The 224,978-nt window shown below is 61.3% G+C and carries 217 protein-coding genes, 1 tRNA gene and 1 pseudogene (2 of these 219 only partly in view); 104 read left to right on the top strand and 115 right to left on the bottom strand.

Annotated elements, in window-relative coordinates:
• A protein-coding gene (locus ACSSVY_RS01655; protein WP_454267628.1) for a beta-ketoacyl-ACP synthase III crosses the window boundary here: on the top strand, positions 1–408 show its end. The gene continues 714 nt to the left of window position 1, outside the view; 408 of the gene's 1,122 nt are visible here — the last part of the coding sequence; the start codon falls outside the window, past its left edge; the stop codon is at positions 406–408.
• Positions 409–520: 112 nt separating this feature from the next.
• The gene (locus ACSSVY_RS01650) at positions 521–979 is read left to right on the top strand and encodes a hypothetical protein (protein ID WP_454267627.1); all 459 of its coding nucleotides are present in this window, start codon (positions 521–523) and stop codon (positions 977–979) included.
• Between the two features lie 16 nt (positions 980–995).
• Here ACSSVY_RS01650 and ACSSVY_RS01645 read toward each other — a convergent pair whose 3' ends face one another.
• Positions 996–1,571: a HupE/UreJ family protein gene (locus ACSSVY_RS01645; protein WP_454267626.1), complete on the bottom strand. Its 576-nt coding sequence runs from the start codon at positions 1,569–1,571 to the stop codon at positions 996–998.
• A gap of 140 nt (positions 1,572–1,711) precedes the next feature.
• Positions 1,712–3,109, bottom strand: a complete 1,398-nt coding sequence (locus ACSSVY_RS01640; RefSeq protein ID WP_454267625.1) for an aminotransferase family protein — start codon at positions 3,107–3,109, stop codon at positions 1,712–1,714.
• A gap of 427 nt (positions 3,110–3,536) precedes the next feature.
• On the opposite strand from ACSSVY_RS01640, the gene ACSSVY_RS01635 reads away from it, so the two are divergent.
• The 3 genes and pseudogenes from ACSSVY_RS01635 to ACSSVY_RS01625 all read left to right on the top strand — a co-directional run bounded on the left by ACSSVY_RS01635 (position 3,537) and on the right by ACSSVY_RS01625 (position 6,693).
• Entirely contained in the window at positions 3,537–4,535 is a 999-nt protein-coding gene (locus tag ACSSVY_RS01635) for a taurine ABC transporter substrate-binding protein (RefSeq protein WP_454267624.1), read from the top strand.
• Positions 4,536–4,620: 85 nt separating this feature from the next.
• Positions 4,621–5,430 carry a taurine ABC transporter ATP-binding protein gene (locus ACSSVY_RS01630; protein ID WP_454267623.1) on the top strand — a complete coding sequence of 270 codons (810 nt, stop codon included), beginning with the start codon at positions 4,621–4,623 and terminating at the stop codon, positions 5,428–5,430.
• Positions 5,427–6,693 (top strand): annotated as a pseudogene (locus ACSSVY_RS01625) (ABC transporter permease). The gene ACSSVY_RS01630 and the pseudogene ACSSVY_RS01625 overlap by 4 nt, the downstream one beginning before the upstream one ends.
• Before the next feature lie 52 nt (positions 6,694–6,745).
• Here ACSSVY_RS01625 and trxB read toward each other — a convergent pair.
• Entirely contained in the window at positions 6,746–7,690 is a 945-nt protein-coding gene (gene trxB, locus ACSSVY_RS01620; RefSeq protein WP_454267622.1) for a thioredoxin-disulfide reductase, read from the bottom strand.
• Between the two features lie 197 nt (positions 7,691–7,887).
• Here trxB and ACSSVY_RS01615 point away from each other — a divergent pair, with 197 nt between their 5' ends.
• A complete protein-coding gene (locus ACSSVY_RS01615; RefSeq protein ID WP_009817092.1) occupies positions 7,888–8,388 on the top strand; it encodes an Lrp/AsnC family transcriptional regulator in 501 nt (166 codons plus the stop codon).
• Between the two features lie 2 nt (positions 8,389–8,390).
• On the opposite strand, the gene ACSSVY_RS01610 is transcribed toward ACSSVY_RS01615, so the two are convergent.
• Complete coding sequence (locus tag ACSSVY_RS01610; protein ID WP_454267619.1) at positions 8,391–9,155, bottom strand: Hint domain-containing protein; 765 nt, start codon at positions 9,153–9,155, stop codon at positions 8,391–8,393.
• Between the two features lie 385 nt (positions 9,156–9,540).
• Between ACSSVY_RS01610 and ACSSVY_RS01605 the strand changes: the two genes are divergently transcribed.
• Positions 9,541–9,987, top strand: a complete 447-nt coding sequence (locus ACSSVY_RS01605; protein ID WP_454267618.1) for a hypothetical protein — start codon at positions 9,541–9,543, stop codon at positions 9,985–9,987.
• 219 nt (positions 9,988–10,206) lie between these two features.
• Here ACSSVY_RS01605 and ACSSVY_RS01600 read toward each other — a convergent pair whose 3' ends face one another.
• From ACSSVY_RS01600 to ACSSVY_RS01560, 9 genes are all read right to left on the bottom strand, one after another.
• Complete coding sequence (locus ACSSVY_RS01600; RefSeq protein WP_454267617.1) at positions 10,207–11,340, bottom strand: alpha-hydroxy acid oxidase; 1,134 nt, start codon at positions 11,338–11,340, stop codon at positions 10,207–10,209.
• Positions 11,341–11,349: 9 nt separating this feature from the next.
• Entirely contained in the window at positions 11,350–11,754 is a 405-nt protein-coding gene (locus ACSSVY_RS01595) for a universal stress protein (protein WP_454267615.1), read from the bottom strand.
• A gap of 15 nt (positions 11,755–11,769) precedes the next feature.
• Complete coding sequence (locus tag ACSSVY_RS01590; protein WP_454267614.1) at positions 11,770–12,753, bottom strand: zinc-dependent alcohol dehydrogenase; 984 nt, start codon at positions 12,751–12,753, stop codon at positions 11,770–11,772.
• Entirely contained in the window at positions 12,750–13,508 is a 759-nt protein-coding gene (locus ACSSVY_RS01585; protein WP_454267612.1) for an SDR family NAD(P)-dependent oxidoreductase, read from the bottom strand. Before ACSSVY_RS01585 ends, ACSSVY_RS01590 begins: the two co-directional genes overlap by 4 nt.
• Positions 13,501–14,808 (bottom strand): histidinol dehydrogenase, encoded by a 1,308-nt coding sequence (gene hisD / locus ACSSVY_RS01580; RefSeq protein ID WP_454267611.1) that lies wholly within the window; start codon positions 14,806–14,808, stop codon positions 13,501–13,503. Before hisD ends, ACSSVY_RS01585 begins: the two co-directional genes overlap by 8 nt.
• 9 nt (positions 14,809–14,817) lie before the next feature.
• The gene (locus ACSSVY_RS01575) at positions 14,818–16,143 is read right to left on the bottom strand and encodes a TRAP transporter large permease (protein ID WP_454267610.1); all 1,326 of its coding nucleotides are present in this window, start codon (positions 16,141–16,143) and stop codon (positions 14,818–14,820) included.
• Between the two features lie 13 nt (positions 16,144–16,156).
• Positions 16,157–16,663: a TRAP transporter small permease gene (locus ACSSVY_RS01570; RefSeq protein WP_454267608.1), complete on the bottom strand. Its 507-nt coding sequence runs from the start codon at positions 16,661–16,663 to the stop codon at positions 16,157–16,159.
• Between the two features lie 105 nt (positions 16,664–16,768).
• Positions 16,769–17,914, bottom strand: a complete 1,146-nt coding sequence (locus ACSSVY_RS01565; RefSeq protein ID WP_454267607.1) for a TRAP transporter substrate-binding protein — start codon at positions 17,912–17,914, stop codon at positions 16,769–16,771.
• A gap of 29 nt (positions 17,915–17,943) precedes the next feature.
• Positions 17,944–18,123, bottom strand: a complete 180-nt coding sequence (locus tag ACSSVY_RS01560; RefSeq protein ID WP_454267605.1) for a hypothetical protein — start codon at positions 18,121–18,123, stop codon at positions 17,944–17,946.
• Between the two features lie 136 nt (positions 18,124–18,259).
• Here ACSSVY_RS01560 and ACSSVY_RS01555 point away from each other — a divergent pair, with 136 nt between their 5' ends.
• Complete coding sequence (locus tag ACSSVY_RS01555; RefSeq protein ID WP_454267604.1) at positions 18,260–19,297, top strand: LacI family DNA-binding transcriptional regulator; 1,038 nt, start codon at positions 18,260–18,262, stop codon at positions 19,295–19,297.
• Positions 19,298–19,354: 57 nt separating this feature from the next.
• Here ACSSVY_RS01555 and phbB read toward each other — a convergent pair whose 3' ends face one another.
• The 3 genes from phbB to ACSSVY_RS01540 all read right to left on the bottom strand — a co-directional run bounded on the left by phbB (position 19,355) and on the right by ACSSVY_RS01540 (position 22,400).
• Positions 19,355–20,077, bottom strand: coding sequence for an acetoacetyl-CoA reductase (gene phbB / locus ACSSVY_RS01550; protein WP_454267603.1), 723 nt, complete (start codon positions 20,075–20,077; stop codon positions 19,355–19,357).
• Positions 20,078–20,246: 169 nt separating this feature from the next.
• A complete protein-coding gene (locus ACSSVY_RS01545; RefSeq protein ID WP_454267602.1) occupies positions 20,247–21,422 on the bottom strand; it encodes an acetyl-CoA C-acetyltransferase in 1,176 nt (391 codons plus the stop codon).
• A gap of 141 nt (positions 21,423–21,563) precedes the next feature.
• Complete coding sequence (locus ACSSVY_RS01540; RefSeq protein ID WP_454267601.1) at positions 21,564–22,400, bottom strand: EAL domain-containing protein; 837 nt, start codon at positions 22,398–22,400, stop codon at positions 21,564–21,566.
• A 109-nt stretch (positions 22,401–22,509) separates the two neighbouring features.
• Here ACSSVY_RS01540 and ACSSVY_RS01535 point away from each other — a divergent pair, with 109 nt between their 5' ends.
• A complete protein-coding gene (locus ACSSVY_RS01535; RefSeq protein WP_454267600.1) occupies positions 22,510–23,088 on the top strand; it encodes a DNA-3-methyladenine glycosylase I in 579 nt (192 codons plus the stop codon).
• A gap of 67 nt (positions 23,089–23,155) precedes the next feature.
• On the opposite strand, the gene ACSSVY_RS01530 is transcribed toward ACSSVY_RS01535, so the two are convergent.
• The 3 genes from ACSSVY_RS01530 to ACSSVY_RS01520 all read right to left on the bottom strand — a co-directional run bounded on the left by ACSSVY_RS01530 (position 23,156) and on the right by ACSSVY_RS01520 (position 25,669).
• Positions 23,156–23,503 carry a DUF2794 domain-containing protein gene (locus ACSSVY_RS01530; protein WP_454267599.1) on the bottom strand — a complete coding sequence of 116 codons (348 nt, stop codon included), beginning with the start codon at positions 23,501–23,503 and terminating at the stop codon, positions 23,156–23,158.
• A 54-nt stretch (positions 23,504–23,557) separates the two neighbouring features.
• The gene (locus ACSSVY_RS01525; RefSeq protein WP_454267598.1) at positions 23,558–25,204 is read right to left on the bottom strand and encodes a Y-family DNA polymerase; all 1,647 of its coding nucleotides are present in this window, start codon (positions 25,202–25,204) and stop codon (positions 23,558–23,560) included.
• A 195-nt stretch (positions 25,205–25,399) separates the two neighbouring features.
• Positions 25,400–25,669 (bottom strand): I78 family peptidase inhibitor, encoded by a 270-nt coding sequence (locus ACSSVY_RS01520; RefSeq protein WP_454267597.1) that lies wholly within the window; start codon positions 25,667–25,669, stop codon positions 25,400–25,402.
• A 130-nt stretch (positions 25,670–25,799) separates the two neighbouring features.
• Here ACSSVY_RS01520 and ACSSVY_RS01515 point away from each other — a divergent pair, with 130 nt between their 5' ends.
• The 3 genes from ACSSVY_RS01515 to ACSSVY_RS01505 all read left to right on the top strand — a co-directional run bounded on the left by ACSSVY_RS01515 (position 25,800) and on the right by ACSSVY_RS01505 (position 29,356).
• Positions 25,800–26,912, top strand: coding sequence for an S-(hydroxymethyl)glutathione dehydrogenase/class III alcohol dehydrogenase (locus tag ACSSVY_RS01515; protein ID WP_454267596.1), 1,113 nt, complete (start codon positions 25,800–25,802; stop codon positions 26,910–26,912).
• A 111-nt stretch (positions 26,913–27,023) separates the two neighbouring features.
• Positions 27,024–27,887 carry a glutathione-dependent disulfide-bond oxidoreductase gene (yghU, locus tag ACSSVY_RS01510; protein WP_454267595.1) on the top strand — a complete coding sequence of 288 codons (864 nt, stop codon included), beginning with the start codon at positions 27,024–27,026 and terminating at the stop codon, positions 27,885–27,887.
• 83 nt (positions 27,888–27,970) lie between these two features.
• Entirely contained in the window at positions 27,971–29,356 is a 1,386-nt protein-coding gene (locus tag ACSSVY_RS01505) for an IS1182-like element ISRssp12 family transposase (protein ID WP_009819879.1), read from the top strand.
• 153 nt (positions 29,357–29,509) lie between these two features.
• On the opposite strand, the gene sthA is transcribed toward ACSSVY_RS01505, so the two are convergent.
• The 4 genes from sthA to mbfA form a co-directional block, all read right to left on the bottom strand.
• Entirely contained in the window at positions 29,510–30,946 is a 1,437-nt protein-coding gene (gene sthA / locus ACSSVY_RS01500; RefSeq protein WP_454267594.1) for a Si-specific NAD(P)(+) transhydrogenase, read from the bottom strand.
• A gap of 3 nt (positions 30,947–30,949) precedes the next feature.
• The gene (gene fghA, locus ACSSVY_RS01495) at positions 30,950–31,783 is read right to left on the bottom strand and encodes an S-formylglutathione hydrolase (protein WP_454267593.1); all 834 of its coding nucleotides are present in this window, start codon (positions 31,781–31,783) and stop codon (positions 30,950–30,952) included.
• Between the two features lie 30 nt (positions 31,784–31,813).
• A complete protein-coding gene (locus tag ACSSVY_RS01490) occupies positions 31,814–32,746 on the bottom strand; it encodes an AEC family transporter (protein WP_454267592.1) in 933 nt (310 codons plus the stop codon).
• Between the two features lie 78 nt (positions 32,747–32,824).
• On the bottom strand, positions 32,825–33,802 hold the full coding sequence (gene mbfA, locus ACSSVY_RS01485) for an iron exporter MbfA (protein ID WP_045680561.1): 978 nt from the start codon (positions 33,800–33,802) through the stop codon (positions 32,825–32,827).
• Between the two features lie 173 nt (positions 33,803–33,975).
• On the opposite strand from mbfA, the gene ACSSVY_RS01480 reads away from it, so the two are divergent.
• Together ACSSVY_RS01480 and ACSSVY_RS01475 are read left to right on the top strand one after the other, a co-directional pair.
• Entirely contained in the window at positions 33,976–34,134 is a 159-nt protein-coding gene (locus ACSSVY_RS01480) for a hypothetical protein (RefSeq protein ID WP_454267591.1), read from the top strand.
• A gap of 109 nt (positions 34,135–34,243) precedes the next feature.
• Entirely contained in the window at positions 34,244–34,861 is a 618-nt protein-coding gene (locus ACSSVY_RS01475) for a TetR/AcrR family transcriptional regulator (protein ID WP_454267590.1), read from the top strand.
• Here the strand turns inward: ACSSVY_RS01475 and ACSSVY_RS01470 are convergent.
• From ACSSVY_RS01470 to eutB, 10 genes are all read right to left on the bottom strand, one after another.
• Entirely contained in the window at positions 34,849–36,471 is a 1,623-nt protein-coding gene (locus ACSSVY_RS01470; RefSeq protein ID WP_454267589.1) for a GMC family oxidoreductase, read from the bottom strand. The genes ACSSVY_RS01475 and ACSSVY_RS01470 overlap by 13 nt on opposite strands.
• Before the next feature lie 82 nt (positions 36,472–36,553).
• The gene (locus ACSSVY_RS01465) at positions 36,554–37,693 is read right to left on the bottom strand and encodes an ABC transporter permease (protein ID WP_454267588.1); all 1,140 of its coding nucleotides are present in this window, start codon (positions 37,691–37,693) and stop codon (positions 36,554–36,556) included.
• A gap of 303 nt (positions 37,694–37,996) precedes the next feature.
• Positions 37,997–39,664, bottom strand: a complete 1,668-nt coding sequence (locus ACSSVY_RS01460) for an ABC transporter permease (protein WP_454267587.1) — start codon at positions 39,662–39,664, stop codon at positions 37,997–37,999.
• Between the two features lie 102 nt (positions 39,665–39,766).
• The gene (locus ACSSVY_RS01455) at positions 39,767–40,882 is read right to left on the bottom strand and encodes an extracellular solute-binding protein (protein WP_454267586.1); all 1,116 of its coding nucleotides are present in this window, start codon (positions 40,880–40,882) and stop codon (positions 39,767–39,769) included.
• A 111-nt stretch (positions 40,883–40,993) separates the two neighbouring features.
• Entirely contained in the window at positions 40,994–42,103 is a 1,110-nt protein-coding gene (locus tag ACSSVY_RS01450; protein ID WP_454267585.1) for an ABC transporter ATP-binding protein, read from the bottom strand.
• Positions 42,104–42,333: 230 nt separating this feature from the next.
• Positions 42,334–43,704 (bottom strand): aminotransferase, encoded by a 1,371-nt coding sequence (locus ACSSVY_RS01445; protein ID WP_454267584.1) that lies wholly within the window; start codon positions 43,702–43,704, stop codon positions 42,334–42,336.
• Between the two features lie 79 nt (positions 43,705–43,783).
• The gene (locus ACSSVY_RS01440; protein WP_454267583.1) at positions 43,784–45,259 is read right to left on the bottom strand and encodes an NAD-dependent succinate-semialdehyde dehydrogenase; all 1,476 of its coding nucleotides are present in this window, start codon (positions 45,257–45,259) and stop codon (positions 43,784–43,786) included.
• Between the two features lie 110 nt (positions 45,260–45,369).
• On the bottom strand, positions 45,370–45,843 hold the full coding sequence (locus tag ACSSVY_RS01435) for an Lrp/AsnC family transcriptional regulator (RefSeq protein WP_454267582.1): 474 nt from the start codon (positions 45,841–45,843) through the stop codon (positions 45,370–45,372).
• Positions 45,840–46,829, bottom strand: a complete 990-nt coding sequence (locus tag ACSSVY_RS01430; protein ID WP_454267581.1) for a cyclodeaminase — start codon at positions 46,827–46,829, stop codon at positions 45,840–45,842. The genes ACSSVY_RS01435 and ACSSVY_RS01430 overlap by 4 nt, the downstream gene beginning before the upstream one ends.
• Positions 46,819–47,820: a hydroxyectoine utilization dehydratase EutB gene (eutB, locus tag ACSSVY_RS01425; RefSeq protein ID WP_454267580.1), complete on the bottom strand. Its 1,002-nt coding sequence runs from the start codon at positions 47,818–47,820 to the stop codon at positions 46,819–46,821. Before eutB ends, ACSSVY_RS01430 begins: the two co-directional genes overlap by 11 nt.
• Positions 47,821–47,987: 167 nt before the next feature.
• Between eutB and doeA the strand changes: the two genes are divergently transcribed.
• Both doeA and ACSSVY_RS01415 read left to right on the top strand, forming a co-directional pair.
• A complete protein-coding gene (gene doeA / locus ACSSVY_RS01420) occupies positions 47,988–49,172 on the top strand; it encodes an ectoine hydrolase DoeA (protein ID WP_454267579.1) in 1,185 nt (394 codons plus the stop codon).
• A 189-nt stretch (positions 49,173–49,361) separates the two neighbouring features.
• Positions 49,362–50,231 (top strand): substrate-binding domain-containing protein, encoded by an 870-nt coding sequence (locus ACSSVY_RS01415; RefSeq protein WP_454267578.1) that lies wholly within the window; start codon positions 49,362–49,364, stop codon positions 50,229–50,231.
• A 20-nt stretch (positions 50,232–50,251) separates the two neighbouring features.
• Here ACSSVY_RS01415 and ACSSVY_RS01410 read toward each other — a convergent pair whose 3' ends face one another.
• The 5 genes from ACSSVY_RS01410 to ACSSVY_RS01390 form a co-directional block, all read right to left on the bottom strand.
• A complete protein-coding gene (locus tag ACSSVY_RS01410; protein ID WP_454267577.1) occupies positions 50,252–51,079 on the bottom strand; it encodes an extracellular solute-binding protein in 828 nt (275 codons plus the stop codon).
• 24 nt (positions 51,080–51,103) lie between these two features.
• Complete coding sequence (locus ACSSVY_RS01405) at positions 51,104–51,874, bottom strand: ATP-binding cassette domain-containing protein (protein WP_454267576.1); 771 nt, start codon at positions 51,872–51,874, stop codon at positions 51,104–51,106.
• Positions 51,867–52,553, bottom strand: coding sequence for an ABC transporter permease (locus ACSSVY_RS01400; RefSeq protein WP_454267575.1), 687 nt, complete (start codon positions 52,551–52,553; stop codon positions 51,867–51,869). The genes ACSSVY_RS01405 and ACSSVY_RS01400 overlap by 8 nt, the downstream gene beginning before the upstream one ends.
• A gap of 94 nt (positions 52,554–52,647) precedes the next feature.
• Positions 52,648–53,337, bottom strand: coding sequence for a class I SAM-dependent methyltransferase (locus ACSSVY_RS01395; protein WP_454267574.1), 690 nt, complete (start codon positions 53,335–53,337; stop codon positions 52,648–52,650).
• Positions 53,330–54,457 (bottom strand): CaiB/BaiF CoA transferase family protein, encoded by a 1,128-nt coding sequence (locus ACSSVY_RS01390; RefSeq protein ID WP_454267829.1) that lies wholly within the window; start codon positions 54,455–54,457, stop codon positions 53,330–53,332. The genes ACSSVY_RS01395 and ACSSVY_RS01390 overlap by 8 nt, the downstream gene beginning before the upstream one ends.
• Before the next feature lie 134 nt (positions 54,458–54,591).
• Here ACSSVY_RS01390 and ACSSVY_RS01385 point away from each other — a divergent pair, with 134 nt between their 5' ends.
• From ACSSVY_RS01385 to ACSSVY_RS01330, 12 genes are all read left to right on the top strand, one after another.
• Positions 54,592–55,545, top strand: a complete 954-nt coding sequence (locus tag ACSSVY_RS01385; protein WP_454267573.1) for a LysR family transcriptional regulator — start codon at positions 54,592–54,594, stop codon at positions 55,543–55,545.
• Between the two features lie 101 nt (positions 55,546–55,646).
• Positions 55,647–56,831, top strand: coding sequence for an acyl-CoA dehydrogenase family protein (locus tag ACSSVY_RS01380; protein ID WP_454267572.1), 1,185 nt, complete (start codon positions 55,647–55,649; stop codon positions 56,829–56,831).
• A gap of 9 nt (positions 56,832–56,840) precedes the next feature.
• Positions 56,841–57,659 carry an FAS1-like dehydratase domain-containing protein gene (locus tag ACSSVY_RS01375; RefSeq protein WP_454267571.1) on the top strand — a complete coding sequence of 273 codons (819 nt, stop codon included), beginning with the start codon at positions 56,841–56,843 and terminating at the stop codon, positions 57,657–57,659.
• Between the two features lie 40 nt (positions 57,660–57,699).
• A complete protein-coding gene (locus tag ACSSVY_RS01370) occupies positions 57,700–58,017 on the top strand; it encodes an ArsR/SmtB family transcription factor (protein ID WP_454267570.1) in 318 nt (105 codons plus the stop codon).
• A gap of 43 nt (positions 58,018–58,060) precedes the next feature.
• Positions 58,061–59,116, top strand: a complete 1,056-nt coding sequence (locus ACSSVY_RS01365; RefSeq protein WP_454267569.1) for a permease — start codon at positions 58,061–58,063, stop codon at positions 59,114–59,116.
• Positions 59,113–59,946, top strand: a complete 834-nt coding sequence (locus ACSSVY_RS01360; RefSeq protein WP_454267568.1) for a transglutaminase domain-containing protein — start codon at positions 59,113–59,115, stop codon at positions 59,944–59,946. Before ACSSVY_RS01365 ends, ACSSVY_RS01360 begins: the two co-directional genes overlap by 4 nt.
• A 149-nt stretch (positions 59,947–60,095) precedes the next feature.
• Positions 60,096–61,124 carry a BMP family protein gene (locus ACSSVY_RS01355; protein ID WP_454267567.1) on the top strand — a complete coding sequence of 343 codons (1,029 nt, stop codon included), beginning with the start codon at positions 60,096–60,098 and terminating at the stop codon, positions 61,122–61,124.
• Positions 61,125–62,672, top strand: a complete 1,548-nt coding sequence (locus tag ACSSVY_RS01350) for an ABC transporter ATP-binding protein (RefSeq protein ID WP_454267566.1) — start codon at positions 61,125–61,127, stop codon at positions 62,670–62,672.
• Positions 62,662–63,711, top strand: coding sequence for an ABC transporter permease (locus ACSSVY_RS01345; RefSeq protein WP_454267565.1), 1,050 nt, complete (start codon positions 62,662–62,664; stop codon positions 63,709–63,711). The genes ACSSVY_RS01350 and ACSSVY_RS01345 overlap by 11 nt, the downstream gene beginning before the upstream one ends.
• Positions 63,712–63,714: 3 nt before the next feature.
• Positions 63,715–64,659 (top strand): ABC transporter permease, encoded by a 945-nt coding sequence (locus ACSSVY_RS01340; protein ID WP_454267564.1) that lies wholly within the window; start codon positions 63,715–63,717, stop codon positions 64,657–64,659.
• A complete protein-coding gene (locus ACSSVY_RS01335) occupies positions 64,659–65,936 on the top strand; it encodes an amidohydrolase family protein (RefSeq protein WP_454267563.1) in 1,278 nt (425 codons plus the stop codon). Before ACSSVY_RS01340 ends, ACSSVY_RS01335 begins: the two co-directional genes overlap by 1 nt.
• 99 nt (positions 65,937–66,035) lie before the next feature.
• On the top strand, positions 66,036–67,655 hold the full coding sequence (locus ACSSVY_RS01330; RefSeq protein WP_454267562.1) for a mucoidy inhibitor MuiA family protein: 1,620 nt from the start codon (positions 66,036–66,038) through the stop codon (positions 67,653–67,655).
• Here the strand turns inward: ACSSVY_RS01330 and ACSSVY_RS01325 are convergent.
• Positions 67,652–68,473 (bottom strand): ABC transporter permease, encoded by an 822-nt coding sequence (locus ACSSVY_RS01325; RefSeq protein WP_009817030.1) that lies wholly within the window; start codon positions 68,471–68,473, stop codon positions 67,652–67,654. The genes ACSSVY_RS01330 and ACSSVY_RS01325 overlap by 4 nt on opposite strands.
• Positions 68,474–68,607: 134 nt before the next feature.
• Between ACSSVY_RS01325 and cysQ the strand changes: the two genes are divergently transcribed.
• The 5 genes from cysQ to ACSSVY_RS01300 all read left to right on the top strand — a co-directional run bounded on the left by cysQ (position 68,608) and on the right by ACSSVY_RS01300 (position 73,368).
• Positions 68,608–69,405, top strand: a complete 798-nt coding sequence (gene cysQ / locus ACSSVY_RS01320; protein WP_454267561.1) for a 3'(2'),5'-bisphosphate nucleotidase CysQ — start codon at positions 68,608–68,610, stop codon at positions 69,403–69,405.
• Position 69,406: 1 nt separating this feature from the next.
• Entirely contained in the window at positions 69,407–70,207 is an 801-nt protein-coding gene (locus tag ACSSVY_RS01315) for a 3-deoxy-manno-octulosonate cytidylyltransferase (protein WP_454267560.1), read from the top strand.
• 194 nt (positions 70,208–70,401) lie between these two features.
• Positions 70,402–71,295: a UTP--glucose-1-phosphate uridylyltransferase gene (locus tag ACSSVY_RS01310; RefSeq protein ID WP_454267559.1), complete on the top strand. Its 894-nt coding sequence runs from the start codon at positions 70,402–70,404 to the stop codon at positions 71,293–71,295.
• Positions 71,296–71,316: 21 nt separating this feature from the next.
• The gene (galE, locus tag ACSSVY_RS01305; protein WP_454267558.1) at positions 71,317–72,300 is read left to right on the top strand and encodes a UDP-glucose 4-epimerase GalE; all 984 of its coding nucleotides are present in this window, start codon (positions 71,317–71,319) and stop codon (positions 72,298–72,300) included.
• 36 nt (positions 72,301–72,336) lie between these two features.
• Entirely contained in the window at positions 72,337–73,368 is a 1,032-nt protein-coding gene (locus ACSSVY_RS01300) for a glycosyltransferase family 2 protein (RefSeq protein WP_454267557.1), read from the top strand.
• Here the strand turns inward: ACSSVY_RS01300 and ACSSVY_RS01295 are convergent.
• Positions 73,365–73,958 carry a hypothetical protein gene (locus ACSSVY_RS01295; protein ID WP_454267556.1) on the bottom strand — a complete coding sequence of 198 codons (594 nt, stop codon included), beginning with the start codon at positions 73,956–73,958 and terminating at the stop codon, positions 73,365–73,367. The genes ACSSVY_RS01300 and ACSSVY_RS01295 overlap by 4 nt on opposite strands.
• A gap of 30 nt (positions 73,959–73,988) precedes the next feature.
• A complete protein-coding gene (locus ACSSVY_RS01290) occupies positions 73,989–74,909 on the bottom strand; it encodes an FkbM family methyltransferase (RefSeq protein WP_454267555.1) in 921 nt (306 codons plus the stop codon).
• A gap of 204 nt (positions 74,910–75,113) precedes the next feature.
• On the opposite strand from ACSSVY_RS01290, the gene ahcY reads away from it, so the two are divergent.
• The 3 genes from ahcY (at position 75,114) to ACSSVY_RS01275 (ending at position 77,537) form a co-directional block, all read left to right on the top strand.
• Positions 75,114–76,502: an adenosylhomocysteinase gene (gene ahcY, locus ACSSVY_RS01285; RefSeq protein WP_454267554.1), complete on the top strand. Its 1,389-nt coding sequence runs from the start codon at positions 75,114–75,116 to the stop codon at positions 76,500–76,502.
• Between the two features lie 27 nt (positions 76,503–76,529).
• Complete coding sequence (locus ACSSVY_RS01280) at positions 76,530–77,024, top strand: DUF922 domain-containing protein (protein WP_454267553.1); 495 nt, start codon at positions 76,530–76,532, stop codon at positions 77,022–77,024.
• 171 nt (positions 77,025–77,195) lie between these two features.
• The gene (locus ACSSVY_RS01275) at positions 77,196–77,537 is read left to right on the top strand and encodes a DUF2853 family protein (protein WP_454267552.1); all 342 of its coding nucleotides are present in this window, start codon (positions 77,196–77,198) and stop codon (positions 77,535–77,537) included.
• 60 nt (positions 77,538–77,597) lie between these two features.
• Here the strand turns inward: ACSSVY_RS01275 and ACSSVY_RS01270 are convergent, their stop codons facing one another.
• On the bottom strand, positions 77,598–78,074 hold the full coding sequence (locus ACSSVY_RS01270) for a MarR family winged helix-turn-helix transcriptional regulator (protein ID WP_040651205.1): 477 nt from the start codon (positions 78,072–78,074) through the stop codon (positions 77,598–77,600).
• 248 nt (positions 78,075–78,322) lie between these two features.
• Between ACSSVY_RS01270 and ectA the strand changes: the two genes are divergently transcribed.
• From ectA to ACSSVY_RS01250, 4 genes are read left to right on the top strand one after another with little or no spacing between them, the layout of a single operon-like run.
• Entirely contained in the window at positions 78,323–78,841 is a 519-nt protein-coding gene (gene ectA / locus ACSSVY_RS01265; RefSeq protein ID WP_454267827.1) for a diaminobutyrate acetyltransferase, read from the top strand.
• 50 nt (positions 78,842–78,891) lie between these two features.
• Positions 78,892–80,184: a diaminobutyrate--2-oxoglutarate transaminase gene (gene ectB, locus ACSSVY_RS01260; RefSeq protein ID WP_454267551.1), complete on the top strand. Its 1,293-nt coding sequence runs from the start codon at positions 78,892–78,894 to the stop codon at positions 80,182–80,184.
• 4 nt (positions 80,185–80,188) lie between these two features.
• Positions 80,189–80,581, top strand: a complete 393-nt coding sequence (locus ACSSVY_RS01255) for an ectoine synthase (RefSeq protein ID WP_454267550.1) — start codon at positions 80,189–80,191, stop codon at positions 80,579–80,581.
• A 35-nt stretch (positions 80,582–80,616) separates the two neighbouring features.
• Positions 80,617–82,053, top strand: coding sequence for an aspartate kinase (locus tag ACSSVY_RS01250; protein WP_454267549.1), 1,437 nt, complete (start codon positions 80,617–80,619; stop codon positions 82,051–82,053).
• A 464-nt stretch (positions 82,054–82,517) separates the two neighbouring features.
• On the opposite strand, the gene ACSSVY_RS01245 is transcribed toward ACSSVY_RS01250, so the two are convergent.
• From ACSSVY_RS01245 to tsaD, 4 genes are read right to left on the bottom strand one after another with little or no spacing between them, the layout of a single operon-like run.
• Positions 82,518–82,937, bottom strand: a complete 420-nt coding sequence (locus tag ACSSVY_RS01245; RefSeq protein ID WP_454267548.1) for an EVE domain-containing protein — start codon at positions 82,935–82,937, stop codon at positions 82,518–82,520.
• Positions 82,937–83,206 carry a YciI family protein gene (locus ACSSVY_RS01240; protein WP_454267825.1) on the bottom strand — a complete coding sequence of 90 codons (270 nt, stop codon included), beginning with the start codon at positions 83,204–83,206 and terminating at the stop codon, positions 82,937–82,939. The genes ACSSVY_RS01245 and ACSSVY_RS01240 overlap by 1 nt, the downstream gene beginning before the upstream one ends.
• Positions 83,206–84,162 carry an NAD(P)H-dependent glycerol-3-phosphate dehydrogenase gene (locus ACSSVY_RS01235; RefSeq protein ID WP_454267547.1) on the bottom strand — a complete coding sequence of 319 codons (957 nt, stop codon included), beginning with the start codon at positions 84,160–84,162 and terminating at the stop codon, positions 83,206–83,208. The genes ACSSVY_RS01240 and ACSSVY_RS01235 overlap by 1 nt, the downstream gene beginning before the upstream one ends.
• Entirely contained in the window at positions 84,159–85,256 is a 1,098-nt protein-coding gene (tsaD, locus tag ACSSVY_RS01230) for a tRNA (adenosine(37)-N6)-threonylcarbamoyltransferase complex transferase subunit TsaD (RefSeq protein ID WP_454267824.1), read from the bottom strand. The genes ACSSVY_RS01235 and tsaD overlap by 4 nt, the downstream gene beginning before the upstream one ends.
• Positions 85,257–85,329: 73 nt before the next feature.
• Here tsaD and ACSSVY_RS01225 point away from each other — a divergent pair, with 73 nt between their 5' ends.
• The 5 genes from ACSSVY_RS01225 to ACSSVY_RS01205 all read left to right on the top strand — a co-directional run bounded on the left by ACSSVY_RS01225 (position 85,330) and on the right by ACSSVY_RS01205 (position 89,495).
• A complete protein-coding gene (locus ACSSVY_RS01225; RefSeq protein ID WP_454267546.1) occupies positions 85,330–86,064 on the top strand; it encodes a uroporphyrinogen-III synthase in 735 nt (244 codons plus the stop codon).
• A 48-nt stretch (positions 86,065–86,112) separates the two neighbouring features.
• Entirely contained in the window at positions 86,113–87,381 is a 1,269-nt protein-coding gene (locus ACSSVY_RS01220) for a COG4223 family protein (RefSeq protein ID WP_454267545.1), read from the top strand.
• A gap of 19 nt (positions 87,382–87,400) precedes the next feature.
• Positions 87,401–88,873, top strand: coding sequence for a heme biosynthesis HemY N-terminal domain-containing protein (locus tag ACSSVY_RS01215; protein WP_454267544.1), 1,473 nt, complete (start codon positions 87,401–87,403; stop codon positions 88,871–88,873).
• Between the two features lie 44 nt (positions 88,874–88,917).
• Positions 88,918–88,993 (top strand) — tRNA-Thr (locus ACSSVY_RS01210).
• Positions 88,994–89,363: 370 nt separating this feature from the next.
• On the top strand, positions 89,364–89,495 hold the full coding sequence (locus ACSSVY_RS01205; RefSeq protein WP_009817005.1) for a hypothetical protein: 132 nt from the start codon (positions 89,364–89,366) through the stop codon (positions 89,493–89,495).
• Between the two features lie 54 nt (positions 89,496–89,549).
• Here ACSSVY_RS01205 and ACSSVY_RS01200 read toward each other — a convergent pair whose 3' ends face one another.
• The 5 genes from ACSSVY_RS01200 to ACSSVY_RS01180 form a co-directional block, all read right to left on the bottom strand.
• Positions 89,550–91,130 carry a gamma-glutamyltransferase family protein gene (locus ACSSVY_RS01200; protein ID WP_454267543.1) on the bottom strand — a complete coding sequence of 527 codons (1,581 nt, stop codon included), beginning with the start codon at positions 91,128–91,130 and terminating at the stop codon, positions 89,550–89,552.
• A gap of 3 nt (positions 91,131–91,133) precedes the next feature.
• Positions 91,134–92,459, bottom strand: coding sequence for a TRAP transporter large permease (locus ACSSVY_RS01195; RefSeq protein ID WP_454267542.1), 1,326 nt, complete (start codon positions 92,457–92,459; stop codon positions 91,134–91,136).
• Positions 92,460–92,468: 9 nt separating this feature from the next.
• Positions 92,469–92,993, bottom strand: a complete 525-nt coding sequence (locus tag ACSSVY_RS01190) for a TRAP transporter small permease subunit (RefSeq protein WP_454267541.1) — start codon at positions 92,991–92,993, stop codon at positions 92,469–92,471.
• Positions 92,993–94,057 (bottom strand): TRAP transporter substrate-binding protein, encoded by a 1,065-nt coding sequence (locus tag ACSSVY_RS01185; protein WP_454267540.1) that lies wholly within the window; start codon positions 94,055–94,057, stop codon positions 92,993–92,995. The genes ACSSVY_RS01190 and ACSSVY_RS01185 overlap by 1 nt, the downstream gene beginning before the upstream one ends.
• 247 nt (positions 94,058–94,304) lie before the next feature.
• Positions 94,305–96,158: a sigma-54 interaction domain-containing protein gene (locus ACSSVY_RS01180; protein WP_454267539.1), complete on the bottom strand. Its 1,854-nt coding sequence runs from the start codon at positions 96,156–96,158 to the stop codon at positions 94,305–94,307.
• A 208-nt stretch (positions 96,159–96,366) separates the two neighbouring features.
• Here ACSSVY_RS01180 and ACSSVY_RS01175 point away from each other — a divergent pair, with 208 nt between their 5' ends.
• Genes ACSSVY_RS01175 through cynS form a run of 4 tightly spaced genes read left to right on the top strand, consistent with a single transcriptional unit; the run spans position 96,367 to position 100,004 of the window.
• On the top strand, positions 96,367–97,743 hold the full coding sequence (locus ACSSVY_RS01175) for a CmpA/NrtA family ABC transporter substrate-binding protein (protein WP_454267538.1): 1,377 nt from the start codon (positions 96,367–96,369) through the stop codon (positions 97,741–97,743).
• Between the two features lie 3 nt (positions 97,744–97,746).
• Positions 97,747–98,580, top strand: coding sequence for a nitrate ABC transporter permease (gene ntrB, locus ACSSVY_RS01170; RefSeq protein WP_454267537.1), 834 nt, complete (start codon positions 97,747–97,749; stop codon positions 98,578–98,580).
• An 11-nt stretch (positions 98,581–98,591) separates the two neighbouring features.
• On the top strand, positions 98,592–99,494 hold the full coding sequence (locus ACSSVY_RS01165; RefSeq protein ID WP_454267536.1) for an ABC transporter ATP-binding protein: 903 nt from the start codon (positions 98,592–98,594) through the stop codon (positions 99,492–99,494).
• Positions 99,495–99,533: 39 nt separating this feature from the next.
• Complete coding sequence (gene cynS / locus ACSSVY_RS01160) at positions 99,534–100,004, top strand: cyanase (RefSeq protein ID WP_296628290.1); 471 nt, start codon at positions 99,534–99,536, stop codon at positions 100,002–100,004.
• A 145-nt stretch (positions 100,005–100,149) separates the two neighbouring features.
• Here the strand turns inward: cynS and ACSSVY_RS01155 are convergent, their stop codons facing one another.
• From ACSSVY_RS01155 to pncB, 5 genes are all read right to left on the bottom strand, one after another.
• The gene (locus ACSSVY_RS01155) at positions 100,150–101,490 is read right to left on the bottom strand and encodes a calcium-binding protein (protein ID WP_454267535.1); all 1,341 of its coding nucleotides are present in this window, start codon (positions 101,488–101,490) and stop codon (positions 100,150–100,152) included.
• 185 nt (positions 101,491–101,675) lie between these two features.
• Positions 101,676–101,915: a hypothetical protein gene (locus tag ACSSVY_RS01150; protein WP_454267534.1), complete on the bottom strand. Its 240-nt coding sequence runs from the start codon at positions 101,913–101,915 to the stop codon at positions 101,676–101,678.
• Between the two features lie 114 nt (positions 101,916–102,029).
• Positions 102,030–102,677: a response regulator gene (locus ACSSVY_RS01145; RefSeq protein ID WP_454267533.1), complete on the bottom strand. Its 648-nt coding sequence runs from the start codon at positions 102,675–102,677 to the stop codon at positions 102,030–102,032.
• Positions 102,674–104,023, bottom strand: a complete 1,350-nt coding sequence (locus ACSSVY_RS01140; protein WP_454267532.1) for a sensor histidine kinase — start codon at positions 104,021–104,023, stop codon at positions 102,674–102,676. The genes ACSSVY_RS01145 and ACSSVY_RS01140 overlap by 4 nt, the downstream gene beginning before the upstream one ends.
• A 433-nt stretch (positions 104,024–104,456) precedes the next feature.
• Complete coding sequence (gene pncB, locus ACSSVY_RS01135) at positions 104,457–105,749, bottom strand: nicotinate phosphoribosyltransferase (RefSeq protein ID WP_454267531.1); 1,293 nt, start codon at positions 105,747–105,749, stop codon at positions 104,457–104,459.
• 286 nt (positions 105,750–106,035) lie between these two features.
• On the opposite strand from pncB, the gene ACSSVY_RS01130 reads away from it, so the two are divergent.
• From ACSSVY_RS01130 to ACSSVY_RS01105, 6 genes are all read left to right on the top strand, one after another.
• Complete coding sequence (locus ACSSVY_RS01130) at positions 106,036–107,166, top strand: TRAP transporter substrate-binding protein (RefSeq protein ID WP_454267530.1); 1,131 nt, start codon at positions 106,036–106,038, stop codon at positions 107,164–107,166.
• A gap of 78 nt (positions 107,167–107,244) precedes the next feature.
• Positions 107,245–107,829, top strand: a complete 585-nt coding sequence (locus ACSSVY_RS01125; RefSeq protein ID WP_454267529.1) for a TRAP transporter small permease subunit — start codon at positions 107,245–107,247, stop codon at positions 107,827–107,829.
• Positions 107,826–109,244 carry a TRAP transporter large permease gene (locus ACSSVY_RS01120; RefSeq protein WP_454267528.1) on the top strand — a complete coding sequence of 473 codons (1,419 nt, stop codon included), beginning with the start codon at positions 107,826–107,828 and terminating at the stop codon, positions 109,242–109,244. The genes ACSSVY_RS01125 and ACSSVY_RS01120 overlap by 4 nt, the downstream gene beginning before the upstream one ends.
• Entirely contained in the window at positions 109,234–110,577 is a 1,344-nt protein-coding gene (locus ACSSVY_RS01115; protein WP_454267527.1) for an amidase, read from the top strand. The genes ACSSVY_RS01120 and ACSSVY_RS01115 overlap by 11 nt, the downstream gene beginning before the upstream one ends.
• 15 nt (positions 110,578–110,592) lie before the next feature.
• The gene (locus ACSSVY_RS01110; RefSeq protein ID WP_454267526.1) at positions 110,593–110,751 is read left to right on the top strand and encodes a hypothetical protein; all 159 of its coding nucleotides are present in this window, start codon (positions 110,593–110,595) and stop codon (positions 110,749–110,751) included.
• A gap of 1 nt (position 110,752) precedes the next feature.
• Positions 110,753–111,718 (top strand): 2-hydroxyacid dehydrogenase, encoded by a 966-nt coding sequence (locus ACSSVY_RS01105; protein WP_454267525.1) that lies wholly within the window; start codon positions 110,753–110,755, stop codon positions 111,716–111,718.
• A 24-nt stretch (positions 111,719–111,742) separates the two neighbouring features.
• Here the strand turns inward: ACSSVY_RS01105 and ACSSVY_RS01100 are convergent, their stop codons facing one another.
• The 6 genes from ACSSVY_RS01100 to ACSSVY_RS01075 all read right to left on the bottom strand — a co-directional run bounded on the left by ACSSVY_RS01100 (position 111,743) and on the right by ACSSVY_RS01075 (position 115,544).
• A complete protein-coding gene (locus ACSSVY_RS01100; protein WP_454267524.1) occupies positions 111,743–112,207 on the bottom strand; it encodes a PTS sugar transporter subunit IIA in 465 nt (154 codons plus the stop codon).
• A 46-nt stretch (positions 112,208–112,253) separates the two neighbouring features.
• Positions 112,254–112,817, bottom strand: a complete 564-nt coding sequence (hpf, locus tag ACSSVY_RS01095; RefSeq protein WP_009816986.1) for a ribosome hibernation-promoting factor, HPF/YfiA family — start codon at positions 112,815–112,817, stop codon at positions 112,254–112,256.
• Positions 112,818–113,059: 242 nt separating this feature from the next.
• Positions 113,060–113,818: an LPS export ABC transporter ATP-binding protein gene (lptB, locus tag ACSSVY_RS01090; RefSeq protein WP_009816985.1), complete on the bottom strand. Its 759-nt coding sequence runs from the start codon at positions 113,816–113,818 to the stop codon at positions 113,060–113,062.
• The gene (gene lptA / locus ACSSVY_RS01085) at positions 113,815–114,318 is read right to left on the bottom strand and encodes a lipopolysaccharide transport periplasmic protein LptA (RefSeq protein WP_454267523.1); all 504 of its coding nucleotides are present in this window, start codon (positions 114,316–114,318) and stop codon (positions 113,815–113,817) included. The genes lptB and lptA overlap by 4 nt, the downstream gene beginning before the upstream one ends.
• Positions 114,315–114,929, bottom strand: a complete 615-nt coding sequence (gene lptC, locus ACSSVY_RS01080) for an LPS export ABC transporter periplasmic protein LptC (protein WP_454267522.1) — start codon at positions 114,927–114,929, stop codon at positions 114,315–114,317. The genes lptA and lptC overlap by 4 nt, the downstream gene beginning before the upstream one ends.
• A 3-nt stretch (positions 114,930–114,932) precedes the next feature.
• Positions 114,933–115,544, bottom strand: a complete 612-nt coding sequence (locus tag ACSSVY_RS01075; RefSeq protein WP_454267521.1) for a ribonuclease D — start codon at positions 115,542–115,544, stop codon at positions 114,933–114,935.
• Between the two features lie 210 nt (positions 115,545–115,754).
• Here ACSSVY_RS01075 and ACSSVY_RS01070 point away from each other — a divergent pair, with 210 nt between their 5' ends.
• The 7 genes from ACSSVY_RS01070 (at position 115,755) to mdoH (ending at position 125,335) form a co-directional block, all read left to right on the top strand.
• On the top strand, positions 115,755–117,377 hold the full coding sequence (locus ACSSVY_RS01070; protein WP_454267520.1) for a thiamine pyrophosphate-binding protein: 1,623 nt from the start codon (positions 115,755–115,757) through the stop codon (positions 117,375–117,377).
• A gap of 10 nt (positions 117,378–117,387) precedes the next feature.
• A complete protein-coding gene (locus ACSSVY_RS01065) occupies positions 117,388–118,563 on the top strand; it encodes a CaiB/BaiF CoA transferase family protein (protein WP_454267519.1) in 1,176 nt (391 codons plus the stop codon).
• A gap of 77 nt (positions 118,564–118,640) precedes the next feature.
• Positions 118,641–119,111, top strand: coding sequence for a DUF302 domain-containing protein (locus tag ACSSVY_RS01060; RefSeq protein ID WP_454267518.1), 471 nt, complete (start codon positions 118,641–118,643; stop codon positions 119,109–119,111).
• Positions 119,112–119,316: 205 nt separating this feature from the next.
• The gene (locus ACSSVY_RS01055) at positions 119,317–120,693 is read left to right on the top strand and encodes a tetratricopeptide repeat protein (protein WP_454267517.1); all 1,377 of its coding nucleotides are present in this window, start codon (positions 119,317–119,319) and stop codon (positions 120,691–120,693) included.
• A gap of 36 nt (positions 120,694–120,729) precedes the next feature.
• Positions 120,730–121,962: an OpgC family protein gene (locus ACSSVY_RS01050; RefSeq protein ID WP_454267516.1), complete on the top strand. Its 1,233-nt coding sequence runs from the start codon at positions 120,730–120,732 to the stop codon at positions 121,960–121,962.
• Positions 121,959–123,464: a glucan biosynthesis protein gene (locus ACSSVY_RS01045; protein ID WP_454267515.1), complete on the top strand. Its 1,506-nt coding sequence runs from the start codon at positions 121,959–121,961 to the stop codon at positions 123,462–123,464. Before ACSSVY_RS01050 ends, ACSSVY_RS01045 begins: the two co-directional genes overlap by 4 nt.
• Complete coding sequence (gene mdoH / locus ACSSVY_RS01040) at positions 123,452–125,335, top strand: glucans biosynthesis glucosyltransferase MdoH (protein ID WP_454267514.1); 1,884 nt, start codon at positions 123,452–123,454, stop codon at positions 125,333–125,335. Before ACSSVY_RS01045 ends, mdoH begins: the two co-directional genes overlap by 13 nt.
• Positions 125,336–125,340: 5 nt before the next feature.
• Here mdoH and ACSSVY_RS01035 read toward each other — a convergent pair whose 3' ends face one another.
• From ACSSVY_RS01035 to ACSSVY_RS01010, 6 genes are all read right to left on the bottom strand, one after another.
• Positions 125,341–126,183 carry an alpha/beta hydrolase family esterase gene (locus tag ACSSVY_RS01035; protein WP_454267513.1) on the bottom strand — a complete coding sequence of 281 codons (843 nt, stop codon included), beginning with the start codon at positions 126,181–126,183 and terminating at the stop codon, positions 125,341–125,343.
• 97 nt (positions 126,184–126,280) lie between these two features.
• A complete protein-coding gene (locus tag ACSSVY_RS01030) occupies positions 126,281–127,708 on the bottom strand; it encodes a sulfotransferase family 2 domain-containing protein (protein ID WP_454267512.1) in 1,428 nt (475 codons plus the stop codon).
• A gap of 6 nt (positions 127,709–127,714) precedes the next feature.
• A complete protein-coding gene (locus ACSSVY_RS01025; protein WP_454267511.1) occupies positions 127,715–129,415 on the bottom strand; it encodes a DUF5927 domain-containing protein in 1,701 nt (566 codons plus the stop codon).
• A 19-nt stretch (positions 129,416–129,434) separates the two neighbouring features.
• A complete protein-coding gene (locus tag ACSSVY_RS01020; protein ID WP_454267510.1) occupies positions 129,435–130,421 on the bottom strand; it encodes a glycosyltransferase family 2 protein in 987 nt (328 codons plus the stop codon).
• A gap of 174 nt (positions 130,422–130,595) precedes the next feature.
• Positions 130,596–131,147 carry an ActR/PrrA/RegA family redox response regulator transcription factor gene (locus ACSSVY_RS01015; RefSeq protein ID WP_454267509.1) on the bottom strand — a complete coding sequence of 184 codons (552 nt, stop codon included), beginning with the start codon at positions 131,145–131,147 and terminating at the stop codon, positions 130,596–130,598.
• Between the two features lie 75 nt (positions 131,148–131,222).
• On the bottom strand, positions 131,223–131,852 hold the full coding sequence (locus tag ACSSVY_RS01010) for an SCO family protein (protein WP_454267508.1): 630 nt from the start codon (positions 131,850–131,852) through the stop codon (positions 131,223–131,225).
• 89 nt (positions 131,853–131,941) lie between these two features.
• On the opposite strand from ACSSVY_RS01010, the gene regB reads away from it, so the two are divergent.
• The 9 genes from regB (at position 131,942) to ACSSVY_RS00965 (ending at position 145,033) form a co-directional block, all read left to right on the top strand.
• Positions 131,942–133,330: a sensor histidine kinase RegB gene (gene regB / locus ACSSVY_RS01005; protein WP_454267507.1), complete on the top strand. Its 1,389-nt coding sequence runs from the start codon at positions 131,942–131,944 to the stop codon at positions 133,328–133,330.
• A gap of 75 nt (positions 133,331–133,405) precedes the next feature.
• The gene (locus ACSSVY_RS01000) at positions 133,406–134,914 is read left to right on the top strand and encodes a PAS-domain containing protein (RefSeq protein ID WP_454267506.1); all 1,509 of its coding nucleotides are present in this window, start codon (positions 133,406–133,408) and stop codon (positions 134,912–134,914) included.
• A 40-nt stretch (positions 134,915–134,954) separates the two neighbouring features.
• A complete protein-coding gene (gene tsaE, locus ACSSVY_RS00995; RefSeq protein ID WP_454267505.1) occupies positions 134,955–135,440 on the top strand; it encodes a tRNA (adenosine(37)-N6)-threonylcarbamoyltransferase complex ATPase subunit type 1 TsaE in 486 nt (161 codons plus the stop codon).
• Complete coding sequence (locus ACSSVY_RS00990) at positions 135,433–136,443, top strand: aminoglycoside phosphotransferase family protein (protein ID WP_454267504.1); 1,011 nt, start codon at positions 135,433–135,435, stop codon at positions 136,441–136,443. The genes tsaE and ACSSVY_RS00990 overlap by 8 nt, the downstream gene beginning before the upstream one ends.
• Complete coding sequence (locus ACSSVY_RS00985) at positions 136,440–137,123, top strand: nucleotidyltransferase family protein (RefSeq protein WP_454267503.1); 684 nt, start codon at positions 136,440–136,442, stop codon at positions 137,121–137,123. The genes ACSSVY_RS00990 and ACSSVY_RS00985 overlap by 4 nt, the downstream gene beginning before the upstream one ends.
• Positions 137,116–140,055, top strand: coding sequence for a double-strand break repair protein AddB (addB, locus tag ACSSVY_RS00980; protein ID WP_454267502.1), 2,940 nt, complete (start codon positions 137,116–137,118; stop codon positions 140,053–140,055). The genes ACSSVY_RS00985 and addB overlap by 8 nt, the downstream gene beginning before the upstream one ends.
• Positions 140,052–143,423, top strand: coding sequence for a double-strand break repair helicase AddA (addA, locus tag ACSSVY_RS00975; RefSeq protein ID WP_454267501.1), 3,372 nt, complete (start codon positions 140,052–140,054; stop codon positions 143,421–143,423). The genes addB and addA overlap by 4 nt, the downstream gene beginning before the upstream one ends.
• Before the next feature lie 59 nt (positions 143,424–143,482).
• Entirely contained in the window at positions 143,483–143,803 is a 321-nt protein-coding gene (gene trxA / locus ACSSVY_RS00970; RefSeq protein WP_454267500.1) for a thioredoxin, read from the top strand.
• A gap of 81 nt (positions 143,804–143,884) precedes the next feature.
• The gene (locus ACSSVY_RS00965; RefSeq protein WP_454267499.1) at positions 143,885–145,033 is read left to right on the top strand and encodes an amidohydrolase; all 1,149 of its coding nucleotides are present in this window, start codon (positions 143,885–143,887) and stop codon (positions 145,031–145,033) included.
• A 9-nt stretch (positions 145,034–145,042) separates the two neighbouring features.
• Here the strand turns inward: ACSSVY_RS00965 and ACSSVY_RS00960 are convergent, their stop codons facing one another.
• On the bottom strand, positions 145,043–145,963 hold the full coding sequence (locus ACSSVY_RS00960) for a hypothetical protein (RefSeq protein ID WP_454267498.1): 921 nt from the start codon (positions 145,961–145,963) through the stop codon (positions 145,043–145,045).
• 114 nt (positions 145,964–146,077) lie between these two features.
• Here ACSSVY_RS00960 and hslV point away from each other — a divergent pair, with 114 nt between their 5' ends.
• Both hslV and hslU read left to right on the top strand, forming a co-directional pair.
• Positions 146,078–146,638: an ATP-dependent protease subunit HslV gene (gene hslV, locus ACSSVY_RS00955; RefSeq protein ID WP_454267497.1), complete on the top strand. Its 561-nt coding sequence runs from the start codon at positions 146,078–146,080 to the stop codon at positions 146,636–146,638.
• The gene (gene hslU / locus ACSSVY_RS00950) at positions 146,635–147,942 is read left to right on the top strand and encodes an ATP-dependent protease ATPase subunit HslU (RefSeq protein ID WP_454267496.1); all 1,308 of its coding nucleotides are present in this window, start codon (positions 146,635–146,637) and stop codon (positions 147,940–147,942) included. Before hslV ends, hslU begins: the two co-directional genes overlap by 4 nt.
• 19 nt (positions 147,943–147,961) lie before the next feature.
• On the opposite strand, the gene ACSSVY_RS00945 is transcribed toward hslU, so the two are convergent.
• Complete coding sequence (locus ACSSVY_RS00945; RefSeq protein ID WP_454267495.1) at positions 147,962–148,681, bottom strand: hypothetical protein; 720 nt, start codon at positions 148,679–148,681, stop codon at positions 147,962–147,964.
• Between the two features lie 107 nt (positions 148,682–148,788).
• Positions 148,789–149,205 carry a hypothetical protein gene (locus tag ACSSVY_RS00940; protein WP_454267494.1) on the bottom strand — a complete coding sequence of 139 codons (417 nt, stop codon included), beginning with the start codon at positions 149,203–149,205 and terminating at the stop codon, positions 148,789–148,791.
• A 316-nt stretch (positions 149,206–149,521) separates the two neighbouring features.
• Between ACSSVY_RS00940 and ACSSVY_RS00935 the strand changes: the two genes are divergently transcribed.
• Together ACSSVY_RS00935 and ACSSVY_RS00930 are read left to right on the top strand one after the other, a co-directional pair.
• Positions 149,522–150,115, top strand: a complete 594-nt coding sequence (locus ACSSVY_RS00935; RefSeq protein WP_454267493.1) for an NYN domain-containing protein — start codon at positions 149,522–149,524, stop codon at positions 150,113–150,115.
• Positions 150,116–150,276: 161 nt separating this feature from the next.
• Positions 150,277–151,500 carry an MFS transporter gene (locus ACSSVY_RS00930; RefSeq protein ID WP_454267492.1) on the top strand — a complete coding sequence of 408 codons (1,224 nt, stop codon included), beginning with the start codon at positions 150,277–150,279 and terminating at the stop codon, positions 151,498–151,500.
• Here the strand turns inward: ACSSVY_RS00930 and ACSSVY_RS00925 are convergent.
• The 3 genes from ACSSVY_RS00925 to ACSSVY_RS00915 are packed head-to-tail and all read right to left on the bottom strand — an operon-like array spanning position 151,483 to position 153,769.
• Positions 151,483–152,076: a Smr/MutS family protein gene (locus tag ACSSVY_RS00925; RefSeq protein WP_454267491.1), complete on the bottom strand. Its 594-nt coding sequence runs from the start codon at positions 152,074–152,076 to the stop codon at positions 151,483–151,485. The two genes, ACSSVY_RS00930 and ACSSVY_RS00925, sit on opposite strands and share 18 nt — an antisense overlap.
• A complete protein-coding gene (gene mltA, locus ACSSVY_RS00920) occupies positions 152,073–153,113 on the bottom strand; it encodes a murein transglycosylase A (RefSeq protein WP_454267490.1) in 1,041 nt (346 codons plus the stop codon). Before mltA ends, ACSSVY_RS00925 begins: the two co-directional genes overlap by 4 nt.
• Complete coding sequence (locus tag ACSSVY_RS00915; protein ID WP_454267489.1) at positions 153,110–153,769, bottom strand: Tim44/TimA family putative adaptor protein; 660 nt, start codon at positions 153,767–153,769, stop codon at positions 153,110–153,112. The genes mltA and ACSSVY_RS00915 overlap by 4 nt, the downstream gene beginning before the upstream one ends.
• A gap of 109 nt (positions 153,770–153,878) precedes the next feature.
• On the opposite strand from ACSSVY_RS00915, the gene ACSSVY_RS00910 reads away from it, so the two are divergent.
• From ACSSVY_RS00910 to ACSSVY_RS00900, 3 genes are all read left to right on the top strand, one after another.
• Positions 153,879–154,343, top strand: coding sequence for an FxsA family protein (locus tag ACSSVY_RS00910; protein ID WP_454267488.1), 465 nt, complete (start codon positions 153,879–153,881; stop codon positions 154,341–154,343).
• Positions 154,344–154,573: 230 nt separating this feature from the next.
• Complete coding sequence (locus ACSSVY_RS00905) at positions 154,574–154,813, top strand: hypothetical protein (protein ID WP_454267487.1); 240 nt, start codon at positions 154,574–154,576, stop codon at positions 154,811–154,813.
• A 333-nt stretch (positions 154,814–155,146) separates the two neighbouring features.
• Complete coding sequence (locus ACSSVY_RS00900; RefSeq protein WP_454267486.1) at positions 155,147–155,524, top strand: hypothetical protein; 378 nt, start codon at positions 155,147–155,149, stop codon at positions 155,522–155,524.
• 102 nt (positions 155,525–155,626) lie between these two features.
• Here ACSSVY_RS00900 and parE read toward each other — a convergent pair whose 3' ends face one another.
• From parE to ACSSVY_RS00875, 5 genes are all read right to left on the bottom strand, one after another.
• Positions 155,627–157,582, bottom strand: coding sequence for a DNA topoisomerase IV subunit B (gene parE, locus ACSSVY_RS00895; RefSeq protein ID WP_454267485.1), 1,956 nt, complete (start codon positions 157,580–157,582; stop codon positions 155,627–155,629).
• Positions 157,583–157,658: 76 nt separating this feature from the next.
• Entirely contained in the window at positions 157,659–158,039 is a 381-nt protein-coding gene (locus tag ACSSVY_RS00890) for a type II toxin-antitoxin system death-on-curing family toxin (RefSeq protein WP_454267484.1), read from the bottom strand.
• Positions 158,036–158,284 carry a hypothetical protein gene (locus tag ACSSVY_RS00885; protein ID WP_454267483.1) on the bottom strand — a complete coding sequence of 83 codons (249 nt, stop codon included), beginning with the start codon at positions 158,282–158,284 and terminating at the stop codon, positions 158,036–158,038. Before ACSSVY_RS00885 ends, ACSSVY_RS00890 begins: the two co-directional genes overlap by 4 nt.
• A 46-nt stretch (positions 158,285–158,330) precedes the next feature.
• Complete coding sequence (locus ACSSVY_RS00880; RefSeq protein WP_454267482.1) at positions 158,331–159,263, bottom strand: glucokinase; 933 nt, start codon at positions 159,261–159,263, stop codon at positions 158,331–158,333.
• Positions 159,256–160,026: an aldolase/citrate lyase family protein gene (locus tag ACSSVY_RS00875; protein WP_454267481.1), complete on the bottom strand. Its 771-nt coding sequence runs from the start codon at positions 160,024–160,026 to the stop codon at positions 159,256–159,258. The genes ACSSVY_RS00880 and ACSSVY_RS00875 overlap by 8 nt, the downstream gene beginning before the upstream one ends.
• 109 nt (positions 160,027–160,135) lie before the next feature.
• Here ACSSVY_RS00875 and ACSSVY_RS00870 point away from each other — a divergent pair, with 109 nt between their 5' ends.
• Complete coding sequence (locus ACSSVY_RS00870; RefSeq protein WP_454267480.1) at positions 160,136–161,035, top strand: DMT family transporter; 900 nt, start codon at positions 160,136–160,138, stop codon at positions 161,033–161,035.
• Between the two features lie 15 nt (positions 161,036–161,050).
• Here ACSSVY_RS00870 and ACSSVY_RS00865 read toward each other — a convergent pair whose 3' ends face one another.
• Entirely contained in the window at positions 161,051–161,860 is an 810-nt protein-coding gene (locus ACSSVY_RS00865) for a division plane positioning ATPase MipZ (protein WP_454267479.1), read from the bottom strand.
• 155 nt (positions 161,861–162,015) lie between these two features.
• Between ACSSVY_RS00865 and ACSSVY_RS00860 the strand changes: the two genes are divergently transcribed.
• Together ACSSVY_RS00860 and ACSSVY_RS00855 are read left to right on the top strand one after the other, a co-directional pair.
• A complete protein-coding gene (locus tag ACSSVY_RS00860) occupies positions 162,016–163,545 on the top strand; it encodes an ATP-dependent DNA helicase (RefSeq protein WP_454267478.1) in 1,530 nt (509 codons plus the stop codon).
• The gene (locus ACSSVY_RS00855; RefSeq protein ID WP_454267477.1) at positions 163,542–164,261 is read left to right on the top strand and encodes an SDR family oxidoreductase; all 720 of its coding nucleotides are present in this window, start codon (positions 163,542–163,544) and stop codon (positions 164,259–164,261) included. The genes ACSSVY_RS00860 and ACSSVY_RS00855 overlap by 4 nt, the downstream gene beginning before the upstream one ends.
• Positions 164,262–164,271: 10 nt before the next feature.
• Here the strand turns inward: ACSSVY_RS00855 and ACSSVY_RS00850 are convergent, their stop codons facing one another.
• The 9 genes from ACSSVY_RS00850 to greA all read right to left on the bottom strand — a co-directional run bounded on the left by ACSSVY_RS00850 (position 164,272) and on the right by greA (position 170,650).
• Complete coding sequence (locus ACSSVY_RS00850) at positions 164,272–165,048, bottom strand: transglutaminase-like domain-containing protein (RefSeq protein WP_454267476.1); 777 nt, start codon at positions 165,046–165,048, stop codon at positions 164,272–164,274.
• Between the two features lie 64 nt (positions 165,049–165,112).
• Positions 165,113–165,871 carry a TIGR02186 family protein gene (locus tag ACSSVY_RS00845; RefSeq protein ID WP_454267475.1) on the bottom strand — a complete coding sequence of 253 codons (759 nt, stop codon included), beginning with the start codon at positions 165,869–165,871 and terminating at the stop codon, positions 165,113–165,115.
• Positions 165,871–166,785, bottom strand: coding sequence for a sulfite exporter TauE/SafE family protein (locus tag ACSSVY_RS00840; protein ID WP_454267474.1), 915 nt, complete (start codon positions 166,783–166,785; stop codon positions 165,871–165,873). The genes ACSSVY_RS00845 and ACSSVY_RS00840 overlap by 1 nt, the downstream gene beginning before the upstream one ends.
• 107 nt (positions 166,786–166,892) lie before the next feature.
• The gene (locus ACSSVY_RS00835; RefSeq protein ID WP_454267473.1) at positions 166,893–167,309 is read right to left on the bottom strand and encodes a GNAT family N-acetyltransferase; all 417 of its coding nucleotides are present in this window, start codon (positions 167,307–167,309) and stop codon (positions 166,893–166,895) included.
• Positions 167,299–167,877, bottom strand: a complete 579-nt coding sequence (gene tsaB / locus ACSSVY_RS00830; protein ID WP_454267472.1) for a tRNA (adenosine(37)-N6)-threonylcarbamoyltransferase complex dimerization subunit type 1 TsaB — start codon at positions 167,875–167,877, stop codon at positions 167,299–167,301. Before tsaB ends, ACSSVY_RS00835 begins: the two co-directional genes overlap by 11 nt.
• Positions 167,867–168,430: a NifU family protein gene (locus tag ACSSVY_RS00825; protein WP_009816938.1), complete on the bottom strand. Its 564-nt coding sequence runs from the start codon at positions 168,428–168,430 to the stop codon at positions 167,867–167,869. The genes tsaB and ACSSVY_RS00825 overlap by 11 nt, the downstream gene beginning before the upstream one ends.
• A gap of 140 nt (positions 168,431–168,570) precedes the next feature.
• Positions 168,571–169,026 carry a universal stress protein gene (locus tag ACSSVY_RS00820; RefSeq protein WP_009816937.1) on the bottom strand — a complete coding sequence of 152 codons (456 nt, stop codon included), beginning with the start codon at positions 169,024–169,026 and terminating at the stop codon, positions 168,571–168,573.
• Positions 169,027–169,147: 121 nt separating this feature from the next.
• Positions 169,148–170,164: a hypothetical protein gene (locus ACSSVY_RS00815; RefSeq protein ID WP_454267471.1), complete on the bottom strand. Its 1,017-nt coding sequence runs from the start codon at positions 170,162–170,164 to the stop codon at positions 169,148–169,150.
• A gap of 15 nt (positions 170,165–170,179) precedes the next feature.
• On the bottom strand, positions 170,180–170,650 hold the full coding sequence (greA, locus tag ACSSVY_RS00810; RefSeq protein WP_454267470.1) for a transcription elongation factor GreA: 471 nt from the start codon (positions 170,648–170,650) through the stop codon (positions 170,180–170,182).
• 277 nt (positions 170,651–170,927) lie between these two features.
• Between greA and ACSSVY_RS00805 the strand changes: the two genes are divergently transcribed.
• From ACSSVY_RS00805 to ACSSVY_RS00795, 3 genes are all read left to right on the top strand, one after another.
• Positions 170,928–172,577 (top strand): electron transfer flavoprotein-ubiquinone oxidoreductase, encoded by a 1,650-nt coding sequence (locus tag ACSSVY_RS00805; RefSeq protein ID WP_454267469.1) that lies wholly within the window; start codon positions 170,928–170,930, stop codon positions 172,575–172,577.
• Between the two features lie 110 nt (positions 172,578–172,687).
• The gene (locus ACSSVY_RS00800; protein WP_454267468.1) at positions 172,688–174,400 is read left to right on the top strand and encodes a tetratricopeptide repeat protein; all 1,713 of its coding nucleotides are present in this window, start codon (positions 172,688–172,690) and stop codon (positions 174,398–174,400) included.
• On the top strand, positions 174,390–175,214 hold the full coding sequence (locus ACSSVY_RS00795) for a 4-(cytidine 5'-diphospho)-2-C-methyl-D-erythritol kinase (RefSeq protein ID WP_454267823.1): 825 nt from the start codon (positions 174,390–174,392) through the stop codon (positions 175,212–175,214). The genes ACSSVY_RS00800 and ACSSVY_RS00795 overlap by 11 nt, the downstream gene beginning before the upstream one ends.
• On the opposite strand, the gene ACSSVY_RS00790 is transcribed toward ACSSVY_RS00795, so the two are convergent.
• Positions 175,207–176,208: a polyprenyl synthetase family protein gene (locus ACSSVY_RS00790; protein ID WP_454267467.1), complete on the bottom strand. Its 1,002-nt coding sequence runs from the start codon at positions 176,206–176,208 to the stop codon at positions 175,207–175,209. The two genes, ACSSVY_RS00795 and ACSSVY_RS00790, sit on opposite strands and share 8 nt — an antisense overlap.
• Before the next feature lie 56 nt (positions 176,209–176,264).
• Here ACSSVY_RS00790 and ACSSVY_RS00785 point away from each other — a divergent pair, with 56 nt between their 5' ends.
• The 3 genes from ACSSVY_RS00785 to ACSSVY_RS00775 all read left to right on the top strand — a co-directional run bounded on the left by ACSSVY_RS00785 (position 176,265) and on the right by ACSSVY_RS00775 (position 177,534).
• Positions 176,265–176,480 (top strand): putative signal transducing protein, encoded by a 216-nt coding sequence (locus ACSSVY_RS00785; RefSeq protein WP_009816930.1) that lies wholly within the window; start codon positions 176,265–176,267, stop codon positions 176,478–176,480.
• A complete protein-coding gene (locus ACSSVY_RS00780; protein WP_454267466.1) occupies positions 176,470–177,243 on the top strand; it encodes a tRNA1(Val) (adenine(37)-N6)-methyltransferase in 774 nt (257 codons plus the stop codon). Before ACSSVY_RS00785 ends, ACSSVY_RS00780 begins: the two co-directional genes overlap by 11 nt.
• A 120-nt stretch (positions 177,244–177,363) precedes the next feature.
• A complete protein-coding gene (locus ACSSVY_RS00775) occupies positions 177,364–177,534 on the top strand; it encodes a YdcH family protein (protein ID WP_008281304.1) in 171 nt (56 codons plus the stop codon).
• Between the two features lie 84 nt (positions 177,535–177,618).
• Here the strand turns inward: ACSSVY_RS00775 and ACSSVY_RS00770 are convergent, their stop codons facing one another.
• The gene (locus ACSSVY_RS00770) at positions 177,619–178,227 is read right to left on the bottom strand and encodes an alpha-ketoglutarate-dependent dioxygenase AlkB family protein (RefSeq protein ID WP_454267465.1); all 609 of its coding nucleotides are present in this window, start codon (positions 178,225–178,227) and stop codon (positions 177,619–177,621) included.
• Positions 178,228–178,437: 210 nt separating this feature from the next.
• On the opposite strand from ACSSVY_RS00770, the gene dnaK reads away from it, so the two are divergent.
• The 3 genes from dnaK to radC all read left to right on the top strand — a co-directional run bounded on the left by dnaK (position 178,438) and on the right by radC (position 182,429).
• Positions 178,438–180,345 (top strand): molecular chaperone DnaK, encoded by a 1,908-nt coding sequence (dnaK, locus tag ACSSVY_RS00765; RefSeq protein WP_454267464.1) that lies wholly within the window; start codon positions 178,438–178,440, stop codon positions 180,343–180,345.
• 80 nt (positions 180,346–180,425) lie between these two features.
• Positions 180,426–181,586 (top strand): molecular chaperone DnaJ, encoded by a 1,161-nt coding sequence (dnaJ, locus tag ACSSVY_RS00760; protein ID WP_454267463.1) that lies wholly within the window; start codon positions 180,426–180,428, stop codon positions 181,584–181,586.
• A gap of 87 nt (positions 181,587–181,673) precedes the next feature.
• Complete coding sequence (gene radC / locus ACSSVY_RS00755) at positions 181,674–182,429, top strand: RadC family protein (RefSeq protein ID WP_454267462.1); 756 nt, start codon at positions 181,674–181,676, stop codon at positions 182,427–182,429.
• 6 nt (positions 182,430–182,435) lie between these two features.
• Here the strand turns inward: radC and ACSSVY_RS00750 are convergent, their stop codons facing one another.
• The 3 genes from ACSSVY_RS00750 to secA form a co-directional block, all read right to left on the bottom strand.
• Positions 182,436–184,007, bottom strand: coding sequence for a substrate-binding domain-containing protein (locus ACSSVY_RS00750; protein ID WP_454267461.1), 1,572 nt, complete (start codon positions 184,005–184,007; stop codon positions 182,436–182,438).
• 25 nt (positions 184,008–184,032) lie between these two features.
• Positions 184,033–185,007: a hypothetical protein gene (locus tag ACSSVY_RS00745; protein WP_454267460.1), complete on the bottom strand. Its 975-nt coding sequence runs from the start codon at positions 185,005–185,007 to the stop codon at positions 184,033–184,035.
• 93 nt (positions 185,008–185,100) lie between these two features.
• Positions 185,101–187,797 carry a preprotein translocase subunit SecA gene (secA, locus tag ACSSVY_RS00740; protein WP_454267459.1) on the bottom strand — a complete coding sequence of 899 codons (2,697 nt, stop codon included), beginning with the start codon at positions 187,795–187,797 and terminating at the stop codon, positions 185,101–185,103.
• Between the two features lie 191 nt (positions 187,798–187,988).
• Between secA and ACSSVY_RS00735 the strand changes: the two genes are divergently transcribed.
• Genes ACSSVY_RS00735 through mutT form a run of 3 tightly spaced genes read left to right on the top strand, consistent with a single transcriptional unit; the run spans position 187,989 to position 190,468 of the window.
• Entirely contained in the window at positions 187,989–188,840 is an 852-nt protein-coding gene (locus ACSSVY_RS00735) for a peptidylprolyl isomerase (protein WP_454267458.1), read from the top strand.
• Between the two features lie 3 nt (positions 188,841–188,843).
• Positions 188,844–190,073, top strand: a complete 1,230-nt coding sequence (gene argJ, locus ACSSVY_RS00730; protein ID WP_454267457.1) for a bifunctional glutamate N-acetyltransferase/amino-acid acetyltransferase ArgJ — start codon at positions 188,844–188,846, stop codon at positions 190,071–190,073.
• Positions 190,070–190,468 (top strand): 8-oxo-dGTP diphosphatase MutT, encoded by a 399-nt coding sequence (gene mutT, locus ACSSVY_RS00725; RefSeq protein WP_009816918.1) that lies wholly within the window; start codon positions 190,070–190,072, stop codon positions 190,466–190,468. Before argJ ends, mutT begins: the two co-directional genes overlap by 4 nt.
• Before the next feature lie 215 nt (positions 190,469–190,683).
• Here the strand turns inward: mutT and ACSSVY_RS00720 are convergent, their stop codons facing one another.
• The 6 genes from ACSSVY_RS00720 to ACSSVY_RS00695 all read right to left on the bottom strand — a co-directional run bounded on the left by ACSSVY_RS00720 (position 190,684) and on the right by ACSSVY_RS00695 (position 197,346).
• Entirely contained in the window at positions 190,684–190,842 is a 159-nt protein-coding gene (locus ACSSVY_RS00720; RefSeq protein WP_454267456.1) for a hypothetical protein, read from the bottom strand.
• 22 nt (positions 190,843–190,864) lie between these two features.
• Entirely contained in the window at positions 190,865–193,369 is a 2,505-nt protein-coding gene (gene infB, locus ACSSVY_RS00715) for a translation initiation factor IF-2 (protein WP_045685904.1), read from the bottom strand.
• Between the two features lie 6 nt (positions 193,370–193,375).
• Positions 193,376–193,999 carry an RNA-binding protein gene (locus ACSSVY_RS00710; protein WP_454267455.1) on the bottom strand — a complete coding sequence of 208 codons (624 nt, stop codon included), beginning with the start codon at positions 193,997–193,999 and terminating at the stop codon, positions 193,376–193,378.
• A 23-nt stretch (positions 194,000–194,022) separates the two neighbouring features.
• Positions 194,023–195,642: a transcription termination factor NusA gene (gene nusA / locus ACSSVY_RS00705; protein ID WP_454267454.1), complete on the bottom strand. Its 1,620-nt coding sequence runs from the start codon at positions 195,640–195,642 to the stop codon at positions 194,023–194,025.
• A gap of 4 nt (positions 195,643–195,646) precedes the next feature.
• Entirely contained in the window at positions 195,647–196,222 is a 576-nt protein-coding gene (gene rimP, locus ACSSVY_RS00700; RefSeq protein ID WP_454267453.1) for a ribosome maturation factor RimP, read from the bottom strand.
• A 131-nt stretch (positions 196,223–196,353) separates the two neighbouring features.
• On the bottom strand, positions 196,354–197,346 hold the full coding sequence (locus tag ACSSVY_RS00695) for a P1 family peptidase (protein WP_454267452.1): 993 nt from the start codon (positions 197,344–197,346) through the stop codon (positions 196,354–196,356).
• A gap of 150 nt (positions 197,347–197,496) precedes the next feature.
• Here ACSSVY_RS00695 and ACSSVY_RS00690 point away from each other — a divergent pair, with 150 nt between their 5' ends.
• Positions 197,497–198,705 (top strand): aminopeptidase P family protein, encoded by a 1,209-nt coding sequence (locus ACSSVY_RS00690; protein ID WP_454267451.1) that lies wholly within the window; start codon positions 197,497–197,499, stop codon positions 198,703–198,705.
• A gap of 22 nt (positions 198,706–198,727) precedes the next feature.
• Here ACSSVY_RS00690 and ACSSVY_RS00685 read toward each other — a convergent pair whose 3' ends face one another.
• The 6 genes from ACSSVY_RS00685 to ACSSVY_RS00660 form a co-directional block, all read right to left on the bottom strand.
• Complete coding sequence (locus tag ACSSVY_RS00685) at positions 198,728–199,141, bottom strand: BLUF domain-containing protein (RefSeq protein WP_454267450.1); 414 nt, start codon at positions 199,139–199,141, stop codon at positions 198,728–198,730.
• Positions 199,142–199,430: 289 nt separating this feature from the next.
• Positions 199,431–200,504, bottom strand: coding sequence for a phenylalanine--tRNA ligase subunit alpha (gene pheS / locus ACSSVY_RS00680; protein ID WP_454267449.1), 1,074 nt, complete (start codon positions 200,502–200,504; stop codon positions 199,431–199,433).
• Between the two features lie 69 nt (positions 200,505–200,573).
• Positions 200,574–201,047, bottom strand: a complete 474-nt coding sequence (locus tag ACSSVY_RS00675; RefSeq protein WP_454267448.1) for a DUF1203 domain-containing protein — start codon at positions 201,045–201,047, stop codon at positions 200,574–200,576.
• 80 nt (positions 201,048–201,127) lie between these two features.
• A complete protein-coding gene (locus tag ACSSVY_RS00670; RefSeq protein WP_454267447.1) occupies positions 201,128–201,922 on the bottom strand; it encodes an ion transporter in 795 nt (264 codons plus the stop codon).
• Between the two features lie 79 nt (positions 201,923–202,001).
• Positions 202,002–202,388: an HIT domain-containing protein gene (locus tag ACSSVY_RS00665; protein WP_454267446.1), complete on the bottom strand. Its 387-nt coding sequence runs from the start codon at positions 202,386–202,388 to the stop codon at positions 202,002–202,004.
• A gap of 9 nt (positions 202,389–202,397) precedes the next feature.
• A complete protein-coding gene (locus ACSSVY_RS00660; RefSeq protein WP_454267445.1) occupies positions 202,398–203,975 on the bottom strand; it encodes a DUF5928 domain-containing protein in 1,578 nt (525 codons plus the stop codon).
• Between the two features lie 150 nt (positions 203,976–204,125).
• Between ACSSVY_RS00660 and ACSSVY_RS00655 the strand changes: the two genes are divergently transcribed.
• From ACSSVY_RS00655 to gyrB, 8 genes are all read left to right on the top strand, one after another.
• A complete protein-coding gene (locus ACSSVY_RS00655) occupies positions 204,126–204,944 on the top strand; it encodes a sulfotransferase family protein (RefSeq protein ID WP_454267821.1) in 819 nt (272 codons plus the stop codon).
• Between the two features lie 177 nt (positions 204,945–205,121).
• Positions 205,122–205,385: a 30S ribosomal protein S20 gene (gene rpsT / locus ACSSVY_RS00650; protein WP_454267444.1), complete on the top strand. Its 264-nt coding sequence runs from the start codon at positions 205,122–205,124 to the stop codon at positions 205,383–205,385.
• A gap of 487 nt (positions 205,386–205,872) precedes the next feature.
• On the top strand, positions 205,873–207,219 hold the full coding sequence (dnaA, locus tag ACSSVY_RS00645) for a chromosomal replication initiator protein DnaA (protein ID WP_454267443.1): 1,347 nt from the start codon (positions 205,873–205,875) through the stop codon (positions 207,217–207,219).
• 125 nt (positions 207,220–207,344) lie between these two features.
• Positions 207,345–208,463: a DNA polymerase III subunit beta gene (gene dnaN / locus ACSSVY_RS00640; RefSeq protein ID WP_045685897.1), complete on the top strand. Its 1,119-nt coding sequence runs from the start codon at positions 207,345–207,347 to the stop codon at positions 208,461–208,463.
• 53 nt (positions 208,464–208,516) lie between these two features.
• Positions 208,517–209,626 carry a DNA replication/repair protein RecF gene (gene recF, locus ACSSVY_RS00635; protein WP_454267442.1) on the top strand — a complete coding sequence of 370 codons (1,110 nt, stop codon included), beginning with the start codon at positions 208,517–208,519 and terminating at the stop codon, positions 209,624–209,626.
• On the top strand, positions 209,623–210,054 hold the full coding sequence (locus ACSSVY_RS00630; RefSeq protein ID WP_454267441.1) for a VOC family protein: 432 nt from the start codon (positions 209,623–209,625) through the stop codon (positions 210,052–210,054). The genes recF and ACSSVY_RS00630 overlap by 4 nt, the downstream gene beginning before the upstream one ends.
• Positions 210,051–210,671: a LysE family translocator gene (locus ACSSVY_RS00625; protein WP_454267440.1), complete on the top strand. Its 621-nt coding sequence runs from the start codon at positions 210,051–210,053 to the stop codon at positions 210,669–210,671. Before ACSSVY_RS00630 ends, ACSSVY_RS00625 begins: the two co-directional genes overlap by 4 nt.
• 89 nt (positions 210,672–210,760) lie before the next feature.
• Entirely contained in the window at positions 210,761–213,178 is a 2,418-nt protein-coding gene (gene gyrB, locus ACSSVY_RS00620; protein WP_454267439.1) for a DNA topoisomerase (ATP-hydrolyzing) subunit B, read from the top strand.
• Positions 213,179–213,304: 126 nt separating this feature from the next.
• On the opposite strand, the gene ACSSVY_RS00615 is transcribed toward gyrB, so the two are convergent.
• From ACSSVY_RS00615 to dgcN, 5 genes are all read right to left on the bottom strand, one after another.
• Positions 213,305–214,168 (bottom strand): branched-chain amino acid aminotransferase, encoded by an 864-nt coding sequence (locus ACSSVY_RS00615; RefSeq protein WP_454267438.1) that lies wholly within the window; start codon positions 214,166–214,168, stop codon positions 213,305–213,307.
• A gap of 56 nt (positions 214,169–214,224) precedes the next feature.
• Positions 214,225–214,716, bottom strand: coding sequence for a VOC family protein (locus ACSSVY_RS00610; protein ID WP_454267437.1), 492 nt, complete (start codon positions 214,714–214,716; stop codon positions 214,225–214,227).
• 96 nt (positions 214,717–214,812) lie between these two features.
• Positions 214,813–215,673 carry a D-amino-acid transaminase gene (locus ACSSVY_RS00605; RefSeq protein ID WP_454267436.1) on the bottom strand — a complete coding sequence of 287 codons (861 nt, stop codon included), beginning with the start codon at positions 215,671–215,673 and terminating at the stop codon, positions 214,813–214,815.
• Positions 215,674–215,677: 4 nt separating this feature from the next.
• Positions 215,678–216,643, bottom strand: coding sequence for an N-acetyl-D-Glu racemase DgcA (dgcA, locus tag ACSSVY_RS00600; protein WP_454267435.1), 966 nt, complete (start codon positions 216,641–216,643; stop codon positions 215,678–215,680).
• A 30-nt stretch (positions 216,644–216,673) separates the two neighbouring features.
• Positions 216,674–217,675, bottom strand: coding sequence for an N-acetyltransferase DgcN (dgcN, locus tag ACSSVY_RS00595; RefSeq protein ID WP_454267434.1), 1,002 nt, complete (start codon positions 217,673–217,675; stop codon positions 216,674–216,676).
• 256 nt (positions 217,676–217,931) lie between these two features.
• On the opposite strand from dgcN, the gene ACSSVY_RS00590 reads away from it, so the two are divergent.
• Entirely contained in the window at positions 217,932–218,891 is a 960-nt protein-coding gene (locus tag ACSSVY_RS00590; protein WP_454267433.1) for an L-malyl-CoA/beta-methylmalyl-CoA lyase, read from the top strand.
• A gap of 32 nt (positions 218,892–218,923) precedes the next feature.
• Here the strand turns inward: ACSSVY_RS00590 and ACSSVY_RS00585 are convergent, their stop codons facing one another.
• The 4 genes from ACSSVY_RS00585 to ald all read right to left on the bottom strand — a co-directional run bounded on the left by ACSSVY_RS00585 (position 218,924) and on the right by ald (position 224,555).
• Complete coding sequence (locus tag ACSSVY_RS00585) at positions 218,924–221,011, bottom strand: dipeptide ABC transporter ATP-binding protein (RefSeq protein ID WP_454267432.1); 2,088 nt, start codon at positions 221,009–221,011, stop codon at positions 218,924–218,926.
• 62 nt (positions 221,012–221,073) lie between these two features.
• Positions 221,074–222,258: an ABC transporter permease gene (locus ACSSVY_RS00580; protein ID WP_454267431.1), complete on the bottom strand. Its 1,185-nt coding sequence runs from the start codon at positions 222,256–222,258 to the stop codon at positions 221,074–221,076.
• 15 nt (positions 222,259–222,273) lie between these two features.
• On the bottom strand, positions 222,274–223,320 hold the full coding sequence (locus ACSSVY_RS00575; protein ID WP_009816888.1) for an ABC transporter permease: 1,047 nt from the start codon (positions 223,318–223,320) through the stop codon (positions 222,274–222,276).
• Between the two features lie 122 nt (positions 223,321–223,442).
• Positions 223,443–224,555: an alanine dehydrogenase gene (gene ald, locus ACSSVY_RS00570; RefSeq protein ID WP_454267430.1), complete on the bottom strand. Its 1,113-nt coding sequence runs from the start codon at positions 224,553–224,555 to the stop codon at positions 223,443–223,445.
• Positions 224,556–224,694: 139 nt separating this feature from the next.
• Here ald and ACSSVY_RS00565 point away from each other — a divergent pair, with 139 nt between their 5' ends.
• Positions 224,695–224,978: the 5' portion of an Lrp/AsnC family transcriptional regulator gene (locus ACSSVY_RS00565; RefSeq protein ID WP_009816885.1), read on the top strand. The gene runs 175 nt beyond the window's last position; only the first 284 of its 459 coding nucleotides appear in the window; the start codon lies at positions 224,695–224,697; the stop codon falls past the right edge of the window.

Below are 224,978 nucleotides of genomic sequence, written 5' to 3'. Positions count from 1 at the left end.
AACAACGGGTTTCTGCGCCGCACGCGCCCCGACGGGCTGGTGGATCGGCGGGATATGCAGTTCGTGCAGGAGGGGCGCAAGGTGTTCAAGGAGGTGTTGCCAATGGTCTCGGCGCATATTCTGGGGCACCTCGCGGAGGAAGGTATCGCGCCGGATGACCTGCGGCGGCTGTGGCTGCATCAGGCGAACAAGGCGATGAATGATTTTATCGGGCGTAAGGTACTGGGACGGGTGCCTGAGCCGGAGGAACAGCCGAATATCCTTCAGGATTACGCCAATACATCCTCTGCCGGGTCGATCATTGCCTTTTCCAAGTATTCCGAGGATCTGCAACCGGGAGAGCGGGGGCTGATCTGTTCGTTCGGGGCGGGCTATTCGGTGGGATCGGTTCTGGTCGAGCGCGGCTGAGGCCCCGCGCAAACCCTTGGATCAAATTGGAAATGACATCGTACGGCAAAGTCAGTAAGGGAAAATCAAGTAAGGGTAGCCTCCGGGACAGGGGCTGAGTTGGGGAAAGCGTATGTCGACGACGGGAAGTTACCTGAAAAAGCACACCGAAGCGCTGGTCAAGGATGTGGGGATCGAAGCGGCCTGTCAGTTGACCGGCAAATCCAAGGCCACGCTGGGGCGCTATTATTCCGACCATGACGAACACGCAGACCGGTTCATGCCGGTCGATTCCGTGGCGGCGCTTGAGGCGGCTGCCAGTTATCCGCATGTAACGGGCGCGCTGGCCGAGTTGTGCGGCGTCAGTCTGAGCCTGATCGCAGAGCGGCGCAACGCGCAGGAGCGGGCCAATGTGAACAGCGACGTGATCGCGCTGTCACAGCGGTTTGCTCTGCTGATGGCCGAGTATCAGCAGAGCATCGCGGATGGGCGCATCACCGTGAACGAGGCCAAGCGGCTCTTGCGTGAGACGACGCAGTTGCAGCAGGTGCTGATCGAGATGAAGCTGCACCTTGAGGTCGAAGTGTCCTGAGACAGCTGCGGCCAAGTCAGCCGAAGGCGATATAGGCCCCGGCGAGCGCTGTGGCGCCGCCCATCAGGCGCAACGGCAGAACACTGGCGTTGCGCGTTTCGCGCGCCGCGGTAAAGGCGATGAGCAAGCCCGCAGCATGCAGGAGCGCCGTGGCGATGGCAAAGCCCGCGCCGAATTTCAGCGCCTGCGCCTGACCCAACTCGCCGCCATGGGCGTGACCGTGAAAGAGCGCGAAGATGGCCACGAGGGCCATGGCCAGCCCCGGCGCCGGGCGCAGAGCGAGCGCCACCACCAGCCCAAGCGCCATGATCGAGGCGAGAATCATGGGTTCGACGAATGGCAGGGGCAGGCCGATCCGGGCCGCAAGAAACCCGGTGATCATGGCAAGGACAAAAGCGCTTGGCACGGTCCAGAGGGCGCGGCCGCCGATTTGCGCCGCCCAGAGGCCAACGGCGATCATGGCCAGCACGTGATCAAGACCAAAGAGCGGATGCGTGACCCCGGCGAGGAAAGAGCCGTATTCGCCCTCGGGCAGATGCGCCGCTGCGGGGCTGGCGGCGAGGATCAGGAGCGGGGCGAGGAGGCGTTTCATATTGGGGTTCCTTATGGGGTCAACCGGCGCCTCGGGGTGAGTCGCGCCTGCGCGGCAAAATGCCGAGGTCAGGAGTGGGACGCAACAAAAAACCCGGCACGCGGATGCATGCCGGGTCAGGTGGGGAAATCCCTGTGGGATCAGCCAAAGACGCGGGTCAGGGCCGCATCGGTGGCCGAGATCAGGTGGTTGATGTCGTCCTTGGTGGCAATCAGCGCGGGCGAATAGCACAGCGTGTTGTTGAAACCGGGGATCGAGCGGTTGGTGGCACCGATGATGACGCCCTGCGCCATGCAATCGGCGACGACGGCCTGAACCTGCTTTTCCGGGGCAGGCTCTTTGCTGGCGCGGTCGCTGACCAGTTCGGCCCCGAGAAAGAGACCCTTGCCGCGCACATCGCCGATGACCGCGTGCTTGTCCTTGAGCGCGCGCAATTGGTCGAGCATGTAGTCGCCCATGGCGACGGTGTTGCCCAAGAGATCCTCTTCCTCGATGATCGCCATGTTTTCCAGCGCGGCCGCCGGACCGGCGGTGCAGCCCCCAAAGGTCGAGATGTCGCGGAAATAGTTCATCGGATCGGTGGTGTCGTCCTTGAACATGTCGAACACGCGCTCGTTGGTGACACAGCAGGCGATGGCGGCATAGCCCGAGGCCACACCTTTGGCCATGGTCACGAAATCGGGCTCGACGCCGTAATGCTGATAGCCGAACCATGTGCCGGTGCGGCCGATGCCGCAGACAACCTCGTCGATATGCAGGAGGATGTCGTATTTGCGGCAAATCTCCTGCACGCGGGGCCAGTAGCCGACGGGCGGGACAATGACGCCGCCACCGGCGGTCACAGGCTCCAGGCAGAGCGCGCCAATGGTGTCGGGGCCTTCAGCCAAGATCACCTCTTCGATCGCATTGGCGGCGGCGATGCCGTATTCCTCGCCCTCCAGATCCCATTGCGCGCGGTATTCAAGGCAATGCGGCACCCGAACGAAGCCGGGCGTGTAGGGGCCGTATTGCGCATTGCGCTCATCCTGACCGCCCGCCGAGAGACAGGCGATGGTGGTGCCGTGGTAATCGCGGTCGCGGTAGAGGATCTTGTGCTTTTTGCCACCATAACGCTTGTGGGCGATCTGGCGCACCATCTTGAAGGCCTTTTCATTCGCCTCGGAGCCGGAGTTGGTATAGTAAACCCGGCTCATCCCCGGCATTTTCGAGATCAGCTTTTCGGAGAAAAGCGCGCCCGGAATCGACCCGGCGGAACCTGCAAAATACGGCAGTTTGATCAACTGGTCGCGCACGGCATTGGCGATACGCTCGCGCCCGTAGCCGACGTTGACGGTCCAGACGCCGCCCGACACGCCGTCGAGATGCTCTTTGCCCTTTTGGTCCCAGACGCGCATGCCGCGCCCCTCGACGATGATGCGCGGATCGGCCTTGGGATCCGTGCCGCTCCAGGGCGCGTGCTGAATCAGGTGATGCCAGACATGCGCGCGGTCGGCCTCGACCACGTGGGAAATGTCGTTGTCGCGAAGTTTGCCGTCCATGGCGATGCTCCATCAGGTTGAGGCCCGGCGCGGGGCGCGGGCCGTCTATGTATATCACGGGTTGTCCTGATCCCATATCAGCCGAGAATCTGAGCGTTTCGTTAGGGCCAGAAGACACCATTAAATAGGTCCAGAACACCCCGTCACCGCGGGAGTCGGGCTGTAACTCTCTGGCAGATTTCGGTTTTTCATCCAAGGGGGTCTGAGGGGCAGCTGTTTCAGGCTATCCGAAAACCTCTTTTCGGAAATACTGAAATGATCTTAGGTCTGCTATAATTGCGTTGATCGGTGCCTGTGGATCGGGTTCACTCTGGGCTGTTGCCTGTTCCGGGGTGCGTGTGACCCACAAGGCCCGGACGCAGGAGAAACCCGCCGAAACGTGCGGTGTGAAACAGAAAAACGACTGTAACCAACGGGAGAAAACAAGATGAGCATGAAAAGCAAACTGATGTCGGCGGTGGCTGGCGCGGCCTTTCTGGCGGGGGCCGGAGCGGCACACGCGCAGGAAATCACCGTCGCCTATTTCCTCGAATGGCCGATGCCGTTCCAATATGCCAAAGAAATGGGCACCTATGACAAGGAAATGGGTGTCAAGGTCAACTGGCGCGCATTTGACACCGGCACCGCAATGAGTGCCGCGATGGCATCGGGTGACGTGCATCTTTCGGTGAGCCAAGGTGTTCCGCCCTTTGTGGTGGCCACCAGCGCCGGGCAGGATTTGCAGACCCTCGACGTGGCTGTGAGCTATGCCGACAATGACAACTGTGTCGTCGCCTCGGCGCTGGAGATCGACAAGACCAATGCGGGCGAACTGGCCGGCAAGAAGGTCGCCGTGCCGCTGGGGACAGCCGCGCATTACGGGTTCCTCAAGCAGATGACCCATTTCGGCGTGGATATATCCAGCATGGAGGTGGTCAACATGGCACCGCCAGAGGGGGCTGCCGCAATCGCGCAGGGCGCGGTTGACATGTTCTGTGGCTGGGGTGGGTCGCTGCGCCGGGCCAAGGAGCATGGCAACGTGCTGTTGACCGGGGCAGAAAAGGAAGAACTGGGCATTCTGGTATTTGACGTGACATCCGGCCCGGCGGCCTTTGTCGCGGAAAATTCCGATCTGGTCGCCAAGTTCCTGAAGGTGACGGCAGATGCCAACGCGATGTGGGCCGATCCGGCAAATCGCGACACAATGCTGCCGGTCATTGCCAAGGACAGCGGTATGGATGTCGAAGCCACGGCGGCGACGATTGATACCTTTGTTTTCCCGACGGTTGAGGACCAACTGACCGCCAAATGGCTGGGCGGCGGCGCGCAGGAGTTCATGAAGGGCGTGGCCGAGGTGTTTGTCGAGGCAGGCAGCATCGATTCGGCGCTGGCGACCTATGAAGAGAACGTCAATACCGGCCCGCTCTCTGCTGCAAACGGCATGTAAGCCCGGCTGACGGACTGAATGAGGCCCGCCCCACGCAACCGGGCGGGCCTTTGCCCAAAAACCCAAAGAAATACAGGGGGTGGGGATGTCGACACTTTCCATCGATAACATCTCGATGCGGTTCGATTTGCCGAATGGTGGCCATGTGCAGGCGCTCAAGAATGTCTCGCTCGAGATCAAGACAGGCGAGCTGATGAGCGTGCTGGGGCCGTCGGGCTGTGGCAAGACCACGCTTCTCAACATCCTCGCCGGGTTTCTGGCACCGACCGAGGGGCAGATCACGCTGAACGGCCATCGCGTCACCGGCCCTGATGCCGAGCGCGGCATGGTGTTTCAGCAAGGTGCGCTGTTCGAGTGGATGAGCGTGCGCGACAACGTGAGTTTCGGCCCGCGTATGGCGGGAAAGCGCGAAAAGGAATGGCGCGGCACGGTGGATCATCTGCTCGACGTCGTGGGCCTGCGCGATTTCAAGGAAAAGGCCGTGTATGAGCTTTCGGGTGGGATGCAGCAGCGCGTCGCACTGGCGCGCTGCCTGGCGAATGATCCCGATGTCATTCTGATGGACGAGCCGCTGGGTGCGCTGGATGCGCTGACGCGCGAAAAGATGCAAGGGCTGGTTCTGAAGCTCTGGAAAGAGACCGGCAAGACCATCATCCTGATCACCCATTCGGTGGAAGAGGCGCTGCTCTTGGGCGAGCGGCTGTTGGTCATGGCACCGCGACCGGGGCGGGTCCACAAGGAATACCGCCTGCCCTTTGCTGATACCGGGGCAGGCAAGGATCTGCGTGAGGTCAAGAAAGACCCGGAGTTTGGCGCCAAGCGAGAGGAAATCCTGACGATGATCTGGGACATGGAAGAAGAGATCATGGGTCGGACCGAGGAGGCGGGCGTATGATCATCCTGCTTCTCTATGTGGCGATTTTCACCGGCGCGTTCTTTGCCGTGCGCTTTGGCGTGCGCAAGTTCCGGCAGATGAACGATTACACCTCTCTCAAGACGGTGACATTCGGGGATGAAAGCGCGGTGCGCCCGGATCGCTGGGCCTCTGTGATTTCGGTGGTGACGATCTTCCTGCTCTGGGGGGCGTTTACAGGTAGCAAATGGGTGCCGATCCATGCGCCGGGGCCGTTCGTGGGCGATACCGCGTTCACTTATACGCTGGAGGGCCCGGATGGCACGCGCGACGATGCGACGGTGACTGTGCGGGTCTTTAAGATCGGCGAGACAGTGGAAACGCCAGTGGTCGACCCCGGCGACGGTATCGCCAAGAACGATGTGTTGACGGTGGGCGCGTGGCGGTTCCCAGCTCTTGTTGATGGACAAGAATGACGAGGTGACGCGCGACGAGGGCGCCAAGGTGGTCGCGATTGATGGGAAGCCCGTGAGCGATGGCCAGACCGTTGATGTGGCCGCTGGCACCGTGGCGGTGACCGCCAAGGGATCGCTGAATTTTGCGCCTGCCAAGGGCATGCAGATGGAGCCGATCTGGTTGCCGCCGCCAGAAGCGGTGGTGTCTCGCCTGATCGAAGTGTCGAAACAAGGCTATCAGAATTTCACCCTCTGGGAGCATCTCTATTGGTCGCTGTTCCGGGTGATCGTGGGCTTTGCGCTGGGCGCGCTGGTGGGGATACCGCTGGGCTATGCCATGGGGCTGTCTGATTGGTTCCGGGGCTGGTTTGATCCGATTGTCGAATTCATGCGCCCCGTGCCGCCCTTGGCCCTGATCCCGCTGGTGATCATCTGGGCGGGGATTGGCGAGAGCGGCAAGATCATCCTGCTGTTTCTCGCCGCGCTCTGGATCATGACGATCTCGGCGCGCGCGGGCGTCTCCGGCGTGGCGATTTCCAAGGTGCATGCGGCCTATTCATTGGGCGCGTCAAAATGGCAATTGATGCGGCATGTGATCGTGCCCAATTCCCTGCCCGAGATTTTCACCGGCGCGCGTGTCGCGATGGGGGTCTGTTGGGGCACGGTGGTGGCCGCCGAACTGGTCGCTGCGGAAAAGGGCGCGGGCATGATGATCATGGTCGCGAGCCGCTTTCAGCTCACGGATATCGTGCTGATGGGGATCATCCTGATCGGGATCATCGGCTATGGCATCGACATCCTGATGCGCAAGGCCGAGACATGGCTGGTGCCGTGGAAGGGCCGGGTGTGAGGGCTGCGCGACGGCGCTATGCGCCCGTGATGCCGCGCAGCAAAACCTAAACTCAGCCCTCGTGTTCTGCCAGCCAACGTTCGGCATCGAGGGCGGCCATACAGCCCATGCCCGCTGATGTCACCGCCTGCCGGTAGACGTGATCGGTCAGATCACCGGCGGCAAAGACGCCGGGGACAGAGGTGCGGGTGCTGCCCGGCGTGACCTTGACATAACCGCCATTGTGCAATTCGAGCCTGTCCTTGACCAACTCGCTGGCAGGGGCGTGGCCGATGGCGATGAACACGCCCTTGCAGGGGATTTCAGTGATCGCGCCGGTTTCGACATGTTTTACGCGCACGCCTTCGACGCCCTTGGGGTTGTCGGTGCCAAAGACCTCATCCAGCGTGTGAAACCACAGCGTTTCGATCTTGGGGTTCTTCATCAGCCGGTCTTGCAGGATTTTTTCGGCGCGGAGTTCGTCGCGGCGGTGAATAAGCGTGACCTTGGAGGCGAAATTGGTGAGGAACAGCGCCTCTTCCACTGCCGTATTGCCGCCGCCGAGCACGACGATTTCCTGTCCGCGATAGAAAAATCCGTCGCAGGTGGCGCAGGCCGAGACGCCAAAGCCCTTGAACGCCTCTTCTGACGGCAGGCCCAGCCATTTGGCGCGCGCGCCGGTGGCGAGGATCACTGCATCGGCGGTATAGGTGGTGCCGCTGTCACCGCGTGCCACGAAGGGGCGGCTATCCAGATCGAGCGAGGAGATGATATCGCCGATGATTTCACAGCCCATGGCCTTGGCATGCGCCTCCATCCGGACCATCAGGTCAGGGCCTTGCACCTCGGTATCGCCGGGCCAGTTCTCGACCTCGGTCGTGGTGGTCAACTGACCGCCCGGCTCGATCCCCTGCACCAGAATGGGCGAGAGCATGGCGCGGCTGGCGTAAACGCCTGCGGTATAGCCAGCGGGGCCGGAGCCAATGATCAGGCATTTGGTGTGACGGGTGTCGGGCATGGAGTTCTCTCTGATGTGATCTGCGGATTTGGCGCATGATATAGCCCTCTGCTGCGGGGCATGTAACCCCTTGCAGGGCGGATATGCACAGGCGTGATAGGGTGTATTCGAGAAATGATCTTGCGCAGCTGCGAAACATAATTGCGCATGCGGACCGCGATGCTATAACAATCGCGAAATCCAACAAGGAGTGAACCATGGCCACGTCCCGTCTTGATCCAATTGATCGCAAGATTCTGGCGGAGTTGCAGGCCGATGGCCGGATGACCAATGTGGAGCTGGCCAAGCGGGTTGGTATCTCGGCGCCGCCCTGTCTGCGCCGGGTGCGCACGCTCGAGGAACAGGGGTTTATTCGTGGCTATCATGCCGATGTGGACCCGCGCGAATTGGGGTTCGAGGTGCAGGTGTTTGCCATGGTGGGCCTGCAAAGTCAGGCCGAGGCCGATCTGAGCGCCTTTGAGGCGCGGTGCCGGGCCTGGCCACTGGTGCGCGAGTGTCACATGCTCAATGGGGAGGTGGATTTCATTCTGAAATGCGTGGCCCCTGACCTCAGCACCTTTCAACGCTTTTTGACCGAGGAATTGACGGCGGCGGATAACGTCGCCAGCGTCAAGACCTCGCTCGTCATTCGCGGTGCGAAAGACGAGCCCGGCGTGCCGTTTGAGATCCTTGAGGCGCGGCTGAGCCAGTCGGCCTGAGATCAGGCGACGTTCAGCGTATCGGGCGCATCCAGCGGCAGACGCAGATGCGCCAACGGGCCGAACTGATGCGGTTCGTGGATATGCGGGAAGAACGAGAGAAAGAGGTTGAGCATGCTTGGCCCCACTTCGCGTTCGAAACCGGCACCGGGGTGAAAGCTCTCGACTTCCAGACCGTTCGCGGTGATGAGGGCATGCCGCCGGAGGCAGATGTGGTAGAGTGTCACCGCGCGCGGCGGTGTCACACGAAACGCATGGATCCCATCGGCCATCGCATGTGCCGGGCTTAGGACATGATCGGAGCCGATGCTGGCACGCAGATTGCGCGGCCGCGTCAGAATGCGCGCGCCGGGACCGGCCAGAAAATCCGCCATCGGGCGCGCGATGCCAAAGGCATCCGCCATGATCCGGGTCAGTTTGACAGAGCGCTCTTCGAGGTCTTGGGGCCGCAGCGTGATCTGACCGATCCAGATCACGGGCAGCGGCCCATGTGCCGCCGTGGCCACGTGATCGCCGGGCAACAGATCCTCGATTGCGACCGGGCCGCGTGTCGTGGTGATCAGCGTGCCGCGCGCAAAGGCGGAATGCGCCGCATCAAACAGCGGCAGCGCCGGGGCCATCTGTTCGCGTTCCGCAATCTGGCCATCGGTCGTAAGCCATAGGTTCGTGTAGCGCCGCAGCGGCAGGCGCGCGGCCTCTGGTGTTGCCGACAGGCGGCGCACAGGTGTGGAATAGGCGGCGTTGGCCGTCAGGCGGGGAATCGTCATCGCTGTGTCACCTCGAACTCAAGGATGTCACAACCGCGTCGGCCCCCACCGACAACGACAGATGGACATTATCTGTTTATGTTATGAGCAGAATATGCGGCCTTTACGATCTTTGCGTCAAGTTTGGGGGGGAATTGTTCGCGGGATGCGTCGAGTTGTGCCGATTGCGCAGGATTGTTCCCGCAGCAGTAGGGAACCTTGCCACAATCACAAATGCCTATGGCGAATCATCTGCGCTCCTCAAGCACCCGCTTGACGGATCGACAAGGCGCGCAGTATCCTATTTTTGGAATATATCCGTGGCTCGCAAATTATTGAGTCGCGGGGGGATTAGACAGTTTTCAAAGAATGGTTCGCGCAGATGGCGAGCCGGGTATTGGTGGAAATGACATTCAGACGCTTATTGCGCGGATTGAGGGGAGTTGGCCTTGGGCCGGCACTTCTTGTTCTGTTGCTGAGTGTCCGGGTCGCCACGGCGACCGCCGTCGATTGCCAACACGAATTGGCGGATGCGTCCCGGTCGTATAGCCATGCGCAAGAGTCGATCAAGCTCGAGGCTGCCGCGCTCGGCGGCGAGTTGTGTCTGGTCGAAGAGCATCCCGGCGCACTGACCACGCCCGCCGCCGAGGCCGCGCATGACGGCCCGCATCTGAATACGCCCTGTCCGTTCTTCAAGTCGAAGGTCGCGCTGACGGATTTAGTGATTGCGCCCGTGGCGCGGGATTTGAGTTTTTCGCGTGTCGTCCGCGTTTATGACGATATGCGCGCGGCGGCGGGTGATCTGCCCGCCGGGTACAGCCCGCGCGCGCCGCCCGTGGTGGCCCTGGGATAGCTGGCATGCGTGCCACCGGGTCCATCCCGTGCGCCTCGCCGTTGATCGGCAAGGGGCCACTCCAGCGGGAACTTCGGTGACAGGGCAATACACCCACGCATGATCGTTTCGCCATGCTTACCGCCATTCGGGCCGTCTCCAGCGGGCCAGATGGCGGGACAAGCACCGCAGCATCAGGCCCCGCGTGGCCCATGCCAGCCCCAGTCGGCTTCTACCACCTCACGTTTCTGCCACTCCAATCCGTCCAATTTTCTGCACCGTATCGGCAAGACCAAACATATCGGTGCGCCCCAGTTGCGCCAGTGTCAGGCTGACCTCTTCCGTCATCACCTCCCACAGGCGGTGCAGACCGCGTTCTCCCCCCGCCGCCATCGCATAGAGCAGAGGCCGCCCAAGAAAGGCGAAGTTCGCGCCCATAGCATGTGCCTTGACGATATCCTCGCCTGACCGCAGGCCGGAATCAAAGAAGAGCGGAAAGTCGGGGCCAAGTGCTGCGCGTATCTCGACCAGCATCAGAATGGGCTCTGGCGCGCCATCGAGTTGCCGCCCGCCGTGGCTTGAGACCTGAATCGCATCGACCCCGGCGTCGCGCAGATGCACAGCGTCCTCCACATCCAGCACACCCTTGACCACCAGCTTGCCGGGCCAGGCCGTGCGCAGCCGCTCTAGATAGGACCAATCCGCCGCTGCCCGGCTGGCTGTGCGGTCAAAACCGCCCTGCCGGAAATTCGCCATCTCGGGCTTGCCATTCCAGAGCGTGCCCAGCGACCAGCGCGGATGCAGCGCGAAATCCACGAATTGCCGGGGGCCGATCCGAAACGGCATCTTGAACCCATGGCGCAATTCGCGCGGGCGGCGGCCCACTTCGGGCACATCAAGCGTGACGACAAGGGTCTGATACCCCGCCGCGCGGGCGCGATCGACCAGCGCCATAGTGCCGCTGCCATCACCGCTGAAATAGAGCTGAAACCACGCATGCCCCTCGGCCACCTCGATCATCCGCTCGAGCGGGGTTGAGGCGACGGTCGAGACGCCCAAAGGCACGCGATCCCGTGCCGCCAGCCGCGCCAGCATCAGATCCGCGCCCGGCGTGCTGAGGTTGCACATGCCCATCGGCGTGATGCCAAACGGCACCCGTGAGCCATGCCCGAACACATCGCAGGACAGGTCCCGCTTGGTGACATTCCGCAAGACGCGCGGCCTTAGCCGCAGATCGCGCAGCGCCGCGCGATTGAGCGCCTCGCCATGCTCTGTGCCCGCCGCCCCGTCGATATAGTCGAACACCATCCACGGCAGACGCCGCCGCGCCAGACGGCGGGCATCCTCGGCGGAATGGATGGCATCGGCCCCCATGCAGCCCCCTTAGCGCAGCACATGCACGGCGCAGGGCGCATGCCGCACCACCCGCGCCGCCGTGGACCCCAAGAGAAAATCGCTCAAGCCCGGCTTGTGCGAGCCGACGATGATGCAATCCGCGCCGTGTTTCTCGGCGTAATCGGTGATCGCCCGCCCGGAATGACCGCGCAGCATCACGGGCGTCACGTCGGGCGCGCCCGCCACCCGCTCGGCCAAGAGCGCCTGCGCACGCTTGTAGGCGCCTTCAACCACCTCTTCATCGAGATAGGCGCGCACAGAGCTTTGGACAGGTTCATAGGCATGGAGCGCGATGATCTCACCGCCTTCGGCGCGCAGGGCGCGGGCAATCTCCAGCGCGCTCTCGCTGATCCCGTGTTCCAGCGACAAGCCGACAATGATTTTGCGATACATGTCTTGGACTCCTTTCTAGGGGACGAGGATGATCTTGGGGCTGGTCACGCGACCGGCGCGAATATCGGCAAAGGCCCCTGCCCCGGCGCTCAGCGCCCGCTCTTCAATCCAGTCGAGCGCGCCAAGGCGCCCCTCGAACATCGCCTGCGCGCAGTCGCGAAAATCCTGCGCGGTATAGGTATAGGTGCCGATAAAGGTGATTTCCTGCAGCGTCATGCGCCGGATATCGAGGCCCCCGGTGGATTGCCCCAAACCGATATGCACGATCACCCCACCGGGCCGCGCATGGGCCGAGGCCTGCGCGCGTGTGGCCTCGTAGCCCACACCATCGACCACGATGTCGAATTGCTCAGCCGGGTCGAGCGCATCTGGCGCAAGCGTTTTCTGATCGCAGCGCAGGTCGAGATGGGCCCGCCGCGCCGCGTGCGGCTCGACCATCGTGACGTCCTTGATGCCTTGCGCAGCAAGGCTCAGCGCCGCGCCCAGACCAATCGCGCCGCCGCCCAGCACCAGTGCCCGGTGCGGGCCATCGCCCAGCACCGCCCGCCCCAGCCGCACCGCATGCCAGCCGCAGGCAATCGGTTCGGCCAAGGCCGCCTGATGGGTGGTCACATGATCGGGCAGGGGCACCAGATTGCGCTCGGGCATCGCCAGCAGGCCGGCAAAGGCCCCCTCGCGCGGCGGCATGGAAATAATCTGCCGCGTGCTGCACAGGTTGTCGCGCCCCGCCCGACAGGCCGGGCAGGTGCCACATGTCACCAGCGGATTGACCGTCACGCGCGCGCCCGTCATGGCCCCGCTCAGCACCACACCCGCCGCCTCATGGCCCAGAACCAGCGGTGCCGGGCGGCGCTCGTCATGGCCCAGATAGGCGTGCATGTCCGAGCCGCAAATGCCCACGCTCTCCACCCGGATCAGGGCTTCGCCGTCTTGCGGCACCGGGTCCGCCATCTCGCGATACTCAAACGCCTCTGGCCCGGTGTAGACTAAAGCCTTCATTTCGCGGTGAACCCCCCGTCGAGCATCAAGATTTGCCCGGTGACATAGTTTGACGCCTCCGAGCACAGGAAAAGCAGCGGCCCATCCATATCCTCGGGCTCGCCATTGCGCCCGATGCAGGTCTGTGCCGCATTGCGCGCCGCGCGCTCCGGGTCGTTAAAGACCGGCGCTGTCAGTTCGGTGCGCACGAAACCGGGGGCCAGCGCATTGACGTTGATGCCGTGGCGCGACCATGCCTCGGCCATTGCGCGGGTCATCTGCGCCACGCCGCCCTTGCTCGCGCCATAGGCGATGCCGCCCTGAAAGGCGCGGAACGATTGCAGTGAGGCGAAATTGACGATCCTGCCCCAGCCCTTGTCGCGCATCGCGGGCACAAGATGCTGGCTCAGGAAAAATGGCGCTGTGAGGTTGAGCGAGAGGGTTATATCCCAGCCTTCGGGTGTCACGTCATCTGCAACCTGCCGCGTGTTGATACCCGCCGCATGCACCACGATGTCGGGGGCGCCAAAGGGCTCTGCCGCGCGCCGCGCGAGATCCGTAAGGCTATCGCGATCCGCCAGATCATGCGCGATCACCGCGCCGCTGTCGCCCACCTCGGCCTGCCAGCCCGCCAGCGCATCGGCGCGGCGGGCGACGCCCACCACGCGCGCGCCGCGCATCGCCAGCACCGTGGCCGCGCGCCGCCCAAGTCCGGCACTTGCGCCCGTCACCAGCGCCACGCGGCCCGCGACGTCAAAGAGCCCCCGTTCAGCCATTGGCGGTCAGATCAAAGGTTTCGTCCGGGAAATACTTGCGCAGGCGAATGTCGGCGGTGCGCGCATGCCCCTCCATCCCTTCCAGCCGCGAAATGCGCGCGGTGGCCTCGGCCACGGGCTTGGACCCTTCGCGGGTGGCGCGCTGCCATGTCACGATCTTCATATATTTATGCACGCTGAGGCCGCCGGTGTAATTGGCCGCGCCCGAGGTGGGCAGCACATGGTTGGTGCCCGACGCCTTGTCGCCAAAGGCCACGGTGGTTTCCTCGCCAAGGAACAACGAGCCGTAGCAGGTCAGCCGCCCCAGCCACCAATCCAGATCCTCGGCCTGCACCGTCAGATGCTCGGGCGCGTAATCGTCCGAGGTGGCCGCCATCTCCTCGCGGTCCGCGCAGACGATCACCTCGGCATAGTCGCGCCACGCGGCGGCGGCGTTGTCGCGGTTGACCTCTGGCAGATCGGCGATGAGGTCAGGGACAAGGCGCATGACCTCCTCCGCCAGTGGGCGATGATCCGTCACCAGCCAGACGGGCGAGTTATAGCCATGCTCAGCCTGTCCCACGAGGTCGGTCGCCACCACCATCGGATCGGCGGTGGCATCCGCCAGAACGAGGCTGTCGGTCGGGCCTGCGATCATGTCGATGCCGACGCGACCAAAGAGGATACGCTTGGCCTCGGCCACGAACTGATTGCCGGGGCCCACAAGGATATTCGCAGGCGGCAGACCAAAGAGACCGAAGGTCATCGCCGCAACACCCTGCACGCCGCCCATCGCCATGATCACATCAGCCCCACAGATATGCGCGGCGTAGATGATCGCCGGGGCCACGCCCACACCGGGGCGGGGCGGGGAACAGGCGACGATATGCTGACACCCGGCCACCTTGGCGGTGGTCACGGTCATGATGGCGCTGGCGATATGGCTATAGCGCCCGCCCGGCACATAGCAGCCGGCCGCCCGCACCGGGATGCTCTTTTGTCCCGCAATCAACCCCGGCACCACCTCGATCTCGATGTCGCGCAGCGTCTCGCGCTGGGCTTGGGCAAAGCGGCGCACGTTGGCATGGGCAAACTCGATATCGCGCTTGAGCTTTTCCGGCACCAGATCGGCGGCGGCCGAAATCTCCTCGGGTGTGAGGATGATGTTGCCCTCGTAGCGGTCGAACTTGGCGGCATAGTCCAGCGCCACCTTGTCGCCCCCCGCCTCGATATCGGCCAGAATCCCCTGCACGGTCTCATGCACGTCGCCGGCATTTGAGGTCGAGGTGAGGGTTGCTTTTTTCAGGTAGTCACGGGTCATGGCAGGGTCCTATTTGTAGACATCGGGAAGCATCGTGGTCGAAATCGCCGGGATATAGGCAATCAGCAGCACCACGATCAGCATGAAGAAGACGAAGGGCACCGCCCGCCACGCGATCCGCAGGATGGATTCGCCGGTGATGCCCGACACGACAAAGAGGTTGAGGCCAAGCGGCGGCGTGATGAATCCCACACCCAGCGCAGTGATCATCATGATGCAGAACTGGATTTCATTCATGCCGATATTGTCGGCCAGCGGCTTTAGAATGGGGGCGAGGATGACGATATTCGGCGTCGTCTCCATCACGCAGCCCGCCGCGATGAGGATCAGGATCATCAGGAGGATGAGTGTGGTCGGATCGTCCGTCAGCCCGGTCACAGCGGTCACAAACCCCTGCGGCACGCCCATGATCGCCAGCGCTTGCGCCAGCGGCAGCGAAAAGGCGATAATGGGCAGGATCACCCCATTGACCTTGGCCGAACTGATCAGCATGGCCGGGAAATCCGCGAGCTTGAGCGTGCCAAGGATAAAGCCAAGGATCACCGTGACGATGACCGCCGTCGCCCCCGCCTCGGTCGGTGTAAGGCGCCCCGAGAAGATGCCGTAGAAAATGATCCCCGGCACGATAAAGGCATACCAACCCGTGGCAATCGCGCGGCCCAGATTGGCAAAATACTCGGCGAACCCGACATTGCCGCCGCCCTCATAGCCATAGATGCGATTGACCACGATATTGGTGATCAGGATCGACAGGAGGATCAGCATCCCCGGAATGAGCGCTGCCATGAAGAGCGTCGAGGCGGAAATGCCCAAGACCAGCCCGATGATGATATAGGCAATCGACGGCGGGATGAGGATGCCGGTGCAGGCCCCCGCCGCCACCAGCGCGCAGGCATAGGGGCGCGGATAGCCCGATTCCACCAGCCGGTCGATGGTCATCCGCCCCACCGCCGCAGCGCCCGCCGCGTCCGAGCCTGAGATGGCCGAGAACATGCCGCAGACCAGCACCGTGGCCGAGCCGAAGCCGCCCTTGGCAAATTGCGTCAAGGCTTCGGCCACGTTCAGAAACTTGCGGCTGAGGCCGGTGCGCACCAGCACATCGCCCGTCAGGATAAAGAGCGGCACAGCGGTCAGCGCAAAGGCGTCGATCCCGTCAAAGAGGCTCTCGCCCACAAGGCTGAGCGGGAGCGCGCCCGACCACATCAGCATGACAATCGCCGCCGATCCGATCGCGGCCCAGACCGGCACCGCCAGCGCCACCAGCACCACAAAGAGGATCACCGGCCCGTAAAAATCCCAGCCCAGATCGACGGTTTGCGAGAATGTATTCCACATGACGCGCGCCCCCTTAATCGAATAGCTGATTGCCTTCGTGAACGGGGGTCCCGTCACGAAGGGCGCGCAGATCGCGCAGGAAGGATTGCACAAGGCGCAAGAGCATGAGGCCAAAGCCCACCGGCACCGCCAAGAGGAACCACACCATCGACACCCGCAAACCGGCACTGACAGAGCCGAACTTGGCCGAAACCAGCACCGTCTCCCACGACCAGTAGAGCGCCACAATCGCCACCGCCGCCATCACCAGATCACCGAGGATATAAAGCGCCGCCTTCATGCGCGGCCCGACGTAATGCATGATCACGTCGATGCGGATATGGGCGCGTTCGCGCACCGCCGCCGCCGCCCCGATCCACGCCAGGTAGATAAAGGCATAGCGCACGATCTCTTCGCCCCAGACCGAGGAGTAGGAAAACACCTCGCGTCGAATCACCTCGATCGCCATGGTGACGACCAGCATCATGTAAAAGATCAGAAGCGCCCATCGCTCCAGATTGCGGTCCAGTGTGCTGAGCATGTCAAACCTCTCCCGTTCAGGGGCGATAGTGCCGCCCTGCCCGTTCCGTCAGCGTCTTTGCGAATACCGGGCGCGATCCTTGACGCGCGCCCGGTCGGTCACTCCTCAGGCGTCGTGGACGTAGTATTTGCCCTGCGTGCCCGCCGCCTCGACCAGCTTGTCAAAGGTCTCCATCGAGCCGGCCAACTCGGTCTTGAAGCTGTCCCATTCCGAGCGCTGATAGCCGACGGTATCCTGCCATTCGGCCAGTTGATCCTCATTTAGAGAATGGAATTCTACCCCGGACTTGCGCATCTCGGCCATGGCGAAAGCCCTCGCCGACGGCACCTTGGCAAGGTTCTGATGGAAGCTCATCTCTGAGGCCCATTCGATCGCCTCCTGCACATCGCTCGAGAGGGTGTTGTACCATTCGAGGTTGCAGGCGTAGGTCTGGCTGTCTGGCACCGCTTGAGTGAAGGTGACATGGCTCAGGATGTCCTTGAAGCCAAAGGCATAGAGCGCACCCACCGCCGGGTCGAGCGCATCGGCCACGCCCTGCTTGATCGCCGAAGGTGTTTCGCCCCAGGCGACAGGCGTCGGGTTGGCGCCGCCCATGCGGTAGAATTGTTGCAGCATGTTCGAGCCGGGCACACGGAATTTCACGCCCTTGAGGTCCGCCGGGGTGATGATCGGGGTACCGCCCTGCCGCACCGCCATGACCCGCGGGTCGATGCAGAAATAGAACATCGGTTTGAAGCCGCGCGCCTCGACCAGCGCATCCACTTCGGTTTTCCATACGTCAGAGGTGACAAGGTTCACGAAGCGCTGATTGGCCCCGCAGAAATAGGGCATGTTGATCAGATCCACCGCCGGGGCGAAGGGCGCAAAGTTCGAGAGCGAGAATTGCCCGGCATTGATCGTGCCGCCCTGCACCTTTTGCGCCAGCGCCGATCCCACGCCCAACTGCCCACCGGGGGCCAGCTTGACATAGATCTTTCCATTCGAGGCGTTTTGCAGATTCTCTTTCACATCGAGCTGCATCATCGGATAGCTGCGCGTGGTGCCGATCACATATTCCGTGGCCAGCGTCATCACATGCTCTGCCGCCGCCTCGCGTTCGCGCTCTTCGTTGGCGGTCTGCGCAGTGGCTTCGGACGACCAGAGCGTGCCCGCCGCCGCTGCGACAAGAGCGGCTGTAAAGCTGCCAGTCGTCGCCAGTTTCAGGAAATTGCGCCGCTCTTCGGACGCAAGCTCTTTCATTTCTTCACTCATTCTTATCTCCTCCCTGAAGATTTCGTGTTTTACTGACCCCGCTTGCGCGCCGCCTCGCTCCTCAACGTGGCGACGACAAAGGTGACGACGGCTGCCAAGAGCAGCAGCATCTCGCCCACACCCGTCAGAAATGCCGCGTTCCCGAAGGCTCCCATCGCGACATTCAGGCCAAAGGCCCCGAACAGGATCAGTGCTGCGAACAGAAACATGATGCCCTCCCTCTCGCCGGGTTTGTCGACGATTCGAGACAAATGTAAGCGCTTACATATTTTCACGCAAGCTGTTATATTTGTCGAATGTCGTTACAGACATACTGATTGAAACACTCTTGCTCCGGGTCCAAGGATGAACAGACGCCTCCCTGACACCGCTTTGAACCTGCCGACGCTGGCCGATGTTGCCCGCGCGGCGGGGGTGTCTACCGCCACCGTGTCGCGCTGCCTCAACTCCCCCGCGCAGGTGCAAGAAGCCACGCGCGAGCGGGTTCTGGCGGCGGTGATGGCCTTGGGCTACTCCCCCAATTTCGGAGCGCGCGCCCTTGCCGCGCGGCGCACCGGCACAATCGGCGCGATCATCCCGACGATGGAAAACGCGATCTTTGCCCGCGCCATTCAGGCCTTTCAGGAGGAATTGCACGAGGGTGGCGTGACCCTTCTGGTGGCTTCCTCTTCGTATAGCCCCAAGAACGAGGCGGATCAGATCCGCACGCTTGTGGCACGCGGGGCCGATGCGCTCTTGCTCATCGGGCATGACCGCGATCCGGGGATCTACGACTTTCTCGAACAGCGCGGCGTGCCGGTGCTGGTCTCCTGGGCCTATGATCCGGCGCAGGCGCGTCCCTCGATCGGGTTTGACAACCGCAGGGCGATGGCGGCGCTGGCCAATGAGGTGCTGCGCCTCGGGCATCAGCGTATTGGCATGATTTCCGCCATCGCGACTGGCAATGACCGCGCCCGCGACCGGATTGTTGGGGTGTGCGACGCGCTCCGCGAGCACGGGCTTGATCCTGCGGCGCTGCACCTCATCGAGACCCCCTATAGCATCGCCAACGGGGCCGGGGCGATGGCGCGGTTGATGGCGCTGCCTGCGCCCCCTACTGCCGTGATCTGCGGCAATGACGTGCTGGCGGTGGGTGCGTTGCAAATGGCGCGCAAACTGGGGCTGCGCGTGCCGGACGATGTGTCGGTCACCGGCTTTGACGATATCGAACTGGCGACCGTGGTCGATCCGGCCCTGACCACCGTCCATGTCCCGCACCGGGAGATGGGGCGCGCGGCGGCGCGTCTCTTGGTCGAGATGGTCGGCGGGGGCGCGGCCCCCGATCCCGTCTGTCTGGAAACCTCGCTCTGTCTGCGCGACACGCTCGCGGCCCCGAAGGCATGAAAGAGCCCGCCACCGGAACACCGGGGCGGGCCTCGGAACAGCGCTTGCGCGCCTTATTCAGACAAAGAACTGCGCCCCATTGGCCGAAATCGTCGAGCCGTTGATGAAGCTGGCATTGTCAGAAACGAGGAAGCTCACGCAGCGTGCGATTTCCTCGGGCTCGCCAAGACGGCCCGCCGGGATCATGCCGATGATCTTTTCACGCACCGCTTCCGGCACGGCCATCACCATTTCCGTGGCGATATAGCCGGGGCAGATGGCGTTGGCGGTGATGCCTTTGGCTGCACCCTCTTGGGCCAGTGACTTGATGATACCCAGATCACCGGCCTTGGTCGCAGCATAGTTGACCTGACCGAACTGGCCCTTTTGCCCGTTGATCGAGGAGATCACCACGATCCGGCCAAAGCCACGCTCGCGCATGCCCGGCCATACGGGATGCACGGTGTTGAAGACGCCAGTGAGGTTGGTGTCGATCACCTCTTTCCACTGCTGCGGCGTCATCTTGTGAAAGGGCGCATCGCGGGTGATGCCGGCATTGGCGATCACGATGTCAATCGGGCCCAACTCCGCCTCGACGCGGTCGATGCCCTCTTTGGAGCTGTCATAGTCCGCCACGTTCCATTTGTAGGTCTTGATGCCGGTTTCCTCGGTGAACTTGGCGGCGGCCTCATCGTTGCCGGCATAGGTGGCGGCGACGGTATAGCCATCAGCCTTGAGCGCCTTGGAAATGGCGGCGCCAATTCCACGAGAGCCCCCGGTGACGAGTGCGGTTCTTGCCATGATATCCTCCAATATGGCTGGTGTGTTGAAACTTGGTTATCGGTTTGCGCCGCAATGCGCAATATTGTTGCGCGATAAAATTTCTGCGATGCGGCCAAGGGGATTGGATCAAGAAAAAGGGCACCGCCTGAGGTGCCCTCGATCCTGTATCACGCCGCGTCGGAGCAGGTCACGGACGCTCCACGCACAGGGCAACGCCCATGCCACCACCGATGCAGAGTGTGGCGAGCCCACGCTTGGCGCCACGGCGCTTCATCTCGAAGAGCAAGGTGTTGAGCACGCGGCAGCCCGAGGCTCCAATCGGGTGGCCAATGGCAATCGCACCACCGTTGACGTTGACGATGGCCGGATCCCAGCCCATTTCCTTGTTGACCGCGCAGGCCTGCGCGGCAAAAGCCTCATTCGCCTCGACCAGATCGAGATCGGCGACAGTCCACCCGGCCTTGTCCAACGCCTTGCGGCTGGCATGGATCGGGCCGACGCCCATGATCGACGGATCAAGGCCAGCAGTGGCATAAGAGGCGATGCGCGCCAGCGGCTCGATGCCGCGACGCTCGGCCTCATCGGCGCTCATCAAAAGGGTGGCGGCGGCACCGTCGTTGAGACCAGAGGCGTTGGCCGCCGTGACCGAGCCATCCTTGGTAAAGGCGGGGCGCAGTTTCTGCATCACTTCCATGGTCGCGCCATGGCGGATGTATTCATCCTTGTCGACGATGATGTCACCCTTGCGGTTCTTGACGGTGAAGGCGATCACCTCGTCGTCGAACTTGCCTGCCTTTTGCGCCGCTTCAGCCTTGTTCTGGCTGGCGACGGCGAATTCATCCTGCATGTCGCGGGTGATCTGCCATTGATCGGCCACGTTTTCGGCGGTCTGGCCCATGTGATAGCCGTTGAACGCATCCCAGAGCCCGTCACGGATCATCGTGTCGATATAGGTCATATCGCCCATCTTGTGACCGGCGCGCAGATAAGCGGCATGTGGGCTGAGCGTCATGTTTTCCTGACCCCCGGCGCAGATAATGGCAGCATCGCCCAGCTGGATGTGCTGTGCGCCCAGTGCCACAGCCCGGAGACCCGAGCCACAGACCTGATTGATGCTCCATGCGGCGGATTCAATCGGCAGACCGGCGTTGATATGCGCCTGACGCGCCGGGTTCTGGCCCTGTGCGGCGGTCAGCACCTGACCGAGGATCGTTTCCGACACTTCGCCCTTTTCAATGCCTGCACGGGCGACAACCGCCTCGAGCACAGCCGCGCCCAGATCATGCGCCGGTGTGTTGGCGAATGCTCCGCCAAATGAACCGACAGCGGTGCGTGCTGCGGATGCGATTACTACGTTGGTCATCTGTGTCCTCCACCAAGATTTGCCCGTGCGCGAGTGTGGCGTGGGTATGTCACATTCATGTGGCCATTCCTGCGCCGCCTCCGCCGTTACGTGGCGTCATATCGTAGGTGCCGCACTGCGGCAACGGACGGAGTGTCACATTCAAGCGATGGCGCGGTCAAGGGCGCTGTCGAGCCAAGGGGGGCGCACCGTGGGTGCGCCAAAGTAATAGCCCTGAAGACAGTCGATCCCGAGCGCCGCGAGATAGGCCGCATCCTCGGGTTTCTCGACGCTTTCGGCGACGGTCACCATGTCGAACTGTTGGCCGATGCTCGCCAGTGCGGCGGTCAGCACCTGATTGTCGGGATCGGTGGCGATACCACGGACAAACTGCCCATCAATCTTGAGGATGTCGAAATAGAACTCCTTGAGAAACCGAAACGAGGTATAGCCCGCCCCGAAATCATCGAGCGCAAAGCTGATTCCCCTTGCCTGCATATCCTTCATGAACCCGGTGACAAGCTCGGGCACCAGCATGGCCGAATGTTCGGTGATCTCCAGAATCAACCGCTCGCCGATGGTGGGATCATCGCCCAACCCCTTTTTCAAGGTGCGCATCCAGCGCGCATAGCCGATGGAGCGCGCCGACATGTTGATCGCCAGCCGCAGGTCGGGATAGTTGATCAGCGTACGCAGCCCCTTTTCCAGCGCAAGACAGTCGATGATCCGCCCGGTTTCCGTGACCTCGATCTGGGTGATGAAATCCTTGGCGGGAATGACACGGCCTGTGGCATCGAGAACCCGAATCAACGCCTCGTAGAACGCGGGCTTGTCCTGTTGTCGGGCGGGCACCACCGCCTGATAGGCCAAGAGCACCTGCTTGTGATGCACCGCCTGATTGACCATATCGACGACGGAGCGGTCCCGCGCCGAGACGGCATAGGAGAGCGGGGTGTCAAAGCCCGCCGGAATATCGGCCCATTTGTGTTTTTGTCCCATCTGCCCCTCCGGAACGCCTGTTCTCAAACTGGGCCGGATGGCTTAAGGATCACTTAAAGCTCGCATTTGAACGATCCGGCGTCTCTGTGCCGGGCAAGAGGGGAAAACCATGGACCGTTGTGGCTGGGTCAGTGCCGATCCGCTCTATGAAAGCTACCATGACACCGAATGGGGCGTGCCAGAGTATGACGGTCGTGCGCTCTGGGAAAAGCTCATTCTCGATGGGTTTCAGGCGGGGCTGAGCTGGATCACCATCCTGCGCAAACGCGAAAGTTTTCGCGCGGCATTCCAAGGGTTTGACCCCCATGTGATCGCCGGTTGGGGCGAGACCGAGGTGGTGCGCCTGTTGGCCGATCCGGGCATCATCCGCCACCGGGGCAAGATCGAGGCGACCATCGGCAATGCCAGGGCGTGGCAGGCAATCGAGGCCGAGCAGGGCTTTGCCGCCTACCTCTGGGATTACGTCGACGGGCAACCCATCCAGAACCAGTGGCGATCCCTCTCGGACGTGCCGGCGCAGACCGATATTTCCGTAAAACTTTCCAAGGATTTGAAGAAACGCGGTTTCAAATTCTGCGGCCCCACCATCACCTATGCCTTTATGCAAGCGGTGGGTATGGTCAACGATCACGTCGTAACCTGCGCCTGTCACGAGTCGGTCGCCCGGATGGCGCGCTCCAAGGCTTAGGTCTTGCAGCGTTTGGCTAGGCGCAATTTCGCACCGAGAACGTCTATCAACTTGCTCTGAAGTTGCTCTAGTCCACCGACCGGATCAGCTTGCGCTCCAGCACGCGGAGCACGGTGCGCAGATCGTGGCCCCGCTTGAGCACCTGACCATCCAAGCCGATGACCGCATATTGCCCCTGCTTGCCCTGCAGTTTTGGCCGCTTTTCGATCCGGTAGAGCGGATGCTCGGCGGTGCGTCGAAAGACCGAGAACACCGCCACCTCGCGCAGGCAGGAAATGCCGTAATCGCGCCATTCCCCCGCCGCGACCATGCGCCCATAGAGCGACAGGATCACGCCCAGTTCATTGCGTTGGAACGCCACCTGCGACGGTGCGGGATGCGCGCCCGCGAGCGGGCCAAGGCTTTGCAAACTCATAGTCTCAGAGTTGCGCCAATCCCGCCCCAAATCAAGCGCTTTCCTGACAGCGCCTCAGCCGAAGCGTCCCTGACAGAACCATCCGCCCGAGATTTGCCCACCATGGGCGCGAAACAGCCAGAGCCGTTCGCCGCGTGTCGTCACCACCTGCCAGTAATCGCGGACACCGCTGCGCCAATCCGGATCGTCGAGCCACCATTCCGGCGCGATGCGTTCGGGGCCTATGACGCCTGCCACCTCATGCAGCCGTCCCCGCCAGCGAAAGGGCAGCGTGGACCAACCCTCTTCGGGTCGGGTGACCGGCTCTGGCCGCCAGAGCAACAGGGGGCGTGGTCCCTCTGGGGCAGGCCAGGGCGTGCGCGCGGGCACAGACCATGCCGCCGCAAGGGTCAGCGCGGATTTCTCGGGAATATGGCTCTCGGCGGGATGACGGCGGGTGATCGACTCCAGCCCGATCCGTGACCCCAGCCGGGTGATCAGATCCGCCAGCGCCGCCTCTTGTTCCGCAGCGCCCCGCCCGCGGCCGATGCCGCTCTCTCCCTGCCGGGTCTCCATCCGGGCCGTGACGATCGCCTCGAGCCGTAGCATGTCGATGCCAAACCCGGCGTCGATCCCGTCAAGCTGCATCTCCAGCAGTGGCAGCATCGCCTCGGGCCGATCGACACATCGCGCCAACCGCACCTCGACCGATTGCAGGCTACCGTCGGCGCGAAACGCCTCGATGCGCAGATGCCGCGCGCCAAGGGCCTTGGCCCGCAAAAGCACGCACAACCGCTCGGTCAGCCGGGAAAATGCGGCCTCAAGATCGCTGCGCAATCCGATGGGCTCCGGCAGGCTCAGCCGGGTGGCAAAGCGCGGGGCGGGGGCAGAGGGCGACATCGGTTCCGGCACATGGCCAAAGGCCTGATCCAGCCGCACCATCAGCTCCGGCTCAAAACGGCGGGCAAGGGTAGAACGCGGCTGATCCGCCAAGTCACCGATCCGCCGCAGCCCGAGCCGCGCCAGATCCTCTGTCATCTTGGGCGGCAACCGTAGGGCCGCCACCGGCAAGGGGGCCAGACTCTCGGGCAGATGCCCCGGCGGGGCAATCTCATCCGCCTGCGCCGTGACCGCCGCCGTAGGTGCCGCGCCGCCCCGTTCCCAATGCCGCCGTTTGGCAGCGCGCGACCGGGTCGCGCGGGCCTCTTGGTCAATAGCATCGCCCGAACGATGCGCCGCCACCCCTTGCCCGGCAAAGCGTGCCAGCGCCCAAGCGCCACCGACCGTATCCGCCAACCCGCAGCGCACACTCAGCCCAAGATCCGCCGTGGCCTCGCGCAGCGTGGCGATCAACCCTTCTTCGCCACCAAAGAGATGTGTGCAGCCGGTGACATCAAGCAACAGTCCCGCCGTGCCATCAATCCCCACCAGCGGTGAGAATCGTTCGGCCCAGCGACCCAACGCGTCTAAGAACCCCGCCTCTGCGGCGCGGTTCTGAGGGCGGGTGATCAGATCGGGACACAGCGCCTGCGCTGTGCGCAGTGGCTGCCCCGGCCTCAGCCCCAGCGCCTCGGCCCGGAGTGAGACAGAGGTCAGCACCTGATCCTGTGCCTCGGCACTGACCACCGCAAAGAGCCGCGCGTCCCGATCGGTCGCCCGCCGCAGCAGGCGTTCAGCCCCGAGCCGGGGAAACCAGATCGACAGGATGCGACGTGTGGACATAGTGAGTTTGTTCTCTATTTGTTCTATAGCAAATAGAGCGGGCAATGGGCGGAGTCGAGTCAGCCTTGGCGTTTGTTCGCCGCGTCGGGGGATTAGGTGAGAGGCCTAGAATTGACGCCAGCCCAAATGCCCTCGCGCGGACTCAAGCCCACAGGGCGCCGCGCGATCGCTGGGCCGTCTGGCCAATCGCCCGCCTCACCCGCACCAGATCCGGGTGATCACGCCGTCTGCGTCATGTTCGACATTCAGCCGGTCGGGGCGGTGATCCATCGTCATCATCGCCCCCGGCGGCAGGATGCGTACTGCTGCGGCGCTGTTTGAGAAATCCTGCGCCGCAACCGGCGTCCCGATCAGCGTCTGCATCTGCGCCGCACCGCAGGCGTTCTCCTCAGGGAGCGTGTCCTCCGAGCCAATACATCCCGCCAGTGCTCCGATCATCAGGGCTGCGCCTAGGAAATGCTTCATGTTTTCGCCTCTCTTGCCGGAAATTGCCGCAGAATCTGCCGCAGTCCAGGGTCTGCGTGACGCTCTGGATATTGAAACACCGCGCCGCATGACGCAAGACTGCGGCAAATTTCAAAGGAAAGGACAAATCATGAGAACGCGTGCGGCGGTGGCTGTTGAGGCTGGCAAGCCGATGGAGATCATGGAGGTGAACCTCGAGGGTCCGAAGGCGGGCGAGGTTCTGGTGGAGATCAAGGCGACGGGGCTGTGCCACACGGATGATTTCACCCTGTCCGGGGCCGATCCCGAGGGGGCGTTTCCGGCGATTCTGGGCCATGAGGGCGCGGGCGTCGTGCTCGAGGTGGGCCCCGGTGTCACCAGCCTGCAACCAGGCGATCACGTTATTCCGCTCTACACGCCCGAGTGCCGCGAGTGCGAATACTGTCTCAACCCGAAAACCAACCTCTGCCAGAAAATCCGCTCGACCCAAGGCCAGGGTCTCATGCCCGACGGCACCAGCCGGTTTTCGATGCTGAACGGCACGCCGATCCTGCATTACATGGGCTGCTCGACCTTTGCCAATCACACCGTCCTGCCCGAAATTGCACTGGCCAAGGTGCGCAAGGACGCGCCGTTTGACAAGATTTGCTACATCGGCTGCGGTGTCACCACCGGCGTCGGCGCGGTCATCAACACCGCCAAGGTGGAGATTGGCAGCCGGGCGATTGTGTTCGGTCTGGGCGGCATCGGCCTCAACGTGTTGCAGGGGCTGCGGCTGGCGGGGGCGGATCAGATCGTCGGCGTCGACATCAATCCGGGCCGGATCGAGATGGCGACGCGGTTCGGCATGACCGATTTCGTCAACCCCAAGGAGGTCAAGGGCGATCTGGTGGCACATCTGGTCGAGCTGACCGGCGGCGGGGCGGATTACACCTTTGACGCCACCGGTAATGTCGGCGTGATGCGCACGGCGCTGGAGGCGGCGCACAAGGGCTGGGGCGAGAGCATCATCATCGGCGTGGCGCCGGCGGGGGCCGAGATCAGCACGCGGCCGTTCCAACTGGTGACGGGGCGGTCGTGGCGCGGGACGGCATTCGGCGGCGCGCGCGGGCGCACGGATGTTCCCAAAATTGTCGATTGGTACATGCAGGGCAAGATCGAGATCGACCCGATGATCACCCACACCATGCCGCTCGACGATATCAACAAAGGGTTTGAATTGATGCACGCGGGCGAGAGTATTCGAAGCGTCGTCATCTACTGACCTCACGCCATAACCCCACGCAACGCCGCACAGACCCCTGTGCGGCGTTTTGCATTGCGGGGGGCACGCCAGTGATTACATTTGCCGCCAAACCCGATGGAGGATCATAAGATGAGCGACAGCACCTATACCCCGCCCGAAGTCTGGACATGGGAGACCCCCTCTGGCGGGCAATTCGCCTCGATCAACCGCCCCATTTCGGGCGCGACCCATGACAAGGACCTGCCCGTGGGCAAGCATCCTTTTCAGCTTTATTCGCTGGCCACGCCCAACGGGGTCAAGGTCACGGTGATGTTTGAGGAACTGCTCGCGGCGGGCCATGACGCCGAATATGACGCCTGGCGCATCGACATCAGCGAGGGCGATCAATTCGGCTCGGGCTTTGTCGCGGTCAATCCCAATTCCAAGATTCCGGCGCTGATGGACCATACCGGCGACACGCCTCTGCGTGTGTTCGAGAGCGCCTCGATCCTGATGCATCTGGCCGAGAAATTCGGGGCCTTCCTGCCCAAGAGTGGCCCTGCACGCACAGAAACGCTCAACTGGCTTTTCTGGCAGATGGGCAGCGCGCCTTACTTGGGCGGTGGCTTTGGCCATTTCTACGCCTATGCGCCCGAGAAATGGCAATATCCCATCGACCGTTTCGCGATGGAGGCGAAGCGCCAGCTTGACGTGCTCGATCGGCAACTGGCGGAGCGTCCCTATATCGCGGGCGACGACTATACGATTGCCGATATGGCGATCTGGCCTTGGTATGGGCAGCTCTGCCTTGGGCGGCTTTATAATGCGGCGACCTTTCTTGATGTGAAGAGCTACAAGAACGTCATGGCGTGGGCGGAAAAGATTGACGCGCGCCCGGCGGTGAAACGGGGCCGCATGGTCAACCGCAGCTTTGGCGAGCCGGAAATGCAATTGCACGAGCGGCATGACGCGTCGGATTTCGAAACCCGGACGCAGGACAAGATCGGCGGCTGATGGCCTATTTTGTTGAAGAACTCGTGCTTGATCGAAGCGTAAGCTGCTGATTCAATTCTTCTGACCAGCGGGAGAATTGAGCAATGTTGGGACCGAGACAGGAAGCGCAGGCAGCACTTTTCTACGAGTTCTCGCTTGAGGATCACGTTCCGCAAGACCACCTTCTTCGCTCCATCGACCGGTTTGTCGATCTGAACAGCATCCGCACCCATCTTGCCGGTTTCTACAGTCACACCGGCCGTCCGTCGGTCGATCCCGAACTGCTGATCCGGATGCTGCTGGTCGGGTATTGCTTCGGCATCCGGTCCGAACGGCGGCTGTGCGAAGAGGTGCATCTGAACCTCGCGTATCGCTGGTTCTGCCGGCTTGACCTGAGTGACCGGGTCCCGGATCATTCGACGTTTTCAAAGAACCGACATGGGCGTTTCCGCGACAGCGAACTTCTGCGACACCTGTTCGAGACGACTGTCGCGCGCTGCATCGCGGAGGGTCTGGTCAGTGGCCAACGCATGGCCATCGACGCCAGCCTGATCGAGGCGGATGCCAACAAGCAGAACTCGACACCGAAGGACGACTGGGACGCGGCGCGGATTGATCCGGCGGATGCACCCCGTGCCGTGCGCGAGTATCTCGACACGCTGGATGAGGCGGCATTCGGCGCTGCCAGCGAGGTGCAGCCCAAGTTCACCTCGCATTCGGACCCGGCCAGCCAGTGGACCGCCGCGCGCAAGGGGCCCGCTTTCTTCAGCTATTCCGACAACTACCTGATCGACACGGATCATGGCGTGATTGTCGATGTAGAAGCCACAAGGTCGATCCGGCAGGCCGAGGTCGGATCGACCAAGACCATGCTGAAGCGGGTGAAGGCCAGGTTCGATCTGCACCCCGAACGCCTGATCGCGGATACGGCTTACGGCACCGGGCCGATGCTGGGCTGGCTGGTCGATCGCAAGATCGCGCCGCACATCCCGGTTATAGACAAGTCCGGACGCAACGACGGCACTTGGACGCGGGCAGAGTTCGAGTGGGACGCCGAGAACGACCAATATATCTGCCCCGAGGGCCATGAGCTGAAGCAGTTCCGCCGCAACTACTCGGACCCGAACCGGGGACCAACCGGCAAGGGCACAGCCCGTTACCGCGCATTGAAGGACGTCTGCCAGGCGTGCCCATCCAAAGCCAAATGCTGCCCCAACGCCGAGGCGCGCAAGATCACCCGCGAAGAGCATGAAGACGCCCGCCAAGTCGCCCGCGACATCGCCAAGACCCGCCAATACGACATCTCGATGAAGCTCCGAAAAAAGGTCGAGATGCTATTTGCCCACCTCAAACGCATCCTTGGCTTAGGCCGACTGCGATTACGTGGTCCATGCGGCGCAAATGACGAATTCCTCCTCGCCGCAACCGCCCAGAACCTCCGGAAACTGGCCAAGATCTTTCCCGCACCGCAGCAAACGCGAAAAGCCTGACAGGAAAGGCGCTCGCGCCGCATTTGGAACAGCCATTTCTGCGCTCGCAAACGTTAGTTTTTCCACACAATCGGCCTTGAGGGGACGTTCGCCGCAAACGATGAGCCGCGTGGGCGGCATCCTCAACGTCCCCTTCAGACCACACAACTTGTCTCAGGAGGCCTCCGGCTTGGCCGCGTCACGCCTCACCTTATAGGCCTCGGGGATTGGCATGCGGTTGAACGCGTCCAGGCCCGCGATCTTGTAAGCCTCAGCCAAGGTTGGATAATTGAATGTGTTTTGCACGAAATAATCCACCGTGCCTTTGAGATTCAGAACAGCCTGCGCGATGTGGATCAGTTCCGTTGCCCCCTCGCCCACGATCTGCACACCCAAGACCCGGCGTGTCTTGAGCGAAAAGAGCATCTTCAGCATGCCATGTTCCAGCCCCATGATATGTCCGCGCGAGGTCTCGCGAAAGCGTGCGACGCCGACCTCATAGGGGATGCCACGCTCCTGCATTTCCTCTTCGGACATGCCGCAGGTGGAAATCTCGGGCACGGAATAGATGCCATAGGGGAACCAAGGCGATTCAGGCAATGTCGGCGTCTCGAGCGCATGACAGGCCGCGACACGCCCCTGTTGTACCGAGGTCGAGGCAAGGCTGGGATGCCCGATCACATCGCCTGCGGCATAGATATGCGGCACGGCGGTCTGGTAGGTCTTGCGGTTGACCTCGATCCGGTTGCGATGGTCGGTCTTGAGCCCTGCCGCCGCCAGATTGAGCGCAGAGGTGGCCCCCATCCGCCCGGCGGCAAAGAGCAGCATTTCGGCACGTACATGGCGGCCATTGGCAAGGCTCACCTCGACATGATCGCTGGCGTCCTCGATCCGCTCGATGGCCGAACCAAGCCGCAGATCAACGCCATTCTCACGGATCTGATGGGTAAAATCCTGAATCAGGGCCCGGTCGATGAAATCAAGGAATGTCTCGCGCGGCTCAATCAGGGTCACGCGCACGTCGAGGGCGGAAAACATCGTGGCATATTCCACCCCGATCACACCCGCGCCCACCACGATGAGACTACGCGGAATGCGGGCCAGTTCGAGAAACTCGTCACTGTCCACGACGGAGCGCCCGTTGAAGGGGACATTCTCGGGGCGATAGGTCTTGGTCCCGGTCGAGATCAGGAAGCGGTCGGCGGTCAGGCGTGTGACTTCGCCCGCCTCGGTCGCGACCTCGATGGTTTTGTCATCCACAAACCGGGCCATGCCGTGCAGCGTATCGACATGGTTGCGATTGAACTGATGTTCGAGCACGTCAACTTCGTGGTCGAGCGTCATGTGCAGCCGCGCCTTGAGATCCTCTGCGGCGATGTTGTCTTTGACCCGGTAAGAGCGACCATAAAAGCTGCGCTCGCGCCAGCCCGAGAGGTTGAGCACTGTCTCGCGCAGCGTCTTGGACGGGATCGTGCCGGTGTGGACGGACACGCCGCCCAGCCGGTCCTTGCGGTCGATCACCAGCACGCGGCGTTTCAGTTTGCCCGCCTGAATGGCAGCGGCCCGACCTGCGGGGCCGCTGCCAACGATGATCAGATCATAATGGCTCATGTCTTAATCCGCATAGAGCGCCTCGGCATGGAAGGTCACGTGATCCTCCATGAAGGTCGAGATGAAGAAATAGCTGTGGTCATAGCCATTTTGCATCCGGAACGTGCCCTCTTGGCGACGCGCGGTCATGGCATGGGCCAGCGTTTCGGGGCGCAGGAGATCAACGAATTGATCCTTGGTGCCGGTATCCACCAGAACCGGCCCGTCAAAGCCGCGCTCGGCCATGAGGAGGCTTGCATCATGGGCCGCCCAAAGAGTTTCGTCGGTTCCCAAATAGGCCGCGAATTGCTTGCGGCCCCAGTCACTGTTCACTGGATTGCAGATTGGTGAAAAGGCCGACACGGAGCGGAACCGTCCCGGCAGGGACATGGCCAGCGTCAATGCGCCGTGGCCGCCCATGGAATGCCCGGTGATCGCCTGCCGGTCCATGTCGACGGCAAAATTCTCGCCAATCAGCGCGGGCAGTTCCGTGGCGACATAGTCCCACATGCGGAAATGCGGTGCCCAAGGGGAGTGCGTGGCGTTCACATAGAATCCAGCCCCCTGCCCCAGATCGAAAGCGTCGTCATTGGCCACACCGTCGCCGCGCGGGCTTGTGTCGGGAAACACCAGCGCGATGCCCTGTTCCGCCGCCCAGCCCTGCGCGCCAGCCTTGACCATCGCATTCTCATGCGTGCAGGTCAGGCCCGAGAGATACCAGAGCACCGGGACCGGACCATCCTGCGCCTCGGCAGGCAGGAAGAGGCCAAAGGTCATATCGCCGCCGCAGACATCGGAGGCATGGGTATAGACGCCCTGGGTGCCGCCAAAGCAGGTGTTTTCAGAAACCGTTTCCATAGTGTTCTCCTCTCACGTCAAGATGACTGTTCAGTAAAGCTGGTTCACCCAGCCGATCACAAGCGACACTGTCACGATTGCCGCCCCGGTGGAAATCAGGATCGAGGACGAGACCCGTTTGGGCGCGACCCCGTAATGTTGGGCCAGCATAAACACATTGCCCGCGACGGGCAGGCTGGAGGCAGCGATCATCACCGCCCCTGCGTAGGGCTCGACCGTAAAGAGCACGAGCACGGCAAAGGCGACGAAGATCGGGTGTAGAACCAGCTTGCAAAAAGATAGCCAGCCCGCGATATGCGGTCGCTCTGCGGACTTGGAGGCCAAAGAGGCACCGATGGCAAAGAGCGCGCCGGGCGTGGCCGCACCACCGAGTATTGCCACAAAATCGTTGACCGGATCCGGGATTGGCAGACGCAGGCCTGACCATGTGAGGCCCAGCACAATCGACACGATCATCGGGTTCGTCAAAAGCCCCATGCCGACGGTGCGGAGAATTCCCAGACTGAGCCGCCCATCCCGTGAGCCGGTGATCAGGATCACCACCAGCGAGCCGAACACGATGAGATCCACCGCCAGTACGATCATCACATAGCCAATCGCCGCCTCGCCCATCAGCATGGCCAGCATCGGCACGCCCAGAAATCCCACGTTGCCGATCACTGCGCATTGCGCCTCGATGGCGATTTCCTCAAGTTTCACGCGGCGCAGGATCGCGACCAGCGTGGCGATGCCATAGACAAACGCGGTGGCCCAGAGATAGGCCAGCACAAAGTTCCAATCCAGCACCTCGGATAGGGTCAGATTTGCGGAAAAGCGAAAGAGCATGGCAGAGAGAGCAAAGTAGAACACGAATTTCGTGAGCCACGCGGTCGCCGCCTCGGGGAAAAACCCGGTGCGCCCGGCGCCATACCCAAGCCCGATGATCATGAAGAAAGGTAGGGTCTGGATAAAGATGCTCAGCATGCGTTGCGTGGTAGCAGGTTGAGAGGCAGGGTCAATCGCCGCCTTTCATCCTTTGGTCGCAAGAGAAGGACCGCGCTTTCATCCACTGCCGATGAGAACACCGGCGGCAAAGACCAGTGCCCCGCCCAAGACCACCTGAAACGCCGCGCGAAAGAACGGGGTTTCCATGTACTTGTTCTGAATCCAGGCAATAGCCCAAAGTTCGACAAAGACCACGACAAAGGCGATGATCGTCGCAGTCCAGAAATCCGGGATGAGATAGGGCAGCGCATGGCCCAGGCCGCCCACCGTCGTCATGATGCCGGAGGCAAATCCGCGCTTGATCGGGCTGCCGCGCCCTGAAAGCTCTCCGTCGTCGCTGGCGGCCTCGGTAAAGCCCATCGAGATGCCGGCACCCACGCTGGCCGCAAGACCGACCAGAAAGGTTGTCCATGTATCTTGCGTGGCAAAGGCGGTGGCAAAGATCGGGGCGAGGGTCGAAACAGAACCATCCATCAGCCCCGCCAGCCCCGGCTGAATCCATGTCAGAAGGAATTGCCGCTTGGCGGTGCGATCCTCGGCGTCGCGGGCATCTGCATTGAGGTGTTCTGTCTCCAATTCTTCGGCGCGGGTTTGGTGGCCTGCCTCTGCCGCCGCCAGATCACCCAGAAGTTTGCGGGTGGTGGCGTCAGTCGTGCGCTGCGCTGCCTTGAGGTAGAACGCCCCTGCGTCGCGTTCCATCGCCTCGGCCTCGTCGCGAATGCGCTCGATCCCGAGGTTCTCGATCAGCCATACGGGGCGGCGGGCATAGAACCCCGCCACATGTTCGCGACGGATCAGCGGGATTACCTCGCCAAAGCGGGTGCGATGCAGGTCGATCAACCGTGCGCGGTGGCCGTCCTCTTCGACGGCCATGCCATCGAAAATGGCGGCCGTGTCTGGGAAATCAGCGCGGAGCATTTCCGCATAGGAGCGGTAGATACGCGCGTCATCCTCTTCGGACGAAATAGCCAGAGCGAGGATCTCTTGCTCGGACAGGTCACGGAAACGACGGCGCGATGTCATGCCAGGAATCATGGAACACCTCGTTTAGAATAATTCTAAAATAGTCTAGCCGCTCGGTAGGGCAAGCGCAAAGCGGCGTGGTGTCTCTCAAAAAAGTAAACCGTTCTGTTCACTTTTAACTTGATTTCTAAACCGATCTGTTTAGTTATGGTTCTGAACAGATTAGTTCAGTTATGGAGTTGGACATGAAACACGCACTGACTGCACTCGCTCTCTCTATCAGCCTCATTGCCGCCCCGGCGTTGGCCTTCAGTTTTGACATGAGCAGCCTGACGCCCTCATTGAGCTTTCCCGAACCGACCCCTGCGCCGGTGACCCAAGGCACCAGTGGCATCAATCAGTAGATCGAGACCGCAAGACCCAAGCGGCCCATCCTCTGACCGCTCGCGCAGATGTGCTTGCGGTTGGAGGGCGGAGCCGACTACACTGGCTCGACCTATGGGGAGGGTTTGGATGTCGGCTCCCGCCGTTGAAATCAAGAAGGGTCGCAAGTTCGATCAAGTGCTCGAAGGAGCGCGCCGGATCTTCATGCGGGATGGTTTCGAAGGGGCCAGCGTCGATGAAATCGCGCGTGAGGCACAGGTCTCCAAGGCGACGCTCTACAGCTATTTCCCCGACAAGCGGCTGCTCTTCTCTGAAGTGGCGCGGCTCGAGTGCAACCGACAGGCCGAAGAGGCGCTTGAGGTGATCGGCAAGGGGGCGACCATTGAACATGTGCTGCGTGAGGCGGGCACACGGATATTACGCTTTTTCCTGTCGGATTTCGGCCAGCAGGTGTTTCGCATCTGTGTCGCGGAATCGCACCGCTTTCCGGAGTTGGGGCGACGGTTCTTTGCCTCGGGTCCGGATCTGGTGCGTGAGCGCCTGAGCAAAGTCCTGCGGCCCTATGTCGAGGCCGGAATACTGAAGATCGACGACATGGATCTTGCCGCCAATCAGTTTGGGGAGCTGTGCAAGGGCGATCTCTTTATTCGGAGCCTCTGCGGTATGTGCAACGGGGTGACGGACGCGGATGTGGAGCGCGTCGTCAACGGCGCGGTCGAGATGTTTCTGGCGCGCTATCGCGCCTGAAACTCCGCGCTGATCCCTCGTATTTCTGCGGCGATTTTCTCGGCGATCATCAAGGTCGGGGCATTGGTATTGCCGCCGATAAGGCGCGGCATGATCGAGGCATCGACCACGCGCAAGCCCTCAACGCCGCGCACGCAGCCCGAGCGATCAACCACCGCCATATCCCCACGCCCCATCGCGCAGGTGCCGACCGGGTGATAGATCGTGTCGGCGCGGGCGCGAATATCAGCCTCGAGCGCCGCATCGGACCAGTCATGCGGATGCAGCCGCGCCTTGCGCCATGGATCAAACGCAGGCGCGCGCAGAATCGTATCCATCTGCCGCGCGCCGCGCATCATCAGCGCCAGATCACGGTCATCGCTGAGGAAGGCCGGATCGATCACCGGGGCATCAGAGGCGCCCGCGGAGCGCAGCGTAACGCGCCCCCGGCTATGGGGCCGCAGCACGCAGATGTGACAGGAATAGCCCGGTCTGAAATGCAGGGTGCGCATATGGTCCTCGACAATGCCAATCACGAAATGCAGTTGCAGGTCCGGGCGCGTCACGTTGGCAGCGGAGCGCAGGAACGCACCTGCCTCGGCATAGGGCGTGGCGAATGAGCCTGTGCCCGTCTTGCGCCAGTGCAGCGCCGCTTTGCTCAGTTGCCATAGACCCTTGGGACCAAGGCTGACGACATCATCGCGCTTTGACGTCTCGGCCAGAATGTAATCGAGATGATCTTGCAGGTTCTCACCCACGCCGGGCAGATCCTGCACCGGCGCGATACCATGCGCCTGTAACGCCTCTGCCGGGCCGATGCCCGAAAGCATGAGAAGCTGCGGTGAGCCAAAGGCACCACCGCTGAGGATCACCTCGCGTCTTGCGTGCGTCTCTTTCACACGGCCCCGATGACGATAGCGCAGGCCGGTCGTGCGTTTGCCGTCAAAGAGCACGCGCTCGGCCATGGCGCCGGTCATCACCGTCAGATTGGGACGTGTCATCGCGGGAAAGAGATAGGCGGCAGCGGCAGAACAGCGTTCACCGCGCTTTGGCCCATCAAAGAATTGCGTAACCTGAAAATGGCCCGCCCCCTCTTGTTGAGGGCCGTTGAAATCCGCGTTGCGGGGGATTTGCGCGCTCTCGCAGGCGGTGACGAATGCCTCGGATATGCCGCGCGGTGCGCTTTGATCGGTGACCTGCAGGGGGCCTGACTGGCCATGCAAGGCACCGCCATGCTGTGCGTTGCGCTCTGTGGCGATGAACCACGGCAACACGCTCTTCCAATCCCACCCGTCGCAGCCAAGATCCGCCCAATCGTCGTAATCGCCGGGATGCCCACGCGCATAGAGCATGGCATTTATCGCACTCGAGCCGCCAAGGGCGCGGCCACGCGGCTGATACCCGCGCCGCCCGTTCAAGCCAGCCTGCGGCACGGTCTTGAGTGCCCAGTTGTTGATTTTCGGACGTCCCGAAACCATCGCCGCCACCAGACCCGGCGCGCGGATGAATATATCGCGCCCGTCACCACCGGCCTCGATTAGACAGACGGTAATGCCGGGGTCTTCGCTCAGGCGGGCCGCCAAGACTGCGCCTGCCGAGCCCCCACCGACGATGATATAGTCATAGATCATTGCCTGCTGCCCTCTGCTGCGTCACGCTATGCCAAGGTTAGGACCAAACCAAAGCGCGACGCTGCGTCAGAGGCGTGTCACCTCAGCCCGGGCTCATGCCACGCATACGCTCGGACCGGCGGCGCAGATATTCCAGCGTCGTCAGCAAGGCGATCGAGATCACCACGAGGATCGTGGCCACCGCCAGAATGGTTGGGCTGATCTGCTCGCGCAGGCCGGTGAACATCCGCCAAGGCAGAGTTTGTTGATTGGCAGAGCCGACGAAAAGCACGACAACCACCTCATCAAACGAGGTGATGAAGGCGAAGAGGCCGCCTGAAATCACACCGGGAAGGATAAGCGGCATCTGCACCCGAAAGAAAGTGGTGACCGGATCAGCCCCCATATTGGCCGCAGCGCGCGTGAGCGAGCGGTCAAAGCCCACCAAGGTCGCCGTAACCGTGATGATGACAAAGGGAATGCCAAGCGCGGCATGGGCCAGCACAACCCCGAAATAGGTGCCTTGCAGGCCGATCCGGCTATAGAAGAAATACATCCCCGCCGCCGAGATGATCAGCGGCACGATCATCGGAGAGATCAGGATCGCCATGATCGCGCGACGGAAGGGCACATGTTCTGAACTCAGGCCAATCGCCGCCAGAGTACCAAAGCTTACCGAAAGCAGCGTCGCGACTGGCGCAATCGCCAGAGAATTACGCAGCGCCTGCTGCCAGCCACTTGAGGTGAAGAAATCCTGATAATGCTTGAGACTGTAGCCCGCCGGATCAAACCGCAGCATTTCGGGCGTGAACGTGAAAAAATTCTGCGCATTGAAGCTGAGCGGCATGACCACCAGAATGGGTGTGATCAGAAACACAAAGATCGCGCCGCAGATCACGCGGAATGTGTAATGCCAGAGCACCTGACCGCTGGTCAGGTAGGGGGCCAGATTCGCGCGATACCGCCCCTCGCCGATCCAGAAGATGAACCACGAGAAGAACCAGCCGAACAGCACCCCGAGCACAAAGCCCGGGACCCCCGCCAGAAGGACGCCGACGACGGTAAAGAGGGCGATGATACCCCAGCGGACCGGCTTTTCCATGTCGAGCCCGAGGATCTGCAAGGCGACGAACGCGAGCGCCATCAGCGCCACGGCACCGATCACGATCCCCATCAGGCTGGAGCCATGCGCGGTGCCCACGAAGAGCCCTGCAAAACCGCCCGCCGCCGCGATCACAACCATCGAAAAAGCAAAACGCTTGACGCTTACATCTGTTGCACTTGAGTTCTCTGGCCGGGCGACATTTTTGTTGTGGTCGACGGTGAATACAACTACCGCCAAAACCAAAAGGGCAAAGGCAACTTGTTCCCCGTAACCAGAAAGCAAGAGCAAAGGATCTAAATCTGCGCCGCCCCTTTGAGTGAATTGTGATAGAATTAGTTCACCAAGACGTTCTCGATTATACAAATCTGCTGCAATCTTTGCGAAAAATACGAGAACACTCAGGACAGCGATAGTAATGCTGGGTTTGTAACGATACATGGCTCAGCCCCCCAGCTTCACGTTGTCGATGCCGACAATCTTGTCATAGGCCCAGTAGAGGACCAGAACCACGGCCAGCAGGATCGTACCCAACGCCGCCGCCAGGCCCCAGTTGAGCGAGGACGAGATGTGATAGGCGATCCGGTTCGAGATGAACGTCCCCGTAGTCCCGCCGACAATCTCGGGTGTGATATAATACCCGATGGCAAGGATGAACACGAGGATCGAGCCCGCGCCGATACCGGGCACCGACTGTGGGAAATAGACCCGCCAGAAGGCAGTCCAATTGGTCGCGCCGAGGGATTTGGCCGCCCGCAGATAGGTCTGCGGGATGGTCTGCATCACCGAATACATCGGCAGGATCATGAAAGGCAGCAGGATATGGGTCATTGCCACGATGGTGCCGAATTGATTGTTGATCATCACAAGACGGTTTTCATCGGCAACAAGCCCAAGCCAAACCAGAACGTCGTTGATGACACCCTGTTGTTGCAACATCACCTTCCACGCGCTGGTACGCACCAAAAGCGAGGTCCAGAAGGGCAAAAGAACCAATATCATCAACAGGTTTGACGTTCGCGATGGCAGATTGGCCAAAAGCCAAGCAATCGGATACCCCAGCGCCACGCAGCTAAAGGTGATCATCAGCGACATGAACATCGTGCGCTTGAAGAGGATGCCATAGATCCGCTCGTCCTCGCTGCGCAGGGCGATGCCGTTGGGCGTCTTTTCCATATCCACGGCATTGAGGAAATAGCCGGTGGTGTAGGGCGGCGAATAGGTCTGGATCGTCTCCCAGAAGTTGGGTCTTGCCCAATCCTTGTTGGAGTCGATCATTGCGGCCTTCATATCGATCGGCGGCAAGTCGGCGGCGGCGGCAGCGCGCAGCATATCGGCAGAGGGACCGGAATAGGAGGCAAGTGCTGTTGCGGTGGCCGGGTCTTCGAGATCGACCGCAAGGGCGGCATAAACTGCCTCCCATGGCTCTTCTTCGGCGACAACATCGCCATCAACGAAATAGGTAAAGCCCGCGAAGGCCGCATAGGCGCGTGCCGTGTTGGGCAGGATTTCGGAAATCTCCGCGCCGGGAACAAACCCTATATCCCCGTTGAACGCCGAGGACTCGAGTTGTTCGAGCCGCCCGATCTGATTCGACAGAAGGCGCGTGTTGGGCTCTGCGCCAGCGCCACCTGACATCATCTCAGCCCAGACCTGCGCCTCTCCAAAGGCGGGATCAATCTCTTCCAATGCGTCTTGGAACACCTCACCAATGTCGGCAACGTCGCGGCCTGACGTGCGGAACAGCGACGAAATACCGCTTTCCTCATAGTTCAGGCGGCTGCCCAGCTTGGTGTGTTCCTTGGCCTCGGCCGCAAGAAAGAGATCAAAGAACAACGCACGGAACACCCGTTCATCGGGGGCGTCGGCGGCATCCCAATCGCGCAACTCCTCGACCGTCATGGGGAGGGTATTGCCGACGATCTGATTCTCGACCGAGCGGAACAGCATATCCACAATCGGCGCGATGAAGGTCAGAAGCACAAAGATCAACAGGGGAGCGATCAGGGCAAGCGCCCGCATCTTTTGCGCCCGGAGCGCGCGGCGCAAGCTGCGTTTCAGCGGCGTGCCATCCGCGGCAAGCATCGGGCCGGTCTGGGTGGTATCGCTCATATCATCCCCGTCGAACAAATCTGGTTATACAGGCCGGGTCTTGCGCCCGGTCAGAGGAGTGGTGGGGCCGCAACCGGCCCCACCTTTTTGTGTCAACAGTGTTTACTGAGCCAGCCACGACTGGAACTTGGCGTCCAGATCGTCGCGGTTGTCTGCCCACCATTCGTAGTCATAGATGTGGACGTTGCTTGCATTGGCCGGATCGGTCGGCATATGCGGTGCCATGTCGATACCGAGATCGGCGTGCTTGCCCACCAATGGTGCCGAAGACGCACGCGCCGGACCGTAGGAGATGTAAGCAGCCTGATCGGCCAGACGCTGCGTGTCGGTGGCGAACTTGAGGAAGTCCATCACGCGCGCAAGACGATCTGCGGGCAGACCAGCGGGAACGATCCAGCCATCGAGGTCAAAGGACTGCATGTCCCACATCATCGCGATCGGTTGGTTCTGTTCGGCAATCGCCGAGAACAGACGACCATTGAAGGTGGAGCCCATGAAGACTTCGCCATCGGCCAGAAGCTGCGGGGTTTCGGCACCGGCAGACCACCAGACAACCTGATCCTTGATCGTGTCGAGCTTGGCAAGGGCGCGGTCAACGCCCTCTTCGGTGCCGAGAACGTCGTAGAGCTCGTCCTTGGCGACGCCGTCGCAATAGAGTGCCCATTCCATGTTGTCGATCGGACGCTTCTGCAGCGAACGCTTGCCGGGGTATTTTGCCAGATCGAACACGTCGCAGACGGTGCTCGGAGGCTCTACGCCCTCGGGAACCATGTCGGTGCGATACCCGAAGGTCGTCGAGTAGACGATCTGCGGCACGAAACAATCGCTGACAATCAGATCACCGAAATCGTCGCTGGCAGAGGTGCCATCGGGCGCGGCGGCCAGAACCTCGTCATGGTCAAGCTCGAGGGCGAGACCCTCGTCACAGAGGCGCATTGCGTCAGAGGCCACAACATCAACCAGATCCCAGGTCACGTTGCCAGCTTCGTTCATGGCACGCAGTTTGGCCACAGCCTCGGCCGAGCTTTCGTCCCAAGTTGCGGTTACGCCGGGGTTCGCAGCAAGGTAGGGCTGTACATAGGCCTTGTCCTGACTGTCCTGATAGGCGCCGCCCCAGCTGACGATGGTCATGCTATTGGCCATGTCCTGCGCGGTCACTGCGGTGCCCGCAGCGACGGTCAGAGCCGTGGTCGCGAGCAGGGTTTTCGTGAGTTTCATAAACATACTCCCAGTTTGTTCCCGTTTTTGGATGGTTGGGCCCTGCGCTACGGGTAGAACGTCGAGGGCCTTGCTGCACTCGCACCGATACCGCGACCGGCGCGAATATACTTATACTTGGGGCGCGTCGAGCGCGCGGCAATCCTCGGGCAACCAGCCGATTTCAATCTGTTCACCCGGTTGCAGGCGGCGCTGATCGGGGGCATTTCTGGTTTTGATAATGAAATCATCCGTGCCCGCCACCCGAAGCCGTGTTCTGAAAATATCACCCATGTAGATGAATTCCAACACTTCCGCCTTGAGCGTGTGGGCATCCGGCTTGAGCCGGTCCCGATTGAATTCCACCCGCTCGGGGCGAATCGAAATCAGCGTGCGGTCGCCCGGTTTCTCGACATTGACAGGCTTGGCATCAATCAGGTCGCCATTGTCGAGCTGAACCACGGCGATGCCACCCCTGATCTCTTTGATCTTGCCTTGCAGCGTGTTGTTCTCGCCGATGAACTGCGCAACAAAGCTGTTTTGCGGGCTCTCGTAGAGCTGATCTGGCGGTGCGATCTGTTGAATGCGGCCATCGTTGAACACGGCAACGCGGTCCGACATGGTCAGCGCCTCGGTTTGGTCATGGGTCACATAAACCGTCGTGATTCCCAGACTATGCGCCAGATGGGTGATCTCGAACTGCATCTTTTCGCGCAATTGCTTGTCGAGGGCGCCCAAGGGCTCATCCATCAAAACCAATTCCGGCTCGAACACCAGCGCGCGTGCAAGGGCAACCCGCTGTTGCTGCCCACCCGAAAGTTGCGCAGGGCGACGACCGCCAAAGGCTCCCATCTCGACCATCTCGAGCGCCCGCTTGACCTTGGCCTCGCGGTCGGATTTGCCGATCTTGCGCACCTCAAGCGGAAAGCTGAGATTCTCGGCGATCGTCATGTGGGGAAAGAGGGCGTAATTCTGGAACACCATGCCGATGCCGCGTTTATGTGGCGGTATGTTGTTGATGCTGATGCCATCGAGCTTTATCTCACCATGCGTGGCGGTTTCAAATCCGGCCAGCATCATAAGGCAGGTCGTTTTGCCCGACCCGGACGGCCCCAGCATGGTCAAGAACTCGCCCTTGGGCATGCTCAGGTTCAGATCTTTGACAACCAGAGTTTCGCCGTCGTAGCTCTTTTGAGCACGTTCAAACGCAACGAACGCATCGTTGTTCCCGGTATCTGCCAAGGTCGGCTCCCTATCTTTTTTATCGTCGCGGGCGTTTGCCCCGCGTTCGGTGAAAACTAAAACGTCAATGGCCCAATCATGCAAGCGGATTGCGGCACTTTTTTCCCGAATCCGACGCGCGCAGGTCAAATCGCCTGCAAGTCAAGCAAGATAAGGCAAATTTCCTGCAAATCGCCGAGGCACGCTCCGCTTTAACGCGAGCCTCGGCATAGGTTTTATAGCGTAACAGCCTATCCCAAGACTGATTTCACGGCTTTTGTAGTTTTGTGAATCACCTCGTCCGCTTCGGATTGCGTGAGACAGAAGGGCGGAGCAAAGCCCAGAATGTCCCCCTGCGGCATGGCCCTCGCGATAACGCCCGTGGCCGCCAGCGCGGTGGAAATCTGTGGGCCCACCTTGTCAGCGGCATCAAAGAATTGCCGATTGTCGCGATTCTTGACGAATTCCACGGCACAGAGCATCCCCTCGCCTCGCACCTCGCCCACATGCGCATGCGCGCCCAGCGCATCGGCCATGCCACGATTGAGATAGCTGCCCACATCGCGGTTATTGGCGATCAGGTTCAGATCATCGAGCAGCTTGAGGTTGGCCACCCCCGCCGCCGCCCCGATGGGATGCGCCGAATAGGTCCAGCCATGGCCAATGGGGCCATTTTCGTCTGTGCCCTGCTCCAGCACCTTCCACATCCGGTCACTGACGATGCTGCCCGAGAGCGGCGCGTAGGCGCTTGTGAGGCCTTTGGCGATGGTGATCAGATCCGGCGTCATTCCATAATGATCCGAACCAAACGTGGTGCCCAGACGACCAAAGCCCGTGACCACCTCATCGGCAATCAACAGGATATCATGCTTTTTCAGAACCTCTTGAATGGCCGCCCAATAGCCGGCGGGGGGCGGCACGATGCCGCCTGTGCCCAGCACCGGCTCGCCGATGAAGGCGGCGATGGTATCCGCACCTTCGCGCTCGATCAGCGCCTCAAGTTCTGCGGCGCAATGCGCCGAGAACTGCTCCTCGGTCTGATCCAGATTGGCACGGCGGAAGTAATAGGGGGCTTCGGTATGCAGCACCTGACTGAGCGGTAGATCGAATTTCTTGTGAAAGAGCTCCAACCCGGTAAGCGATCCGGTCATCAGCCCCGAACCATGATAGCCCCGCCAACGCGAGATGATCTTTTTCTTCTCCGGCCGCCCGAGGATATTGTTGTAATACCAGATCAACTTGATGTTGGTCTCATTGGCGTCAGAGCCGGACATCCCGAAATAGACCTTGCTCATGCCCTTGGGCGCGCGGTCCATGATCATCTTCGACAGGGTGATCGACGCCTCTGTGCCATGCCCGACATAGGCGTGGTAATAGGCCAATTCGCGCGCTTGCGTGGCAATCGCCTCGGCAATCTCTTGGCGGCCATAGCCGACGTTGACGCAATATAGTCCTGCAAAGGCATCGAGAAAGCGATTGCCGTCACGATCCTCGATATGACAGCCCTGCCCACCTTTGATCACCCGGTTCGGCGCCTCACCGCGCGCAAATTGCGCCAGATGCGTGGAAGGGTGAAAAAAATTCTCGCGATCCCATTGATCGAGTTGGTCGTTGCGCAGCATTAGCTTTCCTTTCGCTTGTGTCTTGGACCCGGAGTTTTCAGAAAACTCCGGGTCGAAATCTTTTCAAGATTTCGTCTGCTCACGCCCAATCGCGGCAGACATACTTAATCTCCATGAATTCCTCCATCCCGCGCCGCGCCCCTTCGCGGCCCAGACCCGATTGCTTGACCCCGCCAAAGGGAATCGGTGCGCCGGTCACCTTGGTGCGGTTGACCGCGACCATGCCGAATTGCAGCGCCCGCGTCATCCGGTAGATGCGGCGCGGATCATGGCAATGCAGATAGGCAATGAGACCGTATTCCGTGGCATTGGCACGGGCCACCACTTCTTCTTCGGTGTCAAAGGGCGTGATCGCCGCCACCGGTCCAAAAGTCTCGTCGCGCATGATCGCCGCCTCGTCGGGCACGTCAATCAGAACCGTAGGCTGATAAAAAAGCGGCCCAAGGTCGTCGCGTTGACCGCCGCAGGCGAGCGTTGCACCATGGGTCAGCGCATCGGATACATGCTCTTCCTGCTTTCTGACCGCGTTCTCGTTCATCAACGGCCCGATATCGGGATCATCCATGCCGCGCCCGAGGGTCAGGTTCTGCGTCTCTTCGACAAAGCGTCGGCAAAAAGCGTCATAGACCGGCCGCTCCACGTAAATCCGGTTGGCCCCCAGACAATCCTGTCCCGAGGTGGCAAACTTGGCCTTGATCGACTCCGTGACCGCTGTTTCCAGATCGGCGTTCTTGAACACGATCACCGGCGCGTGGCCGCCCAGTTCCAGCACCAGTTTCTTGACCGTCCCGGCGCATTGGCGATAGAGCAACTGCCCGATATTGGTGGAGCCGGTAAAGCTCAGGACGCGCACGCGGGCGTCTTGCGTCCAGGGTTCGACCACCGTCGCCGCGCGGCCTGTAACGACGTTGAACACGCCTGCCGGGATGCCCGCGCGCTCGGCCAGTTCGGCCAAAGCCAGCGCCGAATAGGGTGTCTCTCCGCTCGGGTGCGCAACGACCGTGCAACCGGCCGCCATCGCCGCCGCCGCCTTGCGCGTGAGCATAGCTGCGGGGAAATTCCACGGGGTGATGAGCGCGGCCACGCCCACCGGCTCCAACCACAATTCCACCTCGGCATCGGGCAGATGGCTTGTGACCCCCTCGATATTGGGGCGTTTGGCCTCTTCGGCGTAGTATTCCACGAAACTCGCCGCATAGTTGATCTCGCCGCGCGCCTCACTAAGGGGCTTACCCTGTTCCAGCACCATGATCCGCGCGAGGTCTTCGCGATGCTCGATCATCAGATCGAACCACCGCCGTAGCAGCACAGAGCGCTCTTGTGGTAAGGTCAGAGACCACATTTGAAACGCCGCCTCCGCCGCATCCACCGCCGCATGTGCCTGATCTGCACTGAGGCTCGCCACATCACCCAGCGCACGGCCATCGGCGGGATTGGTGACGGGAAGCGTTGCAGTGTGGTCACCGCCCACCCATTTGCCATTCACATAGGCAAAGCTGCGCACGAGGCGTGTGTCGGTAATCCCGTTGCGGGTCCAGATGGCTGAGTCGGACATGATGACGCTCCTTTTGCGCCAAAGAATGTCCTGTGATTGCCACCGCGTGTGGCTGAAGTTTCACAAGTTTGCAGATTATTCGTCTGCATAACAGCCAAAATGCAGATGTTTCAGTCGAAAAATATCTCTAGCGGTGGCAAGCGCGGGGATTTGACCGGCTTGGTCACAATATAGGTGAAATACCGTGCCAGTCCGATCCGAGCCTCCAGCATCTGATCGATCAGCCGCTGATAAGCGTCGATGTCGCGGGTCACGATCTGCATCAGATAGTCAAACCCGCCCCCCAACGCCCAACAGGCTGTCACCTCGCCATAGCGCTGCACACTGTCTTCAAAGGCGCGAAACGAGGCGGGCGTGTGATCCGCCAGTTCCACCGCAACAAAGACGGTCACATGCGACCCCAACTTCTTGAGAGCGATCCGGGCGTTATAGCCCTCGATCAGACCCGCCGCTTCCAGACGCTTCAAACGCTCCCAACAGGGGCTGGCCGAGAGACCGACGCGCGCCGCCAGATCGGCCTTGGTGATGCGGCCCTCATCAGCCAGCACCCGCAGGATATCGAGATCGCGCGCATCCAGCTTCATGCAGGGATCACCGTGCCCACGTCACGTCCCTTGAGACGGTCCATGACATGGGTGGCAATCGCAGTATCCTGCACGCCGGTGCCGGTCAGATCGCAAATGGTGATTTCGGCATCGTTCTTGCGCCCCCGCGCCCGACCCCGGATCACATCCCCCAACTCGACCGGAGCGCCCTTGGTCCATATCCCGGCCTCGATCGCGCTGCGCAATTCACCCAGCTTTTCGACCTGCGTCGCGCGATCCGCGACGTAAAGATCGGCCTTGATCAGGGCCTGCGGATCAATCTCATTCTTGCCCGCCTGATCAGAGCCCATGGCGGTGATATGCAATTCGGGATGCAGCCATTTCGACTCGATCACCGGGGTTTGCGCCGGAGTCGTGGTGATCACCAACTGGCTCGCCAGTACCAGATCGGCGGGATTGTCCATCACACGAATATCGCATTTGAGGTCGGCCAGATCGGCGGCACAGGCGCGCGCGCGCTGGGCATCGCGCCCCCAGATCAGCAGCCGGTCAAACGGGCGCACAAGCCGCGCCGCCCGCGCCTGAAGCCGTGCCTGCACGCCGGTGCCGATGATGCCCGCCGTATGCACCACCTCGGGGGCGAGATGCTGCGCCGCCACCGCTCCCGCAGCCGCCGTGCGCAGATCGGTCAGATAGCCATTGTCGAGAAACACCGCCTCGACCAACCCGGTCTTGGCGGAAAAGAGGATCATCAGCCCGTTGAGGCTGGGCAACCCCAGCTTGGGATTGTCGAAAAACCCCGGACTAACCTTGATCGCGAACCCGTCAAAGCCGGGGATATAGGCGGTTTTCACATCCACCTCGCCATGCACATCCGCGAGGTCCATCGACATCACCGGCGGCATGACAACCCCGCCATCCGACAGCGCGGCAAAGGCGCTTTCGATCACCTTGACCGTCTCACGGTCGAGCTTGATCGCGCCGCGCAAGTCCGCCTCTGTCACGATCCGGATATCATGTGCCATATGTCTTACCCTCAATCACCTTGTTGCCCAAAATCACATTCTGCCCGGTCATCACCTTGGTGAACATTGCCATATCGAGATTGCGGCCGGTGATGATGGTGGCGGTTGGTCCTTTGGGCACCACCTTGCCACTCAGCACCGCCGCAAGGCCCACGACGCAAGCCCCTTCTGCCACGATCCGATCCTCGTAATAGAGCACCTGCATCGCGTGATAAATCTCTTCTTCGCTCACGAGGATCACCTCGTCCAGCAGGTCGCGGCACATGGCAAAGCTGAGACGGTTCGCCATGCCAATCCCGCCGCCAAGACTATCGGCAAGGCTTGGCACCTCTTCGACCTCGACGGGATGGCCGGCGCGGATGCTTTCATACATCGCGGCCCCCCGGTCCATGCTAATCCCAATGACGCGCAGGGTGGGTTTGATCGTCTTGGCGGCCAATGCCACCCCCGCTGCAAGGCCCCCGCCCGACAAGGGCACAAGGAGCGTTTCCAGATCCGGGCGCGCCGCCATGATTTCCAGTCCGATGGTGCCTTGACCCGCGATGACCAGCGGATCATCAAAGGGCGAGATTTCGGTCAACCCTTCTTCAGCAACCAGCCGCTCGGCCTCGGCCTGGGCGGCATCCTGACTGCGTCCAATGATCCGCACCTCCGCCCCCAGTGCGCGTATGCCATCCACCTTGGCCTGTGGCACCAGTTCCGACATGCAGATCACCGCCCGCAAACCGCGTGCCCGCGCTGCATAGGCCACGCCGCGCCCATGGTTGCCGGTCGAGCAACAGGTGACGCCCGCCGCATCCTGCGCACCCGCCACCGCATTGAGTGCGCCGCGCAGTTTGAAGGCACCGATGGGTTGCATATTCTCCAGCTTGAGCAGGAAATCAGCGCCCGAAACGCCGCTCATATAGGGCGACGGCACAAGCGGCGTGCAGTCCGCCACACCGGCAATCACCTGTGCCGCAGCAAAAACATCGGCCAAAACAGGCTGCATTGTTTTCTCCCATCAGATGATCGCGCGCAGCTTGCGTCGGGGCAAGCCTAGCGTCAACTCCGCGGCGCGAGATGGTCTGAAAACGACAAAACGGGGCGTATTTCTTGGGGCAAGCCCAAGACAAACCCCCAAGTATGACCGGGACATCCTAGATACGGACCCCCGACATGATTGAAAAAGACCTGCCCTTCTCGGCTCAGGAGTATCAGCGCCGGTTGGAAAAAACCCGCGCCGCCATGGCCCGGCTTGACCTTGACGCGCTCTTTGTCACCGACCCGTCGAACCAGCATTGGCTGACCGGCTATGATGGCTGGTCGTTTTATGTGCATCAGGGCGTTCTGGTCTTTCCCGAGGCCGACCCGATCTGGTGGGGCCGCAATCAGGATGCCAATGGCGGCGTGCGCACGGTCTGGATGACCGACGACCGGGTGATCGGCTATGCCGACAACTATGTTCAATCGACCGAACGCCACCCGATGCAGGATCTGGCGGAACGTCTCAAGGGCATGGGCCTCGCCGACAAGCGGATCGGCGTGGAAATGGACAATTACTATTTCTCCGCCAAGGCGATGCAGACCCTGCGCGAGGAACTGCCCGAGGCGACTTTCCTCGATGCCACGGCGCTGGTGAACTGGCAACGGACGGTGAAATCCGAGGAAGAGCTGGGCTTCATGCGCAAGGCTGCGCTCATTTCGGAAAAGATCACCGATGGGTTGATGGAGCGGGTCGAACCGGGCATCCCCAAGAACGAAATCGTGGCCGAGATTTTCCGCGATGCCATTCGTGGAGTCGAGGGGGCTTGGGGCGATTATCCCGCCATCGTGCCGCTCTTGCCGTCCGGGTCCGACGCCGCAGCACCGCATCTGACGTGGAACGGGCGCGAGTTTGCCACGGGAGAGGCGACATTCTTTGAAATCTCGGGCTGTTACAGGCGCTATCATACGCCGTTCTGCCGCACGCTGTTTCTCGGCAAGCCACCGCAATTCCTGCTTGATGCCGAAAAGGCGCTGATCGAGGGGCTGGAGGCAGGACTTGAGGCCGCAAAGGCAGGCAACCGCGCCTGTGACATTGCCAATGCTTTGGCCGCCCCGCTGGAGCGTGCGGGCATTGAACGTGGCGCGCGCTGTGGCTATCCTATCGGTCTAAGCTATCCGCCCGACTGGGGCGAGCGCACGATTTCCCTGCGCTCCGAGGATGAATCCGTGCTGGAGCCGGGGATGACATTCCATTTCATGCCCGGACTCTGGATGTCCGACTGGGGTCTGGAGATTACCGAGTCGATCCTGATCAAGGAAAGCGGCCCGGCGGAAACCTTCTGCAACCGCCCGCGCAAGATGTTCGTCAAGGATTGACCGAAGAAGGTCCCCACGATCGTAGTGGGGGCCTTTTGCAATGCCATGCCATAATCCAATTCCTATTTTGTTTCTCTGACTCGCGTCACAATACAAGACAAAACAAGGATGCGTTTGATGCTGATTTCCGCGCAGAGATGCGGTAGGAACGCAGCATTGGAATTCCTTATGCGCGATCGTCACTAACTCATGGACAATGATACCCCCGCCTATCTGACGACCAAGGAGGTCGCTGACCTCTTGCGAGTCAAAGAGCGCAGAGTTTACGATATGGTCGCCACGGGCGAGATTCCGCATCGCAAGATCACCGGCAAGCTCTTGTTTCCACACAATGAACTGATGTGCTGGATTGAGGGTACTGGCGTCACGCTGCCGACTGAGCGGATGGCGCTTGTGACCGGTTCGCATGATCCGTTGCTCGATTGGGCTCTGCGCGAGAGTGGTGCGGGCCTGGCCACTCTCTGGAACGGAAGCCATGACGGACTGGAGGTCTTTGCCGAGGGGCGCGCGGTTTTGACGGGGCTGCATATTCCGGGCGATACCGACTGGAACATTCCCGCCATAGAGGCGCGTGGGTTGCGCGATGCGGTACTGATCGGCTGGGCAGAACGGATGCGCGGTCTGATCCTGACGCCCGCTGTGGCCGATCTCGTGCAGAGTTTTGGCGATCTGCGTGGTCGCCGTGTGATCCTGCGACAAGAGGGGGCAGGCACCACGACGCTGTTTGACCGAATGATGGCCGAGTCCGGGTTAGTGCCCGGCGACATCCTGACGCCTGCCAGTCCCGCGCATACCGAGAGCGACGCCGCCGCCGCCGTAGCGGCGGGTGAGGCAGAGGCGACGTTGGGAATCGACTCAATGGCGCGGCAGTTTCGGTTGGTGTTCCGGCCCCTGGTGCAAGAGCGGTTCGACCTTCTGATTGATCGGCGCGCCTATTTCACCGAACCCGTGCAACGCCTTGTCGCCTTCATGCGGTCGGATACGATGATTGCCAAGGCGGCGGCGCTCGGGGGCTATGATCTGGGCGGGCTAGGCAAGGTGCGCTGGATTTCCGCCTGAACCCGCCTTTTTAAACAAAGTCACCCACCCGCGTTGGGGAAGAACAACTGCTGACCGTCGATCTTGTAATCCGCGATGGCCTGTTGACCCTCTGCCGACAACACCCAGTCAATGAAGGCCTGCCCAGCCTCGGCCTTGACGCTGGCATGCTTTTCCGGATTCACAAGAATGATGCCATATTGGTTGAACAGGCGATCATCACCCTCGACCGCGATCTGGTAATCGCCCTTGTTGCCAAAGGATATCCATGTGGCGCGGTCGGTCAGCACATAGGCCCCCATCGCCGTGCCGGTGTTGAGCGTGGCCCCCATGCCGGACCCGGTTTCGCGATACCAACCGCCAGACGCGGCGGCGGCATCCACGCCCGCCTCTTTCCACAGTTTCAATTCTGCCTTGTGGGTGCCGCTGTCATCCCCGCGCGAGGCAAAGGGCGCCTCGGTCTCTGCGATCTTGGTCAAGGCCGCCGTGATATCCTTGGTCCCGGCGATACCTGCCGGATCGGCGGGCGGCCCAACCAGGATGAAATCGTTATACATCACGTCCGACCGTTCCACCCCATGCCCCTCGGCCACGAATTTCTCCTCGGACGCCTTGGCATGGACAAAGAGCACGTCGCCATCGCCATTCTCGGCATTCTTGATCGCCTGCCCGGTGCCTACGGCCACGACGCGCACCTCGATCCCGGTCTTGTCCTGAAAGATCGGCAGAATGTGGTCAAACAGACCGGAATTCTGCGTCGATGTGGTGGATTGCACCACGATGAACTGATCCTGCGCCTGCGCGGATCCAGCCAGCCCCATGGCCAGTGCCGCACCGGCAGCAAGCGAGAAAAAATGACGTCTGAGCATGAAACGGTCCCTGTCTTTTGGATGTCAGAAAGTTGTGCCTGTGTAGAGCCGCCCTTGGGTCCAGGCGCGCGCAGCCTCGGAACGGGGATGGCTAAGAACTTGATCAATGGGACCGGTTTCGGCCACCTGGCCCGCGTGCAGAAAGATCACTTCATCTCCCATCCGACGCGCCTGCCCCAAATCGTGGGTGACCATGACAATGGTCACACCCCGCGCATGGGCGGCGTCGATCAGAGACTCGATCATCTGCGTAGAGGCGGGATCGAGGCTGCTGGTGGGTTCATCGAGAAAAAGCAGGTGCGGCTGACCGATGAGCGCGCGTGCCAAGGCGAGGCGCTGCTGCTCTCCGCCAGAGAGAACGCGCGCAGGATGCCGCGCCAGGTCGGTCAGCCCGGCCAAATCGAGTGCGCGCGCAGCCTCTGTCGCCCGCTGCGCACCGCGCACGCCATGCATCGAGAGGGCGAAATTGAGATTGGCCAGCACCGACCGGCGCAGCATGACGGGACGCTGGAACACCATCGACTGCGCACGTCGCGCGGCGTGGTCCGGGGTTGCCCCCCGCCACAAAACCTGCCCGGCAGAGGGTGGCAAAAGACCATGCAGAAGACGCAAAATCAGGCTCTTGCCCGCGCCATTCGCCCCCATGATCAGAGTGCGCGACCCCTCGCGGATTGTCAGGGATACACTGTCAATGAGCCGCTTGCCTCCTGCCTCGAAAGACAGGTTCCGCGCCTCGAGCAACACGGCGCGTGTGGCGACCTGTGCCGGGATCATATCCATCACCGTATCACGCATAGGCCGCCCGCACCGCAGAGGCCCGGAGCGCCATGACCACCGCATTCACGATCACCGCGATGGAGAGCAACAGCACACCTAGGGCCAATGCCAGTTCCAGATTTCCTTTGGACGTCTCGAGCGCGATGGTGGTGGTCATCACGCGGGTCACATGATTGATGTTGCCACCCACAATCAGCACCGCGCCGACCTCGGCCACCGCGCGGCCAAATCCCGCCAGTGCGACAGTCATCAGGCTATAGCGCGCATCCCAAAGCAAGGCCGCCATGCGATCATAGGCGCGCAGGCCCATGGAGGCGAATTGCTCGGCATATTCGCCGTGCAGATCCTCGACCACCTGTTTCGTGAGTGCCGCGACGATGGGTGTCACAAGGATCGTCTGCGCGATGATCATTGCCAATGGCGTGTAGAGCAATTGCAGCGGGCCAAGCGGGCCAGAGGCGGAAAGCATCAGGTAGACAAAGAGACCCACCACCACCGGCGGCAGGCCCATCAGCGCATTGAGAAGGACCGTCACAATGCCCCGCCCCGGAAAGCGGAACGCGCCGACCAAGGCGCCCAGGGGCAGGCCGATGAGACAGGACAAGAAAACAGCAGAAAGCGTCACCCTGAGCGACAGCGCGACGATCTCGCTCAGGTTCCGATCCCAATTGAGGATCAGGACAAAAGCCTCTGACATGATGTCGCCAAAGCTGAACACGTGCAATTTCTCCCCTCTGCGGGAAAAAATACACAAAAAGACATAAGACACCAGCCCCTAACGCGACAGCGCCTCAGGGTTTTGCGGCACGCAAGCGCCAGAGGCGCAGCGGTTGGATCAATTCCGGCCCATTCGATCCCATGCTTACATGCACCGCATAAAGCCGCCCCAGCGTCTCGCGCTGTGCCTCGGCCAGAGCGCGGCGGGCGGGATCGACACGGGCAAGATAGGCAATAAAGGCGTCGAGATCCGCCACAGGCGTGGGCCGCGCATAGGTGACAGGCGCGGGACCAGTGGCCCCTCCCGTAGCCAGCACCGCATCAATTGCCCGAATTGCGGCATGCCGTATCTCGGTCTCATCCTCGACCGGGCGCATCACCTCAAAGAACGCGCCCTCGGCCAAGGGCTCGACAATGATCACCTCGCCACCGGGGCGCAGCACGCGCAAGGCCTCTAGCAAGGCGGCCTGCATGAGAGGCACCGGGACATGGTGTAGCGAATTGAGAAAGACGCAGGCATGGAATGCGCTATCCGCAAAGGGTAGCGCCTCTGCCCCGCACGCCTCGAACCGGGCCTCGGGCACGGCCAGACGCGCGGCGGCGACCGCCTCGGGCGCGGGGTCAATCCCGGTCACGTCATAGCCGGCCCGCACCAGACTGCGCACCAGCGTCCCATGACCACAGCCGATATCGAGCACCGCATGTGCGTCGATTTCGGACAGAATCGCCAAAAGACGTGTGCCGGTATCGTTTGCCTCAGTCATCGCCAAACTCCGCGCGCAGCGCGGCGTTATGCGCTCCAAGGGCGGGCACAGACCCCAACGCGGCCTCGACACCGTCGATCTGCGCGCCGGGGGCCAGCATCCGCACCGGGCCGGACGGGGTTTCGACCGTGACGTGGCGGTTCTGGGGATGGCTGACCAGATCCTCCATCTCGCTCACGCGCCCATAGGCGATCCGTGCTTCGCGCAGCCGGTCCGCCATGGCATCGCGAGGCATCGCGGCAAAGACCGGCCGCAGGATCGCATCAAGCGCCGCGCGATTGGCGACTCGGGCCGAATTGCTGTCAAAGCGCGGATCGCGGGCCAGCGCGGCATCGCCCAGAATCGCCTCGCAGAACACCGCCCATTCGCGCTCGTTCTGGATCGAGATCAGCACCGCCTTGCCATCGCTGCCCTGATAGACGCCATAAGGCGCGATGGTGGGATGGTTGAGACCGGCACGCTGCGGCACCTTACCTCCATAAGCATATTGCAGGTAGGGCACGTTCATCCAATCGCCCAGCGCATGAAAGAGCGAGACCGCGATATGCCGTCCCTCGCCCGTGGTCGCCCGCCCGATCAGCGCCTCGAGAATGGCCTGATAGGCGGTCATTCCCGCTGCAATATCACAGACCGAAACGCCGGTGCGCGCCGGGCCATGCTCATTGCCGGTAATCGACGAGAGGCCGGTTTCAGCCTGCACCAGAAGGTCATAGGCCTTGAGATCCGCCAGCGGCCCCTCTTCGCCATAGCCAGAGATCGAAACAGTGATCAGACGCGGGTAATCGGCGCGCAACCGACCCGGCGCAAATCCCAGACGATCAATCGCCCCCGGCGCGAGGTTCTGGATGAAGATATCCGCGCGCGCCAGCATCCGCTCCATCAACGCGCGATCCGCCTCTTGCCGCAGGTCGAGGCAGAGCGATTCCTTGCCTCGGTTGAGCCATACGAAATAGGCGCTCTCACCATGGACCAACGCGTCATAGCCCCGCGCGAAATCGCCCTCGGGCCGCTCGACCTTGACCACCCGCGCGCCGGCCTCTGCCAGACGGCTTGACGCATAGGGGGCGGCAACCGCCTGTTCGACGGAGACTACAAAAAGACCGGCAAGGTCGCTGCGCATCTGGGCCTCTTTCATCTGGGTCATATTTCGCTGGAGCATGCCCCATTCTGCCCCGTATGAGAAATATCAGTCGCGTTGAACGGGTATAGCGCCGGGCTATGGGACATCATAGGCTTGCACTCTGACCTTTCCAATTGATAGACGTTCAGCCTATGGACATCCGCCAACTCCGCTATTTCATCGCCATCGCCGAGGCCCCTTCGCTCTCGGCGGCCGCGCATCGGCTCGGGGTCGCGCAACCCTCGCTCTCCCAACATGTGGCGCGGATGGAAGCGGAGCTTGTTGTGCGCCTGATCGACCGCTCACCGCGTGGCTCGATGCTGACCACCGAAGGGCAGGTTCTCTTGCGCCACGCGCGCGAGATCACCACCGCAATGGAGCGCTGCGTGGACGAGATGCGCGATGCGTCGGGCGCGCCGCGCGGCAAGGTCGGGTTTGGTCTGCCATCCTCTGTTTCTATGGTGCTGTCGGTCCCTCTCGCGGAAACCGTCCGTGTAGAATTGCCCGATATCCGTCTGCGCGTAGTCGAGGCGATGAGCGGCTATATCAAGTCATGGGTGAGCGACGGCACCGTTGACATGGGCTTTATCTACGACTTGCAAAACGCTGATCACTTTCGGATCACCCATGTGCTTGATGAACGATTGCATGTTTATTCCGCCCCGGACAACTGGCCCTTTGATACGCCACCCGGCACGCCGGTGCCGCTGCGTGCGCTCGAGCGGCTGGAGATGATTCTGCCCGAAGCCGCACATGGCCTGCGCAAGACGATCGAGAGCTATGCCGCCCCGCTAGGTCTGCGTCTCAACGTGCCCATTGAGATGGACGCGATGACCCAGATCAAGGAGCTTGTGGCGCGCGGGTCTGGTCATGCGATCTTTTCGCCCTCGGCGGTGCATGACGCGGTGGCGCGGGGCGAACTTGTCGGCGCGCCCATCACGGCCCCAGATATGGTGCGACCTGTTTATCTGGTGAGCAACCCCTCCTTTCCCACCAGCCGCGCCAGTCGAGCGGTCGAGGCGATCACACTCGACGTGCTGCGCGATCTGGTGCAGCGGGGCATCTGGCAGGGCGAGTTGCGGCTATAGGCGCGCCCAATGGCCGCAAGCGGGCATTGGTATTTCCGTCCGGCTGGAAAACCTGCCACCTAGAGCACGAAAACCGGGCATGAGAAACGTAAGAGGCTGACATGACGTCTTTTGATCCAACGGCGGACTATGCCGATATCCGCGCAGGCGTGGCAAAAGTCTGCGCCGAGTTTCCCGGCGCCTATTGGCGCGATCTGGATGCGCGGCGCGCCTATCCCAAGGACTTCGTCGATGCGCTGATCCGCGAGGGGTATCTGGCGGCGATGATTCCAGAGGAGTTCGGCGGATCGGGCCTAAACCTCACTGCGGCCTCGGTCATTCTCGAGGAAATCCATCGCTCTGGCTGCAATGCCGCCGCTTGTCACGCGCAGATGTATACAATGGGCACCGTGCTGCGCCACGGGTCCGACGCGCAAAAGGCAGCCTATCTGCCCGGCATCGCCGATGGCTCCTTGCGCCTTCAGGCCTTTGGCGTGACCGAACCCACCAGCGGCACTGACACGCTGGCGCTGAAAACAACGGCGCGGCGGGATGGCGATGAGTATGTGATCAACGGCCAGAAAATCTGGACTTCGCGGGTGGAACATTCCGACCTGATGGTGCTTTTGGCCCGCACCACACCACGCGAGGAGGCGGCATCGAAGACCGACGGTCTGTCGGTGTTCCTGATCGACCTGCGCGGCAAGGTTGGGAACGGCATCGAAATCCGACCCATCCGCACCATGATCAACCACGCCACGACCGAAGTCTTTTTTGACAACCTGCGCATCCCGGCGGACAGCCTGATTGGCGAAGAGGGCAAGGGGTTCCGCTATATCCTCTCGGGCATGAATTCCGAGCGTATCCTGATCGCCGCCGAATGTATCGGCGATGCGAAATGGTTCCTTAAAACCGGGTCGGACTATGCCCGAGAGCGGGTGGTGTTTGGCGCACCTATCGGGGTTAACCAAGGGGTGCAATTCCCGCTGGCGCGCGCGCAGGCGCATTTGATGGCCGCCGAGGCCATCGTTTACCGCGCAGCGGCGATGTATGACGCAGGCCACAATCCCGGCGTTGAGGCGAATACCGCCAAACTCCTCGCGTCCGAGGCGAGTTGGGAGGCGGCAGAGGCCTGCATGCAGACCCATGGCGGCTTTGCCTTTGCCGAGGAATACGATGTCGAGCGCAAGTGGCGCGAGGCGCGGCTTTATCAGATCGCACCGATTTCGACCAATCTTATCCTGTGCCATATTGCCGAACAGGTGCTGGGCCTGCCAAAGTCCTATGGGTCTGGACGAGGACAGTAGGAGGGCGAGATGAACGATTACGCGGACTGGATCGGGCGCAGCTATTGCCGGTCAGAGCCGATATCCGAGCGGCTGATCGAGGAATACCGCGCGAGTTTGGCAGGAGCGCTGGCAGAGGCTGAGGTGCCTGTCGGGCTGCATTGGTGCCTTTCGCCTGATACGGTGACCCCGGATAGGCTGGGCCGGGATTGCCACCCCAAGACCGGAATATTCCTGCCTGCCCTGCCCCTGCCCCGTCGGATGTGGGCCGGGGGCGAGATCGAGTTTCACGCGCCCTTTGCAGCCGGTGATCTGGTCACGCGAGAGACAACAATTGACGATGTGACTTTCAAAGAGGGGCGCAGCGGCAAGCTGGGGTTTGTCACGCAACGGCATGTCTATAACGTGGAGGGTGCGGCCCGCCTGACCGAGCGACAGGATATCGTGTATCGCGAAGATCCCAAGCCCGGGCAATCCATACTCCCCACGGAGGCCGAGGATTGGCCAGAGGCGACAACATGGCGGATCACGCCGGATTCGACCCTGCTTTTTCGCTTTTCCGCGCTTACCTTCAATGGTCATCGCATCCATTACGATCATCCCTATGCCACAAGTGTCGAGGGCTACGAGGGACTCGTCGTACATGGGCCGATGCAAGCGGTCTGGATGATGAACCTTGCGACGCACATCCTGGGTCATCTGCCGGCACGGTTTTCCTATCGTGGGCTGACACCCCTGATTTGCAACCTCTCCGTGGTAATCGAGGCCCGAGAACGGGACGGAAGTCTGGATCTGCGGGTTCGACGCGAGGGAGATGGTGTTGCAACCATGGCGGCGCGTGCGGAATGAGGTATATTGACAAAACTAGAAATATAGTTATTTTGCTTGTATGAGCACCACAAGCCCCACCGCCCGCGCCCTTGCCGCCCTTGGCCATGACACCCGGCTTGCGATATTTCGCCTGCTGGTGCGCGCGGGCGATGGCGGGCTCAGTGTCGGCGATATTGGACAGCATCTGGAACAGGCGCCCTCGACATTGGCGCATCACCTGTCGGCGCTGGTCGATGCGGGGCTGGTGGTGCAGGAACGTCATGGGCGTACGGTGATCAATCGCGTGGACTACCTTGCCATGCGACAGACACTGGATTTCCTGACATCGGAATGCTGTACCGGGGTAACACTTGCCAAGACAGTGGGCGCCGCCTGACGCACACCCTTTTTTGGTGAATAAAAACGACTTTTCTAGGGATATGGACATGACAGACTCAAGCCTCACCCACCCTCGCACCGCAGCAGTGCTGCGTCGTCTGTGGAAAGATTACCGGATCTGGACAATCTCGGTCCTGATTCTGATTGTGCTCGCAATCCTTGACGCGACGCAGGCGCAGGACACGCTGATCTTTACCACGGACGCCCTCCTCAGCACCGCGCCGTTCCTGCTTTTGTCCATCGGCATCGCCGCTTGGGCCACGGCTACGGGCGCGGACAATCTCATCGCGCGCGCCTTTACCGGTGCCCCAGCCCTGATGATATTATTGGCGGCGCTGGCTGGCGGGCTCTCGCCCTTTTGTTCCTGCGGGGTGATTCCACTGATCGCCGCCCTTTTGGCGATGGGTGTGCCGCTCTCGGCGGTCATGGCCTTCTGGCTGGCCTCGCCGGTGATGGACCCCTCGATGTTCATGCTGACCACGGGCGTTCTCGGGCTAGAGTTTGCCGTTGCCAAAACATTGGCCGCTGTCGGTCTTGGCCTGATGGGCGGCTGGGCTGTGCATTTCTTGGGCCGCGCCGGAGGGCTGAGTGATCCGCTGCGCGACGGCATCGGCAACGGTGGTTGCGGCGGCAGCAAAGTGCGCGCGCCCAAGCCGGTTGTCTGGCGGTTTTGGACCGATCCGGCACGCCGGGCCAAGTTTGCCCGTGAGGCGCTGACTGTGACCCTATTCCTGCTGAAATGGCTCACTCTGGCTTTTATCCTCGAGAGCCTGATGCTGGCCTTTGTCCCGGCAGAGACCATTACGCAGGCCCTTGGCGGCACCGGCATCGGCCCGATCCTCTTGGGCACGCTCATTGGGGTGCCTGCCTATCTCAATGGTTACGCCGCCCTGCCGCTGGTTGGCGGGTTGATCGGACAGGGCATGGCCCCCGGTGCCGGTCTGGCCTTTCTCGTGGCCGGTGGCGTCACCTCTTTGCCCGCCGCCATCGCTGTCTGGGCCTTGGTCAAACCGCGTGTCTTTGCGCTCTACATCGCGCTCTCGCTCACTGGCGCCTTTGCTGCGGGCCTGCTCTTTCAACTCTGGCAATTCGCATGAGACAGCTTGAGATCGAGGTTACGGGGCTGAAACCCGGCGCGCGGCTGTTGGCCCCGGCGGGCATGTGCAGCCCCGAGGACGCCGTTTCGGCCACAACTGTGACTGGCGGGGAAATCGTTACCGTAGCACTTGAGCCGGAATTGGGTCTTGCCGCGCTCTGGATCGAGGCAGCGGGGACAAGTGTGACACTCTCCCACATCATCGCACCAGCCCCCATCGGCCAAGGCTATCCCGAGGCGATCTATACCCCGCGCACCAACCGCTATACCGTCGCCGCTGACGCATTGGCAGAGGCCAGCCGCGCCATCGCGACCAAGGCGGGCGGCGGGCGAGCGGGCATCAACGCGCTGGTGGCCGAGGCCGAAGCCCGCTTTACCTACGACCACCCCGAGGTGCGGTTCAACGACGGTGCCGACCGGGTGCCCTACCTCTCTTGCGGCACGACACCCGGCTCTTGCGTGGACATCAACACCTATCTCGTCGCAAGCCTGCGCGCGGCGGGCTATGAGGCGGGCTATGTCTATGGCTACTTCTTTCCGGCGGAAAAGGGGGGCGTCACCCATGACATGCACTGCTGGGTCGTCACCCGCCATGCAGGCGAGGTGCTCGACTGGGACATCGCGCATCACATGAAGGCAGGGCTAGGCCCCACAAAACCTGGTCTCAATCCGCGTCCCGGTTGGCGTGTCGCGCTCGGGCATTCGATGGGGCACGGCTATCGCATGGGCGAAACGATGGCCCGCATGAAACTCTTGGCCGAACCGATGCAAATGGGGCCGGGCGGCACATGGCAGAAACTGCCCATCATCGCGCGCCTGCCCGCAGCCTGACCCTTGCAGAGCTGCCCGCATTTTGAGCATAAACCGCTGGGAGTCGGCCTCTCAGCGGTTTAGTTTTGCTCAATGGTAAATTTCTGTAGAAAACCGACCGGATAAATTTTACCAATTGGTAAAACCAAAAAGACTGCCCACCTGCCAACATGGAGATCAACATGACACGCCTGCCACTTTCCCGCCGTCGCTTTATGGCCACTTCGGCCGGCGCGGCACTCATCGCCGGGGCCTCTGGCCTGCGCTCGCCGCTACGCGCCGCCGAACCGATCAAGACCGCCGGTATCTATACGGTGCCCGTCGAACAACAATGGGTCAGCCGGATTCACAAGGCCGCCATGACCGCGCAAGAGCGCGGCGATGTCGAGTATGTCTATTCCGAGAATGTCTCGAACACCGACTATGCCCGTGTCATGCGCGAATATGCCGAACAGGGCTACAAACTCATCATCGGTGAGGTGTTCGCGGTCGAGCAAGAAGCGCGCGAAGTGGCCGCCGATTATCCCGACATCGCCTTCCTGATGGGGTCGAGCTTCAAGGAGGACCCGGCGCTGGCGAATTTCGCGGTGTTCGACAACTATATTCAGGACGCTTCTTACCTCTCGGGGATCATTGCGGGTGCGATGACCAAGACCGCCAATATCGGCATGGTCGGCGGTTTCCCGATCCCCGAGGTCAACCGCCTGATGCACGCCTTCATGGCCGGTGCGCAGGAGATGAATCCGGACATCAAGTTTCAGGTGAGCTTTATCGGCTCCTGGTTCGATCCGCCCAAGGCCAAGGAAACCGCCTTTGCGATGATCGAGGGCGGCGCGGACATGCTCTATGCTGAGCGCTTTGGCGTCTCGGACGCAGCTAAGGAAAAAGGCGTGCTGGCCATCGGCAACGTGATCGACACCCAAGCCGATTATCCCGAAACGGTCGTCGCCTCGGCGCTCTGGCATTTCGAACCGACGCTTGATGCCGCGATTGCCGCTGTGAACGCGGGCAATTTCACCGCCGCCGATTACGGGGTCTATTCCTTCATGAAGGAGGGGGGCTCGTCCTTGGCTCCGCTTGGCACCTTTGAGGACAAGGTGCCCGAGGCAGCCTTGGCGCTGGTGGCGGAACGAGAGGCGGCGATCAAGGCAGGTACTTTCTCAGTCGAGATTAACGACGAAGAGCCGAAATCCTCGTAAATGACAGGCGCAGACACGGCGCAGGTCGTTCTGCGCCTAGACCGGATTACCAAGCGTTTCGGCGCGCTCACCGCGAATGACGCGGTGAGCCTCGATCTGCACCGGGGCGAGGTCGTGGCCCTCTTGGGCGAGAACGGCGCTGGCAAGACCACGCTGATGAACATCCTATTCGGCCAGTATACGGCCGACGAGGGACAGGTGATGGTCATGGGCCGCGACCTGCCCCCCGGCAATCCGCGCGCGGCGCTCGAGGCGGGCGTGGGTATGGTGCATCAGCATTTCACGCTAGCCGACAACCTGACCGTTCTGGAGAATGTCGTACTGGGGACGGAATCTCTCTGGCGCTGGCGTTCGGATCGCGTGGCGGCGCGCGCCAAGATCGCCCGGCTCTCGGCGGATTTTCACCTTTCGGTCGATCCCGAGGCGCGCGTCGGCAGCCTGACGGTGGGGGAACGGCAGCGGGTCGAAATCCTCAAGGCGCTCTACCGCGAGGCGCGCATTCTCATTCTGGACGAGCCGACGGCGGTCCTGACCCCGCAGGAGACCGACGACCTCTTTGCCACCCTGCGCGAGGCGGTGGCCAAGGGCCTGTCGATCGTGTTCATCAGCCACAAACTGCATGAGGTGATGGATATCGCCCACCGTGTGGTGATCCTGCGCCATGGCAAGGTTGTGGCCGAGATGGCCACCGCCGACACGGACCGTCACGCGCTTGCCGCTGCGATGGTCGGAAGTGACGTCAGCGCGCCACGGGTGGCCCCCGGCACACCCGGCGCGCCGCTCTTGCAGTTGCACGCGGTCACCACGCCGGACCGGGGCAGTGCGCCGGGGCTGAAATCCGTGAACCTCTCTCTGCGCGCAGGCCAAATCACCGGGCTCGCCGGGGTCTCGGGCAATGGGCAGGCGGCGTTGGCCGATCTCATCGCTGGTCTCAGCGCCCCTGCTTCGGGGCGGCTTGATCTAAGAGATGCTGACTTGGCGCAATGGTCGCCGCGCGCCGCCGTCGAACATGGCATCGCGCGCATTCCCGAAGACAGGCACAAAACCGGCACAATCGCCGATTTCTCCCTGACCGAGAATGCCATTCTGGAGAGCTATCACAAACCGCCCATGAGCCGCGCGGGCTGGATGAACTGGCCATGCGCCGAGACCGAGACGCAGGCCATCATCACAGGCTATGATATTCGCTGTCCGGGACCTGATACGCGCATTCGCCTACTTTCAGGCGGGAATATGCAGAAACTGATCCTTGGCCGCGTGCTCGAGGCCAATCCGCGTATCATTCTGGCGAACCAACCGGTGCGCGGGCTGGACATTGGCGCGGTGAACTACGTGCATGAACAATTGCTCAAGGCGCGCGACCGGGGCGCGGCGGTGCTGCTGATTTCCGAGGATCTGGATGAGATCATGGCGCTCTCGGACGTGATCCATGTGATGTCCGAAGGCCGCCTCTCGCCCGAATTTGCGCGCGGCACGATGACCCCCGCCGAACTGGGCGTCTGGATGGCGGGTCATGGGTTTGACGCGGGGCTGGCACATGCGTCTTGAACCCATCGCCAACCCTTCGCTGGCCCGCAGCACGCTGCCGCCCGTGCTGGCAATTGCCGCAACGGTGATCGTGGCCTCGCTCTTGGCGATGCTGGCGGGGGCCAATCCCTTTGCGGTGCTAGGGCTGATCCTCAAGGGCGCGGCGGGATCACAATTCGCCGTGTTAGAGACACTGAACCGCGCCACGCCGCTGATCTTCACCGGGCTTGCGGTGGCGGTGGCGTTCCGCGCCCGGCTCTGGAACATCGGCGCCGAGGCGCAGCTCTATGCCGGAGCCTTGATGACGGTCGTGTTGGGCACTGGCGCGTTACCATGGTCTGCCACGGCCCTCTTGCCCACGCTGGTCCTTGTGTCGATGCTGGCGGGCGCGGTCGTCCTGCTCGTCCCTGCGCTGCTCAAGGTGCGGTTTGGCGTCGACGAGGTGGTCACGACGCTCCTCTTCAACTTCATCTTCCTCCTCTTCATCTCGCTCCTGCTCGAAGGACCGCTCAAGGACCCGATGGGCATGGGCTGGCCCAAATCCGAGCGGCTGATTGCCGAGGCGCGTTTGCCGCGTATCGTCGAGGGTCTGCGCCTGCATTGGGGTTTTGCGCTCGCGCTGATTGCCGCCGCGCTTGTCTGGCTGGTCGAGCGGCGCACCACCTTGGGCTATGAAATGCGCGCGGTAGGCCTCAACCGCGAGGCGGCGCGCTTTGCCGGGATTCCGGTCAATTCGGTGCTGATCAAGACGGCGCTCCTGTCGGGTGGCCTTGCCGCGCTTGCGGGTTTTTCCGAGGTGGCGGGGGTCAAGGGCAGTCTCACGCTCGATCTCAGCCCCGGTTTTGGCTATACCGGCATCATCGTGGCGATGCTGGCGCTGCTCAATCCGCTCGGTGTCATCGCCGCCGCCCTCTTTGTGGCGGGCATCTTCGTAGGCGCAGACAGCATGAGCCGCGCGGTGGGCGTGCCGACCTATCTGGCCGATATCATGCTCGCCACGGCGCTCTTGCTGATGGTGCTGGCGATCCTGCTCACGCGGTTCCGGGTGGTGAGGGAATAGCGCATGGACATCCTTGATATCCTCCTCTCCGCCAGCTTTTGGGCCGCCGCGATCCGCATCGCCAGCCCGCTGATTTTTGCCACCTTGGGCGAACTCATTTGCGAACGCGCGGGCGTGCTCAACCTCGGGATTGAGGGGATCATGGTGGCAGGGGCCTTTGCCGGCTGGATGGCAGTTTATTCCGGTCTGGGCCTCTGGCCGGGTGTTGCGGTGGCGATGGTGGTCGGCATGGGCTTTGGCGCGGTGCATAGCCTGCTGACCGTGCCCTTCGGTCTCTCGCAGCATGTGGTGGGGCTTGGCGTGACGCTTCTGGCTACATCGTCGACCTATTACGCTTATCGCCTTGCCCTGCCAGAGGTCACAAGCCCGCCCAAGATCACGGCCTTTCAGCCATGGGAGATCCCTTTGCTGTCCGACATTCCCCTGATCGGCCCCGCACTCTTTGCCCAAACCCCGCTCACCTATCTGGCCTTCATTCTGGTGGGGGTCGTCAGCCTCGTGCTCTACCGCACGCCCCTTGGTCTCGCCCTGCGTGCGGCGGGCGAGAACCCGGCGGCGGTGGCGGCGCAGGGGCTCTCGGTCACCGGCCTGCGCATGGGCGCGGTGATCGTCGGATCAGGGCTGATGGCGGTGGGCGGCGCGTTCCTGACCATGTCGGCGTTCGATTCCTTCTTCTTCGAGATGGTCAACGGGCGCGGCTGGATCTGCATCGCGCTGGTGGTCTTTGGCGCGTGGATACCGGGCAAGGCGCTGTTGGGGGCGGTGCTCTTTGCCGCCTTCGATGCGCTGCAAATTCGCGTGCAACAGACACCCCTCGGGGCGAATATTCCCTATCAGATCTTTCTGATGACGCCCTATGTCCTCTCGATTCTCGCGCTCATCGTCATGTCGCGCCGCGCCGAGGTGCCCGCCGCCTTGATGGTGGCCTTTAACAAGGGGGAACGCTGATGTTCGATCTGATCGTCAAGGGTGGCACGCTGCCCGATGGCACCACTGCCGATATCGGCATCACCGGCGACCGGATCACGGCGATGGGCAGGCTTGAGGGGGCGGAGACGGGCCAGGTGATCGACGCGACCGGCGATCTGGTCAGCGCGCCCTTTGTCGATCCGCATTTCCACCTTGATGCGACGCTGAGTTACGGCCTGCCGCGCATCAACGCCTCTGGCACGCTGCTGGAGGGGATCGGTCTCTGGGGCGAGTTGAAACAGATCGTGACGCAGGAAGATATGGTCACCCGCGCGCTGAACTATTGCGATTGGGCCGCCTCAATGGGCCTCTTGGCGATCCGCAGCCATGTCGACACCTGCGATGACAGCCTTAAGGGCGTGGCGGCCATGCTCGAGGTGCGCGACAAGGTCAAGGGCTACATCGACCTGCAACTCGTGGCCTTTCCACAAGATGGCTTCTACCGCGACCCCACCGCCCGCGCCAACACGATCCGCGCGCTCGATATGGGTGTCGATGTGGTGGGTGGCATCCCGCATTTCGAACGCACCATGGCGGATGGTGCGGCATCTGTGCGCGAACTCTGCGAGATTGCGGCGGCGCGTGGCTTGCGCGTCGATATGCATTGCGACGAGAGCGACGATCCCCTCAGCCGCCATATCGAAACGTTGGCCTATGAGGCGCAGCGCCTCGGGCTTCAGGGGCGGGTGGCTGGATCACACCTCACCTCCATGCATTCGATGGACAACTACTATGTCTCCAAACTCCTGCCGCTGATCGCCGAGGCGGGCGTGGCCGCGATTCCCAATCCGCTGATCAACATCATGTTGCAGGGGCGGCATGACACATTCCCGAAACGGCGCGGCCTGACACGTGTCAAGGAAATGCAGGCGCAGGGCATCACCGTGGGCTGGGGTCAGGATTGCGTGCGCGATCCATGGTATAGCCTCGGGACGGCGGACATGCTTGATGTCGCCTTTATGGGCCTGCATGTGGCGCAAATGTCGAGCCCCGACGAGATGCGGCGCTGCTTCGACATGGTGACTATTGAGAACGCCCGCATTCTGGGGCTGGAGCATTACGGCCTGCATGTGGGTGCCATAGCCTCGCTTGTGGTGCTGGATGCGGGCGACCCGATCGAGGCGGTGCGCCTGCGCGCCGCGCGCCTTGCGGTCGTGTCCAAGGGGCGCCTCATTGCCCGCACCCCGCGCGGCGACGCCACGCTAGAGCTGCCGGGGCGGCCCGGTTCCGTGCGGCGGCGGCACCCGGTGGAATAGATCTCCCACGGCGTAAACCTGCGCATGACCACGCGGCACGCTTGCACTCTGGCCGAGCAACCCCGAAACATCGCTACAGATAATTCAGGAGTGTCCCGCATGCGTTTCCTTTCCGTGCCTTTGATCTGTCTCGCCCTGCCCGCCATGGCCGAGGATATCGCCCTCGCGAGCCGCGTCAGCGCCGTGACCCTCTATCCGCAAGGCGCGACCGTGACCCGCGAAGTGGCTTTTAGCGCCCCTGCCGGTCAGCATGATCTCATCCTCGCCGACCTGCCACAAGGCACGCCGCTCGCCTCGGTGCGTGTCACGGTGCAAGGCGCGCGCATGGGCGGTGTCACCACCCGCAACGATTACGTGCCGCCACGCGATCCGGACGACAGTGATGCGCTGATCGCTGCCCGCGCCGAGGTGGAGCGGATTGAAGAGGCCCTGCGCACCGCCCGCAACGAGATCACCGACATTCGCCTTGAGGCCGATGCCGCCCGCGCCCGCATCACCTTTCTGAGCCAGATCGGTCAGGGCGACGGGGCAGCCGCCCTCGCGATCGACCAACTGCGTGACCTCACGACCATGATCGGCGCTGAAACCCTTGCCGCGCGGCAAGCCGAAGCCGATGCCACCCGCCGCGCCGATACCGCAGAACGCGCGCTCAAGGACCAGATCGAGACTCTGGAAGAGGCGCGTCAGGCACTCAATGCGCTCGTCCCCGAGGACAAGGCCCGCGCCATGCTCGCCGTGGCCATCACCTCTGACACCGAGACGCAAGGCATGCTCACCGTGACCTACACCATCCCCGATGCAGGCTGGCAACCGCTGTACGATCTACATCTGGCGCGCGACAGCGGCGCGCTCCGGATCGAACGCGGTGCGTTTGTGCAGCAATCCACCGGCGAGAACTGGCAGAACATCTCTTTGTCCCTGTCAACTCTGCGGCCCTCGGAACAGACTGAACCAGGTCAGATCTGGCCTTGGGTGCCACGGATTGAGGACCCAGAAGTGAGTCAGCCTTTGGCACGTGGCAAAGCCGAAGCTGACTTCATGTCCATGGGCGCCCCGATGGCTGAGGCCGCTGGCGCCGATATGGCTGTTGCCAGCTTTGACGGGCTCTCTGTCACCTATGGCTATCCCGCGCCTGTTAGCGTCACCACAGGCGCCGACCGCGTCCGCCTGATGCTCGCCCCGCTGGAAACAGACGCAGAGATTGTGGCGCAGGCCGTGCCAATGCTCGACCCGACGGCCTTTGTCATGGCGCGACTGACCAATGACACTGGCGAAATTCTATTGCCTACGCCGGAAGCCCGATTTTATCTTGATGGTCGCTATGTCGGGCAACGCTGGCTTGATCTGATCGCGGACGGGGACAAGGCCGACATGTCCTTTGGCCCGATTGACGGACTGCGTCTGACCCGTCTGGTCACCGATCGTAATGAAGGTGACCGAGGTATCATCACAAAATCCAATCAACAAACCGAGGCTGTTGAAATCACCGTCGAAAATCTGACCGGCGAGACATGGCCCCTGCGCCTGATTGATCGCGTGCCGGTATCAGAGCAGGAGGATCTGGAGATCACATGGACGGCTGATCCGATGCCCACCGAGCGCGACATCGACGGCGCACGCGGCATTCTGGCATGGACCTTTGATCTGCCTATCGGAGAGACGCGCAAGATCACTCTGGACACAACTCTCACGTGGCCCGAAGGCAAGGTGCTGCGCTAGCGCCGCGCCTCCCAACTGCTGGAGGCATATTGGCGCGTATAGAACTCTCCCATCAACCCGATCATCAGCAGCGCAAGCCCGACATAGATCGGATACTCTAGAGATGTTCTATGCGGAAAATAGTTGATGAATACAAAGCCGCGGGTCTGGTCGATGATGTGAAAGAGTGGGTTCCAGTCGAACATGTTCATCATGAAGGTGGGAAGGGTGTTGACCACGAACATCTTGCCGGAAGCAATCATATTTGCACGCTGATAAATTGAGGCGAATATGGAAACAAATCCGGGTGACCACGGCTTGATCGCCATAAGAACAAGGCCGACCGACAGACCTGTAAACCAAGCGGCAAGGATCATGCCGAACGCCTGAATGGGTTGATATATCGTGATCGGCACAAAGCCCACGTGATAGACAAACAGCACGACAAACAACGACAATACCTGAATGTAGAGCGAGCTGAGTGCGGCTGCGGAAATCGCGATGATCGTGTTCATCGGCGCGTGCTGCATCATCGGCGAGGCTGGCCCCTCGGCCCCGATGACCGCACTCATAGCCTTGATATGTGTGATGTAGATGAAGATGCCGGACATCATGAACAGCAGAAAGTCGCCACGCATCTTTGTTCCCTTGAGGCCCAGCACGCTGAACATCAGGTAAAAGGCCAGAACCATAATCACGACGGTCATGATATTCTTGGCCAGAGCGATGATCGCGTTTCCGTCGCTTTTTCGGACGTCTCGCACGGCGGCGTGATAGATCAACTCTGCAATGACAATTGCTGAATGCAGCCTTGAACGGGGACGCGTTGTTTTGAACATTGGAAAGTGTCGCTGGCCTGTGATTTTGTGGTCCGGGTTTCTTGCTGTCCCTGACATAGCATATCATAAGGGACATCGGGTAATCCATCGGTTAACGGCGCAAAGTGGCGTCTTGGCGGCAAAGGAGCGGCGATTTGGAGTATGACAGGCTGATCTCGGTGATGCGCAAGCTGGCGCTTGAGGCCGGAGAGCGGATCATGGAGATCTATGAGGCGGATGATTTCGCGGTCAAGGTGAAGTCTGATGCAAGCCCTGTGACCGAGGCGGACGAGGCAGCCGATGCACTCATCTCGGTCGGGCTGCGCGCCGCGTTTCCACAGATTGCGCTTGTGACCGAGGAACAAGCTGCGTCTCATAGCGAGACCGCCGCCACGTTTCTGATTGTCGATCCGCTGGACGGAACCAAAGAATTTATCAACCGGCGCGGCGATTTCACCGTCAATATCGCCTATGTCGAGGCAGGTGTCCCCACACGAGGGGTGGTCTATGCCCCTGCCAAGGGACGGATGTTCTACACTCTGGCGGATGGATCGTCCGTCGAGGAAGAAGGTCCATTCGAGATGGATGCACCGGGCACGCTGCGCCCCGTTCGGGTGTCAAAGCCAGACAATAAAGCGCTGATGGTGGTGGCGAGCAAATCGCACCGAGATCAGGCAACCGATGATTATATTGGCAGATACGACGTCAAAGACATGACGAGCGCCGGATCTTCTCTCAAGTTCTGTCTGGTCGCGACCGGCGAGGCCGATCTCTATCCTCGTCTTGGGCGGACCATGGAATGGGACACGGCGGCAGGTCACGCGGTGCTGACTGGCGCTGGCGGTCAGGTGGTGCGGTTTGAGGATCACGCACCACTGACCTATGGCAAGGCGGGCTTTGCCAATCCATTCTTTATCGCGCTCGCCCCCGGCGTTGACCTGAAGGGAGCCTGACATGAGCGTGGCGATTGTCATTCCCGCGCGCTTTGCCTCGACCCGCTATCCGGGCAAACCATTGGTGACACTTACAGGCGCGACGGGTGAGGCCAAGAGCCTGATCCGGCGCTCGTGGGAGGCGGCCTGTCAGGTGCAGGGCGTGGACCGGGTGGTTGTGGCCACCGATGACGACCGTATCCGTAGCGCATCAGAGGCGTTTGGGGCAGAAGTGGTCATGACTTCTGAGGCCTGTGGCAATGGCACCGAACGCTGCGCCGAGGCGCTGGAGGTTCTGGGCGACGGATTTGATATCATCGTCAACCTGCAAGGCGACGCACCCCTGACACCGCATTGGTTCGTCGAAGATCTGGTGGCAGGGCTGAGCGCCGATGCAGGGGCCGAGGTGGCGACCCCCGTGCTGCGCTGTGATGGGCGGGCGCTCAACGGGTTTCTCGAGGACCGGGCCGACGGTCGGGTGGGCGGCACCACTGCGGTGTTTGGAGACGGGGCGCGCGCGCTCTATTTCTCGAAGGAAGTGATCCCCTACACCGCGCGGCGCTATGGCACGGAGGAGGCGACGCCGGTGTTTCATCACGTTGGGGTCTACGCCTATCGCCCGCAAGCCCTGCGCGATTACGCAACCTGGCCCTGCGGTCCACTGGAACAACTGGAAGGGTTGGAGCAACTCCGCTTTTTAGAGCGGGGGCGCGCGATGCTCTGCGTCGAGGTCGAGGCGAAGGGGAGACAATTCTGGGAGTTGAACAACCCCGAGGATGTCCCCCGGATTGAGCGGATGATGCAAGAGATGGGGATGGCCTGACCCTCCGGACCGGGCCGTTGGCGTCGGTGGAATTCTGCCGGAAAGCTGACACATGCAGCAGTCTGCGCGCATTATCCTTGCCGCGTCGGTGGGAATCTGCAATTTCATAACAATTCGCGAATTTTCCCCTTAACACGATGCAATCGTGTTTGCTGGTGTGTAGACTGTGCGAAAAAACGAGTTAGGAGCAGGCGATGCGTACGAAGGTTACTAAGGCAATTTTCCCGGTCGCCGGACTAGGAACACGGTTCCTTCCGGCCACCAAGTCTGTGCCCAAAGAAATCATGACGCTCGTAGACCGCCCGCTTGTGCAATACGCCATCGACGAGGCGCGCGCCGCCGGGATCAAGGAATTCATCTTTATCACCTCGCGCGGCAAGGGTGCCTTGGAGGATTATTTCGACTATGCCCCGCAACTTGAGGCGGAATTGCGCCGCAAGGGCAAGGATGATCTGCTTGAAATCCTCAAATCCACCAATATGGACAGCGGCGAAGTGGCCTATATGCGCCAGCACAAGCCGCTGGGTCTGGGCCACGCGGTGTGGTGCGCGCGGCGGCTGATCTCGAATGAGCCATTTGCTGTAATCCTGCCGGATGACGTGATCGCGGCAGAGAAACCCTGCCTTGCCCAGATGGTCGAAGCCTTTGAGGAAACGCAGGGCAATATCGTGGCGGCGATGGAAGTGCCGGATTCAATGACAAGTTCTTACGGTATTCTCGATATCAAAGAGGACATGGGGAGCATCGTGTCGACCAAAGGCATGGTGGAGAAACCTGCTTCGGGCACGGCACCGTCAAATCTCGCGGTGATCGGCCGCTATATCCTCACACCCACGGTGTTGCAGAAACTGAACCGCAAACAGGCCGGCGCAGGTGGCGAGATCCAACTGACCGATGCAATCGACGCCGCCCGCGAGGATGGCGAAGAGGTTTACGGCTTTCGCTTTCAGGGTCAGCGGTTCGATTGTGGCTCTAAAGCAGGGTTTTTGCAGGCGACGGTGGCCTTTGCATTGGCGCGAGACGACCTGCGCGACGAACTTTGGAATTACATTTCGGATGTCGTGCATTCCGAAAAAGCCGCTCAGTAACAAACCGCAAGGGAGACTGCGGTGACGCACATACTGGTCACGGGCGGCGCAGGCTATATCGGCAGTCATGCCTGCAAGGCATTGGCCGCGGCGGGATACACACCCATCACCTATGACAATCTCAGCACAGGCTGGCAGGATGCTGTAAAGTTCGGCCCCTTCGAGCAGGGCGATCTGACGGACCGCGCGCGTCTGGATCAGGTGTTTGCCGCCTATCGGCCCGTTGCCGTGATGCATTTCGCGGCGCTCAGCCAAGTGGGCGAGAGCATGCAGAATCCGGGTCTATACTGGCACAATAACGTCGCCGGGTCCCTCAGTCTCATGCAGGCGGCGGTCGCGGCGGGCTGTCTCGATCTCGTGTTTTCGTCCACCTGCGCGACCTATGGCGATCAGGACAATGTGGTACTGGATGAAACCTGCGTGCAGTTTCCGATCAATGCCTACGGGGCGAGCAAGCGCGCGATCGAGGATATGTTGCGCGATTTCGAGGCGGCCTATGGCCTGCGCCATGTGATCTTTCGCTATTTCAATGTGGCAGGGGCCGATCCAGAGGCGCAGGTTGGCGAATTTCACCAGCCCGAAACCCATCTCATACCGCTGATACTGGATGCGATTGACGGTAAACGCGATGCCCTGACGATCTTTGGCACCGATTACGATACGCCTGATGGCACCTGCGTCCGGGATTATGTACATGTCTGCGATCTGGTTGATGCGCATGTTTTGGGCCTGAATTGGCTCGAAAATAGCAAAGAAAGCCGTGTTTTCAATCTCGGGACTGGCACAGGGTTTTCGGTGCGTGAGGTCACGGATCAATCGGCGGCGGTGACGAACCGGGCTGTGCCGATCGTCGAGGGGCCACGGCGGCCCGGCGATTGCACGCGGCTGGTGTCGGGGTCGACCCGCGCGGTGGCGGAATTGGGCTGGGAGCCGACGCGTTCGACCCTGCCTCAGATGATCGGCGACGCGTGGCGCTGGCATCAGACTGGACATTACGACAAATAGCGCTGACTTTGCCTATTGGGGGATCACGGAGTCCGCATGGGCAGAGGTGAAAGGATCAGCGATCTGGCGATGGCCTATCGCCTGCGATGGAGGCGGCGACGCTTGCTCTGGCGCAGCTTTCGCAAAAGACATCAATTGCGCTGTGTTAGAGACGAAACAGCGCACATCAAACCCGGTGATATCCTTTGCTTCAGCACGATGCGCAATGAGGCGCTGCGTCTGCCTTACTTTCTGGAGCATCACCGGCGATTGGGGATACGGCATTTCCTGATCGTCGAGAACGCAAGCGACGACGGCACGCGCGAGTATTTGGCCGCGCAGGCCGATGTTTCGCTCTGGACGACGCCAAGGAGCTATAAACTCTCAAGATTTGGGGTTGATTGGCTGACCTGGTTGCAAATGCGGTATGGGCATGGGCATTGGTGCCTGACACTCGATGCTGATGAATGTCTGATTTATCCCTATCACGACACACGGCCCCTGCCCGCGCTCTGCGCGTGGCTGGAGGATCAGAAACTGCGGTCCTTTGGCACCCTTATGCTGGATATGTATCCGCAAGGACGACTGTCAGACTATCACTATCAGGCCGGGTTAGACCCGTTTGAGACGCTGTGCTGGTTCGATGCAGGCAATTATTCCATGAAGCGCAAGGCGGATTTGCAAAATCTGTGGATACAGGGAGGACCGCGTGCGCGAATGTTCTTTGGCGATGACCCTGCCCGTGCGCCGACCATGGGCAAGGTGCCGCTGGTAAAGTGGGACCGGCGCTATACCTATGTGAGTTCCGCGCATTCTCTGCTGCCCCGGCAATTGAATCATGTCTATGACAGCACAGGCGGCGAGATGACTTCGGGCATTCTCTTGCACAGCAAGTTTCTGAACACTGCGGTCGAGCGCGCCGCAGAAGAACAGGCGAGACAGGAGCATTTTGCCAATAGTAGTCTCTATCATGGCTATTATGACGCCTTGCAGGCTGATCCTGACCTGTGGTGCGAGGGGTCAACACAGTTGACCGGCTGGCGGCAGTTGGAGGCGATGGGCCTCATGTCGCGCGGCGGTTGGGTCTAGCCGATCTGAGCGAGAAGCGCCTGATACCGTGCGGTATAGTCTTGTCGGGTCTCGACCGGGGGGCGGAGCGTGATACTGAGCCCCTGCATGAGCGCAGGATCAGGTTTGCCAAAGAAACGATCAGCCTCCGCCACGGTAAAGCCCGCGATTTCAGTGGCTTCCATCCAGGCACTGATTTTATCGGCCTGCTTGATCTGCTTTTTGATCGCGGGTGGGATCGAGGCGGGAAGACCGAAACGGATGTGAATGGCCGCCGCAAGGCGTTTGTCGAGGTCGTCATAGCCCGGCCCGACAGCGTTCTTGACCGGGGAAATCATGTCACCGATCACGTATTCCGGGGCGTCATGCAAGAGCGCCGCAAGCTGCCATTTGGCGGGTGTGGAGGGAATCAGGCGGGAATAGAGCCTTTCGACCAGCAAAGAGTGCTCGGCCACGGAATAGGCGAAATCACCAAGAGTCTGCCCGTTCCATCGCGCGACAAAGCTGAGCCCGTGAGCAATATCCTCGATCTCGATATCGACGGGCGTAGGATCAAGAAGATCGAGTCTGCGACCCGAGAGCATTTTTTGCCAGGCGCGGGGTTTGGGCATGCGACCTCCAAGAAACTTCGACGATCCTGCCTAGCGCGGCTTGGTCGATTTTGCAAAGCCCTGCACAATCCCGGCCAGAAGAGACGAGTCGGCGCGCGCAGCAACAAAATTGTAGCCTTTGAACGGATCACTCTTGAGCGCCCGGATCGTGGCAATGTCGGGCATCGCAATCAGGCCATTCTGGCTGGAATAGAGACTGAAACCCGGTTGCGCCAACAAATGCGCGCTCACCGTGCAGTCCGGATCATTGCCGTGATCCTCGTAAATCAGCACAGAGCCTTCGCTCAGAGCGCGGGCCGCACCTGTGATGGCATCTATCTCGGCCCCTTCGACATCAAGCTTGATCAGCGCGGCGGTGCCGGGGGGGACAAGATCGTCTATCGCAAGCGTGGTCACGGTCTCGGTTCCGTCCTGCGCACCAGCAGGCAGATCGCCCATCAGCCGTGCAGAGGCATGGCTGAGATGCGTGTTCACAAAGGTCAGCACCTGACCTGACCGCGCATGAATCGCCGCGCGGTGAAGCGTGACGCCCGGCAGCGCGGCGGCATTGCCCCGCAAACGCTCGAATGTCAGCGCAGACGCCTCGACCGCGATGACCTGCTCAAAGAGCGGTGCGGCTCGGGTGGTCCAATAGCCCATATTGGCCCCAAGGTCGCAAAAGAGCGACGTTGCCCCGGTGGCGGCATGCAGCACCGAAGCAACCTCGGGCTCATAGGGGGCCAGGTAGAGGGCGAAGCGGGTCCAATATCCGTCATTGAGCGCAATGCGGTACGGCGCGGCATCCCCGTCCTGCAGGATCACCGCGTTCTCGGGATCAAAGAGCAGCCCAAGCCCACGCGCAAACCGTCCATAGAGCCCGCGCGTGACGGCGAGGCGAAAGAGCCCCATCAAGAGGATGTATTGCAGCCGCGCGGCGGGGCTGGAGAAGGTGAGGCGATGCGGCGGTGTCATGGCGACAGAGGTAGGCAAAGGCCGCTCTGGGCGCAAACCCTAAACATCGGGCAACGACGCTTTTGTGTTGCAGCTTTCGTGCACGGGGTTGGGGCGATGTCCTGTCGCGCTATCCGGATGGGGTGGAGGGCTAATCGCGCATTGCCCAAAGTGGGGGTGAGTGCTATCTGCCTTGCAAAATCGTCATGCAAGGAGCCACTTCAGATGGCAAAAGATTATATCGTCAAGGACATCAACCTCGCGGCATACGGGCGCAAGGAACTGGACATTGCGGAAACCGAAATGCCGGGCCTGATGGCCCTGCGCAAGGAATATGGCGAGGCCAAGCCGCTCAAGGGCGCCCGGATCGTCGGAAGCCTGCACATGACCATTCAAACGGCTGTGCTGATCGAAACGCTGGTGGATCTGGGCGCAGATGTCCGTTGGGCGTCCTGCAACATCTTTTCCACGCAGGATCACGCCGCGGCGGCGATTGCTGCTGGGGGAACCCCGGTTTTCGCGATCAAGGGGCAGAGCCTTGAGGAGCATTGGGATTATCTCGACAAATCCTTCATGTTCGAAGACGGCCCGAACATGATCCTCGACGATGGCGGCGATGCAACGCTCTATGTCCTGCTTGGCGCGCGCGCCGAAGCGGGCGAAGACATCATTCCGGTTCCCGCCTCGGAAGAGGAAGAAGTGATCAAAGCGCAAATCGCCAAGCGGATGAAGGCCAGCCCCGGTTGGTTCACAAAGGTGCGCGACCAGATCAAGGGCGTGTCCGAGGAAACCACCACCGGCGTGCATCGTCTCTATGACCTGCACAAGAAGGGACAGCTTCCCTTCCCGGCGATCAACGTCAACGACTCTGTGACCAAATCGAAGTTTGACAACAAATACGGCTGTAAAGAGAGCCTTGTGGACGGTATCCGCCGCGCCACCGACACGATGATGGCTGGCAAGGTTGCCGTCGTCTGCGGCTATGGCGATGTGGGCAAAGGATCCGCGGCCAGCCTGAGCGGGGCCGGGGCGCGCGTCAAAGTGACCGAAGTCGATCCGATCTGCGCGCTTCAGGCGGCGATGGACGGGTTTGAAGTGGTCGTGCTGGAAGATGTGGTCGGGAGCGCCGATATCTTTATCACCACCACCGGCAACAAGGACGTGATCCGCATCGAGCATATGCGCGCGATGAAGGATATGGCGATCGTTGGCAATATCGGCCATTTCGACAATGAAATTCAGGTGGCGAGCCTGAAGAACCATAAATGGACCAATATCAAGGAACAGGTGGACATGATCGAGATGCCCACGGGCAACCGGATCATCCTTCTGTCGGAAGGGCGTCTCTTGAATCTCGGCAATGCGACCGGCCACCCGTCGTTCGTGATGTCTGCCTCCTTCACCAATCAGGTGTTGGCGCAGATCGAGCTTTGGACCAAGGGCGGGCAATACGGCAACGAAGTCTATGTTCTGCCGAAACACCTTGACGAGAAAGTCGCGCGTTTGCATCTGGACCGCATTGGGGTCAAATTGACTCAACTGCGCGTCGATCAGGCGGATTACATCGGGGTCAGCCCGGAAGGTCCGTTCAAGCCTGAGCATTACCGCTACTGATCCGACCGGCTATGGGACAGGACACCGATGTTGAAAGAACGTATTTTTGATCTCGGTGTCCTGGCCCTCGGCCTGACACTTGTGCTCATCGGCACGACTACGGCGCAGGCCAAGCCCAAAGTCACCGAAACCATCAAGACCTACACGGTTTTGGCCACCTCTCTTGAAGGGCTGGCACGGGAAATGGATCAGAAAGGCCCGAAGGGATATTGGGCCTATACCGGATGGTATGTAAAATGGACCGGCGACTGCAAATTGAGCGTCACCGTCGATATTACCTTTCCAAAGCACAAGAACCCCGCCAAGATGCCCGCGGATGTGCGCAAGAAATTCGGCACCATGCTGGTCGCATTGACCGATCATGAACGGCAGCATGGGCGCCATGGCATTGCCGCCGCCGAAGAAATCGAACGCGCGGGCTGTGTGGGCGGGGATGCGATCCTCAAGAAATACAACGCCATCGACATCAAGTTCGACCAGAAAACCGATCACGGTCGAAAGCAGGGTGTGGTGCTGAACTAGCCCCTCCCCAACGGCAAGGCGCGATGTCTATGGGTTTTCGCCCAAGGGGAGCATTGCGGAAAATTTCCCTTTGTCCGGGAAAAATCCCCGGCTATCGTGCCCAAAGCGTCATTTGTGGGGCTGGGTATAACGAAAAGCCGGCCGGTTGCCGGGAAAATAGGGAGAGAATTGATGGGAAAGCGTGACGACCTGATCGCGAAATACGCGGATGATCTGCGAAATAAATGCGGGATGGAACCGGATATGGACCTGCTGACCAAGGTGACGATTGGTTGTGGTCCGGCGATTTACAACGCAGATTCCTCGACGGTCGCGGGTGGCCAGCCGGCGGAATTGGAGACGGTCAAGACGAATTTCCTCGTCAAGAAACTCGGGTTGGCGGATAGCCCTGCGCTGATTGATGCGATCAATCAGGTGATCGAGACCTATGGCAAATCCGAACGCAACAAATATCGCGCGGTCGTTTACTACATGCTGACCAAGCATTTCGGCAAAGAATCGGTCTATCGCTGAGACCTTGACCCATCATTGACAGAAGCGCCCGCCGATTTGGTGGGTGTTTTTGTTTGTCGTTCAGGAATGGTTGCGAAAGTCGCTGGTATCGAGCACCGGGGCCGCGTCGATATCCTCGGCATCGAGCAGGGTGGCGACCCGTTCGAGCGATGCCACAAGCTGCGCCTGCTCCCAATCCTCGAGCGCCTCGAACTTGCGCACATAGCGCTGTTGCAGGGCGTCGGGGGCGCGCCGGATGGTATCGCGCCCGGCCTCTGTGATTACGATATTGGTCTGGCGGCGATCAGTCTGAGACTTTTCGCGTGTGACCACGCCGTGTTTCACCAATTTATCCACCAAGGCCGTGATGGTCGCCTGAGACACGCGCATCTGCTGAGCAATCTGCGTTGCGGTGCAACTGGTTCGGTCCGCAACGATCTGAAGCACACGGAATTGCACCGCTGTCAGCCCGGCAGCGGTGGCAAGTTTGCGCCCATAGATTTCGGTCGCGCGCAAGATGCGACGCAGGGCGATCAGGCTTTGGTCTGTGCGGTCCATTCGGGCCCCTCTTGTGATGGCTGTAATGGTTGCAAAGCTGTCGCTCAATTGCAATTTCATTCCTCCTAAGAAAACTTGTTTAGTTTGCTAATTAAATATATAGGGCGTTCTACGCAGAAAAATAAGGGATTTCTTGATAAAAGCGCGCTTAGGACGTTAAATTAGCTCCGAAGGTTGATTTCTAAGCCTCAATGATATATTTAGTTAGACGAAGCAAATAGAGAGGTCACGCACCCATGCGACATGCAATGGAAATGTTTCGGAAAGCCATGCCAACCCTGCGCAAGCCCTCGTCAGAGGATGGCGCAGCGATTTGGGAGCTGATTCAGGCCTGCAAGCCGCTCGATGAAAATTCGATGTATTGCAACCTGATCCAATGCGATCATTTCCGTGACACCTGCATTGTGGCCGAGCTGAACGGTGACATCGTTGGCTGGGTGTCGGCCTATATCCTGCCGGATGACCCCGAGACGCTGTTTGTCTGGCAGGTTGCCGTGTCGGAGAAGGCGCGGGGCACCGGGCTTGGCACGTTGATGCTGCGTGGCCTTCTATCGCGCGAGAACTGCAAAGGCGTGAGCCGGGTGCAGACCACAATCACGCGCGACAACGGTGCAAGCTGGGCGCTGTTCCGCAAGTTTACCGATCTCAACGATGGTGAGCTGTCGAGCACGCCGTATTTCTCCAAGTCGCTGCATTTCAACAATCTGCACGACACCGAATACATGGTCACAATTGCCATGAAAGAGCGGATGAAGAAGGCGGCCTGATCACAGGCCCCCTGCCCGCCCTCGCCCCCAATCACATGAAGGAACACGTCATGCCGACTGAACAGTCAGCCGATCTTGCTATTTTTGAACGCCGTGAAAGCCAAGCGCGCAGCTATTGCCGCAGCTTTCCCAAGTCTTTCGTCAAGGCGAAGGGGGCGAAGTTGACCGATTCCGAGGGTCGGACCTATATCGACTTTCTGGCGGGCTGTTCTTCGCTCAACTACGGGCACAATGACCCCGATATGCAATCCGCGTTGATCGCGCATATCACCGCCGATGGGATCACGCATGGCCTGGATATGCACTCTGATGCCAAAGCGGATTTTCTTCGGGCGTTCGAGGATATCATCCTGACGCCGCGCGGGATGGATTATAAGGTGATGATGACCGGCCCGACCGGCACCAACGCGGTTGAGGCCGCGATGAAGCTGGCGCGCAAGGTCACGGGGCGGCGCAATATCATCGCCTTTACCAACGGCTTTCACGGCATGACCATGGGCGCCCTAGCGGCCACCGGCAATGCGGGCAAGCGCGCGGGCGCGGGGGCAGTGTCGTTCAGCGATGTGGCGCACATGCCTTACGAGGACGCGTTCGGGCCAGACGTGGACAGCCTCAGGATCATTGAGGAAATGCTGAGCAACCCGTCAAGCGGTGTCGATGCGCCTGCGGCGTTCATCATCGAGCCGGTGCAGGGCGAAGGCGGGCTCAATGCAGCGTCGACCGCGTTCATGCAGGGCATTGCGCGGCTTGCGAAAGAGTATGGCGCGCTGTTGATAGCCGATGACATTCAGGCGGGATGCGGGCGCACAGGAACGTTCTTCAGCTTTGAGAAGATGGGGATCGAGCCCGATCTCATTCCGATGGCCAAGAGCTTTTCCGGCATGGGCCTGCCCTTTGCGGCGCTCTTGATCAAGCCGGAGCATGATATCTGGGGACCAGCCGAACATAACGGCACATTCCGGGGAAATACCCATGCGTTTGTCACCGCGCGCGTGGCACTGGAGAAGTTCTGGAGAGACGATGCGTTCCAGAAGTCTATCGCCGCTAAAGCCGAGATTCTCCGCGATGGGCTGGAGCGGATCGCGGATGCGATCCCCGGCGCGCGCCTCAAGGGACGGGGCATGATGCAGGGGGTCGATGTTGGCCACGGCGAACTGGCCTCTGCGATTTGTGCCCGCGCCTTTGAAAAGGGGCTTATCATCGAGACGTCGGGTGCGCATGATGAGGTGGTCAAGGTTCTGGCCCCGTTGACCGTGCCCGAGACAACCTTTCGCAAGGGGCTCGATATTCTTTACGACGCCGCGCGCGAAGTCACTCAAACACACAAACTTGCTGCGGAGTAACACTATGATTGTACGAGACTTCAACAAGATCATCGAGGAAGAGCGCAGCCGCGTCGTGTCGGACGCGAACTGGTCGAGCGTGCGGATGCTGCTTGCGGATGACGGAATGGGCTTTTCCTTCCACATCACGTTCCTCGAGCCGGGATCGGAACATACGTTTGAGTACAAGAACCATTTCGAAAGCGTTTATTGCATGCAGGGCAAAGGCTTGATCACCGATGTCGCCACCGGTGAGACGCATGAGATCAAGCCGGGCGTCATGTATGCGCTCGACAAGCATGATCGCCACATCCTGCGTGCCGAAGAAGAACTGGTCATGGCCTGCTGCTTTAACCCACCGGTGACCGGCAAGGAAGTGCATCAGGCGGATGGCTCTTATGCGCTGGAAAGCGCCTGACAAAAGGGTTCGGGCCGAGGCCCGGATAAGGGACTATGACATTTCCAGATCATACCGTCGAGAAGATCGGCGGCACATCCATGAGCCGTGTGGGCGAGTTGCTCGACACGCTCTTTGTGGACGACCGGACGGGTGCTGCGCTCTATCATCGGATCTTTGTGGTCTCCGCCTTTGGCGGGATCACCAACAAGCTGTTGGAGCATAAGAAATCCGGCACTCCGGGGGTCTATGCGCTCTTTGCCAATGACGATGACGACCATGGCTGGCTCGATGCGCTGACAGAGGTGGGGCGTGCAATGCGCGAGGCGCATGGTGCGATTCTGGAGCACCCCGGCGACCGCAGCATGGCGGATGAATTTGTCCGTGAGCGGATCGAGGGGGCGCGGTCGTGCCTGTTTGATCTGCAACGACTTTGCTCCTATGGGCATTTCCGCCTGAGCGATCACATGCTGGTCATTCGGGAACTGCTGTCTGGACTGGGCGAGTCGCATTCGGCATTCGTCACCACGCTGCTCTTGCAGCGGGCGGGGGTGAATGCGCGGTTCATCGACCTGAGCGGCTGGCGTGATGAGAGCGAACATAGCCTGATCGAGCGAATCGCGGCGGGGCTGTCGGATGTGGATTTGAGCAGCGAGATGCCGATTGTCACAGGCTATGCGCAATGCACCGAAGGGCTGATGCGCGAGTTTGACCGGGGGTATTCCGAGGTGACCTTCGCCACGATCGCCGCCCATACGGGGGCGAAAGAGGCGATTATCCACAAGGAATTCCACCTGTCCTCGGCCGACCCCAAACTAGTGGGCGAGGGTGCCGTGCGCAAGCTGGGTCACACCAATTATGATGTTGCCGATCAGCTCTCGAACCTCGGGATGGAGGCGATCCATCCCAAGGCAGCCAAGACGCTGCGACAGGCGGATGTCGCGCTAAGGGTGACGAATGCGTTTGATCCGGGCGATCCCGGGACATTGATCGACGATCAGCCAACCGATACCCCGAACGTGGAGATCGTGACCGGGCTGAAAGTCGTGGCGCTGGAACTCTTTGAGCAGGATATGGTGGGCGTCAAAGGCTATGACGCGGCAATTCTCGAGGCGCTCAAGCGGCATAATGTCTGGATCGTGTCCAAGACATCCAACGCCAACACGATCACACATTATGTGCATGCCTCGCTCAAGGTGGTGCGGCGCGTGGCGCAGGATCTGGAAGAAATCTATCCCTCGGCTGAAGTTTCGGCGCGAACGCTGTCAGTGGTGTCGCCAATCGGGCGCGACCTCAGCGGTCTGCGGGTGCTGAGCCGGGGTCTGGCGGCATTGGAAGAAGCTGGCATCGAGGTCATTGCCGCGCATCAGACGCCGCGCAGTGTGGATGTGCAGTTTGTCCTTGGGTCCAAGGATATGGAGGCGGGGATTACCGCGTTGCATCGGTCCTTGATCGAAGGCGAGGGGGCGCAAGTCCCTAGCAAGGCCGCCTGAGCATGGCCTGTCCTTAAATTGAAATGAATGCGCGGCATTCGCCATTTGGCGGGGCCGCGAATTTGGCGTAGGGTGGATGTATTCGGGCCAGTATGGCCGAGACCTGATCAAGTTACACGTGTGGTGCGTAGGGAGCACGTGGGGGACGGAGGGTGTCGGCATCTGCTGGCATCCTCCGTTTGGGTTTTGCAGCATTTGACCTGTGGCTGACATTGGTCCCACCTGGTGAGCCGCGCGGTGCCCGTCCGCCGGGTGGGCGCTGCGCCATAGTCGGCTGACACTTTATGCCCGCCAAGCTCTTCTGCGTTATCAGCGTGTTGAAACCGTGCAAAAGCGCCCGCCCGAGGGGGCGGACCATGCCAGAGGCATGCCTTCGGCATGACCGCTGCGCGGCGGCGCTTCGCGCCTTGATTCCACGCTTTGGGGATTGGGCGGATGTCAGCAACAGGCCAAACCCAGCCCTCTTACGCCTTTAACCCCGCCATATCGCAGATGATGCGCCATTCCTCGGCGGTGACCGGCTGCACCGAGAGGCGGGAGTTTTTCACGAGGATCATTTCGGCCAGACGCGGGTCGGATTTGATCGTGTCGAGCGTGACAGGTGTCCTGGCCGTCTCAATCGCCTTGATGTCCACGCATTCCCAACGGGGATCGTCGGATTTGCTGTCGGGATGCGCCGTGGCGATCACCTCAACGGTGCCCACTACGGCCTTTTCTGTCTGGCTGTGATAGAAGAATCCGCGATCCCCAAGCGCCATGTCGCGCATGAAATTGCGGGCCTGATAGTTGCGCACACCGTCCCATTCCTCGCCCGCGTCGCCCTTGGCCAACTGGTCCTGCCAGCCCCAGGTGGAGGGTTCGGATTTAAACAGCCAATAGCGCATCAGATCACCTTTTTCCAGGGGATCAGTTCGACGTTGGCGAAGAGCCCGGCCTTGGCATAGGGGTCGCCCGCCGCCCAATCCTGCGCGGCCTGCATATCGGCCACGTCGAGGATCACGAGCGAGCCGATCATCTGGCCTGCGTCATCGAGCAGGGGACCGGCCTGAGACACAACGCCAGTCTCTTTGAGATAGGCGACATGCGCCTCGCGGGTGTCGAGGCGGGTTTGCAGGGCACCGGGTTTGTCGCGGGCTATGAGGGCAATAAGCATCATTCTTCCTTTAATGGGCGTGACAGCAGCATATCCATCGCCTGCGTCACGCGCAATTCGCCTGTGACGAGCGTGGTGACGGCATGGGTGATGGGCATATCGAGATGAAGGGACCGGGCGCGCTGTAGGACGGCGCGGGCAGTTGCCGCACCTTCGACCGTGATCGAGGGGTCGAAATCTGTGCCGTCTCCGATGCTCTGGCCATAGCGGTAGTTACGGGATTGGGCAGAGGTGCAGGTCAGCGCCAGATCACCAAAACCGGAGAGGCCGGCGAGGGTCTGAGGCTCGGCACCAAGCGCGCGTGCGAGGCGGTTCATTTCGGCAAAGCCACGGGTCATCAGCGCCGCGCGGGCGCTCTCACCCAGACCTGCGCCCATGACCGCGCCACAGGCGATGGCGATCACGTTCTTGAGCGCGCCACCAAGGTCTGCGCCGATGGTGTCAGTGGTGCGGTAGAGCCTTAGGGTTGGTGTGGTCAGGGCCCGTTGCAGGGAGTGGCCGGTGCTGTCGTCGGCACAGGCCAGCGTGAGGGCGGTGGGCAAGCCAAGCGCGATGTCGCGAGCAAAGCTGGGGCCGGTGAGGATGGCGGGCGTCGCATCGGGGCAGGCTTGCGCGATGAGCGAAGTGGGGCCGAGGCCCGTGGCAAGGTCCATGCCTTTGCAGCAGGCGACGAGGGGGCGGATGGCCAACGCGGTGTGATGCTCGGACAGGAACGCGCCAAGCGTCTGCATCGGAACGGCAAGCAGGCAGGGTGATGTGCCGCCCGGCAATGGGCCCGTGATCACGGTCACGTTGTCTGGCAGGGGAATGTCTGGCAAGCGTCTGGCGTTCTGGCGGGTGGACTGCAGCTCTGCCGCGTGATCTGCGTCGCGCGCCCAGAGGGTGACGGGGCCGTTTTGCGCCAATGTCACGGCGAGGGCCGTGCCGAATGCGCCTGCGCCACAGATGAGGATCATGCCTTGGCTCCCTTTTTGCCGCTTCCCAGCATGGCAGGGCTGGTGTGATCCAAGGGCCAGCGCGGACGGGCGGCAAGGGTCATGTCATCGCGGTGGCCAAGCGCGTAAAGCTCGGCCCCGGCATAGGCGATCATCGCGGCATTGTCGGTGCAGAGCGCCAGCGGCGGCGCGACAAAGGCCACGCCCAGTTCGGCGGAAACAGTCTCTAATCCGGCGCGAATGGCTGTATTTGCGGCGACACCCCCGGCGACGGCGATGACCGGCCGGGCTGGCCTCTCTGTCAAATAGGCAGTCAGAGCGCGGCGGGTTTTCTCGGCCAGAACGTCGCGCACGGCGGCCTGAAACCCGGCGCAGAGATCGGCGCGGTCCTGACGCGTCAGCCCGGATTTCTCGGCCACGATTCCATCGCGGGCGCGCAGGAGGGCGGTTTTGAGCCCCGAAAAGGACATGTCGCAGCCGGGGCGGTCCAGAAGCGGCCGGGGAAAGCGGAAACGAGTGGTATCACCTTGGATCGCCTCGCGCTCGACATGCGGGCCACCGGGCTGAGGCAGGCCCAAGAGGCGCGCCGTCTTGTCGAAGGCCTCGCCGGGGGCGTCGTCGATGGTGCCGCCAAGCCGGGTGAAATCATCCGCGCCGCGCACGATCAAGAACTGGCAATGCCCACCCGACACCAGCAGCATGAGGTAGGGATAGCTCACCCCATGCGTGAGACGCGGGGTCAGCGCATGGCCCGCTAGGTGATTGACGCCGATCAAGGGAATGCCCGCGCCCACCGCAATGCCCTTGGCGCACATGACACCGGCGATCACCCCGCCAATGAGGCCCGGACCAGAGGTGACGGCGACGGCCTGCACATCGCGCAATGTCAGATGCGCCTGCGCCAACGCCTCGCGCACGCAAATGTCGAGTTTCTCGGCATGGGCGCGGGCGGCGATTTCGGGCACGACACCGCCGAAATCGGCATGGAGCGCGGTTTGGCCATGCACCACCGAAGACAGGATTTCGGGCACGCCACCGGGGCCAATACGCAGTAGAGCGGCGGCGGTATCGTCGCAGCTGCTCTCAAGTCCGAGGAGGATCAAAGGCTTTGTCATCATGCCCATGCGTTGCGTGACGGGTGGAAGGCAGGTAACACCGAATGAGGCAGGCAACAACTCTGGATGGGCCATGACCGTTACGATCCTGATTACCCGGCCCGAGTCCGAGGCCAGTCGTATGGCCGAGCGGCTGGAAGAGGTCTTGGGCGACGGCGTGGCCTTGGTGGTCTCGCCCGTCTTGCGGATTGAATACGACGGGGCTTTGCCGGACTTGTCGGGGGTGAGCGTGCTGATTTTCACCTCGCGGCACGGGGTCGAAGGATTCTGCCGCCTGAGTCGTCGGCGCGATTTTACCTGCTATGCGGTGGGGGAGGCCACAGCAGAGGCAGCGCGGACGAATGGATTGCGTGCAATCTCTGCCGGAGGTGATGCCACGGCGCTGCTCGCCCGCATCGCGGAGGATGGGACGCAAGGCCCGTTTCTGCATCTGCGCGGGGCGCATGTGGCGGCGGATGTGGCGAGAGCCCTCGGCGTGGCCGGGCATGATGCGCAGGATGTCGTGGTTTACGATCAGGTCGAGGCGACATTGAGCGCGCAGGCGCGGAACGTGTTGAGGGGTGAGGGCGTTGTCATTGTGCCTCTGATGTCGCCACGCTCTGCCCGGATTTTCTTTGATCAGGCGGGGCAGATCACAGCACGGTTGTGCATCGCGGCCATAAGCCGCAAGGTGGAAGCAGCGGTGCCGGAGGGTGCGGCGACGCTGGTCGATATTGCGCAAACGCCGGATCTGCCGGGTATCCTTGCGGTTCTGCAAGAGCAAGTCGGCACGGCCAAGCGGCTTGAGGGTGGAAAACGAGCGCAGTAAGGTCAAGTTGACAGGGACGCATGGTGAGATTCGAAAGGGTGGCGCAAGGTGGCCGATAAGAAGAAAGCTGCAAAGGGCAAGACCGAAGCGGACACGCTGTCTGATGCGGTCGATCCGGTAACTGAGGCAGCGTCGGTGCCTGAGACGGAGGACGCGCCGACCGATCCTGTCGCGCGAGATTTGGCGGAGACCGAGGAGGATCATCCCAACGCGTGGGATGCGCCAGACCCTGCGGCGGACGATCACGAGATGTCGGAAGGGCTGACGGATGCCGCAGAGCCCCCCGAGCCTGAGGTCGCGGAATTCGAGAGCGACACCAGGGCAGACGTACCGGGCGCCATTTATGCCCGGACGCAAGAGGCAGAGCCGCAGCATGCCGCCGTGGTGAAGACCGAACAGGTGTTTGTCCGACAAGGTGGATTCTGGTCGATGCTGTTGGGCGGTGTCGTGGCGGCGGGTGTGGGCGTGGCCGCCGCACCCTATGTGCTGCCACCCGCGTGGTTCTCTAACTCCAACGAGGGTGTCGAGGCAGCGCTGAGCGCACAGAATGAGCGGCTGGCGGCGTTGAGCGCCGAGTTGCAAGGGCTGGAGAGCCCACCCGACCTGAGCGGAGAGATGGGCGGGCTGAGTGAAACGCTGACAGCGCTTACAGGGCAGATGTCGGAGCTCGAGGGTCGTCTTTCGGCGCTTGAAGAACGCCCTGCGGCGCAGGGCGATAGCGTTCCTTCGGCAGAGTTGGAGGATTTGCGCGCGGCGCTTGCGGCGCAGGCGTCGGAAATCGAAGCGTTGCGCGGGGCCGCAGATGCGGAAGAGGCCGCTGCGCGCGACAGCGCAGTTGCCACGCTGCGCCGCGCCGCGCTCACTCGGGTGATGACCGCGCTGGACAGCGGCAGCGATTTTGCCCCGGCGCTGACCGATTTGCGCGACACCGGCGCCGAGGTGCCCGATGTACTGGCCGATCAGGCAGACACTGGCGTGCCGACACAGGCCGCTCTGGTCGAGAGCTTCCCCGAGGCGGCGCGCGCGGCGCTGGCCACGGCACGCGCCGAAAGCGGCGATACGGTGGCCGGGGTCGGCGGCTTTCTGAAGAGCCAGCTGGGCATCCGGTCACTGAACCCGCAGGAGGGCGATGATCCCGACGCGGTGCTCTCGCGTGCCGAGGCGGCATTGATCGAGGAGCGTCTGGCGGATGCACTGGCCGAGATCGAAAGCCTGCCCGAGGCCGCGCGCGCGACCATGCAGGACTGGGTTGCCGAGGCCACACGCCGCCAAGAGGCGCTGGCCGCCGCAGAGGCTCTGGCCGGAACATTGAATTGAGTTAGAAAAGGCGAGCGCCATGCTTTGGTCGATTATCAAGATTGCGGTTTTCATTGCCCTCGTGGCGGGCGTGACGCTGGGCGCGAGTTTCCTGCTCGAACTGGATGGCGGCGTGCGCATCGTGATGGCAGGGGTCGAGATCAATCTCACGCCGATCAAGGCGGTGATTGCGCTGGGTGTGCTGGTCTTTGCCATCTGGCTCTTGATGAAACTGACCGGGCTTTTGGTGGCGTCGCTCAAGTTCATCAACGGCGATGAAACCGCGCTGTCGCGCTATTTCGACCGCAGCCGTCAGGACAAGGGATATCGCGCGCTGTCCGAGGGGATGCTGGCGCTCGCCTCTGGCGAGGGGGAAGTGGCGATGGCGCAGGCTGCCAAGGCCGAGAAATATCTGCGCAAACCGGCGCTGACCAATCTGATCACCGCGCAGGCCGCCGAGATGGCGGGCAACCGCAGCAAGGCCGAAGAAGTCTACAAGCGCCTTTTGACCAATGAGAAAACCCGCTTTGTCGGGGTGCGCGGCATCCTGCGGCAAAAGCTGGCCGAGGGTGATACCGAGACCGCGCTGAAACTGGCCAAGACCGCCTTTACGCTCAAGCCACGCCATGCCGAAGTGCAGGATACCCTGCTCGACTTGCAGGCCAAGACGTCAGATTGGAAAGGCGCGCGCGAAACGCTGAATGCCAAGCTGAAATACGGCAACCTGCCGCGCGATGTGCACAAGCGGCGCGATGCGGTGCTGGCGCTCTCGGAGGCGCGCGATGTGCTGGACGAGGGCAAGACCATCGAGGCGCGCGAGGCTGCCATCGAGGCCAATCGCCTCTCGCCGGATCTGATCCCGGCGGCCGTGCTGGCGGCACGCGGCTATATTGACCAAGGCAATACCCGCAACGCACTGCGCGTCATCAACAAGGCCTGGCTGGTGCACCCGCATCCCAATCTGGCCGCGGCCTTTGCCGCGATTGAGCCGAATGAGACACCGAACCAACGGCTCAAACGCTTTGCCAAGCTATTGAAAGTGCATCCCGATCACCGCGAGACGCGGCTGCTGGCGGCGGAACTCAACCTTGCTGCCGAGGACTTCCCGGCGGCGCGCCGCGCGCTGGGCAATTTGGCCGAGGTCGAGCCGGACGCACGCGCAGTGACGATCATGGCGGCGATCGAGCGGGGCGAAGGCGCGCCCGATGCGGTGGTCAAGGGCTGGTTGGCGAGGGCCTTGTCCGCCCCCCGCGGACCGCAATGGGTCTGTGACAAATGCCAGCATATCCATGTTGAATGGTCCCCCACCTGCGAAAATTGCAACTCCTTTGACACATTGAGCTGGCGTGCGCCGCCGAACAGCACGATCGCCACGCCCACAGGCCTGGAAATGCTGCCGCTGATCGTGGGAGCGCTGGACGAGCCGCACAAGGAAGCGGCGAAGGAGATGGACGGCACGGTCGTCGATGCCGAGATCGTGGCGCAAGAGGACGAGGTAAAGGTCGAAAAATAGGGCTTTTCCCCTGCCATACGCGATGCTATAGCGCCGCCACCGGGGCCGCTGTAGCTCAGCTGGTAGAGCACGTCATTCGTAATGATGGGGTCGGGGGTTCGAGTCCCTTCAGCGGCACCAGTAGACTCAATCAAGCGTCAGAGCTTATTGGCAGTTTTCGCTGCTGCTGCGTCATGATAGCCGCGGTCATGTCGTTGTTGTAGAATGCCCTTTGGGTTGCTTCAACATAAAGCAGGACGGGATTTTCTTGGGCCTTGGCCCTATCATCGGGTTTGGGGCGGGGTTTGCGTCTGGGGACAAGGTTGACCTATCGCAGCCACCCCTTGTCGCGGCGCAGGATCCTGCATATCTTGCTGCGTACAGCACCGGCATCGCGCCGTGCCTGCTGCGCCCGAGGGCTCATCGCCCTGACCCTGTCAGGCCCCCTGATCCCCTGAGCACGACCCGGCCCGGCACATTGCCCGACCGGGATCATTCAGGAGACGATCCCATGTCCAAAGGAAAAAGCCAGAGCAACCGCGAGGCAAAGAAACCCAAGAAAGAAAAGCCCAAGGTTCTCGCCACCGCGAATTCCAACAATGGCAAGAACGCCACTGTGATAGCCGGCAAATCGGTCAAGTGACGCAAACGGCATCGCCGCGCAGGCGGTGCCGTGGGCGACATACCCAAGAGTGACTCAATCGGTAATGGCGGCCCCGTCCGAGCGTGGGTCGGCGGCGGCCTCGATCAGCCCTGAGGGATGACGCACCACCGCGCCGGCATGGCCGGAAAGATCAGAATAGGGTGCGATCAGCTCGACCTCATGCCCGGCCCTTTGCAACGTCGCAACCAGATCCGGGTCGAAACGCTCCTCGAGTTTCAGCGATGTGGTGTCCTGCCCCCATGTCTTGCCCAAGAGCCAACGGGGGGCGGTCACGGACGCTTGCAGGTCCATCCCAAACTGCGCGTATCGCGTGAAGACGGCGGATTGCGTCTGCGGCTGGCCTTCGCCGCCCATCGTGCCATAGGCCATGACCCGCCCGTCGTGCAATTCGGCCATGGCGGGATTAAGAGTGTGGAACGGGCGCTTGCCAGGAGCGAGCTGGTTCGGCCCCGAAGCCAGCGAGAACCCCGCCCCGCGATTCTGAAAGAAGACGCCCGTGTCCGGGCATGTGAGCCCCGAGCCGAATTCCCAAAAGACCGATTGGATAAAGCTGACAACGGTGCCGTCGGCGTCGCAGGCCCCCATCCAGATCGTATCGCCCTCTTTGGGCTCATAAGGCCAGGGCAGGGCCTTGGTTCTGTCGATCCGCGCCGCCAGCACGTCAAGCGCCGCACCCGTCAGCCAATTCTGCGCCGGTGTCGCCATATGGGTGTGGTCACCCAGTTCGGCATTGCGCCGGATGAACGCCTGTTTTGTGGATTCGATCAGCCCGTGGATGTGATCAAAGCTTTCGCCCTTTGTCACGCCCAAACGGTCAAAGAGACCGAGGATCATCAGTGATGAAACCCCCTGCGTGGGCGGTATCATATTGTAAAGCCACCCCTGCGAAGTCTCCAAGGTCAGGGGCGTCACCTGCTCGGCAGCATAGGCGCTGAAATCGTCAAGGCGCAGCGGGCTGCCGTTGGCCTCGAGATAGGCGGAATGGGTGCGGGCCAGCGGACCGTCATAATAAGCGCGTAGGCCCTCGTCTGACAGGTGGCGCAGGGTGCGGGCGAGAGCCGATTGGCGCAGATGCGCGCCCGCCTCCGGCACCTTGCCACCGATCAGAAAGGTCTCGGCAAAGCCCGGAACGTCGCGCAGCCCGTCCAGCTTTTCGGCCGTGGTACGGGCTTGATTGCCGGTGACAGCAATGCCGCGCTCAGCGTAGGCAATCGCAGGGGCCAAGAGGCGCGAGAGCGGCAGCCTTGTCTCCTGCACCCCAAGCGCCGCCTGCCAGCCGCCGATTGTGCCGGGAACGGTCAGCGCGGCCAAACCGCCCCGCGTCGGGATCGCACGATGATTCCCACGCGCCGCATACCACTCCGGTGTCGCCAGCCCCGCCGCCTGTCCGCCCGCAAAGATGCCGACGGGCGTCTTGCCCGGTTGCTTGATCAGCCAGAACCCATCTCCACCGATGCCGTTCATATGTGGATAGACCACGGCAATCGTGGCAGCAGCGGCAACGATCGCCTCTATCGCCGTACCACCGTCACGCAGCACATCGCGTCCCGCCAGAGCGGCGGCGCGGTGGGGTGCGGACACCGCGCCGTGATATCCCAAGGCTGCATGAAGCATGAGTCACCATCCGATCGCTTGGGGCAGCCACGTGGCCAGCCCCGGTGAGAAATACACAAGGCTTAGTGCGACCAGTTGGAGGCCGATGAAGGGCAGAACGCCTTTGTAGATGTCCGAAGTCGTGACCTCGGGCGGGGCGACGCCCTTGAGAAAGAACAGCGCCCAGCCAAAGGGTGGCGTGAGAAACGAGGTTTGCAGATTCATCGCCACCAGTATGGCGATCCAGGTCAGATCCGCCCCCGACTGCATGAAAATCGGTAAAAAAAGCGGCAAAGCGATATAGGAAATCTCGATCCATTCCAGAAAGAATCCCAGCACGAAGAGCAAGAGCATCAGGAAAAAGATCTGACCTTCCAGCCCCCCCGGAACGCTGGAAAACGCTGATTGCACCAGATGTTCGCCCCCAAGACCGCGAAAGGCCAACCCGAATGGCTGGGCGAAGATCAGGATCAGGAACACCATGGCTGACGTGACAAACGCCGCGCGCACCGCGTCACGCAGGATCGAGAGATTGAGCCGTCCTGCCAGCGCCGCTAGAACGATAGAGCCAAAGGCACCCATGGAGGCCGCTTCGGTCGGCGCGGCAACACCGCCGATGATCGAGCCCAAGACCAGCACGATCAGGGCAATGGGCGGAAAGACGACCTTGAGCAGTTTGCCCGCAAGTTCGCCACGCAGCATCGCGGCGCGCTCCTCGAGTGGGATGGCGGGGAGGGTCTTGGGCGAGAGAAACCCGAGGATGAGGACATAGCCCACAAAAAGCCCCGCCAGCATCAGCCCCGGCAAGAGCGCCGCCGCAAAGAGCGTACCCACGGATTGCCCCATGATATCGGCAAGCAGGATCAGAACCAGACTGGGCGGAATGATCTGCCCAAGCGTACCCGAGGCACAGATGACACCTGCGGCCACGCTGGCGCTATAGCCGCGCTTGATCACCGGGCCGAGCGCGATCAGCCCCATCGTGACCACGGTCGCGCCAACCACCCCCGACGCCGCCCCCATCAGCACACCGACAAGGATGATGGCCAGCGCCATGCCGCCGCGCAGCCCGCCCATGGCAAAGCCGATCACCTCCAGCAGGTCTTCGGCTATTCGGGATTTTTCAAGCATGATCCCCATGAAGATGAAAAGCGGCAGCGCCAAAAGCGTGTAATTGGTGATCACCCCAAATATCCGCGCGGGCATCAGCGTGAAGAGCATGGAGCCAAAGCCCATGTAACCAAAGACAAACCCTGTCACGCCAAGGCAGATGGCCACCGGCATGCCGATCAGCAACAGGATAAAGAACGCGCCGATCATGCAGAGCGCGAGAATTTCTGTATAGGGCATCGGTCCTGCCTATTCCTGTCTTTCTGGGGAGGGGGTCATCAGTTTGAGCGCGGCATGGCCGGTCATCGCGACCGCCTGCACCGCCAAGAGCACAAAGGCCACGGGCATGCTCGCCTTGAGCAGGTAACGGTATCCGAGGCCACCGGGATCGGGCGAGCCTTCGTTGATCGCATAGCTCGATTGCACATACGCGATACAGAGCCAGGCGATGATGAGCGCGAGGGCAAAAAGGGCTATGTTAGAGACGAAATCCACCAAAGCCTGTGTCCTAGGACGCATCGTGCCGTAGAAGATATCGACCCGAACCTCGCCCCCCTGATTGAGGCCATAAGACATTCCAAAGAGCGCGCTCACAGCCATGATGTGCCACTCGGCCTCTTGCAGCGCGACGGTGCCATAGGAAAAGAGGTAGCGCGCCAGCACGTTGAAGGCGACGACCAGCACCAGCGCCAGCGCGCTCCATGCCGCGACATGTCCGATCACACGGACGAGGCCAGAGGCCCCGTCCGTAACGCGTTTGATCCCGGCCTGCATCACAAGGCGTAGAGCGGCTTTTCGGACACCGAGGCCCAGCTGTCATGCTCTGCCTTGAACGCCATAAAAGCGTCATGCACCTTTTTGGTCGCCGGATCGGCGGCGGCACCTTCCTCCAGCACCTTCTGCGTGACGGCTTTCAGCTCGTCAACCACGTCCTGTGGCAAGGTGTTGGCGATCACGCCCTCATTCTCGACCAGATCCTTGAGGGCGGCGGCATTATTCGCCTCGCACCAAGTATGGCTCTCGAGATTGCAGGCCATCGCAGCGGTGGACACAATCGCCTGAAGATCGGCGGGCAGCGTGTCCCACGCGGCCTTGTTGATCAAGAGTTCGGTGACGTTCGAGGGTTCGTGCCAGCCGGTCGTGTAGTAATATTTGGCCGCGTTGTGCAATCCGAGGCGACGATCCTGATAGGGCCCGACAAATTCCGCCGCATCAATCACGCCGCGTTCCAGCGCCGGGAAAATCTCGCCGCCCGGCAGCAGTTTCACATCGACACCCAGCGCGGCATACACCTTGCCGGCAAGGCCGGGGATGCGCATCTTGAGGTCTTTGAAATCGGCGACGCTCTCGATCGGTTCGCGGAACCAGCCGGTCATCTGCACGCCGGTATTGCCCATCGGCAGCGCCTTGAGGCCAAGTGGTTCGTAAAGCTCATCCCAGAGCGCCATGCCACCGCCATGATAGAGCCAGGCCGTCATGCCCTGAAAGTTCATGCCAAAGGGCACGGTGGTAAAATACTGCGCCGCAGGCAGTTTTCCGGCCCAGAAATAGGCGTTGGCGGCGTTCATTTCGATCGCGCCGCCGCGCACGGCATCAAAGCCTTCGAGCGCCGGAATCAACTCGCCCGCCGCGAAATGCTGAATGGTCATGCGGCCACCGGACATCGCGGCAACCTTGTCGCAGAAATCCTTTGGGCTGCCCGGACCCTCGACATAAAAGGGGGAACCGGGACCATAGGCGTTGGTCATTTTCCATGCGAAACTCGTCTGTGCCCGCGCAATGCTCGGGGCGGCCAGAGGGGCGGCGGCAGTGGCCGCCAGAAACTTGCGTCTGTCCATAGTCCTGTCCTTTTCCATCGGTTGCAGATGGGCAGACCATGATGTTCCGAAGTCCAGAAACCAGATTCCGCAGTGCGGAAAATGCGAGCTTGCCGCGTTCTGTATACAATTTTGGTGAAATTCAGGCAGGGTGGCTAGAAAATGAGCAGCATATAAAGGTTTGACAGGCGCGGCATGGCAGATTCACCATATCTCTGCCTCCCGACTCTGATGAGTTCGCGCGCAGGACAGCTATGTCCCGTAGGTCTCAGGCCCAGTCTGCCTCGATGATATTCAGGGTGCCGATGCGGGAATACAGCGTTGTCGGCTTGATCCCGAGCAAGGCGGCGGCACCGGAGGGGCCAGCAATGCGGCCGCGTGTTTCGCGCAGGACGGCGATCAGATTGACCCGAACCAAGTCCTGCATCTGCGCTTCGGTTCGAAAGGATCGGCCTGTCTCTGGCTGCGGGCCCACGCCGCCCAGTTCGACAACCAACTTGCGATCCTGTGACACAATCGCGGCCCGTTCCATCACGTTGTGAAGTTCACGAACATTACCGGGCCAATCGTAGGATTGCAGCTGCTGCACCACCCCTTCGGTCAACACCGGCTCTGGTCGATTGAGTCTGCGGCAGGCGATCTTGAGCAGATGGGCGGCCAGAAGCGGGATATCTTCTTGCCGGTCGCGGAGTGGCTGGCAAGTGATGGGGAATACGTTGAGAAACAAATACAGGTCTTCGCGGATGCGGTGAGAGCGGCGGGCCTGCTTGTCTGACAGGGTGGTCGCGGCGATCACGCGGATATCAAGCGGCTTTGCGCGGTTATCGCCAAGACGGGTCACGGCACTGTTCTGCAATGCGGCCAAGAGTTTGCCCTGTATCTCAAAGGGCAGTTCTTCGACATCATCAAGGAAAAGCGTGCCGCTATGCGCCAATTCCAGCTTGCCGGGCTTGTCGCGTGTGGCCCCGTTGGGGGCACCGCGCACCTGACCCCATAGCTCGGCCTCCACCTCTTCGGGCGCAACCGAGCCGCATTTGAAGTGGATAAGGGGACGGCGCGCGCGCGGGCTTGCCTTGTGAATGGCGGTGGCGACGAGCGATTTGCCGGTCCCGGTCTCGCCGCTGATGAACACGGTGGCATCGGTGCGCGCCACGAGGTCAATCCGTTGCACCGTCTGGCGCACCGCAGGCGAGGCGCCGATGATGTTGTGATGCGCGCGCTCGGTCGTGATCGCCTCTTGCAGATAGGCGTTTTCCTGTTCCAGCCGGTCGCGCAGGGCGGCAACCTCTGCCATCGCTTCACGCAGCTTGCGTTCGTTTTCCTTGCGCTCGGTGATGTCGCGAAAGATCACGACGGCCCCGGCAAGGACATTTTGATCGTAGATCGGGGTCGAGACATACTCGACGCGGATCGGTTTGCCATCCTTGCGCCAGAACACCTCGTCTTCGATGCGGTTGACCTCTTCAAAGCGGAAGGATTGATAGATCGGGCAATCATGCGCGTGATACACATCGCCGTTGAGGTGGTGATGGTGGATCACGGAATGAATGTCGTGGCCCAAGAGGTCTTCAGCGGTCCACCCCAGCATTTCCTGCGCGGCGCGGTTGAGAAAGGTGGTCTTGCCATCCGCGTTGACGCCGTAAATGCCTTCGCCGGCGGCATTCAGGATCAGCTGGTTCTGACGTTCGAGTTCGGAAAAGAATTCCTGCGCGCGCCGCCATTCGAGCAAACCCGAGCGGTGTAGTTCGGCGGCCTGCGCGATGCGGTCGTGCCGCTCCATTTCCTCGAGATCGAGCAGGGTCAGGGCGAGAAGAGACGGCGCATCATTGACCAGCCTGCCCCGGATTTCGACGCGCAGCGGCGTGCCTTTGGTCGTGGCGAGGGTAATGTCGCGGCTCCATGCCTCACCCCGATGGGCGATTTCATCCACCAGCACGATAAAGCCGGGCAGGCTGGCCCCGACCAGAGGCGAGAAGGTGGCACCGGGCACAGGCTCCAGTTCCAGCAACTTACGGGCGCGAGGATTGGCCGCGACGATCCGGTCGGCGACAAGGTCGATCACAAGCGCCGCCTCGGCCAGCGCATCAAGCAGGGAATCGGGGGTTGTCGGCATCTCTTGCATGGCATGAGCAAACACCGCCGCAGCGCAGCACCGCAATACGAAATCTCGTAAATTACGAGAATCCGTAATGAATCGTCATGGGTGATTGATGTTATTATATTGTAATTAAACACAAATATAGCGTGCTTAAAAAATAGGCGCACCCCTTTTGCACATGGTCACTTCGTCGGATCATGGGTCAAACGGCATTTGAGCGAAAGGACACGACATGACCATGAAGAGCCTTGGCGACCCATTTTCGGAAAAGAATGATCTGCGTCACGGGGCGTCTTGCGGGTGCGACACCTGCAAGAGCGGATCGCATTCCTCTGCCGCGCCGGTCATGTCCTCTGAGGCGATGTTGGAGCGCGCGGTCGAAAGCGCCGTGGTGCGGTCGGTGTTCGGTCACAGCGACATCGGGCGGCGGTCGTTCATGGGGATGATGAGCGGCGGCACGGTGGCTGCGGCGCTCGCGTCGGTGTTCCCGCTCGATGCGGCCAAGGCCGCCATTCTGGACAATCTCGGCACGCCGGAAAAGACCGACCTCAACATCGGCTTTGTCCCGATCACCTGCGCCACGCCGATCATCATGGCGCAGCCGATGGGGTTCTATGAGCGCTACGGGTTGAACGCGAGTGTGATCAAGACCGCCGGTTGGGCCGTCGCGCGCGACAAGTCGCTCTCGGGGGAGTATGACGCAAGCCACATGCTGACGCCGATGCCGCTCGCGATGACGCTTGGCGCAGGCTCGACCGCTGTTCCCTACATCATGCCCGCCGTCGAGAACATCAACGGACAAGCCATCGTGCTGTCGAACGAGCATCTGGACAAGCGCGATCCAAAGCAATGGAAGGGCTTCACCTTTGGGGTGCCGTTCGAATACTCGATGCACAACTTCCTGCTGCGCTATTACGTGGCCGAACATGGGCTTGATCCTGATGTGGATATCCAGATCCGCGTGGTGCCGCCGCCCGAGATGGTGGCGAACCTGCGCGCCGGGAACCTTGACGGCTATCTCTCGCCGGACCCGTTCAACCAGCGCGCGGTTTGGGAGGGGATCGGCTTTATCCATCTTCTGACTAAGGAAATCTGGGAGGGGCATCCCTGCTGCGCCTTTGCCGCGCCGCTGAGTTTTGCCACGGACATGCCCAACACCTATGGCGCGCTGCTCAAGGCGATCATCGACGCCACGCAATACGCCTCGAAGCCTGAGAACCGCAAGGAAATCTCTGCTGCGATTGCGCCCACCAACTATCTCAACCAGCCGGTCGAAGTGATCGAGCAGGTGCTGACCGGCACCTATGCCGATGGTCTGGGCGCGGTGCAGCAGGTTCCGAACCGGATCGACTTTGATCCTTTCCCCTGGCACTCGATGGGCGTGTGGATCCTGACCCAGATGAAGCGCTGGGGCTATATCGAGAATGACATTGATTACAAGGCTGTGGCCGAACAGGTCTATCTTGCTGCCGATGCCAAGAAGGTGATGAACGATCTGGGCTATGACGCCCCCGACATCACCTACAAATCGCACACCATCATGGGCAAGACATTCGATCCGGCAGAGCCCGAGGCCTATGTCAAAAGCTTTGCCATCGGGAAGGGTTGAGCGATGTCAACTCTGTCGCTGAACCAACGCGCCTTGCTTCTCTCGGTGGTGATGCTCTTTGTCGGGCTCTTTGTCTGGGAGATGGCGATCCCGGCACAAAAGGCCGTGGGCGAGTTGACCGAATACGAGCGGTTGACCGGTGGGGGCGCGCAAAAAGCCGGCGTGCCGCCCCCCTCACAGGTCATTGCCAAGGCGTGGGAGGAGCTGAGCAATCCGTTCTACGATGCCGGGCCCAACGACAAGGGCATCGGGATTCAGATCGGGTATTCGATCTACCGGGTGCTGTCGGGGTATCTCATGGCGGCGCTGGTGGCGATTCCGCTCGGGTTCCTGATCGGCATGTCGCCGGTCGCCTACAAGGCGCTTAACCCATTCATTCAGGTGTTGCGCCCCATATCGCCGCTCGCATGGATGCCGCTGGCCCTCTTCATCATCCAGGACAGCGAGGCGAGCGCGATCTTCGTGATCTTTATCTGCTCGATCTGGCCGATGCTGATCAATACCGCTTTTGGCGTGGCTGGCGTGCGCAAGGACTGGGTGAATGTGGCGCGGACGCATGAACTTGGGCATTTGAAGACCGCCTTTACGGTGATCCTGCCTGCGGCGGCGCCGACCATCGTCACCGGCATGCGGATTTCCATTGGCATCGCGTGGCTCGTCATCGTTGCCGCCGAGATGCTCGTGGGGGGGACGGGTATTGGCTACTACGTCTGGAACGAGTGGAACAACCTCGACCTGACCTCGGTCATCTTCTCAATCCTGATGATCGGCATTGTCGGCATGATGCTGGATGCGGCCTTTGCCACGCTCCAGCGCGCCGTGGCCTATGCGGAATAAGGAGCCGTGAGATGAGCAAACCGTTTCTGTCGATCGAGAACCTGACCCAGTGTTATCCGGATGGCCAAGGCGGCACGATGACCGTATTCGAGAACGCCACCTTCGGGGTGGAAAAGGGCGAATTCGTCTGCATTCTCGGGCATTCGGGCTGTGGCAAGTCCACCATCATGAACATTCTCGCGGGCCTTGCAGAGCCGACCAGCGGCGTGGTCAAGATGGATGGGTTCGAGGTATCGGGCCCAAGTCTGGACCGGGGGGTGGTGTTTCAGAACTATTCCCTGCTGCCCTGGCTCAGCACGCTGAAAAACGTGAGCTTTGGAGTGGCTGCCCGGCATCCTGACTGGTCCAAGGCCAAGGTGCTGGATCATTCCCGCGAGTATCTGGCGATGGTGGGGCTGGAGGGGGATGTGATCCACCGCAAGCCCAGCCAATTGTCAGGCGGTATGCGGCAACGGGTGTCGATTGCCCGCGCCTTTGCCAATCATCCCAAGCTCTTGCTTCTGGATGAACCGTTTGGCGCGCTCGATGCGCTGACGCGGGGGACGATTCAGGATGAGTTGCTCAAGATTTGGGGCGGCACCGGGCAGACCGTGTTCATGATCACCCATGACATCGACGAGGCGATCCTGCTGGCGGACCGTATCCTGCTCATGACCAACGGTCCCTTTGCCCGCGTGGCGGAGTCGGTTGAAATCACGATCCCGCGGCCGCGCAACCGGACCGAGATCGTCGAGCATCCCAACTATTACCCGATCCGCAACCATCTGGTGCAGTTCCTTGGCAAGCGGTCAAAGGAATTGGCAGGGCGTGCCTCCGATGGCGCGGCTCAGACACCCGAAACCGTGAGGATCGACCGCACGCCGCCCGAAGACGAGACCGGCGAGGCCCGACGGCTGCGCGCCGTGAATCTGTGACACCGATTTTCACCTGAGACCGAAAGAATGGAGGACACCATGAAAGACAATCTGCACATGCCCGCATTGATGACCAAGGAGGATGTGACCACCCTGATCCTGATCGCGAAGAAAAAGACCGGGATGAAGTGGGAAGAGATCGCAGAGGGCATCGGCATGTCGCCGGTCTGGACCCACTCGGCCTGCATGGGCATGAACACCATGCCCAAGGCCAAGGCCGAGGCGCTGGTTGCTCTGCTCGATCTGCCGGAGGAGGCGGTTTCGGTGCTGGAGGAATATCCCACCAAGATCTGGGAGCAGGCGGTGCCGACCGATCCCTGTATCTACCGCCTCTATGAGATCGTGGGCGTTTACGGCCCGACGATGAAGGCGCTCATTCAGGAAGAGTTTGGCGATGGCATCATGTCGGCGATTGATTTCGACATGAAGATCACGCGCGTCGCCAATCCCAAGGGTGACCGCGTCAAGGTCGAGATGTCGGGCAAGTTTCTGGGGTATAATTCTTGGTAACAGAGATCATTCGGAGCCGGGTTCAATCGGGGACGCCGGGACAGGATGACGATGTTACTGCGCCCTTCAACCAGGTTGAAACACCGGGCCCCGGAAATTTGCCGAGCGGCGCAGAGGGAGTGCGCCGCTCGGACAGATCACTAAGTTACAAAAGGAAATCCGACGCGTCGAGATCAGACAAGGAAACGTCGTCGATTCGAAGCACGTCCGCCCCGCCAAAGCGCAAGAAGGTGTCACCGTTGCGTTCGGTTGCAAGGTCGAGCAGTTGGGCGAACCCTCCCAACGCATAGGCGGTCAGATCAATCATATCCGCTCCATTGGTAAAGTCGGCGATCTTGTCGAGGCTATCGTCGCGTTCAAAGACAAAGACATCGTTGCCCAAACCACCCGTATAGGTGTCACGTCCACTCCCACCGTCCAATGTATCATTGCCACGATTGCCAAAGACGCGGTCATTCCCGCCGCCGCCATCGACCAGATCGTCTCCATCTCCGCCTTTGACGCGATCTTTGCCGTCACCCCCAAAGAGCGTATCGTCGCCCCGATCGCCCCGCACGTGGTCATTGCCGTCGCCACCCAGCACAACATCATCTCCCTGGTCGCCGCGCACGTCATCGTCGCCTTTGCCGCCGTCCACCGTGTCATTACCTCGATCACCACGCACGCGGTCTTTGCCACTGCCACCGTCAAGACTGTCGTCGCCTGCGCGCCCCCGCAGGTCATCCTTGCCACCATGGCCATTGATGGACTCTGAAACGGCGCGGCCTTCGATACGATCCTTGCCTTGGGTCCCGTTGAGCACGTTCGCCGGTGGGGTCTCTGGTCCCGGCCCCACATCGCCAGAGCCTTGATCGGGAGTGCCATCGTCGCCAGTGCTGGGTGTGCCAACATCGCCAGACCCCTGATCGGGGGTGCCGTCATCGCCGGTGCTGGGTGTGCCAACATCTCCAGACCCCTGATCGGGGGTGCCGTCATCGCCGGTGCTGGGTGTGCCAACATCTCCAGACCCCTGATCGGAGGTGCCGTCATCGCCGGTGCTGGGTGTGCCGACATCGCCAGCCCCCTGATCGGGGGTGCCATCATCGCCGGGGGATGTATTGGGGCTGCCGTTCACAAGGGAATTGAGGCGCGCGGTGTCAGACGCGGTTGCGACGCGCTCGACGATGGTCTCGTTGGCCGCATTCTTGCGTTCATAGATTCCATTAGAGATTTCTTCCTTTGTGCCATCCGCAAAAGTGACCTCGATCGACGAACCGACGACCTCGACACTGGTGACTGCGGACGAGCTGGGCTGGTTGGTCGTTTCAAAGCCGCCGACCAAAGCCGTCAATCTTGTGGTGTCGGCCAAAGTGGCAGGACGCTGTTCGACGGTATTACCTTGGCTGTTCTTGCGTTCGTACACGCCAGCCTCGACCTCTTCGCGTGAACCATCCACATATTCGATCTTGATTTTGTTCGTTCGCAACTCGACTGCCATAATTTCCATTGGGGTATTCCTCTGATTGATCATGGGAGGATCCTAGAGCGCTCTGCTGCTCCGGGGATCGTCAGGACGTCGGACGAAATTTCCGACGATCGTCGGAAGATCAGTCGTGGTCCCAAGATTGAAAGTGCCCCGGGCCGGTCAGGCCTGGGGCGACGGTTGCTAAGACTGGGGGGTAGAGCAATCCGTCATCCGGCGCATTCGGGATGCTCCAGTATGTCACCCGGATCGTCACAGCCCGAGCCGCCGGGCACGCGCAGTTTGCTGCGCCCACCGCGGCCCCGGCGATCAAAGGCGTCATCGACCGGCTCAAGATCAGACTGCATCTGAGAAAGCCCTGCGATGGCACTGGTGGGTTGATCGGCAAAGGTCGGTGCCGCGAGTGTGCCCAACAAGATCAGGGCGGAGGTGGCAAGAAGCGTCTTCATGATCGTGTCTCCCGATACCAAGGTTCGCCTGATCAGCTTTGCGCAGATGTAAGGTCTGTGGCAGGCTCGAAGGTGGGGCGAATGCGCGGCACTAAAGTCGGACGTGGACTAGGGTCAGAGCCCCTTTTCCCGCGCCATGATCGCCGCCTCGACGCGGTTGCGCACATGCAGTTTCTGAAGAATGTTGGTCATATAATGTTTGACGGTGGCCTCGCGCAAACCAAGCTCTTCACCAATCTCGCGATTCGAGGAGCCACGCGCCACCAGTCGGAGAATCTGCTCTTCGCGATAGGTGAGATCCGAGATGGGATCGGATGTGCGGGCATTGCGGATTTTGCCGGCCCCCATGGCCGAGAGCACCTTTCCAGCCAGTCCGGGAGAGATATAACTGCCGCCCGCACGAACGCTGCGCACAGCTTCCACAAGCGTCTCGACAGCAACGCCTTTGAGGACGTAACCAGAGGCTCCCGCCTTGAGCGCACGCAAAAGATCGTCATCCTGCTCGGAAACTGTCAGCATGATCACCTTGATCGCCGGAAATAGTTCGCTGATCCTTTCGGCAGCCGTGATCCCATTGCCGGGCATCGAGATGTCCAGCAGCGCAATATCCGGCATGTGATCTGCTGCTGCCTGAATGGCGCTATCGGCACTTGTGCATTCCGCAACGACGTCGATATCGCCAGCCTCTTGCAGAGAGCGGGCAACCCCGCCGCGAAACAGCGGGTGGTCGTCGGCGATTACGACGCTGATACGGTCTGTCACATCGCCCTCTCATGGATCGGCAGACGCATGGTCAGGCGGGTTCCCTGCCCGGGATCACTGTCAATTTCGAATGCGCCCCCGACACTTTGCACGCGCTCGCGCAGACCTGCGAGTCCGATCCGGCCCGTGTCTGCCGTGGCGTTCGGATCGAACCCGGAACCCTGATCACTGACGGTCACGACAAGCATGCCATCCTGAATTCCGAACTCGACACTCTGCCCTATGCCACCTGCATGGCGCCACGCATTCGTCAGCCCTTCTTGCACAAAGCGAAAGAGGCAAATCAGTTGTGGCAGTCCCGGCCGCATATTCCCGTCGTTCTTGTCACCACCATCCAGAAGAACTTCGGTCTGGGTCCGTTCGGTATGGGCTTCGGCAGCGCGCCGGATCGTTTCTGCGATGGAGGCCCCTTCGAGCTTGGGCAACACCAGTCCGCGCGCCAGCCCACGGATGTCGCCCAGCGCGTCATTGAGCGCCTTCAGGATCAAGTCTGCCTCTTCGGGGCCGTTCGCGTTGCGCCAAGCGCTGATGCGCATATTGGCAAAGGCCAGCGCCTGCGCGGGGCCATCATGCAATTCTGCCCCAATCCGTCGCAGCAATTGCTCGTTGAGTGCCGAAAACCGTTCGGATGCGTTCTGAATTCGCAGGCGCAACAGGTCGTTCTGGAGACCGACGAGCGTGATCAGGTTCAGCCGCTGCTCCAGTTCGGACCTTTGCGTCTCGATCGTCCGGCTTCCGGCGCGGACGATACCGAAGAGGGCGAGAAATGTTGCACCGGCAAGCGCGGCGACGATTGCCCAGGCGGTCAGCCGAGCGAAACGCAGATCGTCTTTCAATTCGCTGGCATCCTGATAAAACTCCGCAACGGCGATAATCTCTCCTGTGCGGATCGAGTGGATCGGATTGTAGACCTCTAGCAGTGGCACACCAAGCGCGCGCTCGCCTTCTGATTCGTCATGGTCGAGCTCATCGAATCCAGCGAAAATATCCCCTTGCCACGCCTGCTGAAGATCGCCTTTCGGCTCGAATTTCTGGCCAATCAGATCGTGATCGCTTGCATAGGCGACTAGGCCACCGTCTTTCCATATCTTGACGGACAGAATCCTTTCCTGAACAGCGGGTCGCGCGAGAATCTCCTCCAGATTGGCGCGTTGCTCCCGCGAGAGTTCGTTGCCATCCGCCAAGTCCTGCGACAGGGGCGCAATTAGGCTCTCCATATAGACTGCGGCCGAAATCGCAGAATTGCGCACCACGGCGCTTTCGATGCGTTGATTGACGAAAGCCCCGATCAGGATCATGCTGAACAGGCTGACGATGCCGCCGACGATGGCAAAACGGCGATGCATCGGCAGAGAGCGATACCATCTTCGGACCCAACGCCACAGCTCGGATGAGCGTTGCCAAAGTCGAACATCCCCGACAGCGTAATCGTGTTCCATAAAATTCACCGGAGCCTCCACGAGTCAGTACGGAATGTCATGTTCTGGATTATTGAGTTTACGAAGCGTGGCCGAGGCGACGACTCGGACTGCGGCCGCGCTCACAGGAATTTCTAGTCTGCTAGTTTTCTTTATGCGATCCCTGCCCCAAGGTCTTCCGACTTAAGTCGGTCCGATCTTGACCAAGAGAAACCGCAAGACGGCGGAACACGAATCCCAAAAGCGTCCCTTGAGCGGCCTCGAGCCGCGCCAAGGAGCGTTATGGCACCGCCATATTCGAAGACCTGGCTTCAGATCCTGCTACTTTTGAACAGTGTCGATGGCATGGGGTCAGACCGCGCTAGACAAGCACCTCGATCTCGTCCTGAGCGCCGACCCCGAAGACACGCTTGTAGCGGGCAATCTCGCTTGTCGGGCCCATCGCCTTGCGCGGATTGTCCGAGAGCTTGACCGTGGGCCGCCCATTGGCAGCCACCGCCTTGCACACCAGTGAGAAGGGTTCCAGCGCATCATCCGGCGTCAGGCCCCTAAAATCATTGGTCAGAAGCGTGCCCCAGCCAAAAGAACAGCGCACACGCCCCGAGAACCGCTCATGCAAAGCAATGATCCGGTCCACGTCGAGCCCGTCGGAAAAGATCACCATCTTCTTGAGGGGATCCTCGCCGCGCGATTTCCACCAATTGATTGCCGTTTCAGCGCCGTCCTCAGGGGCACCGGAGTCGATGCGGATGCCGGTCCATCCGGCCAGCCAATCGGGGGCATTGTCGAGAAACCCGCGCGTCCCATAGGTATCGGGCAGGATGATACGCAGGTTACCATCGTGTTCCTCGTGCCAATCCGAAAGCACCTCATAGGGCGCGCGCGCCAAAGCTGCGTCATCCTCGGCTAAGGCGGCGTAGACCATCGGCAGTTCATGGGCATTGGTGCCGATCGCCTCTAGATCGCGGTTCTTGGCGATGAGGCAATTCGACGTGCCGACAAAGCGGTTGCCCAAACGCTCGCTCATCGCCTGCACGCACCAATCCTGCCACAAAAAGGAATGCCGCCGCCGCGTGCCGAAATCGGCGATGCGTAGCCCCTCGATGGGCCGCAGGCGTTCGACCTTTTCCCAGAGTTTCGTCATGGCTCGGGCATAGAGCACCTGAAGCTCGAATTTCTTGAGGTGATGCAACACGGCGCGGGAGCGCAATTCCATGAGAACAGCAAGCGCCGGAATTTCCCAAAGCATGACTTCGGGCCATTTGCCCTCAAAGGTTAGCTCATATTGCCCATCCCGCTTTTCGAGATGATAGGGCGGCAGGCGCAGCGCCTCGAACCAGTCCATGAACTCGGGCGTGAACATGCTGCGCTTGCCATAGAACATGTTGCCCCGCATCCATGTGCTCTCGCCGCGCGACAGGGACAATGACCGGATGTGATCCAGTTGCTCGCGCAGCTCGCCCTCGTCCACCAGTTCGGCCAGACGGATCGAAGTGCTGCGATTGATCAGCGAAAAGGTGACAGTGGTGTCTGGCCTGTTGCGAAACACCGACTGACACATCAGAAGCTTGTAGAAATCGGTGTCGATCAGAGACCGGACAATCGGGTCGATCTTCCATTTGTGGTTATGCACACGGGTGGCAATATCGACCATGAGCGGCCTCCGGCGGGACAATTGCGGCGGTTAAACCAAAGCGGGCGGGCGCGTGCAAGGCGGATCGGCGAACACCACCCGCCCTCTGCTCCGGCTTTTTCAAGAGTTTGACGAGAATTTAGGCGGATTTGGTAAATTAATCTTACCAGAATGCTTGCCTTTACTTGGATAACCGTTACGATCTGGCGTGTGTGGCGGATTGCAGGGCCTCGAATCGCCCGTGGGGGAGACGCTTTGCCCGCCATAAAGAGCAATCTGACGCACAAGAATTTATGGGAGGAATACCATGACAGACAAGTCTAAGATGGACCGGCGCTCGTTCCTGCGCCGCGCGGCGGTTGGGGCGCCCGCGATTGCTGCGGGCTCGCTCGCGGCCCCGGCGGTGCTGGCACAGGCGCCGTTGGTTCTCAAAATGCAGACATCCTGGCCCGCCGGTGATATCTGGCAGGAAATGGCACAGGATTACGCGACCCGGGTCGAGGAAATGTCCGGTGGCCGCCTCAAGATCGACGTGCTGCCCGCAGGCGCTGTTGTGGCCGCGTTCCAAGTGCTTGATGCCGTGAATGACGGCGTTCTCGACATGGCGCATTCGGTGCCTGTCTACTGGTACGGCAAGAACAAGGCCGCGTCGCTCTTTGGCACCGGCCCCGTGTTCGGTGGCTCTGCCACAACAATGCTAAGCTGGTTCTATGAAGGCGGCGGCAAGGCGCTCTATGACGAACTGACCCAAGACGTCATGGGCCTGGAAGTCGATGGCTACATGGGCTTCCCGATGTTCGCGCAGCCCTTTGGCTGGTTCAAAGGCGAAGTGAACACTGTTGCCGACCTGAACGGCTTTAAATATCGTACCGTGGGCCTCGCGGCTGACCTACTTCAGTCGATGGGCATGTCAGTGGCACAGCTTCCGGGTGGCGAGATCGTCCCCGCGATGGAGCGTGGCGTGATCGACGCGTTCGAATTCAACAACCCGTCGTCGGACCGCAACTTTGGTGCGCATGACGTGGCCAAGAATTACTACCTTTCCTCGTATCACCAGGCCTCCGAGAGCTTCGAATTCCTGTTCAACAAGCTCACCATGGAAGACCTCGACCCCGATCTGCGTGCGATTCTGAAATACGCGGTCGAGGCGGCCTCTACGGCCAACACCGCCAAGGCGATGCGTCGTTATTCGGCAGACCTCAAGTGGCTGCAAGAAGAGGCCGGTGTCACCATTCACCGCACCTCCACAGACATTCTGAACGGCCAGATCGAGGCATGGGACAAGCTGATCCCGGTTCTCGAAGAAGATCCGTTCATGAAGAAGTGTCTCGACAGCCAGCGTGCTTGGGTTGAGCAAGTCACCTACTATGAACTCATGAACGCACCGGATTATGCGCTTGCGTTTGAGCACTACTTCCCCGGCAAGCTTAAGATGTAATCACGGCTAAATACCGTTATAACAAGGGCCCCGGCGCAGGAAACGCCGGGGCCACTTTCAAAATAGAGGGGGCTCCGTGTGATCGGTTTCATACGTTTCGCCGACAACCTGTCGGCTTGGTTCGGCAAGGCGTTTGCCTGGCTGATCGTCCTGATGGCCTTTGGCACCGGCTATGAAGTCGTGGTTCGCTACGTTTTCAATAATCCGACCGCCTGGGCATTGGATGTGTCGTTCATCATGTACGGCACGCTTTTCATGATGGGCGGGGCGTATACCCTGTCGCGGGGCGGTCATGTGCGGGGCGATTTTCTGTATCGTCTCTGGCAGCCGCGCAATCAGGCCAAGGTCGATCTGGTGCTCTATATCGTGTTCTTCTTTCCGGGGATCATCGCGCTGATCGTGTCGGGCTGGAAATACGCCGCGCGGTCCTGGTCCTATGCCGAGGTGTCGGTCAATAGCCCGGCAGGCATTCCGATCTATCAGTTCAAGACCGTGATTGTCGCCGCCGGTATTCTTCTTTTGATTCAAGGCATCGCCCAGGTTTGTCGCTGCATTCATTGCATGCGCACCAATGAATGGCTCAAGGCCGACGAAGACGTCTTCGAGACCGAAGACCTGTTGATGCAAAAGGCCGCTGAGGCCGAAAAGGACGCACATCCATGACCGATCCGCAAATCGCCCTGATGATGCTGGGCCTTTTCCTCATCTTTGTGTTTCTCGGCTTTCCGATCGCCTTCACGCTCATGGCGATGGGTATTGGCTTTGGCTATTACGCCTACTTCGATGCGGGCCGGATGTGGCGCAGCTTTGATCGGCTGGCTGAGGATGCCGGAGCTTGGGACCAATGGAGTCTCTGGCTTGAGGGGTTCTTCAACAACCGAATATTCGACCTCTTCGTCAATCAGACCTATACGGTCATGTCGAACGAAGTTCTGACCGCCGTGCCGCTGTTCCTCTTCATGGGGTATATTGTCGAGCGGGCGAACATCGTGGACCGGCTCTTTGGGACGCTCAACATCGCGGCCAAGAACATGCCTGGCTCGATGGGTGTGGCAGCCCTCGTGACTTGCGCGCTCTTTGCCACGGCCACCGGGATCGTCGGTGCTGTGGTGACGTTGATGGGTCTTCTGGCGCTGCCGGCCATGCTCAAGGCGCGCTATGATCCGTCCTTTGCCTCGGGCATCATCTGTGCGGGCGGCACGCTGGGCATTCTCATTCCGCCCTCGATCATGCTGATCGTCTATGCAGCGGCGTCGAGCGTCTCTATTGTGCGTCTCTACGCGGCGGCGCTCTTGCCGGGTCTTACTCTGGTTGGTCTCTATCTGATCTACGTCATCGGTCGTTCGATCCTGCAACCCTCTGTGGCCCCGAAGCCCACCAAGGAAGAAATTCCCGACATTCCCAAGAGCCAGCTTATGCTGATGATCTTGACCTCGCTCGTGCCGCTGGCATTCCTCATTCTCGCGGTGCTTGGTTCGATCCTCTTTGGTCTGGCGACCCCGACAGAAGCGGCCTCCATCGGTGCGCTGGGCGGTATCTTCCTCGCCTTTGTCTACCGTGCCATGACATGGCAGCGGATGCGTGAGAGCGTGTATCTGACTGTGCGCACCACGGCGATGGTTTGCTGGCTCTTTGTCGGTTCCTACACTTTCTCGGCGGTGTTCTCTTATCTCGGCGGGGAACATGTGATTTCGGAATTCGTCCAGAGCATGAACCTCAGCCCGCTCATGTTCCTGCTGTTGGCACAGCTCATCATCTTCTTGCTGGGCTGGCCGCTGGAATGGTCCGAGATCATCATCATCTTCGTGCCGATCTTTCTGCCGCTCTTGGCGTTCTTTGAGATTGACCCGCTGTTCTTTGGGATTCTGGTGGCTCTCAATCTGCAAACCAGTTTCTTAACGCCACCCATGGCCATGTCGGCCTATTACCTCAAGGGGATTGCCCCGCCAGAGATCAAGCTCACGCAGATTTTCTCGGGCGTTATGCCGTTCCTCTTCTGCGTCTTCATAGCCATGGCTCTGATGTATATCTTTCCGCAGATCGTGTTCTATCTGCCGGAGCTGATGTATGGCAAATAACGCCGAAATCCTGATGTTGGACGCGTGCACCCTTCGCACGCGTCTGGCGTCAGGGGCGCTGAGCGCTCTGGACTTGGTCGAGGCCTGTATCGCCCGGATCGAGGCACGCGAGCCAGAAATCCGCGCTTGGGCGTGGTTTGACGCCGATTTTGCCCGAATGCAGGCCAAGGCGCTCGACTCGCAGCGGCAAGCAGGGCGCCCCATCGGGGCGCTGCACGGTCTGCCGGTTGCGCTCAAGGACATCATCGACACCGCCAAGATTCCGACGGAGAACGGCTGTCCGCTGGACGCAGGCCGCATCCCCACCAAGGATGCCGCCGTCGTCGCCCGGCTCAAGGCGGCAGGTGCGGTGATCATGGGCAAGACAGTCACGACCGAACTGGCCTATATGCACGCCGGACCCACCCGGAATCCGCTCAATACCGCGCACACGCCCGGCGGCTCGTCCTCGGGTTCTGCGGCGGCGGTGGCGGATGGGATGGTGCCGCTCGCGGTGGGCACGCAGACCGGCGGCTCGGTGATCCGCCCGGCGTCCTATTGCGGTGTGACCGGGTATAAGCCCAGCTTTGGCGCGATTCCCCGCACTGGCGTTCTGATACAATCGCCCACGCTTGATACGCTCGGCGTCTTTGCCCGCACGCCCGCCGATGCGGCGCTCTTGGCGGAGGTATTGATGGGCCATGACGCGGGCGATCCGGCGACCGTTCCCTCCCCCGTGCCATCGCTATTGTCGGTGGCCACGTCAGCGCCGCCGCTCAAGCCGGTCTTTGCCTTTGTCCGCCCGCCAGGCTGGGACAAGGCCGATCCGCAACTGCATGCGGCCTTTGAAGAACTGGTCGCGGCCTTGGGCGAACAGGTGTTCGAAGCCCCCCTGCCCACGGCGTTCAGTGAGGCTGCAGAGATCCGGGCACGGATCAATTTTGCGGAGATGGCGAAATACTACTATCGTTATTCCAAATCCATCGACGCTCTCGGCCCACGCACGCAAGAGGCACTCAACGCAGGCAACGCGACGCTCGCGCGGGATTACCTGGCGGCGCTGGATTGGGCCGATGTGCTCTATGCCGGGCTGGGCGAGATATTTGAGCGCTGCGACGCAATCCTCTGTCCCGCAGCCACAGGGCCCGCCCCTGAAGGGCTGGAATTCACCGGCGATGCGATTTTCAACGGGCTCTGGACGCTGACTGGCACGCCTGCGGTGACCGTGCCTGCCTTTACAGCGGAAAACGGTCTGCCGATGGGCATACAACTGGTTGCCGCACGCGGCAATGACGCGCGTCTCTTGCGCAATGCAAACTGGTTTACGGGCTGGCTGAATGAAGCCGGAGCATGAGAAAAGGATGACGATATGAACAGATTTCTGGCACTCTTTGCCTTCGCGGTCTTTGCCGCCTTTCTCTACATCCTCGTGCGCAAGGTCGGCACGCTGGACCTTTGGGTCGTGGTTGGCCTGACGGCGGCCTTGGCGGGCTATGATTTCGTGACCTCGAGCAAGAACAAAAGCTGACATGCCCGATAAGAAGGTTATTTGGATCCCGCGTCGTCTGTCCGATGCCACGCTGGCGCGCGCGCGTCGCAATTATGAGGTGATCGTAAACGAGGCGGACACCCCCGGCACCGCTGAGGACATCATCGCCATGAGCCAACGGGTGGACGGGATGATCCCCTGCCACTCGGAGCATTTCAGCGCCGATGTGGTGGCGCAGCTTGATCCGAGGCTCAGAATCGTCGCCAATCATTCGGTGGGCGTGGATCATTGCGATCTGGCGGCGCTCAAGGCCGCTGGTATCGTTGTCACCAACACGCCTGATGTGCTGTCGGACGCAACGGCCGAAATTGCCATGCTTCTGATGTTGGGTGCGGCGCGGCATGCGATCACGGGCGACCGGATCGTGCGACAAGGTCAGTGGGACAGCTGGTCACCCTCCTTCATGGTTGGCAAGCAGATGACCGGCGCGCGCTTGGGCATCCTTGGGATGGGACGTGTTGGCCGTGCCTTCGCGGCCAAGGCGCGCGGCTTTGATATGGAAATCCATTATCACAATCGGTCGCGCCTCTCGCCAGAGGATGAACATGGCGCGATTTTTCATGCGGATGTCGAGAGCCTGCTTGAGGTTTCGGATTTTCTGTCGCTGCACTGCCCGGCCACGCCCGATACGACCAATCTGCTGAACTCTGACCGCATTGCGCGCCTGCCTGCGGGGGCCGTTGTGGTCAACACCGCGCGCGGCGCTTTGATTGATGAACACGCCCTGCTCTCTGCCATCCAATCCGGCCATATCTCCGGAGCGGGGCTGGATTGCTTCAAGGTTGAACCGGGTGGCAATCCTGCCTTTGCAGCACATGAAAACATCTTCATGTTGCCGCATATCGGCAGCGCCACACGCACCACGCGGGACGCCATGGGCTTTCGCGCTCTGGACAATCTGGATGCGTTTTTTGCGGGGCAAGAGCCCGGCGACAGGCTGGTCTGAGACAGCCCGAGGCCCGGCTGGGCGTCAGGCGGCTTGCACCGCCTGCGCCTCGGTGACGATGGTATAGAGTGTCATGGGATCACTGTTCGACCGGAGTTTGGCGCATAGCCCGACATCCCGCAGAGTGCGTGACACAAGCGCAAGCGCCTTGAGGTGTTCAACCCCGGCATCTAGCGGCGCAAAGAGCGCAAAAGCCAGATCCACCGGCTGCCGATCTACCGAGTCAAAGTTGATCGGTTTCTCCAGTAACGCCAGCACACCAACGACCTGCTCCAACCCTGGAAGGCGCGCATGGGGGAGAGCCACACCGTGACCAACCCCTGTCGGGCCAAGGCTTTCGCGTTCCAACAGCGCTTCGACTGCGGCGGAATGGGACACGCCGTAGGCGGCCTCTGCAATGCTTCCAAGTTCGTGCATCAGGCGTTTCTTGCTGGTCGCGCCTGATAGCACGCGCACTGCCTCTGGCTTGAGGATCATTGGAATTTCCATAAACTCTGTTGCTTAGACAAGCGTGTCACCGCCTGTCACCCTCTCGTTATGGGTCAATCCAGCCGATATTGCCGTCCTCACGGCGATACACGACATTGACCGTATCCTTGCCTTGCTTGCGGAACACCAGCACCGGGGCACCTGCCAACTCCATCTGCATGACCGCTTCACCAACCGAGAGCGACGGAATCTTGGTTTCCATCTCGGCGACGATGATCGGTTGCAGGCTGTCGGGCTCTGATTCCGGTTCCACACTATCTGAGGCTAGGATATAGGAGGACGCACCGAAGAGTTCAACCGGTTCCGCCCGCTCGCGGTGATGGTCCTTGAGGCGTCGTTTGTAGCGGCGCAGCTGCTTCTCCATTTTGGCGCAACAGGCATCAAAGGCAGCGTAGATCTCATGCGCCTTGGCGCTGGCCTGCGCGGTCAGGCCGGTGGACAGATGCACGATGGCTTCGCAGACGAATTCGCTGGCGCTCTTGGAGAAAACGACCATCGCGTCAGTCGGCCGGTCCGCGTATTTCGCGACCGCGCTGCCCAACTCATCCTTCACATGAACCTGAAGGGCCTCGCCAATGTCGATCTGCTTTCCACTGATTTGATAACGCATCTCATCTCCTTCGTTTGACAAGCCGGGGGCATGCGCGGCACGCTTGCGCCGCGGGATTGCCTAATCCCGGATGCGGGTACACGACAGGTGTTGAAATTGTCCCAAGACAGGCCCTTGTCGCGGGGGCCATTCGGGGAACAGCGCGAGATCAACACATGTCATAGCTCAATTGACGCGCTTTCCGCGCAGCTTGTCAATCTGATTTCAAGGATAGGGGCGCGGATTCGCCGTGGCTCTGATGCTCAGGAAATCCGAAAGGTGTCGCCCAGATAGACGCGGCGCACGTTCTCGTTTTCCACAACGTCGCGTGGACTGCCGGACATCAGAACCTTGCCGTCATGCAGGATATAGGCGCGATCAACGATTTCCAGCGTCTCGCGCACATTATGGTCGGTGATCAGCACCCCAATGCCGCGTTTTTTGAGATCGGCAACCAGATGCCGAATGTCGCCGACAGAGATCGGATCAACCCCCGCAAAAGGTTCGTCCAGTAAGAGATAGCGCGGATTGGCGGCCAGACAGCGCGCAATCTCGACCCGCCGTCGCTCGCCGCCGGACAGGGCCAAGGCGGGCGCGCGGCGCAAATGCTCGATCGAGAAATCCGAGAGCAGCTCTTCCAGCCGCTCGCGCCGCTTGTGACGGTCACGTTCTGCGATGTCGAGAATCGCAAGGATATTGTCTTCGACCGACAGGCCACGAAAGATCGACATTTCCTGCGGCAGATAGCCGATGCCCAGCTTGGCGCGGCGATACATCGGAAGGCTGGTGACATCCTGACCGTCGATATGGATATGTCCGCCTTCGGGATAGATCAGCCCGGCAATGGCATAGAATGTCGTGGTCTTGCCCGACCCGTTCGGCCCCAACAGCGCCACCACCTCGCCCTGCTTGAGCGAGAGCGATACATCGCGGATCACCAATCGCTTGCGATAGCTCTTGCGCAGGTTTTCAACCACAAGGCCGGCATTTTCATGCGCGAGTGTCAAGTTCGGAGAACTCATTCGTTGCTGCCCGGTTGCAGGATGGTCTTGACCCTGCCGCTGACCTGCGCCGTGCCCGCCGCGGTATCTACGAACACGGTCTCGCCTGTGATCGCATTGGTGCCCTGCACCAAGAGGACGTTGCCGCGCAGTTCAATCATGCCTGTGGTGATGTCATAGTCGGCTCGTTCCGCCTCGGCGGCATCTTCACCACTGACCAGCGTAACGCCCCCTGTTGCCTTCAGGCTTTCGATCCCGCTCTTGTCGGGCAAGTAGACCACAAGCACCTCTGGTGCAGCCAGCCGCATCTCGCCCTGACCGATCACAACATTGCCGGTGAAGGTGGCGGTATTGTCCGCCTGATTGACGCTGAGAGAGTCGGATGTCACCTCGACGGGCAGGTTGCGATCCGCTTGGGTGTTGCCAAAGGCCACCTGCGCGCCCTGCGCCAGTGTGACAACAGGCGATAGAAGCAGCGCGAACGCCAAAATCAAACTGGAAATTCTTGGCACTTGTGTCATTCCCCCGCTTCTTCCGGGCGGTATATCAGCTTGACACCCTCGGTGAAAAGCAATTCCGGCGTAGCGCTCTCGGAGTTGTTATGCAACAGCATCCGCCCTGCCGTCACCTCTCCCAGAGGTCCGGTGGCCTCGACCCGTCCCGGCGTTTCGGCATAGACCTCATCCAGCTTGGCATTCAGCCGCTCGGTGTCGATCTCATAGCCGGTCGACGTGGTGATGTGTACTCGGCCCGTCAAGCTCGCCGTCATGTCACCTTGCTGCATTTCGGCATTGGCAGAGGTGATGTCGATGACTGTCCCTGCGCTCAGCCGCAACTGTGCGGTGATATCCTCGGCAATCAACTGATCGGGCGTTTTGCGGTCGGGGCGTGCGATCTCGGCAGCAAAGGTAATCTCGTCGCCGTCGACCGTCACCCCTGCAAACCGCGGCTTTGTCGCCCCGAGATCCTGAGCGCGTTGTTCCAGATCTAGTTGGTCAATGGGCACCGTTTGCGTCGGATCAACGGTGCGCGAAAACAAAAACAGCGTCGAGAGCAGCCCGAGGGCAGTCAGCGGCAGGATGATTTTCATCCACGCCACGATCCGCGAATAGGTGTTCTGCGCGCGTGCCATTCCTTAGTGGGCGAAGATGTCGATCTCGGGCCATCCGGCCAGATCGAGCAAAGCGCGTTGCGGCAGGAAATCAAAGCAGGCCTGCGCCAACGCCATCCGGTCTTCCCGGATCAGACGTGTGTTCAACTCGTCCCGCAAGCGGTGCAGATAGAGCACGTCCGATGCGGCATAGTCGAGCTGCGCGGACGTCAGGCTTTCGGCGCCCCAATCCGAGCTTTGCTGCTGCTTGGAGATGTCGATGTTCAAGAGTTCTTGCAACAGATACTTGAGCCCATGCCGGTCGGTGTAGGTGCGGATGAGTTTGCTCGCGATCTTGGTGCAATAGACCGGAGCCGCAAGCGCGCCAAAAGCATTGTGCATTGCCGCGATGTCGAAGCGACCAAAATGAAACAGTTTCAGGACATTTGGATCAGTCAGCAGACGCTCCAGATTGGGCGCGCTCGTCTGCCCCTTGGCGACCTGCACCAGATGGGCATGCCCATCCCCGCCCGAAAGCTGCACGACACAGAGCCGGTCACGATGCGGGTGCAGACCCATCGTCTCGCAATCAATCGCGACGACAGAGCCAAGGTCCAGCCCATCGGGCAGGTCGTTCTGATAGAGATGGTTGGCCATTGAAAATCCTTTTGCCCGGAGCGGACCGGGGCCGTGAAACTGGGCGAATAGCCTCGTGATTAGGCGCTTTCTCTTGGTCCCTCAACCCGGATTTAGGTCTGCGGTCACAGGAAAACCAGTAGCGCCCTGTTATTCGCGCCCCGAAGCGGGCTTGCGGTTGCCCCGACCCTCGGCCACAAAGTGCCCAAGGACGAAAGAGGAGCCTGCCCCGTGAACGATAGCCAACAGACCCAGAACCGCGCCGCCGACTATCTTGCACGGCGTCTATACGAGGCGGGGTGCCGCCATGCCTTTGGCATGCCGGGCGGCGAGGTTCTGACCGTGATGGATGCGTTGGCACGGGCCGGGATAGAGGTGACATTGGCGCGGCATGAGAACGCCGCCGCCTTCATGGCCGAAGGCGTCTGGCACCGCACCGGCGCACCTGGCATCCTGCTTGCCACACTGGGGCCGGGGGTTTTGAACGGGGTCAACGCCATCGCCAACGCCCATCAGGACCGTGTGCCGCTGATCGTGATTTCCGGCTGTGTCGATGCCGATGAGGCGCTGACATATACCCACCAGATACTCGATCATGAGGCGGTGCTGGCACCAATCACCAAGGCGACCTTTCGCCTGACCGCCCAAGGGGCCGATATCATCGCCGACAAAGCCATCGGCATCGCCACCGAGGGGCGCCCCGGCCCGGTGCATATCGACGTGCCGATTTCCGTGGCGGATATGCGCGTGACCCTACCGCGCCTGCGCCGACGCCCCGATGCCGTGCCGATGCAGCCCGCTGCCCCTCAGGCGGCGCGCGATTGGCTGACGGCGGCCGAGCGTCCGCTGCTGATCGTGGGCCTTGATGCTGTCAATGAGGGGGCGAGCGCCGCCATCCTCGAGACCGCCGAACGCCTGAACATGCCCGTCATCACCACCTACAAGGCCAAAGGGATCATCCCTGAAACCCATCCGCTCTGTCTGGGTGGAGCGGGTCTCTCGCCTTTGGCGGACGGTATCCTCGTGCCGCTGGTGCAAGAGGCCGATCTGATCCTCTGCGTGGGCTATGACCCCATTGAAATGCGCCCCGGCTGGCGCGAAATCTGGGACCCGGCAGAGGTCAAGGTGATCGACATCGCCGCCGTGCCCAATGATCAATACATGCATCAGGCGACAATGAATATCGTGGGGGCCTGTGCGCCCTCTCTCGCGGCCATTACCCAAGGTGTCCCCCCTCGCGCCACTTGGGTCGGGGGCGAGGTGACAGCGGCGCGTGCGGCGCTGGCGCGTGCCTTTCCCACCGATGACGAGTGGGGCGCGGCAGGGGTCATCGCCGAGGCGCGTGCCGTGTTGCCCGAGGATACCATCGCCACCGTCGATAGCGGCGCGCATCGCATCCTGCTGTCGCAAATGTGGACGAGCTATATCCCCCGCGCCCTGCTGCAATCCACGGCCCTGTGCACCATGGGCTGTGCCGTGCCCCTTGCGATGGGCGCGAAACTCGCCACACCCGAGGCCACGGTCGTCAGCTTTTCGGGCGATGCCGGCTTCCTGATGGTCGCGGGCGAACTCTCGACCGTGGCCGAGCTCAAACTGCCGGTGATCTTTGTCGTCTTTGTCGATGCCAGCCTTGCGCTCATCGAAAAGAAACAGCGTGAGCGGCAGATGGTCAATCTCGCGGTCGATTTCGGCCATCACGATTTCGCCGCCATCGGGCGCGCCTTTGGCGGGCATGGCGTGCGCGTGACCAACCGTGCCGAATTGCGCGCGGCGTTGCAGGCCGCGCAAGAGGCCGACACCTTCACTGTCATCGCCGCCGAGATTGATCGCGGCTCTTACGACAACCGTATCTGAGGAGATGCCCATGCCCGGCCCGTTGGATGGTCTCGTTATCCTCGACCTCAGCCGTATTCTGGCGGGTCCGACCTGCACGCAGCTCTTGGGTGATCTGGGGGCCGAGGTGATCAAGATCGAGAGCCTTGAGGGCGACGATACCCGCCAATGGGGGCCGCCCTTTGCGCTGGATGTCGAGGGCAATCCCACCGATCTTTCGGCCTATTTCATGTCCTCCAACCGCAACAAGAAATCCGTGGCGGTGGACCTGACCGATCCCGAGATGCAGCGCCTTCTGCATGCCCTAGCCGGGCGCGCCGATGTGGTGATCGAGAATTTCAAACCCGGTGGCTTGCGCAAATACGGTCTCGATCACGAAACCCTCTGCGCCGCCTATCCCGGCCTTGTTTATTGCTCGATTTCCGGTTTCGGCCAGACCGGCCCCAACCGCGACAAGCCCGGCTATGATCTCATGGCCCAGGGCTATGGCGGCATCATGTCGATCACCGGCGAGGCGGATGGTGAGCCAATGAAGGTGGGCGTGGGCGTCGCCGATGTGGTCTGCGGCCTTTATGCTTCGACCGGCATTCTGGCAGCGCTGCGCCACCGCGACACGACCGGCGAGGGCCAGCATATCGACATCGCGCTGGTCGATGCCACGATGGCGTGGCTGGTCAATCAGGGGCTCAACTACCTCACCTCCGGAGTTTCGCCCACCCGCGCGGGCAATGCCCATCCCAATATCGTGCCCTATCAGGTCTTTGCCACCGCCGACGGCCATGTGATCGTGGCCGTGGGCAACGACAGCCAATACGCCCGCTTTTGCGATTACCTAGACCAGCCGGATTGGGCCACCGACTCACGTTACGCCACCAATACCGCGCGGCTTGCGCATCGCGACACCCTTGTGCCGATGATTGCCGAGGTTCTGGCCACCCGCACAACGGCGCATGTGATCGAGGGGCTAGAGGCGCGCAAGGTGCCGGTGGGACCCGTCAACACCATCGGTCAGGCGCTGGAGACCGAACAGGCGCGGGCGCGCGGCATGACGATCACGGTGCCAGCGCCGCACACCGCCAAGGGCGACGTGCGCCTCATTGGCAACCCGCTCAAATTCTCGCGCACGCCGGTCAGCTATCGGAGTGCCCCACCCACGACCGGGACCGATACCGACGCAGTGCTTGGACCGCTCAGGCGCGATCTGTAACCTTGCCTCGCGGCCACGTGATTTGCCGCGACTCGAGGTATGTCGTACCCCTCCGGGCACAACCGGAGGACTGTTTCATGCAACGATTTCTGACAATTCTGAGCGTTTTCCTGTTTCTGTCCAGCACCGCAAAGGCGCTGGAACCCCGCGAAGGCTGGGTGATCCACGACACGGCCAAAGGCTTTGACGCGCTGGTCGAGGCGGTGCGCGCAGCGGTCGAGACCGCGCCCATCGCCATTGTCACACAGGCCAGCGCCTCGGATGGCGCGCGCGGGCAGGGGATCACGATCTCCGGCAATCGCATTTTTGGTCTCTACCGCAACGACTATGCCCGCCGCATGTTGGCCGCCAGCGTCGCCGCCGGAATCGAGGCGCCGATCCGCCTCTATGTGACCGAAGAGGTAGATGGCACCGCCACGCTCAGTTATAAAACGCCCACAGCGGTCTTTGCCCCTTATTTTGACGAAGGCGGGGACGATCTCCGCGCGCTCGCGACCGAATTGGATGGTGTTTTCAAAACCGTCGCGCAAACCGCCATTGCCGAGTGAAATTTTGGCGAACTGGTAGGGCTCTCTCCCTGCCTGAGCAAAATTACGCCTATTTTCTAGCGCATTACGCGGCAGCATCTGCAAGATACCTGTCACATTCGCTACAGTGCGGATAACGACTTGGTGAATTAAGCGGCAGGTATGTTGCCGCTGTCACATTTAGCGGGCTAGCTGTGATGCAAAGATATCAGAAGGAATTCGGGTCATGCGTGTAGATCAATTTGGGTATGAGTTGACCATATCATCACCCACCGCTGCCGAGGCTTGGGACAAGATGGTATTGGCCTTTCTTGCCCATGCCGCGAAGACACCCGAATATCTGGGGTCCGTGCTGAGCCAAGAGCCTGATTTTGCGATGGCACATGCCACCAAGGGTCTATTTTTCCTGATGCTTGGGCGGCGCGAGATGACCCAGACCGCGCAAGAGGGGTATCGCGCAGCACAAGAGGCAGCCTTGCGCAGCGCCCCCACGGCGCGCGAGATGGGCTATATCCGAGGGCTGGGCGCATGGCTCGACGGACGTCCCTCCGAGACCGTACGCGAGATGGAAGCGATTCTCACGCGCTGGCCCGAGGATGCGCTGGCGATGAAAATCAGCCATGCTACCCGTTTCATCATGGGTGATGGCAAGGGCATGCGCGCCTCGATCGAAGCGCTGCTTCCCGCCTATGACGCCAAGAATCCAGCGCGTGGTTATCTCTTTGGCTGCCACGCCTTTTCCTTGGAAGAGACGGGCGACTATGCCCGCGCTGAAACCGCTGGTCGGTTGGGCCTGAGCCTCTCGCCTGACGATGCCTGGGGCCTGCATGCCGTGGCGCATGTGTTTGACATGACAGCCAATGCGCGCGCCGGGCTGAATTGGCTGGAAGGGCGCGAACACGCCTGGGCCCATTGCAACAATTTTCGCTACCACGTCTGGTGGCACAAGGCGCTGATGCATCTCGATCAGGGTGAGATTGACGCGGTGCTCGACCTCTATGACACCGAGGTGCGGCGCGATCATACCGACGATTTCCGTGATATATCCAACGCTACGTCCTTGTTGATGCGGCTGGAACTGGAAGGGGTCGATGTTGGTCATCGTTGGGACGAGCTGGCCGATATCTCCGAGCGGCGCACCGAAGATGCCTGTCTGCTCTTTGCCGATCTGCACTATCTTCTGGCGCTCATCGGCGGCAATCGCGATGTGGCCGTCAAGCGTATGCTGGCGCGGATGCACCGCGATGCCAAACAGACCAACGCAGGCGAGCTTTTGGCGCGCATGGCGAATCCCGGCCTATCGGCGGCCACGGGCCTTGAGGCGTTTGGGGAAGGCGATTACAAAACTGCGTTCCTCAACCTTGGACGAGCGAGACGTTCCATGCAACTGGCCGGGGGCAGCCATGCCCAACGAGACGTATTTGAACGACTCACGATTGATGCGGCCATTCGTGCAGGTTTCCTCGATGAGGCCGAAAACTTCTTGCACGAGCGCACCGCGCAGCGCGCAGGCCGTCTTGATTCCTACGCCAGCGCCCGTTTGGAACTTATCTCGGGGTCACGCGTTGACTGGGATGAAGCCGGTCGTTTGCCGGCGGAATAGGCGCGGACTAACTCACGAAAAGGAGCCGACACCGTTATGACGAGTGTTGCAGATCCGTCCATGTTGCATGGCCGCGCCACCGCTGCGGTTGCCAAGCCGGTCGCGAGCACGCGCGACATCCGGCTGGATTTCTTTCGCGGTCTTGCGATGTTTATCATCTTGGCCGCGCATACCCCGCGCAACTTTTTCACAAGCTGGATTCCGGCGCGCTGGGGATTTTCGGACGCCACCGAAATCTTTGTGTTCTGTTCCGGCATGGCTTCGGCCATCGCCTTTGGCCGCACCTTCGACCGCGCGGGCTGGACGCTGGGAACCGGACGTGTGGGCTATCGTGTCTGGCAGGTCTTTTGGGCGCATATCGGGATGTTTTTCGTCATTGCCACGATGCTTGCCGCCTTTGATGTACTGGGCAATTTTGAAAAGAGCTACGTCAGTTCGCTCAATCTTCAGCACTTCTTTGCAAACCCCGCTCCTCAACTGGTCGGGCTGTTCACGCTCACCTATGTGCCAAATTATTTCGACATCCTGCCGATGTACATGGTCATCCTCGTGATGATGCCGGTCGTCATGGCGCTCAGCCGGATCAGCCTCTGGGCGGTGGCGGCGGCAATGGGTTTCACATGGCTCATGGCGCAGCAATTCATCCTCGACTCACTTGGGCTGGGCCATCTTCATCTCGCCTTTCCGGCAGAGCCATGGTCGAATCGGGAGTGGTTTTTTAACCCCTTCGGCTGGCAATTGATCTTTTTCACCGGCTTTGCGTTCATGCGCGGCTGGCTGCCCAAGCCGCCGGTGAACAAAGTGTTGATCGGCCTTGCTCTGGCGCTTGTGATCGCAAATATCCCACTTTCCAACATCGGCGTGCGCGAATTCGGCTTTGAATGGGCCCGCGACTGGCGCGGTGCCAACAACTGGCTGTTCAACAAGTCCGATTTCGGCATCCTGCGCTATGTACATTTTCTCGCCCTTGCATATCTGTGCTGGGCAGCGGCCGGAGAAGGTGGTAACCGCCTCCGCGTCGCAGGCAACGGCATCATCTCTTACATTTGGGGAGTTCTACTCAAAATGATTCTGAAGGTCGGGCAGCAATCGCTGGCGGTCTTCGTCTTCTCCATGGTGTTCGCCCGCTTTTCGGGTTTCGTCATGGACCAGATCGGACGCAATACCTGGAACATCACGCTTGCGAACTTTATCGGGTTCGGGGCGCTTATCGCGGTGGCCTATACCGTAGCTTGGTTTAAATCTCATCCTTGGCGGGGTGCAAAATGATCCGCCGCGATGTTCTCAAATCTCTCGCCGCTCTCGCGATTTGGCCGGGCATGGCCCGTGCTTCGGTTGGCACCGCCTTTTCCGAGTCGGGGCTGCATGAATTGGCCCGTCAAATCGCGGCCAACCCCTATGCCGAGCGTCCCTTCGTACCCGACGCATGGCGTGATCTGACCTATGATCAGTATCGCGGCATTCGCTACAACACCGACAAGGCGATCTGGGCCGGGACTGACACCACGCTCGAATTCGACATGTTTCCGCCGGGCCTCTATTTCCCGCATGCGGTCGAGGTCAACATGGTCGAGAATGGCATCGCGCACAGAATGCCGTTCGATTTCGGGCTCTATGACCTGCATGAAATCGTGCCGGATCTGCCGGTGGATGAGGCATTGGGCTATTCCGGTATCCGCCTGCGGGCAGAGATCGCAAAGCCGGGCTTCTTTCAGGAATACGCCGTGTTCCAAGGGGCCAGCTATTTCCGCGTCATCGCTCGCGATCTCGCCTATGGCCTCTCGGCGCGCGGTCTGGCGCTCAACACCGCCTCACCGGATGGCGAAGAGTTCCCGGATTTCACCCGTTTCTGGATTGAAAAGCCGGCACCGGGCGTCTCCGAACACAAGGTGCACGCCCTGCTGGAGAGTCCCTCTGTCACCGGCATTTACCATTTCACCCTGCGGCCCAACGGCACCACCACAGAGGTCGATGTGCGCTGCACCCTCTGGCCGCGCACAGAGCTTGTGAATGTCGGCATCGCGCCGCTCACCTCGATGTTCTACTTTGATGAGACAAACCGTGGCCGCTTTGACGATTTCCGTCCCGCCGTGCATGACAGCGACGGGCTGAGCATCCTCAACGGCAACGGCGAGCTGATCTGGCGGCCTCTGGCCAACCCAACCTTTATCCAGATTTCCAGCTTTGCGGATGAAAACCCCAAGGGCTTTGGTCTGGCACAGCGCGAGCGAGCCTTTTCCAACTTTGAGGATCTCGAGGCGCACTATCAGGACCGCCCGAGTCTCTGGATTACGCCGGGCGAAGACTGGGGTCAGGGCGCGATCACTTTGGTCGAGATTCCCACCGACAAGGAAATCTACGATAATATCGTCGCCTACTGGAAGCCGCGCACACCACTGGCAGAGGGCTCTGAACACGCGTTCTCGTATCGCATGACATGGACCGACCAGATCGAATCAAGCAAGCCGGTGACGCAGGTGCTTAACACGCGTCTGGGCAAGGGCTTTGCGCAGAATGATCACAAACTCGTTGTCATCGACTTTGCGCCACATCCCGCCTTGCCCGAGGATTACCAAGACCTGATCCCCTATGTGCGGGCCAACACCTTTGAACCCTCGGTGCCGCAGATCCAGCGCAACCCCGATACTGACGGCCCGCGTCTGGTTTTCTCATTCGACCCTGCCGATGTGACGGCAGCCGAATTGCGCGCGCAACTCTACCACCAAGGACAAGCCGTGTCCGAAGTTTGGCTCTACCGATGGACCGTCTGACGCCCTTTCCCAGCACCGGGCTGATGCCCGCGCGTGCCCCTCTGGACCATCCGGTCCAGAGCTTCAGCCGTGTCTATCGCGATCCCAACGCGCCGAAATGGCAACCATCGACCGTGTTTCAATGGCGCCGTGCGGCGGCCTTTCTTCCTGCGATCCTGACCACGGGGGCCTTGGCCTGGGCCTTTGGGGACTGGTTGTCGACGAATGGCATCTGGTGGCTGGAATGGGTGCTGCTGGCCTTTGTCGTGGTTACGTTTTTCTGGATTGCGCTGGCTATGGGCACGGCCACGCTTGGTCTTGCCGTTCACCTCAAACAGCAACGCGCCCGCGCGCAGGCCGCCCCTGAGCCAATGAGCGTTGCACTCCTCGTGCCGATCTATAACGAGGACACGGCCGAGGTCTTTGGCAATGCCAGCGCCATGATGAGTGCCCTACGCGTGGCGCGCAGCGCGCATCGGTTCGAGCTTTTCATCCTGTCGGATACACAGGACACGGAAATCGCCATGGCCGAACAGCGCGCCTATGCCACGCTGCGGGCCACCATGCCACCCGATGCGCCCGTGTGGTATCGCAGGCGCGTGCAGAACACCGAACGCAAGGTCGGCAATATCGCGCAATGGCTCGAAAACTGGGGCGGCGCCTATGAGGCGATGCTCGTTCTCGACGCCGACAGCCTCATGAGCCCCGAAGCGGTGATTGCCCTTTCGGATGAGATGTCCCTTGACCCAACGGCGGGTCTCATTCAATCAGCACCTCTGGTGGTGGGCTCTGACACGCTCTTTGGCCGGATGCAGCAATTCTCGGCCTCGGTCTATGGCACGCTTCTGTCTGAGGGGCTGGCGGGCTGGACCGGCTCCGAGGGCAACTACTGGGGTCACAACGCCATCCTGCGCACCCGCGCCTTTGCCGATTGCGCGGGCTTGCCGCGCATGCCATCGCTTCGAGGCAAGGGCGGGCTGATCCTCAGCCACGATTTCGTCGAGGCCGGGCTGTTGCGCCGTGCCGGTTGGGCGGTGCGCTTCATCCCCACCATTCCCGGCAGCTATGAAGAACCGCCCGCCACCCTGATCGACTATGCGCTGCGTGACCGCCGCTGGTGCCATGGCAACCTGCAGCACCTCAGCCTGCTGGCAACACGCGGTCTGCACCCTGTCTCGCGGTTTCACCTGTTTCACGGCGCGATGAGCTATCTTCTGTCGCCCGCATGGTTCGGACTTCTGGTGATTTGGGCCATTCTGGGCAATGGGCAAGACAGCGTCATCAGCTACTTCTCCATGGAGAATCCGCTCTACCCGGTCTGGCCGGAACTGAGCCGGGTCAGCTCGGTTCTGATCTTGCTCTTCATGTATGGCATGCTGCTGGCCCCCAAGATGCTGGGCGCGCTGGTGATTGGCATGACGGATCGGCATATGACACAATTCGGCGGGGGGCCCCGGTTCACCATTTCGCTGCTGGTCGAAGTCCTCCTGTCGATCCTGTTTGCCCCGATCATGATGGTGCAACAGGTGGTTGCCGTGCTGCGGACCGTTATCGGCATTCGTCCGACGTGGTCGCCACAGGCGCGCAAGGGCGGCGATTACAGTGCCCGAACCGTGCTCAAGTTTCACGCGCTGGAAACCGTGAGTGGGGCACTCTTGACCTTTGGGATGGTGGCCGGCGTGGTGTCGCTCTGGCTCTTGCCGATTGCGATCAGCCTGATCGGCGCGGTGCCGCTGTCAATGATGTCCGGTTTGCGGATGGACCTTCGGCGCGGCCTGTCCGCCGTGATGGCCACGCCCGAGATGGTCGATACTCCGCCGATCCTGCAACTGGCGCGCAACCACCGGATGATGTTCCGCCATCCTGAGAGCCCACCGATCGCCGCTGAGTGAGCCGATTACTGGCCCGGCCCGTCCAGTGTCTCGAGCCAGTCGAGCGCAAACGTACTCCAGCCTTTCGGCACCGTGTGCCCCCCGTCAAACAGAGCGAATTCCAGCGCTGAGCCGGGGGTACAGCGGGTCCAGATACGCCGCCAGTAGTTCCCCGTTGTCTCGAACCGATCCGCGCGATGATTCTCACAGCCATTGGCCGCGCGCCACAGGCCCATGGCGTGAAATACGTCGCCTTGCGCAAAATCGCGCCCCATGACCTGCCGGATCACCCGCCCTTCTAGCGGCACCACCTCGTCGCGCCAGCCATGCGTATGCAAGAGACGCACAGGCCCGGCGCAGCCCGTCGGATGTGGCCGCCAAAAGCTACCGGATACCGGCGCATAGGCGCTGAACGCCTTGGGCGTAGCGCAGGCGATATAGCTGGCCAGCGATCCACCGATAGAGAACCCTGCCAAGAGACTGTGTTTGGGGTCGATGTCGAACCGCATAGCGGCATCCTGCATCACCTCTTGCAGAAACGCCGCCTCATCCCGTTGCCCCGGGAAATCCGGGTGGAAATTCCAGCTCGGACGATTGCGCCCCGGACGGATAAGGCCATTGGGCGCAATATAAGCATAGCCGCGCGCGGTCGCCTCCCGTGCCGTCTCACCCTCGACCATTTGGCCACCACGCCCGCCATACCCGTGCAGAAACACCAGCACCGGATGCGGCCCCGGCCCCTCGGGCAGGGCAATGTGATAGCTGCCCGTCGCTGTTTCGCAGGGCGTGTCAGGATCGCCGCAGAGCGGCGCGGCGGCCAACGGCCCGGCGAGGCCCAGACAGAGGGCAAGAACAGAGACGAGGCGCATCAGAGGCTCCGGTCAGCGAAAGGTTGCCCCAAACCTCCCATATTCAGCCGCCCCTGCACAGAGCGCCCGCGTCACCCTTGCGTGAGGTCCGGTGGAATCACGCCCAGTCGCCGAAACCAAAGGTCATATAGTCGCGCAAATAGGCTTCGCGCGTGAGCGTCTCGATCTCGGCATCGTAAATCTCGGCCAAAGCAAACGGCCCGGTGTCCTGAACGGCGGGCGGCGCTGGCGGCTTGGGATAGCCCACTTGCCGCGCCAAGGCTGCCAGATAGCCCGCCATTTCCGCTTCGCGCACCACCATGTCGGGCAGGGCAAATTCTGTCAGCCCTTCCAGCACGGCGGCCTGCGTCGCCCAATGCGCATCCACCCTTATGCCGGTCTGCCCCGCCAGATTGGCCTTGAGAAACTTTAGAAAGGCGGCAAAGGCCTGCTTATGCGCCACGCGATCATAGCTCTCGTCCAACTCTCCTTGGGGGATCGGCAGCTTGTGGAAATTGCGCAACGTACGGCGAATGTCGCGATAGCATCCCGGCCCCTTGATAAGGATCTTGTCGCAAAAGGCGGCATGCGCCCGCGCCACCGGATGCCGCAACACGGTAAAGCGCCGATGCCCCGGCTTGCGCCGCATCCATTGCCGTAGCGCCTTTTGATTGAGCTTTGTGGGCAGCGTCTCTACTGGCACAGTGTCGAGGGCGGCCAGCCACGCGCACACCTCGGCCTCAGGACCAGAGCGCACCGGCATATAGAGCAGAGGCGCACGCGCGCCGCTCACGAAACCGGGCACCGCCGCCCCGCGCCGTGCCTCGAAATTGGGTGTACGCGTGAGGTTGAACTGGTCGAGGCCCGCCAGCGCCCGCTCCATCTCTGCAAAATTCTCGACCTTGCTTTCCAGCGGCTCCGGGTTCTGCTTTTTGAGCGAGGCATCCAGCGCCTCTAGCCGCGCCGCGCAGCCCAGATAGCGCGCCAGACCGTTCATCACCTCAAGGCTCTGCAAATCCTCATAGGCAAGGTAAAATCCCGTCTGCCCGGCCGCTTGTAGGCGGTTGAGCAAGAACACCTGAAATGCCTGCAACCGTCCGACATGCAACTCGAACTCGGCCGGATCAAAAGTGATCTTGCTGTCGCGGCGGCGCTTGACGTTGGTCAGTTTCCATTGCCCGGTTGCTTGCGCGATTTTCCACGACACATAGCTCTCGACCGGGTTGCGCGTCAGGATGACCTTGGCGCAGCGCGGATCGTTCAGCATCAGGTCCAGAATGCGCGGATCGTGATCATGGAAATAGCGAAACCCACCAATCCCTTGCGACTGTCCTTTGATTGCGCCGATCAAGCGCTCTGGCACCTCGTCGCGCTCGGCCTGTGTCAGACCCAGCAACTCGGTCTTGTTGGGATAGCCGATGAAATGCGGATTGAACGCCTCGCCATGGCATTCGATGCCGTCAAAGGAATTGAGGTTGGTTTCCAGAAAATTGGACCCGGTGCGCATCTCTGCGAACACCACGAAATAATCAAAAATGGCTGTCATTCGACCTTATCGCACAAGATAGGGTTTGCGGGGATTGCTCTGCGGTTCGATCAGCCCCTGCTCAACCGGGAAATCCCCCATCACATAGGGATGCATGCCCTGATTCTTGAGATTTTGCAGGAACTGGCCAAAGCCGGTCAGATCCGCCATGCGCGGGACCTCGGCCAAACCGCGTAGGTTCTGCTGCCCGATCTCGTCAATGATGGTCTGCAATGGCTCCATCGGGGCCTCGATGAATTCGGCCATGGTCCAGATCCGCACCCGCGCCTTGATCCATTGCGAACGCAGCACCTCGAGATGCTTGCTCTCGATCCTTTGCAGCACCGCAGCCTCTCGCCGAATATCCGAGAAATTGGCGTTGGATTTGAACAGCGGCACCGCCCAAGCGCCAGAGATCACCGAAACCTGCGCATTCGGATCGCGCGCAATGTGCCACTCGATATCCTCAAAGACATCGCGCGGTCCAAGCTGAAAGCATTGCCGCTCGCCGCGCGTGTTCCAGATCAGGCTCGCCAAAAAGGCGCGCGGATTGTAATCGCGCAGCGCTGCACTGTCCGAAAGCGCGCCGTTCATCACCGTCTGACCATCCGAAAACTCGGCCCGTTCAGACGCAAAGAGATGGCCATGCACCCGCATGCCCGTCATCCGCGCCAACCACGGCTGGAAATTCTCAAAGAGGTCGCTAAACCCCTCGAACACCGAATAGGGCGCGCAGGTCAGCCCATTTTCCCGCCCCTCTACCGGAAACCGGCTCTGCATATAGAGACCGGGACGTCCGCGCGTGCGCCGATCGACGGCCTTGGCAAAAATGCGGTCGATCTTGCCGGGATTCGGTTCTGTCCGCTTCATCGCACTGGCCTGATCGGTCAGGAATGCTTCGTAGAGGCGGTCGGCAAAAGGCCAGATCTTGCGCGCGACAAAACAGTCGGAGCGCCGCAAGAGTTGCAGGTGATCGTCGTAGAAAATATGCGGCTTGCCCTGATAATCGAACTTGGACAGCGTCAGTGACCTGCTCTCGATCTGACGGGAGTATTGCCGTGCCAGGGTCTGAAAATAGCTCTCGTCCGGAATCCAGACTTTGGAGAAATAGCGGTCATAAACCCGCCGATCCGGATCTTCGAGAATGGCCGACAGGGTCTGACGCGTCAGACACCACCACTGGCTGCCCATATGCGGCACGATGCCGTTGGGGATGCGCCGCTTGAACCGCACCAACCGTTGCATCGCCACGTATTTGTCAAAGAGATACCGGTTCTTGCGCCATGAGAACGGAAAGCGCAGGGTGAACCGCTCCTGATCCAATCCCCCGATGGTCCAGGGCACATCCGCCGTTGTTGCGCTCTCGATGAAATCGGTATGGGGCCGTTTTGCGAGGTAGTCGATCAGTTCTTGCACCGGGCGCAAGGGCAGGCAAGAACCGGAGGCAAGATAGACATGCCGCACATCCTTGAAATCACGCAGCATGATTTCCGCAGCCCCCTGCGTCGCGGCGACAAGACCCCAAGTGCCCCATTCACAGCGATGACGTGGGGCAAAGCGCACATCGGTCATATCCGAAAGCGCCTGCACAAAGGCATTGTAGCTCTTGCGAGGCACCGCCTTGTCGACATGGATCACCAGCGGACAGCCCGATGCCGCCCAATGGCGCGCCACCTGTTCGGCGCGACCAAAGGCCGTGTGAACCAGCATGATGATGCCTACGCTCATCGAGTCACTGCCCCTGTGATCATGCCCAATTTCCTTTGGACATGAGCCCGAGAATTTCTAATTGCCGCCAGTTTATATATTTTTCCGACCATTTACACCAAAGTTCGGGATTGTCCTTCACAATCTCGGCATAGGCTTTGTATTCGACACTGCCCGAGTAATGTTGGCGGCGCGTCAGCTCCTCGGCGGCCTTGACGGTAAAGGTGTCGAGGAACTTGGCGTGCAGCAGGATGCCGCTGGCCTTTTCCCCGCCCCATTCGTCATAGGTCAGGTTCAGACCGCGCGGCAAGATCATGTGGGTCGAGCTTTCATAGGCATAGCGCCTGTCCCATTTGACCAAAGGTGTCTTGTTGAGCGCCGGTGCCTTCTTGGGATTATCCGGGAAAAAGACCCGCGCCCGTGGTCCGCCCTGAATCCAGAGATTGCCGTAGAACTTGTTTTTCTCAACGATGTAATTGCCGGGATCAAACCACGCGGCGATCTCCATCGGGTTTTGTCCCGGCTGATAGGGCACGGCGTCAATCCGCCCCTTGGGATACATATCGAGCAGCATCGCCCCAAAGGATTTCACCTGAGAGGTATCCAGCCAGTCGGTCAGCGCGCGAATAGGCCGCGTGTCGCAGAAAGGATAAATAAAGAACTCGTCGGGATCGACCACCAGAGTCCAATGGCCATGGCCATATTTACCCTGAAGCCAGTTGAGCCAATCGACGCCAAATCGCGACCGCTTGTAGCTCGATTTCGTGGACCAGAGCGATACGTCCTCTTGGGCCGCAAGATATTCTGCGCCGCCATCGGTGCTGCCATTGTCCACGATCAGGAAATGCGAAATCCCCAGCTCTCTGTAATAGCGCAGAAAATAGGGCAGGCGGATATGCTCATCGCGCATCGTCGAGAACAGAAGGACATCGCCCGGCTTGATCCGTTCGGTGCGGTTGATGACCGGAGTCAGTGAGAAATGCTTGCGGAACGCGCGAATTTTCGCACGTTTGCGTCGCAACCGCATCCGATATGACTGCCATGCCCCCAAAGATTATGCCCTGCTGCCCGCTCTGAATTGCTCAACATTAGTCCTTCAGGATTAATACGAGCTTTTCTGAAACAATCTTAGCTAAAAATAGAGTCTGTTGTCTCAAAGTGACCAGAATACAAACATAACGAGATTTTAGATCGTTAGAACCTACTTTGGGGATCGCTTTGCCAAGATGCGCTGCAATGTACGCCGATGCATATTCAGACGCCGAGCGGTTTCACTCACGTTCCGATCGCACAGCTCATAGACCCGCTGAATATGCTCCCAACGCACCCGGTCCGCGCTCATCGGGTTCTCGGGCGGCGGCGGCAATTCCGCACCATTCGCCAAAAGCGCGTTGGTTATGTCGGTGGCATCTGCTGGCTTGGACAAATAATCCGTGGCCCCGATCTTGACCGCAGCCACCGCGGTCGCAATCGCGCCGTAGCCCGTCAGAACCACGATCCGGCTATCGGGCCGCTTTTCGCGGATCACTTCGACCACGTCGAGCCCGTTGCCATCCTCCAACCGTAGGTCACACACCGCATAGGCGGGGGGACGTGCCGTGGCAATTGCGCGCCCAGCGGCGACCGATCCGGCGGTTTCAACCTCAAAACCGCGCTTTTCCATGGCCTTGGCCAGACGTTTCAAAAATGCCTCGTCATCGTCAACAAGCAGAAGCGACCTGTCTTCACCGATGTCCTGCATGTCGTCGGCCATGCCGATCCTCCTGTTGCGCAACGCTGTCGTAGGTTCTAGCCCGCTGCATGACCTGCGTCAAACAAACGCGCTATTCTAGCTTGCGTCAATGAAACATTGAACGCGATCAGCCATTTGCTCGGGGGTCACGTCGCGGCGGAAAAACTCGACAAAGCCGTGCTGAGGCAGAGACAGGTAGGTCATGGTGGAATGGTCCACCAAATAAAACTCTTCCTCGCCCTCGGTCGGCTTATGCGCCTGAAAGAAGGTGCGATATGCCTTTGAGGCGGCGCGCACCTGTTCTTCGCTGCCCGTCAGACCCAGCATCCGGGGATGCAGATACTCGGTGTACTCAGCCATCACCTCGGGCGTGTCCCGCTTTGGGTCGATCGAGATGAACACCGGCTTGACCATCGCGCCCCGCTCCTCCAGCAGATCGACCGCTGCCGCGTTGCGCGCCCCGTCCAAGGGGCAGACATCCGGGCAGAAGGTGTAGCCGAAATAGATCAGAGCGGGTTGATCAATCACCTCTTTGTCTGTGACTGTCTCGCCGGTCTCGCTGACAAGGGTGAACTCTCCACCGATCTGTGCAGCCCCGCCCGCCACATTCGACGCCCGGCATTGCGCAAACGGGTCATTGCCCGTCTTGCCCATCGTGATGACATAGGTGATCCCCAAACCGAAGATCAAGACAGCAGCGGCAGAAATGGCGATCAGGCGGGTCATGGGATGTCCTTGCGTTCGAACGGGCAGAGTGCAACGTTCGGCCTATGTAACATCCCCTCCCCCGCATGCAATGGGACGCAGGCGCACATATGGCTCATCCCTCCCCTGATCTGTTCAAATCCCGCGAACGTGGCAATTGGATCCGGCTGCGCACGCTGGTCCTGTTGCGCTGGTGGGCCATCGTGGGTCAGGCGACGGCGCTGATCATCGCCGAACGGGTCTATCACCTTGATCTGGAAATCGGCCTCTGCTTTCTGGTGATCGGGGTTTCCATCACCAGCAATCTCGTCGCTGCCTTCGTCTTTGCCGAAAACAAGCGCTTGTCGGAGCAGGATACCTTTCTGGTCGTGCTCTTCGACATGCTGCAACTGGGGCTCTTGCTCTATCTCACCGGCGGGCTGCACAATCCGTTTTCGATCCTGATCGTGGGGCCGGTCACGGTGTCGGCCTCGGCGCTCTCGGGACGCTCGACCGCCTTTCTGGGTGCGATGGCGATCATGATCGTCACACTCCTGATGCAGTTCTACCTGCCGCTGCGGCTTCAGGATGGGTTCGTTCTGGCGATGCCGGATGTGTTCCGCTTTGGCAACTGGGTGGCCATTGTCATCGCGGTCCTTTTCCTTGGGGTCTATTCGCGCTGGATCGTGCAGGAAATGCACGCCATGTCCGACGCTCTGCAAGCCACGCAAATGGCGCTCGCTCGCGAGCAGAAACTGACCGATCTGGGCGGCGTGGTGGCCGCCGCCGCGCATGAATTGGGCACGCCGCTGGCGACGATCAAACTGGCCAGCGCGGAGCTGGCCGAGGAACTGGCCGATCACCCGGACCTGCGCGAGGATGCGCTCTTGATCGTGCAGCAAACCGACCGGTGCCGCGACATCCTTCGCTCCATGGGTCGCGTGGGCAAGGATGATCTGCACCTGCGCAGCGCGCCCCTGACCGCGCTCATCGAAGAGGCGGCAGAGCCGCATGTCGACCGGGGGAAACGGATTCATTTCGATCATGGCGAAGGCGCTCTGATCACCCAGCCCACCGTGCTGCGCCGCCCCGAGGTGATCCATGGGTTGCGCAACCTGATCCAGAACGCCGTGGATTTCGCGCGCGAGAATGTATGGGTCGAGAGCGGCTGGACCGAAGATGCCATCACCCTGCGGATCATGGACGATGGGCGCGGCTATCCGCCGGACATGCTGGGGCGCATCGGCGATCCCTTCATCCGCCGCCGTGCGCCCACCAGCGATCCGCAGCGCCCGGAATACGAGGGCATGGGATTGGGACTCTTTATCGCCAAAACCCTGTTGGAGCGGTCAGGCGCCGATCTCACCTTTGCCAACGGCTCGGACTCGTTCCGCACGCAGGTCAGCCATGCAACGCGCACCGGGGCATTGGTCGAGGTTTCATGGCCCCGCAACGCTATCGAGGCCCCATCAGGCGCGCTCAACCCGGCCTTGGGAGTCAACCAGCCTATTCGCGGCTGATCCCGACTGACGTTAATCGCCCTTTAACCACTCTGCGCCAAGTTCGCTCTCAGGAACAGCCTGCGAGGGATGCGTATGTCTGACATGACCGTTTGGGATATTGCCATTCTGGCGCCGCTGGCTCTGATGCTTTCGATGGTTGCTCTCTGGCTGATGGGCCGCACCGCGACCACCGCCGCCGCTGATGAAACTGGAAAGCAAGAGACAGTGTTTCTCTTTCGGGGCGGGATCTTGGTCGATCACGACGCTGCGAACCTGCTCCTTCCCGACGCGCGGGAGGAAGAGAACGATTGGGCGCGGTTCCGCAGGTGGATGGGCGTTCGCTTTGGGAGTTTGCCGCACGGGTATGAGGATCTGACCGACGGGGAGAGCCTTCGGTTGCTGTCGGACGGCACGGCGCACCTCCATCTCTCCCGTCAGAACGAGTCAGTGCGCGCTGTGCTGCGGGACGATGCGCCCGCCGATGCCGCCGCCCGCCACGCTCAGGCCTGTCACCACCACGATCTTCAATCCCAATCCCTCGCCGCGCAGAGCGCGCCGCTCCCCGTCTGGATCATGGACGCAGGCGGCACCGTGATCTGGCAGAATGACCGCGCACGCACTATCGCACCTCGACACGCCGCGCGCCTTACTGGACCTCCCGATGATCTGCCTGACATCGGTGACACCCTGCGGACACGGCTGACCCTGACGGGCGAAGCGGGATCGGCGGATCAATGGTATGATCTGCATGTGACCCGCACAGAGTCCGGCACCATTCATTATGCGTTCGACATCACACGCCTGATCCGGGCAGAAACAGCGCAACGCGATTTTGTCCAGACGCTCAGCAAGACCTTTGCTGATCTGACTGCCGGGCTGGTGGTGTTCGACCGGGCCAAGACATTGGCGGTTTTCAACCCCGCGCTGACCGATCTCACAGGTCTCTCGCCTGAATTTCTCAGCGCGCGGCCGAGTCTCTTTGGCTTTTTCGACGCCTTGCGCGACCGGATGGTGATGCCCGAACCCAAAAACTACGCAAGCTGGCGCGGCCAGATCGCCGATATGGTCAAGAGCGCCACGGGCGGTCTCTATCACGAGGTCTGGACCCTGCCCTCGGGCCAGACCTACCGCGTTACCGGGCGGCCCCATCCTGATGGCGCCGTGGCCTTTCTGATCGAGGATATCTCGCTCGAGGTCTCGGCCACCCGGCGTCACAGGCTCCAGATGGACCTGCACCGATCCGTCATCGACCGGCTGGAGGACGGGATCGCCGTGCTCGCGCAGGATGGTCGTCTTCTCTTCTGCAACACCCCATTTGGCGAGATGCTGGGGATCGACCCGGATGTCACCTTTGCCGAGATGAGGCTGCATGACGTGATCACCGCGTGCAACGCACGCTATCCCGATCCCGGCCTCTGGCCGGAGATAGAGGATCGCATCACGACGCGGCGTCTCGCTGCAACTCTCCACGACAGCGCCGGCCCACCGGGGCAAAAGGGGGCGGACGTGCGGGTGGTGCCGCTTGGTCGAGGCCAGTTCATGCTCTGCCTCAAGAGCCGGGAAAGCACATCAACAGACCCTGTTGGCCTGCCCGCACGCTGATCCGGGTTGCGGGCGAACGCGGCGTGTGTAGTGTCGGAGCATGTCCGATCACAGCGCACTCATCCCCCTCGCCAGCCCCGATGCGACCTGCGCCTTGGCCCAAGGCCTAGCACCCCGGCTCAGACCCGGCGATACGGTCCTGCTCTCGGGCGGCGTGGGCGCGGGCAAGACCCATTTCGCCCGCTGCCTGATCCAGTCCCTGCTGATCACCCCCGAGGATGTGCCCTCGCCCACCTACACGCTTGTCCAGACCTATCCGGGGCGGACGGCCGACATCTGGCACGCCGACCTATACCGCTTGAGCGACGCAATTGAGCTTGTCGAACTCGGCCTGACAGAGGCGTTTTCCGACGCCATTTGCCTGATAGAATGGCCCGACCGTCTCGGGGATCTGACCCCGATTGATGCCCTCTGGCTGCATTTCGACCCATTGACAGACCCCGGCGCGGAGGATCGCCGCCTCTTGCGGTTGACGTGGCAGGATGACAGGTGGGAACAGCGACTAGAGGGGCTATTGAATGACTGACCGCACTGCCCTGATGCAGGGTTTTCTCTCAGGGACTGATTGGGCCGATGCGGCACTTTCCCCTTTGGCAGGCGATGCCTCTAACCGGCGCTATCTGCGGCTTCGGCGCGACACCGGCGCGCGTGCCGTGCTGATGGATGCACCACCCGAACGTGGCGAGGATGTGCGCCCCTTCCTGCACATTGCCGGTTATCTCACCGGCCTCGGCCTCAGCGCCCCGCAGGTCTTTGCACGGGATGAGGCGCGGGGTTTTTTGATCCTTGAGGATCTGGGCGACGCACTCTTTGCCCGCGTCATCCCGGTTGCACCACAAATGGAGCAACAGCTATATGCCGCTGCCACCGATGTGCTGACCGAATTGCACCGCGCCCCCCCGCCTGAGGGTCTCTCACCATACGGCCCCGATACCATGACCGAAATGGCGGCCCTCGCCTTTGATTGGTATCTCACTGGCGCTACGGGTGAAAACAGCCCGCAGCGGGCCGAGGCGCTCGCCGCGCTGCACAGCCTCTTGCGCCAGTATGCCGGAACCACTGATGTCCTCGTCCTGCGCGATTATCACGCCGAAAACCTGCTCTGGCTGCCTGGGCGCATTGGCGCGGCCCGTGTCGGCCTCCTCGATTTTCAGGATGCCATGACCGGCCACCGCGCCTATGATCTGGTTTCGGTGCTGCAAGACGCCCGCCGTGATGTGCCCCACAGTATCGAGACCGCGATGATCTCCCGCTATTGTGCTGCGACCGGCACCGACCAGACCGCCTTCGAGGCCGCCTATCATTGTCTCGGCGCGCAGCGCAATCTGCGTATCCTCGGTGTCTTTGCCCGGCTCTGCCTGCGCGATGGCAAGGCGCATTATATCGACCTCATGCCGCGCGTCTGGGATCATCTGCAGCGGGATCTGGATCACCTGGCGCTGGCCCCGGTCGCGGAAATCTTGCGCGCTGCCCTGCCTGCGCCAACTGCGGCCATCAGAGAGCGCCTGCGCGCGCAACGCGCGCCATGAGCCTACCGCTGATGCTCTTTGCCGCCGGGTTTGGCACGCGCATGGGCGCGCTCACCGCGACCCGTCCCAAACCGCTGATCGAGGTGGCAGGTCGCCCGCTCATCGACCACGCGCTCGATCTGGTCACGACGCATGGCGCGGCACCGGTGGTGGCAAACCTGCACTATCTGCCTGATCAACTGGCGCAGCATCTGGCCGGACGCGCTATCCGCTTCTCTCTCGAAACGCCTGAGATTTTGGAAACCGGCGGCGGCTTGCGCGCCGCTCTACCGCTGCTTGGCCCCGGCCCGGTCTTTACCATGAACACCGATGCGGTCTGGCGCGGCCCCAACCCGCTCGACCACTTGGCACGCCTCTGGCGCCCCGCCGAGATGGACGCGCTCTTGCTCTGCATCCCGCGCGCACAGGCCGTGGGCCATAACGGGGCCGGGGATTTTCACATCGCCCCCGACGGGCGCGCCACACGCGGCGCGGGCTCTGTCTATTCCGGGCTTCAGATCGTGAAACCCGACCTGCTCCACACGATCCCCGAGCGCGTCTTTTCCCTAAACCGCCTCTGGGACATGATGCTGGCCAAGGGCAGGCTCTATGCCGCGGATTACCCCGGCCACTGGTGCGATGTTGGTCGCCCCGAGGGCATCACCCTTGCCGAAACCCTGCTGGCGGCCCCTGATGTTTGATCCCTCCGACACCCCACGCCTCTATGGCATGCCCCCCGGCGTGGATTTCCCCCGCGCTCTGGTCGAGGGCCTGCGCGCGCGTCACGCAGGCCAGCCGCACGAAACCCTCGCGCGCGTGCAGCTCATCGTCAACACCCGCCGCATGGCTCGCCGTATCCGCGAGCTGTTCGACCAAGGCCCCCCCTGCCTCTTGCCGCGCATCAGCCTTCTGACCGATCTCGGAGAGCTGTGGGATCTCGCCCATATCCCCGATCCGGTACCGCCCCTGCGCCGCAGGCTGGAACTGGTGCAACTCATCACCACGCTGCTCGACAACGCCCCCGATCTCGCCCCGCGCAGCGCGATCTACGACCTTTCCGATAGCCTTGCCGGGCTGATGGATGAAATGCACGGCGAAGGCGTCTCGCCGCGCGCCATCGAGGCGCTCGATGTCAGCGACCAATCCGGCCATTGGGCGCGGATCAAATCCTTTCTCGGCATCGTCCGCCATTATTTCGAGGCAGGCGGTGCCGCCCCCGATGTGGAAACCCGCCAACGGCTCGTGATCGAACGGCTGGCCGCCCTCTGGGCCGAAACCCCGCCAACGCATCCCGTCATCCTCGCAGGCTCCACCGGCTCGCGCGGGGCGACGCAGCATCTCATGCAGGCGGTCGCGCGCCTGCCGCAGGGTGCGGTGGTGCTGCCCGGCTTCGACTTTGACATGCCCGCCTCCGTCTGGGACGCGCTGGGCGATGCGATGCTGTCCGAGGATCATCCGCAATACCGCTTTTGCCGCGTGGCAGCGGGGGCCGGGATCACGCCTTCGGACATTCGCCCATGGTCCGATACGCCCCCCGCCAACCCGGCGCGCAATGCGCTCGCGTCGCTGGCCCTGCGCCCCGCGCCCGTGACCGATCAATGGCTGCGCGACGGCCCGCATCTGGCGGACATTGCCGGGGCCATGGCCGATGTGACGCTGGTCGAGGCCCAATCGCAGCGACAAGAGGCGCTGGCCATCGCCATGCGCCTGCGTCAGGCGGCCGAGGACGGGCACACCGCCGCCCTCATCACCCCCGACCGCACGCTGACCCGCCAAGTGACCGCAGCCCTCGACCGCTGGGATATATTGCCCGATGACAGTGCCGGTCTGCCGCTGCACCTCTCGCCGCCGGGGCGCTTCCTGCGCCATGTCGCGGATCTCTTCCGCAACCGGCTCAGCGCCGAATCGCTCCTCACGCTGCTCAAGCATCCGCTGGCGCATCAGGGGGCCGAGCGCGGTTCGCATCTGCGCCTCACACGCGAGTTGGAATTGCACCTGCGCCGCAATGGTCCGCCCTATCCAACGGACGAAAGCCTGCGCGCTTGGGGTGCGGGGCAAAAGGATACGCTCGCCCCCGATTGGGTGAACTGGCTCTGTGATTGCTTTGTGAACAGGGACTATTCCGGCGAAATGCCGCTGGAAACCAGTGTCGCGGTGCATCTGGACCTGGCCGAAAAGATCGCCCAAGGCTGCCATGGCACAGGCTCTGGCACACTATGGCTCAAGGATGCGGGCCAAGAGGCGCAAAAGGCGGTGACCGAGTTGAAAACCGAGGCCCATCACGCAGGCGCGCTCAGCGCCAGTGACTATTCCAGCCTGTTTCACAAGATCCTGAGCGCCCGCGAGGTACGCAATCCGGTCGATCCCCACCCCCAGATCCTCATCTGGGGCACGCTTGAGGCGCGCGTTCAGGGGGCCGATCTCTTGATCCTCGCCGGGCTGAATGAGGGCAGTTGGCCCGAATCCCCCAAGCCCGACCCATGGCTCAACCGCGCGCTGCGCCATCAGGTGGGTCTCTTGCTGCCCGAACGGCGCATGGGCCTCTCGGCGCATGATTTCCAACAGGCGATTGCCGCGCCCGAGGTCTGGCTCACCCGGTCCGTGCGCTCTGCGGATGCCGAAACCGTGGTCTCGCGCTGGCTCAACCGTATTCTGAACTTGCTCTCTGGCCTGCCGGATCAGGGCGGGCAGGCGGCGATTGATTCTATGCGCGCCCGAGGCCGCCTCTGGCTCGACCGCGCCACGGCACTGGAGGAACCAGGCGAGGTGCCCCGTGCCACACGTCCGGCACCCGCGCCCCCCGTTGCCGTGCGCCCTGATCACCTGACCGTGACGGAAATCAAGCGGCTCATCCGCGATCCTTACGCCATTTACGCCCGGCATATCCTCAAGCTGCGCCCGCTCGATCCGCTGATGCGCGCGCCAGATGCGCTCTTACGCGGCACGGTGCTGCACGAAATCCTCGAAGGCTTCATTCGCGAAACACTGGAGCATCCCGCACACTGTACTCACGCTACATTGATGCAGCATGCAGAGACTGTTCTAGCCCAAAACGTCCCTTGGGCCGAGGCGCGTGCCCTCTGGCTGGCGCGTCTGGAACGTGCAGCCGACTGGTTCATCGAGACGGAATTCGCCCGCCGCGCGCGTGCGCATCCCGTCGCGTTCGAGGCCAAGGGCCGCGCCACCTTGCCCGATCTGGGCTTTACCCTCTCGGCCAAGGCGGATCGGCTCGATCTCGATGATCTGGGGCAGGTCCATATCTATGACTACAAGACCGGCGCGCGCCCTTCTGCCAAGGAACAGACCCGTTTCGACAAGCAATTGCTGCTTGAGGCCGCGATTGCCACCCGCGCAGGTTTTGCCGATATGGGGCCCAGCCGCGTGGCCCGCGCGGTGTTCATCGGGTTGGGCAGCGATCCCAAAGAGCTGGACGCGCCGCTTGACGCAGAGCCGCCGGAGAAAATCTGGTCCGAGTTTCACGCGCTGATGTCGGCCTATTTCGACCCTGATATGGGCTATACTGCCCGCCGCGCCCCGCGCATGGCCGAGGATGATGGCGATTACGACCAACTGGCGCGCTATGGCGAATGGGAAATGACCGACACCCCGCACGTGACCAAGGTGGGCCAATGACCGCCCGTGACGCCGCAACTCAGGCGCAGGTCGAGGCCGCGCGTCCCGACCTTTCGACATGGCTCTCGGCCAATGCGGGCTCGGGCAAGACACGCGTTTTGACCGACCGCGTGGCGCGGCTCTTGCTCGACGGGGTCGACCCACAGCATATCCTCTGCCTCACCTATACCAAGGCCGCGGCAAGTGAGATGCAAAACCGCCTCTTTCGCCGCCTTGGCGCTTGGGCGATGTTGGCCGATGACGCGCTCAAGCAGGAATTGGACCTCTTGGGCCATGAGGGCGCGATCACGGATCAGACCCTGCGCGAGGCGCGCCGCCTCTTTGCCCGCGCGATCGAGGCGCCGGGTGGGCTGAAAATCCAGACAATCCACTCCTTTTGCGCCTCGCTCTTGCGCCGCTTTCCGCTCGAGGCGGGCGTCACACCGCAATTCACAGAAATGGAGGATCGCACCGCCACCCTCCTGCGCGCCGAGATTGTCGAAGAGCTGGCTGCCGGACCACACGCATCCACGTTTTATGCGCTTGCCAGACACTATTCCGGCGAAACTCTGGAAAAACTGACGGCCGAGATCGTGCGCCACCGCACCGGTTTCGCGCAACCGCTGAGCCGTGCCGACCTCGCCGCCCTCTTTGATCAGCCCGAGGGCCTCAGCCCTGAAATGATCCGCGACCGGGTGTTTTTGGGCAACGAACAGGCGCTTCTTGATCACCTCCTGCCTGCTCTTCAGGCCGGGTCCGCCAATGACGTCAAGGCTGCCGCCAAACTAGCGCGAATTGGCGCGCTCGACACCGGCGCGCTGCCGCTTTTGGAGGATGTCTTTCTCACTGGCAAGGGGGCGAAATCCCCCTTTTCCGCCAAGTTAGGCTCTTTCCCAACCAAGGCGACCCAAGGCACCCTCGCCCATGCGATGCCGCAGATCGAGCAATGGATGCTGCGCGTCGAGGAGACGCGCCCCGCGCGCCTTGCTCTCCTCGCCATGCAGAAAACCCGCGCCTTGCATGAGTTCGCCCGCGCCTTTCTGCCTGCCTATGAGCGCGCCAAGCAGTTGCGCGGCCTCCTTGATTTCGACGACCTGATCCTGCGCGCCCGTGATCTTCTGACCGATCCGGCGGTTGCGGCTTGGGTGCTCTACCGGCTTGATGGCGGCATCGACCACATTCTCGTGGACGAGGCGCAGGACACCAGCCCGGTGCAATGGCAGGTAATCGAACGTCTGGCGCAGGAATTCACCAGTGGCGAGGGTGCGCGCGCCGATGTGGCCCGCACCATCTTTGTCGTGGGCGACAAGAAACAATCGATCTATTCCTTTCAGGGGGCCGATCCGCGCGAATTCGACCGCATGCAGCAGGAGTTTGGCCTGCGTCTGGGGGCCACCAACCGCCCCTTGCAATCGCGCGTGCTGGCCTATTCCTTTCGCTCGTCGCGGGCCATCCTGACCACCGTCGATTGCTGCTTTGATCAGAGCAGCGAGAGCGGTTTTACGCCGGAAGAGGGTCACAAAGCCTTTTTTGACACGCTACCCGGCCGGGTCGATCTCTGGCCTTTGGTCGAAAAACCGGAAGAGGATGAACCACCCGCCTGGCACATGCCCGTTGACATCCGCGCCACCAACGATCCCGCGATCCTTTTGGCGCGGCAGGTGGCGGCCGCCATGCGCGACATGATCGCCGCGCGACAGGCGATCCCCGACCCGAAATCGCCCAGCGGATTTCGCGCCGTGCAACCGGGTGATTTCCTGATCCTCGTGCGTCGTCGCTCCGCGCTCTTTCACGAGATCATCCGCGAGTGCAAGGCGCAGGGCCTGCCCATCGCCGGGGCTGATCGGCTCAAGGTCGGGGCAGAGCTTGCCGTGCGCGATCTTGAGGCGCTCTTGTCCTTTCTCGCCACGCCGGAGGATAGTCTGGCGCTCGCCACTGCCCTGCGCTCGCCGCTCTTTGGCTGGTCCGAGGCGCAGCTTTACAATCTCGCCCAAGGGCGCAACCATCCCTATCTCTGGGAGGAGTTCCGCGCCCGCGAGGCCGAGTATCCCGAGACGATGGCGATCCTGCGCGACCTGCTCGACAACGCCGATTTCCTTCGCCCCTATGACCTGATCGAGCGTATCCTGACCCGCCACGATGGCCGCCGTCGTTTGCTCGCCCGTCTGGGGACCGAGGCCGAGGATGGCATTGACGCGCTTTTGGCGCAGGCGATGGCCTATGAGAGCCGCGCGGTCGATAGCCTCACCGGCTTTCTCGTCTGGATGGAAACCGACGATCTCGAGATCAAGCGCCAACTCGACAGCGCCGGCAACCGCATCCGCGTGATGACCGTGCATGGCTCCAAGGGGCTGGAGGCGCCCGTGGTGATCCTGCCTGAATGCGGCACATGGCGCATGCCGAACACACCGCAGATCGTGACGCAAAGCGGCCATGCGCTCTGGACCGGGCGCGCCGACGACATGCCACCCACCTTGGCCGAAGCGATTGAGGCCGAACGCTGCGCGCTGCTCGCGGAACGTGACCGCCTGCTCTATGTCGCTATGACCCGGGCCGAAACTTGGCTCATCGTCGCCGCCCATGGCGATTTGGGCAAGCAGGGCGACACGTGGTATGACAAGGTGAAACGCGGGATGGCGGCGGCAGGTGCGCAGCCCCACAGCTTTGCCCATGGCCCCGGCTTGCGTCTCGATCATTGCACTTGGGCCGAAACAGAGACGAAATCGACGCCCTCCGCGCCGCCTCTGACACTCGCTCTCGATCCGCTCTTTCAGCGCCCCGCGCTGATGCCTGTGCGCCTCAAAACGCTCAGCCCCTCCGATCTTGGCGGGGCCAAGGCGCTGCCCGGCGAACGCGGGCTGGATGAAGAGGCCGCCAAGCGGCGCGGTCGCCAGATTCACCGCCTGCTTGAATTCCTGCCCACCGTGCCTGCCTCCGACTGGCCCGCCACCGCCGCGCGGCTCCTCTCCAACGGCAGCGATGCCGCCACTGGCGAGGAACTCGCACTCCTTCTTGCCGAGGCGGACAAGGTGCTGACGCGGCCCAGCCTGATGGCCCTCTTTACCCCGGATGCCCTGACCGAGGTGGCGATTACCGCCAACCTTGGCCCGCTTCAGGGGCGGCGCATCCATGGCATCATGGACCGTCTGATCATCGAAGAGACGCGCATCCTTGCCGTCGATTTCAAGACCAACGCGCTTGTACCCGAAACCGCCACCGACTGTCCCGATGCCCTCTTGCGCCAGATGGGCGCCTATGCGCATGCGCTCGCACAGCTTTACCCTGACCACCGTATCGAGACCGCAATTCTCTGGACCCGCACCGCGACGCTCATGTCCTTACCCCACGATCTTGTGACTGCGGCGCTGGAATCCACCACCATCGCTTGACGCGCCCGGTCCGGCTACATAGGTTCAGGCTCGAAACCCTGACCGCTAGGAGAAATGAAATGGCCACCGTTGCCGTCACCGACGCCACATTCGACGCCGAAGTCAAGAATTCCAACATCCCCGTCGTGGTGGATTTCTGGGCCGAATGGTGCGGCCCGTGCAAACAGATCGGTCCGGTTCTAGAAGAGCTGTCTAGCGAACTGTCCGGCAAGGTCAAGATTGTCAAAGTCGATGTGGACAGCAATCCGAATTCCGCCGTCGCCATGGGCGTGCGCGGCATTCCCGCGCTCTTCATATTCAAGGATGGGCAGGTCGTCTCGAACCGCGCTGGCGCTGCCCCCAAGGCCGCACTCCAGAGCTGGATCGAAGACAGCATCTGAGACCGCAGAAATACGTCTTGGAAGGGGGCCACGCCTGTCGTGGCCCTTTTTCTTTGTCCAGAAAACCTGCATGATCGCCCCATGACCCTGACCAATGCCGACATCACAGAGCTGACCGCCCTGCGCCGCGTGTTGCACCAACACCCTGAGGTGTCGGGGGACGAGCAGGGAACCGCACAGCGCATCACCGAGGCGCTTGGCGCTCACACACCCGACCGGCTCCTGACCGGGCTTGGCGGGCATGGCGTGGCGGCGGTCTATCAGGGCCGAGACCATGGCCCGACGATCCTCTTTCGCTGCGAACTCGACGCGCTGCCGATCACCGAGCAGGGCGACCTGCCCCACCGTTCGACCGTGCCAGGCACGGGCCATCTCTGTGGCCATGACGGGCATATGACGGTGCTTCTGGCGCTCGCGCGCCTCTTGTCTCGTCAGCGCCCTGCCCGGGGTCGTGTTGTCCTGCTCTTTCAACCCGCCGAGGAAACCGGCGCAGGCGCTGGGGCCGTGCTGAGTGACCCAGAATTCGAGACTATTTCACCCGAATATGCCTTTGCCTTGCACAATATGCCCGGCCTACGGCTTGGCCATGTGGGCCTGATCCCCGGCCCGGTCAATTGCGCCTCGCGCGGCATGGCTGTCACTCTCATCGGTAAATCCGCCCATGCGTCAGAGCCGGAAAATGGCCGCTCACCGATGCACACATTGGCGCATCTCATGCCCGCGCTGACGACCCTCAGCCACGGCACGCCCCAAGACAGCGATTTCACGCTGGCCACGGTCACGCATGCCCTGATGGGCGCCCCCGCCTTTGGCATCGCGCCGGGCGAGGCGACACTCTACGTTACCCTTCGCACGCTGACCGATGGCGGTATGCAGGCGCTTTGCGATGCGGCCGAAACACTGGTGACGGACGCAGCCATGTCACAAGGTCTCATCCCCGAGATCACCTACCATGACATTTTCGCCCATTGCGAAAATCACCCTGAGGCTACCCTGATCTTGCGCCGCGCGCTCGATACGCTGCACATGCCCCATGACGCACGCGGCCTGCCGATGCGCGCCTCCGAGGACTTTGGCCGCTTCGGTCATAGCGCCAAGGCGGCGATGCTCTTTCTTGGCGCGGGCACAAATCACGCCGCCCTGCACAATCCAGATTACGATTTCCCTGATGACCTCATCCCCATCGGCGCGCGGATCTTTCATCAGGTCGCCCGCGACATGCTTGGGTGAAACCGACCTTTACTCCAACGGCCAGCCAAGCACTCTGAGCCGCGCGGCGATCTGGTCCGATGCCTCTGGCGCACCGGCATTTATGGACGTCAGCTTGAGAAACCAGAGCAGGTATTTGTCCCACTCCGGGGCGTGCCGCTCTACCAGATCAAAGGCCTTTTCCACCCCAATATCTGCCACGTTCAGCATCGCGTGATGAAAATCTATCTTGGCAAAAACGATTGCGGGCTTGCGGAAAAACATCGCCATCAACGCGACCGATGAATTCTCCGTCACCACAAAATCACAGTCGCGCAGATGCGTCTCCATCCCGCCTGTGGTCACGTCCAACAGAGGATGGGCGCGGCGCAACTCCTCCAGCTTCTGCATGTCAGAGCCCGAATATTGCTCTTTGGGATGCAGCCCCGCGATCACCCGCCTGCCGTCCGCCCGGTGCAGCGTGTCGCGCAGCATCTCGAGCGGCGACGCCACCTGAAACGAGCGCCGCTCGCCGATATGCCCTTGCAGAGCCACATAGATTGTCCCGTCGCGGCGGGTGTCGTCGGGGTCCAAGTCAAACTTCCGCTTGGCCCAGTATTTGGCAAAACGCGTGGCCTCTGCCGGGTCAATCTGGCTGGGGTCAATTTCCGCGCGGGCGACATCGAAATTCCACCGCTCCGCTGTCCGCTCGATCCGCCAGAATGGCATGAGATAGGCAACCCGCAGGCTGAGCCCCTTGGCATGGGCCGGTTCCTGCATCAGAAAGAGGGCGTATTCGTCCGCGTCCGCAGCGGTCCATGTATCCACCGGGCCTGCCGTGCAAATATCCAGCGCCCAGCCGGACAGCGCCAATGCCTGTTGCAGTTTGTTCACGAAATTATGGTCGCCCGCCCGGGCGCGCGCGTCCATCGGATTTGGGAAATACAGCCGCGCGCGGTGACCTTGCATCATGGCGCAAAACCTAATCCACACCACTCCTTTGCTCAAGCCGCTTGAAAGCCGGGCAAAGGTTGTAAACATTGAGTGCGACAGTCATATAGGGCCGCGAAACGGAAGGAATATCATATGTCCGAGACCAGATTTCCCGGTTGGCACGGCACCACCATCATCGGTGTGCGGCGCGGCGGCGAGGTTGTCGTGGCTGGTGACGGTCAGGTCAGCCTTGGCCAGACCGTGATCAAGGGCACCGCCCGCAAGGTGCGCCGCCTCTCGCCCGGTGGTCATCCGGTGGTGGCCGGGTTCGCGGGATCGACCGCAGATGCCTTTGCCCTGCTCGAACGTCTGGAAACCAAGCTCGAGGCGACACCGGGCCAGTTGCAACGCGCCTGCGTGGAACTCGCCAAGGACTGGCGCACCGACAAATACCTGCAAAAGCTCGAGGCGATGCTGATCGTCACCGATGGCGATCAGCTCTATGTCATCACAGGCGCGGGCGATGTGCTCGAGCCAGAGCATGACGTGGCTGCCATCGGCTCTGGTGGCAACTACGCCCTCGCCGCCGCGCGCGGCCTAGCCGAAAACCCCGACCTGAGTGCCGAAGACATAGCCCGCCGCGCCATGGCCATCGCCGCCGATATCTGCGTCTACACCAATGGCAACCTGACGGTGGAAAGGATTTCCAAATGACCGACCTGACCCCGCGAGAGATTGTCTCGGAGCTTGACCGCTACATCATCGGCCAACGCGACGCCAAGCGCGCCGTCGCCGTGGCCCTGCGCAACCGTTGGCGGCGCAAGCAACTGGCCGACGACCTGCGCGATGAGGTCTATCCCAAGAACATCCTCATGATCGGCCCCACGGGCGTCGGCAAGACCGAGATCAGCAGACGCCTCGCCAAACTCGCCCGCGCCCCCTTCATCAAGGTCGAGGCGACCAAGTTCACCGAAGTCGGCTATGTCGGGCGCGATGTCGAGCAGATCATCCGCGATCTGCTGGACAGCGCCATCGCCCAGACCCGCGACTGGATGCGCGACGACGTCAAGACCCGCGCCGAACAGGCCGCCGAGGAACGCGTGATCACCGCCATCGCCGGTGAGGATGCCCGCCCCGGCACCCGCGACATGTTCCGCAAGAAGCTGCGCGATGGCCTGCTCGATGACACGATGATCGATATCGAGGTGGCCGATACCTCCAACCCATTGGGCATGATGGATATCCCCGGCCAGCCCAGCGGCCAGATGGGGATGATGAACCTTGGCGACATCTTCGGCAAGGCGTTCGGCCAGCGCACCACCACCAAGCGCGTCACCGTCGCCGACAGCTACGCGCTGCTCATCGGCGAAGAGGCCGACAAACTCCTGGATGATGAGGCTGTCCATCGCACAGCCCTCGAGGCGGTCGAACAGAACGGCATTGTCTTTCTCGATGAGATCGACAAGGTCTGCGCCCGCTCCGATGCGCGCGGCGCCGATGTCAGCCGCGAAGGTGTGCAGCGTGACCTGCTGCCGCTGATCGAGGGCACGACCGTCAGCACCAAATATGGCCCGGTCAAGACCGACCATATCCTCTTCATCGCCTCGGGGGCCTTTCACATCGCCAAGCCGTCCGACCTCTTGCCCGAATTGCAAGGTCGCCTGCCCATCCGGGTCGAGTTGCGCGCGCTGACAGAGGCCGATTTCGTCCGCATCCTGACCGAGACCGACAATGCCCTCACCCTTCAATACACCGCCCTCATGGGCACCGAAGAGGTGACGGTCAGCTTTACCGAAGACGGCATCGCCGCCCTCGCCCATATCGCCGCCGAGGTCAATCAGTCGGTCGAAAACATCGGCGCCCGCCGCCTCTACACCGTCATGGAACGGGTGTTCGAAGAACTCTCCTTCACCGCCCCCGACCGCGCCGGCGAGACCGTGGTGGTCAATGCCGCGTTCGTTGAGGCGAATTTGGGGGAGCTGATGCGGTCTGCGGATTTGAGCAGGTATGTTTTGTAGAGGGGGGAATGGCTCTAGGTCAGAATTTCTCAAACACGTTTTGCAACAAGGTTTCGATGTGAGCTGCAGACTTGTTTACTGAGACCCTTAAGCTGTTTGGATGACCACAACCGTTTCGTAGATCAAGACAGCTTTGGAGCTGAGCTTTGACGTTCTTGCCAATGATCGAAAGCATCTCAATCCGGTCCAGAAAGTCACGCTCAGTCATCTTGCCAATGTCATCCTGAGACTTGGCAGGCCTCCATTTATTGTTGACGCGCATTGCTTCGGTGTTGAACTTGGCGAGGTGGTTCCGGTGGATGTGCTTCTGTAGCACGTCAACCGCACCCAACCAAGACATGACGATAGCAGAGCGATACAACTCGGCTTCGTGGCACTTAATGGCCTCTTCCACAAAGTCTCGTGTTTGCGGGTCAGTGATTTTGGCTAGGTGATTGCGGAGGTCGACAGCGACCTGCATTGCAGCGGGACTTATAGTAGCAACCCCCAAGTCCCGTAAGTGCATCTTTCCGGCTTCGGTCAACTCCCATCCAGCCGTGCGGATTGCTTTGCCCTTAGACGCGCTTAGTGTCGAAGAGACGTTCCATTTCCGCATTGCTCTAAAGCCTGCAGTATCGGCAAGCTCGTTAATCTTCGACACCGAGATAGGCTCGTCCTGAGTTGCTAAAACAAGCAAAATCTTGTCGAGCTTACCAAGGTCTTTGTGTAGCCACTCTTTTAATTCAACCGATGTTAGCAACTTTAACCTCAAGTTGCTTTCTCTCGCTCGCGCTTAGAGCGTAGGTGTCCTTGGAAATCTGGTTAATACGCTTGTTCTTTAGGAGCGTTTCAATGCTCTTACTCAAGTTATTGCTGTAAGTATTTGGTCTTGTAGTAGGTCGTAGCTGTTTTCATTTCAGTCAAGATTTCGGAGCGAGTAGACGATGCTTTTCCTTGCACAAATTCAAGATTTGAAATTGCGCAAATCACTAGATCTGCACCGGAGTTGGAATTTAGATGGGCTGCAATAGTATTTGTCGAGAAGTCATACAACCCTCCCTGCGCACGTGTCGGGACAGCGTTGCCGTTTGTGCCAGTTGGTAGGGTAACGGTTGCAAGTGCAGGCGGCGGAGTTTCATCGGGAACTTTGGAAGCCAACCCGCCCATAGTTTCCAACAGCGCCTCGATGCCACCTGTTAGGAACTCGGGGTCGCCCTCATACTCAAGCTCCATTGAGCCAACTTTTAATTTGATCTTGGCAACCTGTGACTTCGAATCAGTCATCAGAACCTCCATTGAACCAACAATTGCTTAGCCTACCCTCTATAGTTGATCGTATCAATATATTGTGCTCAAAGCTCAGAGTGCGCTAGATAAATGTGGTAAAGTGGGCGCTATTGGTAAGCGTAGGATAAGCAAACCTACCACCATCCCCGGCCATTCCCGCGGAGGCGGGAATCTCTTCCTTCAATGTCGCCGCCACCCCTCGCAATCCCCACCTGCGCGGGGATGACGTGTTAGAGACCCGGCGGGCGCAATGCCCTCCACTTGACCAACTCCCCCACTTCCCCCTCCCCATCCCCCGCGCTAAACATCTCTCATGGTTGTTCCGGTTCTGATCCTTGCCCTCTCCCTGATCGGCGTTGCCGTGGCGCTGATGCTGCCCGGCTATGGCGATCTGATCCTGCTGGCGGGGCCTTGTGCCGTCGCCGCTCTGATCCTGCTCTTGCGCGCCCTTGCCAAGCGGATCACGGCCCCGCCCGACCCCGGACCAGAGCCGAACCGTATCCTGATCGACGGCTCCAATGTCATGTATTGGCGCGACAACACCCCGCAGATCGAGACGCTGCGCGAGGTCATCGCCACTCTGCGCCGGATGGGTTTTGCACCGGGCGTCGTCTTTGATGCCAATGCGGGCTATCTGCTCAAGGGCCGCTACAAACACGATGACGCCATGGGCAGGTATCTGGGACTGGCCGAGGATTGGGTGATGGTCGTGCCCAAGGGCACCGTTGCGGATACCTATCTCTTGACCGTCGCGCGGGATGTGGGCGCGCCCATTGTCACCAATGACCGCTACCGCGATTGGGCCGCTGCCTTTCCCGAAGTCACCGAACCGGGGCGGCTCATCCGGGGCGGGTATCGCGACGGGGCGCTCTGGCTCGATGGTATGGGCACGCCGCCCCCGGCGTGAGGCGCGCGGCGCGACCGTCCCGTTAACCCTGCGCTTTCGGGCCCCGATACCGAAGCGATGCCGCAAAGGGTTTTCCCGTGTTAACAAGGGCCTGACCCCCTGATTCGCCCCCTCGGGCGGAAAGCGCTTTTCTCTCCCCCCGTTTCACGCGAACAAGGGGCATGCCGATTCTCGCCTTTCTCCGTGACAACGCACCCTGGCTTAGCGCCGGGGTTGTGCTGACCTTTCTCAGCAGTTTCGGGCAGACCTATTTCATCTCGATCTTCGCGGGCGAGATCCGTGAGACTTTTGCGCTAAGCCACGGGGAATGGGGCGGAATTTACATGCTGGGCACCACCGCCTCGGCGCTGGTGATGGTCTGGGCCGGGGGCCTGACGGACCACTTTCGGGTGCGACGGCTTGCGCCCATCGTGCTGGTGATGATGGTCGGAGCCTGTCTTTTCATGGCCAGCAACCCGGTCTGGTGGCTCTTGCCCCTGGTGATCTTCGCCCTCCGCCTCACCGGCCAGGGCATGATGAGCCACCTCGCCGTGGTCGCGATGGCCCGCTGGTTCGTGGCCGCACGCGGCAAAGCCCTCTCCATCGCCACCTTGGGTTTTGCCCTTGGCGAGGCCTTCTTGCCTCTGATTTTCGTCTCGCTCCTGCAGGTGCACGACTGGCGGCTCCTCTGGGTTGCCGCCGGCATCGTTGCAGCCATCGGCATTCCCCTCCTGCTCCTTCTCTTGCGACGTGAACGCACACCGCAGAGCTGGGCGCAGACTAGCCAATCGCTCGGCATGGACGCGCGTCATTGGACCCGCAACCAGTCGCTCAGGCACTACCTGTTCTGGTTCATGGTGCCAGCCCTTCTTGGTCCCTCGGCCTTCAACACTGCGTTCTTCTTTCATCAAGTGCATATTGCAGAGGTCAAGGCGGTCAGCCACGTGGCTTTGGTGGCAATGTTTCCGATCTATACGGCCGTGGGCATCGGCGCGATGATCCTCTCGGGTTGGGCGCTTGACCGCATCGGCACGGCGCGGCTCCTGCCCTTCATGCAATTGCCGATGGTCGTGGCCTTTCTCTGCTTCGCCATGGCGGATGGTCCGGGCCTGTTGCTCGCGGGGTTTGTGTTTCTCGCAATGACCACAGGGGCGAACAGCACCCTGCCAAATGCCTTTTGGGCCGAGTTCTATGGCACCGCCCACCTTGGCAGCATCAAGGCCATGGCCGCCGCACTCATGGTATTTGGCTCTGCCATCGGGCCGGGTCTGACTGGGCTGGGGATAGATCTGGGTCTTGGAATCGAAACGCAATTCTTGATCATTGCTGGCTATTTCATCTTTACCAGCGTCATGATGGCCATCGGGGTGTCGCGGGCGCGCCCGTCTCTATCTCTGACGCCTTAGATAGACATAATAGGCCCCGCCACCGCCGTGTTTCAGATGCGCCTCGGTGATCTGCAACACCAAAGGCGCGAGCGGCGGCATTCGCAACCATTGCGGCACATTATGACGCAGAACGCCGTGCCGCACCGGGATCGGGCCACCGGTATCACGATCCTTGCCTTTGCCCGTGACCACCAGAACCAGCCGCAACCCCGCCGCATGCGAACGCAGAATGAACCCCGTCAACGCAGGATGCGCTCGGTCCATGGTCATGCCATGCAGGTCGATTTTGCCTTCAGGAACCAGTTTTCCGCGTTTCATCCGCTGAAACGCCTTCTTGTCCATGCTGACCGGCGCGGCGGCCAGCCGCTCTGAGATCGCAGGTAGCACATCATGAGCAGGACTCGCGCGCCCAGACGTGGTGCCGATCTGAAAATCCTCCAGCCGGGGCAGGACCGGGGCGTTCCGCGGATTGCGGATCATGGGTTCGGGCGTTCTGTCGTCGGATCGTGGCTCTTCGGGTCGCATGCGCTGCGCCGTGCGCGCCACCTGATGCCACAGTTCCAACTCGTCAGGCCGGACGCGCCTGCGGCTCACGGCGCCTGCTCCGGTAGCATCGCATAGGCGCGCTGAATCGGCATCAGCACCACCATCCGCCCCGGATCTCGCAGCCGTCCCGCCGCCTGCCCTGCCGCATCTCCAGTACCAAAGAAGATATCAGCCCGTTGTGCACCCTTGATCGCAGATCCGGTATCCTGCGCCACCATCAGGCGGCGGATCGGACCATCGCCCTCTTTCTCGATCCAGACCGGCGCACCAAGCGGCACAAAGGCCGGATCGACCGCCACTGTGCGCCCCGTCGTCACAGAACGGTTCATCGCCCCGAGTGGTCCACGTTCTGCGGGCACATTATCCAGCCTGCGAAAAAATACATAGGACGGATTGTGGTAGAGCAACTCACGCCCCTCTTCCGGATTGCGCCGCACCCAGTTCTTGATCACCTCAGCCGACACCTGATGCACCGAATAAATGCCACGCTGCACCAGTTCGACGCCGATCGACCGATAGGGGTGACCATTGGCTCCGGCATAACCCACCCGGATCACCTGTCCATTCTCGAGCCTGATCCGCCCTGACCCTTGGATCTGTAGAAAAAACAATTCCACCGGATCATCGACCCAGGCAATCTCCAACCCGCGACCGCGCATCACATCCGTCGTTTCGATCTCGCGGCGTGTGATCCACGGGTTCGACAGCCGCGCTTCCGGTGGTTCTCGGTAAACCGGGTAGCGATAGCGCCCATCGGGGCGCGTCGCGCCATTCAACTCAGGTTCAAAATAGCCGGTAAAAAGCGCAGGCTTGCCTTCGGAAACGATCACTGGCCGGAAAAACAGTTCAAAGAAACCCCGCGCGTCTGGTCTCTGCTGCGCCAGCGCACAGAGCGCGCGCCAATCAGGGTCCTTCATATCGGGGCAGGTGTTCAAAAACACCGAGAGTGCCGCCGCGTGATCATCCTCGGACCAGCCGTTCAGATCATCAAAGCCCAGGATTTCGTGCGACACGTCCTGCGCTGTGGCCGGTGCTCCGCACCAGAGCCACAGCCCCAGAACGATCCGCCACAGCCCTTTGGTCATTCGCCCGTTGCGACAAGCCGCCAGTTGGGATCATCCGACCCCATGATACGCTCATAGGTCCAGATATCCTTCTGACGTTTTGACTGGCCAGGTGCTCCCTCGACGATTTCGCCGTTGCTATCTCGCACGACGGACACCAGTTCGCCCACATAGCGCACCGTTATTTCCGCACGTCGCGTCGCTGCATCGAATTTTGAATCGAACAGCGACAATTCCCGTACTCCGATGAATTCCGCCTCGATGCTCAGCCCCTGCTGCTCGCGGGAATCGACCACCTGCGCAAAGGTCTCATAGACCTCCCGATCGAGAAACGGCGTGATCTCATCCAGCTTGCCACGCTCAAAGGCCATCAGAATCATCTCATAGGCGCCGCGCGCCCCTTGCAAGAAGGTCGTGACACTGAAATCCGGCTCGATCCGCTTCATATCGGCCAAGGCGCCGGCTGCCTCAGAATCCTCGGGCACATGATCAACGATGTCGTGATCCGGTCCGCCCTCGATCACCTCGAACTCACGGCGGCGGCTGGTATCGGGTGTGGGCGTGCTGCGGGCCGGACCTTCAAATCCGTCTCGCGTGCCCAGAACACTCTTCAGCCGCAAAATCAAAAAGATGGCGATACCGGCAAGCACCAGTAACTGCAAAATCGGCGAATTCATGGGCACCTCTTGTTGTGCGGGGCATGGTAAGCGTCAACGCTCGTTCTTATGTAGGGGTTGGACAGGGCCAAGTCCACCGTAAGGGTCATAAAACAAAGGAGGGCCGCGCATGTGGCTTTTTTTGGCATTTCTTGCCGTTCCGATTATCGAGATCGCATTGTTCATTCAGGTGGGCGGGCTGATCGGGCTCTGGCCGACGCTGGCGATTGTCGTGTTGACCGCCGTGATCGGCACATGGCTCCTGCGGATGCAGGGGGCGGTGGCCTTGTCAAACCTGCGCCGCTCCTTCTCTGAACTGGATGACCCCTCAGAGCCGTTGGCCCATGGGGCGATGATCCTCTTTGCGGGGGCGCTTTTGCTCACACCGGGGTTTTTCACCGACGCGGTGGGGTTTGCCCTTCTGATACCGTCGGTCCGACGAGCGGTCTTTGCGCAGGTTCGCCAACGCGTGCATGTGCAACGGTTTGAGATGGGCAATCGCCCACCTCCCGCCAGAGAAGACGTGGTCGAGACCGAGTATCAGGACGTGACCCCCGACCACCCGCGCAAATCCCCCGACCGCAGATTGAATTAAGGTCATCCGCCCCAATCGCTACTCGGTGCTGTTGGTGGACGGTCTCAGGATTGCCGATGGGGTGAGCTTTAGGGCAGCACATTTAACGCAGCGCAGAGTTACTCACATCAATTTCAGCGGCTCATCGCATAGTTCTTGATAGGTAAATCCAATCAAACAACGGAATATCAATATTGATAGCTGATCAAGAAATGTGTTTTCTGTTCGTAGACAAAACAGGAGACAAAACAATGTCATCAACTCTCTTTCACCCGATCACCGCAGGATATCAGCCGACAACAGAGCGTGGCGGGTTGCCCGCGCGGGTCGTCCGGGCCATCGCGAAGGGGCTCGACGTGCTGACCAGCGCCGTCTCGCGCCGCAATTTGATTGCCGAGCTTGAGGCTAAAAGCGACGCGGACCTCGCCGCTCTGGGGATCAGCCGCAACCAGATTGCACGGCATGTCCACTGTGATCTGTTCTACGCCTGAGCGTGCGGCGGCTTTGGGGTGGGTTTTGACCCACCCTACGGTTGCCGTGGAGGCGATAGCCTTGGGCGCAGCAGGCACGGCGCATGGCCCGTGCTACAAGACGCAAGATATGCGTGCGCGGTGGTGGCGACAAGGGGGGATGGGGCCAAAGTCTCTGGTCTTTGGGAAGGGTAGATGAAACCCGCCAAGGCCGGATCAAATTGTGGTTTCAAATGGTTGGTGAGTACCTGCCCTAGGGTCGCCACGACGCACTCACGCAACCTTTTATTGACAAGGTGGATGATGGTGTGTGTCCCTGAGTGACCCAATAAACTAATATAGGATTTCTATTCAATGATCAGGAATTTGCTTTTAATTGGTAGCGTGGCTTTGAGTCTTGCCGGTTGTGCCACATGGGATACGTCGAATGTCGAGCAGAATCGCCCGGCTGCGGCGGGCGCCCCCGTAGCGCCTGACACTATTGTGGTCACATCAGGGGACATTACAAATCGTCCGTACCAGAAAATAGCAGATCTCAAGGTTGCGGTGAACAAGACCACAGCCTTTCACCCAAGTCCGACGAGTGAAATGGTGATCGAAAAGCTCAAGGCCGATGCCGCCTCGATTGGGGCTGACGCTGTGGTCAATGCAAAGGTCACTGACGTAACTGTATCGGCGCTCAGCTGGGGAACTCGTAAAGGAACCGGGGAAGCGGTGAAGTTCACCAACTGAACCCATCGGCATATGCATCTCTTCAGATCGGCATGATTGGATATGGGCAGGTCTGAGGTGGTGCGATCAGAGTGGGCGATATCCCACCACCTCTCTTACCCCTCAAACATCCAACTCCTCCACGAACCGCGCGTTCTCGGAGATATACTGGAACCGTAGTTCCGGCTTCTTCCCCATCAACCGCTCGACCAGATCGCTGGTCTGGCCCGGTTCGTCCTCGTCAATGGTGACGCGGATGAGTTTGCGGGATTTCGGGTCCATCGTGGTCTCTTTGAGATCCTTGGCGTCCATTTCACCCAGACCCTTGAAGCGGGAGACGTCGATCTTGCCTTTGCCGCCCAGACCCTTGGCCAGCCAGACATCACGCTCGGCCTCATCCAGACAGTAGACGCGCTTTGACCCTTGCGTCAGGCGATAAAGCGGCGGGCAGGCGAGATAAAGATGGCCCGCGTCAATCATCGGCCGCATTTGCGTAAAGAAGAACGTCATCAAAAGCGCCGCGATATGCGCCCCATCGACATCGGCGTCGGTCATGATGATGATCTTGTCATAACGCAGGTCATCGAGATTGAATTTCGTCCCCAGCCCGACGCCCAGCGCCTGTGTCAGATCGTTGATCTCCTGATTGCTGCCCAGCTTGGACGAGGCGGCGCCCAGCACGTTGAGAATCTTGCCACGCAGGGGCAAGAGCGCCTGAATCTTGCGGTCGCGGCCCATTTTGGCTGAGCCCCCCGCAGAATCGCCTTCGACAATAAACAATTCCGTGCCCTCTCGGGTGCTGGAGGAGCAATCCACCAGCTTGCCGGGCAGGCGCAGTTTCTTGGTCGCGGTCTTGCGCTGCGTCTCTTTCTCTTGGCGACGCCGCAGCCGTTCCTCGGCCCGCAGGACGAGGAAATCAAGGATTGCGCCTGCGGATTTGGTATCCGCCGCCAGCCAGTTGTCGAAATGGTCGCGCACAGCGCCTTCGACCATGCGCGCGGCGTCGGTGGTGGCAAGGCGGTCCTTGGTCTGGCCGACGAATTCCGGCTCTCGAATAAAGCAGGACACCAGCGCGCAGCCGCCCGCAAGCAGGTCCTCGCGGGTGATCTGCGCCGCCTTGCGGTTGTTGGAGAGCTCGCCGTAAGCCTTGATTCCCTTGAGGATCGCGGCCCAGAACCCGGCCTCATGCGTGCCACCCTCGGGGGTGGGCACGGTGTTGCAATAGGATTGGATGAACCCGTCGCGCGCGGGCGTCCAGTTGATTGCCCATTCCACCTTGCCCGGCACGTTGTATTTATCGCGGAAATCCACGGTCCCGGCAAAGGGGCGCTCGGCATAGGTGGTGGCACCGCCCAGCGCCTCACCAAGGTAATCCGCAAGACCACCTGGAAATTTGAACGTGGCCTCCTGCGGTGTCTCGCCATCGGCAATCTCGGTCTTCCAACGGATCTCGACGCCGGAAAAGAGATAGGCCTTGGAGCGCGACATTTTGAAGAGCCGCGCCGGTTTCAGCGTGAGAGAGCCAAAGATCTCGGGGTCGGGATGGAACGTCACCGAGGTGCCGCGTCGGTTTGGGGCAGCACCGATCCTCGCCAAGGGTGCCTGCGGCATGCCGCGCGAGAACTCCATCATGTAAAGCTCGCGGTTGCGCGCCACCTCGACTCGCAGATGATCCGAGAGCGCGTTGACAACCGACGAGCCGACGCCGTGCAGGCCGCCCGAGGTCTGATAGCTGTCACCCGAGAATTTGCCGCCTGCGTTCAGCGTGCAAAAGATGATCTCCAACGCGGATTTCTTGGGGTCCTTGGGGTGTGGATCGACCGGAATGCCGCGCCCGTTGTCGCGCACGCTGACATGGCCATTGGCGTGCAATTCCACCTCGATCCATGTCGCATGGCCCGCGACCGCCTCATCCATCGAGTTGTCGATGATCTCGGCCACCATGTGATGCAGGGCGCGATCATCCTTGCCGCCGATATACATGCCGGGGCGCAGGCGGACATGCTCCATATCCTCGAGCACCTGAATGGAAGAGGCGTCATAGTCGGATTTCGGGGTGGGCGAGAGAAGATCGTTCATGCCACTGCTCTTTTATGTTTTTTTGGGTTGGGCGACAGTATGACAGAGCGGGCTGGGCGGGGGAAGTGGCTGCGGCCTACACGCCTGCCTGCGCCCGTAACCAATCGGCCATTTCCCCGGCATCGCTCAGGCGTTGGGCCAATCGGATGATCCGTTGCCCGACGTCTTCGGGCTGCCACACAATCTCGATGCCATTCAGGTCAAGGCAGACGTCCATCGCCTGATGCGCCGTGCGCTTGTTGCCATCGTTGAAGCAGTGCCCCTGCGAGATCGCCTCGGCATAGCTGGCCGCAAGATCAAAGACGTCTTCGATCATCCCGTAAAGAATACGATTGTCGACGCGCGCCAAGGCCCCTTCGAGCGATTTGTCGCGCGCACGCCCCGGCAGTTCACCGGGGTTGAGAACCGCATCGTGAATCGCCTCGACAAGCTCGACCGAGAGAAGCAGAAAGCTCATTTGTCCTTGAGATACTCAAGCACTGGCTGGTTCTCGGCTCTCCGCTTGCGTATGGAGGCCATCACCTCGTCCATCGTCGCATAGCGCGGCTCTTGTTGCATCGTGGCTTCTTCGGGCACGAGATAGCCGATGCATTTGGAGTTCTTCATGATCGCCACCGGCTTGCCGCCTGCCGCGTCGAAAACCTTTTGCGGTTCGCGCAATTCGGTCATGGTGCAGATCTGATTGGTCAAGAGGCGTTTCATGGGATGATCCTTTGGGTGCATGTTTTAATATACACTCGAATACACATTACTTCAACCTCTGCTGCAGATAGCGCGCGCAGCCGACGAGGGCGGCGGCATCATCGGTGATCAGATGGATCGGCATATCCTCCATGATCGGCCGATAGGGGCCTCTGGCACTGAATTTCGCGCGAAACTCCGGCGTGCCCAGCATCGGGGCCAAGGCACGCGCCAGCCCGCCAATCAGGAATACGCCCCCGGTTGCCATATGGGAGAGCGCCAGATTGCCCATGACATTACCCAGAATTTCAAGAAAGAGGGTGAGAGTCTCGGCGCAATCCCCCTCCCCCTGTGCCGCCTGCGCAAGGATTTCCGGAGCGGTGGGCGTCACGCCAGTGCGCAAGCGATGCAGACGCATGAGACCTGAGCCGGACAGGAGCGCCTCATAAGGCCGATGCGGCACCTCTGTGCCCAAGGCCGAAATCACCGCGTTGGCCGCATCGCCCAGATACGGCAGGCCGGAATGACCGGCCTCCGCGGGGGGCACCAAGAGGTCAGCGCCAACCCGATGCACCACCGCAATATTGCTGCCTGTGCCCAGCCCCAGCACCATGCGCGGGCCGTCCGGGTCGGGATGCCCTGCAAAAATGGGCGTGATGTTCTGCGGATCGAGATCATCCAGCGCATAGCCCTGCGCCTGAAGGTCATTGATCAGATGCACCTCGGCTGCGCCCGTGGCGCGGGAAATCTCGGCCCCGTCGATGAACCAGTCGAGATTGGTCAATTGCGCCGTGCCCGCCCGTACCGGCCCCGCCACCCCGGCGCAGATCGCATCGGGCCGCGCGCCCCGGTCCGCGAGATACCCCACCAGCATCGGCAGCAAACCGGCAAACTCCGCGTTTACAAAGCGCTGCACGCTGCCCGGCATCAGCCGCCCGTCCAAAGTCAGCGCCAGCCGTGTATGGCTCGCGCCTACATCGGCGACGAGCCCCTCAGCCATCGCGCCAACGCGCCACCGTCGCCCGCGCTGCCTGTGCCAGCATCACCACGTCGATGCCCACCGCCAGAAACTGCGCGCCCCAATCGGCATAGCGCTGCGCAGTGGCGTGATCGAGCGCGAGAATGCCCGCCGCCTTGGGCGAGGCGGCGATCAGGGCCAAGGCACCGCGAATGACCTCTTGCACCTCTGCCGCGTGGCTATCGCCGACAAAGCCCATATCAACCGCCAGATCCGAGGGGCCGATAAAGACACCGTCCACGCCTTCGACCGCGAGAATATCCTCGAGCGCCTCAATCCCCGCCATGCTCTCGACCTGTACGATCAGGCAGATTTGCGCATTGGCGGTAGGGATGTAGTCCTTGATCCGAGAGAAATCGGACGCGCGCGCCAGAGCAGCGCCCGATCCGCGAATACCCTCGGGCGGATAGCGTGTGGCGCGCACGAGGGCGCGGGCCTGTTCCGCGCTCTCGACCATCGGGATAATCAGGCTCTGCGCGCCCGCGTCCAGCACCTGCTTGATCGCCCAAGCCTCGCCCATCGGCAGGCGCACCACCGGCCGGCTCTGCCGCCCCGCCAGCATCGCCAATTGCGCCGAGATCGAGCGCAGATCGTTGGGCGCATGCTCTCCGTCGATCACCAACCAGTCAAACCCGGCGCTGGCCAGAACCTCGGTCGCGTAAGGATCGGCAAACCCGGCCCAGCATCCAATCAGGCGCTCGCCACGCATCAGCGCGGATTTGAAACGGTTTTCTGGGGCGGGCATGGGGCGGCACTCCTTTGACAGACCGGCGCAGCATAGACCGCGCCCGCGCGCTTTGGCGAGAGCCAAGACGGGGTTTACTTTGCCCCGCAATCCCCCCAGAGATTGCCCGATGAATACGCATCTCAAAGGATTGATCATCACCGCGCTCGGCGTGCTTTTCGTCGTGCCGGACTCGCTTTTCGTGCGGCTGATTGACGGGGACGCGGCGAGCATCGCCTTTTGGCGCGGCATCACGGCGGGGTCTGTGATCCTGACGGGTGTGCTGACCACCCAAGGGCTGCGCGGCATCAGGCAGGTGGTGCAAACCGGCAAGCCGGGTCTGCTCTATACCTTCCTGATTGCCATCACAGCACCGGGTTTCGTCTTTGCCGTCAGCCTCACCAGTGTGGCGAATGTGGTCTTCATCCTTGCGTCCATGCCGGTCTTTGCCGCGATTTTCAGCCGCATTTTTCTGGGCGAGGCGATCAGCCAACGCATGATCCTGACCATGCTGGGCGTGTTCGCAGGGCTGGGCGTGATTGCCTGGGGATCAGGCGAGACACATGGCGCGCATTGGCATGGCGATCTGATTGCGCTTGGGGTCTCGGCCAGCTTTGCGGGCGCGATGACCACGGCACGGCAATTGCGCGCTGTGTCGATGATCCCGTCGATTCCGCTGGCCTTTCTGGGGGCGTCGCTGGCGATTGCTCCATTTGCTCAGCCCATGGCAGTCTGGCAGGGCAACTGGCCTCTCATTCTTGCGCATGGGGCGTTCATCAGCGTCTCGACCTGTCTGTTGACGCTTGGACCGCGCTACATCGCCTCGGCTGAAGTGGCACTTTTGATCCTGCTCGAATCCGTATTGGCCCCGCTGCTCGTTTGGACCGTGGTGGGCGAGGATCCCGGAGTTTGGGCGATCATCGGTGGAGCGGTTGTGATCGGGGCGTTGTTTGCCTCAAACCTCTGGGCGTTGTCGCGCAACAAGCGGTTGCGCAACCGCCCGCAACCGCGCACGGGACCACCAGTCTGACTGGTCTGCGGCGGTTCAGAAGTTTGCCGTAACCCCCGGCAGCTTGAGCGCCTTGATCAGATCGCGCAGCTCCTGACGCGCGGCGATATTCGAGATATTGAGCCCCTTGACCCCGATATCCTTGAGGTCAAGCAGAGTCAGACCGCGCGGGAACAATTCCCGAAAGATCACCCGCTCGTTGAACCCCGGCGCCACACGAAAACCGATCCGCTTGGCGAGGTTGTCGACAGCATCGCCCATCTTCTTCTTGTTAACCATCTGCTGTGCGCCCAGACGGTTGCGGACCACGACCCAGTCAATTGCGCGCAGACCGGCCTGCGCCCGCAACTGTCGGGCGCTCCAGACCATTTCGGAATAGACCGAGGGGCCAAGGATTTTCTTGCCGTCGCTGTCGATATGCGCCAGCAAGTCGAAGTCGATGAAACTGTCGTTGAGGGGGGTGATCAGCGTATCGGCAAGACTATGCGCCACCTGACTGAGACGGGTGTGCGATCCGGGGCAGTCGATCACGATGAAATCGCTATCTGCCTCCAGCTCAGCGACCGCAGCCGAAAGCCGTCGGTCATAGACATTCTCGCCCGGTTTGAGCTGATCCGCCGCCACCTCCGGCAGCTCATGATAGCGCGGGCTGGGCAGGTCGAGCCCGGATTTCTCCATGAATTTCGCACGGTTCTCGGCGTAGCGGCCAAAGGTTTTTTGCCGCAGATCGAGATCCAGCGCGCTGGTTTTATGGCCCATGCGGGCCAGAGCGGTTGCCACATGCATCGACACGGTAGATTTGCCCGCGCCGCCCTTTTCGTTGCCGACGACGATGATATGCGCCATTGTCTATTTCCCCTTGGTCGCGAGATGCGCGTCTCCGACGCCCCCGGTCTTTTTGCCTGACAGTAACCGCCTGCGCTGCAATAGGGAAGTGCGCCCCGACTGGTCAAGCGCCTTTGGCTCTGGCACCTGCCCTGAGGGAACGCTAGGGTCGCGCCATGACGCAAACTGCACTGACATATTCGCCGGATCAGGCCGAGGCGCATGACCGCATTGCCGAGGCTCTGCGCACGGTCGGGGTCGATCTCGACTCTGGGGCATTGACCCCGCCACGCGAAGGCAAAAGATCTGTGCTGGCCGTCACCGGCAAGGCAGGGTCAGGCAAGACGCTGCTCTTGGCCGCGCTCTATCGCGCGTTGGAAGAGGCAGGCGTCGATATCGTCTCGGGCGATTACGAGAGCCGAAAACGTCGCGATAAACGCACCTTGGCCATCCTCGCCCCAACCAACAAGGCCGCGAGCGTGCTGCGCATGCGCGGCGTGCCCGCCACCACCATCCACCGCATTCTCTACACACCCGTCTATCATCCGGAATACGAGAAAATCGCCGAATGGCTGGCAGGCCAGGGCGAGCGGCCAGAGATCGAAGGGCTGACCGATCTGGCGCTCGACCGTGCCTTTGCCTTTTACCAGAGCAACAAATCCATCCCCGGCGCCTTGGCCGCTGCGGGTCTGCGCGGATCCGATTTCATCACCGGCTGGAAGCGGCGGGAAGAGCCGCTGGATATCGGGTTTGTCGATGAGGCGAGCATGCTGGACACGCAGCAATTCGAAGATCTGCAAGAGATTTTCCCGACCCTGCTGCTCTTTGGCGATCCGGCGCAGTTGCCGCCCGTCAAATCCACCGGCGGTATGGTGTTTGAAACCCTGCCCGCGCCCGCGCGGCTGGAACTGAGCCGCATTCATCGGCAGGACGCAGACAATCCCATCCTTGATCTGGCCCACGCCCTCGCTGATCCTGCGCTGGAGTTTCACCATTTCGAGCGGATGATCGAGGACGCCGCCCGCCGCGATGAACGCGTAAGATGGGCCGAACGGGTCGAGGTCGATCTGATGGCGCGCTCGCCGGTCCTTGTCTGGCGCAATGCCACGCGCATCCGCCTGATCAACGCCTTTCGTGCCGTGCATGGCGCGCCCGAGACCGCGCTCTTGGCGGGAGAGCCGCTGATCTGTGACGGGATCGAGCTGCCGCTCAAGCATCGCAAGAAGCGGCTTGATCTCGAGGCGCGCGGGCTGATCAAGGGCGCGCAGGTGGTTTACCTCGGGCCGGGGCGCAAACCCGGCTTTTCGCGCCTGCATGTGATCGGGGCCGAAGACCCGCAAATCTCGGCGGCCTCCATCGTCAAGATCGAGAAGCCGGATGAGGAAGAACCGTTCATTCCCTTTGCCGCGAACATGGGGGCCACCTTTCTGCATGGCGCGGCGGTAACGATTCACAAGGCGCAGGGCAGCCAATGGCCTGATGTGCAAGTGTTCGCGCCTGACATCTACGCCGCCGCGCAGATGGGCCGGTCAGAAGCGGGACAACCCCTCTGGAAACGGCTGGCCTATGTGGCGATCACCCGCGCTGAAGAGCGCCTGCACTGGATCGTGCGCAACCGGCTGTCCAAACCTACGGCACCGCTCACGGTCGATGATTTACGCGGAGGGCCTGCGCCCCTGCAACTCGAACAGGAGGAAGAGACATGAAAACCGTTCTGATCACCGGGGCGAGCGCCGGTATCGGGGCCGCCTGCGCGCGGAGCTTTTTAGAGGCGGGCTGGAATGTGGGCCTGATGGCGCGTCGGGCCGAGGCGCTGGAACAGGTGGCCCAAGGCCACGACAATGCCGTGATCCTGCCCGGAGATGTCACTGACCCCGGCGATGTGGTGCGGGTGTTCGAGGATTTCATTGCGCGGGCCGGCCGACTGGATGTGCTCTTCAACAACGCCGGCAGCTTTGGCCGCGCCGCGATGATCGACGAGCTGAGCTATGAGGAATGGCGGCAGGTCGTGGATGTGAACCTGCACGGCATGTTCCTCTGTGCGCGCGCGGCCTTTGCCCAGATGCGCAATCAATCCCCGATGGGGGGGCGGATCATCAACAACGGCTCGATCAGCGCCCATGCGCCGCGCCCCGGTTCGGTGGGCTATACCACCACCAAACATGCGATCACCGGCTTGACCAAGACGCTCAGCCTTGATGGACGCCCCTATGATATCGCGTGCAGCCAGATCGACATCGGCAACGCCCGGACCGAATTGCTGGAAGGGATCATCGCCGCCAATCCCGACGCGCCGCCGCCCACGATGGACGTCGAGCATGTGGGCGCATCGGTGCTGCACATGGCTGATCTGCCGCTAGAGGCGAATGTGCAATTCATGACACTGATGGCGACAAAAATGCCGTATATTGGGCGCGGTTGAAGGCCGGGGATCACACCCGCCGCACATCGACCGTTTGCCAGAGTGGACGCGCCCAGTCTTCGGTTTCCATGAAGGCCACATCGCTTGCGTCCCGGCCAGAGCCGATCACCACCATGTCGGCGGCGCTGCTCATGCCGGTGGCATCGACAAGGTGCCACGCCCCCTCCAGCCAGACTTCGGCCACCGCGTGAAAATCCGGCGGGTCCACATCAGCGCCATAAACTGAGGTGTAGCGTGCCGGGATATTGCCCGCACGGGCCAGACTGCACACAAGATGGGCATAGTCCCGGCATACCCCTTTGCGGGCGATGAAACTATCCACGGCCGAGGTTGTGGCACCGGATGAGCCAGACACATAGCTGATCTCGGACCGGGCCCAATCCACAATCGCCGCAATCCGCGCGCCACCCTCAAGGCCGCGAAACTGTTGGGTTGCGAATTCGGTCAGGAGATCCGACTCGCAGAACCGCGAGGGGCGCAGGTAGCTGACCACGTCGCCGGGCAGGTCGCGCATCGGCGTGGCTGCAAGCCCCTCTAGCCCCGAGCCGACGCGCGTGACCTCGACCAATGCGCGATACCGCAGCTTCATCCGGTCGCTGGTCACATGCGCCCAGACCCGCCGCCCCGGCATGCCCTCGACGTTGATCCAGCGCAGATCGGCGCCCTCGACATCGAGTGTGCTCTCGACCACGATCTGCCCATCGGTCTGGGCCGCCTCCAACGTCAAAAGCACGGTGTCATGCCCCGTCAGTTGATAGTCCATGGTCACGTCGATGTTCAGGCGCATTGGCTCACTACCTTGATCATAGGGTTAGGTGTCACGGCGTAAGGTGCGCGGCCCGATACGGGTTTTAGCCGCGCCGCATCGCTTGAAAGGCTGCAGACGCACCCCAGCCTGCTGCGATGGCAATGGCCAGCGACATCAGGCCATAGACCAGCGGCTTCTGCCGGGACAAGGTGTAAAGCCAGCGTTCCAGCCCCACCTTCTGGACGTCGATCACGGTCTCGAATTGTGACACGACGCGCCCCTCTCGGGTCAGGAATATGCGCGTGAGATACTCCCCTTCGGTCAGGTTGGCCGGGAGTTGGATCGCACCGCGAAAGAGCGTTTCCTGATCCAGCACCACAGCGCCTTCGCGCATGGCGTAGGCCCCTTGATCGCGGCGGATACGGATCAGGGCATCGGTAAAACGCTCGGCATCCTCTGCCATGCTGGCCGCCCCGACAGAGCGGATCGCACGCGGGATTGACACCCGGTGTCGGAGATCCTCGGTATCCGACATCACCTTATCGAGCGGCCCCGTTGTGGCCACTGCATAGAAACTCGGGGCTGCGTCAAGCACGACCATATCGGTATTCACCCAGATGCCAAACCGGCGGTCCTTGCGCCGCACGGTAACCGGCTCTGACGGTCCTGCGACGGTGATGACCACGTCCATCGGCACATCGGGGATTGGGGCTTCGCGCTTGACGGCCCCAAAAATCAGGATCTCGGACCCCTCAAAGGTGGCGGTGATGGCCACCTTGGCCTTGCTGAGGCCAAGAACCACCTCTTCGGCGCGCAGCGGCATTGCGGCCAGACCAAGCAAGAGCGCCAGACGCCAGAGCATCACGGTCCCCCGTCCGTACCGAGAGAATACAGCTCCGACGGCGTGGCCAAAAGATCGAACGCCAGCTTGCCACAGACCGACAGAACCATGATCGCCAAGAGGATGCGCAATTGCTCGGCTTTCATCCGGGTGCCGATCGAGGTGCCGAACTGTGCGCCGATCACGCCCCCCACCAGCAAGAGCACGGCCAATGCGATATCAACCGTGTAATTGGTTGTCGCATGCAAGAGCGTGGTGAAGGCAGTCACAAAGATGATCTGAAAGAGCGAGGTGCCAACCACGACCTTGGTCGGCATGCCCAGCAAATAGATCATCGCGGGCACCATGATAAAGCCGCCGCCGACGCCCATGATCGCCGCCAGAATACCAACGCTGGTGCCAACCAAGAGCGGCGGGATCACTGAGATGTAGAGACCACTGGTGCGGAACCGCATCTTGAACGGCAGGCGATGGACCCACCCATGTTTCTTGCGCTTGGGAACCACGCCGCGCCGAGTGTTGCGGATAGCGCGCAGGCTCTCGATGAACATCATCCCACCGATAACGCCTAGAAAAACCACGTAGCAGAGCGTGACCAGCAGATCGACTTGGCCGAGCGACTTGAGGTAATTGAAGACAAAAACCCCCATTGCCGCACCAATCAGGCCGCCAATCAACAGGACCGTACCCATTTCAAGGTCAACGGTCTTGCGCCTGAAATGCGCCAGGACTGCGGAAAAGGACGCGGCCATGATCTGATTGGCCCCAGTCGCCACCGCGACCGCTGGCGGAATACCGATAAAGAACAGCAGCGGCGTCAGGATAAATCCACCGCCCACGCCGAACATGCCCGAAAGAATCCCCACGAGTCCACCCAGCCCCAACAGGAGAAAGGCGTTGACCGACACCTCGGCTATGGGGAGGTAAATCTGCATGGCAATTCCTAGCGCCATGTCCCTGCGGTTTGCAAGGGCGGGGGCGCGCTCGGGCAAGCAGGTCTGATGATTTTCTCAAATCTGGACCTATGCGGCGGTCTTTGCTGTCAGTCCAGCGCCTTGGTCAGGATCAGGGCGTCAATTTTGGTGCCTTTGGCGCGTGTGTAATAGCCAGCCCGGCGCGCGGCCTCTGCGAACCCCGCCCCAAGATATAGGCGCAGCGCCGCCGCATTGTCCTCGGCCACCTCAAGAAAGGCGACCCCAGCGCTCCGTGTTCGGGCCGCATCCTCGAACGCGGCAAGACATTGGCGTGCAAGCCCTAGGCGGCGATACGCGGGGTCGGTGGCCAGAGTCAGGACTTCAGCCTCCTCGGCAATCACTCGACCCAAAAGAAAGGCTCGCGCATCGCCCACGGTAAATACAAAACTGCTCTCCAGAAGCCCAGCAAACTCCGGCGCTGTCCAAGCACGACCAGAGCCCGCAAAGGCGCGGGCGTGACAGGTCGCCAGCGTCTCAGGCGTCATCCAGAATCACCGGCGGCAGATCGCGCGCGGGTGCGGCATCTGCGGGGCGCACATAGAGCGGTGCGGGCGGCGGGCTATCCTCGGGCGCAAGAGAGGCCAGCCGCGCGATGAGTGTGGCCAAATCTGCCGGTTTAGGGGGCAGGAGGGGGCTGGCGACCGAGTGCATCTCTGTTAGTTCCGGTGTGGTGTTTAGGCGTTGCACATAGCCCATGTCGCGCGGGGCGGGCACGCAGGGCGTGCCGTCGCGCGCCTGCGACCGGATCGCCTCAAGCGTGCTGATGCCAATCGTGGGAATATCAAGGCTGAGGGCTAAACCCCTTGCTGCGGCTACAGAAATTCGGATACCGGTAAAGTTTCCGGGGCCGATGCCGACGCCGATCCGGGTCAGATCGCGCCATGTCACCCCGGCCTCATCCAGGATCTCTTGCAAAAGTGGCATGAGCCGTTCGGCCTGCCCGCGCCCCATTTCTTCGCTGTGTGACGCCACCACCCGGTCGCCCCGCAACAAAGCGGCCGCGCAATGCGCGGCCGATGTGTCAAATCCCAGCGTCAGTGGCTCAGAGGCCAACAGGGCGCACCTCTGTCACCTCGGGGATGTAATGGCGCAGCAGGTTCTCGATGCCCATCTTGAGCGTGATGGTCGAAGAGGGACAACCGGCGCAAGCGCCCTGCATATGCAGATAAACCACGCCACGGTCAAAGCCGTGAAAGGTGATGTCGCCGCCATCCTGCGCCACGGCGGGACGGACGCGGGTATCCAGCAACTCTTTGATCTGGTTGACGATTTCAGAATCTTCGCCGCTGTGTTCGGCATGACCAGAGGCCCCGCCACCCTCGCCCAGCATGACCGGCTGACCGGATTGGTAATGCTCCATGATCGCCCCCAGAATGGCGGGTTTGATATGGTCCCACTCGGTCGCCTCACCCTTGGTGACGGTCACGAAATCATTGCCAAAGAACACACCTGACACGCCCGGCACACGGAAAATCCGCTCGGCCAGTGGCGATTTCTCGGCCCCCTCGGCGGTCGGAAAATCTGCGGTGCCAGCGTCCAGCACGGTCTGGCCCGGCAGGAATTTCAGCGTCGCGGGATTGGGGGTGGATTCGGTCTGGATGAACATGGCAGCGCCCTCTCGTGGTTGCCTTAGATATGCGCGCCGCATCGGGCGGTGTCAAGGTTTAGAACCATTCTAAGATGTTCCGAGCACGCCCGACAGTGTCTTAGCGTACGCTTGTGCGGTCAAACCGTACAGTCCAACGCTCAGGTGATCGCCTCGAGTCGCTCCTTGGTCAGATCACCGGGGACGATGGTGATCGGGATGGGCAGGGTGCCTGCCGTCTTGGTCAATTGCGTGACCAGCGGACCGGGCCCCTTCTTGCCGGTGGCCGCACCGAGAACGAGCACGCCGATGGCCGGGTCGTCCTGCACTTGGGCGATGATCTCGACCGCAGGATCACCTTCGCGGATCACCAGCTCCGGGTCGATCCCCTGCTTGTCGCGCATCCATTTGGCGAAGACCTCGAAATGCGCCTCGATCCGCTCGCGCTGTTCCTCGCGCATAAGATCGCCCACGCCGATCCAGTGGTTGAATTCCTCGGGCGGGATCACCGCGAGGATTTCCACACCGGCCCCGGTATGGGCGGCACGCATCGCGGCAAAGCGCATGGCGTTAAGACATTCGCGGCTGTCGTCCAGCACGACGAGAAACTTGCGCATGGGTCCAATCTCCTCAGGCGCGCATCATGCCGTGGAATTTTGACGGGGGCAATCGGAGAGTCGGTGGCGCTGCTCGCGAACCCCAGAGGGACTTTAGGTCAGATGAAACCGGGACCGGTGGTCAGTCGAAGGTGCCGGCAACACGTCCCAAGAGCATGAAAGCGCGGGCGGTACGGGTTTCGGACAGTTCCGAAATTTCCGCATCGCTGGCAGTTTCCGCGAATTGGGTAAACATCCGGTCAAAGCGGCGCAGAAAGTGATGTGCTGCGTCACGAAAGATCGTGTCCTGTTTCATCCGCGCCGCCGTCAGCGCCAGCGATGAGCGGTCCCGGATACCGCCCAAGGCGGCAATGGTGCGGCCACGCTCGCCGCCAGCAAAGCGGCGCCAGAGCTCGGGGCGGGCCATGTCGGGGCGCAGGTCGTCCATGTAGATGCCGTCATGCGACATCAGGGTCAGGATATCCTGCGAGGCGCGGATCAACTGGGCAGTGGGCCGATCCTTGAGCGCGCGGCGCAGTGCGGCAAAACCGACCTTGTCCTCGGGGTTGTCAGGGAAGTTCAGCGCGCGGATGAAATCGGAGCGTTCCAGAGGGGCCTGCATATCCTCGGCCGAGGTGCCAAGCGGCAGCGACACCTGATCGCCGGGATCGGCGGGCGAGGGGGCCGGGGCCAGCACCGGGCGTGGCTCTGGCAGGCCGACGCGAATCGACGAGAATGTTGCCAATGCCGTTTCTGTCTTGCGTTGGGCCGCGGCGATTTCATCGAGTTTCTGACTGACCGTCTTGTCGACGGTCTGGCCCAGGGTCTGACTCTGGGTGACATAGGCGTTGCGGATCGCGTCGATGGCCGCGCGCAAGCGGCGGCTTTCCTCGCGCATCACGCGGCTGGTGCGGGCGGCGGTTGCTCCGACCCAGATCATCGCGACCGGCATGAAGACCGCAATCAGCACGATCACGAAGTGCAGCGCACTGCCCCCTGCCTCGCCGCCCGGAGCGAGTACGAGAAAAAAGATCGCGGTGCCGATCAGCCAGAGCGCAGAGAGCGCGACGGCAATCAATTCAATCGACGTCACGCCGTCGGTGTCAGATTTCGTGTCGAACCCCTTGGCGGGTCCGGTGTCGCTGCGGGGTGGGCGCATGTGCTGGCTGCCTGATCAAATATAGGCGACCTTTATCACCTCATAGGCGCGATCACCACCGGGCGTGCGCACTTCGACGCTATCGCCCTCTTCTTTGCCGATCAACGCCCGTGCAATCGGCGATTTTATGTTCAAGAGACCCTTTTCGATGCTGGCCTCATACTCTCCCACGATCTGATAGGTGCGTTCTTCGTCGGTATCCTCGTCCACCAAGGTAACAGTCGCGCCGAACTTGATCGCGCCCGACAGCTTGGCTGGGTCGATCACCTCGGCAAGGCTGAGAATACCTTCGAGTTCCTTGATCCGGCCTTCGATAAAGGACTGCTTTTCCTTGGCCGAATGATATTCGGCGTTCTCGCTCAGGTCGCCATGTTCGCGCGCCTCGGCGATGGCCCGGATGATCGCGGGCCGCTCAACCGATTTGAGCTGTTTCAGCTCGACCTCAAGCGCGGCATGGCCGCCCGCCGTCATCGGGATCTTTTCCATATCAACCGTCCATTGTCAGAAGCGGGGCCGCTGGATAGCAGGCCCCGTCAGGTCACGCATCGAATTTCGACCCAGCTTGCCCGAAGCGCGCGCCCGATTGCAAGAGCGGATCACGCGAGGCGACGGATTCAACGCTACACGCGTGACAAATTGCCGTTTTCCATCTGGTTTTACGTCGTGTTTCAATTGACGCTTGGCGCCTGCGCAGGCTAGTCACACTCGCAACTTTGTTGCGCGGCAGGGTATGGTTGCAGCGCCCCGGAAAAGGATGAGGACGATGACCGAGATAACACGCGAGACGATGGACTATGACGTGGTGATCGTGGGCGCAGGCCCGGCCGGTCTGTCAGCGGCGATCCGCCTCAAGCAGCTTGATCCCGATTGCGCTGTTGTGGTGCTGGAAAAGGGGTCCGAGGTGGGCGCGCATATCCTGTCGGGCGCGGTGCTCGATCCTTGCGGCCTGACTGCGCTGATCCCGGATTGGAAAGAGCGCGGCGCGCCGCTGAATACGCCGGTGAAAGAGGATAATTTTTACATGCTGGGCGAGGCGGGCAAGGTCCGCGTGCCGAATCTTCCGATGCCGCCGCTAATGAACAACCACGGCAATTACATCGTCAGCATGGGTAATGTCTGTCGCTGGATGGCGGAGCAGGCCGAGGAGCTGGGCGTCGAGATTTTCCCCGGCATGTCCTGCTCTGCGATGGTTTACGGCGAGAATGGTGAGGTCAAAGGCGTCGTCGCCGGTGAGTTTGGCAAGAACGAGGATGGCACGCCCGGCCCGAACTATGAGCCGGGGATGGAGCTGCATGGCAAATACGTGTTCCTGTCCGAGGGCGTGCGCGGCAGCCTCGCCAAAGAGGTGATCGCCAAATACGATCTGTCCAAGGGTCATGAGCCGCAGAAATTCGGGCTTGGCATGAAAGAGATCTGGGAGGTCGATCCCGCCAAGCATCGCGAGGGCACGGTCACGCATACGATGGGCTGGCCGCTGGGCAGCAACGCGGGCGGCGGGTCATTCATCTATCACCTTGAGAACAATCAGGTTTACGTGGGCTTTGTGGTGCATCTCAACTACAAGAACCCGTATCTCTATCCCTATATGGAATTCCAGCGGTTCAAGCATCATCCGATGGTGTCCGAGTTGCTCAAGGGCGGCAAGCGCGTGGCCTATGGCGCGCGTGCCATTTCCGAAGGAGGGTATCAGTCGATGCCCAAGATGGTGGCGCCGGGTGTGGCGCTCTTGGGGTGTTCGGTGGGCATGGTCAACGTGCCGCGCATCAAGGGCAATCACAATGCCATGCTCTCGGGCAAGGCGGCGGCAGAGGCGGCGCATGCCGCGCTGGCCGCAGGGCGTGCGAGTGATGAGTTGAACGATTACGAGACCGAAGTGCGCAGCGGCGCGATTGGCAAAGATCTCAAGAAGGTCCGCAATGTCAAACCGCTCTGGTCGAAATATGGTCTGCTGACCTCGCTTGGTCTGGGTGGGTTCGACATGTGGACCAACACATTCGGTTTCTCGGTTCTGGGCACGATGGGGCATGGCAAGAGCGATGCCGCCGCCACCGAACCGGCGGCCAAGCACAAGCCGATCGACTATCCCAAGCCAGACGGCAAGCTGAGTTTTGACCGGCTGACCAATGTCAGCTTCTCGATGACCAATCACGAGGAAAGCCAACCTGCGCATCTGCAGTTGAAGGATGCATCGGTGCCCATTGGCGTGAACCTGCCGAAATATGACGAGCCCGCGCAGCGCTATTGCCCGGCGGGGGTTTACGAGGTGGTGCGCGAAGAGGGCAAGGACCCGCGTTTTGTCATCAATTTCCAGAACTGCGTGCATTGCAAGACCTGCGACATCAAAGACCCCAGCCAGAATATCAACTGGGTGACGCCGCAGGGTGGCGACGGCCCGAACTATCCAAACATGTAACCATCCCGTGAGATCAAGGGTGCGGCGCGGCTAAAATGCTGCGCCGCATTGCCTTGGGGGGGCGGGCATATTACCTTTGAGTGAAATCAGACCATAAAAGGCAGGACAGCGTGACCTATCGAACCCTTCCGGCGCTTGCACTCACCGCCCTCTTGCAGGTCATGCCCCTGCCTGCGGTGGCCGAAGAGGCACCGGGCCCCTATCTTGCGGCGCAACAGGCGCGCGCCACAGGCGATTTTGCCGCTGCTGCGCAGTATTACGCACAGGCCTTGACCCGTGACCCGTCAAACCCGGCGCTGATGGAAAATGCCACTGTCGCCTATCTGGCGCTGGGCAGGCTGGACGCAGCGGCCGCGATCGCGCGCAAGATCGAGTCCGATGGGCTGCGCAGTCAGGTGAGCCAGATGGCGCTGGTGGCGCAGGAAACGCGTGAGGGGCAATGGGATGCCCTGTTGACACGGATCGAGGAAGATCGCGGTGTCGGCGATCTGGCGGATGGGATGATTGCGGCTTGGGCCGATCTGGGCAAGGGCGACATGACCTCGGCGCTGGCAAGGTTCGATGCGGTGGCCGAAGAACGTGGGCTGCGCAGCTTTGCGATTTACCACAAAGCGCTGGCGCTGGCCTCGGTCGGGGATTTCGAGGGCGCAGACAAGGTCTTCAGCGGCGAGGATGACGCTCCGATCCAGCGAACCCGGCGCGGTGTCATCGGTTGGGCGCAAGTTCTGAGCCAATTGGGCCAGCAGACGCGCGCGATCAGCATCATCGACGACACGTTCGGTAGCGACCTTGATCACGAGATCAGTGCCCTGCGCGCCAGTCTGGAAGCGGGCGAAAGCGTGCCCTTCAATCTGGTGAACAGCGCGTCGGACGGGATTTCAGAGGTGTTCTTCTCGCTCGGGCGCGCGCTGATGCAAGAGGCCAATGACGAGTATATCCTGATCTATGCCCGCGTGGCCGAGATGATCAAACCGGCGCATGTGGACGCCATCCTGATGGCCGCCGAACTGCTCGAGGATCTGGAGCGCTATGATCTGGCGATCGAGGCGTTCAAGCAGGTGCCGCGCGATCACCCATCCTATCATCTTGCGGAACTCGGGCGCAGCGATGTCTTGCGCCGCGCGGGCAAACCGGACGCGGCCATCGAGGTGCTGGAGCAACTGGCGACAATCTATCCCGACCTGCCGGAGGTGCATGTTGCGGTCGGTGATCTCTATCGGTCCCAAGAGAATTTCGCGTCCGCCGTGCCCGCCTATGACCGGGCGCTTGACCTGTACAACACGCGGGGCAGCGATCAATGGTTCGTGCACTATGCCCGCGCCATCAGCCACGAGCGTTTGGATAACTGGCCCGAGGCCGAGGCCGATTTCCGTCGCGCGCTGGAGCTCAACCCGGATCATCCGCAGGTGCTGAACTATCTCGGGTACACGATGGTTGAAAAGCACATCAATCTTGACGAGGCGCTGAACATGATCGAGCGCGCGGTCGCCGCACAGCCCGAGAGCGGTTACATCGTCGACAGTCTGGGATGGGTGCTCTATCGTCTAGGGCGCTATGAAGAGGCCATCGTGCATATGGAGCGCGCCGCCGAGTTGATGCCGACCGACCCCGTGGTCAATGACCATCTGGGCGATGTGCTCTGGGCCGTTGGGCGTCAGGTCGAGGCCCGGTTCCAGTGGAAGCGCGCGCTATCGCTGAACGAGAGCGAGCCCTCGCCCGATCTGGAGCCGGAGCGCGTGCGCCGCAAACTCGAAGTGGGCTTGGATCAGGTGCTGAAGGACGAGGGCGCGGAGCCTCTCAAACTTGTCAAAGATGGCAACTGACGGGTTCGCCCCCGCCAAGGTCAATCTGACACTGCATGTCACCGGGCGCCGAGCGGATGGGTATCATCTGCTCGATTCGCTGGTGGTCTTTGCCGATGTGGGTGACCGGCTGAGTCTGCGACCTGCCCCCGAGTCCCGGCTGAACGTGACCGGGCCAATGGCCGGGAGCGTGCCGCTCGGCCCTGACAATCTTGTGCTGCGGGCGGCAGCGGTGATGGGGATCGCCGCCGACATCACGCTGGACAAGCATCTGCCTGCGGCGGCGGGGCTTGGTGGCGGGTCAAGCGATGCGGCGGCCTGCCTGCGGGCGCTGTCAGAGATGGGCGGACTGACGCTCCCGAGCGATGTCTTGGCCCTTGGGGCCGATGTGCCGGTTTGCCTGCTGGCGCGCGCCGCGCGGATGCGCGGGATTGGCGAGGATGTAACGCCGGTGGTGGGCCTGCCGATGCTCGAGGCTGTGCTGGTCAATCCCGGCGTGCCGGTCTCGACGCCCGCAATCTTTGGCAGGCTCGCGCGGCGGGACAATCCGGCGATGCCCGAGGTATTGCCGACATGGCCCGATGCTAGGGCGTTGATTGCGTGGCTAGGCGCACAGCGCAATGACCTGCAAGGCGCGGCGCTTGCCGAAGAACCTGTAGTGGCCGATGTGCTGCGCGCGATTTCCGCGACGCAGCACTGTGCCTTGGCACGGATGTCGGGATCAGGGGCCACCTGTTTCGGGCTTTATCCCGATGCCGCCACCGCCAAGCGCGCGGCGCAAGCGCTGAGCGCGGCACACCAAAGATGGTGGGTGCAGGCCACGCGGCTTAGCTGATCCGCGCCACCACATAGCCTGCGAGGGAGTCGAGCATACGCTGCACCGGATGATCCGGCAGCACGGCTATCGCCGCGCGCGCACGGGTGGCCCAATCCAGCGCCTCGGCGCGGGTCTGCTCCAAGGCACCATGCGCCTGCATCAAGCCAAGGGCGTGATCCAGATCGCCATCGCGCTGATCGCCCTTTTCGATAGTGCGTTTCCAAAAGGCGCGTTCTTCGGCACTCGCCGCCGCCACCGCCTTGATCACCGGCAGGGTCAGTTTGCGTTCGCGGAAATCGTCACCGACGTTCTTGCCGGTCGATTTGACGTCACCCTGATAATCAAGCAGATCATCGACGATCTGAAACGCGATGCCCAGCGCATCGCCATACGCAAAGAGCGCCTTGACGTGATCCTCGGGCGCGCCTGCAATGACGCCGCCCACCTCGGTCGCGGCAGAGAAGAGCGCCGCCGTCTTGCCGCGCACGACTTGCAGATAGATGTCTTCGGTTGTGGCCAGATCCTGCGCCGCGCTGAGTTGCAGCACCTCGCCTTCGGCAATCGTGGCCGAGGCGTTGGACAGGATATCAAGCACCCGGAGCGAGCCCGGCTCGACCATCAATTGAAAGGCGCGGGCAAAGAGGTAATCGCCCACCAGCACGCTGGATTTGTTGTCCCAGAGCAGGTTGGCGGTGGTGCGACCCCGCCGCTGCGCGCTCTCGTCCACCACGTCGTCATGCAAGAGCGTGGCGGTGTGGATGAATTCCACTGTCGCGGCCAGATGCACATCAAACGGACCGTCATAGCCACAGAGATCCGCGGTCGCCAAAACCAGCATCGGGCGCAGGCGCTTGCCGCCCGCCTCGACCAGATGCGCGGTCACTTGCGGGATGCGCGGTGCATGGCGGGACGCCATCCGCTCGCGGATCAACACATTTACCGCGTCCATCTTGGTCGCCAGATGGGCGGCCAATTGTTCATGCGGCTTGGTGGCGATTTCGTCCAATCCCATACTTCCCCCGTCAACACGGCTCGACATAGTGCGCGTCATGCTCTTATCTATGGCCTATGAAACAGCTTTTACGTACCAACGATATCGCGTCCATCGCCTTTGCTCAGGCGCTTCTTCAAGGCGAGGGTATAGACTGCTTTGAAATGGACGTAAACATGAGCATCCTGGAAGGATCAATCGGCATTTTCCCGCGCCGTTTGATGGTTGCGACGGCCGATTACGAAGAGGCGCGCACCACGCTCATCGACAATGGTTTCTCGCTTGAGGACTGAGCCCTTTGCCGAAGAAGAGCTGAGTGACGATGCCTTTTTGGGTGGGCGTCTACGGATAGCACAGCCGAAAACAGGCTATCGCGCCGGCGTCGATCCGGTGCTCTTGGCGGCCAGCGTTCCGGCGCGTGCGGGTCAAACCCTGCTGGATCTGGGCTGCGGGTCGGGGATTGCGGCGCTCTGTGTTGCGGCGCGGGTGCCGGGGGTCTCGCTGGCGGGGCTGGAGATTCAGCCCGCCTATGCGGCGCTGGCACGCCGGAATAGCGCAACCAATGGTCTGGCGCTCGATGTGACGGAGGGCGACATTGCGGATCTGCCCGCCGGGCTGCGCGCGCGGCAATTCGATCATGTGATCCTCAATCCACCCTATTTCGACCGCGACCACAGCACCGCCGCCGAGGATTCGGGCCGCGAGCGGGCGATGGGCGAGGCGCTGCCGCTGGCGGATTGGGTGCGCGCGGCCGCGCGGCGCGCGCGCGCGGGCGGCACCGTGACGGTCATTCAAAGGGCCGAACGATTGCCGGATTTTCTAGCGACGATGGCAGCGCATCTAGGTAGCCTCGAGATCTTGCCACTGATTCCGCGCCGGGGCCGCGCCGCGCGGCTGATTCTGGTCCGCGGGCGCAAGGGTGGCCGCGCCGCGCTGCGGCTGCACGACGGTTGGCTGCTGCACGCCGGGCACGACCATGGGCAAGATGGCGAAGATTACACCCCTGCCACGTCAGATGTGCTCAGGAATGCGGCAGCGCTGCCTTTCCCCGCATAATATATCTAAAATGCCGCAGGCAATGCACCGCGCAGTTTGCAGGTGCAGCGTGACAGTATTGTAAAAATGTGGTGCACTTCCCATGTCGAATAGACACCCACCACACAGAGGAGACTGCCCATGAGCTTGAGTTCGCATATCGAAGAACTGAAGAAGAAACATCACGCGCTCTCGGAACAAGTGGAACGGGCGCAGCGCGCGCCGGGCAGCAGCACGCTAGAGATTGCGGAGCTGAAAAAGCAGAAACTCAAGATCAAGGAAGAGATAGAACGCCTGTCGGTCAACGCCTGACACGTTTGTGCCTCTCAACACGGGTCTTGTCCGCCAATAGGGTGCGGACAAGGCCTTTTTAATGTCTGCCCCGCAGATCCGCGATCACTCCACCACGCGACAAGTGAGATTGATCCGCCCGCCCCCGCGCAAGAGGCTGGAACTGCCCGGTCTGATCCGGTCCACCCCGTGATAAGCCAGCCGCGCGGCACCGCCCATCACCACCACATCGCCGGAATTGAGCCAGAGCGATTCGGTCTTGCCCCCGCGCGCCAGCGTGCCGATGCGAAACAGCGCATCATCCCCCAGAGAGACCGACAAAACCGGCCAGTTGAAATCTGCCTCGTCGCGGTCCTGATGCATCCCCATCCGCGCCCCCGGCGCATAGAAATTGATCAAGCAGCAGTCGGGCATCCGCAGATCGCTGACCAATGCCTGCCAAATCTCCAGCACCGGTGCAGGGATCGCAGGCCATCCCATGCCTTGGGGGTGCTGACGCGCATAGCGATAGCCGCCCCGCTCACTAATCCAGCCATAGCGCCCCGCAGAGGTCATGCGCACGCTCATGGGTTTGCCAGAGGGCGTGACCGGCTGCAGGAGCGGTGCCTGTGCCACCACGTCGCGCAATTCCGTCACCAGATCGGCCTGCATCTGCGGGTTGAGCCATCCCTTGTAGATCGCGAAATCCCTCAGGATCAGCGTGGGCTCTGTCATCGCATGCCTCCTTTTGCCTCACACAGGGCCAATTTGGACCAAATTTGAGAATTAGCCCGACAGCGACCGCTTGCAGGGGCACATTCCCCTGCCTATATACGCCCGGAAACACTGGTCATGCCATTGGCAGACCTGTCATTCACCGGGGGCCGGATGCCGGAACGGGTCGGGCCTCTGTCATATCGCCTAAGTTAGAAGGGATCGAACAACATGGCCAAAGTTATTGGTATTGACCTCGGCACCACCAACAGCTGCGTCGCGATCATGGACGGCTCTCAGGCCCGCGTGATCGAAAACTCTGAGGGTGCGCGCACAACGCCCTCGATCGTCGCATTCACAGAGACTGAGCGTCTCGTCGGCCAGCCCGCCAAGCGGCAGGCTGTGACCAACCCGGAGAACACCATCTTTGGTGTCAAGCGCCTGATCGGTCGTCGTGCAGACGACTCGTTTCTCGCCAAGGACAAGAAGAACATGCCGTTCACCGTCATCGACGGCGGCAATGGTGATGCCTGGGTCAAGGCGCGCGACGAGAAATATTCACCCTCGCAGATTTCCGCCTTCATTCTCGGCAAGATGAAGGAAACCGCCGAGAGCTATCTTGGTGAAGAGGTGACGCAGGCCGTCATCACCGTGCCCGCCTATTTCAACGACGCCCAGCGTCAGGCCACCAAGGACGCCGGCAAGATCGCCGGTCTCGAGGTGCTGCGCATCATCAACGAACCGACCGCCGCAGCGCTGGCCTATGGGCTGGACAAGCAAGAGACCCACACCATCGCGGTCTATGACCTTGGCGGCGGCACATTCGACGTGACCATCCTCGAGATTGACGATGGTCTGTTCGAGGTGAAGTCCACCAACGGCGATACGTTCCTCGGCGGTGAAGACTTTGACATGCGCATCGTCAACTACCTTGCCGATGAGTTCAAGAAAGAGCACGGCGTCGACCTGACCAAGGACAAGATGGCGCTGCAGCGCCTCAAAGAAGCCGCAGAGAAGGCCAAGATCGAGCTCAGCTCCAGCAGCCAGACCGAGATCAACCAGCCGTTCATTTCTATGGGCTCCAATGGCCAGCCGCTGCACATGGTGGTCAAACTGACCCGCGCCAAACTCGAGAGTCTGGTGAATGATCTCATCGCCGCCTCGCTCAAGCCCTGCAAGGCCGCGCTCAAGGATGCGGGCCTGACCGCCGCCGACATTGACGAAGTGGTTCTGGTGGGGGGTATGACCCGCATGCCCCGCGTCGTCGAAGAAGTGACCAAGTTCTTCGGCAAAGAGCCGCATAAGGGTGTGAACCCTGACGAGGTTGTTGCCATGGGTGCCGCCATTCAGGCCGGTGTGCTTCAGGGCGATGTCAAGGATGTGGTGCTGCTTGATGTGACGCCGCTGTCGCTCGGGATTGAAACGCTGGGTGGCGTGTTCACCCGCCTTATTGACCGCAACACGACGATTCCGACGAACAAGAGCCAGATCTTTTCGACCGCAGAGGACAACCAATCGGCTGTGACGATCCGTGTGTTCCAAGGCGAGCGGGAAATGGCGGCAGACAACAAGATGCTGGGCCAGTTCAATCTGGAGCACATCCCGCCCGCGCCGCGCGGCATGCCCCAGATCGAGGTGACATTCGACATCGACGCCAACGGCATCGTGTCCGTGTCGGCCAAGGACAAGGGCACCAACAAGGAACAGAAGATCACGATCCAGGCATCGGGTGGTCTCTCGGACGAAGACATCGAAAAGATGATCAAGGACGCCGAAGAGAATGCCGAGTCCGACAAGGCCCGTCGCGAACTGGTCGAGGCCCGCAATCAGGCCGAAAGCCTCATCAACTCGACCGAAAAGTCGATCGAGGAACATGGCGACAAGGTCGATCCGACTACCGTCGAGGCGATCGAATTGGCCATTGCCGCGCTCAAGGACGAGCTTGAGACCGACAATGTCGGCAAGATCAAGTCCGGCATTCAGAACGTGGCCGAAGCGTCGATGAAACTGGGTGAGGCGATCTACAAGTCCAGCCAGAGCGACCCCGACGATGAGCCGCGCGCGGCGGATCGTGGCGGCGATGAGGATGACATCCTTGACGCCGACTTTGAGGATCTCGACGACAACAAACGCGCCTGAGGCCGTTTTGAACCCAGCGAGGGCCGGCTCGGCAGAGATGTCGACCGGCCCTTGAAGGGTCATACCAAGGAGATCCCCCGATGGCCAAACGTGACTATTACGAAGTGCTCGGGTTGTCCAAGGGCGCCTCGGCCGATGATATCAAAAAGGCCTACCGCAAAAAGGCCAAGGAACTTCACCCCGACCGCAATTCCGACAACCCCGACTCAGAACGCCAGTTCAAAGAGGCCGGTGAGGCCTATGACGTGCTCAAGGACGCCGAGAAGAAAGCGGCCTATGACCGCTTTGGCCATGCCGCCTTTGAGGGCGGAATGGGCAATGGCGGCGCGCGCCCCGGTGGCTATGCTGGCGGCGCGGGGCAGGGCGATTTCGCCTCTGCCTTCTCGGATGTGTTCGACGACCTCTTTGGCGATTTCATGGGCGGCGGTGGACGCGGCGGCGGGCGGCAACGCGCGGCCCGTGGCGCCGACCTGCGCTATAACCTGCGCGTGACGCTGGAAGAGGCCTACTCCGGGCTGCAAAAGACCATCAAGGTACCCTCTGCGGTCCCCTGTGACGCCTGCGAGGGGTCCGGGGCCGAGGGCGGCGCGCAGCCGACCACCTGCCCGACCTGCTCTGGCATGGGCAAGGTGCGCGCGCAGCAGGGTTTCTTTACCGTCGAGCGGACGTGTCCCACCTGCGGCGGTCTGGGTCAGATCATCAAGAACCCCTGCAAGGTCTGTCAGGGTCAGGGCCGCGTCCAAAAGGATCGCGCGCTCTCGGTCAACATCCCGGCTGGGGTGGAAACCGGCACGCGTATCCGGCTTGCCGGTGAGGGTGAGGCGGGCATGCGGGGCGGTCCGGCGGGAGATCTCTATATCTTCATCGACGTGGCCAAACATGACCTCTTTGAGCGTGACGACACCAACCTCTTTTGCCGCGTGCCGGTCTCGATGACCAAGGCAGCCCTTGGCGGCGATATCGAGGTGCCCACCATTGACGGCGGTCGTAGCCGTGTCAAAATCCCGCCGGGCTCGCAATCGGGCCGCCAGATGCGTCTGCGCGCCAAGGGCATGCCCGCGCTGCGTGGCGGTGCGCATGGGGACATGTTCATCGAGATGGCAGTGGAAACGCCGGTCAACCTCACCGCGCGCCAGACCGAGCTCTTGCGCGAATTCGAGGTGCTGAGCGAGGATAACAACCCGGAGAGCAACAGCTTCTTTTCTTCGGTCCGCAGTTTCTGGGATTCGATGAAGAGCTAAGTCAAACCCGGCCCGAGCAGGCCGGGTTTTTACATCTGCCCTGCGCGCGTTAACCACTTGCTAAGGCTCTTGCGGCAAGCTGGGCGCATGAGCAAAGCCCGCATCTTTTCCGACATGCCCCTGCCCCTCTTTGCCTGCGACGCGGCAGAGGCGACCGCGACTGAGAAACTGCCCTCTTATATCCGCGATCATCGCACCCGGTTGCGTAGTCGGTTCCTGCATGGTGGCGCGGCCGCGATGCCGGATTACGAGCTTCTGGAACTTGTGCTCTTTCGTGCAATCCCGCGCCGCGATGTGAAACCGCTGGCGCATGCGCTGCTCCGTCAATTCGGGGATTTCAACGGGGTCATCTCGGCCCCGCTGGAGCGGCTCACTGCCCTGTCCGGCATTGGTGAGGCGGTGGCGGTAGAGATCAAGATCGTTGAGGCGGCAGCGCATCGTCTGGCCCGCGCCCGTGTGCTGCGGCGTCAGGTGCTGTCCTCTTGGGACGCACTGCTCGACTATTGCCACACCACCATGGCCCATGCCGAGATCGAACAGTTCCGCGTCTTTTACCTCGACCGCAAGAATATCCTCATCGCGGATGAGGAACAGGCGCGCGGCACCGTCGATCACGTGCCCGTCTATCCGCGTGAGGTGGTCAAACGCGCGCTGCAATTGAATGCCAGCGCGCTCATTCTGGCGCATAACCACCCCTCGGGCGATCCCACGCCCTCGACCGCCGATATCGACATGACGCGACAGCTCCAGACCGCCGCAGAGGCGCTTGGCCTCACGCTGCATGATCATATCGTGATCGGCAAATCCTCTGAGGTCAGCTTTCGGTCAGCGGGCTATCTCTGAGCCGGGTCAGCGCACCCAAACCTCGACGCGCCGGTTCACCTGCCGCCCCCAGGCGGTGTCGTCGCAGGCCATCGGCATCGCCTCGCCAAAGGCCTCCAGCTCGAGCTTGATCCGCTCCAGATTGGCGGTCTCGGCGGCGCGCACCACAGCGCGCCGCACGGTCTCAGCGCGGCGCAGGGCGATGTCACGGTTGGTGCCCGCCGGACCATCCCCATCGGAAAAGCCGACAAAGACAAGCCGCCGTGCATCGTAATGCCCCAGCTCCATCGCCCGCGCCAATTGCTCGGCGTTCGAGCGCGATTGCGCGTCAAGCCGTACTGATCCGGCCTCGAATCGAAAGGTCGTGGTCAGCCGCTTGAGCGGCCCCAGCACCCGCACCATGCGCTGCAACTCGTCCAGCCCCAATTCCGCGCCCGCCTGCGCAATCGCATTGGCAAACCGGTCGCCTTGGGCGTTGATCTCTATTTCCTCGGGGGTTTGATCCACGAAACCGGCGCGCCGGATCACCAACTGTGCCGAAGGGTCGCGCAGATAGGTCATGAATTCACGCCCCAGCTTGGGAAGTCGCCGCGCCGGAAGATAGATAAAGAGCGGCGCGGTCAGCGGATAATCCTCGGTCTTGACCGCGCGGCGCGTGGCGCTGAGGGCAAAACCGCAGTCACCCGTCAGCGCCAGTTCCCAAGTGTTGCCCTGTTCCGAGCGCGTCGTCAGCCCAAGCGCGAAGGGATCACGCGACACCACCTCGGCAAAGGCCGCGCCATCGGCATGGCGCATCACCCGGTCCAGCACCTGCCGGCCTTCGGGGCGCAACACCTGATCCACACTGGCCTGCCCGATGCCGGTGGCTGCATCCCACAGATGCACGTCAATCGGCGCATCCGGCCCGCCCAGGTCGGCCCAATTGGCGATCTCGCCCGACAACACCCTTGCCAGTTGACGCAGGCTGATGCCCTGCACCGGGTTGCTGGGGGCCACGACCGGAATCAGCGCATCGAGCGCCAGCACCCGCACCTGCCCCTGCGACGCCAGATTGCCCAATCCCGCCTCGCGCGCGCGCGTGATCTCGTCCTGCCGCGCCTCGCGCAGGGTCATGGCGATATCCGCCTCATCCGTCAAAAGATCGGCGAACCCCTCATCTGTATTGGTCATGCGAAAGAGGAATTCGCCGATCAGAACGCCCGTCGCCCCCTGATGCAGCGCAAAACGCACCTCCTGCGGGCTCAGATCCTCGCGTGTGACATCGTAATCGCCACGAATGGCAAAGGCCTCGATCAGCGCGGGCATCAACACCCGGCCAATCGTCGGCGCGCCGGAAAAAACCAGCCGCGCCACGTAATGTTCCAGATCCGGACATCCCGGCCCCTCGCAGCCGACGCCCGACCCATCGACCGTCAACTCACCGTAAATCGTGTCAACGCGGTAGAACTCCCCGTCGAAGCCCAGCAAATTGCCGGAAATCTCGACCGAGCCATCATGCGACCGCAGCGTGACATCCTGCGCCAGAGCGCGGCCCGGAGCCATCACAAATGCCATTATAAATGAAAGTGCGGCGAGGATCGCCGCACGCATCTTTGTCATCACTCGCCCCCTGCAAGACCTTGCCTTAGTTGGAGGCGATCTTCAGGTCATTGAACAGGTTTTTCAACACAAGAAAGTCACCGACCCCCTCACAATCGGGCATCGCAAGCACAATATCCTGCACTTCAAGCCCGGTCGCGCCAGTTGCGATGGATTGCGCCTCAAGATCGCGCCCGCAATTCCCGGCGGTCACCTCGGCCTCGACCTGCACCTGTACCGCGCCTTCGCGTGCCGCCGTGCCGGTCGGAAAGGTATAGACCTCGGCATGCAGCGCCTGATCCATATCCCGCTCGCCCAGTTGGGTCAGAAAGCCGCCATCGCCCGAGGCCGCGCGCGTCATGTCCTGTTCGGCCTGCGCCCAGACATGACCCGCCGCACCGAATTCCGCGCCATATTCCAGCGCATGTACATGCAGCGCCGCACCGCCGCGCCATTGCACGACATAGCGGTCATAGAGCGCCAGCGTATCCACTGACACAGTGGCAAGCGCGCCCTGACCATCCTCAAAGGCCGCGATGAATACCGCTGACTCGGCCAATGCAGGCACGTTGAGCGTGCTCTGGCCCTGATCGTCGGTCACAGCCGTGAACATCATGCCATTGTGGTGCAGGGTGAACCCGGTGTTGGGCTGACAGGGTGCGCTCAACGTCACCTCGACCATCGCGGCGGGCAAGGCGCGCGCCTGCATGCTGTAGTCGCAGGCAAAACTTGGCACGGCCTCTTCCTCTGGTAGCGCGTCGGTCAATGGCGCATCCTGAGCCACCACAAGCGTCACAGGGGCTGCGGGCAGGGCCACAGGCTCTGGCGCGGTCATCGGTGGCACCGCCTCTGCCGACGTCAGCTCGATCTGGGTGATTTCAACCGGCGTCTCGAGACCCGAGGTGGAGATCATCGCGGCGTTCTGCGCAGGGGCCTGCGCGCCCGCCTGCATGAAGTACCCGATCCCCAACGCACAGGCGAGCGTTCCGCCTGCGGTGATGTAACGTCTGGCCTTGGACATACCGTTCTCCCTGACACATCAATTGTCTCGGAAGCGGTAACGCTGAAAAATGGCCCCCGTATGGCAGGGAATAGGTGGCAATCGGGCGGGCGGCTAGGCCAGCCGCCCGTGACAATGCTTGAATTTCTTGCCCGATCCACAGGGGCAGGGGTCGTTGCGACCCGGATTGCCCCATGTCGCAGGGTCAGCTTCATCAAAGCCGGAGGCCGCGCTCTCGCTGACCTGCGCAGGCTCGCCGGTGTCCGCTGCCGCCATCATCGCCGCGCGCTGTTCCGCCATTTCCTGCATCAGCTGCTGTTGTTCGCCCTCGGTCATGGGACGGATCTGCGCCAGCTTTTGGGTCACATCCATGCGCAGGCTGTCGAGCATGTTTTCGAACAGTTGGAACGCCTCGTTCTTGTATTCATTCAGCGGATCGCGCTGCGCATAACCGCGAAAGCCGACAACGCTGCGCAGATGTTCCAGCGTCAAGAGATGCTCGCGCCACTTGCCGTCAATGGTTTGCAAGAGCACCTGCTTTTCGATCATCCGCATGCTCTCGGGGCCAAATTGCGCCGCCTTGGCCGCCATCATCTCATCGGCGGCCTTTTCCAGCCGCTCGACGATCTCTTCGTCGTCCACGCCTTCTTCGGCGGCCCAGTCGATAACGGGCAGATCCATGCTGAGTTTTTCGATCACCGCCGCATAGAGCCCGTGGGTATCCCACTGATCGGCATAGGTTTTGGGCGGCATGTACTGATCGACCAGATCGTCGATCACCTCGCCGCGCATATCCTTGATGATCTCGCTCAGATCGGCGGCCTTCATGATGTCCAGACGCTGCTTGAAGATCACCTTGCGCTGTTCGTTCATCACGTCGTCGAACTTCAGGAGTTGCTTGCGGATGTCAAAATTGCGCCCCTCAACCTTGGCCTGCGCGCGCTCCAGCGATTTGTTCACCCAAGGGTGAATGATCGCCTCGCCTTCCTTCATGCCCAGCGTCGCCAACACCTTTTCCAGCCGCTCGGATCCGAAAATCCGCATCAGATCATCCTCAAGGCTGAGGAAGAAGGCGGATTTGCCCGGATCGCCCTGACGGCCAGAGCGGCCGCGCAGCTGATTGTCGATGCGGCGGCTCTCGTGCCGCTCGGTCGCCAGAACAAAGAGCCCGCCAGCGGCCTTGACCGCCTCTTCATCGGTGGCATGTTCGGATTCGATCCGCGTGCGGATCTCTTCGGGGTCAGCCTCGGGATCGGCGGCGATGGCCTCCATGATCTTGAACTCGACATTACCGCCCAGCTTGATGTCGGTGCCGCGTCCGGCCATGTTGGTGGCGATCGTCACTGCCCCCAGCTTACCGGCATCTGCGACGATCTGCGCCTCTTTCTCATGCTGACGGGCGTTGAGCACGTTATGGGCAATCCCCGCCTCGGTCAGCAACTTGCTCAGATTCTCGGATTTCTCGATCGAGGTGGTGCCCACCAGTGTCGGCTGCCCCTTTTCAGAGGCCGTGCGAATGGCCTCGACAATCGCGTCGTACTTCTCGCGCGCGGTGCGGTACACCGCGTCATCCTTGTCGATCCGTGCGATGGGGCGGTTGGTCGGCACTTCGACCACACCAAGCCCGTAAATCTCGCCAAATTCCTCGGCCTCGGTCAGCGCGGTGCCGGTCATGCCCGACAGCCGCTCATAAAGGCGGAAATAGTTCTGGAATGTCACCTGCGCCAAGGTCACGTTCTCGGGCTGAATGTTGCAACCTTCCTTGGCCTCGATTGCCTGATGCAACCCGTCCGACAGACGCCGTCCGGCCATCATCCGCCCTGTGAATTCGTCGATCAGAACCACATCGCCGCCCCGGACGATGTAATCCTTGTCCTTGGTAAAGAGCTTGTGTGCGCGCAGCGCCTGATTGACGTGATGCACGATGGTCGTGCTCTCGGGATCATAGAGCGATTGCCCCTCGGGCAGCACGCCGCGCACGCTGAGCAGGTTTTCGAGAAACTCGTTGCCCTCGTCGGTAAAGGTGACGTTGCGGGTCTTTTCATCCAGCTTGTAGTGATCGTCCTGCAATTCCGGGATCAGAGTGTTGATCGACTGATAGAGCCCGCTGCGATCCTGACTTGGACCCGAGATGATCAAGGGCGTGCGCGCCTCGTCGATCAGGATACTGTCCACCTCGTCGACCACGGCGAAATTATGCCCGCGCTGGTTCATATCCTCGAGCGAGGATTTCATGTTGTCGCGCAGATAGTCAAAGCCAAGTTCGTTGTTGGTGGCATAGGTCACGTCGGCGGCATAGGCCGCCTTTTTCTCGGACTCGGGTTGCTGGGGATAGACCACACCGGTCGTCATGCCGAGCGCGGCAAACACCTTGCCCATCCATTCGGCATCGCGCTTTGCCAGATAGTCGTTGACCGTGACGATATGCACGCCCTTGCCCGACAGCGCGTTGAGATAGGCGGGAAAGGTCGCGACCAGCGTCTTGCCCTCGCCGGTCTTCATCTCGGCGATGTTCCCCTGATGCAGGAATATCCCGCCCTTGAGCTGAACATCGAACGCGCGCAGCCCCAAGGCCCGGCGCGCACCCTCGCGGCAATTGGCAAAGGCTTCTGGCAGGATCGCATCAAGGGTCTCTCCCCCGGCAATGCGGCTGCGGAATTCTGCGGTCTTGTCAATCAGCGCCTGATCGCTCAGCGCCTGATACTCGGGTTCCAGCGCGTTGATCTTTGCGATCAGCGGCCGTGTCGCCTTGATCTTGCGGTCATTCGGGGTGCCGAAGATCTTTTTGGCGACCGTTCCAATACCCAACATGTTCTATCCGTTCCGGTGTTTTGACTATCCGTGACAGGCAACCGCTTGCCCCTCTTGCCGCACCACCCTAAAACGGGCGCAAGACGGCGGTTCTGCCTTGGTCTCAAGGCGATGTAAGGGCCAGCCGGTTCAGTGTCAACGCTGCGCACCCGCGCACCCGCGCCCTGCGCACCACACCAAAGGATGATTTCATGCTCCGCACCCTGTTTTCCAACACCATACTGGTCACCGGACTGGCCCTCACGGCTCCCGCCATAGCCCAGGATACCCCCAGCCCCGAGACGGTGATGGCCACCGTTGGCGGCACCGACATCACCCTTGGGCATATGTTGGCGGTACGTGCGGCCCTGCCAGAGCAATTTGATCAGACGCCCCCCGATGCGTTGTTCAACGGGGTGCTCGAACAGCTCATCCAGCAGGAACTGTTGGTGCAGGCGCATGACGGCGAGATGTCCCGCGCCGCCGCTCTCCGGCTCGAGAACGAGCGCCGCGCAGTGCTGGCTGCCGATGTGGCCGAAGGTGTGGTCAACGCCGACATGACCGAAGAGCGCCTGCAAGCCGCCTATGACGCGCAATATGCGGGGCAAGAGGATCAGACCGAATACAAGGCCGCGCATATCCTTGTCGAGACCGAAGAAGAGGCGCAAAAGCTGGTGGCGGAGTTGGAAGGCGGCGCAAACTTCGCAGCACTCGCGCAAGAGCATTCCACCGGCCCTTCCGGCCCCTCGGGCGGCGATCTGGGCTGGTTCGGTGATGGCGTGATGGTGCCAGAGTTCTTTGCGGCGGTTGCAGCCCTTGAAGTCGGGGATGTTTCCGCGCCGTTGCAGACGCAATTCGGCTGGCATGTGATCCAACTCAACGAGACTCGCGTCAAGGAACGCCCGACGCTTGATGCGGTGCGCGAGGATTTGGCGAACACCCTGCGCCGAGACGCATTCAATGCCTTCATCACCGAACGCGAGGCCGCAACCGAGATTGTGCGCACCGACAGCAGCGCCATGGACCCGGCCGTGATCAACCAAACCGACTTGCTGGAGAACTGAGCCATGGGTGCCAAACCGCCGCTATCCCCGCTTGCCCCGGCGGGTTTTCCCGCGCTGCCGGTGATTGGCGGCGTCAGCTTTGCCACCACCGAGGCCGGGGTGCGCTATCAGAATCGCACCGATGTGCTCTTGGTCAGCTTGGCACCCGGCACTGCGATGGCGGGGACCTTTACCCGCTCTGCCACCCGCTCTGCGGCGGTGCTTGATTGTCAGGACAAGATCGGCGGCGATCCGACCCCCGGGGCCGCCATCGTGGTCAACTCGGGCAACGCCAATGCCTTTACCGGGCGGCGCGGAGCCGGGTCGGTACAGGCCATCACCGAGGCGGCGGCCAAGACGCTGGGCATGCCCGCCACCCGCGTCTTTTCCTCCTCGACCGGCGTGATCGGAGAACCGCTGCCGCATGAGCGCATCATCGACAAGCTCGATGATCTTGCCGCTGCCCTGTCACCCCATGCGATAGAGACGGCCGCCCGCGCCATCATGACCACCGATACCTTTCCCAAAGGTGCCTCAGAAACCGTGATGATTGACGGGCAGGCCGTGCATATCGCCGGCATCGCCAAGGGGTCTGGCATGATCGCCCCGGATATGGCGACGATGCTGGTCTATATCTTTACCGATGCCGCGATGGATCAGGACATCTTGCAGGACATGGTCAGCGCGCTTAATCGCACGACCTTTAACTGCATCACGGTCGATAGCGACACCTCAACCTCTGACACTCTCCTTGTGGCGGCCACCGGGGCTTCGGGCATCCGCGTGACCGAGAACAGCATGGGCTTCATGGAAGGGCTGCGCCGCGTCATGCTCGATCTGGCGCATCAGGTGGTACGCGATGGTGAAGGGGCGACGAAGTTTGTTGAAATTTCCGTCACCGGCGCCGCCTCGGACGCTGAGGCGCATATTCACGCCAAGGCCATCGCGAATTCGCCGCTGATCAAGACGGCCATCGCGGGCGAAGACCCCAATTGGGGGCGTGTTGTCATGGCCATAGGGAAATCCGGCGCACGGGCGGACCGCGATCTGCTGGCGATCTGGTTTGGTACCATGCAGGTGGCCAAGGACGGCTTTGTCAGCCCCAGCTATGACGAGGCCGCCGCCGCCACCTATATGAAGCAGCAAGACATCGTCATTCACGTCGATCTGGGCCTTGGCGGCGGAACGGCGCGCGTCTGGACCTGCGATCTCACGCATGGCTATATCGACATCAACGCGGATTACCGCTCGTGAAAACCGTTCTGGTGTCGGCGGTCGCCCTGATTGACGTGGATGGCCGCATCCTCTTGACCCAGAGACCGGACGGCAAATCCATGGCCGGTCTCTGGGAGTTTCCCGGCGGCAAGGTCGAACCGGGCGAGACGCCAGAGGTGGCGCTGATCCGCGAACTTGACGAGGAGTTGGGGATCAACACCTGGGCCAGTTGCCTGGCCCCTCTGACCTTTGCAAGCCATACCTATCCTGAGTTTCACCTGCTGATGCCGCTCTTTGCCTGTCGCAAATGGGAGGGAATCGTGCAGGGGCGCGAGGGTCAGGCGCTCAAATGGGTGCGCGCGGCGGACCTTCGGTCCTACCCCATGCCACCGGCCGATATTCCCCTGATACCCATCCTGCGGGACTGGCTGTGACGTGATTCGCACCGGAAACGGGTGTCATGAAATTTAAGCCGTCAACTATTTCTCTTGAAAACAAATAGTATTTCGGTCCAGCGCAAGAAAATGCACAATTTATGGAAATGTTAGTTTCTTTTTTACTAGATATGGAAATAATCAAAGTATCTTTACGGGATTGTTACATTCGGGGGAATGACATGCTGCGCACCGTTAAACTAGGCTCTTGCGTCTCAATTCAGGGAATATTCGTTCGGCTGCTGAGCAATGGCTTGATGCAGGTCAGAGTTGGGAACCGGCTCTATTCCGGGCACCCGGTCGCATCCCGCGCCGCCTGAACCACCATCGACAGACCAATGAAAAAGGGCAGCCCATTCGGCTGCCCTTTTCATTGGTTCATCCTGAACACCTGACTTACGCCAGTGTGCGCACCACTTCTTCGCGCTCAAAGATCTCGATGACATCATCGGGGCGAATATCGTCATAGTTCTCGAACGCCATACCGCATTCCTGACCGGACTGCACCTCGTTGACATCGTCCTTGAACCGCTTGAGCGTCTTGAGCGTGCCCTCATGGACCACGACATCGTCGCGCAAGAGACGTACACCGGCAGACCGCCGTGCAACGCCTTCGGTCACCAGACAGCCAGCCACGCGACCAATGCCAGTCACCTTGAAGACTTCCTTGATCTTGGCATAGCCGATGAACTTCTCGCGAATTTCATTGCCCAAGAGACCGCTTGCGGCGGCTTTCACATCGTCGACCAGATCGTAGATCACCGAGTAATACCGGATCTCCACACCCTTTTGGTTGGCGCTGTTGCGTGCCGGCGCATTGGCCCGCACGTTAAAGCCGAACACTGGCGCGCCTGACGCCTCGGCCAGCCCGATATCGGATTCGGTGATGGCGCCCACACCCGAATGAAGCACGCGCACGCGCACCTCGTCGTTGCCGATCTTCTCCATCGCCTGAACAATCGCTTCGGCAGAGCCTTGCACGTCCGCCTTGACGACGATCGGCATCTCCTTGACGTTCTCGTCTTCCTTGGCCTTGGCCAAAAGCTGCTCCAGCGTGGTGCCAGCCCCGGCAGCGGCGCGCTTTTCTTTCGACGCGCTCTCGCGGTATTCCGCGATCTCGCGCGCCTGCGCCTCGGTCTCGACCACGTTCAGGACGTCGCCCGCTTCGGGGGTGCCATTCAGACCCAGAACCTCGACCGGCACCGACGGACCCGCTTCCTTGATCCGCTCGCCCCGGTCGTTGATCAGCGCCCGCACCTTGCCATACTGCTCGCCCACGACAAAGATATCGCCCTGACGCAGCGTGCCCTTCTTGACCAGCACGGTTGCGACCGGACCGCGACCCACATCCAACTGCGCCTCGATCACCGCACCCTCAGCCGCCCGGTTCGGGTTGGCCTTGAGTTCGAGAATCTCCGCCTGAAGGGCGATCGCCTCCAACAGCTCATCCAGACCTTGTCCGGTGACGGCCGAAACCTCGACATCCTGAACATCGCCGGACATCTGTTCGACAATCACTTCATGCTGCAAGAGATCGGTCCGCACTTTCTGCGGATTGGCCTCGTATTTGTCGATCTTGTTGATCGCCACGATCATCGGCACCTTGGCCGCCTTGGCGTGGTTGATGGCCTCGATGGTTTGCGGCATCACCGCATCATCGGCCGCCACGACCAGAACCACGATATCCGTCACCTGCGCGCCACGGGCCCGCATGCTGGTAAAGGCCGCGTGACCGGGCGTGTCGAGGAAGGTGAGCATCGCGCCGCTGTCGGTCTTGACCTGATAGGCCCCGATATGCTGGGTGATCCCCCCGGCCTCGCCGGCGACAACCTTGGCATCGCGGATCGCATCCAGAAGCGACGTCTTGCCGTGGTCCACATGGCCCATGATGGTGACGACTGGCGGGCGCGAGATCATATCCTCGGGCTTGTCATCGACCTGATCAATCACATCCTCGACGTCCGAGTCGCTCACGCGCACCACACGGTGCCCGAATTCCTCGATGATCAACTCTGCGGTATCGGCATCAATCGACTGGTTCTGCGTGACCATCATGCCGCTTTGCATCAGCGCCTTGACAACATCGCCCACACGCTCGGCCATCCGGTTGGCGAGTTCCGAAACCATAATCACTTCGGGCAGTTGCACGTCGCGCACGATCTTTTCGCGCTCTTGCAAGCCGCCCATTGCCTTTTGCCGCGCGCGCTCTTGCTTGCGCTTCATCGCGGCCATGGATTTCTGGCGACCGCCTTCACCACCAGACAGGGCCTGATTGAGCGTCAGCTTGCCGGACCGGCGCGCATCATCCGTACCACGCGCCTTGCCCCGGCGGGATTGCTGATCGTCTTCCTCACGCTTGCGCGCAACAGGGGCCACCTTGGAGGCGGGCGCCCGAGACGGGGCCGCCGCAGGCACTGCATCCGGCTCTGCCGCCGATGCCGCCGCCTTGAGGGCGGCTTGCTCTGTCGCACGCTTCTGGCGTTCGTCTTCCTCGACCTTGGCGCGGGCCTTTTCCTCGGCCTCGCGCTGCTCGCGCTCTTTGGCCTCGGCCTCTTCACGGCGACGCATACGCTCTTCTTCGCGGGCCTTTTCATCGGCTTCGCGCTGTGCTGCATCCTCGGTCTCGCGCGCTCTGGCTGCGGCGAGCGCGCGCATGCGGCGCTCCAGCTCTGCATCAGAGATCCCGGCCGGGCGCTTGGACGCGCTGGTGATACCCGAAGACGTTCCAGCCCCGGCAGCGCCGGTCGCGGCGGCGGTGGGCTTGGGCACGACGACGCGCTTGCGCTTGGTTTCCACCACGACGTTCTTGGTCCGGCCATGGCTGAAGCTCTGCTTCACGTTCCCCGGCCGGGAACCCGCGCCACGCACACCCAATGGTTTCTTTCCGTCGTTGTCGCTCATAGTCTTCTACTTTCCTTTCCGGCGCGCTGTCTCGCCGTCCGAGACGCGCAGACCTTTCAGCCTTGCCGCCTCCTCTACAACACGTTGCAACAAACCTCCAGCACCCAGTGCCGCGTGGATTGTGGTTTGTCGACCAAAGGCCTGGCCCAGCTCATCCGCTGTCAGCCACCCGATGAATGAGCCGCCATGCGGCGTGCTCAGCTTTGATTTTCCGCGTTCAGAGCCATCGCTGGCCTGAATAAGAACACGCGCATCCTCGCGCATGAGCATGTCCTTGACCTTCTCATATCCCGACACCGCACGCCCACCCTTTCGGGCAAGGCTGATGAGGTCGATCACCCGCCGCGCCAAGAGGGCCTCGACCTTATCCGTCAGACCTTCGGGCACCTGCACCGGTTGCTTGGCGGCGCGGGCAAACAGACCCTTGGTTGCCGCCTTGTCCAAGGCCGCGCGATCCGCCGCAACCCAGATGCCACGCCCCGGCAGCTTTTCCGCCAGATCCGGGGCAATCTGCCCCTCGGGACCGATGACAAAGCGGATAAGCCCGTGTTTCGGCTGCACCTCGCCTGTGGCGATGCATTTACGCTCCGGACCGTCGCTCCGGTCTTTGGGTTCACCACCGCGCCCCATCCTGTGCTCCAAGGCCTGAAGGATCAGGCCTCGGCCTCCTCGTCATCGCCGTCGAGCTCGCTGTCGTCGGCATCGGTTTCGAGTTCGGTCGGATCGACCCAGCCCAGCATCACGCGGGCGGTCATCACCATATGTTGCGCCTCTTCGAGCGAGACGTCAAATTTCTCCAGAATACCCTCGTCCTTGACGCGCTCGCCCTTGACCGTGGTCCAGCCGCCAGCCAGTTCCCAATCGGCGCAGGTGGCGAAATCCTCAAGCGATTTCACATCGTCCTCGGCCAGTGCAAGCACCATCTGCGGGGTCAGACCCTCGAACGCAATCAGACTGTCCTCGACACCCAGTTCGCGCGCCTTGTCCAGCGCCGCCTTGGTCTGTGCCTCGATCACATCACGCGCCCGCGCCTGAAGCTCTGCCGCGGTGTCCTCGTCAACGCCGTCGATCACGAGCAGTTCGTCCACATCGACATAGGCCACCTCTTCGAGGTTGGTGAACCCCTCCGAGACCAGCAACTGTGCAAAGAACTCGTCCAGATCGAGCGTATCGACAAAGAGCTTGGTGCGCTCTTCGAATTCCTTCTGACGGCGCTCGCTATCCTCGGCCTCGGTCATGATGTCGATATCAAGCCCGGTCAACTGGCTGGCCAGACGCACGTTCTGACCACGACGCCCAATGGCAAGGCTTAGCTGCTCTTCCGGCACCACAACCTCAATACGCTGCGCATCCTCGTCGATCACCACCTTGCTGACCTCGGCCGGCTGGAGCGCGTTGACAAGGAAGGTCGCCTGATCCTCGTTCCACGGGATGATGTCGATTTTCTCGCCTTGCAATTCGTTGACAACCGCCTGAACCCGGCTGCCGCGCATACCGACGCAGGCGCCGACGGGATCAATCGAATTGTCATAGCTGATCACGGCAATCTTGGCCCGGCTGCCCGGATCGCGCGCCACGGCCTTGATCTCGATGATACCGTCGTAAATCTCGGGCACTTCCATCTTGAACAGTTCGGCCATGAACTGCGGATCGGTGCGGCTGAGGAAAATCTGCGGCCCGCGCTGTTCGCGGCGCACGTCCTTGATATAGCAGCGCACGCGGTCATTGGGGCGATAGGCTTCGCGGCCGATCTTTTCGTTGCGACGCAGGATCGCTTCACCCCGGCCCACATCGACGATGACGTTGCCATATTCCTCGCGCTTGACCACCCCGTTGATGATCGTGCCGACGCGGTCCTTGAACTCTTCGAACTGACGATCCCGCTCGGCCTCGCGCACCTTTTGCAGAATGACCTGCTTGGCGCTCTGTGCGGCGATCCGGCCCATCTCGACGGGCGGCACTTCTTCGACAAAGGTATCACCGACCTTGGGGTCTTCGAGATACAGCTTGGCCTGCTCGACCGTCATTTCGGCCTGATAGTTTTCCACCGCGTCATCCGCGACCACGGTCCGCACGCGGGTGAATTTGGCGCGGCCCGTCTTGCGGTCGATCTCCACCCGAATATCCATCTCGCTGCCGTAGCGGCTCTTGGCGGCGCGGGCGAGGCTCTCTTCCATCGCTTCGACCACCAGTGCCGGGTCGATCATCTTTTCGCGCGCGACCGCTTCTGCGGTCTGCAACAGCTCCAGCTGGTTGGCGGATGTGATTGCCATGGTGTCAGTCCTCCTCAGAACCGTTCTCGGTTTCGATCTCGTCAAATTGCTCTTCGTTGATCACGCCCGCCGCCTTGCGCTGCCGCAGCATTTCCTTGATCAACTCATCCGTCAGAACCAGCTTGGCATCAGACAGCCAGTCAAATTCCAGTCCGATCGTGCCTTCCTCGACATTGATCAGCACCTCGGTGCCCTCAACGCCCGCCAGCACACCCTTGAAGCGGCGGCGTCCGTCGATCAACTCGGTCGTCTCGATCTTGGCCTCATAGCCCTCAAAGGCCTCGAAATCCTTGAGCCGCGTCAGAGGCCGGTCAATGCCGGGGCTCGACACTTCCAGCGTGTAGGCCTCGACCAGAGGATCCTCGACATCCAGCACCGCGCTCACGGCCGTGCTGATCAAAGCGCAGTCATCCACCTCGATGCCGCCATCAGGCTTGTCCGCCATGATCTGGAGGGTATGGTACTGCCCGCCCATCAACCGCACGCGCACCAACTCATACCCGAGATCCTCGATCACGGGGGTGATGATCTCTGCCATCCGGCGATCAATCGCTGCTTTTGCAATCAGGTCGTTCGTCATCTTTCCCAAGCACAAAAAAACGGGCGCGCGGCCCGTTACACTCTCCGGTGGTGCATTCGAGTGGACCCGAAAGCGCCGCTGTTGAGGGGCATATACGCCCCTCTCCCTGAGTCTGCAAGGGGGATTCCGCCTCAGCCGAATCTGTCCCGCCACGCCGGCAACGCATCGCCCGCAACCGACCGCGCCGCATACACCGCCCGCGCAATCGCCCGCGCCATGACGCAAGCCGCCACATGACCCAGCATCACCTGTCCGCCCAGATCGGGTGCAGGCCGGGCGCCCATGGCTGCGGCAAAAATCAAGTCCCCATCCATCAAGGTATGCGAGGGCACCAACGCCCGCGCAAACCCGTCCTGCGCCGCCGTGGCCAAACGGGTGCATTGCGCCTGAGTGAGCGTGGCATCGGTGGCGATGATCCCGATGGTCGTATTGCCATGCTGCGCCAGCTTGGTGGGTGCCAGCACCGGATCGGGATAGGTCCGCGCCACCTCGCGCCCGCCAAATTCTGCATTCCGCTCGAACGGGGCCGCCCAGAACTCTGGCCCGTCGCCCACCGTGGCCGAGCCCAGCGCATTGACCGCCACGAGCGCGCCCACCGTCACGCCCCCCGGCAACGTCACCGAGGCCGACCCAAGCCCGCCGCGCAGATTGGCCGTGGTCGCCCCCGTCCCTGCCCCGACGCTGCCGATCTCAAACTCTTCTGCCGCCGCCGCCAACGCCGCCCGGCCCAGAGCTTTATAGGGGTTCTCGCGCCACGCCTTGTCCCCGCCGTTCAAGAGATCAAAGAGAATCGCCCCCGGCACAATCGGTACCCGCACATCGCCCACGGCAAACCCGCGCCCCATATCGCGCAGCCCGTCCGCCACGCCGGATGCGGCATCCAAACCAAAGGCCGATCCGCCAGACAACACCAGCGCATCCACCTGTTCAACCACCCGGTCGGGGGCCAGCAAATCGGTCTCCCGCGTGCCCGGCGCGCCGCCCATGACATGCACGCCCGCAGTAAAGGGCGCATCGCCCACCAGCACCGTCACGCCAGAGCGCAGCCGCATATCCTGCGCATGGCCCACCCGCAGCCCCGCCACATCGGTGATCAGATTTCGCGCAGCGATTTTCGTCCCCATGCCGCAATCCCTCTATCCTTGTCGCAAACCCGCTTGCCAGACCGCATCCAATCGGCAAGAACGCCTCAGGCCCGGGCGATGGCGTCGCCCCCTCTTGGCCTTTCCCCACAGTCCTGAACGCCGGGACCTTCTTTTGCAAGGAGGGTCACTATGACTGCACGTCCTGAATTCTATCGTTTCCACAATGGTGAAAAGGCGCCGCTGGCCTTTGCCACCGAAGAGTATGAGGCCCGGATCAAGGGGCTGCGCGCCATCATGGCCGAGACCGGCACCGCCGCCGTCGTCCTCACCTCGATGCATAACATCGCCTATTACTCAGGCTTTCTCTACTGCTCCTTTGGCCGTCCCTATGGTCTCGTTGTCACGGACACCGCGTGCGTCACCATCTCGGCCGGCATCGACGCCGGTCAACCGTGGCGGCGCTCGTTTTGCGACAACATCACCTATACTGACTGGCAGCGCGACAATTACTGGCGCGCGATTCTATCGGTGACGGGCGAGGGGTGTGTCCTGGGTTATGAGGGTGATCACCTGACGCTCCTGCAGCGCGACAAGCTGGAGCATTTCCTCAAGCCCAGCGCCCTCAAGGATCTCGCCCCCGCCACCATGCGCCAGCGCATGCGTAAATCGGCGGCAGAGATTTCCCTCATCCGCTCCTGCGCACAGGTGGCCGATGTGGGCGGCTATGCCATCCGCGATGCGGTCAAGATCGGCGCGCGCGAGATTGACGTGGCCATGGCGGGCCGTGACGCGATGGAGGCAGAGATTGCCAAACGCTTCCCGGACGCCGAATACCGCGACACGTGGGTCTGGTTCCAATCGGGGCTCAACACCGACGGCGCGCACAACCCCGTGACCGCCCGCGCGATTGAACGCGGCGATATCCTGTCGCTCAACACCTTTCCGATGGTGTCAGGCTATTACGTGGCGCTCGAGCGCACCATGTTCGCAGGCGAGGTGGACAATGCCAGCCTGAAAATCTGGCAGGCCAATGTCGCCGCCCATGAATATGGCATGTCGCTTCTGAAACCCGGCGTGAGCTGCGCCGAAGTCACGCACAAGATCAACACCTTCCTCGAAGAACGCCAATTGCTGCAATACCGCACCTTTGGCTATGGTCACAGCTTTGGCATTCTCAGCCATTACTATGGCCGCGAGGCGGGTCTTGAGTTGCGCGAGGATATCGACACGGTGCTCGAACCGGGCATGGTCATCTCGATGGAACCGATGCTGACACTGGCCGCCGACCAGCCCGGTGCCGGGGGCTACCGCGAGCATGACATTCTGGTCGTCACCGAGGACGGCAACGAGAATATCACCGGCTACCCCTATGGCCCCGATTTCAACGTGGTGGGCTGATCGGAAAACGGCGCGGCGGGGACTACCCCGCCGTGTCTGCACGCGACGCTGCCAACCGCTGAAAGAATTTCAGCGCCTCTCTCCCGGCGGAAAACCGTTCCACCGCGCCACCGCGCACCTCGGCAATGCTCCAGACCCAGCTCTTCGCGGGATCGTCGAGCATGGACCACTCGGGAAACATCCGCGCGTCAACCTCATGGGTCAACAAGCGCACCGGATTGACATGGCGGTCATCCTGAATGATGCGCTCATAGGTCGCCTCAACCTTGGATTTCGGCCCTTCCAGAAGTTGCAGATACATGTCGCCGCGCACGATCAGCGCCCCGGTGACATCATCGCGCGCATTGCACCGCCGCGCATCGAGCAAAATCCCCGCCAGCATTGCATCGTCAAAGCCAAAGGGCTGCGAGGCATAGATCATCTGTGTTAGCGGCATGGCGTGGCTCCTCACTGCGTCACGATAGGCGACGCAGATCGCGCCGTCGATAGGACAATACCATCAAGACCCAGCGCAAATGCCAATCGTCTGCGGCCCGGAACCGGGTCCGCACACCCATGGATCGTTCACATCAAGGCTTGTGCCACCTGAATACGAAACCGCCAGACCCGGATCAACCCACCCACAGGTATACGCCATACGATAGCATAGCCTGAAGCGCCGCCCTTAGGGTGTGTGACTCTCATCAATCTCAGGTCATCGCCTCGCAGGTGGGTTTGCACCCAACCTACCGAGACAACCCACCATGCAGCGTCGGTTGATCGAGGCTGGCAAACCCGAAATGCCGCAGCCAGCGCAGGTCTGAATCAAAGAACGCCCGCAGATCGGGAATCCCGTATTTCAGCATGGCAATCCGGTCGATCCCCATGCCAAAGGCAAAACCCTGCCAGACATTCGGATCAATATGCCCGGCCTGCAGTACCTTGGGATGGACCATGCCTGACCCGAGAATCTCCAGCCAATCATTGCCCTCGCCAATCTTGAGCGTGCCGCCTTCCCAGGAACAGCGGATATCCACCTCGGCCGACGGCTCAGTGAACGGGAAATGCGACGCGCGAAAGCGCAGCTCGACATCATCCACCTCAAAAAACGCCTTGACGAACTCTTCCAGCACCCATTTGAGATTGGCCATGCTGATGTCTTTGTCGATCGCCAGCCCCTCGACCTGATGAAACATCGGCGTGTGGGTCTGATCGTAATCCGCGCGATACACCCGCCCCGGCGCGATGATCCGGATAGGCGCGCCTTCGGCCTGCATGGTGCGGATCTGCACCGGGCTGGTATGCGTGCGCAAAACATGCGGCGGGCGCTCATCACCCTCTGCGCGATGCGTGTAAAACGTATCCATCTCGGCCCGCGCCGGATGGTGGCCGGGAATGTTCAACGCGTCAAAGTTGAACCAATCGGATTCGATCTGCGGCCCCTCGGCCACGGCAAACCCCATATCGGCAAAAATCGCGGTCACTTCCTCGGTGACCTGACTGACCGGATGGATCGTGCCCATCCGCCGCCCCCGCGCAGGCAGCGTCACATCCAGCCACTCCCCCCGCAGCCGTTCGTCCAATGCGGCATCGCCCAGCGCCTGTTTCTTGGCGGCCAGCGCGCTGGTGATCTCGTCTTTGAGCGCATTCAGACGCGGCCCGGCCTCTTGCCGCTCGTCAGGGCTCATCCGGCCCAATTCGCGCATCGCGAGGCTGATTTCGCCCTTCTTCCCCACGGCCTGCAGGCGCAGGTCCTCTAGCGTGGCCTCGTCACCGGCATTGGCAACCGCCGTCAGATATTTTTCCCGCAGATCACTCATCGCATCCATCCCGCTGGTCTCTCCGGCGAGTTACCGCGCATCGGCGCGGCGTGCAAGCGATTGCACCGCTCAGCCCCGGTCGATCCGCGCCTGATAGCAATTGTTGCGGGCAGACCGGACGTGAATATAGGCCACCTCGTCCCGCTCGAACACTGTCTCTGCATACTCTGCGATCTCTGTTGCAGCCACGACGCGGCCAGTGCCGTAAACGATGCGATCCTGCACAGTGTAGCCTTTGAGCAGATAGTCAGGGCTGTCGCGCAAGACCTCGGGAATCGCCCCGCCCTCATGGCCATCATGCCGCGCGCAGGCATCGGCACAGAGGAAAATCGGCCCGGTTTCGGCATAGGGATGCAGCCCGGCAAAGGGGCGATAGGCGAGGATCAGCATCTCCGCCCCCTCGGGTATGAAGCGCAGACAATGGCGGCACGGATTGCCAGTGCCGTGCGCCACATGCTGCTCTGGCGGGGTTCCATAGGCATCGGGCGCGCCGGCCTGCAAGGCGCGGACAATCTCGGTGGGAAGGGGCGATATGAGGATCATTGCGGATCTCCGGGTTATGTTTACCGAAACCCTGCCCGCAGTTGCCCGAGAACTCGACCCGATTCCTGCGCAAACCTGCCTCAGTCCTTGGGGGTCTTGGCCTGGCCCTCGCGGACCATCACCTCCAACTGGGTCAACCGCGCCAAAACCTCGTCACGGTAATTGTCGGTTTTTGCCACATCCTCGGCGTGATGCGCATCCTGCATCGAATTCACGATCAGACCGACCAAGAGGTTCACCACCGCAAAGGTCGTGACCATGATGAAGGGCACGAAGAACGCCCAGGCATAGGGAAACTGCTCCATCACCGGGCGCACGATCCCCATCGACCACGATTCCAGCGTCATGATCTGAAAGAGCGAATAGGCAGAGCGCCCCATATCGCCAAACCAGTCCGGATAGGCCGCGCCAAAGAGCTTGGTCGCCATCACCGACCCGATATAAAAGAGCATCCCCATCAGCAGGAATACCGATCCCATCCCCGGCAGGGCCGTCACCAGCCCTTCGACCACCCGGCGCAGCGACGGCGCGACCGAGACCACGCGCAACAGACGCAAGATCCGCAACGCCCGCAGCACCGAGAGCCCCTGCGTGGCCGGAATCAGCGAAATCCCCACGATCACGAAATCAAAGAGATTCCAGCCGTTCCGGAAAAACCCTCCAAGTCCCCGCGCAAAGAGCTTGGCGGCGATTTCGACCACAAAGACCGCAAGACACAGCTTGTCGAGCAAGAGGATCAACGCGCCCGCCTGCGCCATGATCGGATCAGAGGTTTCCATGCCCAAAATCACAGCATTGAACAGGATCACGCCCAGAATGGCGTTCTGAAACAACGACGTGTCAAGAAATGCGCCGACGCGGCTGCGAAATGTCATGGGGCTGCCTATCAAATCCTGTGAGTGACCAATGCCCCTCATATGGGCGCATCGCACCTGCGCTGCAAGCGGGGTCGCCTCAGCTTTCGCTGCGTGCCAGCATCCGGCCCAGCGGACGGCCGCCAAGGATATGCAGGTGGTAATGTGGCACCTCCTGCACGCCATGGTCGCCAGCATTGGTAATGGCGCGAAATCCTTGCCCACCCTCGCCCAGATGCACGCCCGTCATGCGGCACACCTCGGCCACGGCACGGTTGAAATCGACGATCTCGGCATCGCTCGCCTCGGCGGCGAAATGGTCATAGCTCGCATAGGCCCCCTTGGGGATCACCAGCACATGCACGGGCGCCTGTGGCTGAATATCGTGAAACGCCAGCGTATGCGCGGTCTCCAGCACTGTCTTGTTGGGGATTTCGCCCCGCAGGATACGGGCAAAGATATTCTGGGCATCATAGGCAAAGGGCATGGCGCGTCCTCAATCTGCAAACAGGTGGTCGGGTTCAGCGATTTCCTGCGCTTTTTCGCGCGGAATATTAAGGAACCGCGCCAAGAGATCGGCGCGATAGCCCCGGTCATCCGATTGCCTCAGGATCATGTGATTCTCAAACTCGGCATCGCGAATCCGGTCGCTCTCATAGGTCATGTCACCCCGGATCGTCGGCAACAGCCGCTCCAAGGTCTCGTGCGGGGTCTGCTCTCCGGCCAGCCCCACGCGCATGGCATGTCCTGTCAGATACTCATCGGTGAAATGGCATTGCACTTCCAAGAGCTTGGTCACCGCCCGGTCCCCACAGAAATCCTGCAAGAGATCAATGCTGCCGGGGTCCATGCAGACCAAGAGGCGGTCGGTTTCATAATAATCGAACAGCATCCGCATCAGCGCCCGCCTGTGCCGCGTCCGCTTGGCCAGCGTCGCCTGAAGCCCGCCCAGATCAGGCAGGGCGGTGCCCTCTTCGTTAAAGAGATACTCGATCGCGGGCACATTCGTCACTTGCCGGATACGCTCCAGCAATCGCTTGGCGACATGCCATTTCTTGCACACGACGATCATCAATTCGCGCTCGCGGCCCAGCGTGCTCTCGGTTTCCCAGAAGCGCTGTGCAAACCGCCGCCCCTCACGTCCGCGTGCAGTCAGGAATTGAAACAGGCTGCGCCCTTCGTTCGAAATCTGGAACTGCGTCACCTCATCCGAATAGAGCGTGCCCAATCGCCGCTTCAGCTCCAGCGCCTCGGGGCTGATCTTGCGGGCAAAGAGATAATCCTGACTGAGCAAGAGATCGTAATGGTCATTATAGAACGTCACCGGCATCCCATAATCGGTGAACATGAGAAACGTCAGCGTGCGTGTCTCGATCTCGGCATCCGGCACAAGATGCCGCACCAGTGTCTGAAAGAATGTCTCGTCCGGAATCCAAGTGGTGCGGAAAAACCGCATCACGTCGCGCCGCTTGCGGGTGAATTCGAGGATCCATTCCACCGTGCGCCGCCGCAGACACCACCACTGGCTGCCGATCTGGATCTGGATGTCATGCGGTATCGGTCGGGTCAGGCCCAGTTTGCGCTGCACATTATAAGAGGCATAGAACCGCTTCGGCTGCGTGCGCTCGTTAAAGAAGTGGCGATAGATCAGCCGCTCTTCCTTCATCCCGGTCTTGATCCAGTCACTGTCGAAGTAATCGAAGCTCTCGACATAATCGACATCACGGTTGTCCAGAAACTGATGCGCGAACCGCGCCGATTTGATCGGCGCGCAATCGCCCGAGAGCATGTAGAAATGCGTGGCGCGCGGAAAGTCCTCTGCCGCCGCCTCCACAGCGTAAAGTGTGGCTTGCACCAGCGACCAGGCACCCCACCCGCATTTGATCCGCTTTTTCGCAAAGGTCACATTGGGATTATCCGTCAACGCCGCCTTGATCCGGGCAAATGCCTCGGGCTTGGCGCGGGCGTCGAAATGGATCGCCATGTAATCGCCCGCCGCCGTCAGCATCTCTGCCTGACGGATGATCGCCTCAGGGTCTTTGTGACACAGTAGAATGAACGCGATTTTTGCCATTGCGGAAACGGTTTAACCCTCGATTTACCGACTGGTTATAGCAATAGACGTGAACAGCGCCTGAATAAACAGACTTTCTTTGGTTTTTTGAACAGGTTAGACATGATGAAGCCCGCATTAAGTGGGAAAGTGATGGCGGAGGCAGTGATCATGGGATTTCCCGGCACCTGGATGACCGAGAGCGAGAGCGTGGTCTACCGCGTGGTGCCGAAATGCGCCTGCTCGACCATCGGCCAGATTCTCTATTACTCCGACCACGGCGTGTTTTTCGAGGGGGACATCCACGACGCCACCACAGGTCTGCACAAATGGGCGCGCGAAGACAGTCAGAAACTGATCAACGCCAATGTGAAAACCCACACGTCCTATGCTTTTTCCTGCGTGCGCAATCCCTATACCCGCATCCTGTCCTCGTTCTTTGACAAGATCTGCGGCATCCAGCGCAACGGCAGCCGCTATCGCGGCAAACTGGTCCCGACCATCATCCAGAAATACGGGATCGAGGTTGGGGGCGACGACGGCAAGCAAGACTTCGACCAGATCCAGAGCTTTCGACGATTCCTGCTCTTTGCCCGCGACACCATCCGCTGGAAACGCCCGATGGAGCCGGATATTCATTGGTCCGCCATGTCGGGCCATGTCTCGACCTTCATCGTCAATGGCGGCCGCTACGACAAAATCTTCTGGACCGAGAAATTCGATGACGGCATGGGCGAGGTGCTGAACGCCATCAACACCAAGCACAAGATCGACCTCAAGACGATTCCCCGCTTCAACGAGTCCGAAGGCCACGGCCCCAAACGCGCCCACCCGGTCGAGGCCTATTTCGACGACCTGTCGATGCATCTGATCTACGAGATATACAAACGCGATTTCGACCTCTTCAAATACGATTTCGAGAATCCCGCCAACAAAATGCCCGTGGCTGAAATCGACTTGGAAGAGGTCCACGCCAAACTGGGCGACTGACCCGCACCCACGATACCGCCCCACCACAAGGGGTTGCATTCCGGGAAAACTGGCGTATACGGCACGCCAGACATGCGCGTGATGCCCGCTCAGGCAAGAATCACCTCGTTCGGCGAGGGTCCCGGTTGGGTATGACGTGCGTTTACACATATCGAACCTTGAAAGGGTCCACGTCACATGGCCAATACGCCGCAGTCCAAAAAACGCGCCAAGCAGAACGAAAAGCGTTTCGCTGTCAACAAATCACGCCGCTCGCGGATCCGTACGTTCATCCGCAAGGTTGAAGAAGCAATTGCCTCCGGTGATCAAGAAGCAGCCGTGACGGCATTGCGCAATGCCCAGCCCGAACTGATGCGCGGCGTCACCAAAGGTGTTGTGCACAAGAACACCGCATCGCGCAAAATTTCCCGCCTCTCGGCCCGCGTTAAGTCGCTCAGCTAAGGCTTTCGTCCAAGTCTTTGAAGATAAAGGCACTGCGGCCCGCGGTGCCTTTTTTCGTGACTGGCGTTCAAAACACACCAAGAGATTCTTTTCAGTCAAAGCCCCTGTCAAGCGCATTGAGTAGTTGCCGCCGCGCCTCCGAGGTTGCTAGTTTCAGACCTGCGATTCACGCTTGGGGGGACAGGCCGCATCGGTACTAGGCACAGGGGGAAATCCCGGCCCAGGCACCGCGACTGAGCATCTGCTGCTCTGGTTTTGTCCATTGCGATGGTATTTTGGGTCAGAGACCGCGTGGCTTTGGGACGGGCTGCGCACGCGTACTCACTGATTCTGAAATGCACGCTTATTGATGAGAGGTCATTCGACCGTTGCTCTTTGCAACGGTATTGGTGATCTTTTGTCACCCCGAACTTGTGTCGCATGGGATCGGATCTGTGTTTGCCGATCTTGGTGAAACAGTATGGCAGCGTCGTTGAACGGGGACAGAATGACACAAGAACAATGGGGCCAGTTGAAGCAGAAACTTCAGCAATCCGTCGGACAGAGCAATTTCAAGAACTGGATCGAACCACTGGAATTTGCTCGGGTAGATGATGGTGTCGCGACCTTTCACGTCCCCACCAGTTTTCTCGGCAACTATGTCTCGCAGCATTTTGGCGATCTGATCCTGTATCAGATGACCACACTCGCGCCGCATGTCCGGCGTGTGCAATTCCGGGTCGCGGCCAATAGTGCCAACCGCCCCTCCAAACCCGCGGCTGCCGCGGCACCGGAGCCACAGATCGACAGCATCGTGCCCTCCGCGCCGCTGGACGAGCGGTTCACCTTTGACAGCTTCGTCGTCGGCAAACCCAACGAGCTGGCCCATGCCGCCGCGCGCCGGGTGGCCGAATGTGGCCCCGTCACCTTTAATCCGCTGTTTCTCTATGGCGGCGTCGGTCTGGGCAAAACCCACCTCATGCACGCCATCGCATGGGAGCTGAAAACCACCCGCCCCGATCTCAACGTGGTCTATCTCTCGGCGGAACAGTTCATGTATCGCTTTGTGCAGGCCCTGCGCGACCGCAAGATGATGGATTTCAAATCGGTTTTCCGCTCGGTCGATGTGTTGATGGTGGACGATGTTCAATTCATCGCCGGCAAAGACAGCACCCAAGAGGAATTCTTTCACACCTTCAACGCCCTTGTGGATCAGAACAAGCAGATCGTGATCTCCGCCGACCGCGCCCCCGGCGAGATTGCAAATCTTGAGGAACGCATCAAATCGCGCCTGCAATGCGGCCTCGTGGTCGATCTGCACCCGACCGATTACGAATTGCGCCTAGGCATCCTGCAATCCAAGGTCGACCGCTTTCGCGCGCAATATCCGGACCTCACCCTGCATGACGGCGTGCTCGAATTCCTCGCCCACCGGATCACCACCAATGTCCGCGTGCTCGAAGGTGCCATGACCCGGCTCTTTGCCTTCGCCTCACTGGTGCGCAAACCGATCACGCTGGAACTGACGCAGGATTGTCTGGCCGATGTGCTCCGCGCCTCCGAACGCAAGGTCTCGATCGAGGAAATTCAGCGCAAGGTCTCGGATCATTACAACATCCGCCTCAGCGACATGATCGGCCCCAAGCGCACCCGCTGCTATGCGCGGCCCCGGCAAGTGGCGATGTATCTGTGCAAACAGATGACCTCGCGCTCGCTCCCGGAAATCGGCCGTCGCTTTGGCGGACGCGATCACACAACCATCATGCACGGCGTCCGCCGGATCGAGGAACTCAGCCTTCAAGACGGGCAAATCGCAGAAGACCTGGAGCTTCTGCGCCGCACACTCGAGGGCTGAGGGGCACTGGCCCTTGACGCTGTCGGTTTTCCAGCCGAAAACACCAAGAAAACACTTGAGGTGCGGGGTAGAGTTGCTACCTTGCCCCTCCCGGCGTTGAACCGGCACCTGACAGGAGCGAGGGAATGAAACTCAGCATCGAACGCGGCGCATTGCTCAAGGCCGTGTCCCAGGCCCAATCTGTGGTCGAACGGCGCAACACCATTCCAATCCTCGCCAATGTCCTGATCGAGGCCGAGGGCAACAGCGTGCAGTTCCGCGCCACCGATCTTGACATCGAAGTGGTGGACAAGGCCCCGGCCCAGGTCGAGCGCGCCGGTGCCACCACAGTATCGGCGGTCATGCTGCATGAAATCGTGCGCAAACTGCCCGATGGATCGCTCGTCACGCTCAGCGACGATGGCACCTCGGGTCGCCTCACCGTGCAGGCTGGTCGCTCCAATTTCAATCTGGCCACCTTGCCGAAGGAAGATTTCCCGGTGATGGCCTCCTCGGAATACGCGAGCAATTTCTCGGCCCCGGCACCAGTGCTGCGCCGCCTTTTCGACAAATCGAAATTCGCCATTTCCACCGAGGAAACCCGCTATTACCTCAACGGCGTCTACCTGCATGTCTCTGATGCCGATGGCGGCAAGGTTCTGCGCTGTGTCGCCACCGATGGCCACCGCCTCGCGCGCATTGACGCAGACCTGCCCGACGGGGCGTTGGACATGCCCGGTGTGATCGTCCCACGCAAGACGGTGGGCGAATTGCGCAAGCTCTTGGAAGACGATGACATGAAGATCGCGGTCTCGGTCTCGGAAACCAAGATCCGCTTTGCCACCCCCGACATCACCCTCACCTCCAAGGTGATCGACGGGACTTTCCCCGACTACACCCGCGTCATCCCGCAGGGCAACACCCGCCGGATGGAAGTAGACGCCGCAGAGTTTGCGCAAGCCGTCGACCGTGTCGCAACTGTGAGTTCCGAGCGCTCGCGCGCCGTGAAGCTCTCACTTGACGAAGACCGCCTGATTCTCTCGGTCAATGCCCCCGACAGCGGTGCTGCCGAAGAGGAATTGGCCGTGGCCTATGGCGACGAGCGGCTGGAGATTGGCTTCAACGCCAAGTACCTCTTGGAAATCGCAAGTCAGGTGGATCGCGAGAACGCCGTGTTTCTCTTCAACTCTTCCGGCGACCCAACCCTGATGCGCGAAGGCAATGACACGACGGCGGTCTATGTCGTCATGCCGATGCGGGTGTGACGCCTGTCGGAGCCTCCGGCGTGGATATTTTTGGCAAGAAGAAAGGGCAGTGAATGCCCGGACTCTCTCTGTCGGAATTGACCCTCTCGCATTTCCGCTCGCATAAATCCGGGCGGCTTTCGCTTGACGCGCGGCCCGTGGCGATTCACGGGCCGAATGGCGCAGGCAAGACCAATCTGATCGAGGCAGTCTCGCTTTTGTCGCCCGGTCGTGGCCTGAGGCGCGCGGCGGCGCAGGACATGGCGCGGCGACCCGAGGCGTTGGGATGGAAGATCACGACGATCCTGCACTCCTTGCATCAGGTCCACGAGGTCGAGACCTTTGCCGACGGCAGCGCCGCCCGTCAGCTCCGCATCGACGGCAAGACCGCGACGCAGATTGCCCTCGGGCGTATCGCGCGTGTGCTCTGGCTTGTCCCTGCCATGGACCGTCTCTGGATCGAAGGCGCGGAGGGCCGCCGCCGCTTTCTCGATCGCATGACCATGAGCTTTGTTCCCGCCCATGCCGAGGCCACGCTCGCCTATGACAAGGCGATGCGCGAACGCAACCGCCTGCTCAAGGATCAGGTCCGCGATGCACAGTGGTACCTCGCCCTTGAACGGCAGATGGCCGACGCGGGTGCCGAAATCCACGCCAACCGCCAGCACGCCCTAGCGCTGATCGCAGGCGCGCAGATGCAGGCCGAAACCGCCTTTCCCACCGCCGAGCTTGAGCTGACCCAAACCGAAGGCGAGATGCCCGAGACCGCCGATGACCTGCGTCAGGCGCTGGCCGAGAGCCGCTTTCGCGACCTTGTGGCCGGGCGCACCCTCATCGGTCCGCACCGCGCCGATCTCTACGGCGTCTATGCCGCCAAGGGCGTGCCCGCCGCCGACTGCTCTACCGGCGAGCAAAAGGCGCTCTTGGTCTCGCTCATCCTCGCGAATGCCCGCGCCCTTGCGCGCGATTTCGGCGCGCCGCCGCTCTTGTTGCTGGATGAGGTCGCAGCCCATCTTGACGCCACCCGCCGTGCTGCGCTCTATGACGAAATCTGCGCCCTCGGCGCTCAGGCATGGATGACCGGTACAGGACCAGAGCTATTCTCCGAACTGGGCGACCGCGCGCAACATATCCACGTCACCGACACCGCTGGCATCAGCCAGATCACACCAGAGGCCCCATGACCCCGCAACGTGTCACTCTCATCACCCTAGGCGTCGAGGATCTCGACCGGTCGCGTGCCTTCTATGAAACACTTGGCTGGACCCCGGCAGAGGCGCTTCCAGAGGTGGTATTCTACCAGATGAACGGTTTGGTCCTTGGTCTCTTTGGCAAGGCGCATCTCGCCGCTGACCAGGGCCGCCCGGATGCCGACCTCGGCACTGGCGCAATCACGCTGGCACAGAACTTTGCAACCGAGCCAGAGGTGGACGCCGCCTTTGCCAGCGCTCTCGCCGCCGGAGCCACCGCGCTCAAACATCCTGAAAAGGTATTCTGGGGCGGCTACTCCGGCTATTATGCCGATCCCGACGGTCATGTCTGGGAACTGGCGATGAACCCTTTTTGGCCGCTCGCCGAGGATGGCAGCCTGACCTTGCCAAAGACCCCATGACCATCGCCCCTTTCGATCTGATGCTCTACGCCGCGGCCATGGCGGGCCTCTGGGCTGTGCCCGGCCCGGTCTGGGTGGCACTCACGGCACGCGCCCTCTCGGGCGGTATGCGCGCAGCATGGCCATTGGCCGTGGGCGTGGCCTTGGGCGATCTGATCTGGCCACTCTGCGCCATCCTCGGCCTTGCCTGGGTGCTGTCGCTCTATGGCGACGCGCTCTCGATGCTGCGCTGGATCGCGGCGGGCGTGTTCATCGTGATGGGCCTGCTATTGATCCGCGCGCCCGCACGCACGCCCGGCACCGACAGCCGCATGACCCGCCCCGGCATCTGGGCGGGCTTTTCCGTGGGCGTCGCTGCGGTGGTCGGCAATCCCAAGGCGATCCTCTTCTACATGGGCTTTCTGCCGGGCTTCTTCGACCTCTCCTCGGTGACAGTCCCAGACATCGCTGCAATCCTCGCGGTGTCTGCCATCGTGCCGATGCTGGGCAACCTTGCGCTGGCGCTTTTTCTCGACCGCGCCCGGCGTCTCTTGCAGAGCCCCAAGGCCATCGCGCGGATGAATTTCGGCTCCGGTTTGCTGCTGATTTTGGTGGGCCTCGTCATCCCCTTTACCTGACGGACCGGAACCGCAAAATATGGGGGAATGACGTGACATTCCCCCCCATAGCTCGTATAAAATCATAAAACTTCCGAAGGAAAAACCGCATGTCCGAAGCAGCCGCTGCACCCGAAGAGTATGGCGCCGATTCCATCAAGGTTCTCAAAGGGTTAGAGGCAGTCCGCAAGCGTCCCGGCATGTATATCGGTGATACCGATGATGGCTCGGGCCTGCACCATATGGTCTACGAGGTCGTGGACAACGGCATTGACGAGGCATTGGCCGGTCATGCCGATGCCGTCAACGTCACAATCCACGCGGATTCCAGCGTATCGGTGAGCGATAATGGCCGCGGCATCCCCGTCGATATGCACGAGGGCGAAGGCGTTTCCGCCGCAGAGGTCATCATGACCCAACTGCACGCAGGTGGCAAATTCGACAGCAATTCCTACAAGGTCTCGGGCGGTCTGCACGGCGTCGGCGTCTCGGTGGTCAACGCCCTCTCCGAATGGCTGGAACTGCGCATCTGGCGCAATGGCAAGGAACACTACGCCCGCTTTGAGGGCGGCTTTACCGTCGAATCCCTGCGTGTTGTCGGCGATGCCAACGGGCGCAAAGGAACCGAAGTCCGCTTTCTCGCCTCGCTTGAGACGTTCTCGAATCTCGACTACATCTTCGAGACCCTGGAAAAGCGTCTGCGCGAACTGGCCTTTCTCAATTCCGGCGTGCGTATCATCCTGCGCGATGAGCGCCCGACAGAGCCGCTCATGTCAGAATTGTTCTATGAGGGCGGCGTCAAGGAATTCGTCAAATACCTCGACCGCCACAAATCCCCCGCCATGCCGGAACCGATCTTTATCACCGGTGAACGGGACGACATCGGCGTCGAAGTGGCGATGTGGTGGAACGACAGCTATCATGAAACCGTTCTGCCCTTTACCAACAACATCCCGCAGCGCGACGGCGGCACCCATCTGGCGGGCTTTCGCGGCGCGCTCACCCGCACCATCAACACCTACGCCCAGACCACCGGCATCGCCAAAAAGGAAAAGGTCACCTTCACCGGCGATGACGCCCGCGAGGGGCTGACCTGCGTGCTCTCGGTCAAAGTGCCCGATCCCAAATTCTCCTCTCAGACCAAGGACAAGCTCGTCAGCTCCGAGGTGCGCCCGGCTGTTGAGGGTCTCGTCAACGAAAAGCTCTCCGAATGGTTTGAGGAAAATCCACAGATCGCCCGCATCATCGTGAGCAAGATCATCGAGGCGGCCCACGCCCGCGAGGCGGCGCGCAAGGCACGCGATCTCACCCGGCGCAAGAATCCGATGGATGTCAATTTCCTCGCAGGCAAGCTCAAGGATTGCTCATCCAAAGACCCCTCCAAGACCGAATTGTTCCTCGTCGAGGGGGACAGCGCCGGGGGTTCTGCTCAGACTGGACGTGACCGGGGCACGCAGGCGGTTCTGCCCCTGCGCGGCAAGATCCTCAATGTCGAACGCGCCCGCTTTGACCGGATGCTCGGCTCTCAGGAAATCGGCAATCTGGTGATGGCGCTTGGCACCGGCATTGGCCGCGATGAATTCGACATCAAGAAACTGCGTTACCATAAGATCGTGATCATGACCGACGCCGACGTGGACGGCGCGCATATCCGCACGCTTCTGCTCACCTTCTTTTACCGCCAGATGCCCGCGTTGATCGAGGGCGGATACCTCTATATTGCGCAACCGCCGCTTTACAAGGTCATGCGCGGCAAGTCCGAGGTCTATCTCAAGGATCAGGCCGGGCTCGAGGATTACCTGATTGCCCAAGGCACCACCGATGCCGGCCTCCGCCTCGGCACAGGCGAGGAAATCGCCGGTCCCGACCTCGTGCGCGTGGTCGAAGAGGCGCGGCAGGCCAAGCGAATTCTGGAGGCGTTCCCGACCCACTATCCGCGCCACATTCTCGAACAGGCAGCGATTGCCGAGGCGTTTCTGGCGGGCCGTGTCGATTCCGACCTGCAAGGCGTGGCTGATACCGTCGCGCTTCGCCTCGACATGATCTCCAACGAATACGAGCGCGGCTGGCAAGGTCGCCCGACGCAGGACAACGGCATCCGCCTCACCCGCACCGTGCGCGGGGTCGAGGAAATGCGCACCCTCGACGGCCCGGTGCTGCGCGGCGGCGAGGCCCGCAAACTCTCGCAGATGACGACCCCGCTGCGCGAGATTTACCGCGAACGCGCCACCCTGATCCGCAAGGACCGCGTGCAGCCGATCTTTGGCCCGCTCGATCTCTTGGATGCGATCCTGAAAGAGGGCGAAAAGGGCCTCAGCCTGCAACGCTACAAGGGGCTGGGCGAGATGAACCCCGGTCAGCTCTGGGAAACCACTTTGGACCCCGAGGCGCGCACCCTCCTGCAAGTGAAAATCGACGACGTGGCCGAGGCCGACGACCTCTTCACCAAGCTGATGGGCGACGTGGTCGAACCCCGCCGCGAGTTCATCCAGGAAAACGCATTGAACGTCGCCAACCTGGATTTCTGATCGGGCCAGGGGGCGTCCCGCCCCCTTGAAACGACTGGGCGATCACCGCACAGCGGGGATCGTCCTTTGTGTTTCTAGCTGCGTACACAATCCGCGTGCAAAATGCACAGCCAGTACACATCCCGCTCAGTTGGCGGAATGCGCCCAGTCCCAGTATAACTCCCGCACGCGTTCCGTTACCGGGCCGATACTATATTTAGTGTCCTCAAAGGCGGAAATCGGCGTCACTTTCATCAGGTTTCCGGACAGAAACACCTCATCCGCCGCGTGGAAATCGTCAAATGTCATCACGGTCTCATGCACCTGCATGCCCGCCCGCCGCATGTTCTCGATATGCCGCGCCCGTGTGATCCCCGCCAGAAACGTGCCATTGGGGATCGGCGTGAACACCTCGCCATCCTTGACGGCAAAGACATTGGCGGTCGCGGTCTCGGCCACATTGCCCAGCGCATCCGCCACCAGCGCATTGCCAAACCCCTTATTCCGCGCCTCTTTCAGCATCCGTGCGTTATTGGGATAGAGGCAGCCCGCCTTGGCATTGACCACTGCGTCCTCCAGCACCGGGCGACGAAACCGGGTCCGGCACAGCGTCGTGCTGAATCCCTGCGGTGGCATCGGGATTTCCTCAAGGCTGATGGCAAACCCCGTCGCGCCTTCCTTGGGCACAATCCCCAGATCGCCGCCCTCCAGCGCCCAATACATTGGCCGCATATAGATCGCGGCCTCCTTGGGATAGGCCTTCAACCCCTCCCAGATGATCTCTACCATATCTTGTGGGTCAACCGTCGGCGTGATCATCAATGCATTGGCCGAGGCATTCACCCGGCTACAATGCTTAGCCAGATCCGGGGCAATTCCATCAACATATCGTGCCCCGTCAAACACCGTCGTGCCCAACCATGCCCCATGGTCCGCCGCCCGGATCACCGCCGGGTCGCCATCATGCCATAAGCCATTGAAATATGTGCGAATATTTATGCCCGTCGCCATCTGCGCGCCCTCTCCTGATGCGATGGGACTAGCCTAGGCTCTGCACGCCGGATCGTCTAGCCCTCTGCCGGGGCATGCGACAAAAGTTCATTCAAATCAATGGGATCATTGCCCATCGCCAGATTGCCCGCAGCATCCCGTGGCCATTCGGATTCGGGGCGGTCGCAGTATAGCTCAACGCCATTCCCATCCGGATCACTCACATAAATCGCCTCACTCACCCCATGATCCGCCGCCCCGTCGATAGAAATCCCAGCCTTGATCACCCGACGCAGCGCATCCGCCAACTGCGCCCGGTCAGGATAGAGAAACGCAGTGTGGTAGAGGCCGGTATGACCCTTGGGCGCAGGCCTCCCACCAAGGCTCTCCCAGGTGTTCAGGCCAAGGTGATGGTGATAGCCCCCAGCCGACAAAAACGCCGCCCGAGTGCCAAATTTCTGTTGTAATTCAAAGCCTAGGACACCGGAGTAGAATCCGATGGCGCGGTCAAGATCGGCCACTTTCAGATGCACATGGCCGATGCGGGCTTGGGGGTGAACGGGGGTCATTTGCGGCTCCAATCTCCGGTTTCCCCTAGAATGGCCTTGATAGCCCCCGCACTCAACTCCCCGATTCCGCCCATATTCTGTGCAGAAATGCGCGGCTCAGACCGCCGCCTTCAGGCTCTCGTCCAGATAGATTTCCCGCAACCGCACGGCCATCCGACCCGGCGTGCCATCCCCCAAGGCGACACCGTCAATCTCCACCACCGGCATCACAAACGCACTCGCCGAGGTCACGAACGCCTCATCGGCATCCTTGGCCTCGTCAATCGTAAAGGCGCGCTCCTCAACCTCCATCTGCGCCTCGCGGGCAAAGCGCAGCACGGCGGCACGGGTGATCCCGTGCAGGATGTCATTCGACAACTGCCGCGTGATGATCCGGTTGCCCTTGACGATATAGGCATTGTTGCTGGTGCCCTCGGTCACATGGCCATCTTCGACCATCCAGGCATCATCACACCCAGCCTTCTTGGCCATCATCTTGCCCATTGACGGATAGAGAAGCTGCACCGTCTTGATATCCCGCCGACCCCAGCGAATATCATCTATGCTGATGATCTTGATGCCTTTTTTTGCCACCAGATTATTCGCCAAACCGGGTTTGGACTGGGTAAACAGCACCAGCGTCGGCTCTGTGGTTTCTGCATCAGGAAAGACGAAATCACGGTCGCCATCGCTGCCGCGCGTGACCTGAAGATACACCAGACCATCGGTGATCTCATTGGCGCGCACCAACTCGCGGTGAATTTCCAAGAGATCGTCGAATGCCGCCGGCTTCTTCATGTCGAGCTCGCTCAGCGACCGCTCCAACCGCGCCAGATGCCCGCCAAAGTCAATCAGCTTGCCGCCCAGCACGCTTGTCACCTCGTAAACGCCATCGGCCATCAGAAACCCCCGGTCAAAGATCGAAACGGTGGCCTCGGTTTCCGGCAGATACTCGCCGTTTACATAGACAGTGCGCATGGTCTCATCCCCATAGTTCTGGCCGTGGCGGATGCACGCCCGCGGCATCGAAAATCAAAGCATTCTCGCGGTCTTCGGCCAGAAGCAGCGGCCCGTCAAGGTCTGTCACCATCGCACCCTGTGCCACCAGCGTCGCAGGCGCCATAGCCAGAGAGCTCCCCACCATGCAGCCGACCATGATCCCATAGCCCTCGGCCAATGCGGCCTCCCGCAGGGCCAGCGCTTCGGTCAACCCACCGGTCTTGTCCAGCTTGATATTGACCACGTCATATTTTCCCTTCAATCCCGGCAAACTGCCCCGATCATGGCAGGATTCATCGGCACAGACCGGCACCGGGCGCGCCATGCCAATCAGCGCCTCGTCCTCACCCGCAGGCAAAGGTTGCTCGACCAAGGCCACGCCAAGCCGCACCAGATGCGGTGCCAGATCGGCATAGACCTCAGCGCTCCACCCCTCATTGGCATCCACAATGATCTTAGCCCCCGGCGCGCCACGCCGCACCGCCTCGAGCCGTGGCATGTCATCCGGCGTACCCAGCTTGATCTTGAGTATCGGGCGATGCGCATGTGTCTCGGCCTGCGCCTGCATCGCCTTTGGCGTATCAAGCGACAGCGTATAGGCCGTGATCTCTGGCCCCGGCGCGGGCAGCCCCGCCAGATCCCAGACGCGGCATCCCGCGTGTTTGGCCTCAAGATCCCAGAGCGCGCAATCCACCGCATTCCGCGCCGCACCAGCAGGCAGCAAGTCATAGAGCGCGGCCCGCGTTAAATCCCCCGGCAGTCCTTCGATCTGCGCGGTCACGCTCTCCAGCGTTTCATCATAGCGCGCATAGGGCACACATTCGCCCCAGCCGGTCACACCGCCTTCGGTGATGCGGACAGTCAACACCTTGGCCTCGGTTCGTGATCCACGGCTGATGGTAAACACCTGCGCCAGCCGAAATACATCCCGCGTCACATCAATCTGCAAGAGCTTCGCCTTTCATCGTTCTGGAAATACTCAAATCGCCGCCAGAGCAGCCACCAGCTTTTCGGCTCCAAAACGGTAGGGATCGGTCGCAGGCAATCCCATATCCGTCTCGACCTTTGCCAGATAGGCACGCGCCTGATCCTCGGACATATGCTGCGTATTGACCGACACCCCGACAACCTGACAGGCGGGATTGGCAATCTGCGCGATCGGCAGAACCATGTCGCGCAGCGCCTCCAGCGTCGGCGGAGTATAATCGGGCAATCCGCGCATATGCGTGCGGGTCGGCTCGTGGCTCAGGATCAGTGCATCGGGTTGGCCGCCATGGATCAGCGCCATCGTCACCCCGGAAAAGGACACATGGAACAGGCTGCCTTGCCCCTCGATCAGATCCCAATGATCCGGGTCGTTATCCGGCGTCAGCCATTCGACCGACCCGGCCATGAAATCCGCGATCACCGCATCGAGCGGCACGCCATTACCGGTGATCAGAATCCCCGTCTGCCCCGTCGCCCGGAACGTGGCTTTCATGCCGGCGGCGATCATCTCGCGCTCCATCGCCATGGCGGTATACATTTTGCCCACAGAGCAATCCGTGCCCACCGCCAAACAGCGCTTGCCGGTCCGTTTCTTGCCATCCGCGATGGGATACTTCACCGACGGCACCCGCACATCATGCAGCTTGCGGCCCGTTGCCTCGGCGACCGCGCGCAAATCCGCCTCATCGCGCAAGAGGTTATGCAAGCCTGACGCCAGATCGAACCCCTCTTCTAACGCCGCAACCAGCACCTTTTTCCACTCTTGGCTGATCACCCCGCCGCGATTGGCCACACCAATTACCACGGTCTTGACCCCTGCCGCCTTGGCCTCGGCCAGCGTCATCTCAGGTAGGCCCAGATCGGCACCGCAACCGGGCAAGCGTAACTGACCCACGGCATTCTCCGGCCGCCAGTCACGGATGCCAATAGCGACCTTCGCCGCCAGCATGTCGGGCGCATCGCCCAGAAACAACAGATAGGGGGTCTCGATCATGGTGCGTCCTCACTCAATGGCGTTTGGCTGGCAAGTTCCTATGAAATGCCTGCGATTTGCTGTTTGATTTCATGATCAATTCACAGTTTACACATCTTTCTTCGAATATATAGAATATTCATCGAATTTTCTTCACTCTGCACATTCACTGCCCAAACACGACACAGGGGAAAACCGCCTTGCAGAGCCCCACGCAATTTCATAACCACAAACGCGACAATCCCGCAATTTCCTTATTGAACGGAGCCGCCACACCATGAGCTTTCGCCTGCAACCGACCCCGCCCGCACGTCCCAACCGCTGCCAGCTCTTCGGCCCCGGCTCCAACACCAAACTCTTCGAGAAAATGGCAGCCAGCGCCGCTGACGTGATCAATATCGACCTCGAAGATTCCGTCGCGCTCACCGACAAGGGCATCGCCCGCCAGAACACCATTCAGGCGATCAATACGGTCGATTGGGGCAAGAAATACCTCTCTGTCCGCATCAACAGCCTCGATTCCCCCTTCTGGTATCGCGATGTGGTGGACCTCTTGGAACAGGCGGGCGACCGGCTCGATCAGATCATGATCCCCAAGGTCGGCTGCGGCGCGGACATCTACGCCGTCGATGCGCTCGTCACCGCCATCGAGGCCGCCAAGGGCCGCGCCAAGCGGATCTCCTTCGAGGTGATCATCGAATCCGCCGCTGGTATCGCCCATGTCGAGGACATCGCCTCCGCCTCGCCCCGGCTTCAGGCGATGAGCCTCGGCGCCGCCGATTTCGCCGCCTCAATGGGCATGCAGACCACCGGCATCGGCGGTACGCAAGAGGATTACTATATGCTGCGCGAGGGCCAGCGCTATTGGTCTGACCCGTGGCATTGGGCACAGACCGCCATCGTCGCCGCCTGCCGCACCCATGGTCTCTTGCCCGTGGACGGCCCGTTTGGCGATTTCTCGGATGATGAGGGCTTTCGCGCGCAGGCGCGCCGTTCGGCCACTCTTGGCATGGTCGGCAAATGGGCTATCCACCCCAAACAGATCGCGCTTGCCAACGAGATTTTCACGCCCTCCGACGCCGCTGTGCAAGAAGCCCGCGAAATTCTGGCTGCGATGGAAGAGGCCAAGTCGCGCGGCGAAGGCGCTACCACCTACAAAGGCCGCTTGGTCGACATCGCCTCCATCAAACAGGCCGAGGTGATCGTCAAGCAGTCCGAGATGATCGCGGGGCAGTAATCCGAACGGGGGCGGCACAGGCAGTCGCCCCCTCACTCCGCCGCAACGGTGATCACCGGCTCCATCCGGTCGAACATCTCTTGCGACAGGTGGCACTTCACCTGATGCCCCGGCACCAACTCGCGCACCGGCGGCACCTCACGCTCACAGAGCCCCCCCGGCACCTGCGCTTTCCAACGGCACCGCGTCTGGAACGGGCAGCCGGGTGGCGGGTTCATCGCCGAGGGCACATCCCCCTCAAGCACGATATGTTTCTTGGTGATCCGCGTATCGGCAATCGGCACCGCCGATAGCAGCGCCTCGGTATAGGGATGATAAGGCGGGGCAAAAACCTGATCGGTGGTGCCCAATTCCACCACATGCCCCAGATACATCACCATCACCCGGTCGCTCAGATAGCGCACGATGCTGAGGTCATGGGAAATGAACAGCAACGTAGTCTTCTGCTTGCGCTGAATCTCCATCAAGAGATCCGTCACCGCCGCCTGCACACTCACATCCAGCGCCGAGACCGGCTCGTCCGCCACCACGATGCGCGCGCCCCCGGCAAAGGCGCGGGCGATCCCCACCCGCTGTTTCTGCCCGCCCGACAACTGGCGTGGCATCCGCTCGGCAAACTCGCGTGGCAGCTTGACCAGATCCAAGAGCCGCAGCATTTCGTCCCGTCGCGCCTGATCACTGTCGCCAATGCCAAACACCTCCAGCGCGCGGATGATCTGGCGGCCCACCGTCATCGACGGGTTGAGCGTATCGAACGGGTTTTGGAACACCATCTGCACATCGGCGACCGTCTGCGTGTCGCGCTTCTCGATCGGGGTCTGCTCGATATTGCGGTTATCGAGCAGGATTTGCCCCTCAGTCGCGGTCTCCAACCCCATCAGCACCTTGGCAAAGGTGGATTTACCACAGCCCGACTCGCCGACAATCGCCAGCGTCTCGCTCTCGCGCGCCTCGAAACTCAGCGTTTCATTGGCCTTGACCACCTTCTTGCCGATGTTTCCGCCAAAGAGCGCATTAGCCGTCACCTCATAGTATTTCTTGAGATTCTCCATCTTGAGCACGACCTTGCCCGGCACGGTCGCCTCGTGCTGCGCCATGGCCTCAACGGGCGCATGCCAATCAATCTCGTCAATCCGCAAACAGCGGGTAAAGTGGCGATCATCGCCCTTGATCCCAACCATGGGAATTTCAAACTTGTCGCAGAGCCCCGCCCTGAAATAATCGCAACGTGGCCCGAAGTTGCAGCCGTCCGGGCGCTCATGCGGCAATGGAAAATTTCCGGGAATGGCCTTCAACGGGCGCGTGTTCTTATCCGCTCCGGGCAGGGGGATCGACCGAAAGAGCGCCTGCGTATAGGGATGCTGCATCTTGTCGAACACATCCCGAATGCTGCCGGTTTCCACCGCCTCACCGGAATACATCACGCAAATCCGATCGCAGGTCTCCAGCACCAGACCCAGATTGTGACTGATGAACAGCATCGACGTGCCGTATTTCTTACCCAGATCCTTGACCAGCTCCACCACCGCCGCCTCGACCGTCACATCAAGCGCGGTCGTCGGCTCATCCAGAATGAGCAGCGACGGCTTGGACATCAGCGCCATCGCAATCACGATCCGCTGTTGCTGCCCACCGCTTAGCTGATGGGGATAGCTGCGCATGATCCGCTCGGGATCGGGCAGCTTCACATCGTGCACCACGTCCAGCGCCCGCGCCCAAGCCTCAGACTCGGAAATCCCCTCATGAATCATCGGCACTTCGATCAGCTGTTTGCCGATCCGCATGGCAGGGTTCAGGCTCGCCATCGGCTCCTGATAGATCATCGCGATCTCGTTGCCGCGAAGGTCGCGCAATTCGGCAGCGCTCATATCGCCCAGATCGCGGCCCTTGAATCTCACTGTTCCGCCCACGATGCGACCATTCACGCCCAGATCGCGCATCACGCCCAACGCCACCGTGGATTTGCCACAGCCGGATTCGCCCACCAGCCCCACCGCCTCGCCGGGTTGCACCGTGACAGAGAAATCCATCACCGCCGGGATCTCCCGCAGCCGGGTGAAAAAGGAAATCGACAGGTTCTCGATCTCGAGGATCGGCCCGTCATAGTCCAGCTTGGCCATGTCCATCTCCCTTGTCACCGGGGCGCTGCCGCCCTCTTTCAGCGTTCTTCAAATACTCATCTTCAATCACGCAGGCTTTCTTCGCGCAGCCCATCCGCCAACAGATTGAGCCCCAGAACCAAAGACAACAGCGCAAAGGCCGGCGGCAGAGCGGGATGCAGATACATCGTCAGCAATTTGCGCCCGTCATTGATGGTGCTGCCCCAATCCGGGCTCTCGGGGCTGAGGCCCAGGCCAAAGAACCCCAATGTGCCCAAAAGGATCGTCGTATAGCCAATCCGCAGGCAGAAATCGACCAAGAGCGGCCCGCGCGCATTGGGCAAAATCTCCCAGAGCATGATATACCACGGCCGCTCACCCCGCGTCTGTGCTGCGGCCACATAGTCGCGCGTCTTGATGTCCATGGTCAGGCCGCGCACGATCCGGAACACCGTTGGAGAATTGACGAACACCACCGCCACGAACACCACCAGCAGATTGGGCGGAAAACTGACCAGTCCCAGCGGGTCAGCATCCCAGGCAATCCCGAGATAGAGCCAAAGACCGATCACCAGCGTGATCCCCACATAGACATTCCGCCGCGACGGCTGCGTGTGATAGCGCGAATTCCACAACAGCACCAGAAACACGATGGGAAAGAGAAACAGCACCGCCGCCATATAGACAGGAATCCCCGTCAGAACGATCTCGGGTGTGACCAGCAGATAAAACAGCAGGATCACCGGAAAGGCGAGGATCAGATTGGCCAAAAACGACAGGAACGTATCCAGCTTGCCGCCGTAATAGCCCGCAGGCAGCCCCAGCGTGATCCCAACCATAAAGGCAAAGAGGCTGGCAAAGGGCGCAATCTTGATCACCTCCCATGCGCCGACCACCATCCGGCTGAACACATCCCGCCCAAGGTTATCCCCGCCCAGCAGGTAATAGGGATAGGCATTCGGGTCCGGCGTGCCCATCAACTGAGTGAATGGCGTGCCCGGCCCCTTGTTCTTCATCGGGGCGGATTGCGCCAGAACGTCATGCGTCACGATCATGTCGAACCCACCGCCGAAAACGCCGGTGAACACCCAGAACATCACCATCGCATAGCCCACCATCCCAATCGGGCTGTCAAACAGCTTGCCATAAAGGCCCAGATGCCGCTTGAACGAGAATGACAGGACAAAGGTCACGATCAATGCGATCCAGACTGGCGTGAACTGCTCCAGCATGCGCAGGATGATGTCGCTCCAGCTCAGTGCGTCCATGGCCCCGATACTCCTTTAGCGAACGCTGATGCGCGGATTGAGATAGACGTAACCGATATCCGAGATCAGTTGCGTCACCAGAACGACCACCACAGAGATCACCGAAACCCCCAGCAGCAATTCAATGTCATTGTTCCCGGCCGCCTGCACCAGCGTCCAGCCAAAGCCCTTGTAGTTGAACAAGGTTTCAACAATCACGACGCCGTTCAATAGCCAGGGAAATTGCAGCATGATGACGGTAAATGGCGCAATCAGCGCATTCCGCAACGCATGTTTCATCACCACATTCGGAAAACTCACCCCCTTGAGGCGCGCAGTGCGGATGTATTGCGCCGTCATCACCTCGGCCATCGAGGCCCGCGTCATCCGCGCGATATACCCCATGCCATAGAGCGCAATGGTCAGCACCGGCAAAAAGAAATTCTCGAAATTCGCCCCATCCATCGCCGCCGTTGCCGTGCCCTTGAACCATTTGAGGCCCACAGCCGTGCTGGCAAACACCGCGATAAAGAGCACGCCCGACACATATTCCGGCGTCGCGGTCGTGGTGATGGCAATCGTCGACAGCGTCCGGTCGGTGCGCGACCCCTCGCGCATCCCCGCCAAAATCCCGAGGATGAGCGCAGACGGAACCATCAGCACCATCACCCAGAACATCAGCTTTCCAGTCAGCGCCAGCTTGTCGTTCAGGATCTTGCCCACATCCTCCCGAAACACGGTGGAATAGCCCCAATCCCCCTGAAGGATGCCACAGAATCGCGGGGCATCTTCGGGGGCGGTCCCGGCTTCGATACACTGCCCGCGTGTCACACCATCGCGATCCTCGATCACGAACCCCGGCACCACACCCAACCATTGCCCATATTTCACCGCCATCGGCTGCAAATACCCATTGCGGCCCAGATAGCTCGCCACCTCCTCATCGCTCATGCGGAAATCGCCCTGCGTCTTGGCGAGCTTTTCCAGATTGGGATAGAGGTTGGTCAGAAAGAAAACGATAAACGTCAGGCAGAGCGCCGTCAGGATCATGACCCCGACGCGACGCAGGATGAACATGGCCATAGTCGCCCCCTGTTGGCGTTTTCAATGACGCTAGTCGAGAGGGGGCAAGCGGTCCAGCATCATTTGCGACACCACCTTGGTAGAAAACGCCCCCGGCCCTGTTCAGACGGGGGCGCAGTCCTTCAGATCAAGGATTTGGGGTCAACCGTCGCAATCCCCAGCGCCTCGCCCACGGCGGCATAGGTCAACTGACCGGCATGCACATTCAACCCGTTCAGCAAATGCGCGTCATCGGCACAGGCCTGTTTCCAGCCCTTGTCGGCCAGCGCCAGCATGAAGGGCATCGTTGCATTGCCCAGCGCCAGCGTCGACGTCCGCGCCACGGCCCCCGGCATATTCGCCACGCAGTAATGCATGATCCCGTCGACCTCATAGATGGGGTCTTGGTGCGTCGTGGCGCGCGAGGTCTCAAAGCATCCGCCTTGGTCAATCGCCACATCCACCAGAACCGATCCCGGCTTCATCATCGGAAACTGATCCCGCCGCACCAGCTTGGGGGCGGCGGCACCGGGGATCAGCACAGCGCCAATCACCATATCCGCCAACGGCAACAGTTCCGCCAGCAAACCAGCCGAGGAATAGCCGGTCTTGAACGTCCCGCCAAACACGTCATCGAGATAGCGCAGACGCGGCAAGGAGCGATCAAGCACGGTCACATCCGCGCCCATGCCAGCGGCGATCTTGGCCGCATGCGTGCCCACGACACCGCCGCCGATCACGATCACCCGCGCCGGGCCCACACCGGGCACGCCGCCCATCAGCACGCCGCGCCCGCCATTAGCCTTTTGCAGCGTCCAAGCGCCCACTTGCGGGGCCAACCGCCCGGCCACCTCTGACATCGGTGCCAGCAGCGGCAGACCGCCCGCGCGATCCGTCACCGTTTCATAGGCAATGCAGGTCGCGCCAGAGGCCAGCAAATCCTTGGTCTGTTCCGGGTCCGGCGCCAGATGCAGATAGGTGAACAGAACCTGCCCCTCGCGCAGCATCTTGCGCTCGCCGGCCTGCGGTTCCTTGACCTTCACCACCATATCCGCCTGCGCGAAAATTTCCTTGGCGGTGCCGACGATCTTGGCCCCCGCCGCCTGATAGGCCGCGTCGTCAAACCCGGCCCCAAGGCCCGCGCCGGATTGGATCAGAACCTCGTGGCCATGGCCCACGGCCTCTTGGGCTGCGATGGGCGTGACGCCCACGCGAAATTCCTGCGGTTTGATTTCTGTTGGGCAACCGATTCTCATGTTATGCTTCTCCCTGTTTGATTTTGGGCGAATCCTGCACCGGATCGCGCGCAATGGGGTTGAAAAATCGCTCGCCTTCTACGGTATTTTGTGAATATCCTTCGGGATAATCGTGCTTAGTTGGAAAGGTATTGCGTCAATGTCCCTTGATCCGACAGATCGTCGCTTGTTGAACGTGCTTCAGCGACGCGGGCGCATTTCCAACGCAGACCTCGCCGAAGAGGTCAATCTGTCCGCCTCCGCCTGTCATAGACGCGTGCAGCGCCTCGAATCCGACGGCTACATCAAGGGCTATGTCGCCCTCCTTGACCCCCGCAAGATGGGCGTGCCCGCCACCATCTTTGTTGAAATCACCCTGACAACACAGGCCGACGACGTGCTGGATGCCTTTGAAAAAGCAGTCTCGCGCGTCCCTGACGTGCT

The sequence above is a fragment of the Roseovarius sp. MBR-51 genome, from assembly GCF_053628575.1.
The sequence above is the reverse complement of the archived record's forward strand: the minus strand, read 5'-3'. Positions and strand labels throughout refer to the sequence as shown.

What these genes read in the sequence shown, in the direction of transcription:
- ACSSVY_RS01350 (WP_454267566.1), top strand. Translation starts at nt 61,125, where the DNA reads ATGACAGGCGCAGACACGGCGCAGGTCGTTCTGCGCCTAGACCGGATT.
- cynS (WP_296628290.1), top strand. Translation starts at nt 99,534, where the DNA reads ATGAAAGACAATCTGCACATGCCCGCATTGATGACCAAGGAGGATGTG.
- ACSSVY_RS01605 (WP_454267618.1), top strand. Translation starts at nt 9,541, where the DNA reads ATGACATTCAGACGCTTATTGCGCGGATTGAGGGGAGTTGGCCTTGGG.
- pheS (WP_454267449.1), bottom strand. Translation starts at nt 200,504, where the DNA reads ATGAGTGATCTGCGGGAAAAATATCTGACGGCGGTTGCCAATGCCGGT.
- tsaE (WP_454267505.1), top strand. Translation starts at nt 134,955, where the DNA reads ATGTCCGATCACAGCGCACTCATCCCCCTCGCCAGCCCCGATGCGACC.
- ACSSVY_RS00660 (WP_454267445.1), bottom strand. Translation starts at nt 203,975, where the DNA reads ATGGCAAAAATCGCGTTCATTCTACTGTGTCACAAAGACCCTGAGGCG.
- ACSSVY_RS01075 (WP_454267521.1), bottom strand. Translation starts at nt 115,544, where the DNA reads ATGGCCAACCATCTCTATCAGAACGACCTGCCCGATGGGCTGGACCTT.
- ACSSVY_RS01290 (WP_454267555.1), bottom strand. Translation starts at nt 74,909, where the DNA reads ATGACACCGCCGCATCGCCTCACCTTCTCCAGCCCCGCCGCGCGGCTG.
- hslV (WP_454267497.1), top strand. Translation starts at nt 146,078, where the DNA reads ATGTCCGAGACCAGATTTCCCGGTTGGCACGGCACCACCATCATCGGT.
- ACSSVY_RS00870 (WP_454267480.1), top strand. Translation starts at nt 160,136, where the DNA reads ATGAATACGCATCTCAAAGGATTGATCATCACCGCGCTCGGCGTGCTT.
- ACSSVY_RS01645 (WP_454267626.1), bottom strand. Translation starts at nt 1,571, where the DNA reads ATGAAACGCCTCCTCGCCCCGCTCCTGATCCTCGCCGCCAGCCCCGCA.
- ACSSVY_RS00880 (WP_454267482.1), bottom strand. Translation starts at nt 159,263, where the DNA reads ATGGCTGAGGGGCTCGTCGCCGATGTAGGCGCGAGCCATACACGGCTG.
- ACSSVY_RS01010 (WP_454267508.1), bottom strand. Translation starts at nt 131,852, where the DNA reads ATGACCCGCCTGATCGCCATTTCTGCCGCTGCTGTCTTGATCTTCGGT.
- ACSSVY_RS01470 (WP_454267589.1), bottom strand. Translation starts at nt 36,471, where the DNA reads ATGATCTATGACTATATCATCGTCGGTGGGGGCTCGGCAGGCGCAGTC.
- ACSSVY_RS01465 (WP_454267588.1), bottom strand. Translation starts at nt 37,693, where the DNA reads ATGGTTGTGATCGCGGCGGCGGGCGGTTTTGCAGGGCTCTTCGTGGGC.
- trxB (WP_454267622.1), bottom strand. Translation starts at nt 7,690, where the DNA reads ATGCCCGACACCCGTCACACCAAATGCCTGATCATTGGCTCCGGCCCC.
- ACSSVY_RS01460 (WP_454267587.1), bottom strand. Translation starts at nt 39,664, where the DNA reads ATGAGCGATACCACCCAGACCGGCCCGATGCTTGCCGCGGATGGCACG.
- ACSSVY_RS01015 (WP_454267509.1), bottom strand. Translation starts at nt 131,147, where the DNA reads ATGGCCGACGACATGCAGGACATCGGTGAAGACAGGTCGCTTCTGCTT.
- ACSSVY_RS01555 (WP_454267604.1), top strand. Translation starts at nt 18,260, where the DNA reads ATGAACAGACGCCTCCCTGACACCGCTTTGAACCTGCCGACGCTGGCC.
- mbfA (WP_045680561.1), bottom strand. Translation starts at nt 33,802, where the DNA reads ATGATTCCTGGCATGACATCGCGCCGTCGTTTCCGTGACCTGTCCGAG.
- ACSSVY_RS01565 (WP_454267607.1), bottom strand. Translation starts at nt 17,914, where the DNA reads ATGAGTGAAGAAATGAAAGAGCTTGCGTCCGAAGAGCGGCGCAATTTC.
- ACSSVY_RS00825 (WP_009816938.1), bottom strand. Translation starts at nt 168,430, where the DNA reads ATGTTCATCCAGACCGAATCCACCCCCAATCCCGCGACGCTGAAATTC.
- ACSSVY_RS00610 (WP_454267437.1), bottom strand. Translation starts at nt 214,716, where the DNA reads ATGACCCCCGTTCACCCCCAAGCCCGCATCGGCCATGTGCATCTGAAA.
- ACSSVY_RS01430 (WP_454267581.1), bottom strand. Translation starts at nt 46,829, where the DNA reads ATGGCACATGATATCCGGATCGTGACAGAGGCGGACTTGCGCGGCGCG.
- ACSSVY_RS01340 (WP_454267564.1), top strand. Translation starts at nt 63,715, where the DNA reads ATGGACATCCTTGATATCCTCCTCTCCGCCAGCTTTTGGGCCGCCGCG.
- ACSSVY_RS01325 (WP_009817030.1), bottom strand. Translation starts at nt 68,473, where the DNA reads ATGTTCAAAACAACGCGTCCCCGTTCAAGGCTGCATTCAGCAATTGTC.
- hslU (WP_454267496.1), top strand. Translation starts at nt 146,635, where the DNA reads ATGACCGACCTGACCCCGCGAGAGATTGTCTCGGAGCTTGACCGCTAC.
- hisD (WP_454267611.1), bottom strand. Translation starts at nt 14,808, where the DNA reads ATGACCCGTGACTACCTGAAAAAAGCAACCCTCACCTCGACCTCAAAT.
- ACSSVY_RS01440 (WP_454267583.1), bottom strand. Translation starts at nt 45,259, where the DNA reads ATGTCCGACTCAGCCATCTGGACCCGCAACGGGATTACCGACACACGC.
- ACSSVY_RS01455 (WP_454267586.1), bottom strand. Translation starts at nt 40,882, where the DNA reads ATGAAACTCACGAAAACCCTGCTCGCGACCACGGCTCTGACCGTCGCT.
- phbB (WP_454267603.1), bottom strand. Translation starts at nt 20,077, where the DNA reads ATGGCAAGAACCGCACTCGTCACCGGGGGCTCTCGTGGAATTGGCGCC.
- ACSSVY_RS01585 (WP_454267612.1), bottom strand. Translation starts at nt 13,508, where the DNA reads ATGGCTGAACGGGGGCTCTTTGACGTCGCGGGCCGCGTGGCGCTGGTG.
- ACSSVY_RS01175 (WP_454267538.1), top strand. Translation starts at nt 96,367, where the DNA reads ATGACCATGAAGAGCCTTGGCGACCCATTTTCGGAAAAGAATGATCTG.
- addB (WP_454267502.1), top strand. Translation starts at nt 137,116, where the DNA reads ATGTTTGATCCCTCCGACACCCCACGCCTCTATGGCATGCCCCCCGGC.
- ACSSVY_RS01535 (WP_454267600.1), top strand. Translation starts at nt 22,510, where the DNA reads ATGGACCGTTGTGGCTGGGTCAGTGCCGATCCGCTCTATGAAAGCTAC.
- ACSSVY_RS00655 (WP_454267821.1), top strand. Translation starts at nt 204,126, where the DNA reads ATGGGATTTCCCGGCACCTGGATGACCGAGAGCGAGAGCGTGGTCTAC.
- ACSSVY_RS00625 (WP_454267440.1), top strand. Translation starts at nt 210,051, where the DNA reads ATGACCATCGCCCCTTTCGATCTGATGCTCTACGCCGCGGCCATGGCG.
- ACSSVY_RS00845 (WP_454267475.1), bottom strand. Translation starts at nt 165,871, where the DNA reads ATGCTCTGGCGTCTGGCGCTCTTGCTTGGTCTGGCCGCAATGCCGCTG.
- ACSSVY_RS00580 (WP_454267431.1), bottom strand. Translation starts at nt 222,258, where the DNA reads ATGGACGCACTGAGCTGGAGCGACATCATCCTGCGCATGCTGGAGCAG.
- ACSSVY_RS00670 (WP_454267447.1), bottom strand. Translation starts at nt 201,922, where the DNA reads ATGACATTTCGCAGCCGCGTCGGCGCATTTCTTGACACGTCGTTGTTT.
- ACSSVY_RS00795 (WP_454267823.1), top strand. Translation starts at nt 174,390, where the DNA reads ATGGCAACTGACGGGTTCGCCCCCGCCAAGGTCAATCTGACACTGCAT.
- ACSSVY_RS01140 (WP_454267532.1), bottom strand. Translation starts at nt 104,023, where the DNA reads ATGCATCGCCGTTTTGCCATCGTCGGCGGCATCGTCAGCCTGTTCAGC.
- ACSSVY_RS01275 (WP_454267552.1), top strand. Translation starts at nt 77,196, where the DNA reads ATGGGAAAGCGTGACGACCTGATCGCGAAATACGCGGATGATCTGCGA.
- ACSSVY_RS01380 (WP_454267572.1), top strand. Translation starts at nt 55,647, where the DNA reads ATGACGTCTTTTGATCCAACGGCGGACTATGCCGATATCCGCGCAGGC.
- ACSSVY_RS01615 (WP_009817092.1), top strand. Translation starts at nt 7,888, where the DNA reads ATGGCCACGTCCCGTCTTGATCCAATTGATCGCAAGATTCTGGCGGAG.
- ACSSVY_RS00860 (WP_454267478.1), top strand. Translation starts at nt 162,016, where the DNA reads ATGACGCAAACTGCACTGACATATTCGCCGGATCAGGCCGAGGCGCAT.
- ACSSVY_RS01150 (WP_454267534.1), bottom strand. Translation starts at nt 101,915, where the DNA reads ATGAAGACGCTTCTTGCCACCTCCGCCCTGATCTTGTTGGGCACACTC.
- dnaA (WP_454267443.1), top strand. Translation starts at nt 205,873, where the DNA reads ATGACACAAGAACAATGGGGCCAGTTGAAGCAGAAACTTCAGCAATCC.
- ACSSVY_RS01505 (WP_009819879.1), top strand. Translation starts at nt 27,971, where the DNA reads ATGTTGGGACCGAGACAGGAAGCGCAGGCAGCACTTTTCTACGAGTTC.
- ACSSVY_RS00735 (WP_454267458.1), top strand. Translation starts at nt 187,989, where the DNA reads ATGCTCCGCACCCTGTTTTCCAACACCATACTGGTCACCGGACTGGCC.
- ACSSVY_RS01280 (WP_454267553.1), top strand. Translation starts at nt 76,530, where the DNA reads ATGTTGAAAGAACGTATTTTTGATCTCGGTGTCCTGGCCCTCGGCCTG.
- ald (WP_454267430.1), bottom strand. Translation starts at nt 224,555, where the DNA reads ATGAGAATCGGTTGCCCAACAGAAATCAAACCGCAGGAATTTCGCGTG.
- ACSSVY_RS00850 (WP_454267476.1), bottom strand. Translation starts at nt 165,048, where the DNA reads ATGCGCCTGAACATCGACGTGACCATGGACTATCAACTGACGGGGCAT.
- addA (WP_454267501.1), top strand. Translation starts at nt 140,052, where the DNA reads ATGACCGCCCGTGACGCCGCAACTCAGGCGCAGGTCGAGGCCGCGCGT.
- ACSSVY_RS01200 (WP_454267543.1), bottom strand. Translation starts at nt 91,130, where the DNA reads ATGCTTCATGCAGCCTTGGGATATCACGGCGCGGTGTCCGCACCCCAC.
- ACSSVY_RS01315 (WP_454267560.1), top strand. Translation starts at nt 69,407, where the DNA reads ATGAGCGTGGCGATTGTCATTCCCGCGCGCTTTGCCTCGACCCGCTAT.
- ACSSVY_RS00840 (WP_454267474.1), bottom strand. Translation starts at nt 166,785, where the DNA reads ATGCAGATTTACCTCCCCATAGCCGAGGTGTCGGTCAACGCCTTTCTC.
- ACSSVY_RS01300 (WP_454267557.1), top strand. Translation starts at nt 72,337, where the DNA reads ATGGGCAGAGGTGAAAGGATCAGCGATCTGGCGATGGCCTATCGCCTG.
- rpsT (WP_454267444.1), top strand. Translation starts at nt 205,122, where the DNA reads ATGGCCAATACGCCGCAGTCCAAAAAACGCGCCAAGCAGAACGAAAAG.
- ahcY (WP_454267554.1), top strand. Translation starts at nt 75,114, where the DNA reads ATGGCAAAAGATTATATCGTCAAGGACATCAACCTCGCGGCATACGGG.
- ACSSVY_RS01575 (WP_454267610.1), bottom strand. Translation starts at nt 16,143, where the DNA reads ATGTGGAATACATTCTCGCAAACCGTCGATCTGGGCTGGGATTTTTAC.
- ACSSVY_RS01360 (WP_454267568.1), top strand. Translation starts at nt 59,113, where the DNA reads ATGAGACAGCTTGAGATCGAGGTTACGGGGCTGAAACCCGGCGCGCGG.
- ACSSVY_RS00750 (WP_454267461.1), bottom strand. Translation starts at nt 184,007, where the DNA reads ATGACAAAGATGCGTGCGGCGATCCTCGCCGCACTTTCATTTATAATG.
- gyrB (WP_454267439.1), top strand. Translation starts at nt 210,761, where the DNA reads ATGTCCGAAGCAGCCGCTGCACCCGAAGAGTATGGCGCCGATTCCATC.
- ACSSVY_RS01255 (WP_454267550.1), top strand. Translation starts at nt 80,189, where the DNA reads ATGATTGTACGAGACTTCAACAAGATCATCGAGGAAGAGCGCAGCCGC.
- ACSSVY_RS01195 (WP_454267542.1), bottom strand. Translation starts at nt 92,459, where the DNA reads ATGCCCTATACAGAAATTCTCGCGCTCTGCATGATCGGCGCGTTCTTT.
- ACSSVY_RS01595 (WP_454267615.1), bottom strand. Translation starts at nt 11,754, where the DNA reads ATGTATCGCAAAATCATTGTCGGCTTGTCGCTGGAACACGGGATCAGC.
- rimP (WP_454267453.1), bottom strand. Translation starts at nt 196,222, where the DNA reads ATGACGAACGACCTGATTGCAAAAGCAGCGATTGATCGCCGGATGGCA.
- ACSSVY_RS00815 (WP_454267471.1), bottom strand. Translation starts at nt 170,164, where the DNA reads ATGCGCCCACCCCGCAGCGACACCGGACCCGCCAAGGGGTTCGACACG.
- ACSSVY_RS01295 (WP_454267556.1), bottom strand. Translation starts at nt 73,958, where the DNA reads ATGCCCAAACCCCGCGCCTGGCAAAAAATGCTCTCGGGTCGCAGACTC.
- trxA (WP_454267500.1), top strand. Translation starts at nt 143,483, where the DNA reads ATGGCCACCGTTGCCGTCACCGACGCCACATTCGACGCCGAAGTCAAG.
- fghA (WP_454267593.1), bottom strand. Translation starts at nt 31,783, where the DNA reads ATGGAAACGGTTTCTGAAAACACCTGCTTTGGCGGCACCCAGGGCGTC.
- ACSSVY_RS00910 (WP_454267488.1), top strand. Translation starts at nt 153,879, where the DNA reads ATGTGGCTTTTTTTGGCATTTCTTGCCGTTCCGATTATCGAGATCGCA.
- ACSSVY_RS00960 (WP_454267498.1), bottom strand. Translation starts at nt 145,963, where the DNA reads ATGATGCAAGGTCACCGCGCGCGGCTGTATTTCCCAAATCCGATGGAC.
- hpf (WP_009816986.1), bottom strand. Translation starts at nt 112,817, where the DNA reads ATGCGTTATCAAATCAGTGGAAAGCAGATCGACATTGGCGAGGCCCTT.
- ACSSVY_RS01560 (WP_454267605.1), bottom strand. Translation starts at nt 18,123, where the DNA reads ATGTTTCTGTTCGCAGCACTGATCCTGTTCGGGGCCTTTGGCCTGAAT.
- ACSSVY_RS00935 (WP_454267493.1), top strand. Translation starts at nt 149,522, where the DNA reads ATGGTTGTTCCGGTTCTGATCCTTGCCCTCTCCCTGATCGGCGTTGCC.
- ntrB (WP_454267537.1), top strand. Translation starts at nt 97,747, where the DNA reads ATGTCAACTCTGTCGCTGAACCAACGCGCCTTGCTTCTCTCGGTGGTG.
- ACSSVY_RS00695 (WP_454267452.1), bottom strand. Translation starts at nt 197,346, where the DNA reads ATGGGGACGAAAATCGCTGCGCGAAATCTGATCACCGATGTGGCGGGG.
- ACSSVY_RS00675 (WP_454267448.1), bottom strand. Translation starts at nt 201,047, where the DNA reads ATGATCCTCATATCGCCCCTTCCCACCGAGATTGTCCGCGCCTTGCAG.
- ACSSVY_RS00885 (WP_454267483.1), bottom strand. Translation starts at nt 158,284, where the DNA reads ATGAAACGCCTCTTGACCAATCAGATCTGCACCATGACCGAATTGCGC.
- ACSSVY_RS01050 (WP_454267516.1), top strand. Translation starts at nt 120,730, where the DNA reads ATGACGAGTGTTGCAGATCCGTCCATGTTGCATGGCCGCGCCACCGCT.
- ACSSVY_RS00690 (WP_454267451.1), top strand. Translation starts at nt 197,497, where the DNA reads ATGACTGCACGTCCTGAATTCTATCGTTTCCACAATGGTGAAAAGGCG.
- ACSSVY_RS00575 (WP_009816888.1), bottom strand. Translation starts at nt 223,320, where the DNA reads ATGGCCATGTTCATCCTGCGTCGCGTCGGGGTCATGATCCTGACGGCG.
- ACSSVY_RS00930 (WP_454267492.1), top strand. Translation starts at nt 150,277, where the DNA reads ATGCCGATTCTCGCCTTTCTCCGTGACAACGCACCCTGGCTTAGCGCC.
- ACSSVY_RS01400 (WP_454267575.1), bottom strand. Translation starts at nt 52,553, where the DNA reads ATGTCAGAGGCTTTTGTCCTGATCCTCAATTGGGATCGGAACCTGAGC.
- lptC (WP_454267522.1), bottom strand. Translation starts at nt 114,929, where the DNA reads ATGGCACGCGCGCAGAACACCTATTCGCGGATCGTGGCGTGGATGAAA.
- ACSSVY_RS01345 (WP_454267565.1), top strand. Translation starts at nt 62,662, where the DNA reads ATGCGTCTTGAACCCATCGCCAACCCTTCGCTGGCCCGCAGCACGCTG.
- ACSSVY_RS00605 (WP_454267436.1), bottom strand. Translation starts at nt 215,673, where the DNA reads ATGCGCACTGTCTATGTAAACGGCGAGTATCTGCCGGAAACCGAGGCC.
- ACSSVY_RS01110 (WP_454267526.1), top strand. Translation starts at nt 110,593, where the DNA reads ATGAACAGATTTCTGGCACTCTTTGCCTTCGCGGTCTTTGCCGCCTTT.
- ACSSVY_RS01215 (WP_454267544.1), top strand. Translation starts at nt 87,401, where the DNA reads ATGCTTTGGTCGATTATCAAGATTGCGGTTTTCATTGCCCTCGTGGCG.
- ACSSVY_RS01475 (WP_454267590.1), top strand. Translation starts at nt 34,244, where the DNA reads ATGTCGGCTCCCGCCGTTGAAATCAAGAAGGGTCGCAAGTTCGATCAA.
- ACSSVY_RS00590 (WP_454267433.1), top strand. Translation starts at nt 217,932, where the DNA reads ATGAGCTTTCGCCTGCAACCGACCCCGCCCGCACGTCCCAACCGCTGC.
- ACSSVY_RS01250 (WP_454267549.1), top strand. Translation starts at nt 80,617, where the DNA reads ATGACATTTCCAGATCATACCGTCGAGAAGATCGGCGGCACATCCATG.
- tsaD (WP_454267824.1), bottom strand. Translation starts at nt 85,256, where the DNA reads ATGACAAAGCCTTTGATCCTCCTCGGACTTGAGAGCAGCTGCGACGAT.
- ACSSVY_RS01435 (WP_454267582.1), bottom strand. Translation starts at nt 45,843, where the DNA reads ATGAAGCTGGATGCGCGCGATCTCGATATCCTGCGGGTGCTGGCTGAT.
- greA (WP_454267470.1), bottom strand. Translation starts at nt 170,650, where the DNA reads ATGGAAAAGATCCCGATGACGGCGGGCGGCCATGCCGCGCTTGAGGTC.
- lptA (WP_454267523.1), bottom strand. Translation starts at nt 114,318, where the DNA reads ATGACACAAGTGCCAAGAATTTCCAGTTTGATTTTGGCGTTCGCGCTG.
- ACSSVY_RS01375 (WP_454267571.1), top strand. Translation starts at nt 56,841, where the DNA reads ATGAACGATTACGCGGACTGGATCGGGCGCAGCTATTGCCGGTCAGAG.
- ACSSVY_RS01035 (WP_454267513.1), bottom strand. Translation starts at nt 126,183, where the DNA reads ATGCGCCTCGTCTCTGTTCTTGCCCTCTGTCTGGGCCTCGCCGGGCCG.
- ACSSVY_RS00720 (WP_454267456.1), bottom strand. Translation starts at nt 190,842, where the DNA reads ATGAAAAGGGCAGCCGAATGGGCTGCCCTTTTTCATTGGTCTGTCGAT.
- ACSSVY_RS01570 (WP_454267608.1), bottom strand. Translation starts at nt 16,663, where the DNA reads ATGCTCAGCACACTGGACCGCAATCTGGAGCGATGGGCGCTTCTGATC.
- ectA (WP_454267827.1), top strand. Translation starts at nt 78,323, where the DNA reads ATGGAAATGTTTCGGAAAGCCATGCCAACCCTGCGCAAGCCCTCGTCA.
- ACSSVY_RS01130 (WP_454267530.1), top strand. Translation starts at nt 106,036, where the DNA reads ATGACAGACAAGTCTAAGATGGACCGGCGCTCGTTCCTGCGCCGCGCG.
- ACSSVY_RS01515 (WP_454267596.1), top strand. Translation starts at nt 25,800, where the DNA reads ATGAGAACGCGTGCGGCGGTGGCTGTTGAGGCTGGCAAGCCGATGGAG.
- pncB (WP_454267531.1), bottom strand. Translation starts at nt 105,749, where the DNA reads ATGGTCGATATTGCCACCCGTGTGCATAACCACAAATGGAAGATCGAC.
- ACSSVY_RS01490 (WP_454267592.1), bottom strand. Translation starts at nt 32,746, where the DNA reads ATGCTGAGCATCTTTATCCAGACCCTACCTTTCTTCATGATCATCGGG.
- ACSSVY_RS01235 (WP_454267547.1), bottom strand. Translation starts at nt 84,162, where the DNA reads ATGATCCTCATCTGTGGCGCAGGCGCATTCGGCACGGCCCTCGCCGTG.
- ACSSVY_RS01335 (WP_454267563.1), top strand. Translation starts at nt 64,659, where the DNA reads ATGTTCGATCTGATCGTCAAGGGTGGCACGCTGCCCGATGGCACCACT.
- yghU (WP_454267595.1), top strand. Translation starts at nt 27,024, where the DNA reads ATGAGCGACAGCACCTATACCCCGCCCGAAGTCTGGACATGGGAGACC.
- ACSSVY_RS01025 (WP_454267511.1), bottom strand. Translation starts at nt 129,415, where the DNA reads ATGAGCGTAGGCATCATCATGCTGGTTCACACGGCCTTTGGTCGCGCC.
- ACSSVY_RS00615 (WP_454267438.1), bottom strand. Translation starts at nt 214,168, where the DNA reads ATGGCGACGGGCATAAATATTCGCACATATTTCAATGGCTTATGGCAT.
- ACSSVY_RS01640 (WP_454267625.1), bottom strand. Translation starts at nt 3,109, where the DNA reads ATGGACGGCAAACTTCGCGACAACGACATTTCCCACGTGGTCGAGGCC.
- ACSSVY_RS01545 (WP_454267602.1), bottom strand. Translation starts at nt 21,422, where the DNA reads ATGACCAACGTAGTAATCGCATCCGCAGCACGCACCGCTGTCGGTTCA.
- ACSSVY_RS01045 (WP_454267515.1), top strand. Translation starts at nt 121,959, where the DNA reads ATGATCCGCCGCGATGTTCTCAAATCTCTCGCCGCTCTCGCGATTTGG.
- ACSSVY_RS01410 (WP_454267577.1), bottom strand. Translation starts at nt 51,079, where the DNA reads ATGCTCAGACGTCATTTTTTCTCGCTTGCTGCCGGTGCGGCACTGGCC.
- ACSSVY_RS01525 (WP_454267598.1), bottom strand. Translation starts at nt 25,204, where the DNA reads ATGTCCACACGTCGCATCCTGTCGATCTGGTTTCCCCGGCTCGGGGCT.
- ACSSVY_RS01635 (WP_454267624.1), top strand. Translation starts at nt 3,537, where the DNA reads ATGAGCATGAAAAGCAAACTGATGTCGGCGGTGGCTGGCGCGGCCTTT.
- ACSSVY_RS00775 (WP_008281304.1), top strand. Translation starts at nt 177,364, where the DNA reads ATGAGCTTGAGTTCGCATATCGAAGAACTGAAGAAGAAACATCACGCG.
- ACSSVY_RS00785 (WP_009816930.1), top strand. Translation starts at nt 176,265, where the DNA reads ATGAAACAGCTTTTACGTACCAACGATATCGCGTCCATCGCCTTTGCT.
- ACSSVY_RS00915 (WP_454267489.1), bottom strand. Translation starts at nt 153,769, where the DNA reads ATGAATTCGCCGATTTTGCAGTTACTGGTGCTTGCCGGTATCGCCATC.
- ACSSVY_RS00875 (WP_454267481.1), bottom strand. Translation starts at nt 160,026, where the DNA reads ATGCCCGCCCCAGAAAACCGTTTCAAATCCGCGCTGATGCGTGGCGAG.
- secA (WP_454267459.1), bottom strand. Translation starts at nt 187,797, where the DNA reads ATGTTGGGTATTGGAACGGTCGCCAAAAAGATCTTCGGCACCCCGAAT.
- ACSSVY_RS01390 (WP_454267829.1), bottom strand. Translation starts at nt 54,457, where the DNA reads ATGCGCAGCGACCTTGCCGGTCTTTTTGTAGTCTCCGTCGAACAGGCG.
- dnaN (WP_045685897.1), top strand. Translation starts at nt 207,345, where the DNA reads ATGAAACTCAGCATCGAACGCGGCGCATTGCTCAAGGCCGTGTCCCAG.
- ACSSVY_RS01055 (WP_454267517.1), top strand. Translation starts at nt 119,317, where the DNA reads ATGCGTGTAGATCAATTTGGGTATGAGTTGACCATATCATCACCCACC.
- ACSSVY_RS00685 (WP_454267450.1), bottom strand. Translation starts at nt 199,141, where the DNA reads ATGCCGCTAACACAGATGATCTATGCCTCGCAGCCCTTTGGCTTTGAC.
- ACSSVY_RS01205 (WP_009817005.1), top strand. Translation starts at nt 89,364, where the DNA reads ATGTCCAAAGGAAAAAGCCAGAGCAACCGCGAGGCAAAGAAACCCAAG.
- ACSSVY_RS01105 (WP_454267525.1), top strand. Translation starts at nt 110,753, where the DNA reads ATGCCCGATAAGAAGGTTATTTGGATCCCGCGTCGTCTGTCCGATGCC.
- ACSSVY_RS01540 (WP_454267601.1), bottom strand. Translation starts at nt 22,400, where the DNA reads ATGGGACAAAAACACAAATGGGCCGATATTCCGGCGGGCTTTGACACC.
- ACSSVY_RS01240 (WP_454267825.1), bottom strand. Translation starts at nt 83,206, where the DNA reads ATGCTTATTGCCCTCATAGCCCGCGACAAACCCGGTGCCCTGCAAACC.
- doeA (WP_454267579.1), top strand. Translation starts at nt 47,988, where the DNA reads ATGATTGAAAAAGACCTGCCCTTCTCGGCTCAGGAGTATCAGCGCCGG.
- ACSSVY_RS00820 (WP_009816937.1), bottom strand. Translation starts at nt 169,026, where the DNA reads ATGCGCAAGTTTCTCGTCGTGCTGGACGACAGCCGCGAATGTCTTAAC.
- ACSSVY_RS01155 (WP_454267535.1), bottom strand. Translation starts at nt 101,490, where the DNA reads ATGGAAATTATGGCAGTCGAGTTGCGAACGAACAAAATCAAGATCGAA.
- dnaK (WP_454267464.1), top strand. Translation starts at nt 178,438, where the DNA reads ATGGCCAAAGTTATTGGTATTGACCTCGGCACCACCAACAGCTGCGTC.
- ACSSVY_RS01180 (WP_454267539.1), bottom strand. Translation starts at nt 96,158, where the DNA reads ATGCAAGAGATGCCGACAACCCCCGATTCCCTGCTTGATGCGCTGGCC.
- regB (WP_454267507.1), top strand. Translation starts at nt 131,942, where the DNA reads ATGGCTCATCCCTCCCCTGATCTGTTCAAATCCCGCGAACGTGGCAAT.
- ACSSVY_RS01245 (WP_454267548.1), bottom strand. Translation starts at nt 82,937, where the DNA reads ATGCGCTATTGGCTGTTTAAATCCGAACCCTCCACCTGGGGCTGGCAG.
- ACSSVY_RS01100 (WP_454267524.1), bottom strand. Translation starts at nt 112,207, where the DNA reads ATGGAAATTCCAATGATCCTCAAGCCAGAGGCAGTGCGCGTGCTATCA.
- ACSSVY_RS01060 (WP_454267518.1), top strand. Translation starts at nt 118,641, where the DNA reads ATGCAACGATTTCTGACAATTCTGAGCGTTTTCCTGTTTCTGTCCAGC.
- dnaJ (WP_454267463.1), top strand. Translation starts at nt 180,426, where the DNA reads ATGGCCAAACGTGACTATTACGAAGTGCTCGGGTTGTCCAAGGGCGCC.
- ACSSVY_RS01600 (WP_454267617.1), bottom strand. Translation starts at nt 11,340, where the DNA reads ATGGGGGCCGATGCCATCCATTCCGCCGAGGATGCCCGCCGTCTGGCG.
- ACSSVY_RS01590 (WP_454267614.1), bottom strand. Translation starts at nt 12,753, where the DNA reads ATGAAGGCTTTAGTCTACACCGGGCCAGAGGCGTTTGAGTATCGCGAG.
- mdoH (WP_454267514.1), top strand. Translation starts at nt 123,452, where the DNA reads ATGGACCGTCTGACGCCCTTTCCCAGCACCGGGCTGATGCCCGCGCGT.
- infB (WP_045685904.1), bottom strand. Translation starts at nt 193,369, where the DNA reads ATGAGCGACAACGACGGAAAGAAACCATTGGGTGTGCGTGGCGCGGGT.
- parE (WP_454267485.1), bottom strand. Translation starts at nt 157,582, where the DNA reads ATGAACGATCTTCTCTCGCCCACCCCGAAATCCGACTATGACGCCTCT.
- ACSSVY_RS00770 (WP_454267465.1), bottom strand. Translation starts at nt 178,227, where the DNA reads ATGACAGAGCCCACGCTGATCCTGAGGGATTTCGCGATCTACAAGGGA.
- sthA (WP_454267594.1), bottom strand. Translation starts at nt 30,946, where the DNA reads ATGAGCCATTATGATCTGATCATCGTTGGCAGCGGCCCCGCAGGTCGG.
- ACSSVY_RS00710 (WP_454267455.1), bottom strand. Translation starts at nt 193,999, where the DNA reads ATGGGGCGCGGTGGTGAACCCAAAGACCGGAGCGACGGTCCGGAGCGT.
- ACSSVY_RS01165 (WP_454267536.1), top strand. Translation starts at nt 98,592, where the DNA reads ATGAGCAAACCGTTTCTGTCGATCGAGAACCTGACCCAGTGTTATCCG.
- ACSSVY_RS01445 (WP_454267584.1), bottom strand. Translation starts at nt 43,704, where the DNA reads ATGCTGCGCAACGACCAACTCGATCAATGGGATCGCGAGAATTTTTTT.
- ACSSVY_RS00865 (WP_454267479.1), bottom strand. Translation starts at nt 161,860, where the DNA reads ATGGCGCATATCATCGTCGTCGGCAACGAAAAGGGCGGCGCGGGCAAA.
- ACSSVY_RS00855 (WP_454267477.1), top strand. Translation starts at nt 163,542, where the DNA reads ATGAAAACCGTTCTGATCACCGGGGCGAGCGCCGGTATCGGGGCCGCC.
- ACSSVY_RS01115 (WP_454267527.1), top strand. Translation starts at nt 109,234, where the DNA reads ATGGCAAATAACGCCGAAATCCTGATGTTGGACGCGTGCACCCTTCGC.
- ACSSVY_RS00665 (WP_454267446.1), bottom strand. Translation starts at nt 202,388, where the DNA reads ATGCCCTTTGCCTATGATGCCCAGAATATCTTTGCCCGTATCCTGCGG.
- ACSSVY_RS01185 (WP_454267540.1), bottom strand. Translation starts at nt 94,057, where the DNA reads ATGGACAGACGCAAGTTTCTGGCGGCCACTGCCGCCGCCCCTCTGGCC.
- ACSSVY_RS00890 (WP_454267484.1), bottom strand. Translation starts at nt 158,039, where the DNA reads ATGAGCTTTCTGCTTCTCTCGGTCGAGCTTGTCGAGGCGATTCACGAT.
- ACSSVY_RS01120 (WP_454267528.1), top strand. Translation starts at nt 107,826, where the DNA reads ATGACCGATCCGCAAATCGCCCTGATGATGCTGGGCCTTTTCCTCATC.
- ACSSVY_RS01020 (WP_454267510.1), bottom strand. Translation starts at nt 130,421, where the DNA reads ATGCGGTTGCGACGCAAACGTGCGAAAATTCGCGCGTTCCGCAAGCAT.
- ACSSVY_RS01520 (WP_454267597.1), bottom strand. Translation starts at nt 25,669, where the DNA reads ATGAAGCATTTCCTAGGCGCAGCCCTGATGATCGGAGCACTGGCGGGA.
- ACSSVY_RS01480 (WP_454267591.1), top strand. Translation starts at nt 33,976, where the DNA reads ATGAAACACGCACTGACTGCACTCGCTCTCTCTATCAGCCTCATTGCC.
- ACSSVY_RS00905 (WP_454267487.1), top strand. Translation starts at nt 154,574, where the DNA reads ATGTCATCAACTCTCTTTCACCCGATCACCGCAGGATATCAGCCGACA.
- ACSSVY_RS01065 (WP_454267519.1), top strand. Translation starts at nt 117,388, where the DNA reads ATGCCCGGCCCGTTGGATGGTCTCGTTATCCTCGACCTCAGCCGTATT.
- ACSSVY_RS01650 (WP_454267627.1), top strand. Translation starts at nt 521, where the DNA reads ATGTCGACGACGGGAAGTTACCTGAAAAAGCACACCGAAGCGCTGGTC.
- ACSSVY_RS00805 (WP_454267469.1), top strand. Translation starts at nt 170,928, where the DNA reads ATGACCGAGATAACACGCGAGACGATGGACTATGACGTGGTGATCGTG.
- ACSSVY_RS00900 (WP_454267486.1), top strand. Translation starts at nt 155,147, where the DNA reads ATGATCAGGAATTTGCTTTTAATTGGTAGCGTGGCTTTGAGTCTTGCC.
- dgcN (WP_454267434.1), bottom strand. Translation starts at nt 217,675, where the DNA reads ATGATCGAGACCCCCTATCTGTTGTTTCTGGGCGATGCGCCCGACATG.
- ACSSVY_RS00585 (WP_454267432.1), bottom strand. Translation starts at nt 221,011, where the DNA reads ATGGCCAAGCTGGACTATGACGGGCCGATCCTCGAGATCGAGAACCTG.
- ACSSVY_RS01415 (WP_454267578.1), top strand. Translation starts at nt 49,362, where the DNA reads ATGGACAATGATACCCCCGCCTATCTGACGACCAAGGAGGTCGCTGAC.
- ACSSVY_RS00790 (WP_454267467.1), bottom strand. Translation starts at nt 176,208, where the DNA reads ATGGGATTGGACGAAATCGCCACCAAGCCGCATGAACAATTGGCCGCC.
- ACSSVY_RS01365 (WP_454267569.1), top strand. Translation starts at nt 58,061, where the DNA reads ATGGACATGACAGACTCAAGCCTCACCCACCCTCGCACCGCAGCAGTG.
- mltA (WP_454267490.1), bottom strand. Translation starts at nt 153,113, where the DNA reads ATGACCAAAGGGCTGTGGCGGATCGTTCTGGGGCTGTGGCTCTGGTGC.
- ACSSVY_RS01310 (WP_454267559.1), top strand. Translation starts at nt 70,402, where the DNA reads ATGCGTACGAAGGTTACTAAGGCAATTTTCCCGGTCGCCGGACTAGGA.
- ACSSVY_RS00990 (WP_454267504.1), top strand. Translation starts at nt 135,433, where the DNA reads ATGACTGACCGCACTGCCCTGATGCAGGGTTTTCTCTCAGGGACTGAT.
- ACSSVY_RS01270 (WP_040651205.1), bottom strand. Translation starts at nt 78,074, where the DNA reads ATGGACCGCACAGACCAAAGCCTGATCGCCCTGCGTCGCATCTTGCGC.
- eutB (WP_454267580.1), bottom strand. Translation starts at nt 47,820, where the DNA reads ATGCAGCCTGTTTTGGCCGATGTTTTTGCTGCGGCACAGGTGATTGCC.
- ACSSVY_RS01610 (WP_454267619.1), bottom strand. Translation starts at nt 9,155, where the DNA reads ATGACGATTCCCCGCCTGACGGCCAACGCCGCCTATTCCACACCTGTG.
- lptB (WP_009816985.1), bottom strand. Translation starts at nt 113,818, where the DNA reads ATGAGTTCTCCGAACTTGACACTCGCGCATGAAAATGCCGGCCTTGTG.
- ACSSVY_RS01030 (WP_454267512.1), bottom strand. Translation starts at nt 127,708, where the DNA reads ATGACAGCCATTTTTGATTATTTCGTGGTGTTCGCAGAGATGCGCACC.
- ACSSVY_RS01530 (WP_454267599.1), bottom strand. Translation starts at nt 23,503, where the DNA reads ATGAGTTTGCAAAGCCTTGGCCCGCTCGCGGGCGCGCATCCCGCACCG.
- ACSSVY_RS00940 (WP_454267494.1), bottom strand. Translation starts at nt 149,205, where the DNA reads ATGACTGATTCGAAGTCACAGGTTGCCAAGATCAAATTAAAAGTTGGC.
- ACSSVY_RS00630 (WP_454267441.1), top strand. Translation starts at nt 209,623, where the DNA reads ATGACCCCGCAACGTGTCACTCTCATCACCCTAGGCGTCGAGGATCTC.
- ACSSVY_RS01355 (WP_454267567.1), top strand. Translation starts at nt 60,096, where the DNA reads ATGGAGATCAACATGACACGCCTGCCACTTTCCCGCCGTCGCTTTATG.
- radC (WP_454267462.1), top strand. Translation starts at nt 181,674, where the DNA reads ATGAGCAAAGCCCGCATCTTTTCCGACATGCCCCTGCCCCTCTTTGCC.
- ACSSVY_RS01395 (WP_454267574.1), bottom strand. Translation starts at nt 53,337, where the DNA reads ATGACTGAGGCAAACGATACCGGCACACGTCTTTTGGCGATTCTGTCC.
- ACSSVY_RS01405 (WP_454267576.1), bottom strand. Translation starts at nt 51,874, where the DNA reads ATGCGTGATACGGTGATGGATATGATCCCGGCACAGGTCGCCACACGC.
- ACSSVY_RS01330 (WP_454267562.1), top strand. Translation starts at nt 66,036, where the DNA reads ATGCGTTTCCTTTCCGTGCCTTTGATCTGTCTCGCCCTGCCCGCCATG.
- ACSSVY_RS01225 (WP_454267546.1), top strand. Translation starts at nt 85,330, where the DNA reads ATGACCGTTACGATCCTGATTACCCGGCCCGAGTCCGAGGCCAGTCGT.
- ACSSVY_RS01190 (WP_454267541.1), bottom strand. Translation starts at nt 92,993, where the DNA reads ATGCAGGCCGGGATCAAACGCGTTACGGACGGGGCCTCTGGCCTCGTC.
- ACSSVY_RS01630 (WP_454267623.1), top strand. Translation starts at nt 4,621, where the DNA reads ATGTCGACACTTTCCATCGATAACATCTCGATGCGGTTCGATTTGCCG.
- nusA (WP_454267454.1), bottom strand. Translation starts at nt 195,642, where the DNA reads ATGGCAATCACATCCGCCAACCAGCTGGAGCTGTTGCAGACCGCAGAA.
- ACSSVY_RS00835 (WP_454267473.1), bottom strand. Translation starts at nt 167,309, where the DNA reads ATGACGCCTGAGACGCTGGCGACCTGTCACGCCCGCGCCTTTGCGGGC.
- ACSSVY_RS01000 (WP_454267506.1), top strand. Translation starts at nt 133,406, where the DNA reads ATGTCTGACATGACCGTTTGGGATATTGCCATTCTGGCGCCGCTGGCT.
- ACSSVY_RS00965 (WP_454267499.1), top strand. Translation starts at nt 143,885, where the DNA reads ATGACCCTGACCAATGCCGACATCACAGAGCTGACCGCCCTGCGCCGC.
- ACSSVY_RS01370 (WP_454267570.1), top strand. Translation starts at nt 57,700, where the DNA reads ATGAGCACCACAAGCCCCACCGCCCGCGCCCTTGCCGCCCTTGGCCAT.
- ectB (WP_454267551.1), top strand. Translation starts at nt 78,892, where the DNA reads ATGCCGACTGAACAGTCAGCCGATCTTGCTATTTTTGAACGCCGTGAA.
- ACSSVY_RS00745 (WP_454267460.1), bottom strand. Translation starts at nt 185,007, where the DNA reads ATGTCCAAGGCCAGACGTTACATCACCGCAGGCGGAACGCTCGCCTGT.
- argJ (WP_454267457.1), top strand. Translation starts at nt 188,844, where the DNA reads ATGGGTGCCAAACCGCCGCTATCCCCGCTTGCCCCGGCGGGTTTTCCC.
- recF (WP_454267442.1), top strand. Translation starts at nt 208,517, where the DNA reads ATGCCCGGACTCTCTCTGTCGGAATTGACCCTCTCGCATTTCCGCTCG.
- ACSSVY_RS00985 (WP_454267503.1), top strand. Translation starts at nt 136,440, where the DNA reads ATGAGCCTACCGCTGATGCTCTTTGCCGCCGGGTTTGGCACGCGCATG.